The 230,686-nt window shown below is 40.9% G+C and carries 217 protein-coding genes, 4 tRNA genes, 1 rRNA gene and 1 other RNA gene (1 of these 223 cut by a window edge); 93 read left to right on the top strand and 130 right to left on the bottom strand.

The window, feature by feature from the left end; all coding sequences use genetic code 11:
* From AB3N61_RS01115 to AB3N61_RS01090, 6 genes are all read left to right on the top strand, one after another.
* Positions 1 to 3, top strand: the 3' end of a protein-coding gene (locus AB3N61_RS01115) for a hypothetical protein (RefSeq protein ID WP_020769550.1). It extends 411 nt beyond the left edge of the window; only the last 3 of its 414 coding nucleotides appear in the window; its start codon lies off the left edge, out of view; its stop codon occupies positions 1 to 3.
* 240 nt (positions 4 to 243) lie between these two features.
* Positions 244 to 948 (top strand): response regulator, encoded by a 705-nt coding sequence (locus AB3N61_RS01110; RefSeq protein WP_008590830.1) that lies wholly within the window; start codon positions 244 to 246, stop codon positions 946 to 948.
* Positions 938 to 2,329: a HAMP domain-containing sensor histidine kinase gene (locus AB3N61_RS01105; RefSeq protein WP_020769898.1), complete on the top strand. Its 1,392-nt coding sequence runs from the start codon at positions 938 to 940 to the stop codon at positions 2,327 to 2,329. Before AB3N61_RS01110 ends, AB3N61_RS01105 begins: the two co-directional genes overlap by 11 nt.
* 129 nt (positions 2,330 to 2,458) lie before the next feature.
* On the top strand, positions 2,459 to 3,610 hold the full coding sequence (gene argJ / locus AB3N61_RS01100) for a bifunctional glutamate N-acetyltransferase/amino-acid acetyltransferase ArgJ (protein WP_367898268.1): 1,152 nt from the start codon (positions 2,459 to 2,461) through the stop codon (positions 3,608 to 3,610).
* Positions 3,611 to 3,641: 31 nt separating this feature from the next.
* Positions 3,642 to 4,892, top strand: coding sequence for a hypothetical protein (locus tag AB3N61_RS01095; RefSeq protein ID WP_367898267.1), 1,251 nt, complete (start codon positions 3,642 to 3,644; stop codon positions 4,890 to 4,892).
* Positions 4,889 to 7,249 carry a PP2C family protein-serine/threonine phosphatase gene (locus AB3N61_RS01090; RefSeq protein ID WP_020769823.1) on the top strand — a complete coding sequence of 787 codons (2,361 nt, stop codon included), beginning with the start codon at positions 4,889 to 4,891 and terminating at the stop codon, positions 7,247 to 7,249. Before AB3N61_RS01095 ends, AB3N61_RS01090 begins: the two co-directional genes overlap by 4 nt.
* 420 nt (positions 7,250 to 7,669) lie before the next feature.
* On the opposite strand, the gene AB3N61_RS01085 is transcribed toward AB3N61_RS01090, so the two are convergent.
* The 16 genes from AB3N61_RS01085 to AB3N61_RS01010 all read right to left on the bottom strand — a co-directional run bounded on the left by AB3N61_RS01085 (position 7,670) and on the right by AB3N61_RS01010 (position 23,127).
* On the bottom strand, positions 7,670 to 8,320 hold the full coding sequence (locus AB3N61_RS01085) for a hypothetical protein (RefSeq protein WP_020769600.1): 651 nt from the start codon (positions 8,318 to 8,320) through the stop codon (positions 7,670 to 7,672).
* 16 nt (positions 8,321 to 8,336) lie between these two features.
* Positions 8,337 to 9,455, bottom strand: coding sequence for a suppressor of fused domain protein (locus AB3N61_RS01080; RefSeq protein ID WP_020769767.1), 1,119 nt, complete (start codon positions 9,453 to 9,455; stop codon positions 8,337 to 8,339).
* Positions 9,452 to 9,706, bottom strand: a complete 255-nt coding sequence (locus AB3N61_RS01075; RefSeq protein WP_020769436.1) for a hypothetical protein — start codon at positions 9,704 to 9,706, stop codon at positions 9,452 to 9,454. Before AB3N61_RS01075 ends, AB3N61_RS01080 begins: the two co-directional genes overlap by 4 nt.
* Before the next feature lie 352 nt (positions 9,707 to 10,058).
* Complete coding sequence (locus AB3N61_RS01070) at positions 10,059 to 10,304, bottom strand: hypothetical protein (protein ID WP_020769679.1); 246 nt, start codon at positions 10,302 to 10,304, stop codon at positions 10,059 to 10,061.
* A gap of 60 nt (positions 10,305 to 10,364) precedes the next feature.
* The gene (locus tag AB3N61_RS01065) at positions 10,365 to 10,685 is read right to left on the bottom strand and encodes a hypothetical protein (RefSeq protein WP_367898266.1); all 321 of its coding nucleotides are present in this window, start codon (positions 10,683 to 10,685) and stop codon (positions 10,365 to 10,367) included.
* A gap of 334 nt (positions 10,686 to 11,019) precedes the next feature.
* Positions 11,020 to 12,561, bottom strand: a complete 1,542-nt coding sequence (locus tag AB3N61_RS01060; RefSeq protein WP_367898265.1) for a thiolase C-terminal domain-containing protein — start codon at positions 12,559 to 12,561, stop codon at positions 11,020 to 11,022.
* Positions 12,562 to 12,579: 18 nt separating this feature from the next.
* Entirely contained in the window at positions 12,580 to 13,011 is a 432-nt protein-coding gene (locus tag AB3N61_RS01055; protein ID WP_020769545.1) for a MaoC family dehydratase, read from the bottom strand.
* Between the two features lie 27 nt (positions 13,012 to 13,038).
* On the bottom strand, positions 13,039 to 14,655 hold the full coding sequence (locus tag AB3N61_RS01050) for an acyl-CoA dehydrogenase family protein (protein WP_367898264.1): 1,617 nt from the start codon (positions 14,653 to 14,655) through the stop codon (positions 13,039 to 13,041).
* Positions 14,656 to 14,676: 21 nt separating this feature from the next.
* On the bottom strand, positions 14,677 to 16,569 hold the full coding sequence (locus AB3N61_RS01045) for an AMP-dependent synthetase/ligase (RefSeq protein ID WP_367898263.1): 1,893 nt from the start codon (positions 16,567 to 16,569) through the stop codon (positions 14,677 to 14,679).
* 147 nt (positions 16,570 to 16,716) lie between these two features.
* The gene (locus tag AB3N61_RS01040) at positions 16,717 to 16,905 is read right to left on the bottom strand and encodes a cysteine-rich CWC family protein (RefSeq protein WP_020769439.1); all 189 of its coding nucleotides are present in this window, start codon (positions 16,903 to 16,905) and stop codon (positions 16,717 to 16,719) included.
* 106 nt (positions 16,906 to 17,011) lie between these two features.
* Complete coding sequence (ligA, locus tag AB3N61_RS01035; protein ID WP_367899035.1) at positions 17,012 to 18,985, bottom strand: NAD-dependent DNA ligase LigA; 1,974 nt, start codon at positions 18,983 to 18,985, stop codon at positions 17,012 to 17,014.
* A 130-nt stretch (positions 18,986 to 19,115) separates the two neighbouring features.
* Positions 19,116 to 20,093, bottom strand: coding sequence for a M23 family metallopeptidase (locus tag AB3N61_RS01030; protein WP_020769499.1), 978 nt, complete (start codon positions 20,091 to 20,093; stop codon positions 19,116 to 19,118).
* Between the two features lie 47 nt (positions 20,094 to 20,140).
* Positions 20,141 to 21,508, bottom strand: a complete 1,368-nt coding sequence (locus AB3N61_RS01025) for a cytochrome P450 (RefSeq protein ID WP_367898262.1) — start codon at positions 21,506 to 21,508, stop codon at positions 20,141 to 20,143.
* A gap of 118 nt (positions 21,509 to 21,626) precedes the next feature.
* Complete coding sequence (locus tag AB3N61_RS01020) at positions 21,627 to 22,013, bottom strand: hypothetical protein (protein ID WP_020769556.1); 387 nt, start codon at positions 22,011 to 22,013, stop codon at positions 21,627 to 21,629.
* A gap of 12 nt (positions 22,014 to 22,025) precedes the next feature.
* The gene (locus tag AB3N61_RS01015) at positions 22,026 to 22,538 is read right to left on the bottom strand and encodes an RNA polymerase sigma factor (protein ID WP_008590268.1); all 513 of its coding nucleotides are present in this window, start codon (positions 22,536 to 22,538) and stop codon (positions 22,026 to 22,028) included.
* Positions 22,539 to 22,548: 10 nt separating this feature from the next.
* Positions 22,549 to 23,127, bottom strand: a complete 579-nt coding sequence (locus AB3N61_RS01010) for a Spy/CpxP family protein refolding chaperone (protein ID WP_020769496.1) — start codon at positions 23,125 to 23,127, stop codon at positions 22,549 to 22,551.
* A 185-nt stretch (positions 23,128 to 23,312) separates the two neighbouring features.
* Between AB3N61_RS01010 and AB3N61_RS01005 the strand changes: the two genes are divergently transcribed.
* Complete coding sequence (locus tag AB3N61_RS01005; RefSeq protein ID WP_367898261.1) at positions 23,313 to 24,029, top strand: vancomycin high temperature exclusion protein; 717 nt, start codon at positions 23,313 to 23,315, stop codon at positions 24,027 to 24,029.
* Here the strand turns inward: AB3N61_RS01005 and AB3N61_RS01000 are convergent.
* Entirely contained in the window at positions 24,026 to 24,970 is a 945-nt protein-coding gene (locus tag AB3N61_RS01000; protein ID WP_020769866.1) for a GDP-mannose 4,6-dehydratase, read from the bottom strand. The two genes, AB3N61_RS01005 and AB3N61_RS01000, sit on opposite strands and share 4 nt — an antisense overlap.
* 153 nt (positions 24,971 to 25,123) lie before the next feature.
* On the opposite strand from AB3N61_RS01000, the gene AB3N61_RS00995 reads away from it, so the two are divergent.
* From AB3N61_RS00995 to AB3N61_RS00980, 4 genes are read left to right on the top strand one after another with little or no spacing between them, the layout of a single operon-like run.
* Positions 25,124 to 26,128, top strand: a complete 1,005-nt coding sequence (locus AB3N61_RS00995) for an LIC_10202 family protein (RefSeq protein ID WP_020769564.1) — start codon at positions 25,124 to 25,126, stop codon at positions 26,126 to 26,128.
* Positions 26,125 to 27,225 (top strand): glycosyltransferase, encoded by a 1,101-nt coding sequence (locus tag AB3N61_RS00990; RefSeq protein WP_367898260.1) that lies wholly within the window; start codon positions 26,125 to 26,127, stop codon positions 27,223 to 27,225. Before AB3N61_RS00995 ends, AB3N61_RS00990 begins: the two co-directional genes overlap by 4 nt.
* Positions 27,222 to 28,295, top strand: a complete 1,074-nt coding sequence (locus AB3N61_RS00985) for a glycosyltransferase family 4 protein (RefSeq protein WP_367898259.1) — start codon at positions 27,222 to 27,224, stop codon at positions 28,293 to 28,295. The genes AB3N61_RS00990 and AB3N61_RS00985 overlap by 4 nt, the downstream gene beginning before the upstream one ends.
* On the top strand, positions 28,279 to 29,574 hold the full coding sequence (locus tag AB3N61_RS00980; RefSeq protein WP_020769473.1) for a glycosyltransferase family 4 protein: 1,296 nt from the start codon (positions 28,279 to 28,281) through the stop codon (positions 29,572 to 29,574). The genes AB3N61_RS00985 and AB3N61_RS00980 overlap by 17 nt, the downstream gene beginning before the upstream one ends.
* A 2-nt stretch (positions 29,575 to 29,576) precedes the next feature.
* On the opposite strand, the gene AB3N61_RS00975 is transcribed toward AB3N61_RS00980, so the two are convergent.
* From AB3N61_RS00975 to AB3N61_RS00965, 3 genes are read right to left on the bottom strand one after another with little or no spacing between them, the layout of a single operon-like run.
* Positions 29,577 to 29,897, bottom strand: a complete 321-nt coding sequence (locus AB3N61_RS00975; protein ID WP_020769612.1) for a DMT family transporter — start codon at positions 29,895 to 29,897, stop codon at positions 29,577 to 29,579.
* The gene (locus AB3N61_RS00970; RefSeq protein WP_020769487.1) at positions 29,894 to 30,709 is read right to left on the bottom strand and encodes an inositol monophosphatase family protein; all 816 of its coding nucleotides are present in this window, start codon (positions 30,707 to 30,709) and stop codon (positions 29,894 to 29,896) included. Before AB3N61_RS00970 ends, AB3N61_RS00975 begins: the two co-directional genes overlap by 4 nt.
* A gap of 12 nt (positions 30,710 to 30,721) precedes the next feature.
* A complete protein-coding gene (locus AB3N61_RS00965) occupies positions 30,722 to 31,063 on the bottom strand; it encodes a YkvA family protein (protein WP_036089619.1) in 342 nt (113 codons plus the stop codon).
* Positions 31,064 to 31,207: 144 nt separating this feature from the next.
* Between AB3N61_RS00965 and AB3N61_RS00960 the strand changes: the two genes are divergently transcribed.
* Entirely contained in the window at positions 31,208 to 31,771 is a 564-nt protein-coding gene (locus tag AB3N61_RS00960; protein ID WP_020769831.1) for a hypothetical protein, read from the top strand.
* A 45-nt stretch (positions 31,772 to 31,816) separates the two neighbouring features.
* Here AB3N61_RS00960 and AB3N61_RS00955 read toward each other — a convergent pair whose 3' ends face one another.
* Positions 31,817 to 32,755: an RluA family pseudouridine synthase gene (locus AB3N61_RS00955; RefSeq protein WP_367898258.1), complete on the bottom strand. Its 939-nt coding sequence runs from the start codon at positions 32,753 to 32,755 to the stop codon at positions 31,817 to 31,819.
* 148 nt (positions 32,756 to 32,903) lie between these two features.
* On the opposite strand from AB3N61_RS00955, the gene loa22 reads away from it, so the two are divergent.
* Complete coding sequence (gene loa22 / locus AB3N61_RS00950) at positions 32,904 to 33,485, top strand: OmpA family outer membrane lipoprotein Loa22 (RefSeq protein ID WP_020769511.1); 582 nt, start codon at positions 32,904 to 32,906, stop codon at positions 33,483 to 33,485.
* Positions 33,486 to 33,574: 89 nt separating this feature from the next.
* Here the strand turns inward: loa22 and fumC are convergent, their stop codons facing one another.
* The 13 genes from fumC to AB3N61_RS00885 all read right to left on the bottom strand — a co-directional run bounded on the left by fumC (position 33,575) and on the right by AB3N61_RS00885 (position 48,242).
* Positions 33,575 to 34,969 (bottom strand): class II fumarate hydratase, encoded by a 1,395-nt coding sequence (gene fumC, locus AB3N61_RS00945; RefSeq protein WP_020769780.1) that lies wholly within the window; start codon positions 34,967 to 34,969, stop codon positions 33,575 to 33,577.
* Positions 34,970 to 35,054: 85 nt separating this feature from the next.
* The gene (locus AB3N61_RS00940; RefSeq protein WP_020769725.1) at positions 35,055 to 37,166 is read right to left on the bottom strand and encodes a hypothetical protein; all 2,112 of its coding nucleotides are present in this window, start codon (positions 37,164 to 37,166) and stop codon (positions 35,055 to 35,057) included.
* Positions 37,167 to 37,307: 141 nt separating this feature from the next.
* The gene (locus AB3N61_RS00935) at positions 37,308 to 38,570 is read right to left on the bottom strand and encodes a malic enzyme-like NAD(P)-binding protein (protein ID WP_020769629.1); all 1,263 of its coding nucleotides are present in this window, start codon (positions 38,568 to 38,570) and stop codon (positions 37,308 to 37,310) included.
* A 59-nt stretch (positions 38,571 to 38,629) separates the two neighbouring features.
* Positions 38,630 to 40,006, bottom strand: a complete 1,377-nt coding sequence (gene mnmE / locus AB3N61_RS00930; protein WP_020769530.1) for a tRNA uridine-5-carboxymethylaminomethyl(34) synthesis GTPase MnmE — start codon at positions 40,004 to 40,006, stop codon at positions 38,630 to 38,632.
* A 6-nt stretch (positions 40,007 to 40,012) separates the two neighbouring features.
* Complete coding sequence (gene jag, locus AB3N61_RS00925) at positions 40,013 to 40,723, bottom strand: RNA-binding cell elongation regulator Jag/EloR (protein WP_020769621.1); 711 nt, start codon at positions 40,721 to 40,723, stop codon at positions 40,013 to 40,015.
* 22 nt (positions 40,724 to 40,745) lie between these two features.
* Positions 40,746 to 42,605, bottom strand: coding sequence for a membrane protein insertase YidC (gene yidC / locus AB3N61_RS00920; protein WP_367898257.1), 1,860 nt, complete (start codon positions 42,603 to 42,605; stop codon positions 40,746 to 40,748).
* Between the two features lie 2 nt (positions 42,606 to 42,607).
* A complete protein-coding gene (gene yidD, locus AB3N61_RS00915) occupies positions 42,608 to 42,835 on the bottom strand; it encodes a membrane protein insertion efficiency factor YidD (protein WP_020769645.1) in 228 nt (75 codons plus the stop codon).
* The gene (gene rnpA / locus AB3N61_RS00910; RefSeq protein WP_232421002.1) at positions 42,832 to 43,122 is read right to left on the bottom strand and encodes a ribonuclease P protein component; all 291 of its coding nucleotides are present in this window, start codon (positions 43,120 to 43,122) and stop codon (positions 42,832 to 42,834) included. Before rnpA ends, yidD begins: the two co-directional genes overlap by 4 nt.
* Before the next feature lie 39 nt (positions 43,123 to 43,161).
* Positions 43,162 to 43,323 (bottom strand): 50S ribosomal protein L34, encoded by a 162-nt coding sequence (gene rpmH / locus AB3N61_RS00905; RefSeq protein ID WP_020769764.1) that lies wholly within the window; start codon positions 43,321 to 43,323, stop codon positions 43,162 to 43,164.
* 139 nt (positions 43,324 to 43,462) lie between these two features.
* Positions 43,463 to 43,579: ribosomal RNA gene (gene rrf / locus AB3N61_RS00900) — 5S ribosomal RNA — on the bottom strand.
* Positions 43,580 to 43,636: 57 nt separating this feature from the next.
* Positions 43,637 to 44,470, bottom strand: coding sequence for an Fpg/Nei family DNA glycosylase (locus AB3N61_RS00895; RefSeq protein ID WP_367898256.1), 834 nt, complete (start codon positions 44,468 to 44,470; stop codon positions 43,637 to 43,639).
* An 8-nt stretch (positions 44,471 to 44,478) separates the two neighbouring features.
* On the bottom strand, positions 44,479 to 46,821 hold the full coding sequence (locus tag AB3N61_RS00890; protein ID WP_367898255.1) for a hypothetical protein: 2,343 nt from the start codon (positions 46,819 to 46,821) through the stop codon (positions 44,479 to 44,481).
* A gap of 161 nt (positions 46,822 to 46,982) precedes the next feature.
* Complete coding sequence (locus tag AB3N61_RS00885; protein WP_367898254.1) at positions 46,983 to 48,242, bottom strand: pyridoxal phosphate-dependent aminotransferase; 1,260 nt, start codon at positions 48,240 to 48,242, stop codon at positions 46,983 to 46,985.
* A gap of 95 nt (positions 48,243 to 48,337) precedes the next feature.
* Here AB3N61_RS00885 and AB3N61_RS00880 point away from each other — a divergent pair, with 95 nt between their 5' ends.
* The 3 genes from AB3N61_RS00880 (at position 48,338) to AB3N61_RS00870 (ending at position 51,611) form a co-directional block, all read left to right on the top strand.
* The gene (locus AB3N61_RS00880; RefSeq protein ID WP_412758383.1) at positions 48,338 to 50,278 is read left to right on the top strand and encodes a DUF5939 domain-containing protein; all 1,941 of its coding nucleotides are present in this window, start codon (positions 48,338 to 48,340) and stop codon (positions 50,276 to 50,278) included.
* 64 nt (positions 50,279 to 50,342) lie between these two features.
* Positions 50,343 to 50,717 (top strand): transmembrane 220 family protein, encoded by a 375-nt coding sequence (locus AB3N61_RS00875; RefSeq protein ID WP_020769694.1) that lies wholly within the window; start codon positions 50,343 to 50,345, stop codon positions 50,715 to 50,717.
* A 9-nt stretch (positions 50,718 to 50,726) separates the two neighbouring features.
* Positions 50,727 to 51,611 carry a patatin family protein gene (locus tag AB3N61_RS00870; protein WP_367898253.1) on the top strand — a complete coding sequence of 295 codons (885 nt, stop codon included), beginning with the start codon at positions 50,727 to 50,729 and terminating at the stop codon, positions 51,609 to 51,611.
* A gap of 177 nt (positions 51,612 to 51,788) precedes the next feature.
* On the opposite strand, the gene ssrA is transcribed toward AB3N61_RS00870, so the two are convergent.
* Positions 51,789 to 52,135, bottom strand: a transfer-messenger RNA (tmRNA) gene (gene ssrA, locus AB3N61_RS00865).
* 79 nt (positions 52,136 to 52,214) lie between these two features.
* On the opposite strand from ssrA, the gene AB3N61_RS00860 reads away from it, so the two are divergent.
* Positions 52,215 to 53,054: an MBL fold metallo-hydrolase gene (locus tag AB3N61_RS00860; RefSeq protein WP_367898252.1), complete on the top strand. Its 840-nt coding sequence runs from the start codon at positions 52,215 to 52,217 to the stop codon at positions 53,052 to 53,054.
* Between the two features lie 60 nt (positions 53,055 to 53,114).
* On the opposite strand, the gene AB3N61_RS00855 is transcribed toward AB3N61_RS00860, so the two are convergent.
* The 5 genes from AB3N61_RS00855 to pabB form a co-directional block, all read right to left on the bottom strand.
* Positions 53,115 to 55,172, bottom strand: a complete 2,058-nt coding sequence (locus AB3N61_RS00855; RefSeq protein WP_367898251.1) for an AMP-dependent synthetase/ligase — start codon at positions 55,170 to 55,172, stop codon at positions 53,115 to 53,117.
* A gap of 196 nt (positions 55,173 to 55,368) precedes the next feature.
* Entirely contained in the window at positions 55,369 to 55,656 is a 288-nt protein-coding gene (locus AB3N61_RS00850) for a hypothetical protein (protein WP_020769682.1), read from the bottom strand.
* Positions 55,657 to 55,737: 81 nt separating this feature from the next.
* Positions 55,738 to 56,397 (bottom strand): leucyl/phenylalanyl-tRNA--protein transferase, encoded by a 660-nt coding sequence (gene aat, locus AB3N61_RS00845; RefSeq protein ID WP_367899120.1) that lies wholly within the window; start codon positions 56,395 to 56,397, stop codon positions 55,738 to 55,740.
* Positions 56,398 to 56,430: 33 nt separating this feature from the next.
* Entirely contained in the window at positions 56,431 to 56,967 is a 537-nt protein-coding gene (thpR, locus tag AB3N61_RS00840) for an RNA 2',3'-cyclic phosphodiesterase (RefSeq protein WP_367898250.1), read from the bottom strand.
* Entirely contained in the window at positions 56,964 to 58,775 is a 1,812-nt protein-coding gene (gene pabB / locus AB3N61_RS00835) for an aminodeoxychorismate synthase component I (RefSeq protein ID WP_367898249.1), read from the bottom strand. Before pabB ends, thpR begins: the two co-directional genes overlap by 4 nt.
* A 74-nt stretch (positions 58,776 to 58,849) precedes the next feature.
* Here pabB and AB3N61_RS00830 point away from each other — a divergent pair, with 74 nt between their 5' ends.
* The gene (locus AB3N61_RS00830; protein WP_367898248.1) at positions 58,850 to 60,976 is read left to right on the top strand and encodes a histidine kinase dimerization/phosphoacceptor domain -containing protein; all 2,127 of its coding nucleotides are present in this window, start codon (positions 58,850 to 58,852) and stop codon (positions 60,974 to 60,976) included.
* Positions 60,977 to 61,021: 45 nt separating this feature from the next.
* Positions 61,022 to 61,648: a TetR/AcrR family transcriptional regulator gene (locus AB3N61_RS00825; RefSeq protein ID WP_020769653.1), complete on the top strand. Its 627-nt coding sequence runs from the start codon at positions 61,022 to 61,024 to the stop codon at positions 61,646 to 61,648.
* Between the two features lie 9 nt (positions 61,649 to 61,657).
* On the opposite strand, the gene AB3N61_RS00820 is transcribed toward AB3N61_RS00825, so the two are convergent.
* The gene (locus AB3N61_RS00820; protein ID WP_232420992.1) at positions 61,658 to 62,587 is read right to left on the bottom strand and encodes an alpha/beta fold hydrolase; all 930 of its coding nucleotides are present in this window, start codon (positions 62,585 to 62,587) and stop codon (positions 61,658 to 61,660) included.
* 165 nt (positions 62,588 to 62,752) lie between these two features.
* Here AB3N61_RS00820 and AB3N61_RS00815 point away from each other — a divergent pair, with 165 nt between their 5' ends.
* The gene (locus tag AB3N61_RS00815; RefSeq protein WP_367898247.1) at positions 62,753 to 63,649 is read left to right on the top strand and encodes a hypothetical protein; all 897 of its coding nucleotides are present in this window, start codon (positions 62,753 to 62,755) and stop codon (positions 63,647 to 63,649) included.
* Between the two features lie 53 nt (positions 63,650 to 63,702).
* On the opposite strand, the gene AB3N61_RS00810 is transcribed toward AB3N61_RS00815, so the two are convergent.
* Positions 63,703 to 65,205, bottom strand: coding sequence for a PLP-dependent transferase (locus AB3N61_RS00810; protein ID WP_367898246.1), 1,503 nt, complete (start codon positions 65,203 to 65,205; stop codon positions 63,703 to 63,705).
* A gap of 77 nt (positions 65,206 to 65,282) precedes the next feature.
* A complete protein-coding gene (gene prfA / locus AB3N61_RS00805) occupies positions 65,283 to 66,347 on the bottom strand; it encodes a peptide chain release factor 1 (protein WP_020769727.1) in 1,065 nt (354 codons plus the stop codon).
* 40 nt (positions 66,348 to 66,387) lie between these two features.
* Here prfA and AB3N61_RS00800 point away from each other — a divergent pair, with 40 nt between their 5' ends.
* A complete protein-coding gene (locus AB3N61_RS00800) occupies positions 66,388 to 67,011 on the top strand; it encodes a hypothetical protein (RefSeq protein WP_367898245.1) in 624 nt (207 codons plus the stop codon).
* A 23-nt stretch (positions 67,012 to 67,034) separates the two neighbouring features.
* On the top strand, positions 67,035 to 68,135 hold the full coding sequence (locus AB3N61_RS00795) for a hypothetical protein (protein WP_367898244.1): 1,101 nt from the start codon (positions 67,035 to 67,037) through the stop codon (positions 68,133 to 68,135).
* A 2-nt stretch (positions 68,136 to 68,137) separates the two neighbouring features.
* On the opposite strand, the gene AB3N61_RS00790 is transcribed toward AB3N61_RS00795, so the two are convergent.
* The 6 genes from AB3N61_RS00790 to AB3N61_RS00765 all read right to left on the bottom strand — a co-directional run bounded on the left by AB3N61_RS00790 (position 68,138) and on the right by AB3N61_RS00765 (position 73,532).
* On the bottom strand, positions 68,138 to 69,178 hold the full coding sequence (locus AB3N61_RS00790) for a hypothetical protein (protein WP_257587913.1): 1,041 nt from the start codon (positions 69,176 to 69,178) through the stop codon (positions 68,138 to 68,140).
* Entirely contained in the window at positions 69,175 to 69,642 is a 468-nt protein-coding gene (locus AB3N61_RS00785) for an NUDIX domain-containing protein (protein ID WP_367899119.1), read from the bottom strand. Before AB3N61_RS00785 ends, AB3N61_RS00790 begins: the two co-directional genes overlap by 4 nt.
* Positions 69,643 to 69,696: 54 nt before the next feature.
* Positions 69,697 to 71,220, bottom strand: coding sequence for an alcohol dehydrogenase catalytic domain-containing protein (locus AB3N61_RS00780; protein WP_367898243.1), 1,524 nt, complete (start codon positions 71,218 to 71,220; stop codon positions 69,697 to 69,699).
* A complete protein-coding gene (locus tag AB3N61_RS00775) occupies positions 71,221 to 71,883 on the bottom strand; it encodes a rhomboid family intramembrane serine protease (RefSeq protein WP_020769846.1) in 663 nt (220 codons plus the stop codon).
* Positions 71,880 to 72,569, bottom strand: a complete 690-nt coding sequence (locus AB3N61_RS00770; RefSeq protein ID WP_036089609.1) for a TetR/AcrR family transcriptional regulator — start codon at positions 72,567 to 72,569, stop codon at positions 71,880 to 71,882. The genes AB3N61_RS00775 and AB3N61_RS00770 overlap by 4 nt, the downstream gene beginning before the upstream one ends.
* Positions 72,570 to 72,635: 66 nt before the next feature.
* Positions 72,636 to 73,532 (bottom strand): fructosamine kinase family protein, encoded by an 897-nt coding sequence (locus tag AB3N61_RS00765; protein ID WP_367899118.1) that lies wholly within the window; start codon positions 73,530 to 73,532, stop codon positions 72,636 to 72,638.
* A 113-nt stretch (positions 73,533 to 73,645) separates the two neighbouring features.
* Here AB3N61_RS00765 and AB3N61_RS00760 point away from each other — a divergent pair, with 113 nt between their 5' ends.
* Positions 73,646 to 74,578 carry a glycosyl hydrolase family 18 protein gene (locus tag AB3N61_RS00760; protein ID WP_367898242.1) on the top strand — a complete coding sequence of 311 codons (933 nt, stop codon included), beginning with the start codon at positions 73,646 to 73,648 and terminating at the stop codon, positions 74,576 to 74,578.
* Between the two features lie 4 nt (positions 74,579 to 74,582).
* Here the strand turns inward: AB3N61_RS00760 and AB3N61_RS00755 are convergent, their stop codons facing one another.
* Complete coding sequence (locus AB3N61_RS00755) at positions 74,583 to 75,347, bottom strand: hypothetical protein (RefSeq protein WP_020769581.1); 765 nt, start codon at positions 75,345 to 75,347, stop codon at positions 74,583 to 74,585.
* 55 nt (positions 75,348 to 75,402) lie between these two features.
* Between AB3N61_RS00755 and AB3N61_RS00750 the strand changes: the two genes are divergently transcribed.
* Positions 75,403 to 76,512, top strand: coding sequence for a FecR domain-containing protein (locus AB3N61_RS00750; RefSeq protein WP_020769759.1), 1,110 nt, complete (start codon positions 75,403 to 75,405; stop codon positions 76,510 to 76,512).
* A gap of 109 nt (positions 76,513 to 76,621) precedes the next feature.
* Positions 76,622 to 77,785, top strand: coding sequence for a formate-dependent phosphoribosylglycinamide formyltransferase (gene purT, locus AB3N61_RS00745; protein WP_036089605.1), 1,164 nt, complete (start codon positions 76,622 to 76,624; stop codon positions 77,783 to 77,785).
* A 16-nt stretch (positions 77,786 to 77,801) separates the two neighbouring features.
* Here purT and AB3N61_RS00740 read toward each other — a convergent pair whose 3' ends face one another.
* Complete coding sequence (locus AB3N61_RS00740; protein ID WP_367898241.1) at positions 77,802 to 80,222, bottom strand: 1-acyl-sn-glycerol-3-phosphate acyltransferase; 2,421 nt, start codon at positions 80,220 to 80,222, stop codon at positions 77,802 to 77,804.
* 239 nt (positions 80,223 to 80,461) lie between these two features.
* Here AB3N61_RS00740 and AB3N61_RS00735 point away from each other — a divergent pair, with 239 nt between their 5' ends.
* Complete coding sequence (locus AB3N61_RS00735) at positions 80,462 to 81,238, top strand: LIC13411 family adhesin (protein ID WP_412758418.1); 777 nt, start codon at positions 80,462 to 80,464, stop codon at positions 81,236 to 81,238.
* Between the two features lie 54 nt (positions 81,239 to 81,292).
* Here the strand turns inward: AB3N61_RS00735 and AB3N61_RS00730 are convergent, their stop codons facing one another.
* From AB3N61_RS00730 to AB3N61_RS00715, 4 genes are all read right to left on the bottom strand, one after another.
* Positions 81,293 to 81,655, bottom strand: a complete 363-nt coding sequence (locus AB3N61_RS00730; protein WP_020769735.1) for an LIC13410 family lipoprotein — start codon at positions 81,653 to 81,655, stop codon at positions 81,293 to 81,295.
* 68 nt (positions 81,656 to 81,723) lie between these two features.
* Positions 81,724 to 82,173 (bottom strand): MarR family winged helix-turn-helix transcriptional regulator, encoded by a 450-nt coding sequence (locus AB3N61_RS00725; protein ID WP_020769440.1) that lies wholly within the window; start codon positions 82,171 to 82,173, stop codon positions 81,724 to 81,726.
* Positions 82,170 to 82,655 (bottom strand): glutathione peroxidase, encoded by a 486-nt coding sequence (locus tag AB3N61_RS00720; RefSeq protein ID WP_020769676.1) that lies wholly within the window; start codon positions 82,653 to 82,655, stop codon positions 82,170 to 82,172. The genes AB3N61_RS00725 and AB3N61_RS00720 overlap by 4 nt, the downstream gene beginning before the upstream one ends.
* A 116-nt stretch (positions 82,656 to 82,771) precedes the next feature.
* Positions 82,772 to 84,076 (bottom strand): porin, encoded by a 1,305-nt coding sequence (locus tag AB3N61_RS00715; protein WP_020769739.1) that lies wholly within the window; start codon positions 84,074 to 84,076, stop codon positions 82,772 to 82,774.
* A gap of 304 nt (positions 84,077 to 84,380) precedes the next feature.
* Here AB3N61_RS00715 and AB3N61_RS00710 point away from each other — a divergent pair, with 304 nt between their 5' ends.
* On the top strand, positions 84,381 to 86,174 hold the full coding sequence (locus tag AB3N61_RS00710) for a monovalent cation:proton antiporter-2 (CPA2) family protein (RefSeq protein WP_367898239.1): 1,794 nt from the start codon (positions 84,381 to 84,383) through the stop codon (positions 86,172 to 86,174).
* A gap of 6 nt (positions 86,175 to 86,180) precedes the next feature.
* Here AB3N61_RS00710 and AB3N61_RS00705 read toward each other — a convergent pair whose 3' ends face one another.
* On the bottom strand, positions 86,181 to 86,801 hold the full coding sequence (locus AB3N61_RS00705; RefSeq protein WP_367898238.1) for a DUF6935 domain-containing protein: 621 nt from the start codon (positions 86,799 to 86,801) through the stop codon (positions 86,181 to 86,183).
* Positions 86,802 to 87,220: 419 nt separating this feature from the next.
* A tRNA-Gly gene (locus AB3N61_RS00700) sits at positions 87,221 to 87,292 on the bottom strand.
* 64 nt (positions 87,293 to 87,356) lie between these two features.
* Here AB3N61_RS00700 and AB3N61_RS00695 point away from each other — a divergent pair.
* Both AB3N61_RS00695 and AB3N61_RS00690 read left to right on the top strand, forming a co-directional pair.
* Entirely contained in the window at positions 87,357 to 88,889 is a 1,533-nt protein-coding gene (locus tag AB3N61_RS00695) for a carboxypeptidase M32 (RefSeq protein WP_367899117.1), read from the top strand.
* Positions 88,886 to 89,224: a hypothetical protein gene (locus tag AB3N61_RS00690; protein WP_020769806.1), complete on the top strand. Its 339-nt coding sequence runs from the start codon at positions 88,886 to 88,888 to the stop codon at positions 89,222 to 89,224. Before AB3N61_RS00695 ends, AB3N61_RS00690 begins: the two co-directional genes overlap by 4 nt.
* Positions 89,225 to 89,279: 55 nt before the next feature.
* Here AB3N61_RS00690 and AB3N61_RS00685 read toward each other — a convergent pair whose 3' ends face one another.
* The gene (locus AB3N61_RS00685; RefSeq protein WP_367898237.1) at positions 89,280 to 90,089 is read right to left on the bottom strand and encodes a hypothetical protein; all 810 of its coding nucleotides are present in this window, start codon (positions 90,087 to 90,089) and stop codon (positions 89,280 to 89,282) included.
* Positions 90,076 to 90,501 carry an ABA4-like family protein gene (locus tag AB3N61_RS00680; protein ID WP_367898236.1) on the bottom strand — a complete coding sequence of 142 codons (426 nt, stop codon included), beginning with the start codon at positions 90,499 to 90,501 and terminating at the stop codon, positions 90,076 to 90,078. The genes AB3N61_RS00685 and AB3N61_RS00680 overlap by 14 nt, the downstream gene beginning before the upstream one ends.
* Positions 90,502 to 90,622: 121 nt before the next feature.
* Between AB3N61_RS00680 and AB3N61_RS00675 the strand changes: the two genes are divergently transcribed.
* Positions 90,623 to 91,273, top strand: a complete 651-nt coding sequence (locus tag AB3N61_RS00675) for a TetR/AcrR family transcriptional regulator (protein ID WP_020769618.1) — start codon at positions 90,623 to 90,625, stop codon at positions 91,271 to 91,273.
* Between the two features lie 4 nt (positions 91,274 to 91,277).
* On the opposite strand, the gene AB3N61_RS00670 is transcribed toward AB3N61_RS00675, so the two are convergent.
* Positions 91,278 to 92,093 (bottom strand): PhzF family phenazine biosynthesis protein, encoded by an 816-nt coding sequence (locus tag AB3N61_RS00670; RefSeq protein WP_367898235.1) that lies wholly within the window; start codon positions 92,091 to 92,093, stop codon positions 91,278 to 91,280.
* Between the two features lie 156 nt (positions 92,094 to 92,249).
* On the opposite strand from AB3N61_RS00670, the gene AB3N61_RS00665 reads away from it, so the two are divergent.
* Complete coding sequence (locus AB3N61_RS00665; RefSeq protein ID WP_367898234.1) at positions 92,250 to 92,897, top strand: NADPH-dependent F420 reductase; 648 nt, start codon at positions 92,250 to 92,252, stop codon at positions 92,895 to 92,897.
* A 3-nt stretch (positions 92,898 to 92,900) separates the two neighbouring features.
* Here AB3N61_RS00665 and AB3N61_RS00660 read toward each other — a convergent pair whose 3' ends face one another.
* Genes AB3N61_RS00660 through AB3N61_RS00650 form a run of 3 tightly spaced genes read right to left on the bottom strand, consistent with a single transcriptional unit; the run spans position 92,901 to position 94,184 of the window.
* Complete coding sequence (locus AB3N61_RS00660; RefSeq protein WP_367898233.1) at positions 92,901 to 93,290, bottom strand: DUF423 domain-containing protein; 390 nt, start codon at positions 93,288 to 93,290, stop codon at positions 92,901 to 92,903.
* On the bottom strand, positions 93,271 to 93,861 hold the full coding sequence (locus AB3N61_RS00655) for a hypothetical protein (RefSeq protein ID WP_367898232.1): 591 nt from the start codon (positions 93,859 to 93,861) through the stop codon (positions 93,271 to 93,273). Before AB3N61_RS00655 ends, AB3N61_RS00660 begins: the two co-directional genes overlap by 20 nt.
* Positions 93,858 to 94,184 carry a TRL-like family protein gene (locus tag AB3N61_RS00650; RefSeq protein ID WP_369750127.1) on the bottom strand — a complete coding sequence of 109 codons (327 nt, stop codon included), beginning with the start codon at positions 94,182 to 94,184 and terminating at the stop codon, positions 93,858 to 93,860. Before AB3N61_RS00650 ends, AB3N61_RS00655 begins: the two co-directional genes overlap by 4 nt.
* A 145-nt stretch (positions 94,185 to 94,329) precedes the next feature.
* On the opposite strand from AB3N61_RS00650, the gene rocD reads away from it, so the two are divergent.
* The 4 genes from rocD to AB3N61_RS00630 all read left to right on the top strand — a co-directional run bounded on the left by rocD (position 94,330) and on the right by AB3N61_RS00630 (position 98,040).
* Positions 94,330 to 95,565, top strand: coding sequence for an ornithine--oxo-acid transaminase (gene rocD, locus AB3N61_RS00645; RefSeq protein WP_367898231.1), 1,236 nt, complete (start codon positions 94,330 to 94,332; stop codon positions 95,563 to 95,565).
* A 26-nt stretch (positions 95,566 to 95,591) separates the two neighbouring features.
* The gene (locus AB3N61_RS00640) at positions 95,592 to 95,921 is read left to right on the top strand and encodes a hypothetical protein (protein ID WP_020769888.1); all 330 of its coding nucleotides are present in this window, start codon (positions 95,592 to 95,594) and stop codon (positions 95,919 to 95,921) included.
* A gap of 140 nt (positions 95,922 to 96,061) precedes the next feature.
* Positions 96,062 to 97,840 carry a cation:proton antiporter gene (locus AB3N61_RS00635; RefSeq protein ID WP_367898230.1) on the top strand — a complete coding sequence of 593 codons (1,779 nt, stop codon included), beginning with the start codon at positions 96,062 to 96,064 and terminating at the stop codon, positions 97,838 to 97,840.
* A gap of 44 nt (positions 97,841 to 97,884) precedes the next feature.
* A complete protein-coding gene (locus AB3N61_RS00630; RefSeq protein WP_367898229.1) occupies positions 97,885 to 98,040 on the top strand; it encodes a DUF1289 domain-containing protein in 156 nt (51 codons plus the stop codon).
* Here AB3N61_RS00630 and AB3N61_RS00625 read toward each other — a convergent pair.
* Positions 98,027 to 99,166: a glycosyltransferase family 4 protein gene (locus tag AB3N61_RS00625; protein ID WP_367898228.1), complete on the bottom strand. Its 1,140-nt coding sequence runs from the start codon at positions 99,164 to 99,166 to the stop codon at positions 98,027 to 98,029. The genes AB3N61_RS00630 and AB3N61_RS00625 overlap by 14 nt on opposite strands.
* 142 nt (positions 99,167 to 99,308) lie before the next feature.
* On the opposite strand from AB3N61_RS00625, the gene folE reads away from it, so the two are divergent.
* The gene (gene folE, locus AB3N61_RS00620; RefSeq protein WP_020769478.1) at positions 99,309 to 99,860 is read left to right on the top strand and encodes a GTP cyclohydrolase I FolE; all 552 of its coding nucleotides are present in this window, start codon (positions 99,309 to 99,311) and stop codon (positions 99,858 to 99,860) included.
* On the opposite strand, the gene AB3N61_RS00615 is transcribed toward folE, so the two are convergent.
* On the bottom strand, positions 99,817 to 100,560 hold the full coding sequence (locus AB3N61_RS00615; RefSeq protein WP_020769584.1) for a lysophospholipid acyltransferase family protein: 744 nt from the start codon (positions 100,558 to 100,560) through the stop codon (positions 99,817 to 99,819). The genes folE and AB3N61_RS00615 overlap by 44 nt on opposite strands.
* A 392-nt stretch (positions 100,561 to 100,952) precedes the next feature.
* Between AB3N61_RS00615 and acs the strand changes: the two genes are divergently transcribed.
* From acs to mtnP, 4 genes are all read left to right on the top strand, one after another.
* Positions 100,953 to 102,920: an acetate--CoA ligase gene (acs, locus tag AB3N61_RS00610; protein ID WP_367898227.1), complete on the top strand. Its 1,968-nt coding sequence runs from the start codon at positions 100,953 to 100,955 to the stop codon at positions 102,918 to 102,920.
* Positions 102,917 to 103,714: a cobalamin-binding protein gene (locus AB3N61_RS00605; protein WP_020769585.1), complete on the top strand. Its 798-nt coding sequence runs from the start codon at positions 102,917 to 102,919 to the stop codon at positions 103,712 to 103,714. The genes acs and AB3N61_RS00605 overlap by 4 nt, the downstream gene beginning before the upstream one ends.
* Positions 103,715 to 103,871: 157 nt before the next feature.
* On the top strand, positions 103,872 to 105,461 hold the full coding sequence (locus AB3N61_RS00600; RefSeq protein ID WP_367899116.1) for a methyl-accepting chemotaxis protein: 1,590 nt from the start codon (positions 103,872 to 103,874) through the stop codon (positions 105,459 to 105,461).
* Positions 105,462 to 105,541: 80 nt separating this feature from the next.
* On the top strand, positions 105,542 to 106,405 hold the full coding sequence (mtnP, locus tag AB3N61_RS00595; RefSeq protein WP_020769841.1) for an S-methyl-5'-thioadenosine phosphorylase: 864 nt from the start codon (positions 105,542 to 105,544) through the stop codon (positions 106,403 to 106,405).
* Here the strand turns inward: mtnP and AB3N61_RS00590 are convergent.
* Complete coding sequence (locus AB3N61_RS00590; protein ID WP_367898226.1) at positions 106,396 to 107,253, bottom strand: alpha/beta hydrolase; 858 nt, start codon at positions 107,251 to 107,253, stop codon at positions 106,396 to 106,398. The genes mtnP and AB3N61_RS00590 overlap by 10 nt on opposite strands.
* On the bottom strand, positions 107,250 to 108,611 hold the full coding sequence (locus AB3N61_RS00585; RefSeq protein WP_412758382.1) for an alkaline phosphatase D family protein: 1,362 nt from the start codon (positions 108,609 to 108,611) through the stop codon (positions 107,250 to 107,252). The genes AB3N61_RS00590 and AB3N61_RS00585 overlap by 4 nt, the downstream gene beginning before the upstream one ends.
* A 61-nt stretch (positions 108,612 to 108,672) precedes the next feature.
* Between AB3N61_RS00585 and AB3N61_RS00580 the strand changes: the two genes are divergently transcribed.
* Positions 108,673 to 110,475, top strand: coding sequence for a methyl-accepting chemotaxis protein (locus AB3N61_RS00580; RefSeq protein ID WP_036089597.1), 1,803 nt, complete (start codon positions 108,673 to 108,675; stop codon positions 110,473 to 110,475).
* Between the two features lie 3 nt (positions 110,476 to 110,478).
* Here AB3N61_RS00580 and AB3N61_RS00575 read toward each other — a convergent pair whose 3' ends face one another.
* Complete coding sequence (locus tag AB3N61_RS00575) at positions 110,479 to 114,408, bottom strand: PAS domain S-box protein (protein ID WP_367898224.1); 3,930 nt, start codon at positions 114,406 to 114,408, stop codon at positions 110,479 to 110,481.
* A gap of 210 nt (positions 114,409 to 114,618) precedes the next feature.
* Between AB3N61_RS00575 and AB3N61_RS00570 the strand changes: the two genes are divergently transcribed.
* From AB3N61_RS00570 to AB3N61_RS00555, 4 genes are all read left to right on the top strand, one after another.
* Complete coding sequence (locus tag AB3N61_RS00570; protein WP_367898223.1) at positions 114,619 to 117,612, top strand: hypothetical protein; 2,994 nt, start codon at positions 114,619 to 114,621, stop codon at positions 117,610 to 117,612.
* Complete coding sequence (locus tag AB3N61_RS00565) at positions 117,602 to 118,486, top strand: M48 family metallopeptidase (RefSeq protein WP_367898222.1); 885 nt, start codon at positions 117,602 to 117,604, stop codon at positions 118,484 to 118,486. The genes AB3N61_RS00570 and AB3N61_RS00565 overlap by 11 nt, the downstream gene beginning before the upstream one ends.
* Before the next feature lie 108 nt (positions 118,487 to 118,594).
* Complete coding sequence (locus tag AB3N61_RS00560) at positions 118,595 to 119,278, top strand: SIMPL domain-containing protein (protein ID WP_367898221.1); 684 nt, start codon at positions 118,595 to 118,597, stop codon at positions 119,276 to 119,278.
* A 238-nt stretch (positions 119,279 to 119,516) separates the two neighbouring features.
* On the top strand, positions 119,517 to 120,677 hold the full coding sequence (locus AB3N61_RS00555) for a hypothetical protein (RefSeq protein ID WP_020769578.1): 1,161 nt from the start codon (positions 119,517 to 119,519) through the stop codon (positions 120,675 to 120,677).
* A 138-nt stretch (positions 120,678 to 120,815) separates the two neighbouring features.
* Here AB3N61_RS00555 and AB3N61_RS00550 read toward each other — a convergent pair whose 3' ends face one another.
* The 6 genes from AB3N61_RS00550 to AB3N61_RS00525 form a co-directional block, all read right to left on the bottom strand.
* Complete coding sequence (locus tag AB3N61_RS00550) at positions 120,816 to 121,586, bottom strand: SHOCT domain-containing protein (protein ID WP_412758381.1); 771 nt, start codon at positions 121,584 to 121,586, stop codon at positions 120,816 to 120,818.
* Between the two features lie 64 nt (positions 121,587 to 121,650).
* On the bottom strand, positions 121,651 to 121,911 hold the full coding sequence (csrA, locus tag AB3N61_RS00545; RefSeq protein WP_020769544.1) for a carbon storage regulator CsrA: 261 nt from the start codon (positions 121,909 to 121,911) through the stop codon (positions 121,651 to 121,653).
* Entirely contained in the window at positions 121,912 to 122,361 is a 450-nt protein-coding gene (gene fliW / locus AB3N61_RS00540) for a flagellar assembly protein FliW (protein WP_020769770.1), read from the bottom strand. It abuts the gene before it with no gap.
* 97 nt (positions 122,362 to 122,458) lie between these two features.
* Complete coding sequence (locus AB3N61_RS00535) at positions 122,459 to 123,724, bottom strand: flagellar hook-associated protein 3 (RefSeq protein WP_020769503.1); 1,266 nt, start codon at positions 123,722 to 123,724, stop codon at positions 122,459 to 122,461.
* A 32-nt stretch (positions 123,725 to 123,756) separates the two neighbouring features.
* A complete protein-coding gene (gene flgK / locus AB3N61_RS00530; RefSeq protein WP_367898220.1) occupies positions 123,757 to 125,667 on the bottom strand; it encodes a flagellar hook-associated protein FlgK in 1,911 nt (636 codons plus the stop codon).
* Between the two features lie 23 nt (positions 125,668 to 125,690).
* A complete protein-coding gene (locus tag AB3N61_RS00525) occupies positions 125,691 to 126,227 on the bottom strand; it encodes a flagellar protein FlgN (protein ID WP_036089457.1) in 537 nt (178 codons plus the stop codon).
* A 254-nt stretch (positions 126,228 to 126,481) separates the two neighbouring features.
* Between AB3N61_RS00525 and AB3N61_RS00520 the strand changes: the two genes are divergently transcribed.
* Genes AB3N61_RS00520 through AB3N61_RS00510 form a run of 3 tightly spaced genes read left to right on the top strand, consistent with a single transcriptional unit; the run spans position 126,482 to position 128,128 of the window.
* Positions 126,482 to 127,198, top strand: a complete 717-nt coding sequence (locus AB3N61_RS00520; RefSeq protein ID WP_020769801.1) for a GH25 family lysozyme — start codon at positions 126,482 to 126,484, stop codon at positions 127,196 to 127,198.
* A 50-nt stretch (positions 127,199 to 127,248) separates the two neighbouring features.
* Positions 127,249 to 127,704: a hypothetical protein gene (locus tag AB3N61_RS00515; RefSeq protein ID WP_367898219.1), complete on the top strand. Its 456-nt coding sequence runs from the start codon at positions 127,249 to 127,251 to the stop codon at positions 127,702 to 127,704.
* Between the two features lie 10 nt (positions 127,705 to 127,714).
* Entirely contained in the window at positions 127,715 to 128,128 is a 414-nt protein-coding gene (locus AB3N61_RS00510; RefSeq protein ID WP_367898218.1) for an acyl-CoA thioesterase, read from the top strand.
* An 8-nt stretch (positions 128,129 to 128,136) separates the two neighbouring features.
* Here AB3N61_RS00510 and AB3N61_RS00505 read toward each other — a convergent pair whose 3' ends face one another.
* Positions 128,137 to 128,715 (bottom strand): hypothetical protein, encoded by a 579-nt coding sequence (locus AB3N61_RS00505; protein WP_020769822.1) that lies wholly within the window; start codon positions 128,713 to 128,715, stop codon positions 128,137 to 128,139.
* 115 nt (positions 128,716 to 128,830) lie between these two features.
* On the opposite strand from AB3N61_RS00505, the gene AB3N61_RS00500 reads away from it, so the two are divergent.
* Positions 128,831 to 129,745 (top strand): alpha/beta fold hydrolase, encoded by a 915-nt coding sequence (locus AB3N61_RS00500; RefSeq protein WP_367898217.1) that lies wholly within the window; start codon positions 128,831 to 128,833, stop codon positions 129,743 to 129,745.
* Positions 129,746 to 129,834: 89 nt separating this feature from the next.
* Positions 129,835 to 130,932 carry a M23 family metallopeptidase gene (locus AB3N61_RS00495; protein ID WP_367898216.1) on the top strand — a complete coding sequence of 366 codons (1,098 nt, stop codon included), beginning with the start codon at positions 129,835 to 129,837 and terminating at the stop codon, positions 130,930 to 130,932.
* A gap of 189 nt (positions 130,933 to 131,121) precedes the next feature.
* Here the strand turns inward: AB3N61_RS00495 and AB3N61_RS00490 are convergent, their stop codons facing one another.
* A complete protein-coding gene (locus AB3N61_RS00490) occupies positions 131,122 to 132,255 on the bottom strand; it encodes a citrate synthase/methylcitrate synthase (protein ID WP_367898215.1) in 1,134 nt (377 codons plus the stop codon).
* A 74-nt stretch (positions 132,256 to 132,329) separates the two neighbouring features.
* Between AB3N61_RS00490 and AB3N61_RS00485 the strand changes: the two genes are divergently transcribed.
* Both AB3N61_RS00485 and AB3N61_RS00480 read left to right on the top strand, forming a co-directional pair.
* Positions 132,330 to 133,577: a citrate synthase family protein gene (locus AB3N61_RS00485; RefSeq protein ID WP_020769553.1), complete on the top strand. Its 1,248-nt coding sequence runs from the start codon at positions 132,330 to 132,332 to the stop codon at positions 133,575 to 133,577.
* A gap of 65 nt (positions 133,578 to 133,642) precedes the next feature.
* On the top strand, positions 133,643 to 134,212 hold the full coding sequence (locus AB3N61_RS00480) for a DUF1569 domain-containing protein (RefSeq protein ID WP_020769459.1): 570 nt from the start codon (positions 133,643 to 133,645) through the stop codon (positions 134,210 to 134,212).
* Between the two features lie 5 nt (positions 134,213 to 134,217).
* Here the strand turns inward: AB3N61_RS00480 and AB3N61_RS00475 are convergent, their stop codons facing one another.
* Positions 134,218 to 135,306 carry a hypothetical protein gene (locus AB3N61_RS00475; protein WP_367899115.1) on the bottom strand — a complete coding sequence of 363 codons (1,089 nt, stop codon included), beginning with the start codon at positions 135,304 to 135,306 and terminating at the stop codon, positions 134,218 to 134,220.
* Here AB3N61_RS00475 and AB3N61_RS00470 point away from each other — a divergent pair.
* The gene (locus AB3N61_RS00470; RefSeq protein ID WP_020769900.1) at positions 135,305 to 135,919 is read left to right on the top strand and encodes a hypothetical protein; all 615 of its coding nucleotides are present in this window, start codon (positions 135,305 to 135,307) and stop codon (positions 135,917 to 135,919) included. The two genes, AB3N61_RS00475 and AB3N61_RS00470, sit on opposite strands and share 2 nt — an antisense overlap.
* Here AB3N61_RS00470 and hpt read toward each other — a convergent pair.
* Both hpt and AB3N61_RS00460 read right to left on the bottom strand, forming a co-directional pair.
* Positions 135,904 to 136,449: a hypoxanthine phosphoribosyltransferase gene (gene hpt / locus AB3N61_RS00465; protein WP_020769565.1), complete on the bottom strand. Its 546-nt coding sequence runs from the start codon at positions 136,447 to 136,449 to the stop codon at positions 135,904 to 135,906. The genes AB3N61_RS00470 and hpt overlap by 16 nt on opposite strands.
* Positions 136,446 to 136,940, bottom strand: a complete 495-nt coding sequence (locus AB3N61_RS00460; protein ID WP_367898214.1) for a SixA phosphatase family protein — start codon at positions 136,938 to 136,940, stop codon at positions 136,446 to 136,448. The genes hpt and AB3N61_RS00460 overlap by 4 nt, the downstream gene beginning before the upstream one ends.
* An 89-nt stretch (positions 136,941 to 137,029) precedes the next feature.
* Between AB3N61_RS00460 and AB3N61_RS00455 the strand changes: the two genes are divergently transcribed.
* Entirely contained in the window at positions 137,030 to 137,692 is a 663-nt protein-coding gene (locus tag AB3N61_RS00455; protein WP_020769519.1) for a hypothetical protein, read from the top strand.
* Between the two features lie 2 nt (positions 137,693 to 137,694).
* Here AB3N61_RS00455 and AB3N61_RS00450 read toward each other — a convergent pair whose 3' ends face one another.
* Genes AB3N61_RS00450 through AB3N61_RS00440 form a run of 3 tightly spaced genes read right to left on the bottom strand, consistent with a single transcriptional unit; the run spans position 137,695 to position 140,799 of the window.
* Positions 137,695 to 138,792, bottom strand: coding sequence for a quinone-dependent dihydroorotate dehydrogenase (locus AB3N61_RS00450; RefSeq protein ID WP_020769728.1), 1,098 nt, complete (start codon positions 138,790 to 138,792; stop codon positions 137,695 to 137,697).
* A gap of 25 nt (positions 138,793 to 138,817) precedes the next feature.
* Positions 138,818 to 139,885, bottom strand: coding sequence for an ABC transporter permease (locus tag AB3N61_RS00445; protein WP_367898213.1), 1,068 nt, complete (start codon positions 139,883 to 139,885; stop codon positions 138,818 to 138,820).
* The gene (locus tag AB3N61_RS00440; protein WP_412758417.1) at positions 139,882 to 140,799 is read right to left on the bottom strand and encodes an ABC transporter ATP-binding protein; all 918 of its coding nucleotides are present in this window, start codon (positions 140,797 to 140,799) and stop codon (positions 139,882 to 139,884) included. The genes AB3N61_RS00445 and AB3N61_RS00440 overlap by 4 nt, the downstream gene beginning before the upstream one ends.
* 135 nt (positions 140,800 to 140,934) lie before the next feature.
* Here AB3N61_RS00440 and AB3N61_RS00435 point away from each other — a divergent pair, with 135 nt between their 5' ends.
* The 3 genes from AB3N61_RS00435 to AB3N61_RS00425 are packed head-to-tail and all read left to right on the top strand — an operon-like array spanning position 140,935 to position 144,376.
* Entirely contained in the window at positions 140,935 to 142,464 is a 1,530-nt protein-coding gene (locus AB3N61_RS00435; protein ID WP_367898211.1) for a hypothetical protein, read from the top strand.
* The gene (locus AB3N61_RS00430) at positions 142,461 to 143,927 is read left to right on the top strand and encodes a GMC oxidoreductase (protein WP_367898210.1); all 1,467 of its coding nucleotides are present in this window, start codon (positions 142,461 to 142,463) and stop codon (positions 143,925 to 143,927) included. Before AB3N61_RS00435 ends, AB3N61_RS00430 begins: the two co-directional genes overlap by 4 nt.
* Positions 143,924 to 144,376 (top strand): hypothetical protein, encoded by a 453-nt coding sequence (locus AB3N61_RS00425; protein ID WP_020769858.1) that lies wholly within the window; start codon positions 143,924 to 143,926, stop codon positions 144,374 to 144,376. Before AB3N61_RS00430 ends, AB3N61_RS00425 begins: the two co-directional genes overlap by 4 nt.
* A 2-nt stretch (positions 144,377 to 144,378) precedes the next feature.
* Here AB3N61_RS00425 and AB3N61_RS00420 read toward each other — a convergent pair whose 3' ends face one another.
* Positions 144,379 to 145,380, bottom strand: a complete 1,002-nt coding sequence (locus tag AB3N61_RS00420; RefSeq protein ID WP_020769542.1) for a patatin-like phospholipase family protein — start codon at positions 145,378 to 145,380, stop codon at positions 144,379 to 144,381.
* 71 nt (positions 145,381 to 145,451) lie between these two features.
* Positions 145,452 to 146,639, bottom strand: a complete 1,188-nt coding sequence (locus AB3N61_RS00415; protein ID WP_367898209.1) for a class I SAM-dependent RNA methyltransferase — start codon at positions 146,637 to 146,639, stop codon at positions 145,452 to 145,454.
* A gap of 54 nt (positions 146,640 to 146,693) precedes the next feature.
* Between AB3N61_RS00415 and AB3N61_RS00410 the strand changes: the two genes are divergently transcribed.
* The 6 genes from AB3N61_RS00410 (at position 146,694) to AB3N61_RS00385 (ending at position 148,613) form a co-directional block, all read left to right on the top strand.
* Positions 146,694 to 146,779: transfer RNA gene (locus AB3N61_RS00410), tRNA-Ser, on the top strand.
* Positions 146,780 to 146,795: 16 nt separating this feature from the next.
* Positions 146,796 to 146,884 (top strand) — tRNA-Ser (locus AB3N61_RS00405).
* Positions 146,885 to 146,923: 39 nt separating this feature from the next.
* A complete protein-coding gene (locus AB3N61_RS00400; protein ID WP_020769897.1) occupies positions 146,924 to 147,370 on the top strand; it encodes a Tic20-like protein in 447 nt (148 codons plus the stop codon).
* Positions 147,324 to 147,755, top strand: a complete 432-nt coding sequence (locus AB3N61_RS00395; RefSeq protein WP_020769480.1) for a hypothetical protein — start codon at positions 147,324 to 147,326, stop codon at positions 147,753 to 147,755. The genes AB3N61_RS00400 and AB3N61_RS00395 overlap by 47 nt, the downstream gene beginning before the upstream one ends.
* A gap of 6 nt (positions 147,756 to 147,761) precedes the next feature.
* Positions 147,762 to 147,838: transfer RNA gene (locus AB3N61_RS00390), tRNA-Arg, on the top strand.
* Between the two features lie 298 nt (positions 147,839 to 148,136).
* Positions 148,137 to 148,613 carry a WbuC family cupin fold metalloprotein gene (locus AB3N61_RS00385; RefSeq protein ID WP_367898208.1) on the top strand — a complete coding sequence of 159 codons (477 nt, stop codon included), beginning with the start codon at positions 148,137 to 148,139 and terminating at the stop codon, positions 148,611 to 148,613.
* A 50-nt stretch (positions 148,614 to 148,663) separates the two neighbouring features.
* Here the strand turns inward: AB3N61_RS00385 and AB3N61_RS00380 are convergent, their stop codons facing one another.
* On the bottom strand, positions 148,664 to 148,840 hold the full coding sequence (locus AB3N61_RS00380; protein ID WP_020769546.1) for a hypothetical protein: 177 nt from the start codon (positions 148,838 to 148,840) through the stop codon (positions 148,664 to 148,666).
* Between the two features lie 210 nt (positions 148,841 to 149,050).
* Here AB3N61_RS00380 and AB3N61_RS00375 point away from each other — a divergent pair, with 210 nt between their 5' ends.
* Together AB3N61_RS00375 and AB3N61_RS00370 are read left to right on the top strand one after the other, a co-directional pair.
* Positions 149,051 to 149,329 (top strand): hypothetical protein, encoded by a 279-nt coding sequence (locus AB3N61_RS00375; RefSeq protein ID WP_020769868.1) that lies wholly within the window; start codon positions 149,051 to 149,053, stop codon positions 149,327 to 149,329.
* A gap of 19 nt (positions 149,330 to 149,348) precedes the next feature.
* Complete coding sequence (locus AB3N61_RS00370; protein WP_020769826.1) at positions 149,349 to 150,059, top strand: lysophospholipid acyltransferase family protein; 711 nt, start codon at positions 149,349 to 149,351, stop codon at positions 150,057 to 150,059.
* Here AB3N61_RS00370 and dapF read toward each other — a convergent pair.
* Positions 150,056 to 150,925: a diaminopimelate epimerase gene (gene dapF / locus AB3N61_RS00365; RefSeq protein WP_020769498.1), complete on the bottom strand. Its 870-nt coding sequence runs from the start codon at positions 150,923 to 150,925 to the stop codon at positions 150,056 to 150,058. The genes AB3N61_RS00370 and dapF overlap by 4 nt on opposite strands.
* Before the next feature lie 233 nt (positions 150,926 to 151,158).
* Between dapF and AB3N61_RS00360 the strand changes: the two genes are divergently transcribed.
* Positions 151,159 to 152,019 (top strand): class I SAM-dependent methyltransferase, encoded by an 861-nt coding sequence (locus AB3N61_RS00360; protein ID WP_257587931.1) that lies wholly within the window; start codon positions 151,159 to 151,161, stop codon positions 152,017 to 152,019.
* On the opposite strand, the gene AB3N61_RS00355 is transcribed toward AB3N61_RS00360, so the two are convergent.
* On the bottom strand, positions 152,020 to 152,772 hold the full coding sequence (locus tag AB3N61_RS00355; RefSeq protein ID WP_367898207.1) for an HAD family hydrolase: 753 nt from the start codon (positions 152,770 to 152,772) through the stop codon (positions 152,020 to 152,022).
* Positions 152,773 to 152,881: 109 nt separating this feature from the next.
* Between AB3N61_RS00355 and AB3N61_RS00350 the strand changes: the two genes are divergently transcribed.
* The 3 genes from AB3N61_RS00350 to AB3N61_RS00340 all read left to right on the top strand — a co-directional run bounded on the left by AB3N61_RS00350 (position 152,882) and on the right by AB3N61_RS00340 (position 156,108).
* Complete coding sequence (locus AB3N61_RS00350) at positions 152,882 to 154,492, top strand: NAD(P)-binding protein (protein ID WP_412758380.1); 1,611 nt, start codon at positions 152,882 to 152,884, stop codon at positions 154,490 to 154,492.
* A complete protein-coding gene (locus tag AB3N61_RS00345) occupies positions 154,492 to 155,637 on the top strand; it encodes a hypothetical protein (RefSeq protein ID WP_367898205.1) in 1,146 nt (381 codons plus the stop codon). Before AB3N61_RS00350 ends, AB3N61_RS00345 begins: the two co-directional genes overlap by 1 nt.
* 99 nt (positions 155,638 to 155,736) lie before the next feature.
* The gene (locus AB3N61_RS00340; RefSeq protein ID WP_008589759.1) at positions 155,737 to 156,108 is read left to right on the top strand and encodes a VOC family protein; all 372 of its coding nucleotides are present in this window, start codon (positions 155,737 to 155,739) and stop codon (positions 156,106 to 156,108) included.
* A gap of 84 nt (positions 156,109 to 156,192) precedes the next feature.
* Here the strand turns inward: AB3N61_RS00340 and AB3N61_RS00335 are convergent, their stop codons facing one another.
* A complete protein-coding gene (locus tag AB3N61_RS00335; protein WP_020769524.1) occupies positions 156,193 to 156,393 on the bottom strand; it encodes a hypothetical protein in 201 nt (66 codons plus the stop codon).
* Between the two features lie 69 nt (positions 156,394 to 156,462).
* On the bottom strand, positions 156,463 to 157,191 hold the full coding sequence (locus tag AB3N61_RS00330; RefSeq protein WP_020769874.1) for an LIC10067 family putative lipoprotein: 729 nt from the start codon (positions 157,189 to 157,191) through the stop codon (positions 156,463 to 156,465).
* Between the two features lie 124 nt (positions 157,192 to 157,315).
* On the opposite strand from AB3N61_RS00330, the gene AB3N61_RS00325 reads away from it, so the two are divergent.
* Together AB3N61_RS00325 and dcd are read left to right on the top strand one after the other, a co-directional pair.
* Positions 157,316 to 158,089, top strand: a complete 774-nt coding sequence (locus AB3N61_RS00325; RefSeq protein WP_020769651.1) for an enoyl-CoA hydratase/isomerase family protein — start codon at positions 157,316 to 157,318, stop codon at positions 158,087 to 158,089.
* A gap of 71 nt (positions 158,090 to 158,160) precedes the next feature.
* On the top strand, positions 158,161 to 158,691 hold the full coding sequence (dcd, locus tag AB3N61_RS00320) for a dCTP deaminase (protein WP_367898204.1): 531 nt from the start codon (positions 158,161 to 158,163) through the stop codon (positions 158,689 to 158,691).
* A 7-nt stretch (positions 158,692 to 158,698) separates the two neighbouring features.
* Here dcd and AB3N61_RS00315 read toward each other — a convergent pair whose 3' ends face one another.
* From AB3N61_RS00315 to AB3N61_RS00305, 3 genes are all read right to left on the bottom strand, one after another.
* Positions 158,699 to 161,893 carry a SpoIIE family protein phosphatase gene (locus AB3N61_RS00315; RefSeq protein WP_367898203.1) on the bottom strand — a complete coding sequence of 1,065 codons (3,195 nt, stop codon included), beginning with the start codon at positions 161,891 to 161,893 and terminating at the stop codon, positions 158,699 to 158,701.
* 180 nt (positions 161,894 to 162,073) lie between these two features.
* A complete protein-coding gene (locus AB3N61_RS00310) occupies positions 162,074 to 163,003 on the bottom strand; it encodes a hypothetical protein (protein WP_367898202.1) in 930 nt (309 codons plus the stop codon).
* Positions 163,000 to 166,185 (bottom strand): SpoIIE family protein phosphatase, encoded by a 3,186-nt coding sequence (locus tag AB3N61_RS00305; protein WP_257587938.1) that lies wholly within the window; start codon positions 166,183 to 166,185, stop codon positions 163,000 to 163,002. The genes AB3N61_RS00310 and AB3N61_RS00305 overlap by 4 nt, the downstream gene beginning before the upstream one ends.
* A gap of 185 nt (positions 166,186 to 166,370) precedes the next feature.
* Here AB3N61_RS00305 and AB3N61_RS00300 point away from each other — a divergent pair, with 185 nt between their 5' ends.
* Positions 166,371 to 167,681 carry a dicarboxylate/amino acid:cation symporter gene (locus AB3N61_RS00300; protein ID WP_367898201.1) on the top strand — a complete coding sequence of 437 codons (1,311 nt, stop codon included), beginning with the start codon at positions 166,371 to 166,373 and terminating at the stop codon, positions 167,679 to 167,681.
* Entirely contained in the window at positions 167,678 to 169,003 is a 1,326-nt protein-coding gene (locus tag AB3N61_RS00295; protein WP_367898200.1) for an MATE family efflux transporter, read from the top strand. The genes AB3N61_RS00300 and AB3N61_RS00295 overlap by 4 nt, the downstream gene beginning before the upstream one ends.
* Here AB3N61_RS00295 and AB3N61_RS00290 read toward each other — a convergent pair.
* Both AB3N61_RS00290 and AB3N61_RS00285 read right to left on the bottom strand, forming a co-directional pair.
* Complete coding sequence (locus tag AB3N61_RS00290) at positions 168,996 to 170,441, bottom strand: hypothetical protein (protein ID WP_367898199.1); 1,446 nt, start codon at positions 170,439 to 170,441, stop codon at positions 168,996 to 168,998. The two genes, AB3N61_RS00295 and AB3N61_RS00290, sit on opposite strands and share 8 nt — an antisense overlap.
* The gene (locus AB3N61_RS00285; protein ID WP_020769869.1) at positions 170,438 to 171,382 is read right to left on the bottom strand and encodes a site-2 protease family protein; all 945 of its coding nucleotides are present in this window, start codon (positions 171,380 to 171,382) and stop codon (positions 170,438 to 170,440) included. Before AB3N61_RS00285 ends, AB3N61_RS00290 begins: the two co-directional genes overlap by 4 nt.
* A 184-nt stretch (positions 171,383 to 171,566) precedes the next feature.
* On the opposite strand from AB3N61_RS00285, the gene cysE reads away from it, so the two are divergent.
* Positions 171,567 to 172,280: a serine O-acetyltransferase gene (gene cysE / locus AB3N61_RS00280; RefSeq protein ID WP_020769885.1), complete on the top strand. Its 714-nt coding sequence runs from the start codon at positions 171,567 to 171,569 to the stop codon at positions 172,278 to 172,280.
* 86 nt (positions 172,281 to 172,366) lie between these two features.
* Complete coding sequence (locus AB3N61_RS00275; protein WP_020769523.1) at positions 172,367 to 172,633, top strand: hypothetical protein; 267 nt, start codon at positions 172,367 to 172,369, stop codon at positions 172,631 to 172,633.
* 159 nt (positions 172,634 to 172,792) lie between these two features.
* Here AB3N61_RS00275 and mpl36 read toward each other — a convergent pair whose 3' ends face one another.
* Entirely contained in the window at positions 172,793 to 173,695 is a 903-nt protein-coding gene (gene mpl36 / locus AB3N61_RS00270) for an RlpA family plasminogen-binding lipoprotein MPL36 (RefSeq protein WP_020769575.1), read from the bottom strand.
* Between the two features lie 103 nt (positions 173,696 to 173,798).
* Between mpl36 and AB3N61_RS00265 the strand changes: the two genes are divergently transcribed.
* Both AB3N61_RS00265 and AB3N61_RS00260 read left to right on the top strand, forming a co-directional pair.
* The gene (locus tag AB3N61_RS00265) at positions 173,799 to 174,707 is read left to right on the top strand and encodes a tetratricopeptide repeat protein (RefSeq protein ID WP_036089443.1); all 909 of its coding nucleotides are present in this window, start codon (positions 173,799 to 173,801) and stop codon (positions 174,705 to 174,707) included.
* Positions 174,708 to 174,786: 79 nt separating this feature from the next.
* Positions 174,787 to 175,677 carry a tetratricopeptide repeat protein gene (locus AB3N61_RS00260; RefSeq protein WP_367898198.1) on the top strand — a complete coding sequence of 297 codons (891 nt, stop codon included), beginning with the start codon at positions 174,787 to 174,789 and terminating at the stop codon, positions 175,675 to 175,677.
* On the opposite strand, the gene folP is transcribed toward AB3N61_RS00260, so the two are convergent.
* A complete protein-coding gene (gene folP, locus AB3N61_RS00255; RefSeq protein ID WP_412758379.1) occupies positions 175,665 to 176,579 on the bottom strand; it encodes a dihydropteroate synthase in 915 nt (304 codons plus the stop codon). The two genes, AB3N61_RS00260 and folP, sit on opposite strands and share 13 nt — an antisense overlap.
* 51 nt (positions 176,580 to 176,630) lie before the next feature.
* Between folP and AB3N61_RS00250 the strand changes: the two genes are divergently transcribed.
* The 4 genes from AB3N61_RS00250 (at position 176,631) to AB3N61_RS00235 (ending at position 181,846) form a co-directional block, all read left to right on the top strand.
* Positions 176,631 to 178,709 (top strand): OmpA family protein, encoded by a 2,079-nt coding sequence (locus AB3N61_RS00250; RefSeq protein ID WP_367898197.1) that lies wholly within the window; start codon positions 176,631 to 176,633, stop codon positions 178,707 to 178,709.
* 89 nt (positions 178,710 to 178,798) lie between these two features.
* Positions 178,799 to 179,953: a DUF1577 domain-containing protein gene (locus tag AB3N61_RS00245; RefSeq protein ID WP_020769842.1), complete on the top strand. Its 1,155-nt coding sequence runs from the start codon at positions 178,799 to 178,801 to the stop codon at positions 179,951 to 179,953.
* 5 nt (positions 179,954 to 179,958) lie between these two features.
* A complete protein-coding gene (hisS, locus tag AB3N61_RS00240) occupies positions 179,959 to 181,281 on the top strand; it encodes a histidine--tRNA ligase (RefSeq protein WP_020769477.1) in 1,323 nt (440 codons plus the stop codon).
* A 52-nt stretch (positions 181,282 to 181,333) separates the two neighbouring features.
* The gene (locus AB3N61_RS00235; protein ID WP_367899113.1) at positions 181,334 to 181,846 is read left to right on the top strand and encodes a phosphatase PAP2 family protein; all 513 of its coding nucleotides are present in this window, start codon (positions 181,334 to 181,336) and stop codon (positions 181,844 to 181,846) included.
* Here the strand turns inward: AB3N61_RS00235 and AB3N61_RS00230 are convergent.
* From AB3N61_RS00230 to AB3N61_RS00210, 5 genes are all read right to left on the bottom strand, one after another.
* Positions 181,793 to 182,962: a Re/Si-specific NAD(P)(+) transhydrogenase subunit alpha gene (locus AB3N61_RS00230; protein ID WP_020769548.1), complete on the bottom strand. Its 1,170-nt coding sequence runs from the start codon at positions 182,960 to 182,962 to the stop codon at positions 181,793 to 181,795. The genes AB3N61_RS00235 and AB3N61_RS00230 overlap by 54 nt on opposite strands.
* 78 nt (positions 182,963 to 183,040) lie before the next feature.
* Positions 183,041 to 183,976: a UDP-glucuronic acid decarboxylase family protein gene (locus AB3N61_RS00225; RefSeq protein ID WP_036089439.1), complete on the bottom strand. Its 936-nt coding sequence runs from the start codon at positions 183,974 to 183,976 to the stop codon at positions 183,041 to 183,043.
* Positions 183,969 to 184,841, bottom strand: a complete 873-nt coding sequence (locus AB3N61_RS00220) for a M50 family metallopeptidase (RefSeq protein ID WP_020769560.1) — start codon at positions 184,839 to 184,841, stop codon at positions 183,969 to 183,971. The genes AB3N61_RS00225 and AB3N61_RS00220 overlap by 8 nt, the downstream gene beginning before the upstream one ends.
* Before the next feature lie 83 nt (positions 184,842 to 184,924).
* Positions 184,925 to 186,619, bottom strand: coding sequence for a methyl-accepting chemotaxis protein (locus tag AB3N61_RS00215; protein ID WP_367898196.1), 1,695 nt, complete (start codon positions 186,617 to 186,619; stop codon positions 184,925 to 184,927).
* 169 nt (positions 186,620 to 186,788) lie between these two features.
* Positions 186,789 to 187,982 (bottom strand): DUF445 domain-containing protein, encoded by a 1,194-nt coding sequence (locus AB3N61_RS00210; protein WP_367898195.1) that lies wholly within the window; start codon positions 187,980 to 187,982, stop codon positions 186,789 to 186,791.
* Positions 187,983 to 188,091: 109 nt separating this feature from the next.
* On the opposite strand from AB3N61_RS00210, the gene AB3N61_RS00205 reads away from it, so the two are divergent.
* From AB3N61_RS00205 to AB3N61_RS00190, 4 genes are read left to right on the top strand one after another with little or no spacing between them, the layout of a single operon-like run.
* A complete protein-coding gene (locus tag AB3N61_RS00205) occupies positions 188,092 to 188,565 on the top strand; it encodes an LIC_10042 family TonB-like protein (protein ID WP_020769536.1) in 474 nt (157 codons plus the stop codon).
* Positions 188,558 to 189,079: a UpxY family transcription antiterminator gene (locus AB3N61_RS00200; protein WP_020769893.1), complete on the top strand. Its 522-nt coding sequence runs from the start codon at positions 188,558 to 188,560 to the stop codon at positions 189,077 to 189,079. Before AB3N61_RS00205 ends, AB3N61_RS00200 begins: the two co-directional genes overlap by 8 nt.
* A 2-nt stretch (positions 189,080 to 189,081) precedes the next feature.
* Complete coding sequence (locus tag AB3N61_RS00195; protein ID WP_367898194.1) at positions 189,082 to 190,050, top strand: KpsF/GutQ family sugar-phosphate isomerase; 969 nt, start codon at positions 189,082 to 189,084, stop codon at positions 190,048 to 190,050.
* A gap of 6 nt (positions 190,051 to 190,056) precedes the next feature.
* Positions 190,057 to 190,791 carry a type I 3-dehydroquinate dehydratase gene (locus tag AB3N61_RS00190; RefSeq protein WP_367898193.1) on the top strand — a complete coding sequence of 245 codons (735 nt, stop codon included), beginning with the start codon at positions 190,057 to 190,059 and terminating at the stop codon, positions 190,789 to 190,791.
* Here the strand turns inward: AB3N61_RS00190 and AB3N61_RS00185 are convergent.
* From AB3N61_RS00185 to AB3N61_RS00155, 7 genes are all read right to left on the bottom strand, one after another.
* Positions 190,788 to 192,230 carry a tetratricopeptide repeat protein gene (locus AB3N61_RS00185; RefSeq protein ID WP_367898192.1) on the bottom strand — a complete coding sequence of 481 codons (1,443 nt, stop codon included), beginning with the start codon at positions 192,228 to 192,230 and terminating at the stop codon, positions 190,788 to 190,790. The genes AB3N61_RS00190 and AB3N61_RS00185 overlap by 4 nt on opposite strands.
* A gap of 183 nt (positions 192,231 to 192,413) precedes the next feature.
* Positions 192,414 to 194,027 carry a GMC family oxidoreductase N-terminal domain-containing protein gene (locus AB3N61_RS00180; RefSeq protein ID WP_367898191.1) on the bottom strand — a complete coding sequence of 538 codons (1,614 nt, stop codon included), beginning with the start codon at positions 194,025 to 194,027 and terminating at the stop codon, positions 192,414 to 192,416.
* Positions 194,028 to 194,032: 5 nt separating this feature from the next.
* The gene (locus AB3N61_RS00175; RefSeq protein ID WP_020769840.1) at positions 194,033 to 194,536 is read right to left on the bottom strand and encodes a hypothetical protein; all 504 of its coding nucleotides are present in this window, start codon (positions 194,534 to 194,536) and stop codon (positions 194,033 to 194,035) included.
* A gap of 73 nt (positions 194,537 to 194,609) precedes the next feature.
* Entirely contained in the window at positions 194,610 to 197,231 is a 2,622-nt protein-coding gene (locus tag AB3N61_RS00170) for a ribonuclease R family protein (protein WP_367898190.1), read from the bottom strand.
* On the bottom strand, positions 197,228 to 197,917 hold the full coding sequence (tsaB, locus tag AB3N61_RS00165; protein ID WP_020769590.1) for a tRNA (adenosine(37)-N6)-threonylcarbamoyltransferase complex dimerization subunit type 1 TsaB: 690 nt from the start codon (positions 197,915 to 197,917) through the stop codon (positions 197,228 to 197,230). The genes AB3N61_RS00170 and tsaB overlap by 4 nt, the downstream gene beginning before the upstream one ends.
* Positions 197,914 to 198,474 carry a tRNA (adenosine(37)-N6)-threonylcarbamoyltransferase complex ATPase subunit type 1 TsaE gene (tsaE, locus tag AB3N61_RS00160; protein ID WP_367898189.1) on the bottom strand — a complete coding sequence of 187 codons (561 nt, stop codon included), beginning with the start codon at positions 198,472 to 198,474 and terminating at the stop codon, positions 197,914 to 197,916. The genes tsaB and tsaE overlap by 4 nt, the downstream gene beginning before the upstream one ends.
* Positions 198,475 to 198,482: 8 nt before the next feature.
* Entirely contained in the window at positions 198,483 to 199,340 is an 858-nt protein-coding gene (locus AB3N61_RS00155) for an Hsp33 family molecular chaperone HslO (protein ID WP_020769746.1), read from the bottom strand.
* A gap of 171 nt (positions 199,341 to 199,511) precedes the next feature.
* Here AB3N61_RS00155 and AB3N61_RS00150 point away from each other — a divergent pair, with 171 nt between their 5' ends.
* The 3 genes from AB3N61_RS00150 to AB3N61_RS00140 are packed head-to-tail and all read left to right on the top strand — an operon-like array spanning position 199,512 to position 203,292.
* Positions 199,512 to 201,491: a beta-galactosidase gene (locus AB3N61_RS00150; protein ID WP_367898188.1), complete on the top strand. Its 1,980-nt coding sequence runs from the start codon at positions 199,512 to 199,514 to the stop codon at positions 201,489 to 201,491.
* Positions 201,488 to 202,429, top strand: coding sequence for an LIC_10030 family protein (locus tag AB3N61_RS00145; RefSeq protein WP_367898187.1), 942 nt, complete (start codon positions 201,488 to 201,490; stop codon positions 202,427 to 202,429). Before AB3N61_RS00150 ends, AB3N61_RS00145 begins: the two co-directional genes overlap by 4 nt.
* A gap of 17 nt (positions 202,430 to 202,446) precedes the next feature.
* Entirely contained in the window at positions 202,447 to 203,292 is an 846-nt protein-coding gene (locus AB3N61_RS00140) for an inositol monophosphatase family protein (RefSeq protein ID WP_020769772.1), read from the top strand.
* Between the two features lie 41 nt (positions 203,293 to 203,333).
* On the opposite strand, the gene AB3N61_RS00135 is transcribed toward AB3N61_RS00140, so the two are convergent.
* The 6 genes from AB3N61_RS00135 to fliG all read right to left on the bottom strand — a co-directional run bounded on the left by AB3N61_RS00135 (position 203,334) and on the right by fliG (position 209,617).
* On the bottom strand, positions 203,334 to 203,708 hold the full coding sequence (locus tag AB3N61_RS00135; RefSeq protein WP_367898186.1) for a c-type cytochrome: 375 nt from the start codon (positions 203,706 to 203,708) through the stop codon (positions 203,334 to 203,336).
* Positions 203,709 to 203,718: 10 nt separating this feature from the next.
* A complete protein-coding gene (locus AB3N61_RS00130; RefSeq protein ID WP_036089582.1) occupies positions 203,719 to 204,423 on the bottom strand; it encodes a urate hydroxylase PuuD in 705 nt (234 codons plus the stop codon).
* Between the two features lie 145 nt (positions 204,424 to 204,568).
* On the bottom strand, positions 204,569 to 205,777 hold the full coding sequence (locus AB3N61_RS00125; protein ID WP_367898185.1) for an LIC10025 family lipoprotein: 1,209 nt from the start codon (positions 205,775 to 205,777) through the stop codon (positions 204,569 to 204,571).
* A gap of 1 nt (position 205,778) precedes the next feature.
* Complete coding sequence (locus AB3N61_RS00120) at positions 205,779 to 206,282, bottom strand: hypothetical protein (RefSeq protein WP_020769675.1); 504 nt, start codon at positions 206,280 to 206,282, stop codon at positions 205,779 to 205,781.
* Between the two features lie 119 nt (positions 206,283 to 206,401).
* The gene (locus AB3N61_RS00115) at positions 206,402 to 208,336 is read right to left on the bottom strand and encodes an adenylate/guanylate cyclase domain-containing protein (RefSeq protein ID WP_367899112.1); all 1,935 of its coding nucleotides are present in this window, start codon (positions 208,334 to 208,336) and stop codon (positions 206,402 to 206,404) included.
* Positions 208,337 to 208,603: 267 nt separating this feature from the next.
* On the bottom strand, positions 208,604 to 209,617 hold the full coding sequence (gene fliG, locus AB3N61_RS00110) for a flagellar motor switch protein FliG (RefSeq protein WP_008589915.1): 1,014 nt from the start codon (positions 209,615 to 209,617) through the stop codon (positions 208,604 to 208,606).
* 133 nt (positions 209,618 to 209,750) lie between these two features.
* Here fliG and AB3N61_RS00105 point away from each other — a divergent pair, with 133 nt between their 5' ends.
* Positions 209,751 to 210,113 carry an arsenate reductase family protein gene (locus tag AB3N61_RS00105; RefSeq protein WP_367898184.1) on the top strand — a complete coding sequence of 121 codons (363 nt, stop codon included), beginning with the start codon at positions 209,751 to 209,753 and terminating at the stop codon, positions 210,111 to 210,113.
* Positions 210,114 to 210,127: 14 nt separating this feature from the next.
* On the opposite strand, the gene AB3N61_RS00100 is transcribed toward AB3N61_RS00105, so the two are convergent.
* Genes AB3N61_RS00100 through AB3N61_RS00080 form a run of 5 tightly spaced genes read right to left on the bottom strand, consistent with a single transcriptional unit; the run spans position 210,128 to position 213,908 of the window.
* Positions 210,128 to 211,117 (bottom strand): aldo/keto reductase, encoded by a 990-nt coding sequence (locus AB3N61_RS00100; protein WP_367898183.1) that lies wholly within the window; start codon positions 211,115 to 211,117, stop codon positions 210,128 to 210,130.
* Positions 211,118 to 211,132: 15 nt separating this feature from the next.
* Positions 211,133 to 211,750, bottom strand: coding sequence for an L-threonylcarbamoyladenylate synthase (locus AB3N61_RS00095; RefSeq protein ID WP_367898182.1), 618 nt, complete (start codon positions 211,748 to 211,750; stop codon positions 211,133 to 211,135).
* Complete coding sequence (locus tag AB3N61_RS00090; RefSeq protein WP_020769634.1) at positions 211,747 to 212,490, bottom strand: SDR family NAD(P)-dependent oxidoreductase; 744 nt, start codon at positions 212,488 to 212,490, stop codon at positions 211,747 to 211,749. Before AB3N61_RS00090 ends, AB3N61_RS00095 begins: the two co-directional genes overlap by 4 nt.
* Complete coding sequence (locus tag AB3N61_RS00085) at positions 212,487 to 212,990, bottom strand: hypothetical protein (protein ID WP_020769475.1); 504 nt, start codon at positions 212,988 to 212,990, stop codon at positions 212,487 to 212,489. The genes AB3N61_RS00090 and AB3N61_RS00085 overlap by 4 nt, the downstream gene beginning before the upstream one ends.
* Positions 212,991 to 213,029: 39 nt before the next feature.
* Positions 213,030 to 213,908, bottom strand: coding sequence for a hypothetical protein (locus AB3N61_RS00080; protein WP_367898181.1), 879 nt, complete (start codon positions 213,906 to 213,908; stop codon positions 213,030 to 213,032).
* Between the two features lie 72 nt (positions 213,909 to 213,980).
* On the opposite strand from AB3N61_RS00080, the gene AB3N61_RS00075 reads away from it, so the two are divergent.
* Entirely contained in the window at positions 213,981 to 214,535 is a 555-nt protein-coding gene (locus AB3N61_RS00075) for a nucleoside triphosphate pyrophosphatase (RefSeq protein ID WP_367898180.1), read from the top strand.
* 180 nt (positions 214,536 to 214,715) lie between these two features.
* Here the strand turns inward: AB3N61_RS00075 and AB3N61_RS00070 are convergent, their stop codons facing one another.
* Entirely contained in the window at positions 214,716 to 214,937 is a 222-nt protein-coding gene (locus AB3N61_RS00070; protein ID WP_020769583.1) for a hypothetical protein, read from the bottom strand.
* A gap of 96 nt (positions 214,938 to 215,033) precedes the next feature.
* On the opposite strand from AB3N61_RS00070, the gene holA reads away from it, so the two are divergent.
* Positions 215,034 to 216,137, top strand: coding sequence for a DNA polymerase III subunit delta (gene holA, locus AB3N61_RS00065; protein ID WP_367898179.1), 1,104 nt, complete (start codon positions 215,034 to 215,036; stop codon positions 216,135 to 216,137).
* Here the strand turns inward: holA and AB3N61_RS00060 are convergent.
* Entirely contained in the window at positions 216,082 to 216,978 is an 897-nt protein-coding gene (locus AB3N61_RS00060; protein ID WP_367898178.1) for a sigma 54-interacting transcriptional regulator, read from the bottom strand. The two genes, holA and AB3N61_RS00060, sit on opposite strands and share 56 nt — an antisense overlap.
* Positions 216,979 to 216,985: 7 nt before the next feature.
* Positions 216,986 to 218,560 (bottom strand): LIC10012 family protein, encoded by a 1,575-nt coding sequence (locus AB3N61_RS00055; RefSeq protein WP_412758378.1) that lies wholly within the window; start codon positions 218,558 to 218,560, stop codon positions 216,986 to 216,988.
* A gap of 134 nt (positions 218,561 to 218,694) precedes the next feature.
* Here AB3N61_RS00055 and AB3N61_RS00050 point away from each other — a divergent pair, with 134 nt between their 5' ends.
* Complete coding sequence (locus AB3N61_RS00050) at positions 218,695 to 219,249, top strand: lipoprotein LipL21 (protein ID WP_257587961.1); 555 nt, start codon at positions 218,695 to 218,697, stop codon at positions 219,247 to 219,249.
* Positions 219,250 to 219,389: 140 nt separating this feature from the next.
* Complete coding sequence (locus AB3N61_RS00045; RefSeq protein WP_367898176.1) at positions 219,390 to 219,953, top strand: lipoprotein LipL21; 564 nt, start codon at positions 219,390 to 219,392, stop codon at positions 219,951 to 219,953.
* Positions 219,954 to 220,043: 90 nt separating this feature from the next.
* On the opposite strand, the gene lenA is transcribed toward AB3N61_RS00045, so the two are convergent.
* From lenA to dnaA, 8 genes are all read right to left on the bottom strand, one after another.
* A complete protein-coding gene (lenA, locus tag AB3N61_RS00040; protein WP_367898175.1) occupies positions 220,044 to 220,799 on the bottom strand; it encodes a lipoprotein LenA in 756 nt (251 codons plus the stop codon).
* Between the two features lie 68 nt (positions 220,800 to 220,867).
* The gene (dusB, locus tag AB3N61_RS00035; RefSeq protein ID WP_020770549.1) at positions 220,868 to 221,821 is read right to left on the bottom strand and encodes a tRNA dihydrouridine synthase DusB; all 954 of its coding nucleotides are present in this window, start codon (positions 221,819 to 221,821) and stop codon (positions 220,868 to 220,870) included.
* A complete protein-coding gene (gene gyrA / locus AB3N61_RS00030) occupies positions 221,818 to 224,331 on the bottom strand; it encodes a DNA gyrase subunit A (protein WP_367898174.1) in 2,514 nt (837 codons plus the stop codon). The genes dusB and gyrA overlap by 4 nt, the downstream gene beginning before the upstream one ends.
* A gap of 30 nt (positions 224,332 to 224,361) precedes the next feature.
* Positions 224,362 to 226,275: a DNA topoisomerase (ATP-hydrolyzing) subunit B gene (gyrB, locus tag AB3N61_RS00025; protein WP_020770577.1), complete on the bottom strand. Its 1,914-nt coding sequence runs from the start codon at positions 226,273 to 226,275 to the stop codon at positions 224,362 to 224,364.
* Positions 226,276 to 226,362: 87 nt separating this feature from the next.
* Entirely contained in the window at positions 226,363 to 226,824 is a 462-nt protein-coding gene (locus AB3N61_RS00020; RefSeq protein ID WP_367898173.1) for a DciA family protein, read from the bottom strand.
* A complete protein-coding gene (recF, locus tag AB3N61_RS00015) occupies positions 226,821 to 227,918 on the bottom strand; it encodes a DNA replication/repair protein RecF (RefSeq protein ID WP_367898172.1) in 1,098 nt (365 codons plus the stop codon). Before recF ends, AB3N61_RS00020 begins: the two co-directional genes overlap by 4 nt.
* Positions 227,919 to 227,931: 13 nt before the next feature.
* Positions 227,932 to 229,053, bottom strand: a complete 1,122-nt coding sequence (gene dnaN, locus AB3N61_RS00010; RefSeq protein WP_020770556.1) for a DNA polymerase III subunit beta — start codon at positions 229,051 to 229,053, stop codon at positions 227,932 to 227,934.
* Positions 229,054 to 229,378: 325 nt separating this feature from the next.
* The gene (dnaA, locus tag AB3N61_RS00005; RefSeq protein WP_020770553.1) at positions 229,379 to 230,686 is read right to left on the bottom strand and encodes a chromosomal replication initiator protein DnaA; all 1,308 of its coding nucleotides are present in this window, start codon (positions 230,684 to 230,686) and stop codon (positions 229,379 to 229,381) included.

Genomic DNA, 230,686 nt, shown 5'->3' with positions numbered 1-230,686 from the left:
TGAACGAAAATCCTGTCTAAAGTATAGCTCGGAAAAGGAACATATTCCTTTTTGTTTACTGGTTGTCATAAGATTAAGCGCGGAATATTCTTTTTCCGGCGATTGTAATGTTTGTGTAAACCTTTTGTAACGGTTTTCTGACAATCTAATGGGATGGAACCTATCCAAATCCAAGGATCCTCCACCCCGACGACTAACGATAAAAATCCTCCGAGGCGTAGGAGAAAGAGCTTCAGCGAATTTATGAAAAATGCTTCCGGCAGCCCAGGCCAAAAAATCCTCGTAGTAGATGACGAAGAGGATATTGCAGAACTGATCAAATTTCATTTAGAAGAAAACGGTTACCAAGTGGACACCTGCCAAAACGGTTTAGAGGTGCTTCCAAGGATCGAAAAAAATCTGCCTGATTTGGTAGTATTGGATCTAATGCTCCCCGGTATCGGTGGAATGGATCTTTGTAAAAGGATCAAAGAAAAATATTCTCTGCCGATCATCATGGTTACCGCAAAATCAGGAGAGACCGATGCCGTTTTAGGACTGGAACTCGGTGCGGACGACTATGTTAGAAAACCGTTCTCCACTAGAGAACTTATAGCAAGAGTCCGTTCCGTATTGAGAAGATCCGGAGAAGGAGAAGACGAGCAAGACCAAGAAGGAAACATTACGGTCGGTAAAATTTTCCTAAATCCTAAAGCTCATAAAGTATTCATCAACAACGAAGAAATCGATCTTACATTGATCGAGTACAAGATACTCTATCTGTTTATGACCAACACAGGTGTCGCCTTTACCAGAGATAAACTTTTAGATAAGGTTTGGGGAAAGGATATTTACGTGACGGATCGAGCCGTGGATGTTAATATCAAAAGACTCCGGGACAAACTAGGAGAAGAGAAGGAGAGGTTGGAAACCATCCGCGGGATCGGTTACAGATTCAATGAGGCGTAGCTTATTTTCTAAACTACTCTTAAGTAACTGGCTTCTACTTGTTTTCCTCATGGCTGTCGCGGGGATTGTCCTTTTTTTAGAGGATCTAATCCATCCTGACTTAAAAATACTTTTATTCTCCGCTTATATACTATTAGCCATGTTCGGGACTTTTTACATGTCCTTCTCCATTGCAAGAAGTGTAACTCAAACGCTCAACCAGATCGAAATGAAAACGGGAGAGATCAACGCAGGAGATTTCGGCTCCGAGTTGAGTCTTCCGGATATCCAAGAGTTAGCGGATCTTGCAGTCTCCATCAATCTGATGTCAGGACGTTTAAAACACCAATTCGTTGACCTTACTATCGAAAAGGAAAAGTTCGACTCAGTATTACAAAATTTGAAAGAAGGTGTTTTCTCCGTAGATCTGGAAGGTTCGATCGTTTTTCAAAACAGAAGTATTCCCGGTTCTTTGATAGAACCTAATTCGGGTTCCCGAAAGGTAGAAGACGCGGTCAAAGATCCAAGACTACTGGACTTTATTAAAAAGAATCTCTCCGGAAAGGGAGAACCTAAAACGGAACTGGATCTTAGTCAAAATTTTTACGCGATCAAAATGTATCCTCTTAGAACGAACGGAAATATCCTGATGTTCATAGGAGTCATACGGAACATCACGGAAGAAAAACAATCTTACTTAATACGGGAACAGTTCGTACAGAACGCTTCTCATGAATTAAAAACTCCCATCACTTCCATCAAAGGTTATACGGAAACATTACTCGGCCGTTTAAAACTTTTAGAAGAAAGTCACGAAAAAAGATTTTTAGATGCGATCTCTCGCAACACGGACAGAATGGTTCGGATCGTAGAAGACATGCTTACGATCACTAGGATCGAAAATCAAAGTGCGATCGCACAACCTGAGGAATTTACCTTAAAATCACTGGTAGAAAATCTTTCCTTCACTGTGGACGGCGTCATTTCTCCCAAAGGGCAAAAGCTCGTAGTGGAAATGCCTTCCTCTCTAACAATCTCTGCTGACTGGGTTCTCTTGGAGCATATGCTCTTAAATTTGATCTCGAATGCGTCTTCGTATTCTCCGGATGATAAAACAATCACTCTGAAGATCACAAAGGTGGAACCTGACTCGGTGAATTTCCAGGTAATCGACCAGGGGATCGGGATCAAGGACGAGGATAAGGAAAGGATTTTTGAAAGATTCTTCCGAGTGGATAAGAACAGATCCAGAAAAGAAGGCGGAACAGGCCTCGGACTTTCTATCGTGAAACATATTGTTAGATTACATCACGGTTCTGTCAAAGTTTTCGATAACCCGGAAGGTGGGACAATCTTCTCCGTAACTCTTCCGTTAGTGTATTCCGAAATTTCCGAAGTTTGAAATCCGTGCTTTAGCTCGTAATACGCTTTTCCTAAAACAGCCCCAAAGCGATTATAGAGATTCTATATATAAAAATCGGTACTGCAATTCGCATTGCCGAGATCCCGGACCATCGGTCGAGGTTAGAACATGGATTATCCCAAGGGTTTTTTTTCATTCGGTACAAATATAGGTATTAAGGACAAGACGAAAGATTTCGGAGTGATCTATTCCGAAACACCCTGCAAGGCAGCTGCGGTATTTACTAAAAATAATTTTCCGGGCGCTCCAGTCATCGTAGGTAGAGAGCATATCCGAGACGGAATTCTACAAGCTGTAGTCATCAATTCTAAAAACTCGAATGTTGCAACCGGAGAAAAAGGGATCTCCAACTCCAGACAGATCTGTTCCGAGATCGCAAAGTCTCTCGGTATCGCCGAAACTTCCGTACTACCTTCTTCCACAGGAGTGATTGGAGTTCCGCTTCCAATGCAGGTTATTCTTCCGGCATGTGTCCAAGCAAAATCGAATTTAAAACCGGGTAATCTGGAAGAAGTAGCTGAAGCCATCATGACCACTGATACTCGCAGAAAAATTTCCGTAAGAAAGATCAAATCTTCTAACGGAGAAGCAGTGATTTTCGGTATGGCAAAAGGGGCGGGAATGATTGAGCCGAATATGGCGACTATGCTTTCTTATATTCTCACAGACGCGCAGATCGAAGGTGATGTTTATCCGATCCTGAAAGATTGTGTGGATCTAAGTTTTAACTGTATCACGATCGATTCCGATACTTCTACATCCGATACTGTCGCTTTACTTAGCAATGGTCTTGCAGGCCAAGTGGACGCTAAAGAATTCAGATCAGCGCTTTTGGAAATATGTACCGACCTTGCCAAAGAAGTGGCAAGAGATGGAGAAGGTGCTACCAAATTGATAGAAGTCCGTATCAAAAAATCCAAAGATGAGTCCCAAGCCAGAAAGATCGGAAAATCCATCCTGAATTCTCCCTTGATCAAGACCGCAATTTACGGTGGAGATCCGAATTGGGGAAGAATGGTTATGGCGGTCGGAAAAGTTTTTGACGAACCTATCCCTTTCGACTCTTTGGAAATTTATTTCGGAGGACTTCCGGTCAAGGGTGCAGACTCGGAAACTCTCAAAAAATTATCGGACTATCTAAAAAAGAATTCCGAGATCTTTGTCGATGTGATATTGAATACCGGAAACAAAGAGATGGTGTTCTGGGGATGCGACCTGACCGAGGGTTACGTGAAGGAAAACGCATACTACACAACCTAAGTTTGTCGAATCCGTATCGAATCCCTGAAACGTGAAGACCTATTTTTCCGATCTACGACTTATCTCTTCGGTTATCACTGTAACCGTACGATTACTTTCCGTATTCGTAATCCTAGGTTTGTATGAACTCAGCATTTATCTTCTTCCTAAAGAAATTGAATACGTAAGCGAGATCGCAGTCCTAACCTGTTTGGTATTCGGCGTTTTCGCGATACTACCTATCCAAGAAAAAATTTCAGGTTTCTTAAAGTCCACATTCGTTTCAGAATATTTAAGCGACGATCCGGGTTCTTCCAGATTAGCTCACAGAAGATTTGATTCGGAAGGACTGATTAAAAACGTATTTCCCGAACTAGTAAGATTGACCAATAGTAATTTTGGAAAATTAGCTATTTTAAAGAACGATTTAGTCCATTACGAATTATATACTTATGCGCACAAAAAACAAAGAAAGGTAAATACTCTCGAAGGAATCAATCCTAGAGCGGCCCTTCTTACTTATATCCTGAACAAAAGATCCGGAGCCATGATCGGAGAACCGGACCAAAATAAAATTATCAACGAAGACTTTGTAAGTTTAAGAGCGAATTTCATTCTGCCTTTCGTATTCCGAGAAAAACTTTTCGGCTTTTTAGCCGTTTCTAATATTCCAAAAGACAATGTACGACATGAACTCGGTTTTTTGGCGGGAAAATGTGCATTAGCGGTCCATAATCAGATCCTATCTTCGCAGATCGCAGAAAATAAAAAATACAGAAAAGAATTGGAGAATGCGGGTAAGATCCGTAAGTTTTTGGAATCTCCCGAACCGCCTATGGTGGGAGATATCAAAATAGATCTATTATCCAGAGAACCTGGAGAACTTTTAGAGTTTTTTCAAAGCCCTTCGGGTGATTTTTATTTCGTATTCTTGCGCCTAAGTGTAACCAACGCCGTTTCCGTTTTAGCACTTTGCTATATATTGGGAACCTTATATTCTTCCAGATTAAACGGAGAATTAAAGAACATTCTTCAGATCAAATCCTTAGTTGAAGACAACTTAAAAGAGATCTCATGGACTGAAAGGTACGATCTCGCGGTAGGAATGGTCGCAAAGGAAACCGGTAAGATCTCCCTTAGATTCGTGGGTAAAAAATTTAAATTGTTCGATGCCTCCAAACCTGATCGAAACTTGGCATCCATCGGATGGGAGAATATAGAAACTCCCGGAAAAGATGCGCTCTTTTTAACTTGGAATGATCGTAATATTATTTCTTTCCAACACTTGGGGATACAACCGTGAGAAATATTCTAATCGTATTTCTTTCCGTGATCCTATTCAGCTTGATCCTGTTTTCAGGATTATTGAACTCGTATTCAAAAGAAGCAAGACTTCCTTTTTATTTTTATCCGAACGGAAAGATCGCGGTTTCGAGTGGATCTCATACGGATCTAGTCGGGATGAGAATAGACCTGATCGAATACGAGATCGTTCGAAAACTCGGAAAGGATTACGGATTATCCGGACACTCGTTCCATTTTTTTGCGAAAGAAGGAAGTATGGTCAAAAGCCTTTCCTTAGATATGAGGTCCTCCTTCGAAGTGCTGAAGGACTTTTTACCCGATATATTTTTATCTTTATTATACTTTTTAGTGGCGATCTGGTTTTTCTTTTATACCAGAGACTTATATATTTTCTTGTTATTCGGATCCCTATCCTCCTTATTCTTATTTAACTTTTTCTTATTAGCGTTCCATGATTTTCTTTTTCCGTTCTTTTTCTTCTTATACTTTACCGGATTTTTGATCTTAGATGTTTCCTTTAGATTAAGAGGAAAAGAGATCCCTTCCAGATGGTTCGCTCCCCAAGTAATTTTTTCCTTGGTCGCAGGATTTGTCGGACTCTCCCAAAAGGAAAATCCGGATCTGTTCCAATTCTTGTCCGTGAACGGAATTTACTTCAACGTATTTTCCTCTGGAATTTGTATCTTGCAGTTGGTATTCCATACTTTTAGGAATAAAGGGAACTTTCAGGAAGTTTCCAAAAAATTAAGCATAGTACTAGCATTTTTCTTAATTACGATCGTTCCTTTTTTAATGGCCGAGTTAGGAGCCACAAAAAGTTTTTTCATGATCCGTCCGTATCTGATAGTGGCTCTGATATTATTCCCCGTTCTGATCATATTCGGGACTTACACATATTCATTGGTTCCGGTACAGATTGCGTTCAGTTCATCCTTAACTTCTATCTATTCCATCTTGATCTTAACCTTCGGATATTTGTTCGGTCTGGAGTTTTTTGTAAGATGGAACCCGGGATTTTTAGGAAAGCATCAAAGAGAATGGAATTTGTTCTACGTAGTTGTATCCGCTTACTTTTTAGGTTCACTGAACAACAAATTGTATAAGTGGATAGATTATTGGAGTTTTAGGAATAATCCAAAACTTCATACCGCATTGGAAGAATTATCCGTAATGATCGGTGCTCCAATTTCTATGAGAGCCACCATCAATAATCTAATTCGCAGGCTTGTAGACGCGTTAGAGGTAAAAAAACTCCAAATACTCATCCCAGCGGATAAATTTTCCGGAACCGATCTAAGAAATATCAACTTCATTCGAATTCCCTATGGATCCGAAATTTGGACGTATTTCGAAAATCATACCGAAGTTACCATTACTTCTCACCTTGCTTATGGATTAGGTATAAGGGAATCCGTTTTCAAATTTTTAAACCAGATGGAAGTCCAATTAGCCTATCCTTTATTCAATTTTGAAAAAGGGAAAGAGGTTATCGCAGTATTTTTGGTTGGAGAGAAGATCAATCGTAAGAATTTCACTCTGGGAGAACTAAGATTCTTAAAAGAATGTACAAGATTAGCATCCTTACTCATCCGAAACTATTCACTACTTGTGGATGAAGTGGAGAAGAAAAGGATCGTTCGCGACCTGAATATGGCGGCAGTCTTGGATAAAACTCTTCATTTACCGGAGTTAGAAACGATAAAATCGGTCGAATTGGGCTATTTTACGCTTCCTGCAGTCGGAATTTCAGGTGATTACCTAGATATTCTCAAACTTTCTCCTAAAAAGCAGTTATTGTTCTTAGGAGATGTTTCAGGACATGGACTTGGGTCAGGTTATCTAGTTTCTGCAGTAAGAGGAATTATTCGCCGTCAATTGGGCAATTCTTCCTCTCTTCCGGATATTTTTAGAGCGATTAACTTGTTCTTGATAGAGAGATATAGAGGAAGTGAATTCATGACTTCTATCGCAGGGATATATAACGCTAGCGATGGAGCATTCTCTTTCGTGAATGCAGGTCATACTCCACCGATTTGTATTCGAAAGAATGGAAAAATCGAACTTAGAAACGAAACTCAAAGAGTATTAGGTGTTCTACCAACCGATTATAGAATCTTAACTATTCATTTGAATCCCGGAGATAAATTAGTTTTGTTCACCGACGGAGTGACGGAAACGTTTGATGATAACGAAGAAATCTTCGGAGAAGAGAATCTTTTAAGAATATTATCCTTAAATCACGATAAAGACGCCCAATCATTAGCTGACCTTATCAAAAAAACGCTAGAAGAGTTTAGAAATTATAAAGAACCTAGCGATGATATCTCTTTTGTTTGTCTAGAAGTTTCCGAATAAGTATCACTTAGTGTGAAATCAACTTATTAAAATTTTTTTCCTAAAATTAATTAAAATACTTTACAATGAAAAGTAAATTGCTTAATTATGTCACTATCCAAGAGCTTTCTTGATCCTTCATATTATATGACGGGCAATAAAGTTTCTAATATATGGAGGACGTCAATGGTTGCAAAAAAGAAAGCAGTCAAGAAAGCAGCTAAGAAAAAAGTAGCAAAGAAAAAAGCTGCTAAGAAGAAAGTTGCGAAAAAGAAATAACTAACTTCAACAACATCTCTTCCATATTAGTTTATGGAAGAAATGAAGCTTAAAACCCGCTTCTTTGAGGCGGGTTTTTTCTTTTATAACCCTTCTTTATTAGTATTTTCCGATTTTCTAACGGGATCTGTTGTAAAAATACAACACTTTAGGTACGAGCACTTAAAGATTTAGATATTTAAGGACGTCTTTCATCTCATCTCTGAAGTCCGGCAGTGCATTTCCATAATTTTTAACGAGCTTAGCCTCTCCTTCTTCCGAAATTTCGAATAATCTATACTCTTTTTCCGTATTGGGGGAGTTCTCTAATTTAAAAAACTTCACTGCGCGCTTGCTATAACGGTTATAAGCAGTGAATTTATGGTAATAGAAACCTTCTTTCTTAGAATTTACAGGATAAGGAAGGTAATATTCCGCTCCTAAAACTAAAATATTCGGAGTAACCACCGCCATTCTAGTCCAAGTTGCGAGATTTAAGGGATAATTCTCTTCTAGATAAGCCTTTTTGTGGTTCTTTTCCCAAACACTTAATATCTTTCTTCGGCTTTCATCCGCTTGTTTATATCTTTCCAGTCCATTTAAACAGATTTCCATTAAGGAAAGTAACTGCAAAGACTCGGAATTGGATGATTGAAGTTCTTTTTGGACTAGTTTTTTAGCGGAAATAAAGTCCTGAGAGTATATATTCTCCCAAATTTTTTCGATATTCGCCCCAGAACTCTTCTCTTGAGCGTTTAAGTTTATGTTTAGAAAGCTAAATGCTAAGATTATACCGAAAAGAATTAAATTTTGTTTTGAGATAAAGGTCTTCATTCCAAAAACTTTTAGATCAGATCGTGGATTGTCTTTCGGGATTATGAATCCACTTGGATTGAGTAGAATCCAATAAGGAAAAGAACTCTTCTGCGCCCTTTTCTTCTATAAAGACCCTTTCCTCCTCGGAAACAGGAATTAAAGCCAGAAATTTGATCGGATTTCCTCTTTCGGACTTAAGATCCGTCAATTCAGGGAATCCTTCTTCCTTTCCGATCTCTCTTATTACAAGAGAACTAAAACTTAAGTACAAAGCTTCCGGATCTCTTCTACTCATCGCGATCGAATGTCCATGGCCAAACCATTTGCTCATAACCCAAGGATAACGAATGATCTCACCGATCTGATGAGGCACCCAGCTTTCGGACCTATCCTCGTCTGAAACTTTTACGGCACAGATTAACTCTACTCTCGCATAGTTTTCATAATCTTTTCTATATAATTCGACTGAAGGAAGGTTTTGTGCACTCATTCCAATGGTAGAATATACATAAACTCCCGGCATGTTTTTGGGAGCAAACCTTACGATCCCTAGCTGAGGGTATTTACCGCCGTCAGCAGACCAATACTTATCATGTTTACCGAATACGTATTCTAGATAAGCAAGTCTGGACTCTTGTATATTCTTCCAAATTCCTTTGGTAGATCTGTATTCCCAAAAACTTCGGTCTTGGTTGATACGATCCGGGATTACTCCAAACTCTGTATTTCCTAAAGGATAGGCAGTGATCGTATCCGCTTTTGCAAATTTTGAATATCCATGGAATCCTTTAATGCCCGACCAAGGAGGAAGATATGCAATCAGCTCTTCTTTATAAAATAAAGAGACTCCGTTTCCTTCTTCCGACCAGATAAAATGGATCTCTTTAGGATCGAACTCAGGTTGGCCTTTAGGATCGGTAACTTCCTCTTCCGTTAAGAATGGCGCAAGGCCTGATCTTAGATCGGCATCTGTCCTTGTTTTAGGTGCATCTATACGATTGCATACCCAAACGGATTTGATCGCAAAGTCCGGACTTTCTTCCGCTTGTAAATACAGATAAACGGTCCTTCCGTCGTCTTCCAAAAACGCGGTCAAGGATCCGTAAGGATTTGCTTCTTGGTATAAAATATTAGGTTCAGCAGTTTGGTTCATTTAATAGGAATGTCCACGATCCTAGAATTAAATTCGTCCAGACGGTTCTGGATCTTCTTCTCCATATCCTTTTCGAAAAGTATATCGGGAAAATAGGCGCTGGCGTTTAAAAGACCTGTCAACTCCACCTGATCCCATTTTTGGTAAGTCCTTAAGCTGTCCCAAACCAGAACGGGAATACGCTCCCCTTCTTTTTTACATTTTACGAAGGTATCTATCGCTTTGATAGGTGTGAGTAATTTGTTCTTCATAGAAGTTGAAATCCGCCCAAGGCCATTATCCCTGGTATCCGGAAGGATTCAAGTCGGTTCCAACATTAAAGAGGCGAGAAAAACGAAGGCCGGCGCATCCTTTCGCCCGGCACTTGGACCGTAGGTTAACGGTGAAGGAAGTTACGTAAAGGTTCTACAAAAACCTTTTCTCGGGTCTTTCTTTCCTTATATTGTTCGAAAAGAATCAAGAAAAGGGCTGTTGCTAAAAACATCGTTTCCATATTAATTTCGACGGACATAAATACGGAATCCCACCTTGTTTGAGCGAGGTTTTTGGAAAAAAATTTCCGTATCAATCGAAAATTTATCCTGAGAGGCAGGGAAATAATGATCAGGATAAGGCTTCTTTTGCGGCTTCTTTCAATTGTTTGATCAATCTGGTTCTGAGCTTGGCTGGAATTTTAGTGGAGATTTCTAAGGTCTGAACGAATATTTCGGCGGCCAGATCCACCATTTCGCTCATTTTTACGTCGTTATCCCTAGGGATACGCACATTTTTTGTCCCGGTAGAAGAGGATTTTGCCCGTTTAACTACCTTCTTCTTAGGTAAGGGTTTCTTTTTCTTTTTTTGGACCATTGTTACTGAGTGCTTCGGGTCCGTACCTTATCTTCTCCCGATTCGTATTCTACTCGGATTTTATTCCTTTTCTAAAAAAATTCCGAGTACTCTATAACTATCCAAACGATCCATAGATAAACTTTTACTTCCGGGTCTGTCGGATATAGGCCTTTCGGTAGAGATTAAAACTTCTTCTCCTCTTTGCCATTTACCTTCCGATTCGGAGACATAGAAAAATTTGGAATATTTTCGTAGGTCCAAACATTCTTCCACCGTTTCCCAGTGCGCATAAAGGGAACGGGTCTCTTCTGTATGTTTGGAATCAGGCACTAAGATCCTTTCTTTTCCAAGAAAGGTCCTAACTTCTCCAGTTCGAATGTTCTCCGCAGTGATAAACAAGAATATCGTCCCCTACATCTAAATCAAATCACGGAAACGGTTCTCGCATTTTCTTTTCAGATTTCCGGTTTTATCCGGGAGTTATACGGCCTCAACCATTAGACTGTAATTTTGACCGCCTTGTTTTTAGTTCTACTTCTGATCCAACGCCGCTTTCGCATTCCGAGAAAAAATCTGACGGAAGGGAATCGGAACGTATTTCAAGTTCGGAAATTTTTTTCCAAAAACAAAGTAAAAGTTCTTCTTCCTAAAACAATTCTAATCAATTTTTTTTCGGATTTCTGGGGAGAATATTAGAAAAAATCTATTTAGTTTTGCAAGACGAACGATCGGTTTATAAAAGTACCGCCTTCCATCTTCTTCCTTCTTTTTCTATTTTTACCCGAGTTCTGTCGTATTGCAATTCGTCCCCGGACTTGCGGATCGTCCCATCTTTCTCGTGGATATTTGCCAGAACGAAACGATTTTCTGCCAGCTTGATCAGAGCTAAAGAATAAGGAGGCTTCCAAGAAAATCCCGGATTCATGTTAACAGTTGTAGAAGACCAGACGACACCTTCTTCTCCGATATCCGCTCCCGGTTTGTTTAAAGTAAGAGGAGAAAGTTCCGGGGTTCTCGATTTTCTATCTCTCGAAGGACGTTCCGAAGAGAATAAGGCGATCGAATTGATACTATCGATTCCCCCATTCCCTCCCAAGAGAGCCAACTTCGGAGAATGAGCCGGGATCTTCCCTGAATCAGCCACCTGGGCGTACAATCCATACTGAACCGCTATATCCACAAGACCTGTAGCAGCAGAGATGGACATTGCAGCTTGGTAATTCAATATCCCGCCCATCTGATTAATGGGGATCTGCTTTCCATTAGAAAGTTTTAATGAAGAAGTCTTGAGAGAATTGACTACTTCCTTTTTGCCCAATTTAAAATATTGAGCGGACTGTTGGATTACCTGTCCGGGAAAACAATCGTAGATCCAAGCATAATCCACTTCTTCTCTTTGGTAACCTGATTGAGCAAAAAGTTTTTCCGCGGAATTTCTAGCAGGAGAATCGAATCCTCCTTTTAGAATAAAATATTCGCTATGAGCAGTATGAGAAGCTCCTACAAGATGCAAAGGTTTCAGATTTTTTCGGATCCAACCCTTGGATTTCCATTCCTTCGCTTTTTTTTCGGAAACCAAAATAGTAGCAAAGCCATGATCCGTCACGATGGCGATCATCGGAGTCGGATATGGGTCGGAAATCGGACGAGACATTTGTTTTTCGGTTATCTCTTGTCCATAATAGAATGCTCTTGGGTTTCCGATCGCATTCGATCTGAATTTTTGAGTAATCTCTTTCAGATCGTCCAGGCTGATCCCTTCTTCAAACATCATCCTTTTCATCAAGAGTCCGTACATTGCGATGAGAGTGGCACCGTTATCTAATTCGAACTCAGGATGACATACTGTTTCGTTTACCATCTTTAAATCGGAAACTTGACGGAATGCTGATTTAGGAATATCTGCTGCAGCGACTAAAACGACCGCATCGGGATTATCGACTAAGACGGTTCTTGCTTGTCCGATTGCTCCGGTAACGCTTGCTCCTCCCAAGTCGATCACATGGGCTTTCATCCCTGTATAGCCGAGCTCATTCGCTATACGTACGGTGTGTCCGTAACCTTGTTTTCCCAAAGAAGCTGCTTCTATACTTACAAAGTCGGTGATCTCAGAGGCCAATGTCTCATTCTTCATACCAAGAAAATCCAAAAGTGTAGCTATGGATTTTTTATAATGTTGAAAAACTTTTTGAGACCCGCTCCACGATTTATATTCTTCTTCCGAAAAATCCTTGGTCGTACTGTCGGCAACTCCTAATAGAACGGGAAAATTCATGTATAACTCCTGAAAATTCTAAGCTTGGGCAGAAGGAGGTAGAACTTTACATTCTCCCTTGCCGATCGTTTCTTTTTTTTGATTGGTCCACTCAATGTTCATGGCAACGGCTTTCAGTCTTGGGATCTTTTCTTTCACTGTGACAGTGCAAGTAATCGTATCTCCAGGATACACAGGTTTGCGGAACTTTGTTAACGTTTCTAAGGCGACTGTCCCTAATCCGGGAAGTTTCATCCCGAGCACAGGAGCTAATAGAGAAGCGGCAAGTCCACCATGTGCGATCCTAGTACCGAACGCTGTGGTCTTTGCATATTCTTCGTCCACATGCAAAGGATTAAAATCCCCGCTGATCCCTGCGAATATATAGATATCCGTTTCAGTGATCGTTTTAGTGAAACTCGCCTTATCCCCTATTTGTATTTCGTCGTAAGTCTTTCCTCTTTCGTACATTCCGATTTCCTTATTCTTTTTTGTGGATTAAGCGAGTTGTGCGCCTAAGACCCCGTTTTTCAGGAACTCCACACAATCAGCCACTTCTTTTTCCACGGAAGGAAGTTCGGAGAAAAGTCTCATCAAGTTTTTAGTTTTTTCTGCATCCAGTTCTTTTAGGAAATGTACACTTTTGAAAAATCTGCATCCAGCGTAGAAGGTAAGTATTTTTAGATCTCTGAGCCTATCTTCCGATTTGTATTCGGAAGTGGAATTTGCAGTGTCCCAGAATCCCAACTGAACTGTGGTAACGAAAACCGCGAGATCGGCAAATCCGAATTCCAAAGCTTGTTTTTTCTTTCTGTCGGAATGTTCTCCAGCTGCTTTTAATAATTCTTTTGCCGCAGTGAGTATTTTTTCTTCCGGAGTGTTTGTTAGGATCTTCTCTGCCTTAGCTCTTATCTCTTCCGGTTGGGATTGTTGTAGGACTTCCATCAACTTGTCGAAACCTTTGTAGGTAGAAGATATAATACTTTTTTGGACTTCGGTAGTTCCTCCACCGATTGTGCCGAGTCTTACGTCCCTGTACTGGCGGCTTACATGACATTCTCTCATATAACCCATTCCACCGTGGATCTGAACCGCATCGCTTGCTAACTCTTCCGCAGTTTCCGTTACAAAAACTTTTAATGCGGAACTTTCGAATGGAAGGCTCGCAGTCGGATCTTGATCCTTCTTATTCGCTACAAAATAGATCAATCTTCTGGAAGCGCAAAGATACACCCAGTTACGTGCGATCTTTTCCTGTACTCCGAAAAAGGATAAGATCGGTTTTCCGAATTGGTGACGCTTCCAGGCATAATCCAAACAAAGTTCCAATCCGAATTCCATTCCACCGGGAACGGCAGCAACTAGCACTGTTCTTTCCCATTCCAATGTCCCCTTTCCGATACGAACAAAGCCGGAATTTAGAGGCCCTAAAAGATTTTCATCCGGAACGAACATATCTTGGAAGGAAAGTTCTGCGGTCATAGAAGTGTTATGCCCTAACTTCTTGAGAACCTTACTTACATGAAATCCTTTCATATTGGATTCTACGATGAATGCGGAAACTCCCATTGGTCCTCTAGACTTAGTTGTTCTCGCCATTACGATGAATACTTGTCCGTTCGGGCCGTTGGTTATGTATAACTTGCTTCCGTTTAGAATAAAACCTCCATCCACCTTGGTCGCGAATGTATTCATTGCAGCTGCATCTGAACCTGAATCAGGCTCAGTCAACGCAAGACCAGCTATCCATTCTCCGGATGCGAGTTTAGGAAGGTATTTTTTCTTTTGAGCGTCCGTTCCTTGGAAAAGGATCGGAAGAGTCCCGATGATCATATGGGCTCCCCAAGAAAGCCCGAACCCTCCATCCAGAGAACCTGCGTTAAACGCTTCTTGAGCGATACAACATTGCAGACATGTGCCGCCTTGGCCTCCGAATTCTTCCGGAACAGGAATGCCTAATAGGCCCATACTTCCCATTTCCTTCCAGATATCGTTGCCCCATACGCCGTGTTCGTCCCGATCTTCTACAGACGGTAATACTCTTTCTTTCGCAAAATCCTTTACGGTTTCGTAAAATTCCAGATCTGATGATGTTAAGTACGGATTTAAAAACATAATTTTTCTCCCAACTCCGTTCTAATTTTTTGTTAGATCGGAAACTTCTTTTTTAAAACTTTCTAATATTTCGTTTCTTTTGATTTTTAAGGTTCTAGTCATTTCCTTATCCGGATCGAAAGGCCTTGGAATGACATAGAATGCATTTTGAGGGATCAGCTCGAAAGATTTGAATCCTGTTCTACGGGATATTCTATCCGAAACTTCCTTCTTAAAGATCTCTCTAATTTTAGGATGAGAATTCCAAACATTCGCATCCTCCGGTAGATCGGGAAACTCAGCCTTTAATCTTTCGAAATCAGGAACGATCAAGACCACCAGATGTTTTGCCTCATGACCCGTTACCATCACTTGGTTCACATAAGGAGAATTTAAAAGTTGGTCCTCGATCGGAACCGGCTCCACATTCTCTCCGCCGGCAAGCACAATAGTATCCTTAGCTCTTCCTGCAAACACCAATTCGCCCCTATAATTGAAGCGCATGATATCTCCCGTATCAAAGAATCCGTTCTTATCAAAGACCACATCGTTCAATTCAGGACGTTTATAATATCCCATGAGAACTTGTTTGGATTTTACCCAAAGACTTCCTTTTCCGCCTTGGGGAACAAGATTGCCATGCTCGTCTTTCAGAATACATTCATATCCCTGTATCGGAGTTCCCACGGTTCCAGGAGACGGTTGTTTCGGTTTTCGAATGGAAAGCACTGCAGAAGTTTCCGTCATTCCGTATCCTTCCAATACGATTAATCCGATAGAAGATAAAAATTTATCCACTACGGAAGGAAGGGCACTTCCCGCAGAAACGGAGACTCGCAATTTTCCACCAAGAGCATTATGAATCGGTTTGAAGACCAGAAGTGCAAATAACTTGAGGGGTGATAATAAAATGAGAAGGGTCAAAGAGGAAATTTTGGAGAAGATCCAAACGATAAAGTTCGGCTTATCTATTCTAAAATCATATCCGAATAGAACGCCCTTTTGAACAGCCCAAAGATTTCCGATCTTTAGACAGAATTTGAATACCACTTTTTTTAAGCCGGATTCCTTGGAGACCTTATTCATAATTCCATTATACAAGGATTCCCAGATCCTTGGAACGGAAGGGAACAATGTAGGTTGGAATTCCTTCAGATCCTCTTTCAAATTGTTGATATTGGAAATCAGAAATCCTGCACCTAATTCCAAGATACAATATTCGATCGCTCTTTCAAACGCATGCCACGGAGGAAGAAGACTTACACCCGAATCCGCGGAAGTCAATTGAACGAATCCGATCACTTTTTCCACGGCGGAGATCCAGCCGGTTTGATTGAGCATCACTCCTTTAGGAGCGCCGGTAGTTCCGGATGTGTAAATTAAAGTAGCAAGTTCGTTCGGAGATTTTTCTCGGAGTCTTTTGCGAACAATATCGGGATCTTTAGAAAAGTTGATTTTTCCTTTTTCAATCAAACCTTGGATCGTATCAGTTCCGGATTTCAGATCACCGATATCATCTTCGATCACAAAAACTTTTTTTAGACTCGGAAGTTTGGGGCCGAGGTTGAGCAATCTTTGTTTGTCTTTTTCTTTTTGAACGATTGCATACTTGCTTTCCGAATGATTAACTATATATAATATATCTTCATCTACTACGTCCGTTCCTCTCGGAACGGAAACGGCTCCCGCAGAGATGATCGCGATATCACCTATGATCCAGTTCTGACTGGAATCACAAAGATATAAGACCCTATCGTCTTTTTGAACTCCTTCTTCGATCAGCCCCGCAATTAAAGAATCCGTTAAGGACTTGATCTCTGAAAATGTCCTTCCTTTAATTCCATCCTTGGTTCTGCGGGAAAAACTTTCCTTATTCGGAAATTTAGATGCCGTCCTTTCCAGCATATCGTAAAAATACTTTTGATCAGTTTCCAAAAACTCCCCCTGAGAACACTTATATATTAAAATTTTTCCTTACGACGGAAATTTTACGTTGAAGGACCTATGCTTCAATCGATTTTTATTTAGATCAAAAAAACTGCAACTGGCTGAACAATAGTTCACTAATTATACGGCTGTTGTTCAATAATTTTGATTAACTACGTTCGTTTCAAAACGAGTTAAACAATCTTTGCATAAGCAATCTTCATACAATTCTCTTATATTTTTCAAAGCTTCCGGATCTAATTTAATATCAAAGCACCAACAAACCTCTTGGTCCGCTCCACATTCTAAAATGCGAGAACATTGGGGGCATTTCTTTTGGGCCATAGGGGTATGATAATGAAAATGCAGAATTTTCAATCCTTAAGCGATGAAAGTTTAAAAAGAAAGGAGAGTATAAAACTATACGCGACGTATAATTTTATACTTGGTATTAGATCTTAATTCCGTTTTGATTTAGAATTTTTAAAAACTCTTCTTCGGAAACTACCTGGACCCCTAACTCTTGGGCTTTTTCCAATTTGGAACCGGCCCCAGGTCCCGCCAAAAGGTGAGTTGTTTTAGAAGAAATAGATCCTACTTTTTTACCGCCGTAATAAACTACCAGATCCATTGCCTTATCTCTAGGTTGGAAATTTTCAAACGAACCGGACACACACCAGGTCTGTCCCGCAAAAGGTTGTTTATCCGATTTTTCGATCGGATCCGCCTTCATCTTAAGCCCGGCCTTTTTCAAACGATCTATAAGAGAAAGAATTCTTTTATCCGTAAAATTCTCTTGGATCGCTTCGATGGTAGAAGGTCCGATACCTGGAATTTCTAAGAAGTTTTCCAACTTTTTAGGATTTTTTGCCGCAGAGATAATTGAATCGATCGTATCATATCCATGTTCGGTAAGAAGTTCCGAAACTTTGGGGCCGATCTCTCTCAAGCCTAAGGAAGAAAGCACAAATCTAAAGTCCTTCTTTTTGGATTCTTCGATCCCATTTAAGATGATAGATACACTTTTCTCTCCGTATCCTTCTTCTTCCATTAACTTTTCTTTATGGTCTTTTAAGGAATAAAGATCGGCGATATCTTTAATATACCCTTGATCGTATAAAAATTCTACCTGCTTCTCCCCCAAACCTTCTATATCCATTTGTTTGCGAGAACAATAGAATATGATCCCGTTCTTGACCCGATCCGGACATTCGGGATTCGGACAGAAATAATCCACTGAGTCTTGTTTCTTTTCCGTCTTTGTTCCACAACAAGGACAACGAAGTGGAATCTTAAAAACTTCCTTTCCTGGAGTGACTACTTCTTCCACAGCGGGAATGATCTCCCCCCTTTTGGAAATTCTTACGATGGCTCCTATACCTACTCCCAGCTCGTCGATATAATCCTGGTTATGTAAGGTTGCAAATGTAACGGTGGTGCCGGCTAAACTAATAGGTTCGATTTCGGCTCTTGGAGTGATCTTTCCCGTTCTACCAACCGCATAATCGATTCCTACGATCTTACTTTCCTTCATCAAAGCATCGAACTTATAAGCTCGGGCCCAACGAGGAGAATGAGAAGTATAACCTAATGATTCCCTCTTTGAAAGATCGTTTAATTTGATCACTAATCCGTCCGTAGGAAATCCAACTTTTTCCTTTTTCTTCTTAAAGTCTTTGATCGCAGCCGGAATCTCCGTCCCTTTTAATAATTTAGTATCGGGGGGAAGAGGGAATTTTAGATCCTCCGCTTTCTTCATTACCTCTTGGTGGGTTTTAAATTTCGCTTTGGAGCCCGGGAAAAATGCGTCATACGTAAATATTCGTAGAGGTCGTTTTGCGACCTCTGAAGAATTTTTCTGTTTCAATGAACCCGAGGACAAGTTGCGAGGATTCGCATATCTTCCTTCGGAAGCTTCGTTAAATTCATCAAAGTCGGAGAAAGTCATGTATACTTCTCCTCTTAAATAGATGGAAATGTTTTCGGATAACCTGAGCGGTATAGAACGAATTGTACGAATGTTCTCAGTTACATCATCACCTATACCTCCTGTGCCTCTGGTCACACCGTTGACAAGGATTCCATTTTCGTAATATAACATGAGAGAGGCCCCGTCGATTTTCCATTCTACGGAGTATAGATCGTCAGGTCCCGTTTTTTGGACCCATTCCATAAGCTCTTCTTCATTGTATGTGTTTTCCAAGGAGAGAACCGGAAGTTTATGAGTGAACTTCTCGAAATCTTTGTCAAGATCGGAACCGACACTTAAAGTAGGGCTGGCAGGATCCGCTAATTTCGGAAATGCCTCCTCAAAAGCTTGCAGCCTCTTAAACATCCGGTCGAAATCGAAATCGGTGATTACTGGGGCATGTTTTACGAAATACAGATATTGGTGATAGCGGAGCTGCTCTTCCAATGAGCGCATTTCTTTTTCCGCTAGTTTAGGATCCTTTGGAAGATCTAAGGAAACTTTTTTAGACGTTTCGGTTGGCTCCACTTTTTTAGGGGAGGTCTTTTTAGCCGGGGCTTTTTTAGGCATAATCGATTATATAAAATTAATATTGGCCGAAACCTACTTTCATATAATCCATAGGATCGGTACGGTTCGATTCCCCTATCCAAACTTCGTAATGAAGGTGAGGACCTGTTACGTTCCCGGTGGCACCCACAGTCGCAATCCTTTGTCCCTTGCGAACGTATTCACCTTCTCTTACTTTTAAAGAAGTGCAATGACCGTATAAACTGTAATATCCGTTAGCATGAGCGATCACAATATGATTTCCATATCCTCGATTGGAATAGATGGCTCTATAAACTTTTCCATCTCCGGTAGCCGTAATATCTGTGCCGGGAACGTTTGCCAAGTCCACTCCATCGTGGAATTCCATATATCCGAAAGTAGGAGACCTTCTCATTCCATAATAGGAAGTTAAATTATAAGATAATAATGGTTCGCCGAATGGAAGAGAATTCATAATACCGTATCTGGAATCTAAAAAGTTAAATACGGAATCCACAAGAGCTTTGTTTTTTTCCATGGAAACTCTTACTGCACGGTATCCGTAAATTTCCGAAAGGTAAGATCTTCCGAGCATTAGATCCTTATCCACCGCTTCCTCTACCTTTAATTCAGTAGCAGCAAGGTCTTCCGAGTCTGCCTCATCCGGAAGTTTAAGTAGCTCTTCGGATTCTCCATCGATCAAAGAATGGACTTCCTGTAAATTTTCGTTCAGACTTGCAAAATCATCCCGGATATCTCCCAACTTTTCGCTGTATTCGATATACTCGTCGAAATATTTTCCGTAAACGGAAGCAAGTGCATTAATCTGTATTCTGGTATTATTATAACGAACGATTCCTAAAACTGCGATACCGACGATCGCGAATAATAATCCGACTAAGAAGAAGATAGTGAAGATGGAAATTTGGAAATGAAACGACTTATCGAATCCATGGGGGATCAAAAGAACCGTCAACCTTTGGTGACCTTTTTCTTTTACCTGGTCGATGCGTTTTTTTATCATCTTTTCCATGGTCGAAATCCCTCTGGTAGAAGGATTCCGGCCGGGAAAGACCTAAGTCAAGTGGAAACTATGTTTAATAGAATTCCGTACTTCGGTCTTAATGTGACTAAAGGTTCCATAACTACGGGATGATCCGCAACCGTTTGGAATTTATAGTTTTTGACCAACATAGAAAGGATCAATGTAGCTTCCGTTAGTGCGAAGATATTACCGATACAGATTCTCGGTCCCCCTCCAAATGGAAGATAAGCATACTTAGGTCGATCCGCAGATCTTTCCTCGTCAAAACGATCCGGATCAAACTTGTCAGGATTTTCCCAAAAATCAGGGTTTCGATGAATGTTAAAAATGCAGATGGAGATATTGGTACCGGTCTCTACATCATAACCGCCTATTTGGTCCGGACCCATTGCAGTTCTTTCGATTACCCAAGCAGGAGGGTACATTCTCAAAACCTCATCCAATACTTTGCGAGTGTATGTCAATTTTTGAACATCTTCCAAACTAGGGATCTTATCGCCTAAAATTCGATTCGCTTCTTCTCTTACTTTTTCACAGATGTCAGGGTGTTTGGATAAAAGATAAAATCCCCAAGACAATGCATTTGCAGTGGTCTCATGTCCGGCAAGAAGAAGTGTAATTGCCTCGTCCCGAACCTGAGCCTCGCTCATTCTCTCTCCGGTTTCTTCATCCCTGACTTCCAAGAGCATAGAGATCAAATCGTTAGAAGGATTTTTTTTACGTTCCGCGATTAGTTCATCCACTACGGAATGCATATCTTTCAAAGCACGTTTGAGTTTCAGATTTTCTGGAGTCGGCCAACTGAATGGAAATGGAAAAATTCGAGTGATCCTTTTAGTAACCAGCTCGAGCGCGATCTTTAAAGAATTTTCGATCCTTGCAGCATAACTTTCCACCTCGGTCCTGAACAAGGTCCTGCCTACGATCGCAAACGTTAGTCGCATCATCTCCTTGGATACGTCCAAGCTGGAAACATTCTTCCAATTCTCGGAAGTCTTTTTGGTTTCCTGGGCCATAATCTCAACGAACTCGGATATTCTTTGTTTATGAAAAGAAGGTTGTATAAGTTTTCTCTGCTTTTTCCAGAATTCTCCTTCGCTGTTCAGCAAACCTTTGCCTAAAATCCTTCCGAGTTCCTTATAAAAAACTCCCTTATGGTAATTCTGATTGTTTTCTTGAAGGACTCTTTTGATATCTTCCGGCTGAGTAATTAAATGAAAGGTAACCTGCCTCAAACCGAATCTGGAGGATTTGCCGAATTTGGACTGCATCAATTGGAAAAATCCGATCGGATCTTTTGCCAATTTGGAAACGTAAGGAAGGGCCCGGATGCCGAAAACTCCAGGAGGAAGATTCGGTTTTTTATTGGTGCGACTCGAAGTCGGTTCATGCAAGGAAAACAAGAGTATACTCCTAGTCCGAGATGGACGTTTGGATTAGTTTCACCCAACCAATCCTTGCCGCAATTCTATGTAACAACCGCTATATTAGCAAGCCGAGTTTCTATTTATGTATAAAAACCTATCTACGTTCGAAGGAAGTTTCGATCAACGCATCCATATCCATTAAGGAAGAAGAAGGTAAGGTCGAAGAAGAACTGGTAGTATCCTCCTGATTTAGACCCGGCGTCTGCATACTGGTCTCCGCTTCTTCGAAGGTTCCTTCGATTTGTTCTTCTATCAGGACCTGCCAATCTCCGGATTCGGATTCTCCCTCCGGTTGAAAATAAAAAGAAGATAAACCGAGACCAACGATAATAAGTCCACTAAAGGAGAAGATGAAAAATCGCTTAAAGCTAGCGATCTTTCGCCTTCTCATGATCTTTGCAGAAATATCATCGCTCCATTCGTAACTTTCTAAACGACGGAAAATCTCTTGGTCTAACTTTTCTCTGTTTCTATCTTCCATTTCCGATCTTCTCTAGGTCTCTTGAAAAAATAATTTCTTTAGCATCTGTTTGCCCCGGAAAGATCGGGATTTCACTGTTCCTTCCGGAATTCCCAATTTCTCCGCGATCTGTTGCTCTTTATATCCTTCGGAAACTAATGCAAGCACAGACTTGTATTTCCAAGGAAGATTGGAGATCAGATCCTGAAGCTCGATGTCCATTCCGGAGTCGTTATATTCTTCCCTTGGATTCAAAATGGAGTCTTGAGTCGCTTTTTCCTTAAGCTTCATGGCCAGGTTTGCTTGGCGCATACGCTTTTGGTTCATTCTCAAGGATTCGTTCCTTGCAATCGTATACAGCCAAGTGCTATGGGAAGATTCCCCCCTGAATTTATTGGCTGCTAAACTTTTATAAGCCCGAATATACGTCTCTTGAACAACATCATCAATGGTATCGTAAAACTCTTCGTATAAATTCTTCTTAATGGCGGAGAGTACGATATGTTTCGTACTGTCTATTAGTCCGGCAAATTCTCTTTGGTCCATTTTAGTTTCCTTATCTCAGGATGCCTGGCACAGGCAAAATTATTCTCTCGGGAACAAACAGATTCAAGGGGAACCCTGGAGCTTCCCTATGCTCCTCGGGTAGGGTAACAATTCCCTTTTCCTTTCCCCTCTTTTTTTGCTCTGAGGTCAAAACCCTTTCGATCGCGAGCCGATGCGCGATTTGATTCATCCGGATCTCGGATGTATACCTTGCAATCGCGTTCACAAGAATTCGAACTTTAACGAGGTCCGGACTTTCATCCATGAGTACCAGTTCGAGTTCGACTTGTTTTGGAGAAAGCCTGCGAAGCCATTTTTCATGCTCGCTTTTAAATCTCCGGTTCAGCTCAGCGATACGTTCGAGTTGGGCGTCTGTAAGAATATAACGATTTTTTAAGGAATCTAGGTCACCAAAAACTACACCTGCAGCTCTTTCATTACGGTAAAAGGAGATAGTGCGAATCGGTCGGACGGTATGGAAACCGGTCTTGGAATCTTCCGAGAAAAGATACGCCGGTGTTATAATAACACCGGCCAGAGCAACTCTGACGAATGAATTCAGGAGATTCATGAGTCTTACTCGGTTCATAACCTAGTGTTATCCTAAGACCCCAAGGTAGCCGCCATGTTTCCAAATATCGACTGAAATTTTTGATCCGCGAAAAAAAGAAATCCGGTCCTTTAAAGAGAACATAATTTCTGATAAAACCCGAATTTCCGGGAAAATTCCTTTTCCGGAACCGGTTCTTTGGCGTATTCTCCCCTTAAACTGCTATGGACTTTGGACTAAAAAACCAGAAAATCCCCAGAATCTTTTCCAAGGGAAGAATTAGACTGGGACTCTTACTTGCCATCGCTTTCTGCATTGGAATTCCAGCTTCCATAGATCTTTCCATCGAGTGGGAGTACGAAAACAGAAGTATCCATGCAGGAAATTACCGTTCTCTCAAGCCTGCGACAGTGGCAATCGTACCGGGCGCTTCCGTTTACAAGGGGATACCGTCACCCGTTTTGCAGGACCGTCTAGATTGTGCGATCGAACTTTATAAACAAGGGAAGGTCCGAAAAATTCTTCTCTCAGGTGATAACGGAACCAGTTATTACAACGAAGTGAAGCCGATGCTGTTGTACGTTTTAGAAAGAGGAGTGGATGAAAAAGACGTGTTCGTAGATCACGCAGGTTTTAGAACTTTGGATACTTTAGTAAGAGCGAAAGAAATTTTCCAAGTCAAGGATGCGATCTTTGTTAGCCAAAGATTTCATCAACCTAGAGCGGTATTCATTTCTAAAAAGATAGGATTAGATCTACAATCCTACGAGTCGGACAGAAGGATCTATATCAGCGGGCCGACCAACAGGTTTAGGGAATTTTTCGCAAGAACCTTAGCTTGGATCGATATGAATCTAACCAATACAGCGCCTAAATATTTGGGTAAACCGTTTCCGATAGAAGGTAGCGGAGTCAAGACCTGGAAAGGTTCGGTAATCTAAGAAGAATATTCTGTTTTTCGAATATGTTCGAAAATTTCGCGGACAGCGTCTTTTACCGAAATTTCGGGAGACCATCCTAAAGACTTAAGTTTGGAATTATTACCCAAAGACCTTTTCATTTCGGCAGGCCTCAATCTTGCTGGATCTTGTTTGGAAACTAGTTTTGATTCCGCAAACTCCAAAATCCATTCCAAGACCTGAGAAATGGAAGTCTCGGTACCGGAACATATATTATAAACTTCTCCGCTCAACCCTTTGTTTGCTAAAAGAATATAAGCTTTGACCACGTCCGTTACATGTAAGAAGTCACGAGTCGGAGTCAGATCTCCCACTAAAATTTCGGAAGAAACGTTTTTAGAAATATTATCCAGCACCTGCTTACAAAAATTCGGTACTACAAAATTCGGATTTTGCCCGATACCGATATGATTGAAAGGTCTTGCAATCACGGTTTCTATATTTGGATAAGAACGGGAATATTGAAGGCAATACGTTTCTGCGGCAAGTTTGGAAGAAGCATACGGATTCACAGGACTTGGAAGAAGGTTTTCCGAAACGGGAAGTTGTTCTTCCTTTAAATTCCCGTATACTTCGGAAGAAGATACATATACTAGTTTTACTTTTTTGCCGGAACGTTTAAAACACTCTAAAATATTCAATGAGCCGGCCACGTTGATGAGCAATGTTTCCTCGGGATTTTCGATGGATCTTGGAACGAATGTTTGTCCGGCTAAATGGAACAATACATCGGGCGAATACGATTCGAATACTTGTTGGAGTGATTGGATATCCCGAATATCGCAAACTTTATAGGGAAAGGAAAACTCTGTGTTTTTAGGATTCATTCCCAGGCCCAGAAGTTCGGACCCGGATTTTTGTATAAGTTCTCGAATCAGATAAGATCCTACAAAACCTTCCGCTCCTGTGACCAAGTATTTCATGTTTGATATTTAAGAGCCTTCCAAGCTGCTGAAGCCCGAAACTAAGTATTTGTAGATAACCGGCGTTTTGGGACGGACTACGACAAATCGAAGTAAAAATACGATTGTTTTGTCGAATAAGAAAAAAACAATCGAATAAAAGTCCGGGCGCCCATGGAAGAAAGATCCTCAGATATTATAGAAATCAAGGACAGCTCGGTCAATGTCCGCGAGCTCATGGAAGAGATAGAATCTCGGCTTGCCAGGAGACCGGTTTCCAAGGAAGAATTGGAACGTCTTTCTCGTTGGAAGTTTTCTCCTCAATCCCCTGAAGGATACAGGGAGTTCGACGCCGCGGAAACTGCCCACTTATTCGAAAAAGGGATCTCCCCTCCTAAGTTTACGAATCCAAAATTCAAATACATTCGCGGACCGATCCGCTGGCTATTTATAAAACTGATCGAGCTCTACGCTTTCCTGGATAAAAAACTTTCCGAGAATAGAACTCGCGCATTCTACAGTGTTTTGAATGAATTGATCCTCTTAAGAGGAGATCATGAAAAGTTAAAACGCAAATTCGAAAAGTTTTACAATGAGTTTGTAGAATTAAATTATGCTCTCAAAAAAGAGATCAGCCCTGAATTCGTATGGTCAAATGAGTTTTTATACGAAGAAGAAACATTAGAAGAGAGTGAAACTCTGATTCTTTCCAGACTGAACCCTGGAGATTTGGTACTTACAATCAATCCTGAATGGGGAAAATTCCTCAAACAACTTTTAAAAGCGCAGATCGAGTTCAAAGCGGTCACTTGGAATAAGTCCCAATATTCTTATATCAAAGAACATATTACCAATTCAATTTCCCTTCTTTCTTTTGAGGAAGTTCTTCCCGAGTCTCCGCTTCCTTCTAAAATTATTTCCAATTCGAATCTATGTCTTTTGCCGAATTGGGTATTGGAAAAACTTTTTAAATCTTTAGCATCTAAAACTTCGAGCGGAACGGAGTTCATCTTTAGATATTCCAATTATTCAAATAGAATGGTCTCTCCTTTTCAGCCTATCCTTTTGACTCAGATCAGCGAGTCCGCTTTCAGAGAGTTCTTACAAAAATTAGGTTTTAAGAATATAGTGGATACCAAGGCCGGAGACGGTTTCTCTGTGTTTAGTTTCAGAAAATGAACGCTTATCTCCATATTTCCGAATTCAGAGATAAGGACGGGATCGGGAACGATATAAAAGGTTTAAGAGAAGTTTTAAATTCTTCTGGGATCAAGACGGAAATTGTCTGCCAAAATGATCTTAGCGACGGTTCGATCCGAACCTTACAAACGGAAGAACTCCATAACGAGAGTGATCTATCCTCTAATTCCATGCACATTCTGGAATACGGTGGTTCCGGTTATCCAATCGATTTTTTTCTATCCTTTCCAGGCAGGAAATTCGTCCGTTATCAGAATATCACTCCTCCTAAATTCTTTAAACCTTTTGTTTCGACGGATATATTCAGAAGTTTCGAATTGGATTATAAGAAATCCATATTAGAATTACATAAACTTAAAAGATTTACTGAACGTTTTCTTCCCAGTTCCAGATACAGCGCGTCCAATTTGGAAGATCTAAATATAGTAAATTCCAGCGTTATACCGATCGTCAGAAAGTATGGATGGAAGGGCGAAAAACGAAATCGCAAGAACGGTCATACTCTTGGCTATGTGGGAAGATTAGTCCCGAGTAAAAAGATAGAAGACATTCTGTTTCTCTCTTATTTTCTAAAAAAAATAGAACCTAAATACAGGATCCTACTGATCGGAAATGTTCCTAGTATTTTTGAAAATTATTTTACGAATTTAAAGCAGATGGCCAGAGAACTTGGCATCGGTGGAAACATTCAATTTAGAATGGGGGTCCAAGACTCCGAGCTACCCAGATTTTGGGAAGAGATGGACGCCTATATCAGCATGAGTGAACACGAAGGTTTTGGCATCCCTCTCGTAGAGGCATTGAGTTATGATATTCCCGTATTTGCATACGCTTGCACTGCTGTTCCCGAAACTTTAAAAGATGCAGGATATCTTTTCAGAAAAAAAGATCTGAAAAGTTTGGAAAAATTAGCTGAGTGGATCCATTTCATATTAGAATCCCAATCTTCCACTCATCCAGTGGATGGTCCTCATGCTTCTTCTAAAAGGAGAGAAGTTTGTATGGATTACGATTCCATGCCTTACGGAAGAGTTTTGAAACAGATATTCACTTTTAAAGAAGCGGCTGCCTCATGATCTTCAGAAGAAGAGGAGTTCATCAATTTGCAGCCGGTTTTAATTTAGGGGATGCAATCTCAAACGAGATGAACTCCTTAAAATCCGTTTTTAAAAGAATAGGATATTTTTCGGAAATTTTTGCAGAGAATACAGGCCCCGGAACGGATACTTTTGTAAAAAAGTATAAGGCATATTCTTCGAATAGCAAAGACATACTGGTATACCACCATTCTATCCATTCGGACGTTTTGGAAACAGTACTCAAACCTAAGAATTCAAAAATATTAATATATCATAATGTAACACCGGGCCATTTTTTTGAAAAGTACGATCTGAAACTCACTTATCTTCTCCGCAAAGGAAGAGAAGAATTAGAATCTTTACGGGATAAATTTGATAAAGTGTTCGCGGTCTCGGAATACAATAAATCGGAACTTTTAAATCTGGGTTTTGAAGATGTGGACGTGCTTCCGATTACTTACCAACTTCCTCAAGGAAAACAAACTTATAAGGAAAATTTCCCGAAGAATCGACCCAATATTCCCCGCTTCTTATTTGTAGGAAGAATCGCTCCGAATAAAAAACAAGACGATCTGATCCGATTCGCATTTCACTACCTGAAAGCTTACGGTCCTGAGTTCCAACTTTTTATGGTAGGATTCAGCTCCAAAGAATTGTATCTATATAGAGAAGAATTGGAACGTATGCTTGATTTTTATAAATTGAGAAAGAACGTGATTATCACCGATTTTTTATCCGATGAAGAATTAAAATCCATGTACCTGAACTGCGATCTTTTCCTATCCATGAGCGAGCACGAAGGATTTTGTGTTCCGTTATTGGAAGCGATGGTGCATAATCTTCCGATCCTAGCATTCGACGGCGGCGCAGTAGGAGAAACTCTTTCCGGCGCCGGGATCTTATTCAAAGAAAAAAGAATGGATGTGATCGTGGAGCTTGCTCATAAAATGGTAACGGATCGAAACTGGAAAGATCTGATCTTAGAAACCCAACAAAGACGTTTATCTTCATTCTCCCAGATCAACACGGAAACAGTATTGAGGCCTATCCTTGCTAGACTCTCGTAGAAGATTAGCCGTCGTAACTCCTATTTTTTCGGATCATATTTCAGGTGGTTCCGAAAAACTAATCTATCAATATACTTTAATATTATCCAAGTTTTACGAAGTAACCGTTCTTGCGAGCCGTTCTCTCGATTATATCACTTGGAAAAACCAAATACCGGTAAAAGATCTGGAGCCCGTACTTCTTGGAAAGGATATAGAAAAGAAAGTAAGCAGAGAATGGTTGGAACCGGAACCCGGAAATCGGATTCGAGTCCTTCGATTTTCCGTCGATAAAGAAAGAAATATTTCTAAGTTTAATAAGTTTTCGAACAAACTCTTTCGAAATGTCGAATCAGGAAAAAGTGTCGGATCTCAAGAAGAAAAAGAAAGGATCTGGGTAGACATGCAAGGTCCATACTGTCCCGACCTGATCCAATACATTGAGACCAACGAAAGAGATTACGACGTATTCGTGTTCGTATCTTATCTGTATTATCCTATGGTTTACGGGCTTCCCTTAGTCGCAAAAAAGTCCGTTGTAATTCCGACATTGCATGATGAACCTCCGGCAAAATTATCCGTATATTCAAATCTATTCAAAGACGACTCAGCATATTGTTTTAATACTCCTGAAGAGAAAGCTCTCTTTCGTAAATTGTACGGATACGAACCAAGTCTTGGGAATGTGATCGGAATGCATTTGGCGATTCCCGAAGAATCGGAGAAGAAAAATTCCGAGAAAAAAAATCCCCAGGACTCCTTTCAGTTTTTATACGTGGGAAGGATAGACGAAGGAAAAGGTGTGCTGGAGATGGCCCAATACTTCTCCGAATGGCAACAAAGAAGCGGCAGGAACGACAAACTGCTTCTGGCAGGAAGGGGGGATTCCAAACTTCTCCAAAGAATATCAAAGTTTTCTCATGTATCTCCTTTAGGTTTCGTAAGTGAAGAAGCGAAGGACGAACTCATTCGGTCTTCCGATATACTCGTCAATCCATCCCCAATGGAAAGTTTTTCGATTATTATCATGGAAGCTTGGATCCGCAAAAAAGCGGTTTTAGTTAACGGAAGATCGGATGTTCTGAGAGGACATTGTTTAAGAAGTAACGGCGGTTTATATTATTCGGATCTAGATAGCTTTTGTGCGGTAGCGGATTATCTCGTAAACCATGGCGGAGAAAGAGAAGAAATGGGACTAAATGGAAAAAGATACGTTCAGGCGAACTTCAATCCTGATATAGTCGAAAAAAAGATCGCCCATATTGTAGAGAGATGTATCAGAAGAAGATACTCTGAATAAGTTTATTCCCCACCTAAAAACTTTAATCCGATTACGGACAAAATCAAAGTGGAAAGGAAGAAGACCCGCCATGTATTGATAGAATCTCCAAAAGAAAGAATTCCGATAATCGCGGTTCCGGCAGCGCCTATCCCTGTCCAGACGGCATAAGCTGTCCCGAGAGAAATATTTTGAGTAGCCTTATTCAAAAAGTAAAAACTTAAAACGGCAAACACAAAAAATCCGAGACCGTATCTCCAATCCTTAAAACCGTCGGATAATTTCATACAAGTAGTGAATCCGACCTCGAAAAGTCCTGCTAGTACCAATAAAACCCAACTCATATATCTAAATACTCCTGCAAGATCTCTACCATTTTTTCATGCAATACTCCGTTAGACGCAATTAAACTGGTCACGTACGGATGGAATGTGTTATTTGCGTACGTACTCAACTTTCCGCCTGCTTCCTGGAGAATAGCGGCCGCAGCAGTCATATCCCATGGTTTTAGATCTTCTTCCCAGAATGCGTCAAACTTACCTTCTGCTACCCAACAGATATCTAAACCTGCGGATCCCGTCCTTCTTACACCCCGAGATCTTAAGATGAATTTTTTCAGATTGAACATAAGCTGTTCTATCCTCTCTTCTCTATCATAAGGAAAGCCTGTGCAAAGAAGCGCTTTTTTGATCTCTTTGGTTTGAGTAACTTTGATGGGTGTTTTATCTTTGAATGCGCCCTCTCCCAGCATTGCATGATAGATATATCCTAATGCGGGCATAGGAACGATTCCCATCACTGCTGATTTTTTCTCTATATCTTCTAACCCGATACAACAGCAATAGAGAGGAATACGGTGAGAATAATTCACGGTCCCGTCCAAAGGATCTATAATCCATTTGAACTGCGAAGAGCCTTCGTAATTACTTCCTTCTTCGCCTAAGATATGATCGTTCGGAAAGGCCTTCCTTATCTCCGAGACGATCAACTCTTCGGAACCTTTGTCTGCGATCGTGACTAGGTCCGATTCTATACTTCCCTTAAAGGAGATTTGCAGATCTTCTCTTTCATGAGTCTTTTTCAGGAACTCTGAAATAGTAGGGACAAAGTTGAGGAAATGTTGGTATCTAATCTTGATTTCGTTTTGGTAGCTCATTTGAGAAGTTTTTCAATTCTCCGGAGTACCCTCAGGATTGGAATCCAAAAAATCTTTAGCCTTCTTCTTATGTTCTTCCTTTACATACATGGAAGCGGCAGCTAAGACCGCGGCGACGACACCTGCGTCATCTATGTAACCTGCGCCGAATAATATATCCGGGATGGCATCAAAAGGTGTAAGAAAATAAGCTAGCGCCCCTGCAATCGTAAGTTTTGCTTTTAGCGGTGTAGAAGGGTCCAACATCGCATAATATAAAGCGATCGCGTCTGCAAGAAAAGGAACCTTCCCCGCAACCTTCTTCACTTTAGGCCAAAAACCTTGTTTAATCTTTTCTATTCTATCTTCTTCCATAAGCATCAGTAAGTGTAATTATTTGATGAATAACTTAGGATCATCCAGCGAAAAAAAATCCTTAATTTTACATTACAAAAGATGATATTTAATCTAAAATTTCGTCCCAACCTTAGACTTAGTAAATTAAATCAGGAGCTTTGAATGAAACTCTTTCGAATAGCGGCCTTTTTAGTCCTTCTATTTGCGGCATCCGGAACTTGGGCAAAGGATCTTTGTGAAGGAAAGAAAAAAGGTAACATTTATTTTTTTGATAAAGAAATTTCAAGAGACTCTGCCCTCCCTGGAGAAGTCTCGAAATGGAATTTCTCGGGAGAAATGTGGGCTTTACTTTGTTTGGTAGACCCAGTAGGTCCCCAAGAAGCAAATGGTAAAAAGTTCAGGATAGTCATGTATGCCAAACAGACTTCGAATCCTGAAGGAAAATATTCTTCCTGGTCCAACGCCAAACAAGCAGGAGTTTTTAGACCGGAATTATCCGTAGCACGCAAAGAGGTCATTCTATATTTCAATGAAGACTTCGATTATAGTGGATTGAAAGCAAAATTAGATCCGGGAGAATACGAGTTTAGATTCCAAGCTGCAACCGAAAAAGGAACCGGAAAATTGGATATAACCATTGATCTAAAAAACGAAGTCGCATATCTTCAAGAATTAAGAAAGGCAGGCTATGTTGCTGACGGAAAAATTTCCGTTACTTTCCAATAATCTATCTTATAGATCCGAAGACCTTTTATAACCAAGGTCTTCGGTTTAGAAATTCTCCAAATTTGCTTCGAAACTTTCGAATCTTGGAGGCGGGGTGAGAACGATCTGAACTTCTTCTCCCGTAAATGGATCCTTAAATTCTAACCAATAGGATAATAGCAAAAGCCCGTAATTCTCAAAAAGTGCAGCGTTTCTGGAATAAAGAAGATCCCCAACCACAGGACATCTCAGACTCTGAAAATGAACTCTGATCTGATGAGTCCTTCCTGTTTCTAGGTCAGCTTCGATAAGAGAGAACTTTCTACCGTTTTTGGAAACTGCAGTTCTTAAAATCCTATAGTGAGTCACTGAAGCTCTTCCTTTAGGAGTCACAGTCATTTTCAATCTTTCTACGGGATGTCTTCCGATCGGTGCGTCTATTGTGCCTTCTCCTTCCGGAAGTGTGCCTTGCACCCACGCAAGATATTTCTTAGTAATGTTTCTTCTTCTAAACAACTCGGAAAGTTTTGCATGTGCTTGATCGTTCTTAGCTACTATCATAATCCCTTCCGTGGGTTTGTCCAATCGATGCACAATTCCCGGTCTTGATTTCCCGCCGATACTTGAAAGCTCTTTAAATTTGTAGAGAAGTCCATTCACCAAGGTAGCGGATCTATCTCCTGGACCACTGTGGGACGCAATACCCGGCGGTTTTCGAATGATCAGATACTGAGGAGTTTCTTTTAAAACCTCGATATCCATTTTTACAGGAGTTAAGTTCAAGGGAGGTTTAGGAGGAACTGATATATGGAAGTTTTCTCCCGGACTCACCTTATAGGATGATTTCAGTAGAATTTTTCCGGCTCCATCTTTGACCCAACCGGAATCGATCCAATGTTGGATGGACGCTCTAGAAATCTCGTCTCCCAGATAATCCTTTAAAAATCGATCAAGTCTGGATCCCTCAGAGTCAGCGTTAACTTCGGCATGAAGTTCCAGATTCATAATAGTTCTCCTAAGAAATATATAAGCGGGGAAAACGTATCCCTTTCGCACAGAGGTCTAAAAAAGATTTCCCATTTTGCGAGAATAGGTATATTTTGGATAAATTCATCGAAATAAACCCCTACCCTAATTAAGGAAGGAATACAACATGGTAAAAAAAATTTTCAATATCCTGCTCATCGGTGCAACGGTTTTTTCCTTAGCTCTTTGCTCTTCCGCAGACAATAAAGAGCAATCCGCTCCTGAGCCTGGAGAACAAAATTCCGCAGCTTCTCGTAACGTCAACGTAGACTCTCCTGCAGACGCTTTCAATAATCAAATTAAAGACTTCCGCTATCCAGACGGGATCACTCGTCCAGGATTCAGCTACAAAAAAGCTGATGTAAGCGCGGGAGATTTCAGCGAATGGGCAAAAGTGAATATTTCCGTTCTAAAAGAAGGAATCTCTAAACTTCCTGATTCTTGGGCTTTAGAGATCACCGGTCACACCGACCAAGTAGGACCTGAGGAAGCAGAAGGTGATAAAAAAGGAAACGTTTTCTACGGAGAAATTCGTGCGAAAGCTGTTAAACAATCCTTAGTTAAACAAGGAATTCCTGCAAACCGTATCGTTACTAAGAGTGCAGGTTCTTCTTCTCCAGTTTCCGGACTGGATGCAAAAGATCCTAAAAACCGCAGAGTAACCTTCAAGTTTGTTGAAGTGCAGGCAGCTCCAGCTCCACAACAATAATACCTAGGTATTCGATCCGAATTAAAAAGGCAGTGTTTACACACTGCCTTTTTTATACCCTCAGGGTTTTAGAAATCGTTCAGACTTTATCAATCCACACCTGGAGAGATCATTTTTTCCGGAAGGACCCATTGATCAAATTGTTCTGAAGTCAATAAGCCAAGTTCAATCCCGGATTCTTTTAAACTAGTTCCTTTCTTGTGAGCATTCTTGGCGATCTTGGCCGCATTATCATAACCGATATGCGGATTTAATGCAGTCACTAGCATCAAACTGTTCTTTAAATGTTCTTTGATGTTTTCCTTATTAGGCTCAATCCCTCTTGCACAATGTTCTTCGAAAGAAACCGCGGAATCAGCTAATAGACGGATAGAATTCAGAACATTATGAATGATCAGAGGTTTGAAAACGTTCAATTCGAAGTTTCCGGAAGCACCGCCGATATTCACTGCTACATCGTTTGCGATCACTTGAGAAGCCACCATAGTCATTTGTTCGGACTGAGTAGGATTCACTTTTCCAGGCATAATAGAAGAACCCGGCTCATTCTCCGGAATAGAGATCTCACCGATCCCACATCGAGGACCTGAAGACAACCATCTCACGTCGTTCGCTATCTTCATAAAAGAAGCAGCGATGGTTTTTAGAACTCCGTGAGTTTCCACTAGAGAATCATGAGCGGCCAAAGCCTCGAATTTGTTCTCCGCAGAAGTGAAAGGTAGTCCGGTTTCTTTAGCGATTTGAGCCGCCGCTTTTACCGCAAATTCAGGATGAGTGTTCAGTCCTGTTCCTACTGCGGTTCCGCCTAACGCCAATCTGTATACGGAAGGAAGAACTGCTTTCACTCTTTCAATATTGTACTCTAATTGTTTTACATAACCGGAGAATTCCTGACCGAGAGTTAAAGGAGTCGCGTCCTGTAAGTGGGTCCTTCCGATTTTGATAATATCTTTGAACTCGTCCGACTTTTTTTTAAGAGTATTCTTCAATTGTTCTAATGCTGGCAAAAGTTTATTCACTAATTGTTCAGCTGCAGCGATATGCATAGCCGTCGGAAAAGTATCATTAGAAGATTGAGCCTTATTTACATCGTCATTCGGATGGATCGGTTTTTTGGAACCTTTTACTCCTCCTGCGATCTCGATCGCACGATTGGAGATCACTTCGTTGGAGTTCATATTGGTTTGGGTTCCTGAACCTGTTTGCCAAACGCTTAGAGGAAAATGTTCGTCCAGTTTTCCGGAGATCACTTCGTCTGCAGCTTGGACGATCAGATTTTTTTTCTCCTCGGTTAAAAGCCCGAGCTGAGCGTTTACGATTGCCGCCGATTTTTTAAGAACTCCAAGAGCACGGATCATTTCCCTTGGGAAACGATCGTTCCCGATATGAAAGTGATGAAGAGACCTTTCGGTTTGGGCGCCCCAATATTTGGAATCGTCTACCTGGATTTCTCCCATGGAGTCGGTTTCGATTCTAGTTTTCATGAATCCTCCGTTCAATAGTAATGAATTGATCGGGTTGGATTTTCCGGATTCGGAACGTATGTCCTAATCAGAACTCGGGAGTTGATCACTCGTCTCGGAATCTGCGAAGAGTATCCGCTAAGGCTGCAAACTCCGGTTTTTTGGCGGTGACATTCTCCAAATATTCCAAGGTAGAATCCAACCAAGCGGAATCGGATTCTAACTCTTTCCGGATAAACACGTGCCGGATTGAGTTCATGGAGCGAATCTCGATATATCTCCGCTTCTGGTCATAATACATAAGGTCGGCTACTTTGTCTTTTCCGAATTCCGGAGCAGAACTAGCATTCACAACTTCGTCCAACCAAATAATCCCGTTATTTTTTCGGTCCACGTAATCGATCGCTTTCTGAACCTTCGCCGGGATTAAAGTGGATTTTTCTTTAGGACCTAAAAGTACTCCCAAAGATTTTTTCTTTTTAGGGGTTTCCTTTTCGGGTTCCCCGGAACTTCCAGAGTTACTTTGAGACTTCTTACTTTGTTTGGAAGGTTGAAATTCGTCTGCCGGCTCAATGTCCTTTTTAGCGGAAGGGGAAAGATTCACACCGAACAAACTAAGTATCCATTCTAAAAGTTTCACCAAGATGGATTTTGAATCTTGGATCGCTTTCAGTCTTTGCTTTTCGGTTTCCTTTTCCCAATCTGCAATCGCCTTAGATAAGCGGATCTGTTCGTCTATCACTAACTCGGGATCCACACCTTCCGTTACATCCTTTAGAAAAGCGTAAATTCCTTTCGGCTGCCCGTTCTTACGGATCAAAGTGTGAATAGAGGTCCTTCTTTCCTTATTATTTAAAAAGGAAGAAATCACATTTTCCAAAGCGAGTGCTACGATCCCGGGACCGCCACCTGTTACTCTTTCTCTAGTAAGAATATCGTTTCTCGTTTTGAATCTTTCCAAGACCTGATCCAAAACTTCCGTTTTCGTAAGACCAGCTGCTTGGATGGATGAATCCTTGATCTTCAAAGCGCCCAAATCGACAACAAAAGGTTCTTTGGATTCTCTAACACGGATCACTATATCACTAAAAGCTAAATTGATTAAGGATTCCTTTCTCAAGCTGGAAAGAGAATCCATAGAATTTAGTAGTACTTCGAATGCCTGCAAAAATATGTCCGAACCTTCCCAGGTTTTTCCGGAAGTGAATGCAGGGTGTTTGGATAATTCTCTCAGATAATCCGGGCCTTGCTCGGTTCCGGAAGGACGGATCCATCCTGCTTGTTCTCCGGGAAGAAGAGACATTAAGATCTTCCTAGACAAACCTATAAATAATTCGAAAATGATCTCTATCTCGGTCTCTTCGTTCGCGTTCGGTTTTTTAGTATCTATAGAAATTTCACCCACAAGCTCTTCCAAAGAAGGTTGGATGACGTGGAACTCCAAATGTAATCTTAATAAAGGAGGGCGGCTTCCTCTTTTTTCTAACGCGAGTAACGCGTCCGGGTCCGTTTTGATCTGTCCCAAAAAGGAGATAATCTCATTCGGTTTTTTACTTAAGATAGAAATTAAAGAAGTCAGTATATCTTCTCTTATCTTAAAATTCCTTTGTAGAAAAGATTCTACGGAAAGTGTCTTAACGTTTCTCATAGAGTAAGGAAGATTTTTGGAATCTTGGAAATCCAAAGGATTTCCTTTCTCGTCCGTATTCAGATACTGTCGAATCACCCAATCCCTTAATTCGCCGGCAGATCTTCTATCCGCCAGATTGATGTCCCTTCGGAGAAGGAATTGTAAAAACGCGGCTGCGGACTGGGCTAAACAAGCGGACTTGATCTTTTGGATCTGATCCGCTCTTCTCGAAGCTGGACGTATAGCAACATTCGCTAGTCCCAATTCTTTTGTTTCTTCCGAAACGAATAGATATTGGTATAAAACAAAACCGTTCTTATCTTCGAAGTATTTTAGGTCCGCGGGTTTTAAAAATTGTAACTGTTCGAATTTTGCGAGAGCAAAAGGAGAATAATTGAATAAGAAGAAGTTCTCCACTCCTTTCTCAATCATATCCAAATCCCTCATCGCTTTGGGAGTTGTTTGGAGAAGAAGATTACGAAGTTCCTCTTCCGGAATGAGATCGATACGATCTACCGGAATTACGCCTAATCCCTCCGAGAGCGGATCCGAAGCGGGGGGTGTGGAATTATTTTCCATTTCGGGCATAAATTCTTCCCTTTTGCTCCGATCTTGATTTGGCTTTTTTTTAAGCCGAGCTAATATAATATTTTCGGAAACGAATACATGCTTTCTTGAGCAGGTTCCAAGAGTATTAGACTAAATTCGGAACTTCTTTAGAATTCGGTTTTAAAACCTCATCAAACCTTCTAAGAAGGAAACGTAATTTTCCCTTCCAGGATATGGTCTTCTTGCCGTCCCACTTTGGACCGCAGCCTCCGCAACCGCCGGAGCCACATGGTACAATACTCTTTGATCAAAAGGTTTAGGGATCAGATAATCAGGACCGAATACGAATTTTTCGCCACCGTAAGCAAGGCTGACCGCATCAGGAACATCCATCCGAGCAAGTTCGGCCAAAGCGCGAGCCGCGGCCAATTTCATTTCCAAAGTGATATGCTTGGCCCTTATGTCCAAGGCTCCTCTGAAAATAAATGGGAAACCTAATACGTTATTTACCTGGTTCGGCATATCACTTCTTCCGGTTCCCATAATAATATCAGGACGGACCTTTTTAGCAATCGCATACGGAATCTCTGGATCCGGGTTAGCTAAAGCAAAGATAACCGGATTCGGAGCCATAGATTTTACCATGTCTTCCGTAACCATATCAGCTACGGAAACTCCCACAAAAATATCCGCATCCTGCATAACGTCTGCCAGAGTACGATCGTTTGTCTTTTGGGCATATTTTTGTTTGGTAGAATTTAGATCCGTTCTTTCGGTATGGATCACACCTTTTGTATCCACTAAGAAGATATGTTCTTTTCGGATACCGATATGTTGGACAAGTTCCGCGATCGCGATCCCTGCGGCTCCCGCCCCACAGACCACCATCTTTACGTCGCTAGGACGTTTTTTATTGATCTCAAATGCGTTCAATAATCCTGCAACAGTGATGATCGCCGTACCATGTTGATCGTCATGGAAAACCGGGATATTCATTCTTTTGATGAGTTCTTCTTCTATATAAAAACTTTCAGGGGCTTTGATATCTTCCAGGTTAATCCCCCCGAAAGTTGGCTCAAGCATTTTGACCGCTTTTATAAAATCATCCGGATCTTTTGCATCTATCTCTATATCAAAAACGTCAATCCCGGCGAATTTTTTGAAAAGTACCGCCTTACCTTCCATCACAGGTTTTCCTGCGGAAGCTCCGATATCTCCCAGACCCAGGATTGCGGTTCCGTTAGTGATGATTCCTACCAGATTCCCTTTGTTCGTGTATTCATACACTAGATCCGGATTCTCTTTAATTTCCAGACAAGGATAGGCAACCCCGGGAGAGTATGCTAAGGATAAGTCGAAGGAATCTCTAGTCGGCTTTGTCGGAACAACTTGTATTTTACCCTTTGGATGAAGGGAGTGATATTCGAGGGATTTTTCTCTCATAACGATAAAACCAATTTTTCGACGATCGGGCCTAGGTTCTATTCTATTTCTGAAAGAGCTTATTTCCCAACGCAGAATTTACTAAAAATTCTTCCTAAAATTTCTTCCGTGTCCACTCTTCCGTTTACTTCTCCGATTTGTTCCAAAGCGGAATCAATTTCTTTGATGTAAATCTCAGCTGGGGCCCCTTCTTCCATTAATGTCAGACAGTTTTCCAGGCTTCGAGTGATAGAAGAAAAATGAAATCTGTTCCTTTCTTCCAAAAGGACATAATCTTCAGAACTTTCTAGACCTTGTAGTTTGGTGGAAATTTCGGAAACCAAAGTATCCAATCCTTGTTTCGATTTGCACGAAACTTCGACTAAAACGGTTCCGGGATAATTTTTCTTTAAGATGGATTGAGGATCCCAGCTTTGATCTCTTATATCCGATTTATTTGCCGCGACTATAGCGCCTTCTAACTTAGATTTGTTCTCTTCCGCAAACTTGTCCCAATCGTTCTTTTGAGAAACATCGATCACAAAAAGTCTTACGTCTGCTTGGGAGAATTCCTTCTCACTTCTTTCGATCCCCATCTTTTCGATGGTATCGCCTGTCTCTCGAACACCCGCGGTATCTATGAGTCTGATTGGAACTCCGGAAAGTAAAAAGTCCTCACTGATATAATCTCGGGTGGTTCCCGGAATTTCAGAAATAATTGAACGGTCTCTTCCCAAAATCAGGTTCATCAAACTGGACTTACCCGTATTCGGTTCACCATACAAGACCACCCTACTTCTTTCCAAAAGAGTTTCCGTCTCACTGGATCTTTTCAGCAGGTTGGAACAAATATTAGAAATAGAACGAATTCTTTTTTTTCTTTCTTCGAATGACTCGAAAGTAAGATCTTCCGTTGAAAAATCGATCTCGGCTTCACATTCCGCTTTTAATGAAATCAATTGACTTCTTAAATTTGACGCGAGCCTGGAAATTTCTCCAAACGCATTTTTTTGGGCCAGTTCCAATTCGAATCTGGAACGAGCACCTATAATTCTTCCGATCGCCTCAGCTTCGTTCAGATCTATTTTACCGTTTAAGAATGCTCTTTTTGTGAACTCACCCTGCTTCGCAGGTCTTGCTCCGGAACGAAACAAACATTCTAAAGCTTCTCTAAGTAAGATTGGATTTCCGTGAGCGTGGATCTCGCATAGATCTTCACCTGTAAAAGAATTCGGTCCGGCAAAATAGATAAAAACTACTTGGTCTAATTTTTTTCCCCCGTCTACAAAACGACAGGTATATGCATTACGAGGTTTGATAGAAGAAAGAGGAAAGGCTCCCTCAAAAAAGGATAAATGCCTGTAGGCGATAGGAAGCGCTTCCGGTCCGGATAACCGAAGAATGCCTATGGCCCCGGCCCCGGAAGCTGTGGAGATAGCTGCTATCGTATCAGCCACGACCGATCAGTAGTCGTTTACTTCCTCGAGTAAGTCCCCGTTAGGGCTTTTTTCGACGACGTCTTTGTACTTGTGTCTGTCTTTCATCGGAATGATTCGGACTTTCTTATAAGTACCGTTCCCTTCCGATCTAGTGAAAACTTTTTCGTTCTCTTGTAGAGCCATATGAACGATCCTTCTTTCGAAAGGATTCATAGGCTCAAGTAATTTGGACTTACCGGATTTTGCGACTGAAGAAGCTACCGACTTGCTCAATCTGATCAAGGACAGTTCTCTTTTGTCTCTGTAAGATTCGGTATCCAAAACGATCTTACGACCGTGACGGATCTTAGAATCCACCATCAAGTTTACCAAAAATTGAAGAGCGTCTAAAGTAGCTCCTCTCTTTCCGATAATCAGTCCCGATTCGCGGCTGGTAAGTTCGATATAAATCTTTCCGTCCACGTCTCCCATTCCGACGACTTCCGCTTCCACTCCCATCTTGCGGAGAAGTGTAAGTACAACTCCATGGATGATCTTTTCAGCCGGAATATCGTAGTTCGAAACGAAGGCTCGAACAACTGCCGGTTTTTTTTGTGTTAAACCTAAAAACCCGGACTTACCGGATTCGACAGTTTCGAAACGAATGTCTCCGGGCTCCAGTCTTAAGGTTTCTAACGCGATCTCTTCGGCCTCGGCTTTTGTTTTTCCTTCGGCTTCGAAAATATAGTTTTCCATATCGTATCCTCGATATATGAATTCACACTTTTACAGGGGTCTCGTCTTTTTTACGAATATTGGTCAACCACTGTTGAGCAATGGAAAGGATGTTAGTCACAGTCCAATACAAAGTCAGCCCCGACGGCATGCTCCAGAGGAAGAACACCATCATCACTGGCATTAAATACATCATCATTTTTTGGTTCGGGTCAGTCTGCACGGAAGTCAGTTTCATCGAGAGGAACTGAGTTCCCACCATCAAAAGTACTAATAAGTTGATAGAAAGCCCGCTCGCAGAAATGAAAGGGATCGCAGGAGAAGTCCAGATAAAATCAGGCTCGCTCAGGTCCGAGATCCAAAGAAAAGGTGACTTCCAAAGATCGATCGTATCAGCAAACGCAACGTATAATGCGAAGAAGATAGGAAGCTGGATCAACATAGGAAGACAACCACCCAATTGAGAGAGCGGATTCATATTATGTTTTTTGTATAATTCCAACATCTTCTCTTGTTTTTTTGCCGGATCGTTCGCATACTTCTCGTTTAACTTTTTCAGTTCCGGAGAAAGTGCACTCATCTTCTTCATTGCCTCTGCCTGTTTCTGGTTGAGAGGATAGAAGACTAATTTGAATACTAATGCAAAGAGTAGAATACCGAAACCGTAACTTGGTATCGTGTATTTATAAGATTGTTGTAGGAACCAAACGATACCGTTTCGGATCGGAGTGAAAATACCTTGGTTAAAGGATTTGTTCAGATCGGCGCTCAAGCCTGCAAAAGTGGACTTAGGATTTTTAAACGGATCCAGTTTGGGATCTCTGAATAACATCCCGTCCCATTCTCTGATCCCGACATAGTTTGCGAATTCAAGAGTTTCTTCTTTTCCCGGATCTACAGTGATATTAGAATAAGCTAAGATAGTTCCTGTTTCGTTTTTCTTTCTATTATCTAAAAGAATTCCTTCCGCAGGATGATTCAAAGTGTCCGCTGCGGCCAAGAAGTAACGGCTGCCGGAACCGATATAGTCCACACCTTCTCCGCTACTCCAAACTTCTTTATAAAATTCGTTTCCGTTCGGATGTCCGAAGAAGAAGTTTCGAATGCCTTCCCAGAATCCCCAAGCGTCTCCACCGTCAGCAAAGTCCTTCTCACTTCCGTCCATTCTATAAACACGGAAAAATTTCGACAATTCTTGAGCGGTAGCTTCTCTCTCTAAAGGAAGAGGTCCTAAACTTCCGAAGGTCCTTAGGTAAGCCGGCTTGTCACGATCTCCGAAATAGAGTTTTTCTTTACCCAAATTGGTGATGGAGATCTCGGTTTTGAAATAATTTTCGTGAGGGAAAAATCTAAATACTTTTTTAAGAAGAACGCCCTTTTCGTTAGCTGTGAAAGTTATACTTTGATCTTCTTTATTCTCTTCTGCTTTAAAATTCAGATGATTCCATGCCGAAGTAGCTACATCTTCTTTTCTATGAGAGAAGTTGAAATCGAAACCTTTTCCTCTGGAAAGTTCGATCGCCTTGATCTTTTCGCCGTCCACTTCGATCTCTTGGAAGTCCGCTCTGGTGATATTGATCTCGTTTCCTTCGACATCCTTGTAATTTCGGATATAGAATTTTTCGATCCTTCCCCCCAAGCTGGAAAGAACAACGATATGCGCTTCCGTTTTAAAGGTAAACGTTTTGATGTCCTTAGGATTTGTAGTCGTTACAGGTGCGGGTTTAGGTTCAACCTTGGTTTCCTGTTTTACGTTTTCTTTATTTTCCGAAACGGGAGTTTGTTCGGTCTTCTGTTGTTGTTTCGGTTTTCCCGATTCGGGGTTGAAGTAGTAGGTTACTAAAAACCAAACTCCCATGGATAAAATTAACGCGAGAAAAAGTCTGTTTTGTCTATCTTCCATTCCTAATTCCTTCTAGGGTTGGGTGGTAAAGGGTCATCGCCTGCAGCGAAAAGGGGATTACATTTTAAAATTCGTTTTGTACTTAGATAAGTTGCCGACAAGAAATCGTATTCTTGGAAGGCCTGCATTGCATATTCGGAGCAGCTAGGGTGAAATCTGCAAGAAGGCGGAAGAATAGGTGAGATCCAACGTTTGTAGAATCGGATCAGAAAGATGGCGAGTCGGTTCATTTTAATCTACGAGCGAGTAAACCCAAACAAGCCAGAAGTTCGGTATGATCCTTTTCGAATAGGCCCGGTTTCGCAAGTATCGCGATATCGAATCCTTTTGGAAAAAAGCCTGCGGTTTCGGCCACGGCGGCTCTTAATCTTCTCCGTATCCGGTTTCTGCGAACGGCTTTTCCGACCGAACGTTCAGGGCAGTATAAGAACCTGTTATTTTCCAGGCCGTTTCCCCGATAAATCACCGTGAGAGGAGGATTGGTTACCCGTTTTCCGGAAGCAAAAAGTTCCCGGATGTCCTTCTTGGATGTAAGTGTCTCTTCTATATGGGTTCGTTAGAATTTTTTACCAGTTCTTTCGTCAGAAACGGTCAACTTGTAACGGCCTTTAGCTCTTCTGCGGGAAAGGACTTTTCTTCCGCCGGCAGTCGCCATTCTGGCGCGGAATCCGTGGGTACGGGCACGTTTAATCCGGCTGGGTTGGTATGTTCTTCTCATATGGTTCCCTGTATCTCTAAGATTGCATTTTAAGACCCTGGGTAAGTCTTACCGGTTACCATTTTTACCGGAGAACCAAGGGTCAATCCGTTTCTTTGGCGGATTTTCACTATAAAATATAATGGAATAAATAATGACAACCCGGCAACGTCCTACTCTCCCACACAGCGAACCATGCAGTACCATCAGCGATGAGAGGCTTAACTTCCGTGTTCGGGATGGGAACGGGTGTGACCCTCTCTCTATAATCACCGAGAATCTATGGACAGTTTGAAAAATTTGCTTGTACTGTCAAGTGCGATTTATTTCCGGTTCAGAGGGTTTTATTCCAATCAATGAACTGTTCCCCAGGCACTCTTTGGCAATTGGGACAGAAGAAGGAATCGTGACCCAAAACATTTGCCCTACGAATCGTGGTTCCACAGCGGGGACAGGCTTCATTTTTTCGATTTCGAACTTTCACATGGTCTCGAACTTTAAAGTCCAAAGGTGCCTGTTTTTTTCGAATGTAATCTATAGATTCGTTTAATACGGATTTGATACTCTGGTAAAGTTGGATCTTTTCTTCTTCCGAAAGTTTATTGCATGGAGTTTTGGGATGGATTTTGGAATCAAAAAGTATTTCATCCGCGTAAGCGTTCCCTATTGCGCTAAGTTTGGTCTGGTCCATGAGAAAAACGCGGGTTTGCTGGCGATTTTTCTCTATTCTTTTTAAAAATTCTTCCAGAGTAAAGTTTTCGGAAAGAAGATCCACTCCTTGGTCAGTAAACTTCGGGATTTGGGAAAAATATTCTGGTTCCGTAAAATAAACCTTCCCCATATGCACGTCGTCCGCATAATTCAGGATCTTATCCTGGAATTTGATCCGAACCGCCAGGTCCTTCTTCTTATATTTTGGATCTAAAGAAAATCTTCCTGCAAGCATCGGATGAATGACGATATTTTTTGGACCGAATTTAAAATTCAGAAACGGTCCAGTCCTTTCCAAACTTTCAAAAGTAGAACCTATAAACGACGTTTCCGATTTCCCGCCGCAAAGATTGCGAACTACAAGAGGATCTAAAATCTCTATCTCTTGGATGACCTCCCCCGGGAGTTCTTTTAAAAGACGTTCTTGAATGACTACCAGATCCGGAAGTTCGGGCATAGTTTTTCCTATTTCTTTTTGCGGCTAGGAAGATATTTGTAATATTCCACTTCGATCGTATTGATTAAGAAAGTATAATATTTAACGAGTTTTTTATCGTATTTTTTCTTTTGAGCTTCGTTTCTTAGAAACTCGGAAATCTGGTCGCGGATCAAAGGCGCTTTTAAATCAGAATGGCTCAAAATGATGGTGCTTGGCATTCCGACCGGGACGATCTCATCAGGGATCGCAATTGTGGCCGAGTTTTGCAGAAGAGCATATTCGACTGTGGATGCTACCTTATCGTCATCCGACTCGGTCCTAAGATGAGCCACTGATTGGCGGATATTATCTATATTGTCCCAGATCTTTTTGCGAAGAGATTTGGAATCGTGGATCTTATCCTGGATCTTGGTGAATCTGTTCGGAAATACAAAACGTTCTGCGCCTTTCGCAATCAAACTTACTTTCTTTTCTTTTGGGCTTTCTGCCTTTCCGAAATGTTCATCCGCATCATCGTCGTCACCACTCGGATAATAATCGCTTACTGTGGAAATTCCGGAATAACTCGCAGCGAATCCTCCACCACCGCCGGAAGATTTCGGAACTCCACCCGGCCCGATATCAGATTTATCTCTATCTCTGAAGAATACTGCGAGTAAACCACCGATCACAAGTGCTACAGGAAGTCCAACTAAGATCACGCCCGCCGCATTAAAATGGACACTCGCGATCAGGAAGAACAACATAGTCCCCACAAATCCGAGAAGTCCCATAGAAAGATTTATCTTCTTCGCGAGTGCTTCGCTTTTTTGGCGATCTTCTACTTCCCTCTCCATGAGAGCCGCATCTTGCTGTAATTTCACTACGTAATCCGCTTTGAGCATGGAATTGAGTGCAGGATTTTTAGAACTGATCAACGAGGCATGGATCTCTTTCGCTATATTAAGTTCCTTTTCTGCTGCCGGGCTTATTTTAGCATCAGCGGTTAACTTGTGAAGAACGGCAGCCATATAACCGGGATCAACTACATATACCTCAGTAGTTCCGTCTTCTCTCTTGACCTCTTTTAGACCGAATTTGGTTTTTAGATCTGCAACAATCTCATTCGTATATTTGGAAACAAGTTCAGGATCGGCGATACCAACGGCATCCAAACGTTTTTCAGGTACGAATCTGTAAAGGGTCAAATTGTTTTGAGAATGTTCCTTTATTTGAATGTTCAGACGATTCTTCAAACTTTTGAAAGCGCCTTCTATCTTTCTTTCACCCAAGAGAGATTTTTCTTGGATCAATTTTCGGATGATCCGAATGGATTGTTGGCAAGTCTCGGCTACCCTTTTTCCGAGATCATCTTTTTCTTTATCGAAAGGAAAATCTTCTACAAGCTGAATGAGCGCTTCTATCTTTTCACTATTTTGTTTTTTACCGGGTTCCGCATTTCCATGTAAAGTTTCAAAATCTTGGATACGAGCTCGGAACAAATTGTAACCTGCTCTCTCTGCAAGTTGTTTTAAATAAGTAAGAGCGAATACTTCCAGAGCATCGCTTTGAGCCCTATAATGTGCGATTACTTCCGGTTGGTGCACGTAAGTCCCGTCCGCATTGAGTTGTAGATCATCCAAGATCAAATGATAATCCGGAAGAATTTCGACTACCGCACCTTTGTTCTTTGCGTAGTTTGCAAAGTCCGCGAGGAAATCATTCATCGGTATATAACTATACGGTAGGAATCCTCGCTTAAGAAGACTTGCCATCTCCGATTGTAAGGAAGCAAGTTTAGGGTACAGCCAGATCTGCCCACTTTTGTTTTTATGAAGAAGCATACCCCCAGGACGATCCTCTTCCAATACACGCGGCTTCTTTGCTCTATTATTTAAAATAAGATCGATGGTTTCTTCCGAAAAAGAAAAGCATGCCTTTCGGAAAGGAGTAACATCGGTCTTAGCTTCTTTTTGAGGAGAAGCGACTGCGATCTTAGCTAAAACCTTGTTCCCGTTTCGGACCAAAAACGGATAGATCAAAGCGGATTTATTCCTTCCCCTCTTTTCGATATCCATTAATTGCCGAAGAGCCATATCGATGGAAGGAGGAGACTTAGCTTGCTCGCTTAAGTTCCTATATTTGTTCAGAAGTTCCCCTAGTTTATCGAGGGTGAGAAGGTAAGATGGATGAACACTTTTAGAGCCGTGTTTTTCGGTCTTTTTATGCCAGTCACGAAGTTCGTCCAGGATACAACGCGCAGTGGCAGAAAGTCCAACAGCTCCATCATTTAAGAAGATATAATCCGGCGCCAGGGCCTCCAGATCAGGGGCCTTGTTTTGATTGGAAGCTAGCTCCTCGAAGGATATTTCCTGCTCCAACGTTTCCATGTTTTGCACCGTACCGGAACAACAATCCGAGTTAGGAAATTTTCTATCGTTTCCTTCCGACCAGGATCTCTAACGGAAAGAGAGATTGAAACAATTTTATTCCGCTTTAAATCGACCGAAATTAGCTCGGAAACTGAGGTACTTATTAGATAGCCGAAGTTTTAGTACGGACAATAAGTACTTAGGATTTCGCCTATTTTTCGAATTCCTTCTTGGATTTCCGAATCTTCTCTGGCAAAACTAATGCGAATAGAATCCTCGCCGTAACTCACACCCGAATTAGTAACCGGATAGAAATATTTCCCCGGCACGATAATGACCCCTTTTTCCTTTAATATGGGATAAAGTTCGGAAATATTTTTACGGAGTCCGATAAATTGAACCCAAAGGAAGAAGGCTCCCTCACTATCATGGATCCTATATTTTAATTTGCCCTTCCATTCTCGTCGGATAGAAGAAATTGCAACTTCCCTTTTTTTGAGATAGTACGGTTTTACTATGTCTCGAGAAAGTCTGAACCATTCTCCCGATCTTACGAATTCTAAGGCTATGTATTGACCCAGATTTCCGCCGGCCAAGTTTAGAACAGCATTCGCTTTATTTAATGTTTTTACTACTTCCGGGTCTCCTAAAACAAACCCTGTTCTAATTCCAGGTAGACCTATTTTAGAAAAGCTGAAACTTTGGATCATTCCTTCCGAATGAAAAAGTCTCTCATCGGAATAAACGATCCCAGGGAAAGGAAACCCGTACGCGTTATCCAATAAGAATGGGATCTTCCTACTTCTCGCAAATTTGAGGATCAGTTCCAGTTCTTCTTTTTTCGCTACCCTTCCGGTTGGATTTGTAGGACGGGATAGGACCGCACATCCAAGATCATCCTTTATCGTATCAAAAGAAGAAGAGTCCAACTCATAACGAAATCCGTCCTCCCCTGTAACAATCTCTTTAGCGAATGAATACGTAAATGAATCGGGATTTAAAGGTTGGTCCAAGTAACCTATATATTCGGGTAAAACCGGTAAGAATATTTTTTTGAAACTGCCGTCCTCGAATTTTCCCGAGTAAAAATTCAATAAAAGATAAAACGCATTTTGGGAACCGTTCGTGATCGCAATCTGCTCCTTGGAGATCGAGGTCCCTGTCTCGGAGCTTAATAAGGAAGCAAGGATTTCTAAAGTTTCTTCTTTGCCTGTGGGAGTTTCATACTTTCCCAGAATAGAATCCCAGGCCCCGGTAGCGGTGAATTTATTTAGGATCTTTTTCCAAACTTCTTCCACTTCCGGAATTAAGGAAGGGCTCCCTCCTCCCAACATAGAGACCCCGGGCGAAAGATTACCCAGGTCCTCCATCAATTGCCCGATCCCGGTTTGGTTACGGAATTTGGCTCCGAATTTGGAAAAAAGGAAATCTTGGTCCATAAGGTTATTCCACTTTTCTTTTGGCAAAACTGCCGAAAAGATAATCTAAGAGAGGAAGGAATTTTTTTCTTCTAGCAACCTCTCCGGAGAGACCGATGCAAACGATCGATTCCATCGACGATACAGATATGTTGGATCCGAACACCTTGGATCTGCAGACCTACTTGGAAAAATATCCTTGGGAGGAAAAATGGACCTCTTTAGGAGAGCCAATCGAGAAACTTTGGAAATTCGACTTGGATGTTTCTCCCAAAGAGATCTGGCCTTGGTTAATAGATACTTCTTCATTTAATAAAAGGATAGATATTCCCGAAATGAAATTTCAGGAGATCAACGGCCGACTTTTCGGAAAGTCTAAAAACGCGGGTATACCCTCCGAATGGGAAGAAGTTCCTTGGGAATGGGAATACTGTAAACAACTCAATAATGCACGCATTTATTCCAAAGGATTCGCTTACTATGTTAGAGTTAGATATCTTGTTTATCCTTTAGGAGAAAGTTCCACGAGACTATTCGTGTATTTCGGTTGGATCCCTAAAGGTTGGCTTGGAAAAAATCTCTTAAAGATCGGTATGATCCAGCTTGAAAAAGCTTATACAAAAGGATTAAAAGGTGTAGTAGAAGACGTAATAAAAACGAGATCATACAGTTGGTTAGGACCAAGTGCATTAAGTATCATTAAAGAATCCAAATCGGGAGAAAATCCGGTCTTCCCTGCAAGAATGCAGCAGATCCGAGTCGGCTATATCAGAGAAGGACAATCTAGAGAACTAGTTGATAAAGTTTTAAATTATATTTTAGACGCAGACGAGGCCGACCTTTATAGGATCAGGATCAAGTCCTTATCCAAAGCTTGGAAAATACCCGAAAAAGAACTTTTACTCGTTTTTTTACACGGATGTAGATTGGGATTATTCACAATGAGTTGGGATGTGGTATGTCCGCATTGTAGAGGAGTCAGAACGGAAGCACAACATTTAGGTGATCTTCCTACGAGAGATACCTGCGACGTTTGCGATATACAATTCGAAGCGAATCAGTTAAATTCGATCGAGATCACTTTCCATGTACATCCTTCAATCCGAGAAGTTCAGAAAAGAATGTTCTGTGCAGCCGAGCCGGCAACGAAAAGCCATATCCGTTTCCAAAAATATTTGGATCCGGGAGAAACGTACAATTCCAAACTTCTACTTTCTCCGGGAGTTTATAGACTGAGAGTAAATGGAGAAAAAAATTATTCTCTATTAGAGATCAAAGAAGAAGTACCCAATGAAACTCTAGTTTGGAATACCGATGAGATCCCGGAACAGATAGAGATCGCAGACCATCCTAAGTTGGTCTTGGAAAATCATTCTTCATCCCGAAAAGGTTTTGTAATCGAAGAAAGAAAAGAAGATCAGGATTGTCTTAGACCGACGGATCTATTCAATTTCCAGGACTTCCGAGATCTATTCTCCCAAGAAGCTCTTTCCACAGATCTGCAATTAGATATAGGAATGCAGACTATTCTGTTCACTGATATCGTAGGTTCTACAAAATTCTATTATAACAAAGGAGACTCCGGTGCTTTCTCCGAAGTCAGGTATCATTTCGTAGAAGTTTATAAAGTAGTGAGAGAATTCCAAGGTGCAGTGGTCAAAACGATCGGAGACGCAGTGATGGCCGCCTTCCCTTCTCCTAGTGCAGCGGTAGAAGCTTCCGTAAGACTCCAGGAATTTTTCTCGGAAGAAAATACTGAGACTCCAATTCGAATACGGATCAGTTTACATACCGGACCTTGTTTGGCAGTGAACCTGAACAGCAATATAGATTATTTCGGGAACACAGTAAACTTTGCGGCAAAATTACAAGCGATTGCGGACGGAGGAGAAATTGTGTTCTCCGAGACTGTATTCCGGGATAAACAACTCCGCCAAATGATGACGGAAAAAGGTTGGAAAGTAAAAAGAGTGAAATTCCACCAAAGCTGGATCGATGAAGAGACCCAGGCTTATAAATTGGTATTTAGCGGTTTACCGTCTACGGAAGAAACATAATAAAAAAACCGGTTTGCAAGAACGTGAAAGAAACCGGATAATACCCGAACCATAAGGCAAAATAATGTTCTTTAAAATAGTCTCTCTTCTTTTAGCCGCTTATTTCATTTTTGCAGGTGCAGTTCAATATAATGATCCCGATCCAATTCATTGGATGCTTCTGTATTTCACTTCTTCGTTCGCATGTGTACTTGCAGCATTAGAGAAGGATAAACTTCCCTTACTATATACGATCATAGGTATGGCGGGGATCGAGATCGCAGCAACGATCGATGGGTTCTTTGATTGGTTGAGAATGGGAAATGAAAACCTAATTACCGCAAAAATGACCGACGAAAAACCTTACATAGAGCTCGGAAGAGAATTTTTAGGGGCATTGATCAGTCTTATTGTCATCGTTTGGCTTTGGTATAGAAAGCGTCCGAATCATTCCAAATAATCCATAGTCATGTCATCCTTACCAAAATTTACCAAAAAGAAAAAAGGCAAAGCCCTGATCATAGAAGGCGGGGGAATGAGAGGCTCCTTTGCAGGAGGAGTACTTTCCTCCATGGCTCCTACTTATCCACCTAACAAATTCGACCTGATCGTTGCAGTCTCTTCGGGCTCCTGTTCTTCTGCGTATTATGTTACGGAACCCAATCCATCTTCGGAAGATATCGAAAGAGCGTTGGATATTTGGAGAAAAGAATTATCGGGAAATCATCTTATCTCTTTTTGGAATTTGTTTCGAGGAAAAAGAATATTAGATCAAGATTATTTAATTGATCATATTTTCCAAGAGAAGGTACCGATTAAGGCGGAAATCCTGAAACAAAGGAAGACGGTACCATTCTATATCGTAGTCGCTAATTTTAAAACGCTCCAACCTGAATATATAAAGGCTACCTCACAAAATCTTTTTTCACTACTGAGAGCCGCCACTTCTTTGCCGATCGCAACCAAAGGATATGGACTTTTGGAAAATTCAAAGTACACCGATGGAGGAGTATTAGATCCTATTCCTGTCGAAGCTGTGCTATCTGCAGGTTATAAGGATATTACCGTTATTCTTACAAAACCAATGGATTTTAGATTAACTCCGACAAGTCCTTTGCTCGGAAGTTTAGCGTTTCCTAAATTTCCGGAAATGGGAAAGGCATTTATAGAACAAAGGTATCGTCGTTATAATCGAGCTATGGAAATACTGAACGATCCGCCGAAAGGGATCCATTTTGAAATTATAGCTCCGGAAAAAACTTTGCCTGCAGGAAGAATGACCACAAACACAAACCTACTGAGGGAAAATGTTCGTTTAGGTATTGAACTCGGCAAAAAGATTTTTCCGAAGTAATAATTTTCCCAGGCTGTCCGATTTCCAGAACCTTGTTTGATATAAGGATAGCAAACGAGGTTTTACGAAACGTATCTTATTATGGTCCTTATTGACCATTCTTCTGTTGGTCCAGATATTTATGAGCCTTGGGATCTGGTCGACAAGCGATCAGATTTTATTTTATTTGAATGATTACAATGGAGACGCCGGGGTTCGAACCCGGGTCCTATTGCGCCTTAATGGGGCCTCTACATGTTTGTCTTATGTTTTAAATCTCGAAAGGCCTTAGCCCATAAGCAGGCGTGTCCTTCCTATCCGGTCCAAATACTCTCTAAATCGTGAACCGAAAACCGATCTAAAAAGTCTCCCGTTTAAGGCAGAAGAAAGACCACCGGGAGAGTAAGCCTATCTTCCGTAGTAGCTATTAAGCTGCTAGTGCTAATTCGTTGTTAGCGTTTATTGTTTTGAAGGTTTTTAAGAGGCCCCTCACCCCTACATGCCACCACATCTTAACTACAACAGTCGAAACCTAATTCGTCCCCGTAGATTTAATGATTAGACTTAAAATCGGTTGAGCTAGTCAGGAAATCAAGAAAAAGTAGATCGATTGGTGCTTCAATTTTGAAAATTTTCATCCTGCTGGTCACGACCTTATTATTCTATTGCGGGACTTCTTCCCTAGAAGTAAAAAAGCCAATTTCAGAAATTTCGGGCTCCATGTCTCCTCCTGAATTACAGGATGGATTCTACGCAATCCTGGTTGGAAAATCATTTTATCCGAATCGTCTTGCGAATTCCGAAATAGAGGAAGGTGAGTCCGAGATCGTATTCTTGTTTTATCTAATAAAATTAGATAAACGTTACATTTTGATCGATACCGGGACTTCTTCCATATCGACTTCAAAGATTGCGGTCCAAAATTGGATCTCTTCCGATCAAATTTTAGGATCTGCGGGCATAAAACCGGGAATGATCGGAGAGATCATTCTCACTCATTTTCATTCGGATCATTCAGGCGGAATAAACCTTTTTCCAAATGCAAAAATTTATGTTACACCGGAAGACTGGTATTCCCTTAAAAAAAATAGAACATTAGGCTCCAAACTTTTCGCAAAAGAAAGATCAGGAAAGGTACAATTTGTAAAATCGAGTTTCGAAGTTTTTTCGAATTTTCGCATTCTATTAACGAAAGGACATACGCAAGGCTCTATTGCGATAGAATGGCTACGATCTCCGGGTAAAAAATTCCTGATCACCGGAGACGAATGTTATTGGGTAGAATTTTGCAAACAGGGCCACAGTCTTTCTTCGGAAGGAACCTTTTCTCTTTCCAATAATAAAGAATTTTTAGATTATGTTTCCGTCCTATCTTCGAGCGGAACAAAAATTTTGACCATGCATGATCCAGCTGTTTTATCTTTAGGAGAAGAAGTTCTTCCGAGAATTTATAAATTAGATTAAAAAAAATCCCCCGGGTTCAACTCCAAGGGATTTTTATTACATAGATCAGGATCGAAGATTTTATTTATAAACTTTATCGATTCTCTTTTGGTATTTTTCGGTAATCACGTGTCTTTTCATTTTGAGTAGGTTAGTCAATTCGTCGCCTATCTCAAAAGGTTTTTGAGCGATTACTACATGCTGGATCAATTCGAAAGACTTGAATCCGTGTTTAGTACTATTGTACTCTCTGATTTCTTTTTTGTAGAACTCGATTACCTTAGGGTTGTCGATCAAATCCTTGATGTCCTTAGCTTGGATACCATTTTGAGCCAACCACGGACCCAGAACTTCCAGATCCGGAACAATAATTGCTCCTAATACTTTTTGGTCCTGACCGAAAACCATGGATTGTTTGATATAAGGAGATTCGTCCATACGGTTCTCAATTGGAACCGGCTCAACGTTTTCCCCACCTAATAATACAACGGTTTCCTTAGCTCTTCCTGTAAGGGTCAAAGTATGTTTGTAGTTGATGAACCCGATATCTCCGGTGTTCAACCATCCGTCCACAATCGTTTTCTTAGTGGTTTCAGGATTTTTATAATACCCCTTCATCACTTGAGGCCCTTTGATATGAACGATGCCTTTTACTCCTAACTTACCGGCAAGAAGTTGTCTTTGATCGTTAATATGAGTCAGGACGTTTCCATGATCGTCTCTTAGCTGAAGTTCAGTTTTAGGAACGACATACCCTACGGAACCAATGATCGGATGATCGTAATGACGCACCGAGATCACAGGGGCACTTTCCGTCATTCCATAACCTTCCAATACCAGAAGCCCGATATCGTTAAAGAAATTATCCACGTGACGTTGTAAAGCCCCACCTCCGGATAAGGTCCCTCTCAGACGTCCACCCGTTGCTTGGCGGATCTTAGAGAGAACAACTGCATCCAAAGTCTTAAAGTTAAAGATCAATCCTAAAATCGCGATTGTAAGCAGAACTGGAGCTAAGAACGCCAACTCAGGCTTGTACATCTTGATATAAGAATATCCCACCGCACTGATCAAAGAAACCGTGAACGGTCCAAATAGTATTACCTGACCGAGAGCTTTGATCCCAAGAGCCAGCGATTTGAAGATACTTCGGTTTTCGTAATCCACTTCTTTTCCGGTTAGGAATCGAACTCCTGCGTTAAAGTTCTTAGAGAACAAATAAGCAGTATTAAAGAGGAATTTACGGACCGGAGGAGTCTGCTTAGGATCATTGATCTTATTATAGATCCCAGTATAGATACTCTCCCAAACCCTTGGAGCGGAGGCCATAAAAGATGGTCTGGCTTTTGCCAAGTCGTTTCTGAGGTCGGCAACCTTGGTGTAGAATGTGGAGATCCCGAGAGAGATCGCAGAGTATTCTACTACTCTTTCGAAAATATGCCATACAGGCAGAATAGATAACATACTGTCATCTTCACGCAGTAATGACTTTTTCAGGATTAAAGGTACGACATATTCCATCTGGTGGACCATGTTAGAATGCATAAGCATTACACCCTTAGGCATTCCTGTCGTTCCGGAAGTATAGATCAGAGTGAATAAATCATCAGGTTTGATACCTTCGATTCTTTTTTCCGTCTTGTGTCCGCCTTTTGCTCTTAACTGTTTTCCCGTTTCGATCAGATCATAAAGATGCAAAACTCCTTTGGCCTTAGTTTTGCTATCCTTGTCCATAATGATGACGGTTTCCACACCTTTCAGTTTGGATTTGTTCTTAACGAACTTCTCATACATCTTATCGTTCTCTAAGAATACTACGGAAGCTTCGGAATGAGTTAAGATGTATTCCATCTCGGAATCGGTTACATCGGTTCCTCGAGGAACGTTTGCACAACCGGAGAAAAGAACCCCCGCATCCACGATGATCCATTCCAAACGGTTATCCGCTAATACTCCGATATGTTCGCGGGCTTTTACGCCTAAATCGATTAACGCCTCGGACAAAGAGAGGCCAAAATCTACTAATTGTTTAAAGGTGGTCGGCTGATATTCTTTCTTTTCGTCCTTCGACCAAAACGCCGGTCTGTCCCCAAAAGACTCGGCGGCCTTGAGGTACATGTCTGCTAAATTTTTGTACATTGGAGTTGTTCCTTTGAAGAAGGGATATATTACGCTTATGGCATAAAGCGCGTTTAGGTTAATGTAAGAAGGCGACCCGTCAACTAAATTTTAGAATTACTCAAAGTGTAGGTGCAGTGCAAAATCGAAGAAAGGATGAGTAAAAAGAGAAAACTCCGTTCGAGAAAACCTCGAACGGAGTGAGAAAGGAAAAATATTACTGTTGTTCTTCGCCAGCGCCTTCTTCTGCAGGAGCAGGGGTAGCGTCAGACTTGGTTCCTTCTTCTTTTCCTTTTTTGGAATCTTTCTTATGCTTCTTATGGTGTTTTTTCTTACCTTTTTTCTTCTTAGCTTTTTTTTCTTTTTTCTCAGCTTTAGAAGCGCCGGCATCTTCAGTCTTCGCAGGAGCATCGCCGGTAGTCTCTTGTGCGCTCACTCCGGTGAAACCGAAAAGAGCAATTGCAGAGACAAGAAGGGTAACAAGAATTTTTTTGGATAGGTTCATTATGATCTTCCTATAGAAACTTTGGTTTGTGTCGTAATTTTATTATTATGCGAGGCAAATCAAATCCATTTTACATAAAAATCAGATTTCATCCATAGGAGGGACCCATTTGTTCGGGACGGCTACAGCGAGTGACAGACGGTCCAAAAATTTATCCTTCGGGATCTCATAAGCCCCCAGGTTCAAAGTAACCGGATTCATTTGTTGGGTATCGAATAATGTAAAATGGTCCTTCTTCAATGCTTCAAACAGAAAATAGAGTCCGATCTTCCCAAAGTCAGGCAAAAAGGAGAACATGGACTCTCCGGCAAAAAATTTACCGATAGCCACCCCATATACTCCCCCGCCTAACCGTCCGTTCTCATCCCAAACCTCTACGCTATGAGCATAACCTTCCTTATGAAAGTTGGTAAAACCTTGTAAAAAGTTTTCCGTTATCCATGTTTGTTCTTCCGTTCTAAATGCGCAGCAACGCATAACTTGTTCAAACGCCCGATTGAAAGTGACTGTGAACTTTTTTTGTCGGATCCTTCGATGGACCCTGGAACTAATATGAAGAACATTTAGGTCAAAGATAGCTCTCGGATCCAAAGAGAACCAAAGCAAAGGTTTGTCTGCCCAAGGAAAAATGCCTCGAGTATATGCATATAAAAGACGATCCGGCTTTAGATCTCCACCGATACCGACCACCTCTTCCACAGAATGTCTAGGGTCCGCAAAAAAATCGGAAAAGTCCCGGATAGGAGAATACTGATTTTGTCTGGGGTTTTCCATTTATTCCGAAAGCAGAGGGTACGATTCTTCGACCGAGTATACCTGACCGTTCGCTCCACTGCGACTAGAAAATAGATGGAATTCCGACACAGGAACTATGTCGGTTTGGAATCCGGAGAATTCGTTTAAATAAAGATCCAAACGTTTTTCAGGGGTCCTTTTGAATCTGCCGATAGTAATATGGGGTTTATAATCCCTTTTATCGATCGAAAAACCTTCCCTTCTGAGAGTGGATTCCAAAACTTTTTGTAGTTTTTTCAATTCCTCTGAAAGTGTCACACCCACGTATAAAATTTCGGGAAATTTATTCCCAAAAAAACCTACACCTTTGATCTCTAAAGAAAAACTTTTTTCGGAGATTTGGTTGCAGATCTCGGAAACCTTTTCAATTTCTTCGGATTTTAATTCGCCCAAAAACACTAAGGTAGTATGAAAATTTTCCGGAGAAACCCAGCGGATCTCTTCCAAACCGAAACAGATCTTTTCCAGATCCGATTTTATAGGATCGGGAAGAGTAAGTCCTAAAAAACTTCTCATTCGAAATCTACCCCGGTAACTCTTCTAACCCCCCTAAGAGAATTCACCAAAATGATCTTGGATGCGAGGATTAGGTCCTCTTTCGAGATTCTTCTCTCCTTTGCTTTCAGTTTTTTGATCCATCGTTTACGAGCCACCCCGGGAAGAATTCCTTCCTCCAAGGAAGGTGTGATCCATTCCCTATTTAGAAAAAGAAAGATAGAATGAATAGCGCCCTCTGTCAAATGACCTTCCCTATTTGTATAGATCCTATCAATATAACCTTTAGAAGTTGCAGACTCATATCCTTCCGAAAAAATTTCCCGAATATTCGTCTTATGGTAAAAGAACCGATTTTTTTTATCTGTAGAAGTTCCGCTAAATAAAACCTTCCCCTCTTTGGGGCCCGAATCAAATTCGGAAACTTCGGATTTAAACTCTCCACTGGATAAAAGAATAATTTTCACTTTATAATTATTATCGGAATTAATCTTGCCTGTCGCTTCACCAACGGCGGATTCCCACCCTTCTTCTTTCCAACTAAAACCGAATTCTTTCGCGGATGTTCTCATTCTTTCTTTATGATCGTTCAAAAAATAGATCTTTCTTCTTTTGCAGATTGTAGTGGTGAAAAGGTAAAAATTTTCCTTTGTATCGTTCAAAAATTTAGCCTTGGACCAACATTCTTCCCATTCTTCGTTCGGATCGGAATTGATCGTAATTCCGGAACCCACTCCCATTCTTCCTCTTTTTTGTCCGGAAGAATCTTGTAAAAATTCGAGCGTGCGGATCGCAATGGAAGAAATTTCTTTTTGAGGAGACAGATAGAATATTCCCCCCGTATAAACTCCTCTCTTTTTTTCCAAACTTTGAATGATCTCCGAAGACCTTTTTTTCGGAGCTCCGGTGATGGAACCTCCCGGAAATAATGCCTCCAGAATATCTGTCCATTTTATATCCGATGAAAGTTTGGAACGTATTTCACTAGTCATCTGAAAAACGGTAGGGTATTCCTCGATGGAAAATAGTTTAGAAACTTCCACGGAACCGGGTAAAGAAATCCGTCCCAAATCGTTGCGAAGAAGGTCGGTGATCATTAAATTTTCCGCTCTGTCCTTTTCCGATCGGAAAAGTTCCAGTTTTAATTTTTGATCTTCCTCGGAATTTTTTCCTCTGGGTCTGGTCCCTTTCATCGGAACAGTCCTGATCTGATTGGATTTTTTTTCCCAAAACAGTTCGGGTGAGAATGAAAGAATATCTCTTTGTGTCGGAATAGAATCTCCTGTATGGATCCAAGCCTCATACGGAACAGGTTGCTTTTTTCTTAGCTCGAAAAACAATCTTCCGAGAGAACCTTCTAATTCTATTTCCAAGGGAAAGGTGAAATTGACCTGATAAATATCACCTTCATAGAGAAAATTCCTGATTTTCCGAAGGATCTTTTCGTATTCTTTTTGATCCATTCCGGATCCGATTTTTGCGGAATAACCTTTGTCTTTATATTTAGATTCCCACTCGGAAATTTCCCCAAGGTCTAAAACTTTTGGTTCGGAAAAAATCCCGAACCAAAAAAGAGGATTTTCGGAAACTTCTTCCATATTACCAGGGTTTAAAAATAATTCTCCTGCTTCGTAGGAAATCCAACCCGCGGCATGATACCCTTGGGAGATCTTGTTTTGAATTTCTAAGAGGAATTTCCTTGCTTCACTTCGTCGATTAGTAGTAAGAATCTCATTCGGCTCTGTTAGAACTAGACATCCCTCTTCAGAGAAACCTTCTCCTAAATAAATAAAGGGTTTCTTGGAGTTTTGAAATAGATAGGAAATCATCGGAAAAGGTCTTAAAACCTTATTCTCAGCCGCTTCCGAATCCTAAAAGCGAAATGAAGAAGATTCTAAGATTAATGTTATCTCGATCCCTAAAATACGTCCAATCAACTGCCATAGTTTTTCTAGTGGCTTCCGTTTATTTTCTTTTGGGAAAATTCGGAGAATCCTTTGGGAATTTTTCGGATTACGCCTCTCCTATATGGCCCGCATCCGGTTGGGGACTGGTCACACCTTTATTATTCGGAAAAGTTTCCTTTTTCGGGATATTCACAGGTTCCTTTCTATACAACTGCCAGATCCGACACGAAAATTTTCCGGGACAGGAACTAAACGTATACTTTTGGGCGGCGATTTTGATCGCCTGCGGTAGTACTCTTCAATCTTTTACGGGAACCTATTTATATAAAAAATTTATCCCACAATTGGACCTTACAAAGAACCCATCCTTCGTTCTTAAATTTCTTTGGATAGAAACGTTCGTTTGTATTATCGCTGCAACAATCGCATGTTCAGGGCTTCTACTTTTAGGGATCATCGATTTAAATTCTCTTTTTCCTACCTGGATCATTTGGTGGATGGGGGATTCTTTAGGAGTATTCGTTTACTTTCCGTTTTTCTTAAGTTGGCTAGGGCCGGGAGTAGCAAGATTCCGTGTACATTCTTGGAAAGAGAGCGTAGGACTCGTTTCCTTCTTAATTTTGTTAGGGGCCGGGATCTTTTACTTCTTTACCATCAATAAAGTACCTGCCTATTTTCCGCTTTCCTATCTTCTGATCGCTGTCATTTCGCTTGTTTCTCTCAGGTTTGGAGGAAGGGAATCTTCTCTCGTACTGATAATCGTTTCTTTCGTTGCGATAATAGGGACTGCACAAGGGCATTCCTATAATTTCCCTGCGTCCAAAGAAGTTTCACTTCTACTTTTGCAAAGTTTCCTTTCTGCGATCTCGATCGCTTCTCTTTTGGCACTCGCAGTTGTGAAGGAGAGAATGGATACTGAAGAGGAACTTTTCCTCTCTCATCAAAAATTGGAAAAGTTGGTCGCTGAAAGGACCCAAGAACTGGATCGTTCATATCGGTTTTTAGGAGCAAGTGAAGCGATCTATAAAGGATTATTCGAGAATGTTCCGATCGCAATTTTAGAATGTGATTACTCCAAAGTACGAAGAATGCTCGGCGAATTACCCAGGATGTCTAAAAAGGAATTCACTAAATTCCTAAAAACAAATCCTAAATTCGTATCCGAATGTTATGAAACGGTAAGTGTCGTGGATGCTAACAAAGAATCAGTTAGACTATTCGAATCAAGCTCGAAGGAAGAAGTCCTATTCCTTGCCAGAAACTTTTTTAGAAAGGGAAACGATCATTATTTTAAAAAACTTCTTACCCGGATCCATTTTGGAGCAAGAGTACTTCATACGGAAGTTACGTTATCCACCTGTAGTGGAAAACAATTCGAAGCATCCATACGTTGGTCCTTGGCTCCGGAATTCGAGGAAACATTTTCCTCTACTATCGTTACAGTCGCCGAGATCACGGACAAAAAACAAGCCGAGAGACAATTAAAATCCTCCTTAAAAGAAAAGGAAGTGATGCTGAAAGAAATTCATCATAGAGTAAAAAACAATCTACAGGTGATTTCCAGTTTATTTAGTCTTCAGTCCGAATACGAAAACGATCCAAAAATCCACGAGGCATTTGCGGAAAGCCAAAATAGGATCCAAACCATGGCGCTCATCCATGACGAATTGTACCAGTCCAACGATCTAGGCAATGTGGAATTTTCCGGATATTCCAGAAGGCTAGTGGAAAAGATCAGGACTGCGTATAAGATCGGAGCGGAAACAAGAGTGGATGTGATATCCAGTCCCATTCATTTGGAAATTAGTATCGCAATTCCGCTAGGGCTTGCATTGAACGAACTTCTCACGAATTCTTTCAAGTATGCATTTCCCCAAAATTATTCTCCTTCCGACGGAAGACCTAAGATACAAGTTAAACTCCAAAAAATAGAAAAGATCGTTCTTTTAGAAGTTTCGGACAATGGGATCGGTTTGCCAAATGAGTTGGATCCGATCGCAACTCATTCTTTCGGTTTAACTTTGGTCCAGGTTCTTACTAAACAATTAAAAGGAAAATTGGATTTTTCTAGCTCCAAAAATCAAGGAGCCAATTTCCAAATCCGTTTTGAACTTCCGAATTAGGAAAATTCCTTGCGGACAAGTTCTCCAAATCGGAGTAAGGAGAACATGAGAACAACTCCGCCTAGTCCGATTGCCAACAGGGCAGAAGCAAGAAGAGAACAGATCCTGGAAGCTGCATTGGATGTCTTCTCAGAAAAAGGGTACCATGAGGCGGGTATTGCGGATATAGCCGGAAAATTAAATATAGGCCATGGGACCTGTTATCGCTATTTTAAGAATAAATTAGATATCCTACATGCGTTAGTGGACCGTATCCTTCTCGGATTATTGGAAGTGGTGCGCAAAGAAAGCCCCGAAAAATCAAACACGATCGAAGAATATAGGAATCAGATCAAGAATATAGGCTGGGAACTATTTCAACTTTTCAGCAAGGATCCAAGACAAGCAAAGATCGTTTTTTTCGAAGCAATGGCCTTGGATGAAACCGTAAAAAGAAAGGTGCAGTTGGGCATCGATAAAAGCGCCAGGCTCACAGAGTTGTACCTAAAGAATGGTGTAAAAAAAGGATTTTTAAGGAAAGAATTGGATACTCGCATTGCATCCCAAGCAGTAAACGCAATGATGTTCGAAGGAATACGTATTAACTTATCTTCTAAAGTGGATTCTAAATTTGCAAAACGTTGGTTGGAAGAAATGCCCACCCTTATGCTGGAAGGAATGGGCAAACGTTAGATTTTATCCTTATAACGTAAGGAACTGCACCAGATCTTTTGCGGTTATTTCCGGAATTTCCTCCATAGGAATATGCCCCGCACCCTCGTAAGTGATAAACTTAGAATTTTGAATATCTTTAATCCAATTCTGGGCGTATTCGAGTTTTAGCCAATGATCTTCTTTTCCCCACATAACTAGAGTTGGAGTTTTTACGGATTTGATCCCTTCCGAAATTTTAGGGTCCGTAAACTTCTCCCTAGCCGTCCTGAAAAAATAATTATAAGCCTGTCGATTCCCTTCCCTTCTCGAAAGATCCACATATCTTGTTTTGATCTCAGGTGTGATCTTAGAAGGATCTCCATAAACCTCATCCACACTTTTTTCCACCATAAAACTTGGCAGCATATAGCGTGCAAACGGACTTACGATAGGATTACTTCCTAGGGCGATCATTGGAGGCATAGGTTGTGCATACCCGGCCGCATCTATTAATACCAACTTTTGGACTTTATTAGGATATTTTAATACGTAATTCCAAGAAATATAACCGCCCATGGAATTTCCCACCAAATAGAAGGAATCCACTTTTAGATATTCCAAAAATTTGTTCAGAACTTCTACACCTTCCTCCAAATTCAATTTTTCTAGATCTTCCGGAGGACCGGTAAGTCCATGGCCGGGCAGATCTATACGAATGACCCGATAGCGAGACTTTAATAACTCCGCCCAAACATCCCAGGTATGCAAAGAAGAACATACACCGTGTAAGAGTATGATTACTGGTCCTTGGCCTTCGTCCCTATAATGGATGTTCAGGTCTCCTATCGGAGCGAACTTGGATTCAGAGTTTGTATACTTCGCTTTCAAATCCTCTAGAGACTCGGAGCCGATCCCTAAGAATCTACAATCAAGTAGAAAGAGTAGAAGTAACATTAAGCTTATTGTGGTTCTTTTCATAATTTCCCTGTTTAATGAAAATTCCCACCCAATCGAAATGACAGATACGTCATTCGGATGCTAAAGTAAAACCCGTTTTTCTTGGAAATTTTTCATTTCTCTATTGACAAAAACTGAATGACATGTCATTCTTATTCTCAATAAAGGTGAGGAGAGTTCAATCCAATGGTTCAAGTGGATGTTTTTTGGGCCTACGGCCTGGGAGCCGGTTATGCAATGGCCGCAGCTCGCCAAATTAAAAAATTGCAGGAAGGAGAAAGCACCGTCGGTTCTATTCCTTCCGTTACAAAAGAAGAGGAGAAGGTCCCATTTTGGAAAAATACCTACTTCATCTTTAACCTTCTTTATTTAGGTTTATTATTCGCTCCGTCCGGCTTGTACCTTGTTTGGCAGTTTACTAGCTGGGAAACAATGCACGCCGGAGACAAGACCATGCCGGGTTGGTTGGTAGCTTTATTCGGTTTAACGAATATTTCTCAAGGTATTTTGGGTTTTTGGGTCGTTTGGAAATTATTGGAAGCAGGAAAAAATTTCTTAGCTTATCTACAAGTTCCTGCCGGATATTTCGGTATGTTCTTCATTCTTGTTCATGGATGGGATGGGACAGGTTATAAAAGATTTTTCTCCGAATCTGTGGAACAATTCCAAACGAACTGGACCTGGGGAACGGCGATCAACTGGTTAACCTCGGATGTTGCGATCACTTTATATGCAATGGGTGTGATCCTAATTCCTGTTCTGATCGTTTCTCTTTTGAGGATCGAAAAAGAAGGTTGGGAATTAGGAGGCTCGGGAGAATTTTCCGTCAGAAAATCTCCTTCCGGTTTAACCTCTACAATTGCTTTTTTAGCGACTGTGTTCGTAGGCGCCCTGGGATTTGCGATCATATCCAGTGTGATACTGCATCAACTGGGCTGGATCCTTGGGGCAATCGTTTCCGGCTTAGTGATCTATATATTAGGAATTTCTAAATTCGGATTATTCCGGATCTTGTATAAGAATGTTTTACAGTCCGAATCCGAGACTAGCGGAAAACTACAAAGTGTTCGTTCTGCCGCCTAAGTTGCCCGAGGGTCGCCTTCTTTAGAACCGTTCAAATTTTTGGCTCTGGCGAGTTAATCTCCCAGAGCTTTTTTGTATTCCGCGATTAGAAGTTCCGGATTCTCTCTTCCGATGGAAATTCGGATAAGACTCGGATCTAATCCTACTTCTCGCAGGAAACCTCTTCCCGCTTCCGTGGACACTAATTCATAATGAGCCAAATACATGTATAACATATTTAGGGTGAATTCGGTCCCGAAACTCGGCCCTTTTAACAATCTTAAAGAATTGTAAAACGGTTCCAGAGGAACTCCGGGTTCGATCGTAATCACCCCGCAATGCAGATCCTTGTCTCTTGCAATCTTGGAAAAGTTTCCGTGATTTTCTTCGGAACCGCTCCAATGAACCGCCTTGATCTTTGGATGATTTGAAAAGAAGTTCGCAAGTATCGCCGCATTTTTTCCGATCTCTCTCACTCTTTCTATATACCCTTCTAATTCGAAGGACATACGTTCGCAATCTCTCACGTAAGGAGTTTCCAAAAACTCCGGAGAATCTTTTTTTAATATCTCGAAATAAGGAGAAGAAGGATTCAAAAATAAAGCGCCCATCATAACGTCCGCATTTCCGGATGCAAACTTGGTCAAACTCTCCACGATCACATCCGCGTAAGGAGAAAGATCCACTACTGCGGAACCTGCTACGGAAATATCCGCTACCAATGGAATTCCGTATTTTTCTAAAAGTTTTTTAAGTTCCGGATAATCGGGGACTTGGATGAGAGGATTTGTAGGAGATTCCGTAAGGATTGCCGCAACTCTATGGCCCTCTTTAATAAGGAACTCTTCCAGTTCCTTTAGATCGACCACATCGTGGAAAATATGAGAGCCTCTAGAATATTTTTCTAATATTCTGATATTATCCACGTACAGCCATCCGAGCCTGAGCCAGATATCTTTTCCTTCTTTGGCACGGACTTTGTCCAATGCTCTAAATGCAGCATAAACGGCATTCATTCCGGAAGTTGCGAGATATACTTGTAGGTTTTTGCCCGGATACAAAGAGGATAGTGATCCTTCTACCCTTTCATAAGGTTTTTCTTTTCTAGATTCTTCTATGTATATGGAATCTATAAGTCCTTTTTTGAATAAATAATCTTCCGCCTTACGAGAAGATAATAAACATCCTGTATGTTGGATGAATGATAATATTTTGGATTCGTTTTCTTTATGGGAAGGTATGGTTAAAGTAATGACACCTTCATCTTCTATGACCTTTGCGCCTTCTATTTGAAAAAAGGAAACGATATGATCGGCGGCTTTGCGAGAGTTTACGATAAACTGAGGGCCATCCACCCCTTTGGTTTCACGATTATAATCTAAAATTTTTTCTATATAAGCATGAGCTACAAATCGAGGATATCCAGCTTTTAGTCTAGAAAGAGTTTCGGTCCTTTTTTCTTCGTATCCGATTACATCGGCGACTTCCGGAAGGCTCATGGAAACCGCGTGAATGTTTTCAAACGGTATTCTTTCCCCGCAGATCCTTCGATGCGGTTCTTCTATCTCTAGTATCATACTTTGATTACCATCGCAAAATTTAAGGCAGAAACATCAACTTTATTCGGTTGGACGAGCAGAAGTCTAAAACGGTTCTAATTTGCCTGTGAATTTGCGAGACGTTTGACTCTGTCTTCTTCCGTTAAAGCGTTGATCAGGTCGTCCAGATCTCCTTCCATTATAGCAGAAAGATTATGACTAGTAAATCCGATCCTATGATCCGTACATCTTCCTTGTGGAAAATTATATGTTCGTATTCTTTCGGATCTGTCGCCTGAACCAACCATTTGTTTTTTAAGAGCATCGGCTGCGGCCTTCTTTTCTTCCGCCTGCTTTTCTAAGATCCGAGCGCTTAAGATCCTCATCGCTTTTGCTTTGTTCTTGTGCTGGGATTTTTCATCCTGGCAAGCAACTGCGATCCCGGTCGGAATATGAGTGATACGAACCGCAGAGTCGGTGGTGTTAACGTGCTGACCGCCGGATCCGGAAGAACGATATACATCTATTCTTAGATCGTTTTCGTTGATATTGATCTCCGATTCTTCGGCTTCCGGCAGAACTGCAACTGTCACCGCACTTGTATGGATCCTTCCACCGGATTCCGTTGCTGGAATTCTTTGTACTCTATGAGTTCCCGCTTCGAATTTAAAAAGATCGTATGCTTTATCGTTTTCCATAGCGAATATGATCTCTTTTAATCCACCGATCCCAGTGGGAGAAGAATCTATGATCTCATGACGGATGCCTTGCTTATCCGCAAACTTGGTGTACATTCTAAACAAGTCGGATACGAACAATCCTGCTTCTTCTCCGCCGGTCCCTGCTCTTATCTCGAGTAATATGTTTTTTCCGGAATTCGGATCCGGAGGAAGAAGTAGGATTTCCAACTCCTTCTCCAAACTTTCTATCCTTTCTTCCGCTTCTTTGCGCTCTTCTTCGTACATGGAGCGCATATCCCCGTCTTTTTCCGTTTTTAAAAGTTCTTCGGCGTCTTTTTTATTCTGAATTACTTTTTGGTATTCGGTAATTTTATCGAATAAGGGCGTGAGTCGGGAACGTTCCTTATAAAGTCGTTTCAAATCATCCGGGTTGGACGCGGTAGTAAGTTCGTCCGATATTTTGAGGTATTTTTGTTGTATTTTTTCTAGTCTATCTAACATAGAAACCGTATCCCATTGCCTTGGTACCTTACTCCTCTACATGGAAAACTACAATTCGATTCTTTCCGCAGTTTCCGATCAGATACTGAATCTTTTGTCCGGTCTGCATTCTTATCGCAGCCCCTATGCAAAGACCATAGGCTCTCCCGAAGAGCTCATACAGGAACTGACCCAAAAAACTTCTCTCCAAACCGGAGCGGCGAGTGCTGCTCTTGCCCTACCTCAGGGCCGTTTGGGACTTGTTACCTTGGCCCCCGAAATTATTTTAGTCTTAAGGCTCCAAGGTAAATTGGTAAAAGACATCGCCGCTTTATATGGAAAAGAGCATCAGGTGACTCCGGAACTTATGGCTTATTGTTTATTCAAGGACAAGACCTCGTTCTTTCGAAACGTTCTCAAAGATGTCGGAGCTAGGGTTTTGATCCGGCCAATTGCCTGGAAACTCTTACAAGAAGCGACCTATCAGATCGCGAAAAACCTCGTCAAAGGGAAGAAGTTTTCAAAACCTAAAAACGGATTTTGGCTCCCGATTTTCGGTTCCTTGCTCTCCGGAGGATATTCCTTTTTGGAAACTAAGAACGTTGCCTCAAGAGCTCAGAAATTATTTTCTAAAGATATCATCAGCGTCCGATCGGACGAGCCTTGGGCTGAGGAAACTGCCTGAACTCAAAATCTAAGTTCTATAAAATGATCAGAGCCTTATCTTTCTTATTACTGATTTTTTTTTCCTGGAACTGCAAAAGTAAACAGGAAAGTTTAATAGAAGAGATCCAAGAACTACTGGAAGAACAGAATTACGAAAAAGCTTCCGGCATGTTAAAGGATTATCTGATAAAACCCAAATCCGACGACGAAGTTCTTTCTACCGAAAAACCGGAAACTCCAAGAATAGTCGAACTCTCTCACGACCGAAAAAGATTAGTATATTTGGAAGATAGTAAACTGGTTTGGAGAGATACAAGCGACGGGTCCAACGGATCTAAAAGTTTGGATGAAGTCCCTGCTTCTCTTGCCGTTTCCTTAAATGCAAACTTTGCATTGGCCGAATATCCGATGACAAACGGTTGCCGCTTGTTTGCTATATCATTAAAAAATAATGATCTTCTGTATGAGTCTGGTGCGCAGATATCTTGTCGCAACAGAGGTGGGATTTCGGACGACGGTTCTAAAATTTACTACTTCGTAGACAACCAACTATATGAAGAGAAAACTGTGGAACCCAGAACTCCTAAGTTGATCGTTTCTAAAGAAAAGATCGTTCCACCTTTTTCAGGACTCAAGGCCAGATTCTATTTATATCCGATTGGAAAGGATTTCCTACTCTTCTCCGGAAACGCTGGGTCATACTATTTATACTATTTCCAACCCGAAAAAAAATCGGTAGAAAGAATAGACCAAGAAGTTATCAGTCCATTGATCTACTATGGCACCGGAGATTCTGCATATTATTTGGGCGGCTCCATCGGTAGACTTCATTTAAGAAGGTTACAATTCGGAAAAGGCAAACCTTCTAGCAGTAAGTTATTCACTATCAGCAGAAAAGAGATCAATCCTTGGAAACTTCCGGGTAAAAACGAATTCGTTTCCAATTATTCAGGCAAAGTACACCTTTGGGGACCTTCTCGCAAAAGCCAAGTTTTACCTTTACTTTGTGAAAGGATATGGCTTGTGGATCAAAACAAGATTCTGTGCGAGAACGAAAAAGGCGGATTGTACCTTACCAATTTGGATTTTCCGGAAGAAGATTGGAGAATTCTCAAATTGTACGAAGAAGCCAGAGATAAATAATCTTAGAAAAAGATATTGATGATCAGGTTTCCCTTTTGGCCTTCAATCGGCTCAGGTGAACCATAACGTGTCTTAGCAAAACTTTTTGCAGGAAATTCATGGTTCCATACTTTGCCGGAAAACTGTACCTGTCCGCTGGATTCAAAAGAAGAATTTTTGATCCATTCTCTGAACTTGCCTTCGTCTTCCTCGGAGCCGAGTCCGATCAATTTACTTACGTATGTTTTTTTAACAATCTCTTCCATCTGAGGAGATTTCAGGTCTTCCGTAAATAAGATCCCTAGTCTACCCGAGGACAAATTTGCTACCCAAACTTCTGGAAGAACTTCTTTTTCGGAACCTGCCATCCGAACGCCTTCCGTTTTAAGAGCAGAAGTTCTAAGCAAAGATCCTTCTAAAAACTTTCCGGAAGAATCGAGTATGTATGCTCTTTCCTGCCAGTCGCCCGGTTTAATGGTAAGTTTTCCTTCTTTCACTTCAGGAGAAGGTAAACAAATCGTTCCGGCCAAGATAGAAACTCCATACATCTTTGCTAGACTTCCGAAAATCCTTTCGTATCTTTCTTTGGAATCTTGGGCGATTGTAAATGATACCGCTTCTCCGTCCAGGATATGGGAGAAGTTTTTAAACGAGATCCTTTGGAAGAACAGAGCCCAATTCCAAGCAGATTCGATATTCTCCGAATCCAAAAGTTCCTTTCTGGAATCCATTAGGAAAAAGTAATTTCCTATCTCTGGTGGAAAAACAACGATCGTGGAATTCTGTAGCCAGCCTCTTTCTTTTGCCAGAGCAAGAGGCTCTTCCAACCAAGCTCTGAATCTATCTTCTCTAGTGAAATATTCAGGTTTGAATTCCAACTGAACGATAAGTAAATTTCCGGACCTTCTATCCCAGCCTAAAGAAATTGATTTGGTTTCCTTTTTAGAGATCCTTTTTTGGAATTCTTCTTCGCTTAAAGAAACCCCCGATAGAAGCCATCCGATAAATGCGAAGATCGGAACTAAAACTAAGGAAGCGAGTGCATTCCTAACGAATGGGCTCATACAGGCCAACCTTTAGGATCTAATTTACCATCCGGGATCATCGGAACATATTCTTTTTGGTACAATTGCAGAGCATCTAACATGTATTCGAAAAATAAAGGTTTAGGATTGTAAGTCGCAGCATCCACCCAAGCAATATAATCATGCTCATCGGAAAGTTTGATCTCACCGGATACAAATTCTCCGTGATATGCAACGATCACACAAGGATGATTTCCATCACTGACTCTATGTTTATGGATGAGGATGGGTCGCGGGTGGATCTTGATCTCACAAGCTTCTCCCATTTCTTCCTTTAACTCTCTGGATAAACTTTCCAGCCAGTCTCCATAAAATTCGTCCTCATTCATCCTTCCACCGGGAAGGTCTCCGAATCCGGATTTGCGGTCCCTAAGAATGAGAAGTTCCTTTCCTTTTCTCAAAAAAACCTTTTGTGTGATTTGAAAAAAACCGTGTTTACTCAAAGTCTTCATTCCCTTTCACAGCAACCCGTAGGAAGCAAGTCACTAAATACTCGCTCAGGAAGCTTTATGCCTGACAATCACTTTTATATTCTCTGGTTTTCTCGCATCGGTATACGCTTCCGGAATAGATCTGGAATCGAATTCTTTGTTGATCAAGTTTTCGGAAACGGATTTTAAAAATCCAGGTTCGGATGCCAGATATTCCCTGGTCCGAACAAAGTCCCCACATCTACTTGTGCTCAAAATCCCGCCGCTCATAATCCAATCTAAAAATAAATTAGATCCACGCTCCGCCGACTTAGGGATCAGAATAAAACCTCTTGGTCGAACTAAGGATTTTTCTTCCTTAACATTCGGGCGGATTACTAAATCCAGTTCGGAAGAAGAGTCTACTATCGCAAAATCGAATCGAGGTAGAGCCCCGGAGAATTCTTGCGATCCTAAAAATTTGATCCCTTCTTCGATCGAACCTGTAAAGATCCGGATTTGATCTTTCTTGTCCAAATCATTTAATAACCTTGTTTCATCTTCGTTTAGAGATACCTGAGAAGAAATAAATACCCAAGCAAGAGAAGAAGTTTCAATTCCCCAAACCAGATTCAAAAAATCGGACCTTAGATCCGTAATAGAGATCTCATCCACGACAAGTTCAGTGAGATGCGCAATCCCGAGAGACGCCTGACCATTCGTTGTCTTTCTATGAATTTCCTTTTGGGTAAGATACATACTCGTTTCCAATCCGGAAACGGAACCTGTGGTATCGAATGTTAGATCGAAAGCTTGTTTGTAATCGGACCAAGAAGCTTTTGTCGGGGTTCCTAGATCCCTATCAAATAAAAGACCTTCTTTAACTTCACCTTCTCCCAGGTTGGAAAAGTATAATATTCGATCGGCTCCCATTCTCAAAGATAGATCCGCTAAGTTTTGATGGCGAATGAAAGAAACAATTTCGTAGTTCAGTTTGTTTCTCTTTCTATATAGATCCAAGGCCGCGATCACCAAGGAACCCAATCGTCTTGCACCAAGAACGGCAATCTTTTTGATGCCGGCTCCGGCCCGATTGAGGGAAACTTCTACCCCATGTAGAGAAGCGGCAAACGGTTCCAATAGAACCGCCTCCATATCTTCTAGTTGTTTGGTTTCTACTAAATTTCCTTTGGGTGCGAGAATATAGGGCCCGAATCCGCCAGGAAGACGGTCGATCCCCAATACCATTCTGGTCGGGCTATGTGTTGGAATTCCAACTTTGCAAAATGAGTCCCCTTCTTCTCCTCTAGAAACTACGGTATCATTGATCTCTAATACGTATTTTTTTCCGGTAAGATAATCGGATGCGACTACTTCGTGACCGATGATCTGAGGAAGCGGAAAAGGTAAAAATCTTCGATCTAAATCCGTGGAACAGATCCCGCAAAGTTCCGTTTTGAGAAGTCGATAACCTTTTCCAAGTTCCAAATAACGTGAAGAATTTCTTAATATTTGCCAGCCGGATTCTTCCGAACCTTTCATTTCATATACTGAATTGGTGAAAGAATCGTTCGAGTTATATTCGTAAGCGGTGAAACGAACTTCGATCAATTATCTTGCTCCGACAAAAAATCCCAAAATCAGAAGTAGAACTACAAATACCAAGTTTAATGCAAATCCGGTATGCAATTCTCGTTTGATCTTATTATTCAAAAAATATGCGGTAAAGACCACTGAAATAAATCCACCTAAGTGTGCCCAGTGTGCCACTTGGTCCTTGGAGAACAAATTGGTAATATCGGAATATACCATAAGCCAAGCCACTGCGAAAACGGGAAAAGGATAACTTCTCTTTCTGACCCGAATAGAAAAAGGAGAAAGTAATGCAGCGACGGCGGATAAACCGGACACTGCACCGGATGCTCCGATAGCAGCTTGGCTTTCTCCTAAGAGCAATCCTCTTACGAAAGAATCTAAACCACCTGAAACTAGCGCTCCCATAAAAAAGAAAAGAAGCCATTCGGCTTGGCCTACTTTATACTCTACGATCCTTCCTAAAAAAAATAGAAAGATCATATTCCAAAACAAGTGAGTGATATCCGCGTGAAGAAAGACCATTCCGATCCATTTCCAAGGATAAAATTCTCCGGGACGACTGATAAAAAATGAATTTAGAATTTCTTCAGGAACAAATACCGTAAGAAAGATCTGGGAGATACTGATCAGCACTACGACAAAAGCAGTCAGAGGAAATTCGAATAGAAAGGCCTTCATTTAGATCCTCTCTGGATATAATAATTCATATAAGCTTTAAGCATGGTCTTGAGTTCTTGTAAGATCCCGTCCGCGAGAGCCTTGTCCTGCCTTTCTCGAAGCCAGCGACTTAGAACGGAATCGGATACTTCTACCATGATCCTGGACATGACCATCATTTCTTCTTTTTTCTTCATCCAAGGAATGACCCCGAAAAATAACTCCGCGATAAAATTAGCGATTGCTCGGTTGTTCTCCCTATCTATAGCCACAAGTTCGGGATCTAAATTTTTATTGGACCACATAGGTATAAACCCTGGCTCCGATTTATAAAGTTGAGCGAATGCATCTATGAGTTTATCCACCAGATTTTCCCAATCCGTTTTGCTCGGATGTGTATCCAGAAAATTCAGGATCATGGAATTCACTCTTTCCAAATGTCTTTGTCCCACAGCCTTTAAGATTGCGTGTTTATTCGGAAAATATTGGTATAAAGAACCGATAGGTATCTCTGCTCTTTGAGCGATCAGGTTTGTAGTAAGTCCTTCCGTTCCGACTTCGTCCAAAAGATCCGCCACTATATCCAGGATATACTGAACCCTCTCTATAGCTCTTTTTTGAGAAGGTGATTTTCTCAGATTTAACTTAGAGTTTTTCTCTTTTTGCCTAGAGGAAGCTGGCTTTTTCTTTTTCGCTATTTTGGGCAAAGACATTCCCCGGTCCTAAGTCGGTTTCTTACTAAAGAACAGAAAACTTGGATTCTATCAAGAAAACTATTTCACGCCATAATAGCGAAGAATGTGCCGAAGGCTAGTCAGGTAAGACGCACCGAATAAATTGATATGAACAAGGACAGGATACAATTGCCAGAATTGGATTCTGTCCTTTAAATTAGCCGGATCATCCAAACCTGCCGTAGCTAGAATATCCTGCATCTCTTCCAGATTTAAAGGACTTCCGAACAATTGCAACATGGCAAGGTCTTGTTCCGGATGAGAATAAGCCACGGATGGATCTATTAAATATGCAAAACCGTTTTTACCTTGTAAAACGTTTCCAGACCAAAGATCTCCATGAATCATTCTAGGCTTTATATGATCTAACCCCCATTCTTCCGAAAACTTACCGAAGATTCCTCGGATGGCTGAAGAATCTTTTTCCGTTAAAAGTTTTCTCATCTGTGCAAGCTCTATCTGAGGTTTTAGTCTTCTTTCCCAATAGAATTCTCGAAAGGTTGAGAACCATCCATTGGCTTGATTGAGAGAACCTATATAATTATCCCTTTTCCAACCCCAAGAACCGAATTCATTTTTGTATAAATTTTTTAAACTAGCGATCAAATCTTCTCTGAACCCTGCGGAAGAACCTGTTTGTATAAATTCCATAGCGAGAAGAGAAACTTTTCCTAAATGAACTGTACCCAGATATTCCGGAACTCGGACACCCAGTTTACAAAGTTGTTCCAGACCTTCCGCTTCCGTTTCCGCCATTTCTTTTTTAGGAATGATCTTGATGGCTAGCTGAGAACCGTCAGGCAACTTTGCCTTATATAGCTCGAACAAGCTGGTAGAATGGAGGGTAATCTCCGCCTTTTTGGAGGAGGATAAAATACCGAGACGATCTAATCCGTCCCGGATCAACTCACCCATTCCCGTATTCGTGATTGCCATCATTCGCATCCTACTTGTCTTCGACCCTGGCTGTGTAATTAAAATCGGAGATCAAACCTTCAGGATTGAAGAAAAATCAAGGATCGGTTTCCTTAATATTACAGGACGGATAAATGAAGACCTTTTCCAGACTTGGAGCCATTATTCTCTGCGTAATATGTATTTCCCTATGTCCCTTATCGGCCCAAGAGAGAATATGGAAGTATACTCTAGGCCGGGATCTAAACTCTAAACCCTCGGCTTATTGGGAGAATATCTCCAAGCCCGGAACCAGTATATGTTTTACGGGGACTTTTATCGGAGCGAATGGAGAAATTTCCGGGACCTCGGTTCCTTCTGCACTCCAAACAATCGCAAAGGAGAATGGGACCAGATGGTTTCCACTCATCACTTTTCGCTCAGTTGATACGGGGAAGAAGGTCCTTAGCTCTCCCCAACTCCGAAAAACTCTCGCTCGAAATTTAGGACTCTTTCTGGAAGATCATTCCTTCTATTCGGGGATCCATTTGGATTTTGAAGGTTTAGGTCCCGAATATTCTATTCATTATAAAGAGCTGTTGCTGGAACTCCAACCGGCCCTAAAAAAGAAAGGAAAACTTCTTACGTTAGCGGTCTTTCCTAAAGAAGAATTCAATCCAGAACTTTCCGGTTTTCATTCTGGAATTTATCGGGAAAATCTCGCAGACGAGATTGTACTTATGGCTTATGATCTGCATTCTCCCAAAACTTCTCCAGGGCCGGTGACAGAATTCGGTTGGGCAAAACGAAATATGGACCTTCTACTTAAAACATATAAACCGGAACAGATCTGGCTTGGTCTCCCTCTGTACGGTTATTATTGGAAGAAGGATATAAAAAAACCTAAGCTCTTAACTCAAACCTCAGATAAAAACTTCGTTATCCAGCACGGAAAAGAAAAAGAAGGAATTTATCTGATTCGTACTGAAATAGGAGAAGGTAGTCTGATCCTGGATCTAAAACTCTGGGAAGAATATGCAAAAAATGTAAAATTAAAGGGATTGGCGTTCTGGAGGCTGGGATTTTAGGATTTTATCTGAATCCATAAACGATTTTTACCTTATAACTTTTTCCATTCTCGTCGTTGATATTACTAGTTCCGCGAAATTCCATAATTCTTTTCGACTGGATATCGTAAACCAAATCGATCGGTTTTACGAATACGGAGAGAATTGAACTCGCTATTTTCAACCTTAGATATAAAGCAGGCTTACCATTGTATTCCCCTTCCTTGGTTTTTTCAGCAAGGAATTCGAACTTATCCCTTTCTACAGGAACCAAAAAGTTGAATTTTATTTTTTTGCCGGACATAAGTTCGTCCCAATGATCGATTACGAAATAATCAAAACCTCCGTCCAAGGCGGATAGTCCTCCGCTACCTATTGTTTTTTCTTGGATGGAATCCTCAAATTTTCTGCGGAAGAATAATTTTACGGTGTTTTCATTCCGTAATGCCCCTCCTTCCAGATATCCGTCTCTGTAATCTTCTAATTGGAATTCGGGAAGTGTTCTGCTTTTTGAAAAACTGATCCTTTTTTTCGCGAACGTTTTTCCTTCGGGATCCTTATATGTGATTATGGAACTGATATGTCTGCCATTCTCCCAGGTTTCCTCGTGAAAATCCTTGTACAATAAATTGCCGGTTTCCAGATCGTAAGCGGTGCCGTTATATTTGATCTTTCCCGTATCCAGCGAATCAAGGGGAATTATCGGAAACAGGAAGAGAAAAACGAAATTGCGATATTTATGAAAAAAACAGAGTTTCAAGTTGTTAATATGACTGGAAATATATTTCATACGGTCAAAAATTTATTCGAACCGTCTATTTTTTATTTCCAGGCGGAATAAACAAATGAATCGAAAACTCTTCCTTTTGTTACTAATTGTAACATTCATTGGGTCCTCAAACTCCTGCTCCAAAGTTACTAAATCCAAAACCGGACTAGTGATCATATTTCTAACCGGCAAGGTAGAGGTGCAGAGAAACGGAAAATTAATCCCTATATCTTTAGGGAGTGTCCTACAAAAGGACGATATTATTAAAACGAACAGTGGGACCTTGGATCTGCAAACCAGTCTCGGGCATGTAATCCGTTTAAAATCATATACAAATTTGAGCATCGATTCTTTGCATGGAGACGGTTCGGAAGAAACTTCCCTCGCAGTTAAAACGGGACTTCTACTTGTAAAAACGAATAAGTTAAGTCAGAAAGAGCAGTTCAAAATTTCCACACCGACCGCGATCGCCGGTGTTCGAGGAACCGCATTCTCTTTCGAAGTAGTACAGGGCACGCTACCAAAGATCAAAGTGTATGAAGGTATGGTGGCCATGACTCTAAAGGCTCCTGTCAGCCAGGTAATCCCTGCGGACAAAATTGCAGAAAATCCGAACTTTCAAAAACTCCAAAAACTATTGGAACAAAACGAGATCGTGATCTCGGAACAAGAAGAAGCGGAAGTTAAACCTGAATTCGACCAGCTGGCTCAAACAATTTTGAATCGACTCGATGATGCAGCCATTGCCCAAAGTATTGAAAATTTCAGAACCGATCTAGTGCGCACTGTTCAAAAAGAAAAATTCGAAAAAGACCCGAGAGAACGTGCGGACCTGGAAACTTTAGTAAAAGTAGACGAGGAACTTATTTCCGGAAGTTTGGACAATAAATCGCTAGCAAAGGAAATAGAGAAGGACCAAACCGAAAAACTGAATATCGCTTTTGATAAATTAGAATCCGAAGCAGGTTCTCAAAGACTGAACTCCGAAGAAGAGATCAAAACATATTACAGCGTACTGGAATCCGTACATAAGCTGGACAAAACCGTTTTACACGGAGCTGTCGTAGCTCAGGTCGGAAATACGATGCTGGTACATTCTACCAAAGGGATCTTCCGCTTGGATGTTTCCGAAGTGGAATATATTCAATATAAAAACTTCGACGTAGTTACCAAAAAGAAAAAGTAAACTAAACTTTAATCTTCTGTAGGCCGGTTTGTATTTATACAAATCGGCCGAGTTCTCATTTTTTCCTTTCCATTCTTCTTCCAGTCCGGAAATTCTCCCAAGAGAACCTATGAGAAAAAAAATACTTCTGCTCGGCTCCGGTGAGCTGGGAAAAGAATTCGTAATCGCAGCTCAAAGAATAGGCCAATATGTGGTCGCAGTCGATAGTTATGACGGCGCTCCTGCAATGCAAGTCGCTCATGAACAAGAAGTCATTGATATGTTGGATGGAGACGCATTGGATCGAGTCGTAGCAAAACATAAACCGGACCTGATCGTTCCGGAAATAGAAGCGATCCGAACCGATAGATTTTACGAATACGAAAAACAAGGGTATCAAGTAGTTCCAAGCGCAAAAGCGGCTAACTTTACGATGAACCGCAAGGCGATCAGAGACCTTGCTTCCCAGACCTTAGGTTTAAAAACCGCAAAATATAAATATGCTTCCACGTTGGAAGGATTGAAAGAAGCAATCTCAACGATAGGTATTCCTTGTGTTGTAAAACCTTTGATGTCTTCTTCCGGAAAAGGGCAATCCGTTATTAAAACGGAATCCGATATCGAGACGGCTTGGATCGCCTCCCAAACGAAAGGTAGGACCGGCGCTTCCGAGATTATAGTCGAAGAATTTATTTCTTTCGAATCCGAAATCACATTATTGACGGTTACACAAAAGTCAGGAAGAACTTTATTCTGTCCTCCGATTGGTCATCGACAAGAACGAGGAGACTACCAAGAAAGTTGGCAACCAGCAGAGATTAGCGATTCTCAACTTAAGTCCGCTCAAGAAATGGCGGATAAAGTCACCAAAGAATTAGGTGGTGCAGGTATCTGGGGAGTTGAATTTTTCCTAACGAAAGACGATGTTTATTTTTCCGAACTTTCTCCCAGACCCCATGATACCGGAATGGTAACCTTGGCAGGTACACAAAGTTTTAACGAATTCGAATTACATGCGAGAACCGTTTTAGGTCTTCCGATCCCTGAAATTCTTTTAGTAAGAAGAGGAGCAAGCGCAGTTATCCTTGCTCAATCGGAAGGCCAAGTCCCGAATATCCAAGGACTAGACAAAGCATGCGAGATGCCTGAATCCGATCTGAGAATTTTCGGAAAACCGATCACTAAAAAATACAGAAGAATGGGAGTGGCACTTACTTATTCGGAAAAGGAAGAATCCATTTCCATGCTTCGAAAAAGAGCAGTACTGATCGCATCAAAGATCAAAGTGGATTAATATACGTCCGGCCCGATCAAGTCGGGTCGGGTACCATGTTTCCGTAATATTGCAAAAGTTCGGGCTCTAAGGCTTGAATCTGACCGTTTTCTTTTTTGATAAACTTTCTGGAAATTAGAACTTTGATCCCACGATCTAAAATTTCCGGTACATCTTTGGTCAGATAATTTCCTTTTCTAGTCAGGATCATTTCTTCGATCATCTTGCTGAGATCTGAATAACTAATCTCTCCTCCGGCTTCCATTAAAAATTTTGCGACTATATGGTTGGGAAGAATTTTATGATGCGCCTGCCATGCCCTCGAGATCTCCATGGAAATAGAAAGAGTAGGATCATCTTCTTGTATATATCTTGAAACAGGAATCGGTTCGCAAAGATCCATATACACTTCCGTTCTTTTGAATAAAAAATCCTTAAAGGAAAGATGTGTGTCTTTTCCGGCAAACTCGACATCTTCCGGAACATTCTCATAGGAAAGAACGATAGGAACTACGATCACTTCGCTTCCTGTATGTTTAAATGCGTCCACAGATGTGGAAAGAATTCCTGTTTTGATCGGAATGATACCGCCCGTTCTCGACCTAGTCCCTTCCGGATACACCAATGTAGGAATCCCAGCTTCCAACATCATGGTAGAATATTGGGTCAAACATTCCAAGTAGAGAAGATTCCGATTTCTTTTTCGGTCCACCATGTAGGCTCCTAAGGCTTTTAAAATCCGGGCAAGTCCGGGAGTCCCCATTACTTTTTTATCCGCAGCATATCTCGGAACCGGAAGCCCCAGCCATCTTAGACCGAAAGCAACTTCGATAGAATCCAAATGCGATCTATGAGTCGGAGTATATAGGATATCGTATCTAGAAGCGAGCGCTTTGATCTCTTTTATATTACCGCCGATCTTAGGAAGCCCTCCACCCGGTTTAAAACCCCCGATCGCAAAACGTGCAGGGGCAACTAAATGGATGAGAGATTCCCGAAAAAGCGGACTGTATTCGTCCGCGATTTCTGAAACATAAAACTCAACCAGTCGATCGAGATTCCTACTTTTTCCGTTTTCATACGCAAGCTCAGCTTCTTTCCATAGATCGATTTCTTTGGGAAGAAGCATCAAATCCGTTCCGGCTCCGGTTTCCACTGCTTCAGAATATCTTTTTTCCAACGACTTGATCTGCAATCCGGATTGTTTTAAGATCCGATCCGTCAATCCAGGTTGGGAATGAACATGACGAAGTACTCTTCTTCGTAACGCTTGTTGGAATTCCTTCCCGGATGCTAAAGATAATCCGAATCTTTTACGAGCGGTTCTGGAAATATTTCGTATATCATCACTAGTGGATTTGGAGACAAATCGAACCATTTCCGTTGGAGAAACTTTTCTAGTGAGAACTTCGAAGAGTGTAGTAAAAAGCGGAAGTTCTACCTTTTTCTCTTCCGCTAAATCCAGAATAGTGGAAAGAGCATAAGCTCCTTCTACATGTGTTTCACTCTGACTCACTTCTTTTTGGATAAATTCTTTCGGGTTTAGGAAAAGTTCGATCCGTTCCAGTAGATTCGGAGAGTCTTCTCCTGAGATAAGCTTGCGGATAAATCTTTGTCCATAAGCTCTATTTCTACTAGATCTGGAAGTTGCAGTCGTAATTAAATCCGCGAGCCCGAATTCCATCGCTGGTTTTACAGGAAGTTCCAATATATTTAATAAAGTTAGAATTTCTGAGAAGCCTAAGCTGATCAGCTCTCCTTCAAAATTGGATCCACATTCCGGGATCCCGTTCACAAGACCGCAGGCGATTGCGATCGGATTTTTCATCACTCCGAATAATTCAAGAGTTCGAATATCTTCAAAAGTTTTAATATGATTTCTAGGTCCGAAAAAAAGATCTTCCATGACCTCGGAAGCTCTTTCTCCAGTGGAAGCAATGGAAAAAAAGCTGTGTTTCCCCTTTGCCATTTCCGAGAGAAGGTTAGGTCCTGCCACGGCAACGTATTCCATGTTCAGACTTTCTTTCATCTCCCTAACTTTAATCACATAGTCTGAGAAAGTAATAGCGTTTGTTTTTTTACGGGTCGAAGTGGAAACCAAACCTTTGGTAAAAGAAATGATAGTATGTTCTTCCTGTTCGGAAAGATAAGAAGAGAGCCTATCGATCACATTTTCCATTTGCCTGGAAGGAACGGCGATAACTATGACCCAAGAGCCTTGCGATAAAAAATCGAAATCGTTCGTTACGATAATGTTATTCGCAAGCGGAACAAATTCTTCCAACAATTCTGCAGACCTATCTTTTTGAAGACGATCCGCCTTCTTTTTATCGGAATACCAAAGAAAAAGTCGATCCGCTCTTTCTGCTAAGGATACGGCAAGATGAACTCCCATCGGCCCGCCTCCGAAGACAGCGATGTTTTTATGATGGACTCGAGTTTCTTCCGATTCATTCATCTCTTCATTCCAATTTTTTTTATAGTACGTATAAAAATATTAGTTATCGATAAATAACTAATTTCGGGCTTCAAGAGCCTGGATCATTGGGACAGGCGCTTATATCGGGGATACTTTTCAATAAGACTAGTGGAAGAAAACCAATAAAATTTCTCCACTTTTACGATTGCGTTTCCTGATGAAACGGAGAGCTTAGCGGAAAGCCGATCTTGGTGACTAAAGTCAGACTTTATCCCGAAATGAAAAAAAAACTCAGCATACATTTTTTCTGTATTTTACTTCCGGGGCTGATCGTGATCGATTGTTCAACTTACTGGTCTCATAGAAAAAAAGATTTAGCGGACGTCTTTACCGCAGGAATTGAAACTCCGGGATATGGAGTCGGAGTCAGATTAGGACCTCTTGCAACCGGATTTGTTTTTCAAGGTGGAGAATCGGAACCCGGAAAAAGGGATTTAGGGACAGGATACGGACTTAGAGGCGGAACGTACGGACCTTATAGATCCCAACAATTGATTTTCGGATTTTTAGGCGGGGAGAAATTCCACTCAATGCCTTCTACTGAATCTTCTCCGCAAAAAGAAGAAAACAAAACAACCCCTGGATCGAATTCGCAAAAGGATAGTAATTTTTTATTACTTCCTGAAGCGCCCGAATCGGAACAGGATCCGAATCCTACTCCAGAACTTTCCGACGAAAGACTAAACTCCAAAAGTTACGAAATTCGATATTTACGTTTTTATAATAATCCGGTTTCGGAAAGAAGAAAGGCGAAAAAGGAAGCCTTCTTTCGGAAATACTTAGAAAGTTTAGACCCCCAAAAAAGAAATGAAGCAATTCAGACTTTCCTGGCTCAAAATCCAAAAAACAAAGACGATTATCCTTCCGCGTTTTTATTCGAAGTAGAACTTTATATCTCCATTCGATATGGTATCAGACTAGGATTTAATTTTGGGGAATTTCTGGATTTTCTATTAGGATTTGCCGGGATCGATCTGATGGAAGACGATATCTAAAAAAAAAGCCGCTATAGAGACGGCCTTTTTATAGATGCGGGTCTTAAATTCGAATTAAAGTTTGTATTCGTATTTTTTGATCACACCTTTTTTATCAACGATCACTTTGATATACTTAGTGCTTTCATCCACTCTGGAAGGTTTTTCTGACAAAGTTTTGTAGGAATTTTTTTGGTAGGTGGTGGATTCTAAGTACCATTCTAAAACGGATCCATCTTGGGTATTTTCTTCGAAAGTAGGAGTTCCCAAAACTGCTTCGGCTTTAATCCTTTTATCTCCTTCCTTAATCATATTCGCTTCTACAACACGAATATCCGAGTTCGGAACATAGGCAGCCTCCGATTTTTTTTGCTCGGAAGAACAAGCTCCGAAAATAAGTACCGCAGCAAACGATATTGCTGATAATTGGCGTTTCATTCTTAACTCCTTAGCGCAAGTGCACAACTTAAAAAAGCCGCTCTATAGTTTTTGATAAAACGGATTTGTCACGCCGAATTTCTTAATTTTTGTTCTAGGATAATTAGAAGGTCGTCGAGGTCCCGTTTCAGGCCTTGCACTTTTTCCATAGTAAGACCTGATTCTTCCAACAATCGTTCCGGAATACAAACCGCTTTTTTTTGCAATTTTTTTCCTTTTGTGGTCAGACTAACCACGAGAGAACGTTCGTCTTGATCGGATCTATCTCTAGTCAAAAGGCCGGATGATTCCATTTTTTTTAGAAGAGGAGTTAGGGTACCTGAATCCAGAAATAATTTTTCCCCTATTTCTTTTAGAGGGATCTTATCGGTTTCCCAAAGGACCAGAAGAACAAGATATTGAGGATAAGTAAGATCAAACTCTTCCAAGAGCGGTCTGTATAAAGCAGTCACCGCTCTGGAAGAAGCGTAAAGCGGGAAACAGATCTGTTTCTCTAACTTTAAGGATTCGTAATTCACTTGGAAAGAAGTTCCTCGATCTGTTTGTCCAGTTTTTCGGGAGGGGTCATAGGAGCAAATCTTTTGATCACATTCCCTTGTTTATCTATCAAGAACTTGGTAAAATTCCATTTAATGGATTTCCCCAAAAGACCGGGAGCTTGTTTTTTAAGATATTGGTAAACTGGATGAGTACCGTCGCCGTTTACTTCTATCTTTTTGAAAAGAGGGAAATTCACCCCGAAATTCACCTGGCAGAAACTTTGGATCTCAGCATCACTGCCTGGTTCTTGATGACCGAATTGGTCGCAGGGGAAGCCTAATATTTCCAGACCTTTTCCCTTGTACTTGTCGTACATTTCCTGTAATCCTTTGTATTGAGGAGTAAATCCGCATTGGCTTGCGGTGTTTACGATCAATAAGACCTTTCCTTTATAGTCTTGTAATTTCTTTTCAGTTCCGTTGTTTAAGGTAGCGGTTAGCTCGTACAAATTTTGGGCCACGGTGGGCACCTCCTGGTTACGTAATAAATAGATTGCATACAATTTAATTTTGTTCAATCTTTTTTAGAAAAATTCTAAAATTTCCTTCGTTCCAAATTTAACACCTTCCGAAAAAATCAGATCTTGAGAGAAAGGGAGAAAATGAACATACGGTCTAGTTTGGAAGTATTATTCTCGTGCGGATAGATAGAATCCATAGATCTTCTATATTGGTATGTAAATCTCACCAAAATGGCAGGATCAGGAAGATAGTCCAAAGTGGCAGTCGCACCGCTTGTTTGGAAACCGTCCTTAGTATTGGTTACAAGGATCATCTGCTCTCGATCCAAGTATCTTTCTAAACGAACACCGATCCTCCAATCCGGTAAGAATCGATACGCTACCCAAAAATTTCCTGCATAGGTTTGTCTAAAGGCAGCCCCATCTCGACGAATGTAGATCGGACCTTCGGGAGTATAGATTAAATCTTCTCTACTCGCTCTTTCCTGATAAGCTACATCAAAAGAAGAAGCCAATATCAGTCGTTGGAACGGTTTCCATTCTGTTATAAAGTTATTATAATATCTGGTTTCTTTAGGAGTAGGAGTCGGTTGTTCATTCCCTATAAAAGTATTCCAGCGGAACATCAGGTTGCTCAAAGGATTCCATTCCAATCGGAAACCTCCCGAGATATCTTTATTATTATCCGTTACTACTTGGTATCCATTATTCAAATGAAGTTGATAAGAAACTTTATCGCTGATCTTTCCACTCAATCTTGCTCCGGAAACGTAATATGGTACGTAGTCCGAAGAAAATGCTCGAGTATAAATAAAATTTTCGTGAGAGATCCAAGACTCGTATCCTAAATGTCCGAAATAAATTCCTGCATCTAACCAGGTGGATTTTCCTAATCGAACCCCTCCATAGGCTTCTTGCATGTTCCGGATAGATGTTTCGTTAGACGTTTTTCCTGTGGTCCCTTCACCCGAATAATTCGCTATAACTGAAGTACCGAATTGAACTGCGAATCGTCCTCTAAATTTATCCGTCTCTACCTTAGCATCCAGATAAGCCAGGTTGATATTGTATTCGTTCGTTCGAGTAGATTGTGTTGTATATAATAGTTCTTTTGATGACGGTCGGTTTAAGCTTGCATTATAGTACCCATCTATAAAAAAACCGAATTCGATCGGAGGAGCACGATCTTCTTTCTTTTTAGGGGTCAGTTCTTCCTTTTTAAGACCCCATTCCTCTTCATCCTTTGCTTCCGTTAATTTTTGAGTATCGGCTTTAAGATTCTCTTCTTTACTTTGAATAATCTTCTCTCTGGGTTTACCTGAGGTCTCTTGAGTGTTAGGTTCTTCTGAAAAGAGTGCCCCCGAAAACGAATAAACACAGAGCAAAAAAATAAGTTTGGAAAACCTGAATTCGCGAATCATAAATTTTTGTTTTTTTTAGAATTGATTATTATCCACACATTTTTGACTGAAAGTTATTTCTTAACGCAAATCTTACAGTATATCCTAAAATTTAAGTCTTCAATCGATACCAAATAATGGGCTTCAAGAGTGGAGACATTTGCGGCAAGTTCCTATTAAGAAAGCTGATTTTCCCCGCATCCATACTAAATAATTATGGCATTTTCCAGTTTAAGAACAAGAATCATACTTAGGAAAAGTGGTTTTATTCCCTATCCGCAAAATGTCTAATGAAAATTGATCCGAATCGAAAGGAAGAGCATTGATGGAAGAGAAAAGTTTACTCGTTACGGCAATTATTTTACTTAGCACAGCAGTTCTATGCGTTCCGATTTTCAAAAAATTAGGGATCGGTTCCATTATCGGTTATGTGGTTGGAGGAATTTTGATCGGACCTCACGGGATCCGACTTGTGACCGGCGGGACTGAGATCATGCATTTTGCGGAATTCGGAGTGGTTCTTCTTCTTTTTTTAATAGGTTTGGAACTCCGACCCCAAACTCTTTGGGTACTGAGAAAACCGGTTTTCGGAATGGGATTTTTCCAAGTAGCGGTGTCTTCACTTTTGTTAGGCGGATTGATCGGTTATCTATTCCAATTAGGATTTCTTTCTTCCGTTATATTAGGGGTGAGTTTGTCACTTTCCTCCACTGCATTTGCTCTTCAGTCTTTGGCGGAAAAAAACCAACTCAACACTTCGTACGGAAGATCCGCCTTTGCAATCCTTCTTTTTCAGGATTTGGCGGTGATCCCCGTTATGGCAATTCTTCCTTTAGCGGCTTTGGAGCCTGGGCAAGCCGCTCATGGTGGATTCAATTTTTATAAATTAGGAACGGCGATTACGGCAATCATTGTGGTGATCTTAAGCGGACGTTTTTTGATGAGACCTCTTTTTAGAATGATCGCTGCTACGGGTAATCACGAAATTTTCGTAGCACTTTCTTTGGTATTGGTACTGGGAGTTTCTTTTGCCATGGAGAAAGTAGGCTTATCCATGGCACTCGGTTCTTTTTTAGGCGGAGTACTACTCGCAGATTCGGAATACAGACACGAGCTAGAGGCAAACTTAGAACCTTTTAAAGGATTACTTTTAGGTCTATTCTTCCTCGCAGTTGGAATGTCCATGAATTTGGAAATCCTTATCAATCATCCATTCTTGATCTTCGGTCTTGCACTCGGATTAATGTCCGTCAAAGGAATAGTTCTTTTTGTATTAGGAAAGATCGCAAATCTTACTTCCGATTCTTCTTCCAATCTTGCCGTTAGTATTTCCCAAGGTGGAGAATTTGCATTCGTAATCCTGAATGTAGCGGCACAGCTGAGTGTTCTTTCCAAAGAAACTACCGATTATTCTATCGTGATCGTTACTGCCTCTATGATTCTTACTCCATTTATCGGGATTATTAAGGAAAAGATAATAGATCCTTACATACACGAGGAAGAAGAAAGACCGGCTGATCCGATTTATGAAAAAAACCGCGTTATTATTGCAGGTTTCGGAAGGGTTGGACAGATCATTTCCAGGATGTTATATCTGCATAAGATAAGATTCACTGCCTTAGAACATAATGCTGACCAGGTTAATGCAGCTAGAAAATTCGGACATAAGATCTATTACGGTGATGCAAGTAGATTGGATCTATTGACCGCAGCAGGGGCAGCTCATGCGGAGATACTTGTACTTGCGATCCAAGACGCGGAATTGTCTTTAAAGATCGCAAAGATGGCTAAGGAGAATTTTCCGAATTTAAGGATTATCGCAAGAGCCAGAAATAGATCCCATTATTTCGATCTAATGGAACTTGGGATTGAAACGATACGAAGAGATACCTTCGCTTCTTCCTTAGAGCTTGCGGAAGAAACTCTAAAAGATCTGGGATTTTTACCTTCGGAAGTAAAATACTTCATCCAAAAATTCAGGGATTACGATGAAGCAATGGTTAAGGATCAATTCAAACTCAGACATAATGAAAAAGAACTGATCGCCTATTCCAAAAACGCAGTCCGTCAATTGGAAGAAGCTTTTGCTGCGGATATGCTGCAGAAAGAAGCTTCTTAAGGACGATCAAAGATCGTCCGCAGGATTAGAAGTCGCAGGCTTTTTAATACCGACTAGCAAACTGGAAAACTCGGAAGCCTTCCATATACCTTTCGCGTTCCTTTTTACTGTCACTGGCCTTGGAGTATCGGCTCCGGAAGAAGGAAGAAACAATTTTTTCTGCCCTGACTCTTCCGTTCCGCTGAAACGATTGGAAGTCAGAGAAAAAGTATAAGGAGGATTGGAAGGTTTATAACCGTTTTGGAAAGAAGAACCGGGAAGATAAGAACCGATCAAATAAGGATGTTGCTCTAACTGTCTTTTTACTAAATCGATCGTGTTCCGATTTATATTAAAACCTTTATAACCATTCGGAGAAGTATCTGCGATCAAAGAGTTCGCGTCCAAACAAATAATCAACGCCTTCTTACCTTCTTCCGCATTTTTGGAATAGATAGAAAGTGCAGCCAAAAGAACGATAACCGCTCCTTGGGAAGTACTTGCATTTGTATCTCTAAACGATTCGAAAGAAGAAAAATCGGAAGGCCAAGAATTTGCGGTTACGGTATACGTATCGTTTTGTGCGGATAAAATCCCCGCAAATGATAGAATCAAAAGAATAGAAATATATTTTGGAATTCGATCCATAACTCTCCACCAATCCAAAGAATGAGGTCAGTTCTAAAACCGAAGTAAAAACAAGTCCAGAAAAAACTTTCCGATAAAAAAAGATTTAGAAATTCTATTGCGGAAGGATTTGTATCTTTGGTTTATTTAGTACGCAATTTTTTTGTTTGTCTGATGCGCACTTTCGCTTCGCTCAAGCGTTGTTACAAATTTGATCAGTGTAATACTAAGGAAAGTTGACTCGACCTCTTCGTAATTTCGCATCCTGCGAAATTTGGCTCCGAGGCGTGTTTCATCCGACTCGGCACATCCTTGTGTCTCGTGCGCAAAAATATACGCTCCCTATGGGTCGCTATTTTTGCTTACGGATGAAACCGTTCGAGTCCCTCAAATTTTCTGGGATTCGTTTATTCTACTGTTTAAATTAAGGGGGAAATTTTTGCGGGCAGAGGGACTCGAACCCTCACTAGAAGCTTGGAAGGCTACGGTGCTAGCCATTACACCATGCCCGCGATAGATAAAAGTCAGTTTTTGGTTGGTGGGCGAGATGTCAATCGAAAAGAATGTTTTTTACGTATGTGGGAATCCGAGCTTCAAAATTGGGAAAATATCCTTCCGGCGTTCAAGGCCTACCGGGATGAATTCCGTAATATTTATCATCTTAGAAACATTGGCAGTGTATTGCATTGGGATATGGAAATCGGTATCCCAAGTGACGGCTTAGCGGAAAGGGGCGATCAACTTAGTTTTCTTTCCGGACTTGCCCATAAATCTTTTATCGGAGAATCTTTTCGCAGTTTGGCGGAGAAAGCCAGGGAAGAAAATTCTCGCACCGATCTTCCTGGAAAATCTCTCCGAGAAAGAGAGCTGAATTTATTATTCAAAGATCTGGATCGTTCTTCTTGTTTGCCGATTTCTTGGGTGGAAGAATTTTCTAAGGTAACAAGCCAGGCACATTCTATCTGGGTCGACGCCAGAAAGAAGAATGATGCTTCCTCCTTTCTTCCTATCTTACAAAAGATCGTGGATCTTGTTTTTCAGAAGGCGGATTATTTCGGTTATTCTACGGAAGCGTATGACGCTCTTTTAGATGAATACGAACCGGAAGCAAAAGCTGCCGACTTAGAAGTCCTATTTGCGGATCTCAGAAAATCATTAGTGCCTCTCATCGCAAAGGCAAAAGACGCGGACTTTCCTTTTCAGGGAAATTTTCCGATCGATTCTCAAATTCCTTTTAATAAGAGTCTTCCGGTTCTTTTGGGCTTGCCTGAATCGGGATTTCGATTGGATTCTAGCGCACACCCATTCTCTACTTCTTTAGGTTCTTTTGATAAAAGGATTACCACACGTTATGAAGAATCGGATCCGCTTTCTTCCGTGTATTCGGTTTTGCATGAAACAGGTCATGCTTTGTATGAGGCGGGAATCTCGTTGATTGCAGGAGGTCCTTCTCCTTTAAAGGATTCCGTTTCTTTGGGTGTTCACGAATCTCAAAGCCGTCTTTGGGAAAATCAAGTGGGAAGGTCCAAGGAATTTTGGGAAGGGATCTATCCTTTGTTTTTGAAAAACTTAGGTATTTCCGAATCTTCTCTTCCTTTTCCTAAACTTTATTCTTTTGTAAATAGATCCAAACCTTCATTGATCCGAGTAGAAGCCGACCAAATCACTTACAATCTTCATGTAATCCTGAGATTTCAAATTGAAAGAGCGATTTTCAAAAAAGAACTCGTATTGAAGGATCTTTCAGGCGCTTGGAAAGATGGAATGAGATCTTTGCTAGGCGTTGACGTTACGGATGATTCCAAAGGATTTTTACAGGATGTTCATTGGAGCGGTGGAGCCTTCGGTTATTTTCCAACGTACTCCTTGGGAAATATTTATGCGGCCCAACTCTATTCGGCCTTCTTGAAACAGAATCCTAAGTTTAAGGATGAATTAAAAAACAGAGAAACTTCTTCTCTCCTTAATTGGCTCAGAAAACATGTTCATAGTAAGGGCAGAAGTCTAGAGGCAAAGGAACTGATCCGACAGGCAACCGGAGAAGAACCGAATTCCAAATACTTAGTGGAATATTTGGATTCTAAGATCAAAGAACAGGAGGCAATATGAGCGGAGAAGATAAGGAAGAATTAACTTTAAAATCTTTCGAAGAATTGTCCTTCTTTGATAACCTGGCGTTGTTTTATTTGTGTAACGAAACTCCACCTCAAACCTTGGCACTAGCATTCTTGGTCGGAGATAAAAAAGTTTGCGGCTCCATGCTAGGAGTTATGGATGCAAAACGTAGAGCTTATGTTCACGAGTTGATGTCCAAACAGAACGATGTCCCTGAAGAAAAAAAACATGCGGCAGCGCAAGGATTACTCATTATTGCAGACGGGTTGATCAGCAGAAATCTGATTCGTAAACAAGGAAAATTTTATTTCGGAACGGAAAGAGGATAAGTCGTAAAGTAATCCGAACCAAATCAAAATATGACAGGTTCGGATCCGGAATCTCTTAGATCAATGGACGACCGAGCATTGCATTTGCAAAAACTGCCCCAACCAAGATCGCATAACCTATTGAAACAATTTTAACACTTAAAACATTCCAACTTTGTTTGATCGTTAAAAACGCAAACAGAGGAAGAATTTGTAAGGCATGTATCCCGACAAAATGAGCGATACGGATATCTCCTCCGTTCGTACTCCAATTCACGATAGGCAGTCCTGGACCTCCGTCAGGGACGCCGACAGCATGAGCTAATCTCGCAGACATAAAAACTCCGACCACGGAAGCGATTGCAAAGATCCAAAGAGAGAATCGAACGGCAGTTAATATACGAGGATCCAATTTGGAACCAAGAAGTCTGAACTTCTTATCCATCCAGATCGAAACAGGTATCATAGGGAAGATAAACATTCCCATGATACTGTAGATCGCTCCATCAAGTGCAGAAGATTGGTTGAAGTGTGATTGCACTCCTCTTGCTGATTGTAAAGTGATGAGCACCAACTCCACTATGGTAGAGATCACAAAATATTTTTCTACTCTATCTCTGAATTTCGGAAAATCTCCCAACAATTCCAAAAACCAAGCCATGGTCCATAGAAAGATCCCGATAGAAACAGCAAATTTTAATGGTTTGATCCAAGTATTCGCCCCCACAACCATCCTTGGATCGATTTGGGAAAGAAGAATGTAGACCGGCATTAAAAGGAAAGATACTAGCCCTGTATAAAAACTTAAGCCTCTGTTCTTTCTTAAAGTATAGAAAAACCCTTCCGACTGAAAATTAGCCGGATTTAATACGTTAGATGCTTGCATGACTTCCTCCTTTTTTCCAACGAACGATTTGAAATAATAAGTAGCCGACCGGCCCGATCATTAGTGTGAAGAATAAACAAGGTATCAAGATCCACCTGGATATTCCCAATGTTTCCGCTTCTTTTGTTTCCCAGATCCCTATGAATAAATCGAAGGCAAGATAATGCACCCAACCTGCGAGCAAGACCCAAGGGTCGGAAAATAGTTTGGTCACACCTTCCAAGGATCCGAAATCGAAACCTCCCTTTGTGTTCAATGCTAAGATCAATAAGTACAATACGGAAAGTACCAAGGGCCAAACCCCGTTTCTTACCAATAGTTTGGTGATCCTCGCATTTGGAAGACCGGCGAGCAATAACCAGCCGACAATCGCAAAATTGCTGGCTAACTTGAATGTTAGTTCTGGAGTCATAAAACCTCGTCCTTTCCCGTTCTACTCCGGGATTTACTTGAAAAATATTGGACTCAGTCCAACAATGTTACTATTGGTAACACCAAATGTTACCAACGTCAACATTTTTTAGGAAATTTTTATGCCGGCAAAGAAAAAAATGAAAAAACCGGAAGGTTCCTATCACCATGGGAATTTAGCGGAGACCCTAAAAACACTGGCCTTAAAACGTTTAGAGAGCAGCAAAGATTCCGCATTTACCATTAGAGAGATCGCAAGAGAAGCCGGAGTCAGTCATGCGGCCGCTTATAGACATTTTCCTTCTCATAGGGACCTTCTCGCTCAAATTTCCAAAGACGGATTTATAAAAATAACGGAAGAATTTACGAAAGCGGAGAAGGCCTCTTCTCCTTCCGATCCGTTCGATCGATTGAAAAGACTAGGCCTCGCTTATATTTCTTTTTGTTTGGAGAATGTAGGCTACTACAGGGCCATGTGGCATATAGATCTGGGGCCTGTGGGCGACCTGGAAGATCTTATGGAAGCAGGTAAAAATTCCTTTTTAAAACTTTGGGAAACGATCCTGATCTGTGAATCCCAAAAGATCAATAAGTTCCAAGCAAGAGAAATGGCAACTGCTGCCTGGTCTTTGGTTCATGGTTATTCAGTTCTTCTAAACGAATGCCAACTGAATAACCCTTTATTGCAGATAGATAAGAATAACGCTCTACAAGAAGCGGAGAAGATATTACAAATTTTAGATTCAGGCCTGAAGAATAAATCCTATAAGTAAAATTTTACTCCAGATAAAAGGAGCCTTTCAGATATAGTTTGCAGTTCCCTCCGATACGAACTCTTTCTCCTCGATTCTCACCGACCAAATGCCCTCCTCTCGCGGAAGCTTGGTATGCATTCAGTTCCTTCTTCCTAAATCTTTCAGACCAAAAGGGGATCAATGTACAATGAGAAGAACCGGTCACTGGATCTTCCGGAACTCCTTTAGCAGGAGCAAAAAATCTGGAAATAAAATCGTAGGACTTCCCACTATCGGCGGGGGCCGTTACAATCGCAGCAAAGAATGGAAGTTTTGTCAAAGCATCATGGTTTGGGAGCAAATTGCGGACCTCTGATTCTTTTTCAAAAACGAATAGGATATCTCGGGCTTTTAAAATTTCTTTAGCCTTTATATTAAAACAAGATATTAGATCTTCCGGAGAATATTCGGTTTCGACGGGCGGCCTTGCAGGAAAATCCAAATAGTATTTTCCATTCTCCCGAAACACTTCCAAGATCCCACTCTTAGTATGAAATTTTAAAGAGGAAACATCCGATTCATTCTCCAATACTTCATGAATTGCAAATGCAGTCGCCAAAGTCGCATGACCACAAAGGTCGACTTCGACATTTGGAGTAAACCATCTTAGATCATACTCCCCTTTTTCCTTTCTAGGACGGAAGAATGCGGTTTCCGATACATTATTCTCCATTGCTAACTCGATGAGTTTGGAGTCGGGCAACCATTCTCCTTGCCAAGGAACCACCGCTGCAGGATTTCCTTTAAATAAGGAATCTGTAAATGCATCTATTTGGAAAATCGTATATTCGGTTTTCATGTTTATAAATATCATTCCCTATTTTTAAAAAGGATTACAGTGACAGTTTTATTTCTTTTTTCCAATACAGAAAGAACAATACATTGGATCTTTTGTCTAAGATCAGTTAAACTGATCCGGTTTAACGATTTTGAGGTCGTACTTTCGGAGAAATAAATGAAAATCGGAGTTTTAGGCACCGGGATGGTAGGAGAGACCATCGGAAGTAAACTAATCGAAAAAGGGCACGAGGTAAAAATGGGATCTCGTTCCGCCACAAATGAAAAAGCGGCCCAATGGGTTTCCAAATCCGGAAGCAAGGCTTCTCAAGGAACCTTTAAGGATGCAGCATCTTTCGGTGATATTCTATTCAATTGTACAAAAGGTGAAATCAGTGTAGAAGTTTTAAGATCCGTCGGAGAAGAAACCCTTAAAGGAAAAATTTTAGTGGATCTTGCTAACGCACTCGATTTTTCCAAAGGAAAACCGCCAGGTTTAATTTTTGGAACGAATGATTCGTTAGGAGAGACCATCCAAAAATCTTTTCCGGACCTGAAAGTGATCAAAACATTAAACACGATGAATTGTACCATTATGGTTAATGCTTCGGGAGTTCCGGGAGAACATGATGTGTTCGTTTGTGGAAACGACTCGGAAGCGAAGAAAGAAGTCTCGGATCTTTTAGCGAACGATTTTGGCTGGAAGAATATTATCGATCTCGGAGATATTACAGGGGCAAGAGCAACCGAAATGCTATTGCCCATCTGGTTGAGATTGTACGGAACTTTCGGTAATACGGATTTTAATTTCCATATTACCAGATAGAACTTATTCTTTCTCTGAAAAAGCGGAATAAGCGATGGATACCCAGCCGCTTAAAAATGCTAATCCACCGAAGGGTGTGATCGCACCTAAAACTCTGATCCCAGTTAAGGAAAGTGCATATAAGGAACCGGAGAAGACCAAGATCCCGCTGAAGATGAGCCAAAATCCGATCCTTCTGAACTTGGATTCCGAAAGTTTTCCGCTCAGTGCCAATACGAGTAAAACTACCGCATGGATGAGATGATATCTTGCTCCAGTTTCGTAAATGGTAAACAAGTCGGGAGCTAATACTGATTTTAATCCGTGGGCCCCGAATGCTCCAATTGCCACTGCTAAAAAACCTAATATCGAAGATAAGAATAATGGAATAGAATTAGAATTTTTGGATGCCATAACTTTGAAACCTCAGACATTTTCTTCTGAATAATCCGAAAATATAGGCGGTGTACTCTACGTCCAGCCTACTATCGAATAAGGCTTCTATAGAATTCAACTTCATCAGCTCACCCAATTCTTCGTAAAAACTTTTGTTCCCGAAAGTAAAGTGGATCGGAATGAATGCATCGTTAGATCCTCGTTTAATGGGAAGAAACAAACGTACCCCGAATTGGCATCCCTTACTTTCTCCTACGAATCTTACGATCCTATGTTCCGACCAATCCCAACCATCTAACGATGCATGGAACATATCCTTATGAGGAAGAGAAGTAGTAGCTCGGATATAACCGTCAAAACCACCTGTTCGCAACTTAGTGGAGGATTCTCCATAATGGATGGAAGGGTCCCTGAAATTTGCACCGTTCAGATGAACATCGTTGTCTGGAGGAATACCGATCCCGGTAGGATAAGGTTCCGGATTCCTGCGGACCAAGGCCCTGTTTGCCCCTCCCATTTGAATACAACCGACCAACTCTGCGAAGATCAGAATTAGAAAAAAGATCCGTTTGTAAGGAATGAGTTTCATTCTTTTTTCAAAAGTCTTTGAGGCAGTTTCACTCCGATCCCGGTCACCCTGGTACATTTTTCAAAATAAAGAGCGAATATAAAAGATTTATAACTATAATCCGTTTGAACGTCAAAAAGAAGATCCGCCTTGTCCTTGATCGCATTTTGGACTGCGGTTTCATAACTCTCATCCCCTGTGTAAACCATCCAAAGCCAGCTAGTTCCGCAGGACAGGCCTTCCAATTTTCCTACAGGTTCCATTCCTCTTACGTCCGAATAACTTTGAGAATAATACCAGCCTGGTGATTTGATATTCGTATAAAGACAGTTCGTAAGGAACATAATCGCAAAAACAATGGGGACAGAAGCGGATATTTTTCGAAAAGAGAATTGCATGTAATAAATTTCAACAAGTTGAAACATAAAAGTCAAGGTAAAATACCGAAATCTCCTTGTGTGACTCTTGAACCGGTTAGAATCGAGTACGATGCATACGCAAACATCCCAATTTTACTTCGATACCGAGAAAGAGTACGGAGCATTTAATTACGAACCTCTTCCCGTTGTGTTGGAGAGAGGGAAAGGTATCTTTCTTTGGGATACGGATGGAAAAAAATATTTCGATTTTTTATCCGCATACAGCGCTGTGAACCAAGGTCATTGCCATCCTAAAATTATAGAAACCTTAAAGACCCAATCCGAAAAACTAACTCTCACCTCCAGAGCATTCTATAATGACCAACTCGGTCCTATGGAAAAATTTTTATGTGACACATTCGGATTCGATAGAATGGTCCCTATGAACACAGGTGTAGAAGCAGCCGAAACTTCAGTCAAGCTTGCAAGAAGATGGGGATACCAAGTCAAAAAAATTCCAACGGACAAAGCGAAGATCGTTTTTGCTTCCGGAAACTTTTGGGGAAGAAGTATCGGTGCGATTTCCGCTTCTACTGATCCTACTAGCAGAGGAGACTTTGGGCCTTTTGTTCCGGGATTTTCCATTATTCCATTCGACGATACGGAAACTTTAAAAAAAGAATTAGAAGATCCTAATGTAGCCGCATTTATGGTTGAGCCCATCCAAGGAGAAGCCGGAGTAATCGTTCCGAAAGAAGGTTATCTCAAAGAAGTCCGCAAACTTTGTTCAGAGTATAATGTGCTCTTGATCCTAGACGAGGTACAAACCGGACTTGGCAGAACGGGAAAACTTTTAGCAGCGGATCATGAGAATGTAAAACCGGATCTACTCGTATTAGGCAAAGCATTATCCGGCGGAACGCTTCCCGTTTCCGCTGTTTTAGGTTCCGACGAGATCATTCTTACATTAAAACCTGGAACCCACGGTTCCACATTCGGAGGGAATCCGTTAGCCGCAGCAGTTGCCAAAACCGCCGTGCAAGTATTATTAGAGGAAAATCTCTCGGAGAACTCGGAGATGAGAGGGATAGATTTCCGTTCTTCTCTGGAAAGCCTGAAGAGCGAATATACCGGTAAAATAAAAGAGATCCGAGGAAAAGGATTGTTAAACGCAGTGGAATTTTTCCCGGATGAAACTGGCCCGAGAGCGAAAAAGATCTGTTACAAACTTTTAGAGTTCGGAATTCTCGCGAAACAAACTCATGATCATACGATCCGTTTCGCTCCTCCTCTTTGTATTTCCAAATCCGAATTGGAAGAAGCGACTTCTCTCATTCTGCAAACGATCCGTAAAACCCTTGACTAATCCTTCGAATTCGTTTTTTTAAAAGAATGTCGGCCGAAGATAAAAAATACATCCGGGTCTGGAAAAAACTGAGCGTAAGCGAAGTTTCTTCTCAGTTAATGATCATCGATGATCTGTACGGGACTTGCGGAAAGTGTAAACATCTGGGTTTAAATTATACTAAGGATAAGTCTTGTCCTGAATGTGGCACCAAATTCAAATATCTGGCCACCAACTTAAAATCCCCCGCCGATATCGCCAAAGTTTTGGCTCGAATAGAAAAAGAAAATTTGGATTTCGTGTTGATCGATAGGGACGATTATACCTTGTCCAAAGCAAAAGACGCAGTGAAGGACTTATTTAAGTCCAACGACTGAAATTTTCCGAGAAGCCTGCCTCCCTCATTCTTTGGATGTAAAAATCCGTGCCAAAAGAGAATGGACTATATTCATTTAATAATTTCTTTTTGTAATATCCTTTCCCCAAAAATCATCTAAGGAGAATCCGGACCGGCAAGATGGAACATCATTCGCTTACTTTATTAGTTGATATTGCTCTTAGTATCATTTTCGCGACCATGTTCGCAATCATAGCGAAAGCATTCAAACAACCTCTGGTTTTGGGTTACGTGGTCGCCGGGTTAGTCATCGGCCCATTGTTCGGACCTTATGTTGGTGGAAAGCTGACCATAGGTTACGTTAAAAGTGAAGAAAGTATAGAACTGATCTCCGAGATTGGTTTGATCCTTTTGTTATTCATCATCGGTTTAGAGATCGATCTGAAAGAATTAGCAAGAATGGGAAAATCCATGTTCGCATTGGGGGTCCTACAATTCTTCTTAGGAGTTGCGGCCGCTTGGTTTGTATTCCGCTCCTTCTTCCCGCCTGCTCCCGGAAATTTTGATCTTCTCTACTTTGCGATCGCACTCTCTCTCAGTTCCACAATGATCGTGGTCAAGTTGCTTCACGATAAGTTTGAGATCAGCACGGTAGCAGGGCGACTTACGATAGGGGTTTTGGTCTTACAGGATATCTGGGCTATTCTTTTTATGGGAATACAGCCCGATTTACAGGATCCGCAGATACTCAATGTGCTTACATCGTTGGTAAAAGGTATCGCTCTTGTAGCGTTCTCCTTTTTAATCAGCCGTTTTATTCTATCCAAACTTTTCTTGTTTGCTGCATCCAAGCCTGAATTGGTTTTGATCACTTCTATCGCCTGGTGTTTCTTCTTATGCGGTGTTGCGGAAAAGTTAGAACTTTCCAAAGAGATGGGAGCATTGATCGCAGGCGTGAGTATAGCCGCCTTCCCTTATGGCGCGGATGTGATCAGTAAACTTTCCGGGATCCGAGACTTCTTCATTACATTATTTTTCGTGGCTCTCGGGATGAAAATCCAAGCTCCAAGTGCAAGCGACTTAGGTCTTGCATTCTTAGCGGTTGGGTTCGTTTTAGTGAGCCGGGTTTTGATTATTGCGCCTACCGTATTCTTCTCCGGAAAAGGTTTAAGAGCCGGAATTGTTGCGGGTCTGAACTTAGCACAAATTTCGGAATTCTCTTTAGTGATCTTGGCGCTCGGAGTGCAAAAAGAACATATCGGAAAAGATCTACAAGCGATTGTTCTGACTTCTATGATCATCGCTTCCATCATCTCCACTTATGTGATCCTATTTAACGATAAGATCGCAAGAGGAATCATCTCCTTCTTATCCATCTTTGGGGTAAAGGAAAACAAAGAACCATTAGAATCCCAAGTCACCGGAGAGACCAAAAGAGATATCGTAGTCTTAGGATATTTCAGAATAGCCCAAGGTTTGATCGACGGGATAGAAGAAGATAAACCTTCTTGGTTAAAAAGAATATTGGTTGTGGATTTTAATCCGATCTATAGACAAACTTTGGAATCCAAAGGTATCCGCTGGGCGTACGGAGATCTAGCGAATCCTGAAAGCCTTCATCATTTAGGAATAGAAGAGGCAAGATATATTGTCTGTACGGTTTCCGATATGATCCTAAAAGGAACTACCAACCGCAGGCTGCTTGAGTCCTTGAAAAGTATCTGTCGACATCACCAGCCTAAGATCATTCTAACTACGGATGACCCGAAAGAAGCGGAAGTTCTCAGAAATAACGGAGCGGCCCACGTGATCGTTCCGGGAAAAATTTCAGGACTTTCCCTATTTACCGAATTGTCCGGAATGGTAGACGTAAATGGAAGCGTCTCAATTGCAAAATCCGCAAAAGCGAAACCTAAAAAAACAACGTCCAATAAGAAGAAGGTCCAAAAGGCCAAGTAGTTCTTAGGATGATTGTTCGTTCTCCTTGTATAAAAATATGCAATATGGATCATGAAACCGGTCTCTGCGAAGGTTGTTATCGGACCTTAGAAGAGATCGGAAGATGGACTATGTATTCGGAAGACGAAAGAAAATCGATCCGGCTCAAAATAGAAGAAAGAAAAATTTCCCTCGGAAAATCTCGTTTTAAAAATCCTTAGATCCGCTATTCATCAGTCGCAAATATTCTTCTACAATATCGGTTGCGGATTTTTTCCAATCAAATCGTTTAGAATTTTTTAATCCTGCTTTGGTCTTGGAATTCAGAAGTTTAGGGGAATCCAATAACTGAACCAAACCTATTTCGAAAGAAGCGGAATCTTTGGGATCAAAGAAGAATGCAGTATCTTCTAATATTTCAGGAAGAACGCTCGAGTTAGAAGAATAAACAGGACAACCGCAAGACTGAGCTTCAATAGGCGGAAAACCGAATCCTTCATATAAAGATGGGTAAACAAGTAGCTTGGCTGCAGAATATAGAGCGGCCAGTTCCTGTTCGGACAAATACGGAACTAATTTAATTCTATCTTCCCACCCTTTTGCTTCTTCCGCCAAATATTCCGGAAGTTTTCCGCCTGAACCCGCGATCACCCAATCTATTTTGAACTTTTTTTCGGACCAAAGTTTTTTGAGAGAACGAAGTACAAATCCTAAATTTTTATGCTCCTTTCCGATCCCAACACTGAGTAAGTATCCGGGTTTTAGTCCATATCGTTTTAGGAACTTCTTCTTTTCCGGATCACTTTTAGGAGTAAAAATTTTAGAGTCCAAACCGTTATAAATGGTGCGAATCTGAAACGGAGAAAAAGAAAAAACTTCGATAATATCCTTAGCGGTAAAATCGGAAACAGTGATAATCCTTTTAGCCTTCTTCCGAATGAGAAAAAATACAAGTTTCAAATAGACTTGTTTCAAAACGGAAGAATGAAACTGTTTCATTCTAAACGGAATAATATCGTGGATAGTTACCACACAACGATCTATGAATTTTAAGGGAGCGTTAAAATGGGGAATATCCAATAGATCGAATTCTTTCATCTCAGGGAACCCGAACCATTCTTTGATAGAATAGATCCCTGCATTATATTCTAAGATCTCGTAAGTAGATAAAACCTTAGGGGATAGGTTCTTTTTTATAAGATCGGGATTTCCCAAAAGAACAATATCGATCCCTTTTTTAGCTGCGATATCTCCAAGCCAATGTAAAAGTCCTTTGATCCTGGAACCGATCCCTGAATGGGCAATCATCCTTGCATCGAATCCGATTTTGATCCTACTGAGCTTCATGGAAAATTTAAACCATCGTATAGGATGAAGTCGGAATGGCAAGCCAATCGCTTTTCCCCTTGAAAAGAGAAGGAAACTGCCGAGACTTGTCCAGACGAGTCTAACTACATACATTTTTCAAAGCGAAGAACGGAGAGACACCTTGGAAAACGAAGTAACGAGTATATTAAAAGCTATCGGAGAAGATCCGAGTCGAGAAGGACTTTTAAACACTCCCAAAAGAGTCCGAAAAGCTTACGAATTCCTGACATCCGGTTATAAGGCGGACATTGATACGATTGTAAACGGAGCTATTTTCGAAGAGGACAGCCAAGGTATGGTTCTTGTCCGGGACATCGAAATGTATTCTCTTTGCGAGCATCATCTTCTTCCTTTTTTTGGAAAAGCTCACGTAGGTTATATTCCGAATAAAAAGATCATCGGGATTTCCAAGATCCCACGTATTGTGGACGTATTTGCGAGAAGGTTACAGGTTCAGGAAAGAATGACCGAACAAATTGCATACGCCCTCATGGAAGTCCTCGATCCTTTGGGCGTTGCCGTAGTCATCAAGGCAAAACATCTTTGTATGATGATGAGAGGAGTGGAAAAACAAAACTCCGAACTTTTCACTTCTTGTATGCTCGGAGAATTTAAAACGAATATGGTAACTAGGAGCGAGTTTCTAGATCTAATTCGGACAGGTTCGACCTAAGAGAGGTTTTACCTCTAAGTTCTTCCGCCTTTTGTTCTGCTCGAAGTTTATTTTCGAGCATTGCTTTCTCTACTCTCAGTCTTTCTCTTTCGAAGCCGGCCTCATCCAGATCTCTAGGGATCATGATGGGCTCCCCGTAAGAGATCACAAAGGTTGTGAAAGGTTTCGGGATCCTATGTTTATCCCAAGACTTTTCTGCAATCCATTGTTTTGTACATTCATAATGAAAAGGTAAGATCGGTACCTGAGAGACCTGAGCGGCGGCGATGACCCCCGGCTGAACGATCCAAGCGGGACCTCTCGGTCCGTCCGGAGTAAACGCTGCAGGAAGATTTTTTCTGAGATGAACGATCATTGCCTTAAGAGCTTTCGAACCACCTTTGGAGGAACTCCCACGAATACTTCCGTTACCGAATTTATGCACCACTCCGGTAATAAAATCGCCGTCTTTAGACTCAGAGATTAAAACGGCTAACTTGCGATTCTTATTCAAGTACGGTGAATAAAGAACGTTCGTATGCCAAACGGAAAGGATAAACGGCTTCTTCAAAGGATATAGAGAATTAAAATGCTCCTTTCCCAATTCCACCTTTCTTGAGGTGAGTCCGATGATCCTTTGTAAAAAAACTACTAGAGTAGGTACTAACCATACGAGAAACCTACGCTTCCAACTTTCCCGAGTATCCGATTTTTCTGACATTGAGGCGAGCCTGCTAAAATACGGTCGGGGGGCATTCTTTTTTTCATAACAATCATAATTTTATGTGAAAAACCTAAGCAAGAACTGTAAGATAAAATTTGAAAATTCAAAACAAATGTTCAACTTTTTTGCAACCAATCGAGCGCCCCATAGGAAGCGAGATTGTCTGAGATAGCCAGAGGCGTAATCGAAGACACCCCAAGTGAATCTCGAGCGCCCCATAGGAAGCGAGATTGTCTGAGATAGCCGGAGGCGTAATCGAAGACACCCCAAGTTAATCTCGAGCGCCCCATAGAAAACTCGGTTTTCGCAATGTTTCCATGGTCGGTTCGAGAATGAGTGGACAATACGGAAATAAAAAAGTTTGGTATTCGATTGCGAAGGAAGAAGCCATGTCGAAAGAAAGAATCGTCCAGCCGTTCGTTCATTTTAAAAAAACGGCGAATATCAACCTCAAGGATTATAAGGCATTATACAAAGAATCCATTGAAAATCCTAAAAAGTTTTGGGCAAGAGAAGCTTCCACCCGGTTGACCTGGTTTAAAAAATGGAACAAAGTTTTAGATCACGATTTTAAGAATGCAAAAGTAAAATGGTTCGAAGGAGGCAAGATCAATGTCTCTTACAATTGTTTGGACCGTCATCTGGATTCACCCTTAAAAAATAAGGCAGCAATCATTTGGGAAGGAGACAATCCCCACGAGTCCAAAACGTATACGTATTTTGATTTGTATCGGGAAGTGAACAAACTTGCGAATGTTCTAAAAAGTTCCGGGATCAGAAAAGGTGACGTGGTCATGGTATACCTGCCCATGATTCCCGAGCTCGCCATTACAATTCTTGCATGTACTCGTATCGGTGCGATCCATTCGGTAGTATTCGGAGGTTTTTCCCCGGAAGCCCTGCAAAGCCGGATAGAAGATTGTAAACCGAGATTAATCGTAACTTCCGACGGAGGTTATAGGGGTGGTAAAATTCTGGATCTAAAAAAGGCGGTCGACACCGCTTTGGATCAATCTTCTGAAAAAGTAAATAATGTGATCGTAGTGAGAAGGACAGGTCAAGAAACGGAACTGAATTGGAAAGAAGGAAGGGATCATTGGTGGCATTATCTGATGAACGATCCCGAACTTCCTGCATATTGTAAACCGGAACAAATGGACTCGGAAGATCCTTTGTTCATTCTATACACTTCCGGTTCTACCGGAAAACCGAAAGGAGTTCTTCATACGACAGGAGGATATCTTCTCGGGGTCAATATGACCTTTCATTTTATCTTCGATATCAAACCTACGGATACATATTGGTGTACTGCCGATATCGGTTGGGTGACAGGTCATAGTTATTTGGTATACGGTCCTCTCTCTAATGGAGCTACTTCCGTTATGTTTGAAGGAGTTCCTACCTATCCTGATGTAGGAAGATTTTGGGATGTGATCGATAAACACGGTGTTACAATATTCTACACTGCTCCTACTGCTATTCGTTCTTTAATGAGAGAAGGAACAGATCCTATCGAAAAAAGAAACTTAAACACTCTTAGATTGATCGGATCGGTAGGAGAACCTATTAATCCGGAAGCTTGGGAATGGTATTTTAAATATGTAGGAAAGTCCAAATGTCCTATCGTAGACACTTGGTGGCAGACGGAGACCGGTGCGATTATGATCTCTCCGCTACCTGGGGCAATCGCACAAAAACCCGGATCTGCAACTCTTCCATTCTTCGGAGTGCAGCCTGTTCTGTTAGATGATGAAGGAAAAGAGATCAATTCTAAGGGAGAAGTCTCAGGCAATCTGGCCATCAAATCTCCCTGGCCTTCTATGATGAGAGGAGTGTATAAAGACTCGAAAAGATTTTTCGATACCTACTTCTCCATTTATAAAGGGTATTATTTTACGGGAGATGGAGCAAGAAGAGATAAGGATGGATATTATTGGATCACAGGTCGTGTAGACGATGTGATTAACGTTTCCGGTCATAGAATCGGTTCTGCAGAAGTGGAAAGCGCTCTTGTGGAAAATCTTTCCGTTGCAGAAGCTGCAGTTGTTGGATTTCCACATGACATCAAAGGCCAGGGAATTTATGCCTATGTCACAGTGAAGGAAGGAGTAGCAACAAACGATTCTCTAAAAAAAGAACTGATAACCACTGTCGAAAAAATGATCGGAAAGATCGCAAGACCGGATGTCATCCACTGGGCGCCTGGACTTCCTAAAACCAGATCCGGAAAAATTATGAGAAGGATCCTTCGTAAGATCGCTTCGGGTGAATTCGAAGGGTTAGGAGATATCTCCACCTTAGCGGATCCAAGTGTAGTCGAAAAATTAATAGAAGATAAGAAGAAGTATCACAGTTGAGTAGAATTGGTCCGCAAAGAATCGTATGTTTAACTGAAGAAACTACGGAGCTTCTCTATTTATTAGGAGAAGAAGATAGAATCGTAGGGATCTCAGCATATACGGAGAGACCTTCACGAGCAAAAGAGGAAAAACCCAGGGTTTCCGCTTTCATTAACGGAAACATCAAGAAGATCAAAGATCTAGGTCCTGATCTGATCATCGGTTTCTCGGATATTCAGGCTCAACTTTCTCATGATCTGGTAAAAGAAGGTCTGAATGTATTGATCACCAACCAAAGAAGTTTGGACGAAATTTTTCAGACCATATTAATGGTGGGATCGCTGATAGGAAAGTCGGAACAGGTTTCCAAACTCGTGAAATCTTATGAGAAAAAATTAAAGGAGATCAAAGAACGTTCTTCTTCTAAACCTAAACTCAAGGTTTTTTTCCAAGAATGGGATCATCCGATCATAACAGGGATCCGATGGGTTTCCGAGCTATTAGAGATCGTTGGAGCAGTTGATTGTTTCGGACATTTAAAAGAAAAATCTTTAGCCAAAGACAGGATCGTTAGCCTTCATGAAGTGGCGGACACAAAACCGGACCTGATCATCGGAAGCTGGTGCGGAAAACCAATGGATTTTGAATGGGTTCGAACCAGAGAGGAATGGAAAGACATTCCGGCGATCAAAAACGATAAAATTTTCGAGATGGACCCTGCGATTATTTTACAGCCGGGACCTGCCTTATTCGAAGCCGGTATCTTGGAAATGGATCGTATCCTGGATGAAGTAAGATCTTCCCTTTCTTAAGATATGTAACGTATATTCAGCGGGCATTCTTACGAATAAACGGACCCCCAACGTTAGTCTGATTAGGTAAATTCCGTCTATTCTAAAAGATCTTTCGGGGCCCTTCATATTCAGACATGAACATCTGCCTCCGATAATGCTCTTAGTCGAGGTAAGAATGGAAATTTCCTATATAAAAACGGAGTCCACGATCCTGCAAATCTGGAAGAACGGGGCTATCGTAATCAACCGGATACGGCTCGGGCTAGTCTTACTTTTTATCGTTTCTTTGGCGGGTGCCTATAAGAGTTTTCAACCCTTACAATTTATGGTTCACGCAGGCGGTACGGCTTTTATAGGTCTATACTGCATTTTCAATTTTGTGGCAAATCGCAAAAAGAATATGTCCATTGGATTTCATAAACTTTTCGTATTATTCGATGTGAATGTCCTAAGTGCGACCTTGATCTTGGACACTTTCGTTTCTCCGGATGTAGCGGCTGGAACTTTGAAGAACGTCGTATTATTCTTCATTTATTTTTATATAATGATCTACTCCTGCCTATTGGGAGAAAGGATTTTTGTTTTGGTAGTTGGGGCGTTCTCCACCGCGGGTGCGATAGTCGCTCTTGTATGCGCTCTTAAAAATGGTGCAGGTTTCGTAATGGATCCGGAAGAAGCGAAACTTCCTTATAATATAAGCGCTTCCACCGAAATCATCAAAATTGCATTTATATTCGTTGCGAGCGTAATACTAGCTCAATTGATGAGATTATTTCTAAGACTGACGGAGGAAGGAAACCGTCTCTATTCCGACTCCAAAGATCTCCTCGAAAAACTAAGCGAGAATCAATCGATCATCAAAGATTCTGCGATCAGTTTGGAAGATTCTATCGTAAAATTTGCACAATTCATCAATCGTATGGGAGAAAAAATGGAATCCCAAGCAGCAGCCTTGGAAGAGGTAAATGCGGTATTAGAAGAACTCTCAGCCGCGTCTACAAACACTTCTAGATCCATTGAATCACAAAACACAAGTTTGAACGAGCTTGTGGACGATTCCAAAAAGTTAGGAGATATAGTTTCTAATATAACAGGCTATAGCGAAGCACTTTCCTCATTCGCAAATGATAATAAAGCGGATATGGAGAATGTGACCATCGCCGCCGAAAAGACCAAATCATATCTGGCAGACATTGCCGGTTCCTTTGACAAAGTGGATCAGATTAACCAGATCATGGGAGAGATAGCGGATAAAACGAACCTTCTCGCATTAAACGCGTCTATCGAAGCAGCAAGAGCGGGAGAAGCAGGAAGAGGATTTGCGGTAGTCGCAAACGAAGTTAGTAAACTCGCAGACTTTACCTCGGAAAACGCGAAGTCCATCTCTACGATCGTAAGACAGTCCCAAAGTTTTATTCAAGAAGCAAAAAGTGCTTCGGCGGAAACGGGAGATCTAACCGAAAAACAAAAATTCAAGATCCTGGAAACTTCGGATAGGATCGTTCAGATGAACAAACTTTACTTAGAGCAGACAAATATTATTCGTAAATTCTTAAGTGAATTGGAAAGTATCAAATCTGTTTCCAGTGAGATCTATGAGTCTGAAAAGGAACAATCCTTGGGCCAAAAGGAAATGATCCGAACCATGTCCCAATTAGAAAAAGATATTAATGAGATCAACGAAGATTCAGCCAACTTAAATTCGGAGATTGATCGGATCAAAACAAAGGCTTCCGAGTTAAAAATATTGAGCGGTAATTCCTAATACCTTTTCATTTCCTTCTTCTTTACAATCGGACCCATATTTCGATATATGGAATTTATTCCGGGCAAGAGGAGAGGGATATGGGGACCAAAGTAAAAGCTGCAGTTATCGGAGGCACAGGTCTCTATAGTCTGGATGGAATGGAACTTGTCGAAGAAGTCCTTCCGGAAACACCTTGGGGTAAACCGTCCGACACGATCAAGATCGGAAAGATCCACGACAAACTGATCGCATTTCTCCCTCGTCACGGGGTGGGACATTTTATCATGCCTCACGAAGTCCCAATGAAAGCGAATATCTGCGCACTCAAAATTTTAGGCGTAGAAGAGATCGTAGCTTTCAGCTCCGTCGGAAGTTTGAGGGAAGAGATCAAACCTTTGGACTTTGTTCTTCCTAACCAGATTATTGACAGGACCAGAGGGAGAGAATCCACATTCTTCGGAAAGGGTGTGGTGGCTCATGCTCCATTCGCCGACCCTTTTTCCAAAAATCTGAGCGATAGAATTAATAAGGCGGCTCTAAAGATCAATCTTCCTATCCACCAAAACAAAACCTTGGTTTGTATGGAAGGACCTCTATTCTCAACAAGAGCGGAATCTCATATGTATCGTTCCTGGGGAGGAGATATTATTAATATGAGTGTACTTCCGGAAGCTAAACTTGCAAGAGAGGCGGAGATCGTTTACCAAATGATCTGTATGTCCACGGACTACGATTGTTGGAGAGAGAATGAAGAAGCGGTCACTGCGGAAATGGTGATGGCAAATCTAGGAAAGAATGCGGAGAATGCCAAAAAACTTTTGAGTGCCTTAATCCCGGATCTTGGAAATGGAGACGATCTAAGTCTGAAGAATAGTACTAAATATTCCATCATCACCGCTCCTGAACGCAGGAATCCGGACACGGTCGCAAAACTGAAAGTTTTATTCCCAGATTATCTCTGAGAGCCTGACTTTTTTCGGTTTAGATGGACTGATTCTAGGATTTTTTCCAATCCTTTTTGGTATTCTGGAAATAAAGAAAGATTATTATGATTTCCTCCTTCTATTTCTAAAAAATCCGTTTTTACTCCCGATTCCAAAGCGGTTTTAAACAATTTTTTTCCCAGACGGAAAGGTATGATCTCGTCCTCGTTCCCATGTATGATCGTAATAGGAGAACGCAATTTTCCTATCTTATCTTCCGATTTGAGAGAATAAGACAAAAACCATTCAGGCACAAACGGATAATATTCTTTTGCCAGGTCGGCCAAAGAAGTATAAGGAGTTTCTAATATAATTTGGCCGGGATTTGTCTTGGTTCCCAAATCCACTGCAACCCCGGTTCCGATAGATCTTCCGTAAAGAATGATCTCGTTCTCCTTCTTCAATTTATCGGTTTTCAAATATTCGTACCAACGTTCAGCATCCTGGTACATTCCCTTCTCGTTTAACTTGGCCCTACTTTTTCCGTAACCTCTATAATCGGTCATGAGAAGGTCCCAACCTTTCGGGACAAAATCCTCGGCTGCTCCTCCCCAACTCCTTAAACTTCCCGCATTGCCATGAAAATACAAAACAGTACCTTTAGAAGGGCCTTGCGCAGGGAAGAATAACCCAAATATCTTCTCTCCGTCTTCCAACTCCAAAGAGACTTCCTGGAACTTATATGGAAAAGTAAAACGAAAATCCTCGGGTAGAATTTCCGGGAAGAAGATTAACTTGTCCTGGTTAGAATATAATAAGCCGAAAAGTCCAAGAAAGAGGATAAATATGACCGAAAGAAGATATAACATAAACGTTTGGATTTTCATTTGGCCTTAATTTCCCTGGACCAAAGTTCTTTTCCTGAAGAATCAAAAATTCTAAATACTAAGTTCCTTTGTTTTAAAGGACCTGTAATTTCTATCGTTCCGAAATTCCTTTTATCGTCTACAAAAGTACCTTCGATCCTTAAAGGATTTTTTTCGGTAATCGGTGCGTGAGTGGAAGAAGTCAATGGTGAAACGGTAAAATCGTATATAGGATATTCGAATCCTTCCTCGATATATGATAATTCCGTAAAGTGTCTATCACCGGTCAAAAATATCAGATTTTTTATCTTTAATTTGGAAATTTTAGAAAGAAGTTTTTCCCTTTCTTCCGCATAAGTAGAATAATTCTCGAAAACGGATAACGGATTTAAGACCTGACCCCCTACTACTACGAACTTAAAAGTAGCCTTGGAGAATGCTAAGCTATTGACCAGCCAATCCAATTGTTCCTCTCCGAAGAATGATCTTGGGCCTGTTTTATTATCGTTTGCAGTCCTAAAGCTGCGATCGTCCATCAAAAAGAATTGAGCATCCCCCCAAGTGAAGGATCCATATATCCCTTTTTTCGAATAGTTCGGATTGGCCCAAAACAGTTTGAAAATTTCTTCCGCTGTCGCTCCCATCCAAAAGGATGCATCGCCATCATTCGGCCCCCAATCATGATCATCCCAAACCGCATAATGATGAACGTTCGCGAGCAAAGGTTGCAGTTCCGGCAAGGATCGCTGCTCCGTATAACGATAAATGAATCCAGTTCTGGACTCCCAATCCGGTTCTCTTAAATATACATTATCTCCCATCCAAATCATAAAATCCGGTTTTCGAGCAGAGATGGATTGATAGATAAAATATTCTCCTCCATAAGGTTTTGTTTGAGTGTCGTATTTTGGATCGTTTACGAATGCACAACTCCCCAAAGCGAATTTGATATCCGGCGGTCCACTCGGCTTTCCTATCCAAATCGGTTGTGTCCTAAACTTTTGTTCAGACTTGGGGTCTTGGCGTTTTCCATTGATATAAATTAAATATTCATATATTTTTCCCGGTTCCAATACATCCGCAATCAGATGTGCAACATTCCCCTTATAGTGTTCCGTAGTTACTTCACGAGTATTGTGACTTTGTTCCGGGTTACCGGAAATAAAATATTTCGCATAAACTTTAGAAGGACTCTTAGTCTGGACCCATATTTTTACTTCTTTATGAGTGGAGTAACCTAACATCGGCCCCGATTGAATACTAGAAGGCGAAGTTGTGTCGGCTGACTGACTTTTTCCATAAATTTCAAAATCGATGTAAAAGAATCCAAAGAGTAAAATCAACAAAGAGGTGGATGATAAAAGCAATCTGCGTCTCATTGTCATGAAATATCTGGAAGCCCAAGGCTTCTTTCAAATCAAAAAAAGGGAAAGAACGGAAATGACAAGGGGAGAATCTAGAAAACTTAGATGGAGACTGACCTTAGGCCTGGAACTATTAACTTCGGTTCTCGCCGTCCCTCTGGCTGTTCTATTCATTATCGCTGCCGGAGCGTATGATTTCAATAAGGCGATCGCATTGATCGGATCCTCTACGGTCGTATTGACCACCTCTTATTTTTTCCCCACACTTAGATTCCTATATTTAGGAAGGCTCTTATCCAATCTGGAACCCAATAATTGGGAAAAATTGAACACAAAAGGAAAAGTGGAAGTTAAGAAAAAACTTCTGAATTTCCCGCTTCTAAACACCGGGTTTTATATCGTACAATGGAGTTACGGAATTCCTGCAGCTTGGAAATTGATGCATCTATTCTTTATTCCCGAATTTTTCGAATCAGCGCCATTCTTGTTATTACCCCTGATCATTTATCCTACCTTAGGAATTTCTCATTTCTTTTTAACCGAATCAGTACTCTCGGAAGTATTGGAATCGGACAGATTGAACGGATTACCTTTAGAAGAAAAAGACATTCGTAAAGTGTCTATTTTCGTTAGGATCATTTCTACGATCGCATCCATCGCTCTATTACCCGTCGTGATTTTCGGTTACCTCCTTGTGGAAGAGACCTCAGGTTGGTTAAAATTGGGAGATGTTACTTTGGCGCTTTCTCTCACCATACTTTTTATGGTAATTACTCTTACTATTTCTTCCTATCTACTGGCAGCCAGTATTCGTAGGAATTCCAAAAATATGATGAATGCTTTTGTGGAAATGTCCCAAGGGGAGTTGGAAATCCAACTGCCTATGCTTTCAACGGACGAGCTGGGAAGAAGTAGCAAGATGTTGAACGATTTCGTAAAACGACTTAGGATCGTTGTCAAAACCGTTATCAAAGAATCCGAAAAACTTTCCCAAAGTTCGAAAGTTTTAGAAGGAAAAACAAAAGATCTCTCCATAAAGATGCAAGAGCAAGCAGCCTCCACGGAACAAATGAGTTCAGGGGTGGAAGAAATCGCAGCATCCATTCATTCCACATCAGCTAGAGCGGAAAGCCAGTCTAGTACGGTTGAACAAGCTACGGCATCTTTAGCGGAACTCGAAGATAGAATTCGTAATGTCCATACTTCCCTTATGGATACGAAAAATGACGCGGAAAGAATGAGATTAGAGACTTCTAATGGAGAGTCCGCATTACAATCAACGCGGAATGCGATGTCGGAGATTGAATCCAATACCGCCAAAATGGAAGCTAGTGTGAATGTGATCCATGAGATTACCGATAGAATAGGACTTCTTTCCTTGAATGCAGCAATAGAGGCTGCCCGGGCCGGAGAAGCAGGCAAAGGTTTTGCGGTAGTGGCTCAGGAAATTTCCAAATTGGGAGAACAGACCCAAGAAAATGCAAAACGGATCCGGGCAACATTAGTGGAAGCAGTAAAGGCAACGACTTCAGGAAGAGAAGTTTTGGAGAATACAGAAGTTGCTTTCAGAAGAATAGGAGATACCGCCCAAAACACTTCCGACCGGATTTTGCAGGTTTCTTCTTTATCCGAATCGCAGTTGGTGGCGAGTGCTCAGGTTAAGAATGCTTTTTCTGAATTGATCCGATCCGCAGAAGAGATCCGAAATCACACAAAAGAACAATCCCAAACTTCTTTAGAATTTTCTAAAACGATCGGAAGTATTTCGGAAGCTACCGAATTTTTGAATGGGATAGTGAATGATATCGACTCTCTTGCGGAGAAACTTGCCCAACAGGCAAACTCTTTGAAAAAAGAAGTGGAATTTTTTAAGACCTAAACTTCAGCTCTTAGGAAGAATTACTTTAAATACCGTCTTTTCCGGCTTGGAATTAAATTCGATCCTTCCTCCATGTTTTAAAACAATCCTTCTGGAAATATCCAAACCTAATCCGCTTCCTTCTCCGGGAGCTTTAGTGGTATAAAAAGGATCGAATATTTTGGATTTAATATCCGCAGGGATACCTGGACCGTTATCCGAGATCAAAACGGAAACATCCGTATCGGAATCCAAAATGGAAATTTTGATCTTTCCTTTGAACTGCATCGCTTGCAGAGAATTATAAATTAAGTTTGTCCAAACTTGTATCAAATCATCCGGATAGGCGTATATGATAGGTCTTGACTGGAAGTCTAATTCAACTTCAACTCCGTTTTTGATCTGATTATGATAAATAGTAAGGACAGTTTCAATATTTTCCGCGAGATCCGTCTCGATCTTACCTTCTCCCGAATCGATATGAGCAAAACTTTTAAGGGCATAAACTATTTTTGAGGTCCTATCCACTGCCAGTCGAATAGAAGCGGCATTCTTATAAGTTTGGATCTCTTCGATCGCAAAATCCAAAAGGACAAGATGTTTTTTGGCATCAAAAATTTCAGGGAATTCTTCAGTAGAATGATAAAGCCCTACATCCATCAATCTATCCGCTAAATCATAAGGATTTTCGAACCCTAGTTCGCCTAGCTTATTCTTTAATTTTTTGAGAAGTTCCCTCCTTTCTTCCCTTGAAACTTGAACTTCTTTACGGGAGATCCCTGCGCGAATAAATTCTGATAATCGTTTGATATAATTCGGTTCCGCTTTCGCAAAAAATGGGCCCAATTTTTTCAAACGCTCCGGAGAAGAATCCAAATAAGCTCTCAATTCTCCGCTCAATGCGGAAATCGCCCCCAACGGATTATTGATCTCATGAGCAATGCCCGCGACCAACTGCCCAAGTGCGGCCATTTTTTCGGACAGAATAAGTTGGTCCTGGGTCTTTTTTAAATTTTCCAAAGCGGAAGCTAGTTCGGAAGTCCGAACTTGAACTGCATGCTCCAATTCTTCCTTTGCTTCCCTCCTTTCAGAATTCAATAATAACTGTGTGACTTGTTCCGCAACAGTGACTATGAATTGTTGTTCGTATCCTTTCCATCTCCTAAGAGATCCTCTATGCTCTAAGCAAAGGACTCCGTAAATTCCTCCTCTTAAAAAAATAGGAGCGTCCAGTAGAGATTTGATGCCGAGAGGAATACTGTAAGTTTCCGCGAACTCGGAAGTCCTTGGATCGTTTACCACATCATACGCATCTACGAACCTTTCCGTCTTGATTGCGTTGAAATAATTAAGGTGTTGTTTTAGATCCATTGAAGCAGGATCCATATATGACTGGAATTTTTGGTCCCATCCGGAGACCAAAGACCAAACGGTTTTTTCCTTATCCGAAAAAAGCCAGATAGAAGCACGATCGCATCCCAATGTTTCCGTGCACATTTTTACTAAATTATTCAAACCGGCGGGAATATTACCGGAAGCAAAATCCGGATTGGTCGCCATATTCAAAAGAACTCTTGCCTGTTCCGAAAGTTTGGAATTTTCTTCTTCTTTTTCTTTAGCCGCCGCCTTTGCCGCAGTATTGTCCTTTGTGATTGCAACTATTGCAGGTCTTCCCATCAGATTTACAATACGGCCGGAAAAGATGGAATCAATATGTGTTCCGTCTTTTCGTTTAAAAGGTATATCAATATCCCTTAATATCCCATCCTCTTTCATCTTCTCTACTAGTATATGTCTGAGATTAGGATCAGACCAAATTCCCAGATCTACCGAGTTTTTTCCGATCGCCTCTTCCTTTGTGAAGCCGAACAGATCGTAAAACATGGAATTTACACTGATATACTTACCCGTTTCCAAATCGGAAATACAGATGGTATCAGGATTCAATTCGAATACCTTTTCGAATAAATTTTTACTCTCTTCCAATTGAGCTAGATATTTATCTCTCTCGGACTCCGCTCTTTTTCTATCCGTAATATCTATTACCATAGACAAGAGCACCATTCGACCTCCCATTTTGAAAATTCTATTTCCACAAAGTCCGTAACGTTCCGATCCGTCAGCATGACCTATGGCTAATTCTATATTCTTTGTCCATCCCGAACTTTCAAGTTCCGCTTTGATCTTTGCCCGGTCCTCTTTACTTTTTAACACACCCAATTCTACGGAAGTTTTACCTATGATTTGCTCCCTTGTGTATCCTATCAGATCACAATACGCTTGGTTGACCTCTTTATAAGTGCCGGTTTCCAGATCGGAAAGAGAAACTGCAGCCGGGTTCATTTGGAAAATTTTTTCGAAAAGTTCTTTATTGTGTCGGACCTCCGCGTTTAATCTTCGGGTCTGTTCCTCCGCTTCTAAACGTTCTCTAATATCCGTTGCGAGAGAAATTACATGGGGTCTTCCGTTCAATTTTACGATCCTTCCGGAATATAGGACAGGTATCGCAGTTCCGTCCGAGGCTCTGAAAACGGTTTCTATATTGCTTACTTCGCCCTTCTCATCTAACTGTTTATAAATTTCGGCCCTTCTATCGGGATCGTAATCCCAGACCTTGATATCCGTAGTGAGCCTTCCTATCACGTCCAATCTTTTCAGTTTTACGAATTCCAAAAATCTTTCGTTCACATCTATGATCTTTCTTGAAATCAAATCGGTAAGAACCACGGAAGAAGGGATTAATTGGAACAATCTTTGGAAAAGTTCCTTACTCTTTTCGAGTTCTGAAGCAAGACTTTCCAAGTCTGCCTGGGCCTCTTTAATGTGGGTAATATCGTGACCTACCGCTAGGATCTTTTTTTCACCGCCGGCTTCTATAACTCTAGCGGAGAACAGAATAGAGCGGATCTTTCCATCGGAGGTCCCCATCTTAACCTCCAAATTATCTACCGCACCTTTTTGCATCAAAAGTCCCCGGATAATCTCCCTATCGCTCAGATCGTAATATACCCCCAGATCAACGGGAGATTTACCTACGATCTCTTCTTTGGACTTTCCGATCAAACTCAAGAAGAGATCGTTTACGTCCAAATAGGTTCCGTCGGATTTGGACAATGTTATCGCAGTAGGATTTAGTTTGATAATCTGCTTTAGGATCTCTTGATTTTCCCTCAGTTCGTCTAGAAGTCTTTGCTTTTCTACTTCTTCTCTTACTCGATCCGTGATCGGCACTGTGATCGTAAGAAGTTTTAAAGAACCCGCATATTCGATCGGATGAGCGGAAAAAAGACCCCAAAATTCCTCTCCAAGTTTATTAGTAAAACGTAATTCTACATCTCGAACAAATCCTTCTCTTTTAATAGCTTCTACTATATCTGCCCTGGTTTCCGCGGAGCTCCAAAATCCCAATTCTAAAGCACTTCTTCCTATAATTTCATTTTCAGAATATTTTACCTGAATACAAAATTGTTTGTTAACCTTTAGGTATTTGCCAGTGTCAATCTCTGTAATCGCCATAGGCAAAGGATTCATATCGAAAAATTTTTCTAACGCTCTCCAACCAATCTCAGGATGAGTTATATCTTCTTTAGAAAGTTCGCTTTGTTGTTTGGGAGACCGAATATGGATCCAAGTGGTAGATTCGGGTTCCGTTTCTCCTTGGATCTTAAAACCTTGGCAGTAAAATGTTCTAATCTCTTTGTTCTTAAGTAAAAAATAACCTAAGTACCAGTTGGTCTTTTCTTCTTTTTTAAGACTCTGAAAGATCCCGTTCCTTATATCGGAGATCAGATTGAAATCTATCTCTTTTAGCTCTTTGAAAGAATAACCCAAGATCTGCAATGCGGCCGGATTCGCCTCGATCAGATTTCCGGCTGAAGAGAATATGAGAATTCCGTCCCCGATCCTTTCGAAAAACTGCCTGAGAATATTGAGCTGTGAAAGGGAAGATTCCAAACTTTTATCACCAATGGAATGAGCTCTCAAATACTAATGGACTAAAGAACGCTAGAAACTACTTTTCTAAAACGTCCATTTTTTTTCCAAAATGCAAGAAAGTTGCGAACTTAGGGACACGTTACTCGAAAAGACCTACCTGAACGGGCCAAGAAAACGGCGTAAAAATAAATTTACAACGGAATCGCTTATGCTGAACTCATTCCGCCTATGTATTTTTTGATCGGTTTGTTCGCATTTTTCGTCGGCATATTCTACCTTATTATTCCATTCGTTTTATTATCTAAGATCAACGGACTTCTGGAAAGAATCCAAGATCTAGAGGATCGGCTAAAAGAAAGAGGACCTTCTATTCTTCCGGAAACTCAGGTGGAAAAGAAAAAACCTTCCATCAAAGAAGAAAAGCCTATCTTGGTAAAAGAGACAATTCCGGAGACTAGGAAAGAACTCCCTTCTTCTAAGCAGGTTGCAAAAACCCCAAAACCTGCGGCAGTTGTACCTCCAACTATTATAAAACAAGAGCCTCAATCTCTAACTAAAAAATCGGAAGCTTGGGAAAAATTCGAGAAGCAGATCGCGAATAATTGGACCGGTATCTTAGGAACGATCATACTCGTAATGGGCGTTGGATTTTTAGGGATTTATGCTGCTCTGAACATGTCCCCGTTCCTCAGATTTTTAATGGTCTTAGGGATCGGCGCAGGTTTATTTGCGGCTTCCATTCTCCTAGTCAAAAAAGAATTTTGGGTACAAATCGGATATTGGATCAGAAGCGGTTCGGGTGCAGTTATCTTATTCTCATGTATCGCAGCGGTTTCCGTTCCGGGAATGAAATGGATAGAGTCCGAATTTTACGCGCTTATATTGGTTATTTGCGGAATTCTTGTAAACCTAGGACTTGCATGGCAAACTTCCCAACAAAAATTTGCAAGTCTTCATATTGTATTGAGTTTGATCTCTTTGGCAATTCTTCCATTAAGCACTTTGATCTTCTTCTTAGCGGTGGGAGTTTCCGCTTTCAGCGTGCTTCTATCTTACAGAAGCAAATGGGAATTTCATTTAATACAAACTGCGATTTCCTTTTTAATTTTAAATTATCTCTATAAAGGACATTTTTCGGAACAACTTCATCTGCTAAGTTCTTCTCAATCAAGAACCTGGGGGATCTTAGGGACTCTTGCAGTCGGAATTCCATCTATCTTAGCTCATTATAGAAAAATATATTCTTCCGGAAGTATCCAGCGCCTTCCTTTTATCACTCATCTAATCGTTTGGGCGGGGATCGGCTTAGGTTTATCCGTATATTCCACAGGCTCTAAATGGAATCCTCCCGTATTGATCACAGTTTCTATCGGATTATTTTTTTGGGCAAGAACCGCCCGCGAAAAGTTAAACATACGTTGGCTCTATCTCACCGATACGCTAGTGTCCTTAGCTCTAGCTTCCATAGGTATAATATTACTCAGTCGATGGGAAGTGGATATCTTCCTGATCAATGTATATGTTTCTTTATTATTCTGCATCTTCTTCGTGGTCAGTTCGGAAGAAAAAGAAAATTTACTCAAGAATATCGGAGCAGTACTTCTTCATCTTTCTTGGATCCAATATATTCTTCTTCTGATCATAAAATTCTTCGACGGTTTGAATCTTGGGACTTGGCCTATTGTCATCACTACGATTGCAATGATCCTGCTTAGTTTATTGATCCAATTTTATGATGAGTTTCGGAATAGGGAAACGATTACTGCGAGCGACGATATTTACGGAATAGGTGGAGACGACAGGATTTCCCCTGCAGGGATTTTTTCCGGAATTTTGGCGTCAGCTATTTGTTTCCAATTAATCGACTGGAGACATTCGGAGTTGTATCTTCCCATATTCGGAATTCTTTTGTTGGTAATCCGACAAAACAGGAATTGGAACGGTTTGGGAGTCGGGATCTTCTTCTTTGTTGCCGCATTACATTTCGAAGTAATCTATCGAATTTATTCTTTAGAAAGATGGGAAGTGTTATTAAGGGACCTTCCTACGATCCTATTCTGTTTCTTAATGATCCCTCTTTCTAAAGTGAAGTTGGGTCCGGATAAGACCGGATATTTTTCGTCGCCGGGAGCGATCCTTCTTTCTTTACATATCGTATTCTTAGCGTATTGGAGCACTCAAAGTCTTTCTCCATTTTTGCCGGGAATACTTTGGCTTCTTCTTTCCCTGGTATATTTGGAAACCAAAAACTTTTTCTCGGAAAGAGAGAAAAAATGGGAGAATACTTGGAAATCTTCCATCAACTCTGCGGCGCCGGTCTGGCAATTTTTCGCTTTAGTATTCGTAGGATTGTTTTTAGGAGCTCATATTCTAGTTCATCTGCAATCCGAACTATATGTCGGTATTTTCAAGATCAGATTTCTGATACAAGCCTTAGCAATCGGAGCGTTTATCTACTGGGCCAAGAGTCCGAATCCTAAAAAAGAAACTCCGAATTATTGGAGCTCCCTTTTGCCATTATTCTGGGAACTTACTGCGATCTTTATCACCGCAATTATCGCATTAGAAATCCCGAATACATGGCTGCCTGTAGCTTGGGTCGTTTGGGCGTTTTTTTTAGATCAGATCGGTCTAAAAACTTCTTGGGAAATTTCCAGATTCAGATTTTATTCTCTCTGCTTTTATTGGTATTCCTGTATCCATGTAGCCTTCATTTCCAGTTCTGCTCTGACCCCTTCCGAATATTGGGCGAATCAAGAATGGTTGGGGGGGCTCGTCGGGATCTTATTGCAGATCGTATACTTAGTGAGGTTCCAACTTCTTCCTGCGTTCCAAGGAATGGAAAAGGAAGGTTATCCTGGAAAAATCAGTCAACTTTCCGAAAAACTGGACCAAAGATCCGACAGTATCATATTCTATCCTTTGTTCGCGGCGGGGGCATTCTTCCTTTTCTGGAGTTTTGATTCTTCTCTATTGACCCTATTATGGATGGTAGAAGTGTTCATCGTTTTTTTAATGGGACTCATTCTGAAAAAAGAACATTTCCGTTATGTGTCTTTGGTAGCAATGATCGTATGTCTATTACGTCTGATCTTCTGGGATCTTTCTCAGTCATCTACAATCACTCGCGCTCTGGTATTTTTGGGAGTGGGAGGGATACTCATTCTGATGAACACCCTTTATGGCAAATTCGGAAATAAGGAGAAAACGGATGCTCCGTAATCGATTACTATTCTTCGTTATACTTTTACTAGCTGGAGCTGCCATTTCATTTTTGGCTGTAAGAAGTAAAGCAAATGTAGAAATGCCAGCCACTCTTTCTCCTGCATTCCAGTTATTGGGAAAACCGATCAAAGTATTCGATCGTTCCCTTACAAAACTGATGCCTATCAGCGATCTGGACGAAAAGAAGTTAGGAGATTCCATAGCATTACGTTATGAATCCTATGCGGATGAAAAAGATCCGGATCTGGTCTATTTGAGAAGTTTGGTTTCGAACCTCACGATCGAAAAAAATAAAGGATTCGAATATAGGATCTTCCTTATGGATTCTTCCATTCCGAATGCTTATGCAATGCCGGGAGGGATCTTATTCGTAACAAAGGGACTTCTTTCTATGGTAAGTTCAGAAGCGGAATTGGTGGCAGTGATCGGCCATGAGATCGGTCATGTAGAACTTTCTCACTGCATGGATATGGTAAGAGGGGAGTTATTGGCGAAGAAGATCGGAGCTTCCACTCTAGGAGAGTTAGCCGACCTAACGGCAGCCTTACTTTTAAAACCTTCGTTCGGTAAGAACCAGGAGGATGAGGCTGACTCGTACGGTTATGATCTATTGCTTAGGGAAAATTACGATCCATTCGCAATGGGAAGGACCTTCCTAAAGTTACAGGAAGAAAGCGGTGGAAAAGAAAATGCTTCTTCGCCCATCCAAGAATATCTTATGACCCATCCTTATCTTTCTCATCGTTCCGAAAAATTTACGGAGAAGGCGAAACGAGAAGAAGAAGGCAAATATTATCTAGGAAAGAAAAACTTGAAAAAACGGGTCAGCCGTTATCAGGACGAACTCGATAAAGAATTCGTAAAGTACTGAGTTATTCTTCTTACAAATTTCAATTTTTATAACTTGGAATAAATCCTAAAAATCCGGAACCTTTGGGAATTTTCCCGAACGGAAAAAGGTCCTACCTTCGGAGTTTTTATGAAAAAGATATTATTCGGGTGCATAGTATTATTCGCAAGTTTCGGGTCCGCATTTTCAGAACAAGAAAAAGTCCTGATCGTTAGCGGATTCGCTAAAGTTGCAATTCCTGCGGAACTTGTGGAAATACGTATCGGAGTAGAAACGGAATCTAAAACTGCCGAAGAAGCTCATGAGAAAACTTCAGCAAAGACTGATTCTCTCGTAAAATATCTCAAAAAACAGTCCTTACTTTCCTTACAAACGGAGGCAATCCGTCTGCAAACTATATACGAATATCCTAAATCCGGCGCGAGGCAGATCAAGGGTTATGTAGCGTCCAATACAATCTTAATAAGAGCTAAAGTAGAATCTGCAGGCAAACTAATCGATGAGTCTATACAGAATGGAGCAAATCAAATCATAGGCATCCGATTGCAGGCAACGGATACAAATTTAGAGAAGGCTTCTCAAGAAGCTTTACAACTAGCAGCAAAGGATGCTCGCAAAAAAGCGGATATTATTCTCTCCGCATTAGGCTTGAAATTTAAGGAATTTGTAGAGATACGAGCCGACTTCCAAGAAATTTCCGAACCGCTTCCTGTCATTGATGGTTTTCAAACCATGAGTGGAAAATCTGCGACTCCCATCGAGGCTGGAAATTTATTTCGCGAAGCAAAAATCCTATTGAAAGTTTCTTATTAAAAAATCCGCAAATAAGTGAAAAAAATCTGTCTTTTCAATCGGTTATATGGGTATGGTATTTATGGATTGTTACCTAAGTACCAATAACCCGGTAAATAGTTAACATATATCCAATTCTCTTCACTATTCTCACTACGTGAGCGGCCCTTTCGGGGGCCGCTCCGGTCTTTTGTTTTTTGTCTTGCTCTCTTCCTCATTAATTGGTGTTTTGGGAAAAAAATTATTACTCTGGCACCTCATGACAAAAAAGATTCTAGCTTTACTAGCAGCCTATCTAGTCTGCTTTTCCTTGTTCGGACAAACAGGAAATCCGAACAATCAAAGGCAGCCTAAAAATCAACCTACTAACAACAGTCAACAGCCACCACCACAGGACCAAACTCCGATCGGAGGCACAGGTTCTTCTTATTCTCCCTCAAGTAGTGGAAGTGCATTCGGAAATGGTTTATTACATATTTTAGAATTAGATGGAGTAGCTGGAAGCTTGAACCAAGGCGGACCTCAATCTATTAATGGAATCTTAAATAGTGTCAGGATCGCCGGAAGTGCTTTGGGGGGAACACCGGAATTCTTCAAAGAAGATAGCAAAACGACTCCAAGCGGTGGATTTCCAAAGATCAGATATTCCCATCAGTTATCTGATAATACTTTCATCGGTATCGTTGCTTCTTTAGGGGAAAAATCCGTGACCGAGACTACAACAACGAGTACCTCTAATAGATATACTACAGATAAAATTACCACTACCACCAACGAGTGGAAAGTAAAGTACGGTTGGGGACCTCTCAACTTAAACACTTCGAATAACGTAAGTTACGAATTTTCCATCGGTTATGGACAAGGTAAAACTAGTGGAGACTATTCCAATTTTGGACTTAAGCTCCCAGGCTTTAGCTCCGGAAGTTCGGACGGAATGTCCGGATATGCGATCGGATTCGGAGATCTTAGATACAATATTACCACACTTTCCTTAGATTACGGTGTCGCAGTTCCTATGTGGAGTTGGATGAACTGGTATTTCCGAGGTGATACAAGCTTCTTCTGGGGAACTTTGTCCTTGAGCTCCGCTCAGTTAGGTATAGATACTGGATCGACTGCTGGTGCGTATAACGGTCTAGACTTCAACGCATTCAAGTCCAAGGACGGGTTCTTTGCTGGAGCTTCCGGATTTACTATGACTTTTGAAACAGGATTTGTACTGAAACCTTTTGAAACATTCGGTATCAGATTCGGCGGATTCTACCAGCTTACCTATTTCAGCGTAGGAGAAGTGAAAGGACCTTCCATTTCCGGTGGACAGGTTGTGGAAGCAGGTACTGTTCCTAACTTAAGTTCGACTACAGATAACGAACAATTCGGAAACTACGGAGGGACCGTAGGGTTAGTTAAGAATCTATAGTCCGCAATGCCGGCTTCAAGAGCGAAGCGACTATAGTCCACAACGCCGGCTTCAGGAGCCTGGACCTTTTGGGACAGGCTCTTATAATATTCTCAACGATAAAACCCGGAAGCTGGAAAGTTTCCTGGTCTTATTATATCAAAGCTCTTTTAAAATTTCAGCCTTCTTTTTTTCGTATTCCTGTTTAGAGATCAATCCCTTATCCAAAAGTTCCTGTAAAGTCCTGAGCCGGTCTTCAATCGTTTTAGGGATTTTCTTTGTAGGAGTTCCGACATTCTTCTTGGAAGGATTCCCAGTCCAAAAACCGTTTTTTACAAGGATACGGTTCCTTGCCTCCTCTCCTTCGCTTTCAAAACTGAAATAATCCAAACCTTCCGGACGGATCTCAGGGAGATAAATGGAATTACGTGAAGAAGGCTCCGGCTTTACAATCGGAATCAAGGTCCAGTCCCGAAAAGAATAAGTGGTTTGAAAATCAAGCACCTGTCCTATTTCAGAAAACTCTAATATAATTCCTTCCGGACTATTCCTAATATAAAAAACCGTTCTTCTGATCCTGAGTCCAGGGCGGATCGGATCCTCCCTCTTAATAATGACTTGGTACGCTTGCGGAAGCCCGTCGGGAATCTCCGCTTCCGCTTGGTATAATAATTCCCCCAAGCGGGAAGATTCTTCTTCCGTAAATAATCGGATCGGTTCCGAATTCAGGACTCCAGTATCCGCAACACCCGTGAATTTAAAAAGTTTTTCCCACCTGGAAAGGAATTCCGTCTTATCCAATTGGTCAGGTCCTGCACCGGTCAAAACTCCAGTGGCAATCGGCAACCAAGTCTCCGCTTGTAAGAAGGGTGGAGTATCCGAGCTTTTTTTAAGATAATATAATACGATTGAATCCGAAGAGGAAGCCATTCCCTTTCTTTGGGAAGACAAACAGGAAATCGTAAATAGAAGGGTTAGAAAGAAACTTAGAAGTTTAAGATTTTTCTTTTTTGCCCGAATCGGTTTTTTTAAGCATGCTGCCAATTTTTCCCAATTCCTCCGGCTTAATTTTCGCACCGGCGGCTTTTTTATTCTCAGCCTGGATTTCACGGTATACTTCCGCTCTGTGAACGGAAACTTCTTTAGGAGCCTTGACCCCGATCTTTACCTGATCCCCTTTGATATCTACGATAACGATTTCTATATCGTCACCTATGATAATGGATTCATTTGTACGCCTAGCTAGTACGAGCACTTAGGACATCTCCACAGTGGCGCTTTCCAAAATTCTTTCACGAACGGAATGAACCTCGTTGCGTGATACGAATTGGCGACCGGTCAAATCCTTCTTATTGATCAAAATTGGACCTTGCAGGTTTGCTGTCATAGATGCAGGATCGTCGTTCGGAATCGTCACAATGACTAAGGTCAAAGCTTCCGAAACATCCTGCAACCCGATTTGGGAAAGTTCTTCCTGGCTCAAAATGGGTTTATATTCTTTTTTGAATAAAGAAGGAGGAATTACTACAAAAGCAAGATCCACCTCGTCGATGGACTGCAACCATTTGAATACCGATTCTTCGTCTTCTTCGATCAGGGCAAAACTTTTATATCCCCCGAAACCTAGAAGTCCCTCCGGAAATTTGATAAGTTGTCGCTCCGAAACTTTTATTTTTCCGAAAGGTTTGCTTTGGATCTCAATCATCGACCGACCTGTTTTTCAGAGCATCGCTCTAAGTTTATACTTTTTTCAAATCACTACAAGAAGAATTCCCCGACTTAAATTTCGGGAAATCTCATTCTTATCTTAGAAAGTCCATCAAAGTGGGTTTGATCACCTTGGAACCAACGTTAAGTGCGTATTGATGGATCGTCTCCAGCCACTTCAAATTCATGATAGTTTCCGGGAAATCGATTCCTTCGTTTTTGGCGAGTAACTCCGTCATATAGGATTTATCGAAGGAAACCCGTTGAGAATGCTCCTCCATACGATTCATCCTTGCACCTACTATGGACCTATAACGAAGAATATTTTCTAAAGCAAGATCCAAGTCTTGGATATCACGGCCTGAAATTCTTTCTTGGTCTTTCTGGATGAGATCGTTCCTGAATTGGATGAGCACATCGAATACGGAAAGTCCGGTAACGGTTGCCGACTTGCTGTAATTATTTGGGGGTTCCGAATTACCTGCGTCGATCAGACCGATATCTCTAAGAACCGTTCCTCCGTCCACATCCTCCAACCAGATCTGGTGGGGTGCAGTGGAACTAAGACTGATATTGTCCTGCGCGAGTTTATTCGCCTTAGCTTCGATCGGAGAGTTATTGATCTTGTCTATGATATCATCGATGGTATCACCGGCAGAAACTTGGATCTCCACTCCGTCGATCTTGAACTTTTGATCGGATACTGCAACGAAACCTGAGTTATCCACGCGACTGGTAACGCTCATGTTAGTTCCCCAAAACACTTTGTTTCCGGGAATTGTAACAGGAATATATTCGCCCTTTTCGATCTCTCTAATCTGCTCTCCGATATCTCCACGATATTCCACTCCGATGTATTGGTTCTTTAATTCCAATCCTTGGAGTCCTTTGATCTTGGATTCGATCGGCTCAAAAGGAGGTCTTTCGATCACATGTCCTCCAAAAAGAGGTCTTCCTGTGGCATCTCTTGTGTTCGCAATATCGACTAACGCTCTTAACAATTCATCGATCTCTTTACCGACAGCGACTTCTAATTCGAAACCTTTATCACCTTGGTAAATACCGTTGGAAGCTTGGACCGCTAGAACTCTTGCTCTTTGGAATAAATTTCCAATTCTATCCAATTCACCGTCGATCTGTTGTAATCTTCCGAAACCGTCGTCAATATTCGCCTGGAACGTATCCAACTCGTTCATCCTAGACCGGAAGAACATTTGGTTGGTCGCTCTTCCCGGATCATCGGAAGGAGTTCTAATCCTTTGTCCTGTACCCAATTGGTTTTGGGTTTCGTCCAAGGACAACTGGTGACGGTTCAAAGTCCTCACCAAAGTGTTATTTTGCATCATGTTAGTGATCCGCATCATGGCTTCGCCTCCTTGCTATTCCGGCGGAATTACGCGCCCAAACGATTGATGATCGTATCTAGAATTTCATTCATAGTGTTGATCATCTTCGCAGACGCATTATACGAGTGCTGGAACTGGACCATATTGGCCATTTCCTCGTCCAAACTTACACCCATTACCGATTGTCTCATATTTTCAAGCTCGGTCATGAGGTCCGATTGGATCCCGAATTCTTGTTTTGATTCTCTTGCTTCTGTCGCAAGTTTTGAGATCAGACTATTATAAAAATCATCCGTAGTTTTGGAATAATCCACCATCACAGGATTGTTTCTGAGGGAAGAAGCTACTAAAAGAGCGTTCCTTCCGTCCTTATGACCTCCGGGAGAATTATAATCGCCTGTTCCACCTACATCCTTTCCTCTTGCCGCGGCGATATTTGCTACGTTATTCGCAATATGCTCGTTCACTTTAAAGTGAGAAGAAGGATGAAAATGAGGAGATAAAGTGATGTCTTCCGGCTTAGATTGAAGTTTGGTGATCTCACCCAGACGTTTGTAATCGTAAGCACCAGAAGGTCCGGAAGCCATCAGCATTCCGGTCAGACCGACCAATAATTCCCCGGAATCTTCGATATGTCTAAGAATGAAATTTTTCTTAGGAGTATCTTCCGCGACAGTCGCTTTGAACGCCAATTGGTTGTCGTGATTCATATAAGCCACAACCCCAACTTTAGAAGCGTTGATACGTTTGATAATTCCGTTCAATGTATCGTTTGCAGAATAAGGAATTAAAACCTGAGTTTCTTTTTCATCCGGTTTTAAGAAGGTCATAGTTCCGCTGATCCCGATCGGACGATCCGGATCCAGAGTGTTCTTACCGGTAACTCTAAAGATAGCGGTAATATCATTCTGACCGTCGCCGTCCGAATCGTATTCACCGAAAGTGTTCAAAGCTAATGAACGAATATCAAAGAAGTTCTGATTCGTATTTCCGTTCAGACCGAAACCGTCTTTATGGATCTCGTTAATCACATCCATCACGTTGATCGCAAGAGCATCCACTTGGTCGATCTTCTCGCCCAAAATTTTATCTCTAACTTCGATCAAACCTTGCAGTCTTCCTTTGCGGAGAAGGACCGGATCACCCGTTACTTTCCAATATAGATCTAATAGACCGTCTTTAGAAGGATTTCCTAATATATCTACACGGTTGAGCTTACCGCCTTGGACAAGGATCTGCTGGCCGATAAATACCATCAGCTCATCTTCGTCGCTTCTTCCGATCGTGATGTCTGTCAAACCGGAAAGCTCTTGTAAAAGAGCGTCTCTTTTGTCGTAAAGATCGTTCGGTCTATCGCCCAATGCTTCCGACTTAGCGATCCTTTCGTTTAAAGTACGGATATTCTCACCGATCGTATTCAAATGAAGCGCATGAGCTTCAATCTCGCGGTTTGCTTGGTCTCTCAGTTGAGAAAGTTTACGATACACATCTTCCATTCTGCTTCCGAGACCTTGGGCTTTTTCCAAAACCACGGAACGATGTGCATTATCTTCCGGATAATTCGCAAGTTCTTCCCAAGAAGACCAGAATTTATCCATTAAGGTCCTAAGAGTAGTACCGTTAGGCTCGTTAAAAATATTTTCAGCTTGGTAGAGATATTCGTTCTTTGCGGCCCAATAATCTTTCACTCCTGATGTTTCAATAATTCTATCATCAATAAAATTATCTCTTACACGTTCAATGGAAGCGATCTCTACACCTTGGCCTATCTGACCGGGTACGTGAGCACGATTCAAAGAAGGTTCGTACAGAGGATCCGTAGCTTGCAAAACAACTCTTTGGCGGGAATAATGTTTATTATCCGCGTTTGAAATATTATGGCCGGTTGTTTGTAATGCTTGCTGATGAGCCGCAAGGCCTCTTTTACCTATTTCTAATCCGGAGAATGTGGATCCCATACTTCTTCCCTCCTATCCAATCCTTAGGCGGACGCGTTTACTAACACAGAGGAACGTTTCTTCTTGTTCCTGACTGTGCTCGGATTTTCGTCCTCGTAAACTGCGACTTCTCCGCTGTTTGCGTTCGTTCGCATCGCGTCGATTGTGGCCTTCAAAAATTCCTGTCTGGTTCGGATCAATTTGTCATTGGCTTTGATCTTATCTTTCAGCCTATGCACCGTATCTTTTAATCTGGTCCCGAGTTGTTTCAATTTGTGCTCGGATTCACGGTCTATCTTATTTAAAAAATCAGTAAGAGTAAGTTCACCTTCTTTAGGAATTCCTAAATTACCTGAAGTATAAACGTCGTGGATAGCCGACATACGAACTCTTTCCAATTCGCTTGCATGGACGATCAATTCGTAGGTCTTTTTAGAGATCGTTTCCAAAGCTCTTCCGTCCGCTTTCGTGATCGATTCCGTTTTTTCTTTCTCTAACCCCAGGATTTCGGAGTACAGTCGGATTTCTTCCTCGAAAAGAGAAGACACCCGATCCAACCATTCCTCTTTATTTAATATCATTGTCCGGTCCCTGTTCTTTGTTTCGGCGGAATCCGGAATTTTATGAGGGGTTTTTTTGGAAATTCCGAGACGCAAAAGTGGAGAAGTGAAATCAGTAGGAATTATTTAAAGTAAGCTAGGTAATTTGCCGAGTCTGATAACCTGAAGAAAGAGACATAATTTTTTAAAACGAACATCGTGTTGGATATCCTAGATTTTAGAAAAGGATTGTCTCAAAGCTGCATTCTTAAGGATTTCTTAGCCAGAAAACTGAAATGAAAATCTTTCGAATAATTCTCCCGATTATACTTCTGTCCTTACTGTGTTCTCTCGGTTTGTATTTTGCACTCGATAAGGGAATTCTATGGTTTGTATATCCTTCCGAAACACAGTACCCGATTCGCGGAATTGATGTATCTAATCACCAAGGAAAAATCGATTGGAAGAAGATCCCTGAAAATAAAATCCGATTCGTTTATATCAAAGCAACGGAGGGCGGTGATTGGAAGGATAAGTCATTCTCCAGAAATTGGGAAGAGGCAAGTTCGATAGGACTCCGAGTAGGGGCTTACCATTTTTTCACTTTGTGCCGCTCCGGAAAGGAGCAGGCAGAGAATTTTATTTCTTACGTACCAAAAGATCCGAAATCATTACCTCCTGTAGCGGACCTAGAGTTTGTTGGAAATTGTAAAGAAAGGCCACCAATGCAGGATGTAAAAAAGGAAATCTCCGACTTTCTAAACATTTTAGAAAATCATTATAAAAAGAAACCCATATTATATCTTACGTACGAATTTATAGATCTATATCTGAAGGACGACTTTCTTGAATATCCCGTTTGGATCCGAGATATATTCGGGCATCCTCCTTCTTCTTTTAAAAGGAATTGGATTATATGGCAGTATCATAGCAGAGCAAAAATTAAAGGAGTAGAAGGTCCGGTAGATCTAAATGTCCTAAAAGGTGACGATCTTTTTCTGAAAAAATTGTAGATATTCTTCCGAGTTGGGCATAACTTCTATCTACCCTTCAGGAGGACGGTATGAAAGGATATTTATATAAATCTGCGATCGTCCTCACAACCCTCTTCCTTTCATATTGTTCTATTCCTCAAGAATACTACGAAGAGAAAGAAAAAGGCAATCCATCTAAAATATTTCATAAAGATGCTCATATTCTATTATTCTCCGCAGTAAATGAATTAGCTCAAAGATGCGAGACTTTTACCCAATCCGGTTTTAATTATCAAGTAAGCTATTTAAGTATGATGACCGATTCATGTACGGAACCCCATTGGGAAAGAGGATGTACCGAATATCAATATTTAAACGAGACGGATGTTTATCTTTGTATTATAAGGGTATCTCAGGATCAATGCGATGTAACTAGCGATAACCCTCCAGTAGAATCGGAGGCTGCTAAAGACTATCGATTTACTACATTCTCGATTTGTGGACATGCTCTCCGCTCTAAAACAGTCTTTCCTTTGTTTCTTTGAAGAATCCGATATGTCGAATAAAATTTATACCATAAACAAGATGATCCGGATGCAACATTGCGACCCAGGAGGAGTTGTATTCACACCTCAATACTTTAATTTGTTCGTGGAAGCGATAGAAGACTGGTTTAGAGAAGGGATCGAATACGGATTTTCGCAAATGGTAAGCCGGGATCATCAAGGTATTCCGGCTATGAAGATCGTAGCGAAATTTTATAAACCGTCAAAGTTGGGAGATATCTTAGAATTTCGAGTAAAAGTAAAACGCCTTAGGCGCCAGAATATTTTGATCCATGTGGAAGCACTTTGTGAGGAAGAAAGAAGATGTTCAGCAGATTTTTTACATGGATTCGCTTCTCTTAATAATTTAAGTCTAACCGATTGGCCGAACGATGTACATCGAAAATTAGCGGAATATCTATAAAGATACATTTAGTATATTTTTTTTAAAAAGGATTCTCCCCTAGGAGATAATTTATATCCCGTTCCTAAACTTTCGGTTAAACCTTGATTTTTCAGTTTTCTTACTAAAAGTTTAAGCTCCTCTTTTTCGATTCCAATTTTGGAGGATAGATCTCCGGCTTTCATGGAAGGATATTTGCGGATTAATTTTAAGAGAGGAATTGTCCAAACACCATGTTTGGATCTTTTATCCCAAGAATCCAAAAGAGCCCTAAGTATTTCGTAATTTTGATCCGAATCGAAAGTTTCCTGCCTTAATTTAATTCTGGGATCAGGCCCAACTAGTCTAAATTCAATTTTATATAATTCCCCGGGAATTTTAGAATATAGATCCTTTTGCAAATCTTCCAAAGATTCGTAACCGGCGTTTTTGATTTCAATGTTCTTTATCTTAGAAATTGAATATCTTTCCACCTTTATAATTTCCAAAATCCCGGCAGGGGTTCGAAGAGTCCCACCTTCCTTTACGCTTGGTCTTCTCCAATTTCTAAAAGCGATAGTGATTTCTCCTCTTTCAATACCGTCTAAAAATCGATTCTTGAATAACATTCTGAAAATATAAAACTTTCAGATATTCTCTCAAGTAAAAAATAAACGATCGTTTATGTTCGTAAAAAGTATTCTTAGTTGAAAGAAAGACGAATACATTATAGATTCATCTACCATGTCTATCGAATTACAAGAAAAGGACTCTACCTTTCCGTTTCCTTCCGATTTTCCGGAAGTACGGTCCAGATATTTGAATACAAACGGACAAAAATTTTTCTTATTAGAGTCAGGACCTAAAAACGGGAAACCATTATTGTTATTACACGGGTTTCCGGAATTTTCTTACGCGTGGAAAAACCAAATCGGCTATTTTGCAAAGCGTGGATATTTAGTGATCGCTCCGGATCAAAGAGGATATGCAAGAAGTTCAAAACCTAAATCCATTTCGGACTATGGATTGGATATTCTATCGGAAGACATCGTTTCGATTTTAGATGCGTATGGAATTTCTAAAACGGATATTATCGCTCATGACTGGGGAGGAGCGGTAGCATATTGGACTCTTTCGAAATTTCCGGAACGATTTAGAAAAGCTTGTATTCTTAATGTCCCTCATCCTACGATCATGAAAAGAAAAATACTTTCTGATAAATCCCAAAGAAAGAAGAGTATGTACATTCTCTTTTTCCGGATCCCTTGGTTGCCTGAATTCTTACTTTCCAGATTGAATTTTAGAAAATTAGAAAGGTCCCTAACAAAAACGTCCATGAAAGGTGCGTTTTCCCCCGAAGAAATCTCACTTTATAAGCAAGCATGGGCAATCCCTGGATGTGTGAAGTCTATGCTGCATTGGTATCGGGCAGCGGTAAAAAATCCTCCTAAATTGATCCGAACCAGAAAGATCAAAGTCCCGACCTGGATTTTCTGGGGAGAAAAAGACAGATTTTTAGCGAAGGAAATGGCGGAAGAAACCTTGGAATTATTTTCAAATGCTTCGGTTCGTTTCTTTTCTAAAGGTACTCACTGGATCCATCATGAGATCCCTGAAATTTTAAATCCGGAACTTGTTTCGTTTTTATCGGAAGAATAGATTCTTCCTATTTTTGGAAAAATATTTCTGTATCAATATACGTCTTATCCGATTATAAGAATGTCCCGTTGGTCGGACTGTTTTTTCCAATGTGTAGTTTTTCAAAAAATATCCTCATATTTGTGTCCTTAGTCCTTTTTTCTAGTTCGCTAAATTTTACAAAAGAGCAAAAGAAAAAGGAAGAACCTAAAAAGGCTTCCGTATTTCCCAAACTGAATCAGGTGGTCTTGAATTCTAAATCGGAAAAGAAGAAAGAAGAAGGGAAACCAAAGCAGGTAGTCTCCGAAAAGAAAACACGAAAAAGAATAAAAGGTGAGATCGTAGAGAAGCAGGAAGAACTGTTTTCTTTTTCTATTGCAGGAAGAAAGTTCGCGCAAGGAGAACTTCTATTCTTAAAAATAAAACCTTTACCTAAAATTTTAGATAAACTCGGAAATTTTACGATCAACTGGGAGGGACAAGAGATCCCATTTTCGCAAAAAGAAGGTTATATCCTCACCTTTCTTCCTATTTCTCCCGAATTTTCAAAATCTTATGGAGTTTTGGAATTAACAGAGAAACGTCTTTTTACTAAAAACGATTCCAAAAAGTATGAGATTCCGGTCCAAAAGACTTACTTTGCGACTTCTAAAGTTTCCCATCTTACCATGGACAAACAGTATACTAGCGACGAACTTTCGGAAGAAACAAAAGCTTTCATCAAAGAATGTTCCGATGCGAAGGCAAAGGCATTCCAATCTAAGTCCGATCTTCAAGTAGAATCCGATTTCGAATATCCTGTTCATAACCCGATCTTAAATAGCCCTTTTTACAAACGTAGGATCTACAACAAAGAGAAAGGCCGTCCTCATGGAGGTTCCGATTTCAAAGGTGGTATAGGAGATCCGATCTATGCGATCAATGACGGTACAGTGATCTTAGCAAGACCTATGTATTATGAAGGAAACTTCACGGTAATTGATCACGGTTTGGAATTGTATTCCTTATACATGCACCAATCGGAAATTTTAGTAAAAACTGGAGATAAAGTGAAGAAGGGAGATTTGATCGGAAGGATCGGATCGACAGGTATGTCCACCGGACCTCATTTACATTTGGGGCTTAGAGTTTTGGGAACGATGATCGATCCTCTTTCCGTTGTTCAAACGGATTTAATTGAGGGTAGAAATAAAATCTCCAGAAAATGATCTGTTTATACGGGAAAGAAATAATCTCCCGATAATGACAGCTATATCAAAGGCCCTATACAAAACGATTTCTTAGAGTGAGTTCTGCTTGAGAGCAAAGCCACCCGGAAATTTGCACAGAACTTGCAAGCGGAAGGCAAAGCAAATTACTCACTCCAAGACTATTTTAAAGTTTTTTTGAGACAGGCTCTAATTCCAAAGTTTTCCATCTTCTCCCGTATAGATCGCATCCGGTCTTAATATTCTTTCCTGCATTTGTTCGAAACAATGAGCTGTCCAACCTGCCGCTCTTCCCATTGCAAATACGGGAGTAAAGATCTCGGTCGGGAATCCTAAACCATGAAGAAGTAACGCAGTATAAAATTCCACATTGGTTTGGAGCACTCGGTCCGGCTTGTATTCTTTCAACAAGTCCAATGCTGTTTTTTCCACGTACATCGCAAGATCATAAAACTCTCTTTTTTCATCCGTATCATATAGGATTTTCGCCGCCTTTGCGAGAACATCCGCACGAGGATCTCTGACCTTATAGATCCGATGCCCGAATCCCATTAGTCTTTCGTTATGCTTTAATTTTTCTCTCAGCACCCTCTCCGCATTTTCCTTCGCTCCTATCTCAAATACGGTATCTAACGCGGGCCCCGGAGCTCCTCCATGCAAAGGCCCTTTTAGTGCACCCAATCCTCCTGTTACCGCCGAGATCATATCGGACTGGGTGGAGATAATCACTCTCGCTGCGAATGTGGAAGCATTCAATCCATGGTCGCAAACCGTATTCAGATACGTATTCAAAGCCCGAACGTTTCTTGGATCGGGATCATTCCCATTCAGCATGTAGAGAAAATTTGCCGCAATGTCCAAGTCTTGTCTAGGAAGAACGGGAGCTTGGCCTTTCAGTAAACGGAAAGCCCACGCGACGATCAAAGGAAATGTGGAAAGAACTGCCATCGCATCCTTTCTGGGATCTTCTTTTTGAGAACCTAAAGAAAGAGCCGCGGATCCGATCCGTAAAATATCGATTAACGGAAGATTCGCATATACGGCTTCCTCTATAATGGTTCGTATCACTTTCGAAAATCTTCTGGAAGATCTGAGTTCCTCCGAGAACAAACTGGTTTCGGTTGGCATTGGCCTTCTATCGTTCCAAAGTGTAAAAATAGTTTCTTCAAAGACTGCCTTTCCGGCGAATTCTTCCACAGCATAACCTGCTATGATCAACCTTCCTCCTTTCCCATCGACTTGGGAAAGTTTGGTCCTTGCTGCAGGTATTCCTTCTAAACCCGGGCTGTAATTTTTCTCTTTTTCCTGTTCAGAGACTAACATTCTATTTCTCCTTTTTTCCATTCGAGTTTAGCGGGTTGACAAACATTAGTCAATGTTGATTATATTGTCAATATATGGCTTTTTCTACTAAAAAACCGTTCTTAAGCGCGGATGAAGCCGCCTCTGCCTTAGGAGTAGAGGTACAAACCATATATTCATACGTTAGTCGCGGCTTACTGCATTCCGAGTCGGGAGGCCATAAGGATAGAAGTAAACGTTATAGAAGAGAAGATATAGAACAATTATTGCTCAGAAGAGAAGAAAGAAGCCAGCCTGGAAAGACCGCCAAAACGGCTTTGTCCTTAGGACAACCGGTATTAGAATCTTCTATCACATTACTCGGAGAAAACTCCCTCTTCTACAGGGGTAAAAACGTTTTAGATCTTTCGGAGAACGAAGGTTTTGAGGATGTAGCTTGTTTACTTTGGGAAGCGGAAGAAATAAATCCATTCGAATCCGATTGGCCGATATTATCCGAAGAATGTATTAAAATCCTAAAATTATTAGAGGGTCGGCCTATCTTAGATATTTCTAGGATCTTACTTCCTTTTTTAGAATATGAAGATGCAAAGGCATTCCGTAAAGATACGAAAACTTTCAAAAAAACTTCTTCTTCTATCTTAAGATATCTAACTCTATTTTCTTCCGGCAAAACTGGATCGGAAGGAAAAATTTCAGAAACACTTTTAAGTAGTTGGAATCCTTCTAGAAAAAAAGAAGATCCGAATTATTTAGCTAAACTAAAACTTTTAGAAGCGGCTTTGATCCTTTCCGCCGACCATGAGTTGAATGTTTCTTCTTTTACCGCAAGATGTGTAGCTTCTAGTGAAGCTTCTCTTTACCAAGTAGTACTCGCGGGACTCGCCGCTTTATCCGGACCCAAACATGGGTTGCTCACAGAGAAAGCGATTCTTCTTCTTGCCCAAGTAACGGGAAATAAAAAGAAAGATAAACAACTCATAGAAGAAAAATTAAGAAATGGAGAAAATATCCCGGGCTTTGGCCACCCTCTATATAAAAAAGGAGATCCTAGAGGTAGAAAGTTAATCGAAATGATATCTAGATCTTTTCCAAACGATCCGGATGCACAATTATATCTACAATTCATAATACAGATAGAAGAACTCTTGGAAGATTATCCTACGATCGATGCAGGACTCGCACTGGTATCCAAAATGCTCAAATTACCCAAAGGTGCCGGCATCGGAATTTTCGCGATCGGTCGAACCGCGGGTTGGTTAGCTCATGCTATGGAACAATATGAATCCGGAAATTTGATCCGCCCCAGAGCGAAGTATATCGGAAACCCTCCCCAAGAATAATCAAATCCTTGACTCACCAAATCCTTCGCATTAGTTAATAGAAAGATAGGAGTAGGGGTACTTTAATGTCGGATGTTAATTTTTCCAGGAAAAAATTTATTCAGAAAGCCGCGGCTATCGGAATTCTAACAAGTTCCGGAACTTTATTGGATTCTTGCGCGAGTGTTCATTATGGAATAAAGGAGAGAGGGATCCAATTTTCAAAATTCTCCGAAGTGGAAATCGAACTCGCAAAATTACTTCAAGCAAAAACAGTCCTTCCCTATGGAGATTGGGATCCGAGCCAAGTGTTGTTGCACTGTGCTCAAAGTATTTACTACTCGATAAAAGGGTATCCGGAAAATAAATCCGAACTATTTCAAAACACTCTTGGTAAAATCGCTTTTTGGAATTTTTCTAGAAAGGGAAAGATGTCCCATGACCTAAATGCACCGATCCCCGGTGCGGATGTTTTACAAGCGGGTATTCCGCTTTCAGAAAGTATTTTGGAACTAAAAAAGGCGATCTCAACATTCTCCAATTATAATGGGGAACTTGCTCCGCACTTTGCGTACGGCAAACTCACAAAACAAGAATATGAACTCGCTCATTCAATGCATATAGCGAATCATTTAGATTACGTAACGATCGGTTAGGAATTCTATTCTTCTATCTTTACGCTAGTCAGGATCTTTTCCACGGATTCTTCGTGCCTTCTTCCTTTGATCAAACTTTCGTCTATAATAAAGACCAGACTATAAGGTTGTTTATGTTTTGCTAAAAAGAACATTCCGGTTTTTGCATATCTCGGCCTGAGAACATCGTAGAATGTCCAAAAGGTCCCAAAAAATCTATCTTCAAAAATTTCTCTTTCTAATTCGTTCAATTCTTGGATATCTCCCCTTTGTAATTGAAGATCCAAAAATTTTTTGAATTGCGAAAGTAGTTCTGATTCGTCGTCAAATCGGAATGGAATAAAAAAGATCCTTATTACAGGATAACGATTCGGATCAGAGTCACTGGAAGATATGATACCAGCAATCTGTCCTATACCGGTCTTATCTTCCAAATTCAAATTCTGAGGATTATGAAAGTAAAACTCGTCCGGTAAAAGAATACTGAGCTTTAGATCTTCATTATGTAAGGTCCGATTTTCCTCGTTGTAATTCCAACGACTCAGATCCTTTTGTTCGAAATCTGGTTTGAACATGGAGTAGGCCACGAAAATCTCAGCCTTCTGCAAACTTTTAAAACTGACTAGACCGGCGGCTAAAACCACCATTCCTAATAATCCAATTTTATAATATGTTTTGTTCTCAATAAATCTAGTACTTAAAACTCCGACGGCATAAACCAAAAAGAAAAGAATACCGGATCTATTCTCGAAAAATCCCGTAAGTAAACATGCCAATATTGAAAAAGCGAAAAACGAAGCTTCCGCCCATGGAACCAATTTGATCGTGGGTCTTTCAATTCCTACTTCCGCAAAAATTGCGGGTAAAACGATCTTAGTTTCTAGTTTTCGGAATGCGAATACGATAGCCCAAAAAAGGATACCGGATACGAGGTAGCCGATCAAAGCCAGACCGATCATCCATAACAATGGGAGATGTGCTTCGTGATAAAATAGAAAGTATAACGCGAAAACGGAATATATCAGGAAGAGCTTTTTGGTTAAGGAAAGTTCTTGCAGCTTTCGAGACAGGGCTGTTCTCTTTTCCCATCCTGGAATTCTAGGGAGCGAATTAATGAACCAGATCACCCAGTTTTTCTCCAATCTAAAGGCGGACTTTGACAGGTTAAACCAATCCGTGGACGACCTGGTGAGAACCTATAAGGCCATCGTTCATTTTCTGGATTTGATTTCAAATCTCTTTCCTGTCGATTTGGTCTTGGTTTTAATACTTTCCCTGCCTATATTATACGTTATCAATACTTTATCTCCATCTACGCCAAGAGTGAACTATACGATCTCTGTGGTTTTTATCTCAGGACTTAGATCTTTCTTAAGTCACACGATTTCCGAGTCTTGGGAAATTTTTGCTGTCATAAAGACTGCACTCACACTTCTTCTTCCCGCTTACTTTTTCGTAGTGTTTAAATTCGGATTTTCTTTATTCCGCAAGTATAAGGTAAAGAAAAAGGCTCTCTCTCCCGGACATTTAGAATCGTCCTTTATCAGTTTGCAAAAGGCCTATCATGATCTGAGTGCAGAAATCTATTCCGAACTTGGCAGGAATGAAGGGAAAGGTTTTTTGGACGGGGAGAAGTTTTTACCGAAGATCCAAGATCTCGAAACTTCCATCATTGGATTAAAAACTCTGATCAAAAAGCAGGAGAATGTTTCTCATTCTTCGGAATAAATGAATACTCCCGGTAGATTCCTGAATTTGCCGTCGTAATCCAGCCCATAGCCGATCACGAATTCTTTTCCTATATTCCAGCCTATATATTTGATCGGATATCCGACTGCCTCTCCCCCTTCTTTAAATAACAAAGAAGCGATTTCCAGTGACTTCGGTTTTTTGGATAGAATATGAGAGATCAAAAATTTCAGTGTACGGCCCGTATCCACGATATCTTCTACAATTAGAATATCTCTGCCTGAGATCTCCGAATCCAAGTCTTTAATTAATTCTACGTTTCCGGAAGATTCCATTCCAACATAAGATTTTGCCTGTATAAAATCCAATTCTATCGGGATGGGAACCGCTTTGGTCAGATCGGAGAAGAAGTAAATCCCGCCTCTTAGAACGCATACAAAAACGGGATTTTTGCCTTGGTAATCGTTTGCGATTTGCAAACCCAATTCTTTTACTCTAGAAGAGATCATCTCTTCATTAAACAATGTCTGAAACGGTATATTATTAAAATTTGAAGTATTATTCTTCATGGGATCCAAAACCTTTTGAGTCTGCAACTTTGTCTTCCCAGATCCGCCCAATCTTTCTGATCCGTCACTAAACTTATAAAAGAAGAAGTGGGAAATTTTTCGAAAAGAGAGTCGGGATTATTTCCTAATAATAAATAATTCGCAAGATCTTCCATTCCCGGATTATGGCCTATCAAAACTACATTGTTAATTTTAGAAGGTAGACCTCTTAAAATCCTAAGTAAGTCGGAATACTCCGCCTCATATATTTCACTTATAATTTTTGTATCCTTCGTAATATTCTGAAAACTCTGTATTATCTTCCAAGTTTCAGAAGTTCGGACGGATGGCGAAACAAGGGCGACATCCGCAACAAAGGAAACCTTCTTCACATATTTTCCTAAAAATCGCGCGTTTTTACGACCTCTCTTAGACAAAGAACGTTCCTTATCCTTTAAATGAGTATCGCTCCAATCGGATTTAGAATGTCTAATGAGATGAATCTCTTTCAAAAATCCTCTCCTCCGCGATAAAGCTTCAAATCTGGAATTTCATTGACAAGGATCTTTCCCGACGATAAAACTCATGAGCTATGTCAAAGATGTATATTATCGGGGTGGTCCTATTAATATCCTTTGCCACAAACCTTTCTTCACAAATTGCTGGAACTCCTGATGAGGAAAAGGCTAAAAAAGAATTACAAAATCAATGGTCTAAAAAATTCCCAGGAGACAGAATACTCTCCGTTCAAGCGGTAGGAAAGCCTAAGCTGATAGAGAAAGAATCTCCGGAAGAGAACGCACCTGCAGATCTCAGATATAAATTTTCCTTCTTCGTTACTAGTCGGAAAAAAGAAGGCCAGACGACCAAAACTCCGGTTGGAGTGATCTATCAATTCATAAGAGAAAAAGGTTGGGTCTTCTCCGACATCGGAATGGCAAGATCTGTAGTTGTTACGGAACCCGGAAAGGAACCGCCTACAAAAGACGAACTTTACCAAATTGTAGAAGATGCGATCTTAGAAGAGAAAGGAAGATCCAAATCGGTAGATTCAATTCGTTTAACGGAACCGGAATTCGGACAGAATCTGACTCCCAATAAAGAACAATTTTGGTTCAGATACGAGGGAGACTTCGAAATTTCCGAAAACGGTTCTAAAACGGTTTGTTCCGACATAGTAATTCGATTGGTGAAGGAGCAAAACTCCGCCGTTTGGAAAGCGGAATGGGACGAAAAAGGAAAATGTAAAATCCCAGAAGAATAAGATCAAATCTTATTCTTACCTACCAATTCGCCGATCGACCTCGCTCCGACTTTTTTCAGAATTCCATCTAGATATTCTAATATTCTAACAGGCAAAAATGGTCCGTTGTAAACGTAGCCTGTATATAATTGGACTAGGTCAGCTCCCGCTAAAATTTTTTCTAAGGCTGCTTCTCCCGAGTCGATCCCGCCGACTCCTATGATAGGAAGACTTCCCTGTAAGATAGAGTAGGCATAGCGAACAAACTCTGTGGACCTTTGGCGAAGCGGTTTTCCGGAAACTCCGCCTTCTTTTTCTACGTTCGGGTATCTGGATAAGACCGATTTGTCTATTGTTGTGTTGGTGAGAATGACACCTGATAATTTAGAGTCGGGTAAGAGTTCCAGCAGGCCCTTCAATTCTTCTTTTTCCATATCGGGAGCAAATTTTACAAAAGTAGGGATCGGAAATTTTCCGCCTAAACCGCTTCGGATGCCTTCCATCAACTTGGTAAAGTTTTCCTTCTTTTGGAAATTCCTAAGACCGGGAGTATTGGGAGAAGAGATATTGATCACCGCATAGTCTGCATGGGCGGTGAGTTTTTTTAGAGAATATACGTAATCATCTACCGCGTCTTCTTCCGAGACAATTTTTGTTTTGCCTACGTTAATCCCTCTTACACAGTTCTTTTTCTGCTTTCGGATGGTTTCTTCGGCAGCATCCGCTCCGGGATTATTAAATCCCATTCGATTGATCAAAGCCTCGTCTTCGGCATATCGGAAAATCCTAGGCTTTGGATTTCCAGGTTGTGCTTGGCCTGTGATCGTTCCGATCTCAATCGAACCGAAACCTAATCTAGAAAGAAACGGATATAATTCTCCAGTCTTATCAAAGCCCGCGCCTAGTCCGACTGGATTTGCAAATTCGATCCCTGCGACCTTTGTTTTCAAACGATCGCTGGAGTAGGTCATTAGCGATTCCAAAACAGGAAACACAAACGGAAGCTTTTTAGAAAGCCCAAGTAGATTTTGGGCAAGATAGTGAGCGGATTCAGGATGAATGCTTAAGAAGAAAGGTTTTGCGGTTTTCTCATAAACCCATTGTTTCCATTCAGAATTCATCCGTTCTCCTTGTAGATTGAAGTGTTTAAGACCAGCGAAATATACGAAGCCCAACACCCAAGAAGAAAAATCCGATCACGACCATAAACGCGCAGGGATAAACGATTTCCGTTAGTCCTGCCCCTTCTATAAATATGGCTCTCAAAGTATCCGCCATCAAGGTCAAAGGTAAATGTTTTACGAACGGAAGTACGATATCCGGGAAGTTTTTATAACTGAAGAAGATCCCGGAAAGGACCATCATCGGAAAGGTGAAAGCGTTCACAAGCCCATTCCCTACCTGAGAGCTTTGTGCTCTGGAACCGACAAAGATACCGATACATGCAAATACGAAATTTCCGGTCAGAAAGATCAAAAGTGCAGCCGGTATTGATCCGAAAAAGGCATTTTCAAAAACGGTAAATGTAAACGTTAAGAAGATGATCGATTCTACGGTCGTAACAAAGATCCGAGTGAAGAAGAAAGACATTACAAACGCCAACTTATTCATTGGGGTTGCGGACATTCTCCTTAAAAGTTTTTTCATCCTCATCTCGATGAGATTCCAGCCCACTCCCCAAAGACAAGAATTCATGACCCCCATAGCGAGCATTCCAGGTACGAGATAATCTATATATCTTGTTCCTTTCGAATCCAGTTTTCGGATATTAGAGTTACCTTGTTCTGTTCCTTGCATACTCAAAAGAGCATTGGAAAGAAGGAGATAATCTCTCTGCGCATTTGCATTATTCGGATCGAAGGAAAATTCTAAATTTCCTTTTTCATCTTCTTGCACGAGAAGATTGATCTCTCCTCTTTTTAGGGCTTTGATCGCTTCTTCTTCCGCAAGCACCTGAGGAACGATCACACCTAATCCGTTGGAATTCCCACCGGAAGAGTTAGAAAATGCTTTTTCGATTTTTGTTGATAACCCGTTTGCATCATGCGAAGAGGAAATGACGGCAACTCTCGTTTGAGGCACCCCTTTAGAAGTGAATGCAAGTCCTAACACGCCTGCGATCGCTATCGGGAATATGAATGCCCAGAATAGGATCCCAGGTTCCCGATAAAATTCTTTTAATTGAATCGTGACTAAATGATAGATTTGTTTCATTCTTCCAATCCTCTTCCTGTCATCGAAAGGAATAAGTCGTCCAAGGTCTTTTTATGACACTCTAGTTCTTTTAAAACGATCCCGGACTTTGAAAAGGAATCCAACATGGCAGGAAGATAATCCGTAATTCTCTCCACGTAGATCCTGCCTTCTTTCGAATCGGAATTCCAACTGAATTTGAATTTTCCTTTTTCAGGAAGATATCCACTCGGATCCGTTCCATTCTCCAAAGAAAAACGGACAATTTCTCCTCCGCCTAATTTTCCTAAAAGGTGAGTTAAAGATCCTTGGTCCAAGATCCGGCCCTTATCCATTACGATGATCCTGTCACAAAGTACTTCCGCTTCTTCCATATAATGTGTAGTGAGGATCATCGTAGTTCCGTAAGCTCGTAGATCCTCTAGGATTTTCCAGATATCTCTTCTAGCCCCGGGATCCAAACCTGTAGTTGGCTCGTCCAAAAAAAGAATTTCGGGCTTGTTCATGATAGAAACGCCTAAAGCTAATCTTTGCCTTTGGCCTCCTGATAAACTGTTTACGAAGGATTCATTTTTTTCGGAAAGTCTAGTCAGTTCTAAAATTTCATACAGTCTAGATTCAGGAGCCTTGTAGAAACTTCCGAATAATTTCAGAGTTTCCCAAACTGTGGCCCGATCCATAAATCTTGTTTCTTGCAGAGCGAGACCTATATTACTTCTTAAAAAAGTTTCGCTCTCTTTCCAACTTGTGCCTAAAATTTGGATCTTTCCGGAATCCGGAAATTGGATCCCTTCCAACATTTCGATCAGAGTCGTTTTTCCGGCTCCATTCGGTCCAAGCAAACCTACGAACTCTCCCTTTTTAATTTCTAGAGAAAGATCGCTAACGGCGGTTACATCTTTGAATTTTTTAGTTACATTCTTTACGGTGATAATAGAGGAATCTAATGACACAAATATTCGACCTTGGGCTTAAAATGTTGGATAGCTCCGCTTGTTCAAGAAATTTCGAAGGTAAAAAATCCTAAGAAAAGCGATTGAATCCGATCCTATTACGTTTATTTTTTTCTCATGAGTAGGGTTTTACGTTTCAAAAATATCGAATATCCGAAAGTAAAAATAGACTTCGGTCTTTTACTCTTCTCCTTTTTCTCCGTAGCCTTTGTTGTTTGGATATTTTTTCGTCTTTTTCCTTTTACGATCGTTGATGACGCATATATTCATTATAGAGTGGCCGAAAATTTCGCAAAAACCGGACTCCCGTATTACAATTTAAACGATCCAGTAAATTCAACATCTTCCCCGAACTGGACGATCTGTCTTAGCCTTCTTTCTAAAACCGGAATTCCCATAACGTATGCCGCTTTTCTTTTAGGTTGTATTGGGCTTTTCAGTACCATATATATTTTCGGGATACTTTTAAAACGACAGAATATAAATGCCTCTCTAAGATATGCCGGTCTTTTGCTGACTTTCGTTTGGATTTATGATACGGTACTTATGGGAATGGAATCCGCCGCCGCATTGTCTTGTTTAATGTTTGGAATTTATCTCCAAGAAAGAAAAAGTAAATTTTCTCTTTTAATACTCTGCTTAAGCGTATTTTTCAGATACGAACTTGCCGTTTTTCTAATATTCTTTTTCCTATTCCCTTCTCCAAAAATACCCGATCTAAAGGAGATATTGATCGCGGGCCTTCCTATTTCGGCTTTGAGCCTATGGATGTATTTTCATTTCGGAACGATTCTTCCCAGAGCTGGAATGGTCAAACTTTCCGTTTATTCCATCTCTTACGACCATCCTGTTTTGGCAATTTTTGGAGATTATTCGGTAGCAGTCGCTTACCTAGCCTTATTCTTTTTAGTCGGTTTCATTTTATACAGGATAGGTTTTAAAACCGCTCCAAGATTCGTTCTTTCTGCTTGGGCCTTCGGGCTGGCTTTACCTTTGATCTATATACTGGGTCGTGTATTCGTATTCAGATGGTATACTCCTCTTTTCTTGGCACCGTTTTCTTTCTCGGTAATTTGGGCTTTTCACAAAATAAAGGAGGTCGATAATAAAGGGTTTGTTTATGCCTTGTTTTCACTTTCCATCTTAGGTGTCTTATATCAGCCGTTGCCAAAGATCTCGAAGGACATATATGCCGGCCTTTTCGGACTTTCCGAATACCGAAAACTGACATACAATTCCAGAATAGTACGTTACTTGGAGATCGGAAAATATTTAAACCAAAAGAAGCCCAACGGAACCTTGCTTGCTCCTGAAATCGGCGCCTTGGGACATTCCTTTGAAGGAGAAATAATAGATGCGGTAGGTTTAGGCTCGTCCGTATCCGTTTCCTACCATCCTTTAAAAATCCCGGAAGAGCGTTCCGATGGAACGATCGGAGCCATCCCTCCTAAATTGGTCTTGGATACGGTTCCAGATTTTGTAGTCAGTCTCCCGGTTTTCGCAGAGGCATTACTTCAATCTGAATTTACCGAAATTTACAATTGCTCTCAAGAAACCCCTTTCGCGGAAGAAACGAAGGAGATTCTCGAAGGAGAAAAGATATGGGGATACGATTGGATCCTCGTTTGTGAGAAAAAGGCAGGATGAAGAAGGAACATTACGATATTTTAATTATAGGAAGCGGCATATCTTCCTCTTTTTTTCTGACTAGAATTCTCCAAAAAAAAGAGATCATCGGAAAAAAGATATTAGTCCTGGAAAAAGGATACGAAGAATCCCATTCGGAAAGGAAAGCAAGACGATTCCGAAAACATAACGGAGTAGTTGCAACAAAACTCGATCCGTCAAAAACATTCTTACAAACCGACGATACTAATAAAAAATGGACATATTCTCCTTCTTTCGGGGGAAGCAGCAATTGTTGGTATGGAAACACATTACGTTTTTTACCAAACGATTTCCGTACAAAATCGATTTACGGATACGGAATAGATTGGCCTCTAACCTATGAGGAATTAGAAAACTATTATTCCATTGCTGAGAATATTTTCCAAGTCTCGGGTCCTTCCAAAACTCCTTTTCCTAAAACTTCTTCCTATCCTTTACCACCGCATAAACTTTCCGGATTCGATAAACTTTTGCAGAAAAAATTCGGCTCTCTTTACATTGCAACACCTTGTGCAAGACCTTCCATTTCCATTGAGCAAAGACCTAAATGTTGTAATTCGGGTGTCTGCCACGTTTGTCCTATAGATTCTAAATTCACAGTGACAAACAGTTTATCGGGAGCTTACGAGGATCCACGTGTCATATTGAAAACCGAGGCTAAAGCTGAATATTTACGGATCGAAAACGGTATTGCGAAATCCGTTCTGATCACCTATCAAGAAAAAGAATATGAGATTTCCGCCGATTTATTCGTACTAGGAGCAAACGCTATCTTCAATCCATTTCTACTAATTAGATCCGGGGACAATTCTCCGGAATTGGGAAAAGGGATCAATGAACAGGTTTCGATAAATTGTTCGATGGAATTGGATCAAATAACAGGCTTCGACGGAAGTACCGTAATTTCGGGATTAGGTTATATGTTTTATGATACTCCGGAACGAAAAAAAACCTCTGCCTGTCTCGTGGAAAATCATACTGCACCTATTCTTGGCGGCAATAAGTGGAAAAATGGATTCAATCGGGCGAATGTAAAATTTATCTTTGAAGATCTCAGACAATCCCAAAACAGGATAGAATTGGATTCGAATGGAAAATTACCTATCGTGGTTTATAAAGGCCATCATCCGAGAACGCAAGCTGCCTTAAAAAACACGGAAAAATATGCGTCAGAAATCGCAAAGGCAGTTTCGGCATCTTCATTTACCTTGGCTGATTCCATCAATTCGACCGAGTCCCATATTCAAGGGACCGTTCCTATGGGAAATTCAAACGGGAATAGCGTAGTCGATCGAGATCTCGTCCATCATAAAATCCGCAATCTATGCGTTTTGGGCTCTTCTTCTTTTCCTACTTCCCCTCCTGCAAATCCAAGTTTAACAATCGCAGCTCTTTCCCTTAGAACAGCAGACAGATTATTCGATTCCGGATCCCGATCTTGAAAGTCATCAATCATATACTAAAAAACAGATACTCAAGATCCGGTTTTTTGATTGGATTACTTTCCGCGACCGCGTTCCTGTTCTTTCGTTTCATCCAAAACAATTGGAAAAGAAAAATTACCGATCATATCAAAACAATACTTTTGGAAAAGACGGAAAGTTTCGTGGACTTGCAAGGATTGATCGAACGATACACTGAGGATTTTTACGAGAATATTGTTGTTCGAAATTTGTACGATATTCCTACATCATTTTTTTATAATGCGTATTTAGGTGAAGTCCGTTTAGACCTATTGGAATTCTACGAAGATAAACTTTTGATCAGTTTCCTTCTTTCAACCGACTTTTATAATTCGAAAAATTCGCAAAAAAAGATCGAATATCTTTATTTTTACGATCCCTATGCTTCTCCCTGCTACCGTCCGAATTTAAGTTCAGATCCCGAATGAATTTAATTCTTACGCAACTTTTCCGCTTTTTTCACCCAGTCTTTTTTGAGATATTCCAGGATCTTATCCTTATTTTTTAATGCGTCCGATTTCCCCAACTCATAAGTTTCCCTAACACCTTTTGCATTCGTATAATCAAAAGAAGTAATAGGTAAAGGTTTAGATGGGGTCACTAAAAAACACCGATCCAAAAGGCGAGGGTCCTTTCCCACAATCGTTGTTTGCTCGTAATGTATCCCTATAATTTTTGCATTGGGAGGAAACGCTTCCAGAAGTAAGTTATTCGTGAGCCCTCCGTCCAGATAATATTCCTTTCCATGATTCTGAAAAGAAACGATAGGAGGAATAGAGGAAGAATTTAAGATAATCTGTTCGATCACACTCGGGTCCCTAAAATCCGCCTCGGTAAAAAGAACTTCTTTCATATTCCAATTTCTTAATACACGAAACGTCCTTTCGGTATAAAGTCCTTTGTTACGATCTCTTTCATCCTCTAAGAACGCTTTTCCGGTTTCTGCGATCAATCTAGCGAGCCTAAATGTATTCCTATTGGAATCGTCTTTCGGAAATGCCTTGATCGTATGAATAAAAACTTTTGCCCCGGAACGAATGATCTTTTCGAAATCCATTCCGAATCGGATCGTCCTACGATACATATCCTCATGAGGAAATGCCTTCTCTCCGCTGAATAAACGAGTAAAATAAAAATTGCGAGGGTTCTTACGAACGATCCTTTCAAAAAAGGAAACGGATTCTTCTTCCGTTTCGCAGAGTAATGAAAGTACCATTGCAGCACCTGCGGAAACACCGGACACTTGCCTGAGTTTTAATCCCCAATTTTTCAACTCATGCCCAAACCCTAAACCGTAGAATGCCTTACATCCACCGCCTGCGATCGCAAAACAGATCTCGTCTTCTAACCAAATCCCTTGCAGGACCTCGCCGAACTTGGATCCAGGGTCTGACTTTCTGGAAGGAAGTTCGTATTCATCTATGATCGGCATTTAATTTTCCTCGGAGTCCAGGCTCCAATGACCATTTTCCGATTTCGGATCGGAATTCTAAAAGTAAAAAATCAGAGATCCAAAAGAACCAGGACTTCGAAATGTTTAGTCCTGGGAAAGAAATCCGTAAGAATTATTTCCTTAGGCTTATATCCTGAGTTTTTTAAGATCCCAAGATCTCTTGCTAAAGTGCCCGGATTACAGCTGGAATAGATAACGCGAGAAGGTTTATGTTCATCCAGAAAATCTAATAAGGAAGAAGAAGCGCCTGCCCTCGGAGGATTTAGAATACACAGTTCTGCTCCGAAAGAACCTAATTTTTTTGGCAAAGAAGAATTCAGATCCAATGTATGGAACTCAAGGTGAGAATACCCTATATTCTTCGCATTACTCGCGGCCGCTTTTACCGAAGAGTTGGACAACTCGTAACCGGAAAGACGAGTCACTAAATGACCGATCGCCAAGCTGATAAGTCCTGCTCCTGAATAAAATTCTAATACAGGTCCGCAGTCTTTTGGGATCCAAGACCGGATCTTGAGCATCCATTCTTCCAAAAGAAAACGATTCACTTGGGTAAAACCATCTGCCGGGATGGACCATTCTAATTTCTCGGGGAGATACGGACCTATTTTCACTTCCTGCTTATCATATTCCAAAATTTTTCCGAAGGAATAACGGAGTCTCCAATCTCCCTTCTTAGAAAACGTTTTTTTACTTTCTAAATTCTTTCGGATGTACTCGTTCATCTCGGAAGGAAGATGTTTACAACCTTCTTTGGGAAATAAAACCAAGGAATTGGAATTCTCTTTATAAAATCCGGCGTTCGGTTTTCCTTTTTTGAGTCCGATTTTGATTTGAGCCGTATTCCTATATCCGTTAGAAGGTCCGCTTAAAATTTCAATTTCCGGGATTTGGGAAGGCTCCAACCTGGAAACATATAAAAAAGAATTCTGCAAAAGCGCTTTTTTGATCCGAAGTTCTTCCTCATACGGAATATGGCGATAAGAACAACCTCCACATTCAGGAAACGCAGAACAATCTGAGGCAATCCGAAACGGAGAAACATTTTCCGTGGATACTACAGTTCCCCAAATCAGTTTAGAATTTTCTTTATCAGTTCTGATCCGAACTGTTTCTCCCGGAACCGCAGCTTTTACGAATACGGTTTTATTCTCTGCATGAGAAATACAAGTTCCAAGATTCGCCCATTTCTCCACGACTAATCCGGAAATTTCTCTATGGTTCTTTTCCGTACTCATAGGTAAATCACCTTGACAGGGTCCCCCATCTTGTCAGTAAAGTAATCCTTAACCGGAGAAGTGGCCGAGTGGTTTAAGGCAGCGGTCTTGAAAACCGTCGTGGGTAACTCCCACCGTGGGTTCGAATCCTACCTTCTCCGAAGACGGAACTACACTGGAGATGTGCCTGAGCGGTCGAAAGGAGCAGTTTGCTAAACTGTCGTATGGGGTAACCTGTACCCAGGGTTCGAATCCCTGCGTCTCCGAAAGTTCCATACTCTCACCTGACCCCGGGAAATAAGAAGATGTCCGACCAGAGATTCAACACCCGGGAATTCCTGGAAGAAACCAAGCGATTATTAGAAGGGGAAGAATATCCCAATCTATTCGCTGCTATTTCCTATATTCCTTTTTTAGGATGGGTCATTCCTTGGTTTTTTAGAAGAAAACAGGAGATCTGCAAGTTTCACGCGCTCCAAGCGATCAAGTTGAACCTAGGATTCGTTTTTCTGTATTTGGTTGTTTGGTTCTTAAGAGAGTTCCCAATCCTAAGCACCATCTTAAAATGGATACATGCAAATCCAGTTGTAACCGATTTTATAAGCTATGTCGCATGGCTGGCTTTATTTGGTTATGGAATTTTGGGAGCCTTGCAAGCGTATCAAGGCAAACTGTTCGTATTACCATTATTTCCGGAAATAGAAAATGAAGTTCGAAAAATACTCAGCAAAATTAGAAGAACTCAAGGCTAAAGTCCTAGATCTTCTCTCTCCTTACTGGAACCAAGCCAAGAGTTTTATAAACACTGAGAGATTTCGCATCTACTTGGTGACACTTCCTCTATTCGGCAACTGGTTGATCGGATTTTCTTTCTACTCCAACCAAGCGGAAGTCTATAGACATGCAAAACTTTCCTTTGTTGGTGTTCTGTATTTTATCGCATTCTTAGTATTGTCTTGGCTTTTCTCCTTTATCCCGGTTGTAGGACCTTGGTTAGCCAATCTTGCACACTTAGCAGGAGTCATTATCTATCTTGGTTTATCCGGTTTACTGCTATACAATTACACCAAGGGAAAAAAACTGGTCCCGAAACTTCCCCAAGAGCATTTAGAACTTTTGGAAAAGAAATTCTTTTAATCACCCGCGCCCATAGCTCAGCTGAATAGAGCGTCTGACTACGGATCAGAAGGTCGGAGGTTTGAATCCTTCTGGGCGCACCAACTTCCTCTTTCCCATAAACTCTACCATTATGTCCCATATAATCTTGAAAATATTCTGAATTTTTGCTCAGAAAACTTGACTTTAATACTGAGTCTCAAAAACGATAGTTATATAGAAAGAGATCGGGAACCAGAATGGAAAAGTGCCATTGTGCTCAAATCACGTTTGAAAAAATCGTAGAGACTGCAAAACAACAAGGACAAGATTATCGCGAAGTGGTAAAAGCTTGCGGAGCTGCGGATACTTGCACAGCCTGCAAAGATTACTTAATCGCGTATTGCGAACAGCATCTACAACTTGTCTCGGCCGGATAAATTACTCATCGATCAGGAGTTATTCGATAAACTCCTTCCACTTGCTTCCTCTTCCGCTAGGGGAAGAACGAACCATAACTTTCACGAATTAATAGAACCGTATCAGAGATTTCTGAACGTACTAACAAAGGACACGTACGTCCAAGTTCATCGTCACAAAAATCCCCCCAAACCTGAGACCTTTCTAGTTCTAAAGGGAAAACTAGGCTTCATTCTATTCGAAGAGGACGGAAGTATCAGGGAGAAACATATCCTGAGTTCGGATGGCCCAATTTACGGGATAGATATTCTACCTGGAGTGTACCATACACTGGTCTGCCTTTCGGAAACCTGTATTTGTTTCGAAGGGAAATCCGGACCGTACGATCCCGGCACTGACAAAGAGTTTGCCGCATTCGCCCCAACGGAGAACAGCGATGAAAAAACTCAATATCTGGATTTTCTCAGATCTCTTTTCTAAAATCCGGAAAAATTTAACCGTGTCGCTCCTAAACCTACAGCGAATATAGATCAAGATCTCGGATCGAAAATATCCTCGTACAATTCCCGGATCTTTTTCAAATTTCTTCCCGGCGGGGAAGGAAAAGGAATGATCCTACCTAAATTTTTCGCCGTACCGGTTTCTTTTTGTTCTTCCGATTCTTTATGATTATGTCTGTTTAAAGGGGGGAGATTTTCTCTCTCCATAAATTATACCTTCGGAAAATCGAAGTCCTAAATTCAGTGACATTCGCTAGATTTTTTAAAAATGAAATCGGAAAATCCGGTTTGAAATTTACGAAAACTGTTGCCATAGTATTTTCCCAGGCAAACATGCGAATGGTTTGAAAGGATTTTGCTTATAGGCGATTCCGATCAGATCCTATTCTGAACTTCCCCTTAACGGAAAGGAAAAGTATGCCTGAATTCGATCAAATCGATCTGTTCAACTATGCCGCTTACGGCAATGAAGACGATCCTCAATGGGACGATATACGTAATTATATTCGCTCTAATGCCAACGCTTCGAAAGAATACGAGGAGATCAAAAAAAATCTCTCGAATGTTCAACCGAAACGAAAACAAAAAGATTTCGGAAGACCCAGACAAGAGGTAAAATCCTCCGATGGAGATCCGAACTCTAATAAGCCTGCGGGGCAGGATAAAAAATGGTGGAGCGTTTTCTTAGGAGAATAGTCGCTTAGGAAGGTTGACCGTGGAGAAAGAAGCAAAAACATATCTTCGGATCAAAAATTTCGTGGCTCCCTTTATTGGTCTAGCCGTGAATATCAGCGCGTACGGAACCGAGAATATTGTAACTAACGGTAAAGTAATTCTTACCTGCAATCATAGATCCGATATGGATCCTTTTATTCTTTCTTATACTTTTCCTAGATTCATTTCCTGGATCGCTGCAGAATACACTTTCAGAATTCCTATATTCAGAGACCTAGCAAAGATCGCGGGTGGGATCCCGATGTCCATTGACGGAAATATTTCCATCGGTTCCATTAAGATGATCCAACAGGTTTTTAAAAAGGGAGAGACCTTAGGAATTTTCCCGGAAGGCCATGACTATATGGTCAAAAACGATTTTAAATCCGGAATGGTAGACTTTCATTCAGGATTCGCGGCATTTTCCATTCGCAATAAAGTGGATATTCTTCCTTCTGTCATTATCCCTGTAGAGGAATCTTATTCTGATATTCCAATACCGCCTATCGTTCGCAGCTTTATGGGAATGCCAAAAGAAGTCTGCGATATCAAAAAGCGTGCGATCTATAAAAAGGTAAAAGTGATCTACGGAGAGAAAGTAGACCATAGGGATTTTCTTTCCGGCACCTTAGAGGAGAATATGAAACAACTCTCCGATACGGTCAGAAACAGAATGATCGCCTTACAAGAAGGTCAGTACGCGGAAGCTTAAACTTCCACGACTCCGCTGAATACTTCCGTAGCCGGACCAGTCATTAACACATGACCTGATTCCAACCATTGCACTCGTAAGGTTCCACCTCTTAGATCGATACGGACATCTTTGCCAGTCTTACCGTTTAGATGAGAGGCTGTCATCACTGCACAAGCACCCGTTCCGCAAGCCAATGTTTCTCCGGCACCTCTTTCCCAAGTTCTTTGGTAAAGATGGTCTTTTCCTCTTAAGGATACGAATTCGACATTTACCCTACGAGGAAATAGTTCCGTATGATTTTCGATCAATGGACCGATCTCTCGGACCGGAAATTGATCCGGATCTTCTACATAAATAATACAATGTGGATTTCCCATACTTACGGCGCTGAATTTCAAATTGTAAGAAGAATAACCCGGCAATCCGCTCAAGAAAGAAAGCGGTTGTTCTAAGATCGGATTTTCATTTTCCCATTTAACAGGGATTAAAGAAGGAACCAAGATCGGTTTTCCCATGTCCACGGAAACTTGTTCCACTTTACCGCTTCCGTTTACTTTCAGGTCGAGTTCTAAAATTCCGGCACCCGTTTCTATCTTAGGTTGTTTTTTGTTCGTAAGACCGTGATCGTACACGTATTTTCCAACGCAACGAATTCCGTTCCCGCACATCTCGGAAGAAGAACCGTCCGCATTGTACATATCCATTTGGAAATCGCCTTTATCGGATGCACGGATAAAGATCACACCGTCACCTCCGATCCCGAAATTACGGTCGGAAAGTTTTTGGATCTGTTCGGGGCTCAGACGTAAATCGTCTTTAGTTGCATCCACGTAAACGTAATCGTTTCCGATCCCTTCCATCTTGGTAAAATGTACTTTAGCCAAACGAATCTCCTAATTAAACCTGAGAGGTTGTTTCCATGCTTCCAATGGGACCTTCCTTGGAAAATCCAAAAAGGCCTGGACCGACTTCGTTTTTTACTGGAATTTAGAGGCTGAAACCGAAGGATAAGATCCAGTCCCTATGGTCCTGGCTCTTTAAGCCCGTGATCAAACACTTATCGAAAACCTAAGTTTTGGGACGGACTATAAACTATCAATCCAACGGACACTCCCTTTTGAACCAGACCTGTTATCTTTGCGGAAGTCAGAAAAACAAAACCTTATTCGTCGAAAACGGAATCCCAATCGTGCGTTGTTTGAATTGCAGCCACGCATTCTCCACTTATGAGCAAGACGAACATTACGAAGGATACTGGGACGACGAAACCGGCTATGATTTAGACTGGTGGGATGTGGCTCATAGAGAAATCTACAAAGACTTCATAGGAAAATTTCTTTCGGCCCCTAAAGGGAAAATTTTGGATGTTGGTTGTGGACTCGGTTTCTTCGTAAAGACGATCGGAACTACAAGACCGGGTTGGGAAGCTGTGGGTTACGAGATCTCCGAAAAAGCGGTCAAATTCGCGAGAGAAAAAAACGGTCTCAAACAAGTATTCCCAGGTATCGTTCAGGACAGTGGCCTTCCTAAAGAAAGTTTTGATATCATCACTCTTTGGGACGTAATCGAACATATCCCTAAACCGCATAGTCTCATCCAATATTTATTCGGACTTTTGAAACCCGGCGGATTTTTGTTCGTTCAAACTCCGAATTTCCCTGTTCAGCTATTCAAAGCAAAACTGAAAGTTGCTTTAAAAGGTATGCAAGAAGGCGGACATTACCTAGAAGCAAAAGATCATATTAACGATTATACGGAAAAAACTTTAGGACTTCTGGCGGAACAATGCGGATTTTCTTCCGTCGAGTTTTCGATCCTAAAACCGATCGCTTCCGTGTCCGGAGTTTCCGGCCCGAAAGCGAAATTAGGGATCTTCTTAAAGAAAGCCTTCTATTACGGAACCTTAATGCTTTGGTATCTGACATTCAAACAAGTGAACCTAAATCTGACCTTATTTGCTCTGCTGAAAAAGAAGTAATCAAAGTACGATCCCTTTTTCCAAACTTAAGATATAATTTAAAGCGGAGGATAAATCGGGAGATTCCCAATATTCTTTTCCTTCTAACGATTTCTTTTCCAGAACTGATTTGGTTTTGGAAGAAGAGATGGGACTTTTCAGATAAAAAGCTTCTAACCCGAAAGCAAGTCCTCCACCAATATCGTCTTGTAATGAGTCTCCAATGATATACGACTTTTTAGGGTCGGCAGTCAATAACGCCTTATTAAAGATCAAGGCAGAAGGTTTTTCCGCTCCGCTTTCTTCGGAGGTGACTAATTTGTATTTAAGTTCTTTTGGAAAAAGGACTGATAATTTCAGCAATTGGGTCCTGAGAGACTCGTTCGTGATTATGACTATATCCTGGACTTCTTGTAAAGCTCTGAGCAGAGACAAAATCCTTTTAAACTCTTTAAAGTTTTTCTTTTTCCAATCTTTGATCCCTTGCAGAAAAAATCCAAAATAAACGGAGTCCAGTTTTAGGACAAAAGAAGGATCCAATCTCCCGAATAGAAGTTCCGACATCTTCTTAAAATAAAGAATGCGTAGTCGATTGACCGGATTGTTCGGAAGTTCTTTTTTAACTTCTGCTCGGACAGTATCGTAAGTCTTTTTGAATTCTTTAGAAGAGGAGAAGCCCAGGGTCTTTGCCTTTTTTTCCATTTCTCGGATCGTAAACTCATAGATCCCTACGGAATCGAAAACCGTATTATCCAAATCCAAAAGAACAGCCATAACTCTAAAATCCTCGGACCGATCGGAAAGCCAAGGAGAGTTTTGGAAAATGTATAGGAAATTTCTTTTTCCTTGCTTCTTCTTACCTAAAAACTAATCTGCAATCCGTTTGTTTATGTCCGAAGATCGTTTTTCCAGAAAAGTATTCCTATCCACTTTGGCATTCTGCGCAGCCCTTTTGGGGATTGGTTCTTATTTTAGATTCAGAAAAAAAAATATCCAAGGAAATATCCTAGGACCGGACAGAGAAACAGGGCATCGGATCAGACAAGTCAGAACGGATTTTTCTCCCGTTAGTACGATCCAAACAAAGGTTCTGATCGCCGGAGGAGGTATCTCGGGACTTTCTTCCGGATATTATCTATCCCAATTCGGGATCTCGGATTATTTGATCTTGGACCTGGAGAATCAAGTGGGAGGCAACTCCAGATATTCGGAAACCGATTCCTTAAAATATCCTTGGGGTGCACATTATCTTCCCCAACCGGGACCAGAGTCGGTATTAGTCCGGAAATTTTTAGAAGAGAACGGACTGGTCCAAGGTAAAGACTCCGATGGAAATCCGATCTATCCGGAAAAGTATCTATGTTTCGATCCGGAAGAAAGACTCTTTTACCAAGGAAGATGGCAAGCAGGTTTAGTTCCGAGAAGAACAGGAGAACCTGATGAGCAAGAATTATTATTTCGTAAAATTATAAACTCGTGGCAAAACAAGAAAGGAAGAGACGGACAAAAGGCGTTCTGCATTCCGATAGATCGTTCTTCCAGAGACCCTGAAATTTTAAAATTAGATCGGATCAGTTTTTCAGATTATCTAAAAACATCAGGTATCCAATCGCCCGAGATCCTTTGGTATGCCGATTATTGCACGCGAGACGATTACGGTGGGAATTCCGACAATATCTCTGCCTGGGCAGGACTTCATTATTTCTGTTCTAGATTAAGAGAAGAGGAAGATTCTCCTCCGGTCCTGACCTGGCCGGAAGGAAACGGATTCCTATTAGAGCTCCTACAAAATCCTTCTAAGGATAAGATCAGAACTTCCAGTCTTGTAGAAAGAATTCGTAAGAATTCGGCAACCTGGGAGATCAATGCTTACGATATAAAAACAAAAAAAGATCTGCTCATCAAGGCGGAGCAAGTGATCTATGCTCTACCTTCTTTCACTCGAAAATATATTTTAGGAGAGAAGGATTCAATTCTACAAAGATTGGAATATTCTCCTTGGCTGGTTGCGAACCTATTTGTAGACGAACTACCCCAAGGAAAAGGACATCCCCCCGCTTGGGAAAACGTAATTTATAAGAGTAAATCTCTCGGTTACGTGGTATCTACTCACCAAGATCTAAGAGCGCTTCGACCCCAATCAGTTCTTACTTATTATCTTGCCTTTGGAGAAAAAGATACTCTTGCAGCAAGAAGATCCATTCTTCCTAAAACCTGGGACACTTGGAAGGAAGAGATACTTTCCGATCTAAAAAGGCCTCATCCCAATATTGAAAGTTTAGTTTCTCGAATCGATATCATGACCCATGCACATGCAATGGTGCGTCCTGTTCCCGGTTTTCTTTGGGGAGGAGAAAGAGAAAAATTGGCAAAATCCGAATCAGGAATTCATTTCGCTCATTGCGACCTAAGTGGGATTTCCATATTTGAAGAAGCATTGTATAGAGGATTCGAAGCTTCTAAAAAAGTCCAAACCGTTGCCAAGAGAAGTTGATGAAAGAGAAAATAACTCCTAGTCCTTGGATCATCTCCAAAAGATTCGATCTTACTTGGTTTATCACGCCCGGATTGATTTCCGTAATGGTTGTGCTCCTCGCGCACTACTTCGGATTCCCGGAAAATTCTTCCTTTGGTTCCTCTAGAACAAGCGGAAATGCTTTGCCTCCTTGGCTTTGGCTACTTCTTATCCCAGGTGTGGATGTGTCTCATGTATATTCCACTTTGTTCAGAGCATATTGGGATAGAGAAGTTTGGAATCGGAAAAAAGTCCTTCTAAGCTTGGTTCCATTTTTATGTTTTATATCGGCGCTCGTACTTTACTCTTTCGGAAAATTATTCTTCTGGGGAGCGATGGCTTATCTAGCGGTGTTTCATTTTATCAGACAACAATACGGTTTTTTGAGTCTGTATGCGAGAACGGAACTTGAAGTCGAAAGCAAAATTCCGTTTCTCTTAGATAAGATGACTTTGTATATAGTGACCGGTTTACCTGTTTTGTACTGGCATCTAATTCCGGGAGGGAGGCATTTCGAATGGTTTATGGAAGGCGACTTTTATCAATATCCGAATCGTTCACTTTCAGACTTCATTCACATACTATTTTGGGTTTGGGTGATAGGATACTCTTCGATCCAAGTCTACCTTTCTATTAAAGGAAAAAGAATAAGTTCGGGAAAACTTTTACTCCTATTAAATACTGCCTCCGTTTGGTATGTCGGTATCGTATTACTAAACGACGATTTTGCGTTTACTCTTACGAATGTGATCAACCACGGGGTTCCTTATATGGCCCTGGTATTCGCATATTCCAATTTCAGAAAGAAAGAGCTTCCCTCCGTATTTTATAATAGTTTTCGTAATGGAGCCTTGGCAATCCTTAGCTTTTCGTTAGTATTATTGGCCCTTGCCTTTTCGGAAGAATGGCTTTGGGATAGTTTTGTATGGAGGGAGCATCCGTATTTATTCGGAAACTCTTCCGTAATAAAAGCGGAATTAGGACAGGGCCTTGAGGGAATCCTAGTGCCTCTCTTCTTTCTTCCCCAGTTCACTCATTATATCTTGGATGGGTTCCTATGGAAGGGAGGAAAGAACAACTCGGAACTGGAAGGCTTTCTGGGCATTCGGAATTTGGGCTCATAAAGCCAATTCGACTTGAAAAACGAGTATCTTACGGTTTTCCGATAGACAAGCCCGGTTTTCTTCTCATAATGACGAAAAAGGAAAACAGGATCTACCTCAATGATCATCGTAGAAGGAATCGATTATATTGTAATACCTACCGGGGATATAGAAGCCTCTGTAAAATTCTATTCCGAACTATTTGATTTCGAGACGATCGAGGAAAAAGGAAACGAATTCGCAATCATCGGCTTGGATTCTGTGAACATTAAACTCCTCAATACCAACGGAGTTAAAAGTTCTTTAACCGAAGTTAAATCTCCTGTCCTCAGTTTCGTATTGGATGTGGATGATTTTACCGAAGCGATCGTAGAACTCGAATCTAAATCAGTTCAGATCGTAAGAGGTCCGGAAGCCAGAGACGGAGGAGAGTTTCTCCATTTCTTGGATCCGTCCGGTAATATATTAGAGATCAATTACAAAGAAGATTAAGACTTAAAACTTTCGGCCTTAATAAAGAAAAGCCCTCAATTTGAGGGCTTTTTTATTGTGTTTAGACAATCGGACCAAAAAAAGTTAGGAGATCTTGTCTACAAATGCTCCCTTAGTTTTATAAATATCGCCCGCATAACTAGGATTCATTGCCTTCTGATCAAAAATTTCCGCCTGCTTGTTTTCGTAAGGTTTATTTGGAATTCCTTCCACCTTAGGCATTTTGCGCGGATCGGAGGAAGCTTTTTCAGCCAGTCCGAGATAGATAGAGGTTATTGTTGCCATTCAGTATTCCCTCCCTTCAGATCCTAATCCAAATCGGATAATAAACCAAGTATTTTTTTGCCCTGAAAATTAGGGAAAAGATACGGTGCAGTTACCCTTTCCAGCGGTAACGAACATCTGCACGGTATAATAACTGGAGAATGTCAAAGTAGGTTCATAAACCCAAGTATTCGTATCCGAAAAAGTCCCAACGTCCGTCCGACCACAGGTTTTGGAAAACTTGGAATATATCAGATATGTATCACAGGCAATCTTAACGTTGGTAGGACCTTCCGGATTCAGATCGATCCGCAGTGCCTTTGTCCCTGTCTGACCTGTAATTTCGAAAGTTTTGGAGTCCGGATAAGACACCCCGACCTCATCCCCATACAAATTGTCGAAAGATTTATAACAATCAATATAGAACCTAGTACCGTAACAGTTCGTCGCCGCGCTTCCGTTATTCTCATCACAATAGACAGGACCGTCTTTAGTCACAAATAACGTACCGGTGGAAGCTCCTGCCGGAACCACCGTAATGATCTCTGTGCTTGTCGCACTTAGGACGCTTGCAGATACACCGTTAAATTTAACCGTTGTTAGATTCGTATCCGCGGAAAATAAACGGCCCTTAATCGTAACAGTTGTGCCTGGATTTGACCCGATAGGAGGAGATCCGCTGGGAGGATCAATCTCGGTTATCACAGGATTTCCCAATCCTAATTGAGAAGCAAGGTCCGAGTCTTTACCCGTAGAACAACCGAGTCCGAAAATGGATAGAGATAACATAAAAGCTAAGATCTGAGTCTGAAATCGCATTTTTTCTTTAACCTAGAACCGTTCGTATACAGCGCTTTTGCTTGCCGTTTTTAAAAAACCGCAGAATCTACCCAATTATCGGAAAGATCCGGCCTATCCGGGAAAGATTTTTTAGAAGGCAAATATGAGCGAGACTGTTCTTTATTCCATCGAAGATTATACGTGCATAATTAGTTTAAATCGACCCGAAAAAAGGAATGCGATCTCTAGAGAATTACTCTATCAGCTTATGTCCCATGTAGAAAGAGCGAGCAAGGACCCTAAAATCCGAGCTTTGGTACTCAAGGGAGAAGGTTCCGTATTTTGCGCGGGGGCCGATCTAAAAGAAAGAGCAGATATGTCGGAGAAAGAAGTACATAAATTTTTAGACCAAGTCGGAAAATGTTTCCTTGCCTTGGAAAATCTTCCATTCCCAACCATAGCTGCTTTGGACGGAGATGCATATGGTGGCGGATTGGAAATGGCTCTCTGCTGTGATTTTATTCTGATGAGCGCCGAAGCAAAACTAGGTCTTACGGAAACAGGGCTTGGTATTATTCCCGGTGCCGGCGGAACCCAAAGACTTCCAAGAAGAGTTGGAAAAACAAAAGCGTTAGAACTTATTTTAACGGCATCCGTAATAGATGCTCAAACCGCGTTGGATATTCAACTTGTGAATTCAGTCTGGCATGACTCGGCATTTATAGCCGGAAAAAAATTAGCCTCTCTACTTTCCGAAAAGGCACCCATCTCTTTAAGACTTGCAAAAGAAGCGATCAGAGAAGGAGAAGGAAAAGATATCCAAGCTGCTCTAAAGATAGAGAGAAAACATTATAATAAAACCCTAAAAACGGAAGATAGACTGGAAGCCTTAAAGGCTTTCCGAGAAAAAAGAAAACCGGAATTTAAAGGAAGATAGAACTCCGAAAAAGGGAGGCGAGACACAAGGCCGACCCGAAAATAGGCAAAACAAGGAAGCTGGAATACGAAATGATCCTAACGGGTAAGGAAATTAAAAAAAGATTAGAGAAGGATATCATCATAGATCCTTACTCCGACAATAACTTAAATCCAAACTCTTATAATCTACGGCTTCATACTGAGTTGGTTCGTTATACGGAAAGTCCACTGGATATGAAAAAGTCCAATCCTTCCGAAAACCTGATCATCCCGGAGACCGGACTACTTTTGCAACCCGGAGTTCTCTATCTGGGCAGAACTTTAGAATACACTGAAACACATAATCTGGTCCCAATGTTAGAAGGACGTTCTTCTATCGGTAGATTAGGAATGTATGTCCATGTGACTGCGGGTTTCGGGGATGTTGGATTCAAAGGATTCTGGACCCTCGAAATTTCCGTCATCCAACCTTTAATCATCTATCCGAATGTGGAAATTTGCCAGATCTTCTACCATACTGTCGAAGGAGAGATCACTGAATACAAATCAGGCAAATACCAAGGCAATAAAGGGATCCAAACCTCTATGCTTTATAAGGATTTTGAGAACGGAAAATATTAAACTTCTATTAAGAAGCTTTTCTATCTCTTTCGATAAGTCTTACTAATTTTTGAGCGTTCTCGTCTTCCGGATCCTTTTCGAGGGCCAAATGAGCATATTCCAAAGCCAAATCGAATTGTTCCGTCTGACGGTATAAGTCGGAAAGATTGATCAGATTCATGGAATTGTCCGGTTGGAGTTCCTCCATTCTTTTTGCAGCCAAGATGGCTTCGTCCATTCTACCGATCCTGCGATTCGCCAATGAGAGATAATACCAGTATTCTACCAAGTCGGGATCAGATCCCAAATATTTATTTAGGACCTCTACTGCTTTGCCGTAATTTTTACCTTTAAAGCTTAAAAGCCCAAGTAGCTTAGTCACCTTAGTATTCTGAGGATCCGATTTATACAGTCCTTCCAACGCTCCGAGAGCTTCGCTCAAACGGCCGCCCATATAATCTTCTTTTGCTTTTTTGTAGATGAACTTCCAATCGAAAGGATCCGAAAGCTCGTCTTCTTTTCCGTCATTTTCCGGAGAAGCTACAGGGGAATATTCCACTCTTAAAAGAGAAAGGTCGTCGGTTAATTCTCCAACTTTTAAGATCTCTTCCTCTATCCTTTCCAGGTCACCTTGGCCTTTTTCCACCATTTGTAAAAAGAGCATCTCATCTTCATTGATGGTACGGACTTCTTTTTCGGGAGTAAGGTCCAAATCATCTTTACCGTCCGAACCTATGATCAATACGTCACCAGGTTCTAGTCTTCCGGAGTGGACCTTAAATTCGTATTCAGAATCCAATCCTATCTTTCTAAGAGTAAGTCCTGTTTCTAAGAAACCGGCTCTGCCATCCCTATACATAACGGAGAATGGGTGCTCGGCGTTGAAATACCAAAATTTGCCTGTTTCATCCTCTATGACGATAAACGTCCCAGAGATTACCATTGATCCGTTGAAAGATTTGAAAACGGACTGCATCTCTTTATATATTTCGGTTAAAAATTCGGAAGGAGTGGTATCCAACACTCTATCATTCGCAGCGGATCTTGCGAGAATAGAGTTGATCACAACTCCCATGACAAGCGATCCTCCCGCTCCCTGCATGGACTTACCCATCGCATCTCCGTTCATGGCGAAGGTATAACGTTTATAATCGTTCTCCTTTCCGAGACGAAGATTTCCAGTTACGCAAAGATCTCCACCCAAGTCCGCACGTTTGCCTTTGAACTCGAATTGTTTCTTTTGACGAAGAATAAAATTAGTACTTACTTTTGAAGATTTATTCGCATTATAAAAAAGCGGTTTTGCCAATAAGGAAGTAAGGAAATAATCACCGTCCTGTTGTACTTTTAGGCGCTGTAATTCATCTATTTTTTCGGAAAGTTCTCTGGTTCTTTCTCTTACCTTGGTAGCTAAGTGTTCCGCATAGTCTTGGAGTTCTCCCCTAGCTTTTCGAATGGAAGTCACCATGTTATTGAATGATTCGGATAGGAAACCGATCTCGTCTTTTAAGTCTACTCTAACCTGTACATCCAAGGCACCCAAGTTAACTTTTTCCACCCCGGATAAAAGTCTGTTCAGCGGAGTGATCAAACTTTGTCGGAAGAAGAGAGGGAATATGAAAAATACAACCACCAAAACTAAGCCCAAAATAAGGGTTTGTTTGGCCGCAGTTGGATGCATAAATTCCCTATATTTGCGATATGAGTAACCTACTTCACTGACCACATCTTTCTTCACATCATAATGTATATATGTTACGAAGTGTTGATGTTCATCCAAACTTTTTCGGTAATGTCGATACAACGCAGGTTGGAATGGACGGAAATACAAAAGGATTTCCGCCTTTAAATGACCGATTAACAGATCCTTTTCATCAAAGGTACAAGTCCCGTTCTTCTCCTTCCATTTTTGGAGAAGATGTTCTTTGAAAGGAATGACACCTTTGGTATTGATACCTTTTAGATAATTTCTACCGTCCACGCAGAAATCTTTGGGAAAGATATAATCCAACTTGTTAGAAGTTACGAACACTGCGGTGTTTAATGAATTCAAATGATCTAATAATTTTGTTTTTAATTCTTTTCCTTCCAAATTAGGATTATCATCCAAAAACTTTAGGATAGAAGCCTTATACCCGCTGAAATATTCGTGCGTATCTTTTAGATTTTTTTTAACGGAATTTCTAAAACCTTCTTCCGCCAGTAGTTTTATATGTTCGTAGATGATTGTATTCTTAAAGTCTATCTCCAATTGGGGAAGTCTCAAATCGTACTGATTATCGTAGCGGGAATAATCCACGTTCTTGGATCCGCCTTCCCATTGGACTATATATTGCATTTCCGGGATCTGTTTTCCGCCTTCTAAGGCTCTTGCCATGTTTACGATACTTTTTGTATCATATTCAGACTCCTTATCTCGGTTGGAAATGAATACCAAAGCTTGCATGATCAGCATCAAGGTCACGAAGGTAATACCTACGATCTTTACCATGAAGGTGGTTTTTTCTTCGCTAAAGTTCAGGAAGATTACCAGGATCAAAAAGATCCCTAAAGTCATCAAAAGTACGATAGACGTTAAATATGTGGAACGCTCAATCCATCCGTCTCGGCTGAGAATATTCGTAAGTGCGGGAACCACACCTCCCGCCAAAAGGGCCGCCATAAAACCACCGATCGCAAAGCGGATCCTACCTTTGGTTTTGGTCATCCTATAGATAGGAAGAATTAAAAAGGAGATCAAAACGAATAAGCCGATCAAAACTGCAATAAGAGAAGAAGCCTTTTCCGCATTAAAATCCCAGTGATGAGCGGTGAAGTGATATTTCCTCGGAGAACTAAGAGTAATATAATAAAAATAAGAAATCCCGATAGCTGCAACCACGTACATCCCGATCGTGAGATTTCGATTCATTTTAGGATTCGCGTTTTGGGGATAACGTGCCAGGAATTGACCCAGGTGTATAAGCGCAGGCAAAATAAATCCGACAGTCAACCATCTATGATAGGCAGCGATCGGGTTATACAGGAATGCGGCGAAAAAATATCCGGAACAGAAGAAGGAAAAAAACAAAGCCCCTAATGCAAGATGCATTGTGCTTGAGGATTTTTCTTTTAAGAAGAGGAAGAATAAGGAAGTGAATAAGAAAGCTAAAATCGATAGCAAGCTTCCGAAAGAATAATAGTTCAGCAGAACATCGTTTTGTAAGATTGAAAAAATTTCCATGCAAGCAATAAGGAAAGGCTCTAAATAATCCGGCTTTTGGACCGGGTTTCAAGTTTGGCTCATCGAGACAAGCTCTTATAAATGGATTATATTAAAGCCGGAACCGATCAGATCAAATCAAAAAAGATATTCGTTTAGAATTCACTATTTTGTATAACGAATGCAATATAAAAAGCAAGCTTAAAGTTTCTCAATCTCTTGGATTTTCATAAAGGAAGTCGGAGGATAAATACCGTATGCTCCTGGTTCCACCCAACCTTGCAGGATCTTATTCCAATCCTTTCTCTGAACCTGATTCAAAATTTTAAAAATTTGTTCAGTATTCAATATTTCGGATGAAGAAGCTACCTGCTTTAGAAATGATTTATAACCTTCGTAGCCCAGTTCTTTGTGAAGGATAAACTGAGTGCGGACCGACTTGGAATAGAACCAAGGCCCTAAACTAGGATTGGAAAGATGAAAGTCTTTAGAAAGAGGCGGATCGTTTTTGGGAATTGTTTCGGCAAGACTCCATTCTTCCGTTACGGATTGGAGTTCATCCGCATCCAGTTTCAGATAACCTCTTTTGGACAAAAGGTAGGGAAGATAGGAAACGATCCCTTCGCTTAACCAGGAAGGTTCTGTAAAATAATAATGCCCCAACTCATGTAAAAGTAATGCGGGATAACCGGGTGGCACCAGGCCCAATTCCATAAAAATCCCTAGTTCTTTTCCCAATTCTCCGGATACATTATTATATCCTCCAACTCGAGTCCCATTCAGAAACACCGTATCTTTTAAAATCAATCGTATCTTATCTTTTTCCGAAGAAGGAAGAGTTTTAAATATTGGCGAAGAAGCCTGATGGAACGAAATCCCAAGATACGACTCATAAGCATCCAGGATCTTTTTTGTTTTATCGGAAGCGTATTTATCCCACTCTTTCAACTCGGTCTCGTTTCTAACGGAGAGTTTAATATCTCCTCCTTTTAATCTAAAGGAGAAGTTTGATTCGTTTACTTTGGTTGACTTCTTACTTTGAGAAAGTAGAGGAATAACAAAAAGGAAAAATGCGGAAAGTATCCCGATCCGCGTCCAAAAAGCGAAGTTTAGTAAGAAACCGTTTATCAACGATCTCTCTCTATCAAACGTATCAGTTTATGAGCGTTCTCGTTCCCGGGTTCTTTTTGTAATACTTTTCGAGCATATTCTTCCGCTTTATCGTACATTTCCATAAGTCGATAAATATCGGATAGATTGATCGTATTGGAAATATTATTAGGATCGATTTCCAAAAGTTTCAAACTTGCTGCCAAAGCCTGGTCGTATTTACCCATCTTTTTATTCGCGATAGATAGATAGAACCAATACTCGTGAAGATCCGGATCCGTTCCTAGGTAGTTATTCAGAACTTCTACCGCAGTATTATAGTCTTTACCTTTAAAACTCAGAAGTCCCAAAAGTTTGTTTAACCTTTGGTTAGCGCTATCATGCATATAACCTGTCTTCAGAAGTTCTAATGCTTCCTCCAAACGTCCCGTTTTGTACATCTTCTTAGCATCTTCGTAAACCGAATCGGTATTTAAAGCCTTGTCGATATGATCCGTCGATTCGAAAATTTCTTCGATCTCGTCGTTTTTAGGTTCCCCTTGGAACTCTATCTTAAGAAGGGAAAGGTCGTCTGTGAGCTCACCGGTCCTACGGATTTCCGTTTCTATATCTTCGAGATTTGCTTTTGCATTTTCTACATGGCGAAGGAACAACATCTCATCTTCATTGATGGTCCGGATCGTCTCTTCAGGAGTTAGATCAACATCGTCCCTACCGTCCGAGCCAAGGATGATAATATCACCTTTTTTAAGTTGAAAACTTCTTACCTTAAATTCGAATTCAGAATCCAGACCTAATTTTCTAAGGGTGAGTCCGTCCTCGATAAAGCTAGCTTTACCATCTCTATATAATACGGAGTAAGGGTGTTCTGCGTTGAAATACCAACACTTTCCGGTTTCATCTTCTATTAGATAGAGTGATGCAGAGATTACCATAGATCCATTGAAAGATTTGAAGACAGCGTGGATCTCATTGTAAATTTCAGTCAGCCATTGTTCAGGGGTTACATCTAGAATTCTGTTATTTGCGGCTGAACGCGCGAGGATGGAGTTCATCACAACCCCCATCACCAAAGCCCCACCGGCACCTTGCATGGATTTACCCATGGCATCGCCATTCATAGAAACAGTATAACGTTTAAATGAATCGGGACGCCCTAGTCTAAGATTTCCGGTGACACAAATATCTCCCCCTAAGTCGGAATGTTTTCCCCTGAACTCGAATTGTTTCTTTTGGCGGATAATAAAATCCGTAGAAACCAATTTAGATTTATTCGCGTTATAAAAGAGAGGTTTTGCTAATAAGGAAGTTAAAAAATAGTCCCCGTCCTGTTGCACCTTGAGACGCTGGACTTCCTCCATCTTCTCTTGGACTTCTCTAGTTCTTTCACGGACTTTTTCTTCCAGATTTTCGGCGTAGTCTTGGAGTTCTCTTCTGGCTTGTTTGATAGAAGAAACCATCGCGTTGAATGAATCCGCCAAGAATCCGATCTCATCCCGTACCTTAACCGGAACTACTACATCCAGATCTCCCTTGTTTACTTTTTCCACCCCGGAAAGAAGACTATTCAAAGGATCCACTAAACTGTTCTTAAAGAAAAGAGGGAATAACGCGAGAACGATAAAGATCACCGCCAACAAAATACCGGTTTGTTTCACCGCTGTCGGATGCATAAAATCCCTATACAATCTATAAGAGAACCCAACCTCGCTCATTTGTTGTTTCTCAGGTTGGAATTTCATGAAAGCAACGTAATGCCCTGTTCCATCCTTACTTCTTCTGTAGTGACGTGTCTCGCTCGGTTTAAAATACCTGAAATATCGTAGAACTTCGGACCGGATCTGGGATTGGTCTAATTCTTTTCCATCCCAAAGACAATCTTCGGACCAATGGGAGAAAATTTCGTCCTTAAAACCGAACTCCGAATCTCCCAAACCCTTCACAAAGTCTCTTCCCTTCTTGCAGAAAGATCCTCCTACGATCGCTTCTAATCGATTTGTAGAAACGAACGCACGCTTGTTCCATTGTTCTGCATTTTCTAAAATGAGTTTTTTAAGTTCTGCATCGGAGAGGTCTTGTTTTTCCTCCAATAACTTTTGGATAAAACGTTTATAACCGCCGAAGTACGTATGGCTTCTGTCCAGAATGGAATTTAAGGAATTTCTAAACCCTTCCTCTTTTAAATTTCGGATCTCCTCATAAGTGGTGATATTTTGTAGGTCTGCCTCTATCTGTTTGAGATCCAATTCCTTATTGGGATCATATTCAGAAGAATTTAAACTTTCCTTGGAGTCATCCCAATGGAAAGCATACTCTATATCTCCCGATTTGACCCCGTTCTCCAAAGCCCTTTCGATATTCACCATACGCAAACTATCGTATTCTGCGTCTTTTTCCTGACTGGAGATATACACCAAAGCCTGCATGATCAAACAGATCGTAAAGAGTGTGATCCCTACGATCTTAACCATGAAGGTAGTACGTTCCGCACTATTATTGATAAATGCAATAACTAAGAAAGAAAATGCAGTCAAGAAGAGGATGACGTTCGAAGTCATGTAAGTGGACCGCTCCATCACCCCGTCTCGGCTGAGAATATTCGAAATATTCGGATAGATTGCTGCGATCAAGAACCCTATAGTGAACATAAAAAGGGCGATCCTTCTCTTGTCCTTGGTAATCACAACTCTCCAAGCAGGAACGATGACAAAACCTACGATCGAGAAGATTCCGATCACCACTGCAAGATAGCGGCTAGCATCGAATGCGTTAAAATCCCAATGATGTGCAGTGAAGTGATAGATCTTTTCGGAAATATAGGTGAAGTAAATAAATAAGCTTACAGTGATCGCAGCAACCGAATGTTCTACGATCAAAACCCATCTTGCTATACGTTGGTTGCTATTTCCCGGAAACCTAAGTAAGAATTGAGTGAAATGAGCTATAGAAAAAAGAATAAACCCGCCGGTCATCCAACGATGGTACGCTGCAATGGGATGGTATAAGAAGGCTGCTAAAAAGTATCCGGTCTCAAATACACCTAATAGAATGAAGCCGATCCCAAGTTGAGTGGTGGCAATCGTCCTATTCTTTAAGGTAAGAAAGAAAATCCCGAGGAATATGGTGGTCAAAGTGACCAATAAACTTCCAAACGAATAATAATTAAAAAGGACTAGGTCCCAAGAAATCGGATTTAACCCCATAAACTCCTGTAGGCACTCGAACGCCGATGATCGAAACTGACTTCAAACCGAATCTTTTATTTTTAGTTTACCGGTTCCGGAATACATCTTCAGAATCGGTAAAAAATCGGCTAAAGCCTTCACTATCATTTTGAAAAGGGAAAAATCAATAGAAAAATAAGAATACAACTCCTATTCTGTCGAGTATGTCCGTTGAGCCGAACCGAAACCTTCCGAATGTTATTCGATTTCTTCCTTTAGAGAAACTCTGGTTCAGAGTTTTGTTAGGTTTGGTATCCGGACTTTTAACGGGCCTTTATCTAAGTCCGGAAAATTCCTTAGTAACCATAGAATATTCGACGCCTATCGTTTCTTGGTTAGGGCTTCCGGGCCATTTTTTCCTGATCTTATTGCAGATCATCATGATCCCTTTAGTCTTTTGCTCCATTGTACTAGGGATACATGCCGGTGAAACACTCGAGAATCTGAAAAGTTTCGGATTAAAGGCGTTCTTATACTTCGTATTTACCACGATATTAGCGGTCTCGATCGGATTGGTCTTAGCAAGTACGATCAGGCCCGGAAGTTTTGTTGATCCTGCCGGTATCCCGCGAGTGCAGGTCCCTAGCAAAGTTTCCGAAACCTCGGACAGTGTTTCAATAGAGAAGGTCCCAGAGTTAATACTCTCAGTCCTTCCTAGAAACCCATTCCAAACATTTGCAAACGGAGATATGTTAGGAGTAGTTTTATTAGCTCTTTTGGTTGGTATTGCTATCCTTTCTATAGAACAGCAAAGTACTGCGTACGTTCTTCCCGTATTCCAAGCGATATTTAAGACCAGTATGGTATTCGTTCAATGGGCCATGAAGATCGCACCTTTTGCAGTCTTCGGACTAATTGCGCAGATCACCGCAAAAATAGGTCTGAAAGTTTTATTAAGTTTGGGAGTTTATTTTATCACTGTGCTTGGCGGCTTAACCATAATGCTCTTCATGTATTCGATCATACTTGCACTTGTGGCAAGAAAGAGCCCTATTTGGTTTTTGAAGCAAGCAGGCGAGGTACAACTGCTCGCGTTCTCCACTTCTAGTTCTGCCGCTGTTCTTCCTTTTTCCTTAAAAACCGGAATAGAGAAGATGGGCGTTTCCCGAAAGATCGCAGAGTTTATTCTTCCTTTGGGAGCCACGGTGAATATGGACGGAACTGCACTTTACCAAGCAGTCGCCACGGTATTTTTATCACAGGTTTATGGGATAGAATTAACGGCAACAAACCTTGCATTCGTACTCATCGCAACCGTAGTAGCTTCGATCGGAACTCCAAGCACTCCCGGACTTGGTATCGTGATCCTTGCATCTATTTTGGCAGGTGTCGGAGTTCCAACCGAGGGGATCGGTATTATCTTGGGAGTGGATCGTATCTTGGATATGTGTAGGACCACCGTCAATGTAACCGGCGATTTAGTTGCCTGCAATGTTTTCCAAAGTATAGATGATAGAAAACGACAGGGTATTTGAATCTACTTTTGGAAAAAAAATTTCTCACCCTAACTTTCTTTAATATAATCGCGAACCTGACTGTACCACTGACTAGCTTTGCCGATGTTGCAGTGCTTGGTCAATTGGAATCACACACATTCGTAGCCGGAGTGGCATTATCCAACATACTATTCGATTATTTGTTCTGGGGATTTTCCTTTTTGAGAATGAGCACGACTGGACTTACAGCTCAAGCAGAAGGAAATGAAAATTACAAAGAATCCTTTCAGATACTTTTAAGATCCCTTTTATTAGGTGTCGGGATCGGTATTTTAATACTACTCGCAAGCACTTATTTAGAAAAGGTCGGATTTTCGGTTTTAGAAGGGGAGAAGGAAGTAAAATCCGCAGGTGGAGAATATTTCAAGGCCAGGATCATCAGTGCCCCCGCAACTCTTAGCAATTTCGTACTCACAGGATGGTTCTTAGGAAGATCCAAAAGTGCTACTGTTCTGGTTGCAACAGTCATCGCTAATGTCGTCAATATAGGGTTGAATTTTTGGTTCGTTCTATTTTTGGATTGGAATGCGTATGGCGCAGGGATCGCGACTTCTATCAGTCAATACTTAATGTCAGCGTTCTTTATTGTATTATTATTCAAGGAGAAGAATCGCTTCTTCCAGGTCTATCATGAGATCAAGATCTTTTCTGTTAAAGGGTATACTTCTCTTCTCACCTTGAATTCGGATATCATGATCCGGACCTTACTTTTGATTACAACATTCAGTTTGTTTAGAAATTACAGCTCCGGCTTAGGCTCCGAGACCTTGGCTGCAAATGCGATCCTTCATCAATTGATCTTGATTGGAGCATTTTGGATAGATGGTGCTGCTATCGCAATGGAGACTGTCGCAGGAAATTTAAAAGGAAATAATAATACCGTAGGTTTAAGAAAGATCTTAAAGATGGCCCTCGTTTCCGGATTCGGGATCTCTTTGTTTTTTTGTATTCTGATCCTTCTTCCTTCAGAATTCTTATTCGAATTATTCAGTAAATCTAAACCTGTTGTCGCTCTTGCAAAAGAATACGGTTATTGGATAACGCCAATATTGCTCTTCGGGTCATTTGCATTCATATTCGACGGTTTTTTCTTAGGGATCTCGGAAGGTAAGATTCTTCGAAATTCAATGATCGTCAGTTCCATTTTGTTTTTCTTTCCGATCGCTTACTGGGGAAAGATCCAAAATAACAATCATATACTTTGGCTTTCCCTCTCCTCCTATATGTTAGGAAGAGCGATTACACTCGGAGTTGTTGCTTACAAAAAATTTTTTTTAATCCGCCAAGAATCCTTCAGTTAGAAGAAAGATCCGTTCCTTTAGGAAGAAGTGTAACTTCTATCTCCGCAGGAATTGGTTTCCAAATTTCGGAATCCTTCGCCTTGAATAAAATGGGAGAAGGTAAAGCGGCCCAAACCTCGCTGCGATATAGATCCACCATATCTTCTCCTTTTTGGTAAGCACGAGATGATTCGATCTTCTCCGGTTTTACACTCGCTAATGGCACCCAACCGAAACTTGGAATATATATATCCAAGGTATCTCTGAAAGAAGGATTCGAAGATCCGGAAAATACCAAACTCCGGACAGGGCGAACAGGCAAACCTGAGTCTAATAGAGATTTTTTCAGACTATCCCAATCGGAGCGGAATAATCTTGCATCGAAAATTTTATCTAAGAAAAAATTCCCCGCTTTCTCTTTTACGGAAACACGATTTTTGGTGAACGCCGCGAGGTCGGTAGGGATCTCCTCCTTTTTCTTGAGAAAGTCGTCCAGGACGTAATATCTAACATTAGTCGTTCTTGCTTCGAAATGGTATTCTAAGGTTTGCGGACCTTTCGGGTCGTCTATTCCTAATTTTTTAGAAAGAGCACGGACTCCCATTACCATATCGCCTTTAAATTTAGGGTCCTTGGTTTTTAGATTTCGTATCCTTTGGTGTTCCGTGGTGGGAGGAGGAAGAAGTCCCAAAACTCCACCTATTAGAGTCGTCTCATCCAGAGAATATTTGATCTTTACGTTGATAAGATAAGTCGCCTCGCCGGAAGCAAGAAATCGATCCGTTTCCACAAAGGAGATCTTTTTGACTTCTCGCGTCGTTCTATCGACGACGTAAATCCTGCTTCCTAGGATTGCGATTCCTCTAATGTCTTTAGAAGGAGAACGAATAGAACCGGTGATCTTACCGCTAGTAGGATCATATCTATAAACGTTTCCATCGGAAGAATCCGTGATCCAAAGACTGTCTCTTGCAAAACAAATATCTTTCGGTTCGGACCTATCGGTTAAGAAACCGCCGAAAAAACTTTGGGTTCCCTTATCATACACGGAGACCTTTCCGGTGTCCGAATCGAGAATATACAGATAATTTTGGAAGTTTGCAATCCCACCTATCTTATCAATCGGTACCTGTATCCGTTCCGTAACTCCACCTGTGTTCGGCTCTACTTTTAGAATGACCCTTTTACTCGCTACGAAAAGTTTCCCTTCTCTCGGATCGAAATTTAAGCCGGCAATGAACGGAATACCTAAATTAAAAGCTTCTTGCCTACCGCTTGGATCCACACGAATGATCGCTCTCCTTTTACTATCGGCGAACCAAAAATTCGTTCCGTCATAGGAAAGGCCGTATGGATTCTCGGTCAATTGTATGTCTACGTCACCTTCTTCTTGTGAATGGATAGAAAGAGAGATAATCAGCAAGAGTAGGATAAAAATTTGAACGATCAATTTTCTCATTTTGCAAATACTTCGAGTAGAAAATTCCAGAGATCCTCTCCTAGACTGGTCTTAGCCCCGGAAGAGGATACGACAGTGATTGGAGAAACCGGAAAAATAAGCAGGAAGGATAATAACATACCCCAGCCAAATATCTTTCTAAATTTGCCGATTGGATAAGGAGCATCCGGGACAAAAGGATGTTCTACTCGGATAAAGTAATAGATGAGCAATCCCCATAAGATCCACGAATAATTCCAAAATGAGAGTAAAAGAAATCCGGAAAACAGATAATAGATCCACTTTCTGTAACCTTCTCCCGCTAAGGAATAGATAACATGCCCACCGTCCAATTGACCGAAAGGTAAAAGATTTAATGCAGTTATCAGAAGTCCGACCCAACCGGCAAAGGCCAAAGGAGTATATTCTACAGTAAATAGAGAAGGGTCAAAAGGACCTAATATTTTCTGGGATAAAACGTATGTAAAGATGCTATCTCCAAAATGGATATCCATGAGTCCCGGGTGAGCTTGTAAGATTGTAGTTCTTTCCGCCAGAGAAACTAATTGAGAATTATATAATCCGATCACAAGACATGGTATCGAAAGAACAAGACTCATAGCGGGTCCCCAGATCCCAATATCGAATAATTGGATTTTATTGGCGATCGGATCTTTTATACGGATCACAGCGCCCATTGTGCCTACGGGAGAAAATGGAACCGGCAAAAAATACGGTAGAGTTGTCTTGATCCCATAATATCTGGCGGCAAAGTAATGCCCCATCTCATGACAAAAAAGAATTCCAAGAAGAGAAAAAGAATAGGGAATCCTGATCCGAAAGATTTCCGATATTGTCGCCGAGTTTAAATATGGGATCTTGAATATATCATCCTGAAATGTTAAGGTGAAAAAAGTAAGAACGAAAAGAAGTACGTTCCATCCGTAAGTCGGTCTGTTCAATTTTTTATACCCTTTCCCCGTAGAATCCGACTCAAGTCCTCTCTCAAAATGATTCCTCCTTTACATATCGAACTATAAATTCAGGCTTATTCATAACGAAATATAACATTATTCTTCTATCGACTGTCTATCTATCGATCAGCTAGTTTTTAAGACGGATCAAAAGAAGAACCGGGATAAACATTTGTTCGAGAACATCAAAGCGATTAAAAAAAACGACCCTGCCGCCAAATCCTATTTAGAGGTTATTTTATGTTATCCGGGGTTACACGCGCTTTGGTTCCACTCCCTGGCTCATTTTTTATATAGGATCAAAGTTCCCTTATTTCCCAGAATGATCAATACTTTCGCTCGATTTTTGACCGGAGTCGATATTCATCCTGGTGCAAAAATTGAACCTGGGATCTTTATAGATCATGGTCAAGGTGTGGTCATAGGAGAAACCGCAGAAATAGCAAAAGGTTGTTTGATCCTGCAAGGTGTAACTTTGGGCGGAACCGGTAAAGAAAGCGGCAAAAGACACCCGACGTTAAAAGAGAATGTGGTCGTGGGAGCCGGAGCAAAAATTTTAGGAAACATAGTAATAGAACATAATGTTCGGATTGGTGCCGGTTCTGTCGTATTGAGAGATGTTCCGGCTGACTGCACTGTTGTCGGAGTTCCTGGAAAAGTAGTCCGTTCCAAAGTTGATTTCGGAAAAGAGGGAGAAAGAATGCTGGATCATGGGGAACTTCCGGACCCTGTCGCAAGGGTTTTTTCCATTCTGGTCGAAAAGATAGATACTTTGCAGAGAGAAGTAAACGAACTGTACGCAAAATCCAATCTGAAAGAGAAAAAATCCTCTGCAAAAGACCGAGACAACGAACTGAACGAATTCATTCATGGCGACGGGATCTAATTTCCGGAAAGTTTTTTTTTGACAAACTGACTTTCTTCCGAATTCTTTGGGCTATATTCGTTAGCCGCTTTTGCGGTCGAGGGTTTATGAAGTCGAAAGTAAGGACTTTTTTTCTAGTTTGTTTTTCTACAATCCTACTATATTCCTTTTCAGATTGCGGGATCTTAGTGAACCATGAGGATCTTTGCTCTGATGATCTGAAAAGTTACGATGATTGTTTTACTATTCTTTTGATAGCGGATCCGGCTTGCGGACAAGGAACCGGCACCTGTCTTCCCGCTTACGTTCAGTTGGCGAAAACTCTATGTGCTAGCAGAATGAAATTAGAAGGTTGCAGGGCTCATAGGAATTAAAACTCTTTGGCTCCGGGGTCTAGAGCCAAACTATTCCCCGGAGAGGGGGAAGAAACTTTGCGTGCCCTCAATTACGCTCCGCTATCTCGGGCTCGCTCACTATGGGTCGTTCACGAGGGGGGTCCTCCCCCTCTTCAAAACAGAGACCGAATGAGAGTTTTATTTTTTAGGAATAAAACAATCCACTCCATCTTCTTTTAATTTTGATTTTAGAAGATCCGCTTTTGCGCGATCCATAAAATCACCCATTTGAAGAACAAACATACCGTCTCTTTCAAATAAATATACTTTCTCGCCGTACTCCGCAGAAAGATTTTTTCTGTAATCCTCGGCAAGTCTGCTGTTTCTGAAAACTCCGACTTGGACAGTTTGTCCTTTTGGAGCTCCCTTCACTAGTGGAGCGGGAGTTACGGCCTTTTTAGGGGTGAGCCTTTCGGGCTTGTTCTCTTTCAGAAGAGCTTCTTCATCTTCCAGACCTTCCATATCTTCCGACTCTACTGCTCCACCTTTGCTAACTACGGTGAGACCAACTCTTGCAATTCCGACATCTTTGAATTCCAAATTCTCTGCCGCTTTTTCGGAAAGGTCGATGATCCGATCTTTTACGAAAGGCCCGCGATCGTTTACTTTTACTAAAACTTCTTTATCGTTTTCCAGGTTCTTAACTCGAACCACCGAACCTAAAGGAAGGCTTGGATGAGCTGCAGTTAGTTTGGTTTTGTCGAAAATTTCTCCGCTAGCAGTCGGCTTACCGTGAAATTTAGGACCATACCAGGAAGAATATCCAACCTCGTCGAATTCTCCCGTAGAACCTGATTGTTGTCTAGAAGGTGTAGTGGCTTTTACCGGTTTATTATCCGCGAGAAGATCATCTAATCCTCTGGAAGCGGAAGAGTTCTTAGCCAATACCAGATCTCTTTTGGACTCTTGGTCCATAGGAACGATTTCTTTTTCAAAAAATATTTCGGAAGGATCTCCGGACGCGCTGATACTTCTTCTAGTTTCAGAAGAAGCGCAAGCAGTGACTGTTATCAACGCGAAGATAGCGGCTATCTGTTTCATTTCGGACCTCTGTCTTTCTATGTTTTATTTTCGGAGGTTTTTACATTTTACCTGAAGTTTTTTTCAGGTTGTTTTCTTGGGAATTTTAGTCGATATTCCGGATATGACCGAGGCCGATATCAAACGTAAGTTCAACGAGGCTTTAAAACTCGAAAAAGACGGGAAAATCTCCCAGGCGGCCAAGATATATACTGAAATTTTGGGAATGAATCCCAAATTCCAAAAGGCTTATCTGAACCTAGGGGCACTTTACTCTCGCACCGGAGATTCTGAGAAAGCGATCAAAACCTACCAAAAGGCTCTCGAACTTGGAAAAACTACCGAGCTTTATTATAACCTGGGAGTGGAGCTTTATCGACTAGGAAGTTTGGATGCGGCAGTTAAGGCTCTTAAAAGTTCATTGGAGCTAAATAAAAAATATCTAAACTCTCATCTTCTTCTCGCTTATTGTTATAAACAATTAGATCGTCCGGACAAGTCGGAGTTATATCTAAAGAATGCGATCAAATTAGATCCTAAAAATAAAACAGCTTATGCAGCTCTAGCTACCATCTACTTTGATACTGAAAAATGGGAACAAGCTTTAGCGGCCGCGAACACTGCGATCCAGATCAATCCGAACGATCCAAGAATGGAAATCCTAATGACGGAGATCCACGTAAAACTTGGAAATTATAAACAATCATTCGAGACTCTTAAGAAAGTAACTACAACCGCCCAAGGATTCGTACAATTCAATGAATCCATCAAAGCGGCAAAACAAAAGCCGAAACCGGAAGAAAAAGTTTTCTTTGATAATCTGGAAGTGCTAACCAGAAAAAAATTGGATGAATTTAAGGATAAACTCACTCTTTCTAAAGAAAATCCTCAGGATTTCGAAGCTCCGGAAGCACAGGACGCGCTTGATCTTTCTCTTATGTATCTGTTTCATGGAGATACCGAGCGGGCCTTAAAGTATTTATTATATGCGCAGAAAAACCTACAGGAAAATCCCACTTCTGAAGCCGGTTAATCTTTTACTCTTATCTTTTCTTATATTCTTCTCTTGTTTATACCCGGTCAGAAACAACGAACTCATCGAAAACGATCCTATGTTTCTGTATCTCCCTGCAACTGATTACACAAGGGAGAAGGTTGACTCCGTAAAAAGTCCTTGGGAAGCGAAATCCCATAGGGGAAAAGCGATCCTTGCTCCAGACAAAAATAATCTCGGTATTCTATTCGTAAGGTTCTCTCTAATCGACGATGCAGAAGAGGAATTTTTAAGTTCGCAAAAACTTCTTTCGAACAATCCTATACCTTCCCTAAATCTATTACGTTTATATTATCTAGTAGATGATATATCCGAAGCCAAAAAATTTCTGGAAACATTTCTAAAACAGTCCCCTCCGATCGAACGCAAAAAATTCGAGAACCTCCTGATCGAGGCCCAAAGGGAGGAAGAATTAGTCATCTTCCGAGATGCACTTTCTACCGTTCCGGGCCAGGAAGTTTATGCCTGGGAAGGATTAGCGGAATATTTTTTCTCCAAACAGGAATGGTCCAAAAGTTATTACTATTTGGAGAAAATACTACAGCAAAGTCCCTTTCATAAGAATGCAAGAGGCCTTATGTTAAAGATGGCCCATATTTTAGAAAAATGGGACGATGTTATAGTTTTCGGACTTAGCTTGAGTGGAACCGGCGAAAGAGTTCCGGAATTGGAATATTATATCGCTCATGCATATTACGAAAAGAGAAGATATTCGGAAGCGTTGGATTGGATCCAAAAAACTCCCGATTCCGAAAAAGAATCCTTGGTCTTTTTAGAATTATGGAAACTTTCCTTACTTTCTAAAAATCCTAAAGCCGATCTCTCTCCTCTACTTCCTTATTTTAGAAAATTAAGATCCAAGGGACTTCAATTCACCGAGGAAGAGTTTTTTCCTACGATGACTCCGGAAGGTAAGGAAACAATGGATAGAATCCGTTACGGACGATAAGAGTCTATCCCAAAAGGTCCAGGCTCCTGAAGCCCGCGTTGCGGACTATAAACTCCGTGAGACATTTCCCAAGTTTTCTGTGCTAATATAAAAGATTTTGGAGAATGAGTTCTGATCATAGGAACTCCTTTTGACCAGAGATACGTCTCGGAAATCGCAGTAGGGACTATTCTATCCTCCACCGGTAAACCACCTAATGCATTTCCCAAAAAAGACTTTTTAGTAACCGAAACCATTAGGTTCGGAAATTCGGAAAGTATCTTGGTGATCTTAGAAAGAACCGCAAAACTTACCTTATAATCCGGACTTAAAAAAAATCCCATACCGGGGTCTAAGATGAGTCGATCAGCTAGTCCTAAACTTTGGAAAGTTTTAGTCCTTTCCCTAAAAAACTCCAAAACCAAAGGCACAACTGTTTCCGGTTTTAGATCGGAAAACTCGGATGCCTTGATCGAATGATCCTGAGAAAACATGGCAACGTACTTTGCGGATTGTTTGCTTGCTTCTTTTAGCAAATCCAAACTTTCAGGATCTACAAAGCCTCTGATATTATTGATGTAATCCACACCTTCTTCTAATGCTTTTCGAATGACATAGGGTCGGAAAGTATCTACAGAGATGGAAACCTTCTCCCTTTTTAATTCGGAGATGATCTCTTTCATTCTATCCCATTCCACTTGCTCAGAAACGGGCTCCGCTTTAACGTTGGAAGATTGTGCCCCGATATCTATTACATCCGCACCTTCTTCCATTAGAGATTTTGCCTTAGCAAAAGCGAGATCCTGGCGTAGATATTTTCCCCCATCGGAAAAGGAGTCGCTAGTTATGTTCAAAACCCCGAATAAGATCGGTTTAGGAGGAAAAATTTCTCCCTGGATTCTGCTCGGAACGTCCGTTTCCATCTTAGTTTCCATCTTGATACTTGGGGTCTTTGTTCCGATACTAAATACAAGATGTTTTTTTACAATCAAGGAAAAGGACCCGATACAAAGCGAAATCATTTTCTAAGCTCCGTCCTTGCCGGAACTCTTCTGTTTTTTTTACTTTCCTGGAATGGATCCGCCCAACCTGTTCCTACACTCTTGGAAAGAAATTTCGGATCTCCCTTAAATACACAAAACGTAGAATACAATCCCATTATCAGTCCTGACGGAAGATACCTTATCTTCCAGTCCAATCGTCCAGGCGGAGAAGGAGAGATGGACATCTGGCTCTCCGAAAACGCAAACTACAAAAAAAGAGACGGGGAAGCTGATTGGAAGAAACCGGTTAACCTGAACCAAGACATCTGGGAGCAGAATAAAAAGGAACTTCCTGCGGGAGAAAAAAAATCCAAACTATTCAATACCGATAAATACGAAGGTGGGATCTCGATTCGATTCGATGAATTCGGCAACCCTGAGGAAATTTTTCTGACTTCTATCCGAAACGTAAAAGCGGACAGAGAAGGTTTTGACGCATTAGATATTTATTATACGAAACGAGACGAAAGAACGAAACGTTGGAGTGATTTAATCGGCGTCTCGGAGATTAATTCCAACTTTAATGAAAAGATGCCTGCTATTTCTCCCGATGGAAAATATCTGATCTTTTCCTCCGATCGTCCCGGCGGATATGGAGAATACGATCTGTGGGTAAGCTACAGAAATTTTTCCACAGGTGTTTGGTCCAGTCCTGTCAATTTAGGATCCGAGATCAATTCCAAGGCTAGTGAAATTCTTCCTTACATTCATCCGGATGGAGAACAGTTATATTTCTCTTCTAATAGAGAGAATGATCGCAAAAAGTTTTCCTTGTATCGGAACTTCTTAAATCTTCCAAGCACAGCCGATACGGAAGATGCAGAAGATAAACTTACGGTTTCTAAAACGAATCTTCCTTATCCCGTACCGGAAACCGGAAGTCTGGAAAAATTACCCTATCCTTTCAATTTGGAAACTCCGGAAGGGATTGATTCGGAAGGGATTTCTTTTGATCACGAGGGCCTTTGGGCTTACATTTCTTCCAATCGAAATGGAGGGCAGGGCCAGTACGATATCTATAGATTTCAGGTCCCTGAAAATTTAAGGAATTCCTACGATGTGTCCTTCCAAGGATTGGTCTTGGACGGCTCGGAAGCCACAATGATAGGCTTGGATGCAACGATTAAAATTTCGGATAGCGTAGGCCCTTCCAGAACCATTACTTCCAGAAGAATAGGCGGAGATCTTTCTAAAGGAAATCCGACTAATTTTAAAACCGTTTTAAAAACGGGAAGATTGTATAAGGTAGAAATCTCTTCTCCTGGATTTTATCCCACTGAGGACAAACTCGACTTACGCGGAAACGTAGAGAGAAATAAAAAAGTTTATAAAACTTACGTGCTTCTTCCTATTAAAGATGAAGAAAAAGGTAAGATCGTTAGCACAGGAGACGGTGATAAAGGAAAGGGACTTAATGTAGTAGTTGTAGATGCTACTACTAAAGAACCAATTGCTGGAGCGAGCGCTACAGTTTTTACTCCTAAGAATAGACAGGGAGAAATCTTAAAATACAACAGTTTGTCAAAAAATTTCCATATCGAGTTGATTCCCGACACTGATTTTGAGATCTTTGCAAAGGCTGAGAAATATATTTCCGAAAGTGTTAATATTTTGAAAAAAGATATTAAACCCGGATCAACAATTTCTATCGCATTAAGGAAAGATTCGGAAGTCCCAGCTGTTTTAAGTACAAAACTCTATTTTGAATTCAATAAGACCGAGGTGACTGACGCACATCGCAAGCAACTCGATCTGATTGTGGACTATCTCAAGAAAAATCCGTCGGATAAAATAGAGATTGGGGGCCATACGGATAATATAGCTTCCAAAGAATATAATACTCGCTTAAGCGGGAACAGAGCGCGGAAAGTTTTTGACTACATTCGTAGTAAAGGGATCCAAGCTTCTAGGTTAAAAACCAGAGCATATTGGTATTCCAGACCCGACGAAGATAACTCTACCGAAGACGGAAGAGCGAAGAACAGGAGGGTCGACTTCCGCAAGCTATAAGAGCTTGTCCCTGACGGTCCAAGCTCTTGAAGCCCTAAAAGCGCAGTGATCCAAAAACTTAAGTTTTTGGGGCTATAACAGGAGAGCAGATGGAAGTCGAGTACCGATCTTACCTACAATCACCAAGAATATGGGATACGATCCGGGATCCTCAAAAAATCGGTTATATTCTGAAAGAGTACGTTCATAATAACGGGCTCTTTCTGAAAGAAAATCCCTTAAAACAAGAATTACAGATCCTACAAACTACTCCTGAAGGAAAAATTTTTCTCAGGATCGATCCGGAAACTTTGAATGAAGAAGGCGAGATCACTGTTTACAAAACTTTAAGTAAACACATGGAGATCGGCTTTCGAGTGGATTCGATCAATCATGAGGATGGCGTAGTTGTTTGTTCTCCCGAATATGTAAGGATCGCAAAGGACGGCCGTATTCTTCCGCGGATTGAAGGATTACAAGGCAAGGTCGTTGCTCATAGATTCCACATGTTAAAGAAGGAACAGGATTCCACCAAAGTTTTAGGAACCTCCGGCCAAATTCTTTTAACCGACTTACACAAGAACATCTTATCTGAATTTCCTTATTCTAGATTGGTATTTCCCTCGGGGAAAGAACTTAGCTTTGAGCAGGACTTAGCAAAACGTACAGGTAAAACCATCTTTGTAAAAGATGCGATCAGTATGGATCCTCTTTCCAAAGAAGAATCCAACGGTTTTAATATTCTTGATTTAAAGCAAGAATTGGAAGACGAGATGATCCTGGAAGATCGGACCAAAGTGTATCGCTCCGGAAAAATACAATCTTTTGCTGTCTATCCGATCTACTACAAAGATCCTTCCGGACCTAAACTCGTTGCTTTAGGTTATGCGGAGACTAAGGACAGAATTTTGGATCCGGCGATCCTGAAAAAATACGCCGAATTAGAAGACGTATTTAACGATAGGATAGAAGATTCTAACACGCTAGATGTCGATATCCGTCAGAACGTGATCAATGCTTCCGAGGGGGGAATTCTTTTGGAAGTAACCGAATCCCAGCTAGTCGAATCGTTTCTGCACAAACCTTTCTTTACAGCGGATATAACATTTAAGATGCAAGCTCCACTGAGATTCGCATTTAAAATCCGACATATTTCTCAAGTAGGGGAAATTTACCTAGTCGGTGCAGAAATAGTTGGCTCCAATGATGCCAAGACGAATATGACTCTATTAAAGAAGAATTTAAGCTTCATTAAGAGCGTCTAAGAGACTTGGAAAAACAGAAAGCCTTTTTACCCACAGCCCCCTACAAGGGGACGAGAGATTTTTATCCGGAAGAGATGAGATTCCGAAATTGGATGTTTTCCGTTATGAGGAAGACTGTCCAATCTTTCGGATACGAAGAATACGACGGCCCCATCCTAGAATCTTTCGAACTTTATCTGGCAAAAAGCGGAGAAGAAATCGTACAAAGACAATTGTACGATTTTACGGACAAAGGAGATCGTCATGTTGCGATCCGTCCCGAAATGACTCCCACTCTAGCAAGAATGGTCGCCGGCGAAGTCAGAAATCTTGCCAAACCTATTCGCTGGTTTTCCATCCCGAACTTATGGAGATACGAACAGCCTGGAAAAGGGCGCCTTAGAGAACATTGGCAGCTCAATGTGGATCTATTCGGGGTCAATTCCTACCGGGCGGAAGTTGAGATCATTCTGATCGCAAATGCAATTTTAGAAAATTTTAAAGCTCCAAAAGGAAGTTACCAGATCAAGGTCTCGCATCGAGGGATTTTGGATTCATTCTTGAACCAAACCCTAACTTTAGCTCCTGAAAAAGCCCATGCAGTTTCCAAACTTCTGGATAAAAAATCAAAGATCAGCAAAGAGTCTTTTGAAGAAGAGATCAAACCTTTACTTTCCGATCCGGAAAAACAACTTACTCTAATCTATAAATATCTGGATACAAATCTCCAAACGATCGGAGAATTGGAAGGTATCGACCGTTCTTCCGTGGATTTTATTAGGAACCTATTTTCGGATCTGGCATCTTTGGGGATCAAAGACCAACTTGAATTCGATCCTTCGATCATTCGTGGTTTCGATTATTATACCGGCTGTATTTTCGAAGTATTCGATACCAATCCCGAAAACCGAAGATCATTATATGGCGGAGGAAGATACGACAACCTGATCGGATTATTCTCTAATGAACAACTTTCCGGTATCGGTTTCGGGTTAGGTGATGTTACATTCAAAAACTTTTTGGAAGGACATGGCCTGGTCCCAAAAGATCTGAATTCTAAAACTGCAGTTTTAATTCCATTGATGGACGATAAAATTTTTCCTGAAGTTTTGAAACTCGCAGAAGAGCTTCGTAAGGAAGGAATCGGAGTGGAAACCATGCTCGAGCCTGCAAAACTCGGCAAACAAATCCAGACGGCGGAAAAAAAAGGATATCGTTTCTTGATCTTTTTAGGAGAATCCGAAATCTCCGAAAACAAGGTTCAGTTAAAGGATATCGTCTCGGGAGAACAGTCTTCCGTTTCCAGGTCCGATCTAATCTCCACGTTACGGAAATCCTTACTTGGATAAGAACATATTGGAAAAATTATCCGTTTTCGAAAGGATCGATTATGCGATCGCAATGTTTATTCGCGAAAAGATCCATTCTCCCATTCTGAACCGAACCCTCTCTAGGATCAATCGGGGAGAGATCATGTTAGTTCTTATTCTTCCTTATCTCGCTTATGCTGCGTGGCAGGGAGTTCTTCCTTATCCTTGGTGGATCGTAATTCCTTATTCGGGGCTTGTCGCCTATGCAAATGATCGTTTTGTTTTAGTTTTAAAGAAGCTGATCGCTCGTAAAAGACCTCTAATTACCGTTGCCGGAAAAGTGGATCAAAATCCCGACATGAAACATTCTTTTCCTTCCGCGCATGCATCTAATTCGATGACGGCAGCATTGATCTTAGTGTTCTTGTTCGGTTTTCCGGAATGGTTTTTAGTGCTGAGTTTTATGGCGGGGGTAGGAAGATTATTATCTCTCCACCATTTTCCCTCCGATGTACTCGGAGGGTGGTTGATAGGAACCTGTTTCGGGAGTTTAGGCCTTTTTCTTGGCCGCTGGCTTCTTCCCTTCTTGTTTGGAACCGCCTAAAGCATCCAAAGTCAGTTTATGACGGATCTCTCCATCATGAGTAATCGTGGTTGAGGAAATGATCTCGTCGTTTAAATCCAAGTTGATCTTCTTCTCTTTCACCAAAAGTTTCAGATAGTTTAATATATTCTTAGCGAACATTCTAGATGCATCCGAAGGAAGAGAACCAGCCAAGTTTTGGTGACCAACTACGGAAACCCCGTTTTTAGTTAATACAACCTTGCCGTGTTGAGTATACTCGCAGTTTCCTCCGTTTGGAGAAGCAAGGTCTACTACTACGGATCCAGCTTTCATTCTATCCACGATCTTTTTGGTGATGATGATCGGAGCTTTCCTTCCCGGGATCAATGCAGTCGTGATAATCACGTCGGCTTTTGCAGCGAATTTTTCGATCGCTTCTTGCTGACGTTTTTTGTATTCCTCGGTTTGTTCTACAGCGTAACCACCCGCAGCAGCGGAATGAGTTGCGCCTTCCACCTCGACGAACTTAGCGCCGAGAGATTGAACTTGTTCTTTTACTTCCGGACGAGTATCGAATACGTCTACTACTGCACCTAATCTTCTGGAACTTGCGATTGCTTGTAATCCCGCAACGCCCGCTCCTATGATGAGTACGGAAGCTGGAGTAATCGTACCCGCTGCGGTCGTTAGCATTGGGAAAAATCTGGTCAAATGAGTGGAAGCGATAAGAACGGCTTTATATCCGGCAACTGTTGCTTGGGAAGAAAGAACGTCCATAGACTGAGCACGAGTGATACGAGCGATCGCATCCAGACTCAATACTGTAACTTTCCCAGAAGAAAGCTTTTTTATTACCTGAGGATTTACCGCAGGTTGGAACATTCCTAAATAGAAGGCTCCTTTTTTGATCTTGGATAAGCTCGCACCATCCGCTAAGTGAATGCTCACAACTAGGTCGGACTTTTTTAGTATATCAGCGCGAGATTGGATCGACGCACCGGCTTTTTTATAATCTTCGTCGGAGAAATAAGAACCTTCTCCAGCGCCTTTTTCGATGAGAACAGAAGCACCGATTTTTTTTAAGGCGTCGACTACGTCCGGGGTTACGGCTACCCTAGTTTCTTCCTTAGCTTCTTTTAAAACTCCGATATTCATACAGCCTACTCGAAACTCAATTTTTCGGTTAAATTCCCTTATTGGGGAAAAGTAGGTCCAGATTTTCTCGGCGAACGATTAATCCAAGTGATTTTTGAAATAATCGACCGTTTTCCTGATTCCTTCCAATAAAGGAACCTTCGGTTCATAACCCAGTTTTTGTCTAGCTAAAGTCAGATCCGGCTTTCTGCGGGCAGGATCGTCTTGGGGAAGAGTTTTATAAATGATCTTGGAAGAAGAGCCGGTCTCTTTTAAAACTAACTCCGCTAGTTCCTTAACCGTAAACTCTCCGTCGTTGCCCAAGTTTACAGGACCATTGAAGTCCTGGGTATTCATCATTTTAATGATACCGTCCACAAGATCATCCACATAGCAGAAAGATCTAGTTTGTGAACCGTCTCCGTAAACAGTGATGTCTTTCCCCGCAAGCGCTTGGACCACAAAATTACTTACTACTCTTCCATCGTCCGGAAGCATGCGAGGTCCGTAAGTATTGAAGATACGGATCACTCGAATGTCCACTTTATGATTTCTGTGATAATCGAAACAAAGAGTTTCAGCGACCCTCTTTCCTTCGTCGTAACAACTTCTGATACCGATCGGATTTACGTTTCCCCAATACGTTTCCTTTTGAGGATGTTCGATCGGGTTTCCGTAAACTTCGCTAGTGGAAGCTTGTAAGATCCTTGCCTTTACTCTTTTAGCAAGTCCCAACATATTTGTTGTACCAAGGACATTGGTCTTGATCGTTTTGATCGCATTGGATTGATAATGGATCGGGCTAGCAGGACAAGCAAAGTTATAGATCTGATCCACTTCGAGTCGAATCGGCTCAGTGATATCATGACGTATCAGTTCGAAGCGAGGGTTGGAGAGAAGTTTTTCGACATTCTTCTTTCTTCCCGTGTGAAAGTTATCTACACAGATAACTTCGTTACCTTCTTGTATCAATCTTTCACATAAATGAGATCCGATAAATCCGGCACCGCCGGTCACTAGCACTCTATTAGCCATCAATTCTCTCAATATTCGTAAATTCCGGGGGAAGAGGTTTACCGTTCAGATCCAAACCTCTGCTTAAAAACCATTCCAATACTTCCGGAGTTACTTCTCCAGGAAACGGATTATCTAAACCCACTACCGGCCCTTCATCAAATCCAGGAGTCTCCTCCGGGATCGGACGAGGAACCACAGCTCTCTTCAATGAAAAGAATATGATGGATACGCTAAAAAAAGACCAGAGCAGAGCAATCAAATATCCCAGGAATAAAACCGATTTCGGAACGGAACTACCTGGAGAAGTTCCGGTAGCCCAGTAAGCTAAGATACCTGCGTCCGTATTCTGTACATTCTCGGTAAAATCCAAAAGGTCATAGAGGCTATACAAGCTTACACTCGTCCCTAAAAACACAGTGATCAATCGATCCCAGCCGAATGGTAAAAAGGAAGAGATGAAAAGAAAAATCCCCCAAAACAAACCAGTCCTTTGAGCGAGTCCGCCGGAAGAAGTGTATTTTAGAGTAAGCAGTAAAACTGCCCCTCCTAAAAGTAACAAAGTGGGACGGACTAGACTTCCTTTGAATCCTCTATTGATCAAAAATCCGCCAACAAGACAAGAACCCAAATAACCTGCAGATACCACGAATATAAAAGGACTTTTACCGGACGTAGGAGATGCAACGGTTTGCCCAGCTTCATCGCCGTTCAATTCTATCATCTGCACGGAACCGCCTGAGATCAAAGTTGCGATCGCATGTCCTGCTTCATGGATAAAAACCACGAAGTCTTTTAGATAAGAAACCCATCCATGATTCCAATAGGAAAGAAGAGTCACTATGATCGCGAGTAAGAGTGCAAGTCTTAGGAAACGATTCTCCATTCTAGAATAGATATCGGCTTTTTTGCGGGAAATTCCCGGGGAAATGGATAAGAACCGGATGAAAAAATTTTCCGGTTTCGAATTTAATCCGTTTTAAAATGGCTCAAAATTCCGCCAAATTTCTGGGAATGTACCAGGGTATCTTTTACAGATTGTCTGATATTTTCGGAGGTGGCAGCTATATCTTCTGCCGATTTGGAAATTGCACTCATAGAATCCGAAATTTCTCCCGCGGAAAGTTTTTGTTGCTCGGAAGTCCCGGTCATCATCTTTCCTAAAACCAAAACCTGATCGGAACTGCTGCGTATTTCTCCCAATCTTTTCGATTGTTCCAACAAGAGACCTTTTACTTTGGACGCGGAGTTATGAACTTCTTCGATATAGTTCTGTAAATTTTCGAAGACATCTACTGACTGTCCCACTTTTAGCGCACCTTCTTCCACTGAGTTGGATGTACTTTTTACTAGATAAGTAATATCCTTGATACTAGATTTGGTTTGTTCCGCCAGTTTTGAGATCTCATCCGCAACTACAGAAAATCCTTTTCCTGCTTCTCCGGCCCTTGCGGATTCTATGGATGCATTCAACGCAAGCATATTCGTTCGTTCGGAAATGCTCGTGATAATCCCCACGATCTTATTGATCTCATTGGAATAAGAACGTATTTGTTCCATGGATTGGATAGCTTCATTAAAGATCTGTTTTGCTTGATCGGCCTTGTTCGCTACAGTCCCGGCTTGTGACTCCAGGTTTTGCATTGATTTGGAGGTTTCTCCCAAGGACACATCGATAGAACCGATACTTTCGTTTACATTAGATAAACTTCTAGTCTGCTCACTAATGGTTAATACGATCTCATCTATCGTTTTAGACAGTTCATGGGAAGCCGCCGCAGTTTCTTGCACAGCATGCGCTTGTTTTTGAGAAACTCTTTCGAAAGAACCTACTGATTGGAAAAGTTCCTCATACAATTTTAAGTTTCTTTGATAGTTTTCTTTCATCTGGACAAGGAGTCCCCAAAGACTGATAGTCATACATCTGAAGTTGGAATAAATTCTGTCGGCATCTTCGACCCCTTCTTTCCTAGGGAATTCAGCGGCAAGATTTCCGTTTACAACTTTACCTACTATCTCCAAGGTTTCGGACATTTTCTTTTTTAAACTATAGATAGCTCTTAAACAAAGTGAAAATCCCAGAACCACAGCAAGAAAGGTTAAAGTAGAAGCGATCGGGTCCGTTAAAAATAGTTTCAAACCTAAATAAGAAGAAGGAATGAAAATACATGCGAATGTGAAAGCCACAAGACCAGGATATCCGAATTTAACTCGGAGGGAATTTATAAAAGAGAGGAACGTTCTAATGAGTTGAGACTGTCCGTTCATTCTTGCAAAAAGTTTTTCAGCTTTCTCGATTTGTTGCCTAGTTGTCTTTTTGCGAACCGACATGTACCCGGTAATGACTCCGTCTTCAAGAACAGGAGTAACGGTGGCATCCACCCAATAGTGGTCTCCATTTTTTGCGCGATTTTTTACGATCGCATTCCAAGGGCGGCCCGACTGAACGGTGTCCCAAAGATCTTTGTAAACTGCCGGGGGAATATCCGGATGACGGACAATATTATGAGGTTGGCCCAGCATCTCCTCTTCTGAAAAACCGCTTACGTCCGCAAAGTCCTGGGAAACATAAGTGATTTTTCCTTTCGAATCGGTTCTGGAAATAATTACCGCAGATTCAGCGAACTGAATTTCTCGACCCGTTACCGGTAGGTTCTTTCTCATATTTTCAGTAATTTATTGAAGTCAAGTTTGGTATAGCGAATTTAAAAGATCAGCTACGTGATTTTAATAAATCGGAATATAAAAGGGAAATAATCCGGAAAAAATCCGATGAAAGAATAATACTTTCGGTTTATTTTATAGTGGTTATATCCGAAAACCGACTGCACTCTTATTTTATAAAAACAAGATATGCTTGGATACATCCGGCGATACCTCCGAGAACTGCACCTAAGGTAATCAAGGTGGCCTCGTCTTCTTTAAAGACTGAATGTAATAGATGTTCGAATTCTTCCGGGGGCAGTATACTCAAATTTTCGAAGACCAATTTTTCGATCTCTAATCTTTCTTCGATATAATCTTTCATCTTGTCAGCCGTTTCGGGTATCAGCTCCAAAATGGAATTTGCGATCTTCTCCTTTAATTCTTCCAGCTTTTTAGAACCTAAAATTAGAGAAGCATACGGGATCTTTTTTTTTAATTTCTCATCCATCAATTCTTTGGATTTGGAAAGAAGTTCAGTAATGATCAGATCTCCTCCTTTCCCTTTGAAGATCACCCCTATTAAACTTTCCGGATCTAAAATTTTAGAAGCCACCACGGATGCAAATTCCCTGGAAACATCTTTCTGCCTTTTCAAGAAAAGACCTTGGTATTTGAATAATAAAAAGTTCTTGGGTCGCAAAGGGGAGAAGATCATAAGGATCGCCAGCCAATTAGTGATATAACCTACAAAAATTCCCATAATAGGCATGGTCCACCATTGGTTTAAATATGCGATGAATAAGACTTGAACGCATCCGATCAGAAATCCGAAATAGATCCCGGATCGAACGATAAATCTGAATTCGGGACCACCACATCTCCTGAAAATTTCAGAGAGAATATTTACGTTTTCTCCCGAAAGAGATTCTTTGATCAAATCACCAATTCCTAATATACTATCCAGATTTTCCCCGAAAGAAGTATAGATCTCTTGTATCTTTTTGGGAATGTCCTCTCGGATCTCCTTTTCTAAGACTTGTTTTGCTTCTTCCGGGACCATCTTCCAGATCACAGGGTTGTCCGCAAAAAATATGTCTTTGACTATGGAAGAGGATTTTTCGCCGATCCTATCTCGGATCAGATCTGCAATTTGTACCGGATCTATTTTTTTATAAAGATCGTAAGGGCGAATCAATCTTTCCAGCATCACATCCGAAATGAGACCTGCCATTTTTTTAGAATGTCTCGGAATGATACCTTGCCAGCCTAAAATTCCCCAACCTTTAAACTTGACCGGATAGAAGATCATCTGCACTGCTATATAGTTTGTGATCCAACCTACAAAGGAACAAGTGACCAAGATCGAAATAATCTCGATCATAGAGCCGTGAATCGGATCAAAAGATTGCATCCGCAGAGTTTTATGAATCGGAAAATTCGATTCAAGAAAAATTCAATGTCAATTATTCTTGTAAAATCGTAACTATCCTATGGGACCCAAGGTTTCCTTTTTCATTTCTCTCTCTATACATGCGGTCCTATTCATATCTTACTATTTGATCCGAAATCTAAACCCTGAAAATTTTTCGGAACAGATCAAACTCAGTCTTAGCAAAGGACAAGTCCCTAGTGTTCATTTTTCACTCCCTAAAAATCAAGGAGAAGGACAGGATACATCTTCTAACTCAGGCCTGGCAGGAACGCCGGAAGCGGAGATCGAAAGGTTTAAAAACGAGATACATTTCCCACCGGAAGCATTGGAGCAGAGATTGGAATCCGATTGTTCTTGGGAAGTAATGATAGGACCTAACGGAAGCGCAAAAAGAGTTACAACTATCAAACCTTGCAAATATAAGGTTTTCGAAACACATTTTAAAAGATCGGTTTCTAGCTGGAAATTTCAACTACCGGAAGGAAATATTATAATTATTCCGGTATCCTTTCGTATTGAATCAGATGAGTGACACCTCTAAATCTTGGTATGCCGTTTATACAAATTCTAGGGCGGAGAAGAAGTTAGCGCTAGAACTTTCCAAAAAAGGAATAACCCAATACTTGCCGATTATTTCGGCAAAAAAACAATGGTCTGATCGGATCAAAACGGTTCTGGTACCTGTTTTTCCTTCTTACGTATTCGTAAAAATTGATATAAGGACCGAAAAACTAAAAGTCCTGGAAACTTCAGGAGCTGTACGATTCGTTTCGATTGGAGAGACTCCTCTCCTAATCGAAGAGAACGATATCGAGATGATCCGCCAACTTGTGACCGAGTATCCGGATAAGATCAAGATCGAAAGGGAAAAGATGCTGTCTCCCGGTAAAAAGGTCCTGATCAAAAACGGACCTTTTAAAGACAGAAAGGCAAGAGTAATCCGAAAAGGAAGTAAATCGTCTATTCTTGTTTCCATTTCCGGAATGGATACTACAGTATCCTTGGAATTGGATTCGGAACTATTGGAAACGGACGAGGAGAATTAGAAGTGGGAAATACATTAGATAAAGTTAAAAAAGCTTTGGATACCGAGATCGAAGCAATCCTTCATTTTAGAGAGAACCTAGATCCGAATGTAGAAAAAGCGGTAGAGCTGATCTTCCAATCCAAAGGAAAGGTAGTCGTAACCGGAGTCGGAAAATCCGGAGACGTTGGCAAAAAGATCGCTTCCACTCTATCTTCTACAGGAACTCCTTCTTATTTTCTACATCCATCCGACGCAGCACACGGTGATGCCGGGATTTTAGCACATGGCGACGTTGTTATTGCGATCGGCAAGAGCGGTGAAAGTGAAGAATTACTGAACCTTCTTCCTACCATAAAAAGTATAGGAGCCAAGTTGGTAGGTTTAACTGCTAATCCTCAGTCCAGATTGGCCTTAGACTGCGACATTGTAATCTTAACCCCGGTATTAAAAGAAGCATGTCCTCTAGAACTTGCCCCCACTTCCAGCACAACGATCGCTTTGATGTTGGGAGATGCGATCGCAATGGCGCTCATGGAACTTAGAAATTTCCAAAAAGAGGATTTCGCATTATATCATCCTGCAGGAAGACTCGGAAAAAGATTATCCCTAAAAGTGGACGATGTGATGAGAAAGGGAGATAAACTTGCAAAGGTAAGTTCCGACGCAAGTTTAGAAGAAGTTCTTTCCGAAATCACAACAAAACTTGTGGGTGCAACAGGCGTCGTGGATCCAAGCGGTAAATTGATTGGATTCGTAACCGATTACGATATTAGAAAATTATTAAATGACAGAAAATTGGAAAAGTCCATCAAAGCGAAAGAATTAATGAATTCTAAACCGACCGTTTTCGAGAGCGGGATCATGGCTTACGATGTCTTACAATCCATGGAAAGAAGAGAAAAACCGATCTCAGTAGCTCCGATCGTTTCCAAAGACGGGATATTACTCGGGATCATTTCCATCCACGATCTTTTACAAAAAGGACTCTGATTTGTGATGAGCAAAAGCGACTCTCAAAAAATTCGGATCATTCTTACTTTGAATGAAGAGGAGTTTTTCGGTCTAAAAACTCTTCCAAAAGCCGATTTTTTAGAGATCCGTTTGGACCAATTCCGGTCCGACGCAAGCGCTCCGCAAAAGATCCTACATAAAATAAAGGAACTAAGCGCTTCATGCGTATTCACTTATAGGCAACCGGAAGATTCAAGTCTGGAAAGTTTAGGAATTTGGAATAGAGATAATATTGCCCCTTTACTTTCAGGGTTAGAATCGGGAAAACATTATATTGATCTGGAATTGGATAAGGACAATTCGGTCTTTAACGGAATAGATGAGGATCGTTTCGGGATCATTCGATCCGTTCACAGTTTTTCCGGAGTTCCCGATTTCGAAGAATTACTCTTTTTTTTACGACCTGTTACGGAAGAAGTTCTAGCTACCGTTAAGTCTGAACTTCCTTTTCAAAGGATCTTTAAGTTAGCTGCACTTCCAAAGGACGAACAAGAATCCGAGGAATTCCAACATTCCGCGCTGAAACTTTCCAAACTTTGTGCAAAACAAAATATCCCGATCGGTTTTTGCGGGATTTTAATGGGAGAATCCGGAAAGGAATTCAGGATATTCCCGGAAAAAATAGGATCTCAATTTACGTATTGTTGTCTAGGGGAGCCGAAAGCCCCCGGCCAAGTGGATCTAGAAACCGTCCTTTCTAAAAGAAAATTAAAAGATTAATCCCTATCTTGGGAATCGTTTTCTTCTTTTTCCTCTTCCGATTTTTTAGGATCTCTAGTCCCGGCTCTCGTCTCTAAGAATGTTTTGAAACTTTCGTCGGATCTGAATTTTTTGAAAGCCTTATCTTTTTCTGCGGAAGCCCAGTAGGAAGATTTAATACTTCCGGATCTTTTAATATAGGACATTGTCCTTTCTTGGTCATTCTTCTCTGCGTAACATTTTGCGAGAAGATAATAAGCTCCCGCAGAATCTTCCACTTTCTCCAAATGATTGATCGCTTTGTCGACAGAGCCGGTATATAGATAGGTTTTACCTAAATAAAAATTATATTCTCTGATCTCTTCCTCGTCCGGTTGGACAGCATGAAAGTATTTAACGGCTTTATCGTAGTTACCGTTGTTTGTATAATATCTGGCGAGTTTTAATATACCGTCGTAATACACATCCGGAAGATCTTTCAGATCAGGATTTTCTTTTTCAATGGCGGCCCCGATCTCTTTCAAAAGATCATAACCTTCTTCCTTTTTACCGATCTGTATCTTGCAGAGGCCGATATACATTCGGATCTCTCTTGTCTTCTCTCCGTATTCCAGCGCCTTTTCGGCAGTTTTGATCGCGTTATCACAATCCTTTAACTGCCATTTAATTTTGGTCAGACCGATCAGGGGTAATACCGTATGTTTATTCGCGTGTGCCTTTCGATAATACTTGGACGCTTCTTCGAAATTTTTCTTTTTATGGTAAGCGGCCGCTTGGGTAAGATGTGTATAATAAAGTAATTTTTCCCTTTCGGAAGGGATCTTTGGTTCGATACGATTCAGAACGACAAGTGCATCGTCGTAGTTTCCGATCCGGACGAGCAAAGCGCCGTACTTATAACCATACTCCACATTCTCCGGCTCATTCTTCACTAATCCGGAAAGAATAAATTCGGATTTGGCAAATTCTTTTTCATTATAATAAGCTAATGCGAGTCTCCAAAGGATCTCTTTATTGTTCGGATCCTGTTTTAACTTTTTTTCCAGACTGGAAACACTTTCCTGTTCCGTTTCTTCCTCATGATAAACAGGTTTTCGATAACTTCCGCCGGAGGAATATCTTTCCTCTGCTGCAGCTCTGATCTTTTGGATATGAGAAAGTTCCGGATCGATCTTTAATAATCGATTGGAATAAGAGATTACTTCTCCATAATCTCTTTGATAATTATGATACAGAATGATCTTTGTAAGAGAATTGACCAGATCCTTTTTAGGGAGGTTTAGACTAACCGCTTTTTTGAATGCTTGGATGGATTTGGTATAATCCTTTCTGCTCTCGTAGATATAACCCATATACATCCAGGCTTCGCCGGAGGAAGGGTTTCCATCGTTGTATTTTTGGAATTGTTTGAGCGCCTCTGTGTAATCTTTTCTAGAATAGGCTTTTTTACCTTCTTTCATATCCGCGGAGACAGAATTGGAAAAGAAGAATATACTAAAGCAAATCAAGAAGGAAAGGAACGGCCTAGTCATACTAGTAAGACCGGTATTTTCCCTCCGAATACTACAAAAGAAGGAAGGCATTTATCCAATTTTGGATGAGAACGCCATGAATAAAGTGGAATTCTCGCCTTCCAAGAGGAATTATTTATTTCCTAAAACCTCCGCCTTTCTCTGAGCCAAAGCTCTTGCGGCTCTCAGATTCACGCTCATTGTCGTAATTTGCGGATTTACCGATAATCCTGTCGGGTAAACGGAAGCATCCATTACGAAAATATTTTTATGGCCAAAGAGTTGGAAATCCAGGTCCACGGCACCTAAGTCGGGAGACTTAGCTGCTTGGATGGAGCCATGAGGGTGAGCCGAACCGATCGCAATCTTTCCAGGCTCGATACTCTTGTCCAAGATCCAATCGAACTTGGAATTTTTATCCACAGGGATAGGTTCTTCCACATCAGGGAACGGGAATACGATCGCCTTTGCACCCGCAGCAACTTGCACTTCTGCCAATGCTTTCAAACCTTTGAGTAAATTTTTACCGTCGGTAGGAGTGATCTCGAAATACACTTTTCTTCTTCCCAAAGACCATTTTACGGAAGCATTCGCTTCACCATCCGCACCATCGCGAACGAGGACGATCCCTGCACTCATGTTCGGATACTTTTTCATCGTATCGAATTGTTTCTGTCCATAAAAAGGAATAAGTGAACTTGCCAAGGTAGGACGGAACGGAGCTACTTCTAACCAATAACCGTAACCTGTATTGTCTTGATTATGACCGTCTTTGATTACCGCCGATTGAGGAGGTCCGGAGAACATATTGATCGTCTCGTCAAAGATCGCAAAGTTCGTGCTTGTAGGATGGACTTTCAAATTTCTTCCCACCCAGTCGTTTCCAAGCCCGGATCTTTGGAGAAGTGCAGGTCCTTCGATCGCACCCGCGCTCACGATTACGACCGGAGCATCGATCACAATTTTTTCTAGAACATTATTGGGAGCTTTTTCGTAAGGATCAGGGGTGAATTCTGCAACTACCGTCTTAATATCTCCGTCTTGGATGTACTGTGCTCTCATATTGGAGATAACGGTCGCGCCGGCTTCAATCGCATCCGGGATCCACGTTAAGAATGCGGATTGTTTTGCGTTGATCGGGCAACCCAAACCGCAACGACCGAGGCCAATACATCCTCTATTATTATTCTTTAATACTTCCGGATGAAGACCTAATACTTTTCCACCCTTCATCAAGGTGTTATTGTTTGCATTGATCAGATTTTGAGGAACTTCGTGGACGCCGATCCTTTCATGGACTTCCGAAATATAAGCGTCCATTTCCTGTCTTCCGTAACCTTTCCAGCCGAAGCGGGAATCCCATTCATTAGTTACGTAATCCGGAGGATACAGAGATGTTTGCCAATTTACTGTGGTAGAACCTCCGATCGTCCTTCCTTGAAGAATAGAAAGAGTTTGCTCTTCTGAGATGATAAAACCTGCATCTCTATACAATCTAGCTTGGGAAAGAAACTCGTCGCCTGTGAATTTTGCAGGAGTGAAATATCCGCCTTCTTCGATCAGGACAACTTTCCAACCAGCTTTTGCAAGAGTGGCAGCAACAACTGCTCCTCCTGCACCGGAACCTATAATGACTGCTTCTGCTTGTAATTTCCAAACTCCGTCTTTGATCGCGTTCTCTTTGATCAAAGATTCGTGTTTTTCCGGAGTGATAATCTTATAATTTGCCTCAGGAATCGCTCCCATAGTTCTTAACCTTTATATCCCACTAGTTCGTTATAATCTCTTTCCATAGAAACTAAGAAGAAGGACAACTGACGCATAATATTGTAAGCGCCTCTTTTCAAAGATAAGGAAGAGTTTTTCCAGGAGAGAAGTCGTTTCTCTCTATCTTCTTTGGAAAGTCCCACCATAGAGGTGAAAGAAAAATCCAAAGCTAGAGAAACAAGAGAGGAACCCGGTAAGAATGCTAATAATTTCAAAACGGATTCAGTATCTATCGGATAAGGATGGCCGTAAATGTACTTATCCGCGGCGACTCCCAAGTCGAATCCTTGGATCGGATTCCCTACTAGGAAAACTTCTTCCAATGATTTGAAAGCGAGATATTCAGAATCACTCAATCCATGCAACTTCGGAATTGATCCGGATTTGCAGGAAGCTTGAGGAACTAGGATGGCCGAGATGGCGGCCGTTTTGAACAAAAACTTTAGAAAGCGGCTACGAGAAACTTTCTCATCCAGAAACGATTCCAATTCTAACTCCTAAACTTTGTTCGAAAAAACAAAGTTTGCCGTAACGAATGTTCTGGAATATGTTCGACTTTGTCTATCCTTTCTTTTGGAATTTTTTCATCTTCACGTAAATTTTAATTTCTTCAAAATCGATTCTATCCAATTCAACAGGGAAAGATTCTCCTAATGAATATTGTTTGGTATATTTTTTAGAGTAGAAAGTGAAGTCCGTCTCTGCTTGTAATTCGCCTTCATCCGTAAATTCTATCGCAGGGATGATCGCTTCCACCGGCGGATTATTCAATTCCACAAATGCAACAGCCGCCTTAAATCCAACAAGGGTCGCGGTAAATTCTTTGATACCGGTTTTTTCCAAAAATCTACAAGCCTTGAGTTTATAATAATCCCTTTCGGAATCCGTTGCTTTTCTTTCTTCATGAGAAGTATGAAGACCCATTACTTTAATATCTTCTTCAGAATAAGGTTCCTTATCCGAAAGAAGAATACTTTCTAAAACTCTATGGCAAACTAAGTCGGGATAACGACGAATTGGAGAAGTGAAATGGCAATAATCTTTAAAACCCAAGCCCCAATGTCCCAAATATTCTCCGGAATAGTAAGCCTGCATAAAACTTCTCAAAAGAGAAATATTAAAGAGCCTTTCGGACGGAGTTCCTTCGATAGCTTGTAAAACATTACGAATGGATTCGTAATTGGTATCTTGCAACTGTGCGTTGACCCCGTTCAATCTTAAAAAAGAATTTAACATCTCCAATTTTTCCACATCCATGGGTTCATGGACACGATATAGAGTAGGTCTTTCTTTTTTACGGATATACTCCGCCACTTTAATATTCGCAGAGAGCATGAATTCTTCGATTAGGATATGAGCTTGTAGTCTTTCTACCGGTTTAATCTCGATTACGTTGTGCTCCGAATCGGTGACCACCTTAGTTTCCTTTAGGTTCAGGTCGACTCTTCCAGAGTTCAATCTTCTCTTTCTGAGAATGTCCGCAAATTTCATCATTTGGAAGATCCAATTGTTTGGATCTCCGGATTTAATCTCTTCTTCTGCGCGATTATACGTATATCTCTCTGTGACACGAATTATGGATTTATAAAATTTAGCGTGGAAGATTGTCCCGCTCCAGTCCGCTTCCATTTCCACAGTGAATGCGAGTCGATTTTTTTTAGCCACAAGACTACAAAGATTTTCGGAAAGTTCGGGAGGAAGCATAGGTACAACTCTACTTCCCAAATAAACGGAAGTTGCTCTGGAATAAGCTTCCACATCCAGATCGGAACCAGGTTTGACATAATGGGATACATCAGCGATATGAACGTAAAATCGGATCTTCTTTCCTTCATTTATGAAGGAGATCGCATCGTCAAAGTCCTTGGAATATTCTCCATCAATAGTAATGGATTGCAGTTCTCTCAAGTCTACTCTAGAATTCCAATTATCTACGGTAGATTCATCCACTTCATCCGGAAGTTCTTCCAGTTTTATATTGTCCGGATAGAGGATGGTATAATTGTACTTCATTAACATTCTCATCAGATCCGTGTCTTCTTTGGTATCCGACTCGAAACGAACAAAGTGCGCTTCGTATAGATTCTTTTCGTGATCGGAATCTTGTTTTAAGGTTACGATCAAAACATCTCCAACGTTTATCTCATCTTGCAGATCTTGGAGTAATGTTTTACGGGGAAGGAAACCTTCTTTGAGATCTCCATCCATATCCAAAAAGGTCCCGATTATAAATTTATGGTCCTTCTCCGTGATCTTCATTCTATAAAGTTCACGACCTCGTCTAAGAACGGAGACAACTTCTCCTTCTAGTTTTCCTTTACGGCCGATACCGGTAGGGAGAATTTCTACAAGGTCTCCTTGGATTGCGGAGGAAGTGTACTGTCCAGGGACAAAAACTTCTGTTCCGGTAGTCAGCTTCACGAAGCCGTCCCCTTTTTTACTTAATGAGATAGTTCCTTGTAAAGTTTGGTTCGGACGAACTATGATATTCTTTTTTTGGATCTCGATCAGACCTTCTTTTTCAAAGAAGATCAATACTTCTTCGGCAGAACGTTTTTGTTCCTGGGCTTCCCATTTCTCTCTTCTAAATCCCTTTTTCTGCCCGGCATGAGCGATAAATTTAGAATATACCTCTTGCATAGAGATAACCTTTCCGGATTTAGAACGGAAAAATTTTAAAAGTTTTCTGCCAGGTTCATTCTCTCTTTCCCAATCATGACTCCCGAATTTTCTATCATAAAACTTGGGCTTTGAACCCGGAACATGGGATTCGTTTTTGCGATAACTAGGTTTGGAAGAATATCCCGGATTCTTATTTTGATTTTCGTAAGAAGGTTTCTTACGGCTTATTTCTTCTTTCGGTGCAGGAATTTCTTCTTTAAATTCCTGTATGGATTCTTGCTTAAAAGAATTGTTTTTATCTTTTCTTCCTTTTTTGGAAGAAGGAGCCGAAACTTTTTGTTCGACCGGGTATAGTTCCAGTTTCTTGGAGCGGGAAGACTTATGATCCTTTTTCTTTTTGGAGACCTTCTCCTTTGCTTCTCGGATACTTTTTTTTAGATCTTTCTCATCCGATTTTTTGGAGTTGGATTTTTGTGGTCCTTGGTTCTTTTCACCGTTCTCTCTGATTTTTGTTTTTTTCTTTGTTAGTGTTTGTTTAACTATTTTCTTTTTTTGTGTCATGTATAATATACCTTAGGCTTATCATCAGCGTACGTTCCTCTCAGATAATTCGGAACCAAATGCAAATACGAATGATCTTCCGGCTTCGATAACGCCTTTTTGATATCACCGGACTTCTCCAACAAACTCGCTTCCGGCGAAGGAAGATTCTCTTTCATATTTGTTCCCGCAAAAAATTCGGGAGAGTCACTGAACTTAATTCCGGTAAGATAAGAGCCTATCCTATCTTCCGGGATGGTTTCCGGGATCAGATCCGGAGCAATGTCCAAGGTGCCCCAATAACCTCTGGAGTCTCTTAGACCGAAATAAATTTTTCCTTGTTTCGCTTCTATTCCTACACAAACGGAAGATTCCGATTCCGCATAATACTGGCAGGTGTACAATTCTAAACTATCGATTCCCAAAACCGGAACATTCCAGATTTGCGAAAAGTTACGTGCTGTTGCCACTGAGATCCTAATCCCCGTGAATGATCCGGGACCGGTAGTGGTAACTATTATATCAGGTTTTTCCCAATTAGATACCTTCAAACAATGGGAAATTTCTTTAATAAGCAAGAGAGAAGATTCCCTGTTATGTAATTCTCTGTATTCGGAAACTTTTTCGAGTTTGCCATCTTCGGTTTTAAGATAACAACCCGCTAAGATCCAAGAGTTAGTCGCATCGAAGAATAATATTTTTGTCATAAAATTTTCTCCGATTTCAGGAAGGGCTCGATTTGCAGATCGGGCCTTCTCCATTCTTCTCCTAAAAACGTAATCTGCAGATTTCTGGTATCCTCGTCCGCTTCTTCCAAATTTATTTTAATGCGGAACTTTCTATCATTAAATTCGGGTTCTGCTTTTTCCCACCATTCTATCAGAGAAATTCCCTTGCCGTTCCAATATTCTTCAAAGCCCAGATCTGGGATCTCCTCCGAAGAACCGATCCGATACAGATCAAAATGAAAGATCTCCAATGGATCTCCGAATTGATTTCGGATCTCGAGAAAAGGATACTCATTCATCAAGGTGTAAGTAGGAGAATTAACGAATAATTTGGATTTATCCAATCCGGGCTTCAGTTGATCCAACAGAGCTTTTACAAGTTTAGAAACGAATGTGGTTTTTCCCGAGCCCATTTTTCCGGAAAGAAGAAGGAGGGGAAATTTTCCCTCCTTCCAGACAACGGCTAGAATCCCTGCAAGTTTTGTGACAGGGATGTCTATAGAATCTAAGGTAAGATTTTCAAACCGTCCTGACATTCCGTTTTCTAAAATAACTCTAAGACCTGTGCCTTCGGAAATCTATAGATGGAATTACAAAATTCGCAGGTGACTTCGATCTGTCCTTGCTCTTCTGCAATGTCCATTGCTTCTTCTTTTCCTAAATTTTGTATGAGTTCCTTGATCTTCTCTTCGGAACAATCACATCTGTATTCCGGTCTTCCTGTTTCCAGTATCTCGAACTTCGTATTCCAAGAAGATTGCAGAATTTCTAAAGCTTGGGAAACGGTTCCTTCGAAAACTTTGGATTTTTCCTCTTCTAGTTTTCCGGCTAATTCTCTAACTGCATCTATATGTTCCGGTCTTGCTTCCGGCAATGCTTGTAAGAACAGACCTTTGATCCTCCAATGCAAACCTTCCAATTTAACGTAAGCCACTAAAAAGGAAGGAACTTGCTCCGAATCTCTCAGGTAGTTTTCGATATTCGTTTCGAAACTTTGGTTTCTAAAAGGTACGATAGACTGATAAATACATTCTCCGTCTTTCCAACGGAATACTTTCAAAATTCCTAAATTTTCCTCTGAGATCTGTCCTGATTCTATATCTTCTTCGGGTCGATGTCTTAAAGTTGCCTTAAGTCTTCCATTACGAGTACTATAAGCTAAGACCGAATGAATCTCCGAATCGTCATAAAAACGGATCTGAACGCTTACCTTTGTATCTTCTTTTACTAGATCCGCTAAGAAGAATGCGGCAAGCATCGTCCTTGCCAGAAGTTCCGTTCCTGCGTCATCGAAACCGTGTAAGTTAGACGCCGCAGTTACTGCGTAAGAAATTTCGGCCGAGGAAAAACGAAAGTGAACGTCGGGAAGAATCCCATAATGGTATATATCGTTGTTTTCCATGCAATATAGGGTTCCCGACCTTTCAGGACGAGGTTCTTATCTATTCTCCCTGAATCGTATCGAAAAGACAGTATTTTTTCCTAGTTTCTAAGGTATTTCCCGGTTTTCTTTCTGGAAAGATCTTCCCTTAAGAGAATCATCGTCTCTACCTTTTTAACCTGTGAGGACCGAATGATTTTCGGAGCGGATTATTATCCTGAACAATGGACTCCTAAAGATTGGGAAGAAGATATTCGTATTATGAAGGGCATGGGACTGAGCAGAGTTCGTCTCGCAGAGTTTTCTTGGGCCTTAGTCGAACCGAAAGAAGGCAAGTTCGATTTTTCTTTTTGGAAGAAGATGTTGGATCTCTTTCAAAAACATAAAATGGATGTGATCCTGGGTACCCCTACGGCCACATTCCCTCCTTGGCTTGCTAAAAAATATCCTGACGTTCTGCAAGTTCGAGATGGAGTTTTAAGAAGTATAGGTACAAGAAGACAGGCATGTTTTTCTTCTCCGAATTATCGAAAAGCTGTGATTAAAGTCGTGACTAAGATGGCCCAAGCCTTAGGAAATCATCCAGCAGTGATCGGCTGGCAGATAGACAATGAGATCGGCCACGAAGGATCGGACATCGATCATTCTGAAACTTCTCTCAAAACATTTCGTCTTTGGCTGAAGGCTAAATACAAAACGATCCAGAATCTGAACGATACTTGGGGAAATATTTTTTGGGGAGTGATCTTCAATGATTGGAATGAAATACCTCTACCAGGTCCTCATGTGAGTGCAGGTTATAATCCTTCTATGATCCAAGACTTCTACAGATTCCATTCGGATACGATCGTGGATTTTGTAAAACTGCAATCTGATATTGTTCGAAAGTTTTCTCCGAATCGGAAACTCACTACGAATTTATATCCGAGTCCCTTTCTTCCTGTAATCGATATGAGCGAATTATTCACTCATTTAGATTACGTATCTTGGGATAATTATCCGACATGGGGAGACCAAGAAGAACCTTTTCCTCATCCATTTATCTCCGCAATGCATCAGTACAATCGAGGTCTGAAAGATCTTCCGTTTACTGTGATGGAACAAATTTCAGGATTCCAAGGACACGATACGTTGGGATATCTTCCAGCACCCGGACAAGTACAGCTTTGGATGAAACAAGCGATCGTTCAGGGTGCGGAACAAATTATATTTTTCCGATATCGAACGGCAAGATTCGGACAAGAACAACTCTGTTACGGGATCTTAGATCACGATAAATCTCTCACGGACAGATACTTGGAATTACAAAGAGGGATATCGGAGATCTTACCGGAAGCGAATGACTTTGCTTCGGAACATTTTCCTGCAGATGTTGCCGTCCTTCATGATATAGAGAATGCGAGAAATTTCAAACACCAACCCATCTCTTCCGGTTTAAAACACAGTCCCGTTCCATTCGCACAAGTCGGCTACGATATAGAGATGGCAACTTGGTTTGCAGGCCTGAACATTCTGAATGTAAACACACATTTTTTGCCCGTCTCCAAAACAGACTTTTCCAAGTACAAGGTTTTGGTACTTCCACTGTATGCTATGGTCAATGACTCGATTGTGAAAAAATTAGAACAATTCGTTAGAGAAGGAGGTATTCTAATTTTAGGGTATAGAGCAGGTCTCAAGGACAAAAATTCCTGGATGTTGGATTCTCAAGTGCCTGGTCCATTTTCTGAAATGGCGGGAGTCAAAGTAAGAAAGTTCGAAGCGGTAGGGAATCGAAACGTAAACTTCCGATTCAGAGTTTTACCGGGAACCTGCTCGAAAATTTGTGAGATCCTGGAACCTACAACGGCCAAAGTTTGGGCAAGATATTCCGACAATAAGAAATTTTATAAAGGAAAACCTGTCATAACTTGTAATCGATTCGGAAAAGGATCTGTCGTATACGTTGGAGCGAGTCTGAGCCCGATCTCGTTTATGCTCTTGTACAGAAGAACTTTAAGGATGGCGGGCATCCCTTTTACTTTTTACGGCCCTACCATCGAGCGTAGTTTTAGAAAGGGTAAGTCCGAAAACTACGAAATTTTTATCAATCATTCCGGTAAGAAAACTTTTGCCGGTTTCAAGTTACTCAAACCGTACGAGGTAAGGATCCTGCCGAAAAAGAAAAAATGAAGCTAAATGAAGTTAAAGAATTAAACAGGCTCTTGCAGAATCATTCGAATGTAAGGAACAAAGAACTTTCCGTCTATGTGGATAATCTTCACACTTCCTTTGTCGAATTCGAAGAAAAGTTTATTCTTCCTTCTACCTCCGTTTTTGAGATAGAGTTTAGCGCTGCGGAAAGTTTCCTAAAATCAATTCTAAAATTAGCTCCCGAGTTAGTAGCAGATTCTCTCGTTCTTCCCGAGCCCAGACCAAAAAGAGATATTGATCGTTTATTCCTGATCAAACCGTTTTATACGGAAGGAGAAATGTTCAGAGAAAATTCTCCCGAAGTGTGGAGAGATAAGCTCCCTCCCTTTGCGATCATTACCAGTTTTCATGTAATGCATTTAGGAGGAGTCCCCAAAGAGGACGTTTATCAACCGGCTTCTCAGGGAAAAACTATGTCCGTTTACACCAAACGGGCCTACTTTTCGTCCCGAGTTATCCCCTTGGATTCTCTTACCGTATTAGAAGATGCGGTTATAGACTTTACTGCTAAGAAATACCAAGAGTCCGACTTCATGGTCCAGATCTCCAAGGATACATTCGAAGGGGTAAGGCATACATATTCTGAAATTTTCGACGAGGTGGATTATTCCAAGCAAGTAAGTTTTATCCATGAATCCTTAGGGATTACTCCCGCAGATTGGTCCCTCGGAAAAATTTTTGCTCCTTTAGCGGTCGAATACCTTACACTTACAGCCAGGTTCCTGGACCCTTCTTTACATAAGATCGCAAAGGATTTTAATTCGTTTCACCAAGTTGTTGATCTTTTGTTAAGACCGGGCAGCATGACCTTAGAAGAATCTGCCCGAAATTCATTCTTCGCTTGGCTTCGATCTCATAAATCGGAGAGGATCATTTCCCCCTCGGGAAACATGGCTTGGAAAATTTTACGGGTATAAAGGACATAAGCCCGAACATGGAATCCTTAGCACCTCCCATAGATTTCCCTCTCGAAGAAGTGAAGAAGAGAGTGAAATCAGTCCAATCCGTATCCGGGCTTATACTGGAATCCGCTCGCAAACTCCAGAAAGAGATCCGAGTTTTTGGGATCGTTAGCGACTCCGAAGAAAAAGAACGTATTCATAAAGCCGACGAATTGATGGGAAAATTCCTGATCGATTTTATCAGACAAAACTTTCCAAACGACTCCATCATTTCAGAAGATTATTTTAAACACGAAGGAAGCAATTCTTTCCGTTGGGTTTTGGACCCTATCGACGGATCCATGAATTTTGTAAGAGGTATCCCTCTCTATTGTGTATCCGTAGGACTCGAACATAGAGAAACTCCAGTCGCAGGAGTTGTATTCGCCCCAGAACTGGACACACGTTACTCCGCAATTTTAAGCCAAGGCGCTTTTAAGAACGGACTCAGAATCGACGTATCTAACACGGACGCACTTGCGAGATCCCTTTTGGTATCCAGCTTTCCCACGAACAGAAAGGAAATTTTAAACGAGGTCATCTCAGACATCACTGCGTTTATCAGTTGCGGTAGATCCATGAGAAGGACCGGATCATTTGTTTTAGATACTTGTTGGGTGGCAGAAGGTGTACTCGATGGAATCTGGGAGAAGGGTGTAAAACTCTGGGATACGGTTGCTAGCTCCGTAATCTTAACGGAAGCCGGCGGAAAACTCACCGACTTTCAAGGAAAACATTTCTTATCCGGTCAGGCGGAAGTAGTAGCTTCCAATGGAAGGATCCATAAACAGATCATCGACATTCTACGAAATGTTCGGATCTCCATTGGAAGAAACTGACATTTAATTGCTGCGATATCGCACCGTAGCTAGCTGCGAACTTATTGTTTCAAAAACTCTTCCAAAGACTTAAGTTGAGCTTCCGTAAAATTAAAACGGGTCATCGCAGTGCTTTGGCGTTTAGGTACGTATCCTGGAGGATATTCTCCCCGCATTCTAGCTTCCAATAATTCATAAGAAGAATTTGCCACAGATGGTCCTACGGCTCCATCGATTTTAGGATTAGCATTGTGGCAAGCGATACAGTTTGCCATATACAATCCTCTACCTGCTTCGGCTTCCGGAGATAGTGGTTTGGATTCTTTACAGAAAGAGAAAATAAGTGCAAAAAATAGTAAGAGTAGAAAGCTCAAAAAAGAAAGGCGGTGAATCCCGCCCTTCTCGCTTCCACCCCGATTGATTTGGAATGGATTCATTCAATATTCCTTAAGCAGTTAAAAGAACTTCCATCAGAACATAAGTAACTAAAGCAAAGATCACTCCGCTAGTAATTACCGCTTTTACGGTTTTGATCGGCTTAACAGTAGGTCCGTTTTGGTCCGCTCTTAAAGCATTCACTTCGAAAATAACGATCAAAAGTACGATAATTCCGAGGAAAACTCTCAACTTCTCAGGACTATAATTCAACGGAAGATTACGAGCCGCTCCCATCGCGAATAGCATCGGAATAGAGAACAAAGTGTTAGTCCTAGATGCTACGAATGCACGGTTTGCATTAGGAGCAGGGTCCACAGTAGTCTCTCCCTTAGCTTTTGCGATCACAACTTTTTGATTCGGCCAGATTACGAACCAAACGTTCGCCCACATAACCGTTCCGAAAAGTGCACCTACTAGAATTACGACTACCCATTGGGAATTATGCGGAATACCTTGAGCTCCAAGTGCAATCGCGATCATCACGATACCGGACAGGAAGGTAAACATTGCACCCCAACGGAACCACCATAATGCGCGTGGAACTAATTTCTGAGTTGCGTTCTTTTTTGTATCCGCATCGGTCTCGTTAAAGAAAGGACCTTGTACGAAGTTGAAGTAGTACAACATTCCAATCCAGGTTACCCCGGATAAAAAGTGAATGTACTTAACTAAGTAATAAAGCCCGTTCGTGGTGGTAAACAGGGTTAATTCCATGATTCCTCCGAACACAGTTCTAAAAATATTATTCGGTCGTTAACCGAATCCGATTAGAATTATTTGCGAAAGAGGTCCAGTCAAGCAGTTTTGGAAAGTTTCTAAATTGGTTTTACGAACTTCAAGTATACTTGAAGTTTTGAGGTTATTTACCTCTTAAATCTAATACGATATTTTTTCCCAACTCCGAAAAAAAACCGGGTTCATCATCTTCGTCACTAGACTTGAAAGGAAGAAAACGATCTCTAAAAATTTCAGACTCGGCGGTAAGAAGTACTCTCGTTTTGTTCCCGTTACGTTTAGTTTTCGTTTCGAAACGAGTCCCACCTTTTCCGTCCGAACCTTCTACCAGAAGTTTAAAACTTCCATCGAAGTATTCATCCATATTACCCGGGATAAAAAAGTTCACGGCTCCAGGAGGAAAAATGGAAAGAAATCTACCACCTATCGTAGTTTCCGGAATTTTATTATAGTATCCTGTGACAGTGTCCGTGTTTCCGGAACGACTGAACTTAAGAGTATATCCTAATCCTCGAATATCTATCTTTAATCCGTAAATGTTTAAGAACAAATAAGTCCTAAGATACAAAGTCCTAGGAGAAGACCAATATCCCTTCGGAGAATCAGGAATTCCTAATATGAGTTTTTTACCTTCATTATAAAATTCCCAACCTTTCGTAAATCCACCGGGCTGAAACAATTGAAATCGAAAGGAAACCTGACCCAAACGTTTATTCCATTTTTTATAAGAGATCGGAAATTGTTCCTTCATCCTTTCTGAAAGGGTATACATTAGAAAGATTTCCCCGTTTTCCTTTTTGATCTCACAATCGAATTGACGGCATAAGAATTTTTGGAGCGGAGAATGTTCCAAAATTTGATTCGTTTCCGAATTTCGCAGATGTTCGACGGTCTCTTCTATCATAGGAAAAATGTCGAAAACACTCACTTCCGGAGAAAACATTTCTACAGTGCGGGTGACCTTATAAGTCGGTTTTTTATAGAACTCGGCAGGTTCTGCCTTTACGAAGATTGAATACGGACTCTGAGGAAATATCTGAAAAGGTGCATCGGATAATTCTTTTTTAAATCCACTTCTGCCGATATCATTCAAGCGAAAAGAAAGCGCAAAATATCCGTCTTTCTTATAAAACTTTTCCTCCGCGTCGGTTTCAGGATTTCCGTATAAAATCCCTCGTACAGGATCGTCCTTAAATTCCGTTTGGATAAAGTCTTGGTATTTAAAATACCGTTCGAAATATTCCGCAGCAGCTTGGTTTTTTTCTACACAGTTTACGATTAAAGGAAGAATTAATAAAAGGGGAATATAAAAAGGAAAATTTTTCTTATTCATTTTATTTTCCAGTTTGGATCAGTTTATAAAGTTCCGAAACTTTTGCGTCATCCACAGATTCAAAATATTCTTTATGGATCAACATACCTTTGGGCGAATACACTCTCAAAAATGATTTTCCTTCGACCAAACCATTGGACAAGATGCCTTTTTTATCTAACAATATACTTTCGTAATCTTTCTCTTTTTCTTGTACGATATAATCAAAAACGGTCGCAGGTGCGTTTTTCAAATTCAAATACGCGGAGAAACTCGCACGATCCTCATCCTTCAATAAAGTCTGCATCTTCCAATAGATTTTACGTCCATGCTTTCTGCATAGGACCACGTCTTTAAAACTACAACCTAGTAAAAAGTAGGTATTACCCTTTGCGCTCTTTGAGCTGAAAACTTTCCCCTTTTGGTCTGCCAATGTAAAAGCCGGAAGTCTCTCTTTCTCATCCGCTTTTAATCCGAATATGGAAAGAAGTAAAACAGCTGAGATAATCCGGAACTTATACTTCATATTTTAGAAATTCCTATTCGGATGCGGTTAAATTCGGATTACAAAGCCGAGTAAACAATCAGACAGGAGAAGGATTTATACGTTCCCTAAATTTTCGAAGTATGGATCAAAATTGGAAATTATTTTCTGTGAAGCCTGAAAATCCCGTCCCAATCTCCGGGAGGAGCCTGTCCAAGGATCATTTTGGTCCTTTTGGCGTACAATTTTACGATATTATCGGTCGGTTTTTCTTTATATAATTCCTTGAAGATCGAAAATGCGGTCTTAAATTGGCCTGCTTTGTAGAGAGCGATACCTTCGTTCAATTTTGTTTTGGATCCTTCTTTCCAATCCACTGATTCCGGTTCATCGGCTTGGAAAACCTCATATAAAATTACGGGTTGTGTTTTTCCTTTTACGATCACCGTATCGATCTCTCGCGCCATTACGTCAGAAAGCAGATTCAAACGTAAGAAAGTATGATGAGTTACTAAAATTTTCGCTTTATAAAATCCGGAAAGGCTTTGGACTCGCGAGGATAGGTTTACGGTATCTCCTACAACGGTAGTATCAATTCTTCTTTCACTTCCTACTGTTCCTAAGATCAAAGGCCCGGTATTCACTCCTATTCCCAAATCGGCGCCTAGCCCAATCCCGTCATTTAAGGATTCAACATAGCGGACCATATCGATCGCAGATTGCAGAGCGTTGTCCGCAGAGTTGAAATTTTCTTTCTCTGCTCGATCGCTATGGTCGGAGAAAAGGGCCATGATCGCATCACCGATGTACTTATCTACGAAACCTGCGTTCTTAAATATGATATCCTCAAAAGCCGAGAAATATTTGTTCAGATATTTTATATTTTCATCCGGACTCAATTTTTCGGAGACGGTAGTATAACCGCGTAGATCCGCAAAGAATACGGACATTGTCTTTTCTTTAGAATCTCCTATCTTGATCTCAACAGGACTTTCTCTATCTAAGATCGAAATGAATTCGGAAGGAACGAATCTGTAAAATGCATCTCTTTGTTTTGAGATCTCCAAGTTCAAGGCTTGAGATTGTTTATACAAACTCACATATCTGGAAACCAAAAGACTGATGATCACAAGAATGAAAACGGAAAAAGAAATTTTAAAGAATGGATAGTGGAATCCTGCGATCTTAGTCATCGCATCGATCGTATCCCAGAGTCCAAAGAGTCCGCAGATCCCAATACCGACAGCTAGTTTGATGGAGTCCGGTTTTTTCAAACGAATGGCGTTGGCGGAGAAAAAGATCACGTACAGGAGCATCAAAAATAAGAGACCTTGGAAAACGGTCAAATTTGGAAGAACGTATTTAAATGGAAGAAACCAATTCGTTAAGAATAGAATCCCACTTAAAACGCAGAAGGTCCGAATGATCCAAAACTTTCCTTCCTTCTGATAAAAGAAGTCTTTTGCAAAAAGCATAAAGACAGGCACCATCGGAATGAGGGCGGAAATTTCCGCTCTAAAGAAAAATTCCGTGTCCGGTCCTCCCGGATAATTTATGAATTTATTATATATATGAAAAGTGGTGAAGTAGAAGTATACGGAAGAGAATAATGAGAATAGACCGAAATATAGATAATAAATGTCCTGCTTTCTAGTCACAAAAAATAGAACATGGTAGAAACCGAATATAAAATAGATCCCGAAAAGGAATATATCGAAATATTCCGAAGTTGAATTATAGATTTCCTCGAGAGAAGAGATCCTAAAATTTTTAGGATGATAGAATCCGAAATGGTCGTTTGCTTTAATAGGGTTGCTGTCCGCCATCCCCATAAAACGGATCTTCAGCTCGTTTTTGCCCGGCTTCAAAAGACCGTTATGAAGTGGAATGATCAGCCCTTTTAAGGAACGGTTTCTAGTAAGATGTCCTTCAGTAGGTTCATACCATTCTTCCCTTACTAAAACTCCGTTCAGAAAAATTTTCCAGTTCTCCCCTATGTCCGAAATATACATTCCGGAAGGGATCTTAAGTAAATCGTCCGCTTTATCTAAATTGAATTCCGTTTTTATCTCAACTTGATGGAGACCCGAATCAATGGGGATTTGGAAAAGACTATTGAATGTCCATGGTAAATTCGGAAGAGGAGTCCAATCTTCGAATTTGGATTCTTGCTTTTTATTTTTTGGGTCCGCTTTCTTTTCGTTTGGAGTTTCCGTTATGAGCCTTCCGGTCCACTCCAATTCTAAAAAATCTATCTTTCTAACGGTCTTTGTATCTGCGATACAACCAAACTGAGAGGCCAGTAAGGTTATGCAGATCCAGAATAAAAAACGTTTGTGAGATATATGGCCCAGGTTCGGACCTCACATAACGAGTTCGTCTTCGCCAGCACGTGCGACGACGATGTCTCCGGATTCTTCCAGCTTACGTATGATATTAACGATCTTTTGCTGAGCGTCTTCCACGTCTTTAATACGAATGGGTCCCATAAAGTCCATATCCTCCCTGAGGAGGTTCGCTGCACGTTTGGACATGTTCTTGAAGATTTTCTCTTGCACTTCCGTATCCACGGACTTGAGGGCTTTTGCGAGATCCGAGTTGTCTACTTCTCGCAATACTTTTTGGATCGCACGGTCGTCGAGTAGTACGATATCCTCGAATACGAACATTCTTTTTTTGATCTCTTCTGCAAGTTCCGGATCTTCTTCTTCCAAAGCTTCGATGATCGTTTTCTCAGTTCCCCTGTCCACAAGGTTCAAAATTTCAACCACTGAGTCGATACCACCGGCAGAGGTATAATCTTCGCTCGCCAATGTGGATAGTTTTCTTTCCAAAACTCTCTCCACTTCTCGAAGAACGTCCGGAGAAACCCGGTCCATGGTAGCGATCCTTTTTGCTACTTCCGCCTGGATCGTATGCGGTAATCCTGAAAGGATACTGGATGCTTTCTGAGGATCTAAATAAGATAAAATTAATGCGATTGTCTGAGGGTGCTCGTTCTGGATAAAGTTCAATAAGTGCTGAGGGTCTGTTCTACGAATAAAGTCGAAAGGACGAACCTGCAAACTCGAGGTAAGTCGATTGATGATATCGATCGCTTTCTGGTTACCAAGAGCCTTTTCTAAAAGACCCCTAGCAAAGTCGATACCTCCATTCGAGATGAATTCCTGAGCCATCATGAGCTCGTTGAATTCTACGAGAACCTTCTCTTTATCTTCCGGAGTGATCTTATCTAAACGTGCGATCTCGAACGTGATCTGCTCGATCTCATCTTCACGTAAATGTTTAAAAATTTCCGAAGATACGTCGGACCCTACGGCGATTAAGAAAATGGCCGCTTTTTGTCTTCCGGTTAAAGAGGTCTTTTTATTCAGCACTTTGAGCGCGTCCTAAGGAATACTATCGGCAAAACCTTCCATTTTCAAGGTAAAGTTTTTTTGTCAGTTCCGACTTGCAAAGACGACATAAATTCCGAATTTGGGAAGGGAACGCTTTGTAGGAGATCCGACGGTGAAGTTAAAAGTTTACGAATACAAAAATTGCAGTACATGCAGAAATGCCCTAAAATTCCTGGAAGGTAAGAAGATCGACTTCGACAAGAAGGCAATCCGAGAAACCCCACCCACCAAGGTGGAACTTAAAAAAATGCTCGGGTATTTAGGCGGAGATTCCAAAAAATTATTCAATACTTCGGGTGGAGATTACAAGGAACTCGGACTCAAGGACAAACTTGCAAAGATGAGTCTGGAGGAGCAGTTCGAACTGCTTTCCGGGAACGGAAACTTGGTAAAAAGACCCTTTGTCTTGGGAGAAAACTTCGGATTAGTAGGTTTTAAAGAAGAAGAATGGAAGGCTGCTTTAAAAACTAAATAGGCCTTCCTGATCGATTATCTTCCTACGGAACCCATACTAGAAGCCGGATAACGTTGCCCGGCAGCAGCATCTTTAGGAGCGACCGAATTGATTCTCTCAAGATCTTCTTTCGATAGTTTTACAGAACTCGCACCTATATTCTCTTCGAGATACTTACGTCTTTTGGTACCTGCGATCGGTACGATATCTTGTCCTTGAGCAAGAACCCAAGCTAAAGCGAGTTGTCCCGCAGTGACGGATTTTTCGTTAGCAATCTCTTTGATCTTAGAGACTAACTCTAAATTTTTTTGGAAATTCTCTCCCTGGAAACGAGGGGAGTTCCTTCTAAAGTCCGATGGATCCAGATCTTCAAATTTTTGGATTTGACCCGTTAAAAACCCGCGACCAAGAGGACTGTAAGCTTCGAATCCGATCCCAAGCTCTCTGCATGTTTGTAAGATACCATCTTCCGGATCTCTGGTCCAAAGAGAATATTCGGTTTGTAACGCAGAAATCGGATGAACCTTAGCTGCTCTCTTGATTGTATCAATTCCTGCTTCGGAAAGTCCTATATATTTTACCTTTCCCTGTTTTACTAGATCTGCCATTGCACCCACTGTCTCTTCGATAGGAGTGTCAGGGTCCACTCTGTGCTGGTAATACAGATCGATCATATCCACGCCTAGTCGTTTTAGACTTCCTTCGCAAGCAGCTTTTACATATTCCGGTTTTCCGTTATATCCTCTTTTATAAGGATCGTTAGGATCTCTTACGATTCCGAATTTAGTGGTGATCACCAACTTATCTCTTTTACCTTTGATCGCTTTTCCTAAAAGTTCCTCGTTTATATGAGGGCCGTACATATCAGCTGTATCGAATAATGTAACTCCGAGATCTATCGCACGATGTATGGTCGCTATCGATTCAGTATCATCCGTTTTTCCGTAAAAATCGGACATTCCCATACAACCCAATCCTTGTTCGGATACGAGCGGACCTATCTTTCCCAATTGTCTTTTCTGCATGATTGCCTCCAAAGATTATAACGAGTTGATCAGATCCATCCCTTTGCCTTCTCTTAAGATGGAGATCCCATCGCCGGTACAGTCAAGAATGGTGGATAATTCCAGTTCTAGAATTCCGCCATCGATAATCCCGTCCACTTTGTTACCGTATTCGTTTTCGATCATGTCCACATCGGTCACAAATTCATCTTTGAAAAAAACGGAAGTAGAAGTAAGAGGATTCGGATGAATTTCCAGTAAAGTCTGTAGATATTTAGAATCAGGGATCCTTATCCCGATATTCTTATCTTTTTGGTTCGAAAAAGAAACTCTAGGAAGATGTTTGTTCGCTTTCACCACAAATGTATAAGGCCCTGGAGTGATCCTTTTCATCAAACGGAACGCTTCGTTGGAAAGTTGTTCCATATAATTGGATGCGGTGGATATATCCGCACATAGAAGAGACAGAGGTTGATTCTTGGAGATATTTTTTAGTTTATATAATTTTTCCACTCCCGCATGGGATTGAGAATCCGCTACCAAACCGTAAACGGTATCAGTAGGAAATATATACACCCCTCCCTCGGATAATTTTTTGGAAATTTGTCCGAGGATCCTCTTCTCAGGATTCTGGGGATGTAATTCTAATATCATATTCCGGAAGTAACACCTCCGTCCACGACGATAGCCTGACCGGTAACGTAAGCCGCTGCATCGGAAGCCAAAAAGACTGCCGCTCCCGCAAGATCTTCCGGTTTGCCTAATCTAGACAAAGGGATCCTTGCTTTCATTTGCTCCAATACTTCGGGTCTTTCTTTGATCATGTCCGTCATGTCCGTATCGATAAAACCGGGACAGATCGCGTTTACTCTGTATCCGGAACCTGCCCATTCCACTGCGAGAGCCTTGGTCATATTAATTACAGCACCTTTTGTTCCGCAATAAACGGACGCAAATTTCGTGCCGACCATACCTAGGACTGAAGCTATATTGATTATGTTTCCGCCTTTTTTCTTTTGTATTTTATAGTATGCCTGACTCGCACGAAACACTCCCACAAAGTTAGTCTGTGTAACGTTTTGTATGTCTTCTTCTTTAAAAAATCCAGCAGGTAGATTGGTCGCAACTCCTGCATTATTTACAAGCACGTCCAGTTTTCCATGTCTTTTACTTAATGATTCAATGATAGAATCCATCGCACCCGGTTGGCGAATATCAGCAGCGAATGCTTCGATACCGGATCCTTCTAAACGTTTGATGGATTCCGCAGATGATCCGGTGCCATAAACGGTCGCACCTGCATCTAAAAATCCTTGAGCGATCTGTCTTCCGATCCCTCTAGTTGCTCCCGTTACTAATACTGATTTACCCGTTAAATCGAATACGTTTTTCAAAATTCTCCTCCCTTGTCGTTAGTTTTAGGTTCCGAGTAATACACTTTTGGTTTGTTGCCGTTCTGAAGAACTCCACAAGGATGTTTGGATCTATCTTTGTCCGATCTTCGCCCTGCGGAAATATCATATCTTTCGAATAGTTTTTTCGAATCGATTCTCATGTTGTTTCCATAATCCGTATTGGTTGCCTTGATCTTTTCTTTCTTTTTAGGTAGAGGTTCCGTAGGATCGTTAGGTTCTCTCTCTTGTTTGGCTTCTTCTTCTATCTTATAATCGTTTTTCAGAACACCACGATCTATATAATGAGAATATCCTTCGTATTCTTCATGAAACGGATCGCAGTCGGAAAGATCCGGGGTCACTACGATCTTATCGCAGAATAGATCGAACCAATCACAGGTATTTTCAAAAGTATGATTCTTAAAATTTTGAAGATTGAATCCTCGGCAAGAAACGGAAAAAAGAAAGAATAGAAGTAAAAGGGCTTTGGAGAATTTCATATTCTATTCTTACTTTCGGAAAGAAAACCTAAAAGGCTCTTACTTTTTACCTTCGCCACTTGTCGGCGAATTTGCAGCGCCTGCACTATTCTTAGACTCTTCCGGTTTTTTACCGGTTCTAGATTGGTAAACGTTTATAATGGCTTGCTTTTCTTTTTGGCGATTCTTCTCCTCTGATTCGTTTAATACTTCCAAACAATCGTCCCAGTATTTTACTTCCTCAGGAGTTAAATAATCCGTTTCCAAAACTTTATTTTTGCTCAGTTTTTCTTCCGATTCTAGTTTTCCTTCCTTTGCCTTTTCCAGAAGGATTTTTGCTTTATAAAGCTGTAACAGACCTTGTTTCGCAAAATATAAATTCTGTCCTTGGTTCCCGATCTCTCTTTCTAATTTTGCTGCCTGCCATGTATCTCTATAGATCTGGAGATGTTTTTCCATCACAGGAATGTACTGTCTGCCGGGCGATTCCGTATTCAATTTCAGATCCACAACCTTGGGTTGGATATCCTTCTCCAAAGCGTCGGAACGATTGAATACTTCCTTTGCCTGAGCTTCCGCAAGTTGATCAAGTTTTGTCTTTAAAGTTTGGAATTGGTTTCCGGCAGGCTCCCATTCTCCTCTTTGAAAAGAAGATTCTGCCTTTGCATATTCTGCAAGACAAGCATCCCAGTCCGCCTTCTTTCCAAAATTCAAAAGACTGGTTCTAAGATATCGCAGGGCAATCCAGGATTTTTTACGTAATGAATACGCTCTGGATTTCGGATCCACATTTGTGTTAGTCGGTTTGGCCTCCGGACTATCACTAGGTGCGGTTTTCTTAGCTTCTTGGGAATAAGAAGAAGTGAAAGCCATAAACAAAAAAAGAATTATCAAAACTTGCGTGCGTATAGGGCAGAATGATCTAAGAAAGAAATTCATTGGTTCGATCCGTGCGAACATTGATACTGGGAAAAGGAGTGTCTGGCAAGGCTTTTCTTTCAGAATGGATATATGCTTATTCTGAGATCCCAATCTCCTAGAAGAAAAGAGATCTTACAATCCTTAGGACTACATTTTCAAGTCCTACCTTTGCCCACGGATGAAACGAGTCTTCACGAAGAAACACCTGTTCGTTATTTGGAAAGGGTAACCTTGGCAAAACTTGGACCCAAGCCGGAAAATCCGCAAGAAGTCATCCTGGCTTCGGATACCATCGTTGTTTTTCGGAATAAGATCCTGCAGAAACCCGCGAATGAATCGGAGGCATTCTCTATGTTATCCGAACTTTCCGGAAAAACACACCAAGTGTATTCAGGACTTGGGATCATGACCAAGAACGAAAAAATTTTCGATTACGATGTCTCCGAAGTGGAATTCTATGCTTGGGACAAAGCGAAAATTTTAGAATATATTAAAATTTGCAAACCGTACGACAAAGCCGGATCATACGGGATCCAAGACCCAAATTCGCCTGCCAAAAATTTCCAAGGATCTTATTCCAATATTTTAGGATTTCCGATCCGCAAATTTTTCTTATATCACACTCTTTGGAGCAGGTTTCTTTAATTCTTTTGAGACTCATTCAAATACTTTTATAAAACAATTTCTTAGAATGGATCTCTTGCCTTCCCCTTCGGCTGCACATCCTGTGCAGACCTCCGGGTCGCTTCGCAATCCTGCTTCGCTATCAGGCAAGAGATCCATTCTAAGCTTCATTAATATATTTTAGAAAGAGGCTCAAGAGAATTAAACGTAAAGATCCAGAAATCTGCCTTTAGAAACGGAAGAATCCTGAGGAGCGGAACTTCCATCCGGACCATAAAATTTCAGAGATTTCGCAGTCTCAGAAAAATCCCTTTGGCGGATCGGCTCGATAGCGGGAACCCTGGATTGATTTAGGATCGGTTTGATATATGTAAGATAATCTTCTTGGGCAGAAATTCTTTGTACGCCGTCGCTGATTCTCATAAGGGTTGGACCTAATGAATAATTCGGAAAGATCAGGGATCTACTTTAGGAAAAGAATCGGATCATCCGCTTGACTCTCTCGGATTTCCTTTCAAGATGATTACCGTGGCCGAAACCAAAGTCTCGAATTTTTATGAGAATCTGATCGATTTTCTGCACAAGACCAAGCCTAACCTGGAATCTTTGCCTCAAATCCTATTTGTGGTCTCTCAGGATTCTTACGAATTCAGTGTGGTCAGCGATCTGTACAAGTCCGCATATAAAAAAAGTGCAGATCCTTATGAGATCGTGGTATTTGTAGCGGAGCCAGGAGATCTGGAGAATTTTCAGAACGAAGCCGGAAACCTGGACATGTTTGCGGCCCAAAAATTATTTATCATAAAATCTGGCGTTACATTCTTCAAACCCTGGTTAGGGAAAACGAAATCCAAAACTTCTCCCAAATCTTTTTCGGTTCCGGAAACAGTAAGAATTCTGATCCATTACGATCATTGGGATCTTCCTAAAGAATTGATCTCCATATTCGGAGATAAGGTTTCTCATTTTAAATCTTCCAAAATATTTCCTGACAAAAGAAAGGAAGCCTTCTTAAAAGCCGCCAAAGAAGTAGAAGTAAAACTAGACGATGAAGCGGAAGAAGAATTTTTACTAAAAGTAAATCCGAGTGCAGGCGCATACTTAAAAAATTTGGAAAAACTGAAATTATACTTAGGAAAGAAAAGTTTCAATCTTGCAGACCTCAAGGAAGTGTTATTCCAAAGTTCCGAATTCAGTTCTTCCGAAATTGTGGATTATTTTTTCGAAAAAGATTACGGAAGATTTTCCAGAGAATTTTCCAAATTCAAAATCGGGAAGGACTCACTTCTGATCTTTCTTTCTTTGTTAAAAGACCATTTAGATAAATTAAGGATTTATAAAATTATTCTAAGAATGTATGACAAGGTCCTAAATGACAAAGAACAATCGGACCTACTTGGTATCGCGGCTTATTCCCCCGCTCGAAAAAATCATACTTTCAAACGACTTAGGAAAGAAAGTTCTGCGTTTAACGATCTCGAAATTACGGAATTGTACGAGTTCTTATTGGAAATGAACCAAAAGATCAAAACCGGTTCCGAAAAGGAAGAAACAGTGTATTACTTCTTCAGGAAGATGGAGGATTTTTTCCATCCTCGGAATCGAACAGTTCGAACTCGGTAATCTTTCTGTAGATCGTTCTTTCAGAAATACCTAAAATTCTTGCCGCCTTTTCTCTGTTCCCGTTTACAAGGATCAAATTTCGTCTGATAATTTCCCTTTCATAATCTCTGAGAGGGATCCCCGTACGAACGGATAGATTATTATTCTGTTTATAACCTGTTTCGAATAATTCGGGAGGAAGATGTTTTGTATCCAAAGTCTTTACATTGTGCATGGATACCATCGCTTCCAATAGATTCTTTAACTGGTGGAGATTTCCGGGATAATCATACTCTAATAAAAACTTTCCTAACTTTTCCGAAATTTTAATATTCTTTCTGTTGTATCTTTTCCCGATCAGATCCAGAAAAAATCGTGTCAGTGGAGGAATATCCTCCTTTCTTTCCCTTAATGTAGGAATTTTGACCTGAAGGGTTTGGATCTCCGTCATCAAGGATTCTTGCACTTTACCCGACTTCACTTTTTCGGAAAGATCCGGCTGGTCGGAGAGTATGTATCGATTCTTCCCTTTTTCATTTCGTATCTTTTGCAATAGTTGCACTTGAAAATTAGGATTCAAATTCGAGATCGCTTCTAAAAAGATCGTTGCTCCCACTTTACCGTCTAACTTAGAAAAGATCTCGGAAGTTTCCGCCTCGGATTCGGAGATAGAAAAATCGAAAACTTGGTAATGCGGAAATCTATCCTTACAGAAAGAATGAAAAAGATAACCTAAATAACTTTTTCCGGTCCCAGCCTCTCCTAAAAATAAAACGGGTAGATCGGAAGAGACTGCTTGTTTCATACGATCCAGGATTTTGCGGGTAGAAGGGGATAATGCGATAAAATTAGATTCTTCCATGGCTCTGCTACGGCTGCGAAACTTCCAAGATCTCTCCCTTTACTAAACAATCAAATTTGAACTTTTCCGTATTTCGTATATAATTTCGAGCCACGGATGGATCACATTCTAAAATTTTAGCGGTAGAGAAAGTATATCGTTCTAACGAATCCGGTATTACTTCGACCCCCTCGGAAGAAAAAGAGGATGAAAGAAACGTAACCGCCCACACTCCTTTTTTTCCTTCCGAAAATCCGGAAAGGTTCGGAACTCGGATCCAGAATGCCTTAGACCCGGATTTTATTAAAACTTTCGGAAAATTTCCAAAATATTCCGAATTAGACGCTTCACTTATGGAATTGGAGAATAAAGATGCAAAATTGCTGCGGACCGGCTCGGAAGTAAGGATCTTCTCCTTCTTCACTTCTTCATAAATACTTCCTAAACTCCAAGGATTTAAGAATTCTCCCAAGGAATACTTACCTGCAAATTCCACTTTTTCAAGGGAAGAATCCTCTATTTTCATTTTTGGATCAGGAGAAACACTTGAAATGTATAATTTTCCTTCTTTCAATACCAGAGTTTTCGAATCCCTCGGAGTGACTATCCTCTGAAAATAGGAAACTTCCCTGAATTCTGCTCCTCTTTTGGAAGCCTCTTTATGTTCCCTGCGCGCTTCCGGCCCAGCGTATGAAGAATATAGAATGGAAACTTTCGCTCCGCTCCGGCTCAAACCTTCGATGGCAGCGCCATACCCGTTGATAGAATTAGAGGCTTTTGCATTGGTCAGAATGCTGATCATTCTTTCCTTCTTCTTACCTGGAGAATCTTCAGAACTTAGAATCCTTCTTAATCGAAGAAGAGCATTCGTGAGATCTTGTGTATCGGATTTTCCTTCGGATTTAAAATCTTTCCATTGTTTGATGAATTCAGAGCGGCTGGATTCCGGAAAAACTTTGGATCCATTCTCGCTGAAAACTACCAGACGAAATTTTGTTTCCGGTTGCCAAGAGATTGCCTCTAATTGCGACATAAATTCTTTTCTTTCAGGCGCGTACGAATAAGAAGAATCAAGCACGATGATCTGCGACTTCGCTGCACGTACAACTTCTCTGGAATATTCTTTTATCTTTTTTTTGGGAACCAAAGGAAAGGAATCCTTGGTCAACTTTTCTAAGGTTTCGAATAGATCTTTTCTTCCTATGATGGAGTATTCTTCCATTTTAGAAAGGTTACAATCGTAAACGGAGCGATCGATCCGGATCTTTTCCTCGATGGATAACTGATCTCGGACCACGTAATCCGGTTTGAGTCTAGAGCAAGTTTGTTTGAATTTTTCTCTCGAGACCTGAGGAATTAGAAAATCTTTTATTTCCGGATCCGAATTCGGAGAGAGTTGTTCTTTTATCTGAACCGAATAGATCCTAGTTGCGTAGAACTGACCTAATTTTGCCAGCTCGTACGGTTTTTCTCCTGTTCCTTCCAAGGAAGCCGGAGCCTGGCCTTCCCAATTTCCGGGAAGAAACACTACTGTCGTCGCTATTGCGTCGCTAGCCGCCAGAGTTAGCAGAACAAAAAGAAAATTTCGGAAATTTTTTGACAATTGTGCGCTGCGAATAAATATTTTTTTACCAAAAAGTTGGCTGCTTTCAAATTTAAACGTATTCATTAAAAAATGGCTTGCGGAATCCGTTTAATGGATATATTCCTCAATTCCATCTGATCAAGGAGAAAATGATGATCAAGAAAGTAATCGCTATTGCGCTGTCTGCTGCATTACTTACCTATTGCGGAGCTAATACCGCTCAAAAAGATGCTACTTCCGTTGGCGACGGAGGATGGTCTTTCGAAGGTTGGGGTGGACCGCCTGAGCAAAGAAACGACGGTAAAACTCCAAGAGATACCAATCCTAAAGACTACTATTACATGAAGTTCGCTTCTCGTGCATCCGCTAAGGCTGTTGCTAAAAAAAGTCTCGCAATGATGCAGTCTACTTGCCGTGAAGCTTCTCGCTTACAAGGTGCTTCCGACGTTGTTAAAAAAATGGTCGGTGAGACTGTTGAATCCGCATCCGGAGTTTCCGACGGTGAAGCTACTGCTTCCGTTATCGTTGGTACTTCTGCAGGTATCGTAAAAGGAGTGGGAGTTTACGAGTGTAAAGCTACCGGTCCAGGTTCCGATCCTAATGATGTTTCTAAAGACAACTGGGAAGAATGCCAGTGTGTTATTTACGCTAAATTTCCAGGTGGACGCGACGCTCTCGTAGCTAAAGCTCAAGAAATCGGTAAATAATATAAGTTTAGTTTGAGTTTCGACTCGAACTGAAATGGAAAACCCCGCCTAGAAAAGGTGGGGTTTTTTATTTCCGCATAGTATAATCTAGAAAGATTGAGTCGATCGCTAAAATTGAGTAAACAAATTTCAATAAGAAGATGATCAAGAAAGTAATCGCTATTGTTCTGTCTGCTGCATTACTTACCTATTGCGGAGCTAATACCGCTCCAAAAGACACAATTCCCGTTAGCAACGAAGGATGGTCTTTCGAAGGTTGGGGTGGACCGCCTGAGCAAAGAAACGACGGTAAAACTCCAAGAGATACCAATCCTAAAGACTACTATTACATGAAGTTCGCTTCTCGTGCATCCGCTAAGGCTATTGCTAAAAAAAATCCCGTAATGGTTCAATCGACCTGCCGAGAATCTGCGCGCCTACAAGGTACTTCTGAAGTAATTAGGAAAATGCTAGGCGAATGTCATAATACAGGGTTCTTCACCTGTAACGAATCCAATCATGGTATAACTACCGATTGTAACCCCTTCATATCTGCATCGCTCGCTAAAGGAGTAGGAGTTTATGAATGTAAAGCTATCGGTCCAGGTTCCGATCCTAATGATGTTTCTAAAGACAACTGGGAAGAATGCCAGTGTGTTATTTATGCTAAATTTCCAGGTGGACGCAACGCTCTAGTCGCTAAAGTTCAAGAAATCGGTAAGTAATCTCGGTTTAGTAGTTTTACATTATTAAATACAAAAAACCCCCGGAAATCCGAGGGCCTTTATTCGAACGAACCTAAATCTATTTTTTAATTATTCGGACAGAGTTAATCCGTATTCATTTGCAATTGTATTAGCGGATTCTGAGTAGACATCTCCTTTTTCCACTACTGTTTTTAAAGCAGAAGCAGCAGCTTTTTTTAACTCCTCTTGTTTTGCAGGATCGGAAGTTTTATCCGACTCGATCAGTTTGCTGCTAGCTAATTTAAGATTTCTAATACTGTCTCCTAAAAGCGGATCTCTGGAAATATTGGAAGAAGCTCCTTGGATCCAAACATCATGAAGATTGTTTAACTTTCCAGCCTTTACGATAGAACCGTTACATCGAACTTTGGAAAATTCACCGCTCGCTTCCGATTCGAAACAAGACATACCTTTTTCCAATTTTCCTTTAGAAGGAGAAGTCAGTGAATTTTTAGCGAATGCAGTGTCCCCGTCTCCTACTATAAAGAGGACCGCATCAAAGAAATTTTTCAAAAGTCCGTAGCCCTCTTTGCCGTCTACAGTCTTCAATTTCAGATATTCGGTTACAGTCTTATTTCCTTTTGCGTCGGTCGATTCGTGAGAAACGATTTCAAGTCCGTTTACTTCCTCGTTTCCGTATACAAGAGTGACTTGTTCCGATTTTTCGGTTGTTCCAGGTTTTTTATAAACCCATTGGTCCCAGCCTGAATATTTTGTTCCTACAATTTGAGCGACAGGGGTCTCTTCCTTCTTTTTATCACATGCGATTAGAGCAAGCAGCACTAATATTGTGGCCGCATTTATTGAGAATTTGCCAAGTCTCATTTAACTTTCTCCTAAAATCGAATTATGAGCTTATTTTAGAAAATCTTTGTCAATCTCAATCCGGCGAATCAAGAGGCTAAGATTAAATTGTTTTGCGCCTCATGCAGCATTGAGATCAATTTCTCCGGATCTTCACATTTAAGAAGTTCGAGTCGCATCGACTCCACTTCTTTCCTGGATTGTATATAACGCACCAAATGTTTGCGGAGAAGGATCAATCCATATTTGTCTCCGAATGTTTCCCTCATCAACTGCAAATGATTCAAAGTAGTTGATACGATCTCTTCGAAACTTAGATCTTCTTTTTTAATATTGGAGAATATCCATGGATTTCCGATGGAATTCCTTCCTATAAGAACCCCATCCACTTTAGATTCTTCCTTTCTACGAACAGCCTCTTCGTAGCTGCTTATATCTCCGTTTCCGAAAATAGGCACCTTTCTTTCGGATTTTATATCTGCAATCGCATCCCAATCCGCTTTTCCGGAATAACCCATCTCTCGAGTCCGTCCATGCACGGAAATTGCCATCACTCCGGACTCTTCTAAGATCCGGGATACTTCCATATAGTTTCTGGAGGAATCATCCCAGCCCAAACGGATCTTCGCGGTTACGGGGATATCCAACGCCTTCCGCATTTCTTCTATGATTTTTCCTGCATAAATAGGTTTGCGGAGAAGTCCCACTCCGGATCCTCGCATAGAAACATTTCTAGCAGGGCAACCCATGTTCAGGTCTATGATATCAGGATTTAATTCACGAATTCTCTTTGCAGCATCTACAATAATCTCCAGCTTATTGCCGAAGATCTGAAAAGTGATCGGTCTTTCTTCTTCACGAAAACGTAATAAAGATAAAGCCTTTTTAGAGCCCACTGCAAGGCTGTCGGTGGAAACGAACTCAGTGTATGAAAAAGCAGATCCGTATCTGCGGGCCATGGTTCTGGTCGGGGTATCACTGATCCCGGCCATTGGCGACATGGCCAACCAACCGGGAATTTCGACAGAACCGATGCGGATCATTTTTCCTTACTTTCGCGGATTACAGTACAATCTTGGACTCTATCGTTGTCCTTGATGTCTACGACTCTGACTCCCACTGCAGTTCTTCCCATTTTAGAGATTTGGTTCGCCTCAGTTCGGATAACCATTCCTTGCTGAGTTACTAAGATGATCTCATCCTCTTCTCCGACGGAACTGACAGCGACAGCGGCGCCGTTTTTCTCTCCCACTTTTAAGAAGGCCATTCCTTTGCCCCCTCTTCCTTTGGTTCCGAACTCCTCGAAGCCTAGACGTTTTCCGTAACCGTTCTCCGAGATCACGAATATATCGTCGCCTTCTACCACTTTAGAAAGTCCTACGATTGCATCCTCTTTCGAGAGTCTCATCCCGGTTACACCTTGGGCAGTTCGTCCTTGCGCTCGGATAGTATCCATTTCGATCCTAAGCGCAAGTCCATTTGCTGAGAAGATCATTACGTTATCTCCTTTTTCTACGGAGATTACTTCGATGAGTTGGTCTCCATCCCTAAGGCCGATCGCAATAATACCAGATTTTTTAACGTTACCGAATTCGGATAATTCGACTCGTTTGATAAAGCCGTTCTTGGTTACGAGTAATAGATCTTTTCCTTTATCTTCTTCTTTGAAAGTGAAGATTGCAGAGACAGTTTCGTTCTCGCCGAGTCCTATAATTGCCTTCAAGGATTTTCCTCTGGCTTCTTTGGAAGCCTGAGGAAGTTCGTACGCCTTCATCATATAGACTTTTCCGGTATTCGAGAAGAACATCACATTGTCGTGGGTCATGGCGGTTTTCATGATCTTGACAACATCTTCTCGTTTTTGAGAAAGTCCTTGGATCCCTTTTCCACCTCTTCTCTGTCTTTTGAAAGTATCCAGAGGAAGTCTTTTTATGAATTGATCATAAGTAATTTGTAATACGACATCTTCGTCGGCAATCAGATCTTCTGCATTGAAAGAAGAAGACTCCACACTTTCTAAGCTGATATCTGTTTTTCTTTTATTTCCGAATTTTTCAGAAACCTCGGACAATTCAGTACAAACTATGTCGGAAACTCTTTCCGGTTTTGCGAGAATATCTTTTAGATCCATAATCAGAGCTCGGACTTCTTCCAACTCGTCGATTACCTTTTGAACTTCCAAAGAGGTTAATCTTTGCAGTCTCATCTCCAGAATCGCGTCAGCTTGGACATCAGAGAGAACGAATCGAGCCATCAACTGTTCTTTTGCTTCCGAAGCATTTTTAGACGCACGGATGACTTTGATCACTTCTTCAATATTTTCGAGAGCGATCTTCAATCCTTCCAAGATATGTGCGCGTTTTTCAGCCTTATCTAGATCGAATTGAGTTCTACGAACGATTACCTCTTTTCTGTGGATAGAATAAGCAACCAGGATCTCCTTAATATTGAAAATCTTAGGTTTATTATCCAAGATCGCAAGCATCGTGATCCCGTAACTTACTTGAAGTTGGGTAAGTTTTAAGAGTTGGTTTAGGATGACCTGAGCATTTGCATCTTTTTTAATATGGATCTCTACTCTGATCCCTTTCCTATCGGATAGATCTAAAATTTCGGAAATTCCTTCGATCTGTTTTTCGTTAACAAGCTCACCGATTCTTTCAAGAAGAGTCTTTTTATTTACTTGGTAAGGAATTTCAGTAACTACGATTACTTCTCTGCCTTTTTTATTCTCTTCGATTTCTACTTTAGAACGGATCCGGATCGAACCTTTACCGGAATGATATGCGGATAGTAAACCTTCTCCGCCGATAATCGTACCACCGGTAGGGAAATCCGGACCCGGCATTATTTTAAGAATTTCCGATATACTTACGTCAGGATTTTTAATTACGGTGATAACCGCTTCTATCGTTTCCTTCAAGTTATGAGGAGGAATGTTTGTCGCCATCCCTACCGCAATCCCGGAAGAACCGTTTACTAATAAGTTAGGAAAATTTGCAGGGAGTACATCAGGTTGCTGTTTGGTATCATCGAAGTTCGGAGAAAAATTAACGGTTTCCTTTTCGATATCTCTTAAAAGTTCTTCTGCAACTTTTGCGAGTCTTGCTTCCGTGTATCGGTATGCTGCAGGGTTGTCTCCGTCGATAGATCCGTAGTTTCCCTGCCCGTCTATGAGAGGAACTCTAAGGGAAAAATCTTGGACCATTCGCACTAATGCATCGTATACCGAACTATCTCCGTGCGGGTGATAATTACCTAATACTTCTCCGACAATTTTTGCACATTTAACGTAGGGTCTGTCACTTCTCCAGGCCCTTTCATTCATTGCATGTAGAATACGTCTATGAACCGGTTTCAAACCGTCTCTCACGTCAGGCAAAGCCCTTCCCACAATTACACTCATCGCATAACCGAGGTAGGCTTCCTTCATCTGGTCTTCGATTTCGACAGGAATTACCCTGACACCATTCTTCAATGCATCACCGATATCAGGACGGGAAGAAAGGCTGAATCCTAAAGTTTTTGTTTCGTTCTCTAGCTCTTCGCTCATTTTTATTTAGAATTTCCTATTACCAATATATTAAAGATCAAGGTTTGCAACTTTTGCCGCGTTGACCTCGATAAAGCGACGTCTTGGATTTACTTCGTCACCCATAAGTATATTAAATGTATCTTCCGCTTCCACATAATCATCGAGTTTTACTTTTAGAACGACTCGCTTTTCAGGATCCATAGTTGTCTCCCAAAGTTGCTCCGGATTCATTTCACCCAACCCTTTATATCGCTGGATGACTGCCTTTTCCGTTCCTAGAGATTTTAAATATTCGTCCTTTTCCTTATCAGAAAATAGATATGCGGATGTCTTACCATGTTTAACCAAATACAAAGGAGGCTGAGCAACATATAGAAACCCTTTTTCGATAATAGGTCTCATATAACGAAAAAAGAAAGTGAGAAGTAACGTGCGAATATGAGAACCGTCTATATCCGCATCCGTCATGATAAAGATCTTATGATACCGCGCCTTATCCACGTTAAATTCATCTTCGCCGATCCCGGTGCCTAATGCAGAAACTAACGTACGAATTTCTTCGTTACCTAGAATTTTATCTAATCGTGCTTTTTCTACGTTCAGAATTTTTCCCTTTAGAGGGAGGATCGCCTGGTAATGTCTATCTCTTCCTTGTTTAGCGGAACCACCGGCTGAGTCACCCTCTACGATATAAAGTTCGGAAGCAGCAGGATCCTTTTCGGAACAGTCCGCCAGTTTTCCAGGAAGACCACCACCTTCTAATACCGATTTACGACGAGTTAAATCGCGAGCCTTACGAGCAGCCTCTCGAGCCTTAGCTGATAATATACATTTCTCTAATATCTTTTTAGTAATTGCAGGATTCTCTTCGAAAAAAAGTGAAAGACCTTCTCCCGTAAGAGTTTGCATAATCCCTTTGATCTCAGCATTCACCAATTTTTCTTTTGTCTGAGAGTTAAACTGAGGTTGAGGAATTTTTACCGAAATTACGGCAGTGATACCTTCTTTTAAATCCTCTCCCGACAATGCGGTAGGTTGTTTTTTTACGAGCTGCTGATCTTTTTTTAAAAAATCGTTAAGAGTTCTTGTTAAAGCGGCACGAAAACCTTCTAAGTGGGTTCCACCCAAGTTATTGTTTATATTATTGGTGAAACAAAAAATATTTTCGGAATAGGTATCAGAGTATTGGATCGCGATTTCTGCAACTACATCATCTTTATTTCTTTCGAAATGAATTGTTTTGTGAAGCGGATGTTTGTTCTCGTTCAAATACTCAACGAAAGAAACAATTCCACCGTCAAATAAGAACTCATGCTTTTCGGAATCGGGCTTTCTTTTATCCTGAACGATCAGTTTTAAGCCTTTATTCAAAAACGCCAATTCTCTAAAACGGGCAGTTAGAACGTCGAACTGAAATTCCGTAGTGGTAAAAATGGAAGCATCCGGTTTAAAACGGACAACTGTTCCTCTTTCAGGAGATTCTCCGATAACGGATACAGGACCTTGAGGTACACCTCTTGAATATTTTTGCTGGTGGATCTTTCCATTTTGGTAAACTTCTACTTCTAATGATTCGGAAAGAGCATTAACGACAGATACTCCAACTCCATGAAGTCCACCGGAAACCTTATAAGCATCATTCTCGAACTTACCACCTGCGTGCAGAATAGTCATAACCACTTCGATAGTGGAGATGTTTTTTTCAGGATGAATGGCTACCGGAATTCCACGCCCATTGTCCTTCACTTCTATGATATTATCAGGAAGAATGGAGATATAGATCTCCGTACAATGACCGGCCATTGCCTCGTCTACCGAGTTATCAACAACCTCATAGACCATCTTATGAAGACCGGTCTCGTCTTGGGTCCCGATATACATTCCGGGGCGTTTGCGTACGGCCTCTAATCCTTCTAGGATTTTGATCTGACCTGCGCTATAACTGCTTTCTGGTTGGCTCATCCAGTCCTCCGGGATCTATGAATAGTTTTCCTAAATTGGCTAAGGAGGCAAGGAAATTCGAAGGTATTTCAATAAAGAATATCCTTCTCAGAGATATTCTATCAGCTCTAAAAGTCTTTTTTTCGCAATAGGATCGGTTTCTTTTTCGGCTAAAGAAACTAGGTTCTGTTTGCCCTCCAATCCGGTTTTATCCGCGGTATAGGAAGGCGATTTTTGTCTTTTAGAAACGAGATTACCGATCCTTATTTCTATTTTTTTTACGACATCTCTTCCTAAGTAACGAGCGGAATAACTTAAGATCCTCTTTCTCATAAAAAGGATCTCTTGTTTGTATGCAGAGTGAACCGTTAGGATCACCAATGTATCTCCATTAAGAGCAAATGGTTCTGAATGATTTGCATATACAGGACCTATTATGTCGACCCAACGTTTTGCTAAAGTTTGAACTGCGATCTTCTCCGATAAACTTTCTTCCGTTAAGCCCAAATTTTGAAGAATGTTTTTGAACTCTTGCGGATCAATTCTTTGTATTTTAGATTCTTCTTTCATTGGTATTTAGAGACTAAACCGTTCTTCACTAAAAAGATCTGCTTTTCATCTTCTAATCTTCCCACATAATCGGAGATACCTTCTAGGTCCGTAGTAGTGAAAAAAGCCTGTCCGGAATTCAAAACCAGATCCACAAAATATTCTCTTCTTTTTACATCCAACTCTCGGATCACATCATCAATCAAAAGAATAGGGGTCCTGCCCAACTTCCTTCGATAATATTCGAATGCAGCCGCCTTTAGGGAAATTACGGTACTTCTCTTTTGGCCTTGAGAAGCAAAATCCATAATATCGCGATTATCTTCACCGATATACAGATCGTCCCTATGGATCCCGACAGAAGTATAACCTAGTTTTCGATCCCTGTTGATATTCCTGAGTAACGTTTCCCTAAAATCATCCAAGTTCGAAAAGCTGGGTTTGTATTCCAGAGTTAGATTGTCTCTTCCTCCACTGAGTTTTTTTAGATTTTCTCTGTAGATAGGATCGAATTCTAGAATGAATTCTTTTCTTTTATTAAAGATACCGATCCCTTTTTCGATCAGCCTTTGGTTCCAAATCTCATAAAGCCCGGGATCTGATGATCCACTTTTTAAAAGTGCATTTCTTTGTTTTAAGATACGATTGTATTCGATTAGATCATTTAGATAAGAAGGATCTAAAGAAGAAAGTAGACTGTCCAAAAATCTTCTTCTTTCGGATGGCCCTCCTTCTACGATGATCAGATCCAAAGGAGTCATTAAAACGCTTAGGAATTTTCCCACTAAGTCGGATCTTTTTTTGACTTCTTCTTGATTGAATTTAAGTTTGCGACGACTGACCGGTTTTTTAGAAAAACCTAATTCATAAATTTCTCTTTTATTATCACGATCTACTTCGCCTTTAATATAATATCCGTCGGAGTTCCAACGAATTAAATTTCCTTCTTCCGATTCCCTAAAACTTTTCAACCAAGAAATCATAGAGATCGCTTCGAGTAAGTTTGTTTTTCCTTCTCCGTTTTCTCCCACAAAGAAAATAAGCCTGGAATGGAACTCCAGGCTTATCTGTTCGTGATTTCTAAAATTGAGAAGCCTTAGGCTTCGTAAAAACACGGTTTAATCTCTTTTAAATTTTCATCGGCATAATTACCGAGATAAAATCAGGATCGGAAGGATCCTTAAATACAACGGGGGAGCTTGAATCACTAAATTCTATTTTGAATTCATTATCATCTATAGACTTGAATACATCCGAAAGATATTCACCTTTAAATGCAACGGTAACTTCGTCTCCTGAATATTCGATCGGCATATTAATACTAACCTCGTTCACTCCTTGTGTTTGAGCGTAGAAGTTGATATTATTTTTAGAGAATGTTAAACGTATCTGACGAGTAGGTTCTTCTGCAGCGATCAATGCTTGTCTAAGGTAGATCTGGAATCCTTCTTTAGGGATAACAGCGCTGAATTTAGAAGACTTTGGAATTACTTGTTCGTAATTCGGAAAATTACCTTCGATCAATTTACAAAGAAGTTCGATCTGATTTGCGTTCACATAGATCTGATTGTCTATGATACCTATCTTTCCTGTTTCTGCTGTCGCGATCATTTTAGAGATCTCTCTAATTGCCTTAGAAGGAATGATCACTGAATCTTTGAATTTCAAAGTTGTAGAAAGAGGCCGTTCTATCTTACATAACCTTCTGCCATCGGTAACCGCGAACACAAGTTTGTCTCCTTTAGGGACCATAAACAGTCCGTTGAAGATATATCTTTGGTCTTCATGAGCGATCGCGTAAGAAGTTTTACGGATCATCTCGGCAAACATAGCTGTTGGAAAATCGGAAATATTCGAAGAGTCCACTTTCGGAATAGTTTTGATCTCTTCCGCATCCATTCCGTTCAGTTTGTTTTTATAATCATTCTTTTTAGTAGCGTCAGTGATATATGTGATACTAGAATCGGCGTCCCCATCTTCCGTGGAAAGCAACGCTTCTTCAAAGTGAATGGTTTTAAAAATGCTGGATAATTGTTTTGCAGGTAAGGAAATATTTCCCGACTTCTCTACTTGAGCATTTAATGATGTTTTAATAGATATTTCTAAGTCCGTCGCAGAAATTGATACGGAAGAAGTTTCCGCTTCTAATTTTAAGTTGGAGAGAACGGAACGAATCTCTCTAGCGGAGATTACTCCTTCGACAGCGTGAATCGCTTTTAGAAATTCAGATGTGTTCACTTTGATCTTCAATTTGCATTCTCCATTTATATAGGTGATCTATATATAGATTCTTATATATGTACTGTTGTAGTACTTGTACCTGTGCATATGTAGATAAGAGTCATAACTCTTTAGATAAGGGAAATATGTCGCATTTATATTGAAAAGTACAATTTCCAAGAGTAGGAAAAAACTCCTTCGTATCTGCTATAGTAACCTTCAAAACGAAGGTCTATAAGGGACAATAATTTTGTGTTATGTCTTATTTACTAGTTACACATAGAATATTAACTATTTATTTACAGGTTATTTGTAGGTCTATGTCGCCTACGGATAAGACCTGAAACTAAGTTTTTTACTGGAAGCGGAATCGATTCAGAACTTCTTCCACTTTAATGGAAAATTCTTTATCTTCTTTTATCTTATTTTCGATGTTGCGGACTGCGTGGATTACAGTGGTATGTTCTGCGGAAAACATTCTTCCAACCTGACTTTTGTTCAGCCGGAAACCCTTATGTAATACATACATGCAAAGATGTCTAGGGATCACATACTCCGGTTTTCTACTCTTTCCCATTACCTCGTTTGGATCCAAATTATAAAGAGAAGAAATATGCTCGATGACCTTGTCTTGACTAAGTTGGAAATTCTTTTTACGGAAAATACGATTCTTCAGTATATCTTCTATCATCGCTGTGGTGAAGAATAAATGAGAGAATGCTCGTTTATGAAGAGCAAGATCATTCAAAGCGCCTAAAAGTGCACGTGTATCGTCTTCGATTAGATCGGCTATAAAGTGGATATGCTCTGAAGAAAGGCCTAAATTCAAAATTTGGCAGTTCTTTTCTAAGATACCAACTCGAATTTCCTTATCAGGAGGTTGAATATCCGCCTGAACTCCGGTTACAAATCTAGATTTCAATCGATCATGCAGCGGAAGTTCCGAACTAGGACGATCGGAAGCGATCACGATCTGTCTTTTTCTCTCGAAAAGAAAGTTGAAGATGGAAAAGAACTCTTCTTGGGTCTTCTCCGCTCCCGTATTTAAAAGTTGGATATCGTCTATCAATAGGCAGTTATAGGATTGGTATTTAATTTTGAAAGATTCGATGGAATCTCTGGACTGAAGAGCGAACAAAAACTCGCTCATAAACGATTTTATATCTATGTAATGTACTGTTTTCCAAGGTTCTTTTTTGAGAATTTCCGAGCCTATGGAATGAAGAAGATGAGTTTTACCGACTCCCACTTTTCCGAATAAGTAAAGAGGATTGATCTCCGCAGGATTTTTTACACATTCCATGGCCGCACTGAAAGCAAGACGGTTTGTGTTTCCTACGATAAAATTATCGAAAGAGTAATCCGGATTAAAAGAATACGACTTATCTTTGAATTTTTCCTGAAGAACTTCGGTTAAATTAGAAGGCGCTTCTAAAATGATCTCGACCGGGATACGATTTCCACTGGCTCTAAAGATCGCTTCTTCTATATGATTCTGGTATTTCTTTTCCACATGTGTCTTTATATTGGAAGAAGGGGCTATAAGGATGCAACGATCGTCCGTTAAACTCTCTAATTGTAACGTATATATGAACTTATCAAAGTACGTGGGGGGAATTTCCTTGGAAACTTCCTCTAATACACGCTTCCAACTAGGATCCAA

Source organism: Leptospira sp. WS58.C1 (assembly GCF_040833995.1).
Lineage (GTDB): Bacteria > Spirochaetota > Leptospiria > Leptospirales > Leptospiraceae > Leptospira_B > Leptospira_B cinconiae.
Note: the sequence above shows the minus strand (reverse complement) of the source record. Positions and strands in the feature narration are given on the sequence as shown.

Coding starts and splice junctions, on each gene's coding strand:
- AB3N61_RS01110 (WP_008590830.1), top strand. CDS start 244: ATGAAAAATGCTTCCGGCAGCCCAGGCCAAAAAATCCTCGTAGTAGAT.
- AB3N61_RS01105 (WP_020769898.1), top strand. CDS start 938: ATGAGGCGTAGCTTATTTTCTAAACTACTCTTAAGTAACTGGCTTCTA.
- argJ (WP_367898268.1), top strand. CDS start 2,459: ATGGATTATCCCAAGGGTTTTTTTTCATTCGGTACAAATATAGGTATT.
- AB3N61_RS01085 (WP_020769600.1), bottom strand. CDS start 8,320: ATGAAGACCTTTATCTCAAAACAAAATTTAATTCTTTTCGGTATAATC.
- AB3N61_RS01080 (WP_020769767.1), bottom strand. CDS start 9,455: ATGAACCAAACTGCTGAACCTAATATTTTATACCAAGAAGCAAATCCT.
- AB3N61_RS01075 (WP_020769436.1), bottom strand. CDS start 9,706: ATGAAGAACAAATTACTCACACCTATCAAAGCGATAGATACCTTCGTA.
- AB3N61_RS01070 (WP_020769679.1), bottom strand. CDS start 10,304: ATGGTCCAAAAAAAGAAAAAGAAACCCTTACCTAAGAAGAAGGTAGTT.
- AB3N61_RS01060 (WP_367898265.1), bottom strand. CDS start 12,561: ATGAATTTTCCCGTTCTATTAGGAGTTGCCGACAGTACGACCAAGGAT.
- AB3N61_RS01055 (WP_020769545.1), bottom strand. CDS start 13,011: ATGTACGAAAGAGGAAAGACTTACGACGAAATACAAATAGGGGATAAG.
- AB3N61_RS01050 (WP_367898264.1), bottom strand. CDS start 14,655: ATGTTTTTAAATCCGTACTTAACATCATCAGATCTGGAATTTTACGAA.
- AB3N61_RS01040 (WP_020769439.1), bottom strand. CDS start 16,905: ATGGCCCAAAAGAAATGCCCCCAATGTTCTCGCATTTTAGAATGTGGA.
- ligA (WP_367899035.1), bottom strand. CDS start 18,985: ATGCGCTCATTGGAAGAGCAGCTCCGCTATCACCAATATCTGTATTTC.
- AB3N61_RS01030 (WP_020769499.1), bottom strand. CDS start 20,093: ATGGAAAAGATGATAAAAAAACGCATCGACCAGGTAAAAGAAAAAGGT.
- AB3N61_RS01020 (WP_020769556.1), bottom strand. CDS start 22,013: ATGGAAGATAGAAACAGAGAAAAGTTAGACCAAGAGATTTTCCGTCGT.
- AB3N61_RS01015 (WP_008590268.1), bottom strand. CDS start 22,538: ATGGACCAAAGAGAATTTGCCGGACTAATAGACAGTACGAAACATATC.
- AB3N61_RS01010 (WP_020769496.1), bottom strand. CDS start 23,127: ATGAACCGAGTAAGACTCATGAATCTCCTGAATTCATTCGTCAGAGTT.
- AB3N61_RS01005 (WP_367898261.1), top strand. CDS start 23,313: ATGGACTTTGGACTAAAAAACCAGAAAATCCCCAGAATCTTTTCCAAG.
- AB3N61_RS01000 (WP_020769866.1), bottom strand. CDS start 24,970: ATGAAATACTTGGTCACAGGAGCGGAAGGTTTTGTAGGATCTTATCTG.
- AB3N61_RS00995 (WP_020769564.1), top strand. CDS start 25,124: ATGGAAGAAAGATCCTCAGATATTATAGAAATCAAGGACAGCTCGGTC.
- AB3N61_RS00990 (WP_367898260.1), top strand. CDS start 26,125: ATGAACGCTTATCTCCATATTTCCGAATTCAGAGATAAGGACGGGATC.
- AB3N61_RS00985 (WP_367898259.1), top strand. CDS start 27,222: ATGATCTTCAGAAGAAGAGGAGTTCATCAATTTGCAGCCGGTTTTAAT.
- AB3N61_RS00975 (WP_020769612.1), bottom strand. CDS start 29,897: ATGAGTTGGGTTTTATTGGTACTAGCAGGACTTTTCGAGGTCGGATTC.
- AB3N61_RS00970 (WP_020769487.1), bottom strand. CDS start 30,709: ATGAGCTACCAAAACGAAATCAAGATTAGATACCAACATTTCCTCAAC.
- AB3N61_RS00965 (WP_036089619.1), bottom strand. CDS start 31,063: ATGGAAGAAGATAGAATAGAAAAGATTAAACAAGGTTTTTGGCCTAAA.
- AB3N61_RS00960 (WP_020769831.1), top strand. CDS start 31,208: ATGAAACTCTTTCGAATAGCGGCCTTTTTAGTCCTTCTATTTGCGGCA.
- AB3N61_RS00955 (WP_367898258.1), bottom strand. CDS start 32,755: ATGAATCTGGAACTTCATGCCGAAGTTAACGCTGACTCTGAGGGATCC.
- loa22 (WP_020769511.1), top strand. CDS start 32,904: ATGGTAAAAAAAATTTTCAATATCCTGCTCATCGGTGCAACGGTTTTT.
- fumC (WP_020769780.1), bottom strand. CDS start 34,969: ATGAAAACTAGAATCGAAACCGACTCCATGGGAGAAATCCAGGTAGAC.
- AB3N61_RS00940 (WP_020769725.1), bottom strand. CDS start 37,166: ATGCCCGAAATGGAAAATAATTCCACACCCCCCGCTTCGGATCCGCTC.
- AB3N61_RS00935 (WP_020769629.1), bottom strand. CDS start 38,570: ATGAGAGAAAAATCCCTCGAATATCACTCCCTTCATCCAAAGGGTAAA.
- jag (WP_020769621.1), bottom strand. CDS start 40,723: ATGGAAAACTATATTTTCGAAGCCGAAGGAAAAACAAAAGCCGAGGCC.
- yidC (WP_367898257.1), bottom strand. CDS start 42,605: ATGGAAGATAGACAAAACAGACTTTTTCTCGCGTTAATTTTATCCATG.
- yidD (WP_020769645.1), bottom strand. CDS start 42,835: ATGAACCGACTCGCCATCTTTCTGATCCGATTCTACAAACGTTGGATC.
- rpmH (WP_020769764.1), bottom strand. CDS start 43,323: ATGAGAAGAACATACCAACCCAGCCGGATTAAACGTGCCCGTACCCAC.
- AB3N61_RS00895 (WP_367898256.1), bottom strand. CDS start 44,470: ATGCCCGAACTTCCGGATCTGGTAGTCATTCAAGAACGTCTTTTAAAA.
- AB3N61_RS00890 (WP_367898255.1), bottom strand. CDS start 46,821: ATGGAAACGTTGGAGCAGGAAATATCCTTCGAGGAGCTAGCTTCCAAT.
- AB3N61_RS00885 (WP_367898254.1), bottom strand. CDS start 48,242: ATGGACCAAGATTTCCTTTTTTCCAAATTCGGAGCCAAATTCCGTAAC.
- AB3N61_RS00880 (WP_412758383.1), top strand. CDS start 48,338: ATGCAAACGATCGATTCCATCGACGATACAGATATGTTGGATCCGAAC.
- AB3N61_RS00875 (WP_020769694.1), top strand. CDS start 50,343: ATGTTCTTTAAAATAGTCTCTCTTCTTTTAGCCGCTTATTTCATTTTT.
- AB3N61_RS00870 (WP_367898253.1), top strand. CDS start 50,727: ATGTCATCCTTACCAAAATTTACCAAAAAGAAAAAAGGCAAAGCCCTG.
- AB3N61_RS00855 (WP_367898251.1), bottom strand. CDS start 55,172: ATGTACAAAAATTTAGCAGACATGTACCTCAAGGCCGCCGAGTCTTTT.
- AB3N61_RS00850 (WP_020769682.1), bottom strand. CDS start 55,656: ATGAACCTATCCAAAAAAATTCTTGTTACCCTTCTTGTCTCTGCAATT.
- thpR (WP_367898250.1), bottom strand. CDS start 56,967: ATGAGAAGTTTTTTAGGACTTACTCTTCCCGATCCTATAAAATCGGAT.
- pabB (WP_367898249.1), bottom strand. CDS start 58,775: ATGATTTCCTATCTATTTCAAAACTCCAAGAAACCCTTTATTTATTTA.
- AB3N61_RS00830 (WP_367898248.1), top strand. CDS start 58,850: ATGTTATCTCGATCCCTAAAATACGTCCAATCAACTGCCATAGTTTTT.
- AB3N61_RS00825 (WP_020769653.1), top strand. CDS start 61,022: ATGAGAACAACTCCGCCTAGTCCGATTGCCAACAGGGCAGAAGCAAGA.
- AB3N61_RS00820 (WP_232420992.1), bottom strand. CDS start 62,587: ATGAAAAGAACCACAATAAGCTTAATGTTACTTCTACTCTTTCTACTT.
- AB3N61_RS00815 (WP_367898247.1), top strand. CDS start 62,753: ATGGTTCAAGTGGATGTTTTTTGGGCCTACGGCCTGGGAGCCGGTTAT.
- AB3N61_RS00810 (WP_367898246.1), bottom strand. CDS start 65,205: ATGATACTAGAGATAGAAGAACCGCATCGAAGGATCTGCGGGGAAAGA.
- prfA (WP_020769727.1), bottom strand. CDS start 66,347: ATGTTAGATAGACTAGAAAAAATACAACAAAAATACCTCAAAATATCG.
- AB3N61_RS00800 (WP_367898245.1), top strand. CDS start 66,388: ATGGAAAACTACAATTCGATTCTTTCCGCAGTTTCCGATCAGATACTG.
- AB3N61_RS00795 (WP_367898244.1), top strand. CDS start 67,035: ATGATCAGAGCCTTATCTTTCTTATTACTGATTTTTTTTTCCTGGAAC.
- AB3N61_RS00790 (WP_257587913.1), bottom strand. CDS start 69,178: ATGAGCCCATTCGTTAGGAATGCACTCGCTTCCTTAGTTTTAGTTCCG.
- AB3N61_RS00775 (WP_020769846.1), bottom strand. CDS start 71,883: ATGAAGGCCTTTCTATTCGAATTTCCTCTGACTGCTTTTGTCGTAGTG.
- AB3N61_RS00765 (WP_367899118.1), bottom strand. CDS start 73,532: ATGGCAATCACGAATACGGGAATGGGTGAGTTGATCCGGGACGGATTA.
- AB3N61_RS00760 (WP_367898242.1), top strand. CDS start 73,646: ATGAAGACCTTTTCCAGACTTGGAGCCATTATTCTCTGCGTAATATGT.
- AB3N61_RS00755 (WP_020769581.1), bottom strand. CDS start 75,347: ATGAAATATATTTCCAGTCATATTAACAACTTGAAACTCTGTTTTTTT.
- AB3N61_RS00750 (WP_020769759.1), top strand. CDS start 75,403: ATGAATCGAAAACTCTTCCTTTTGTTACTAATTGTAACATTCATTGGG.
- purT (WP_036089605.1), top strand. CDS start 76,622: ATGAGAAAAAAAATACTTCTGCTCGGCTCCGGTGAGCTGGGAAAAGAA.
- AB3N61_RS00740 (WP_367898241.1), bottom strand. CDS start 80,222: ATGAATGAATCGGAAGAAACTCGAGTCCATCATAAAAACATCGCTGTC.
- AB3N61_RS00735 (WP_412758418.1), top strand. CDS start 80,462: ATGAAAAAAAAACTCAGCATACATTTTTTCTGTATTTTACTTCCGGGG.
- AB3N61_RS00730 (WP_020769735.1), bottom strand. CDS start 81,655: ATGAAACGCCAATTATCAGCAATATCGTTTGCTGCGGTACTTATTTTC.
- AB3N61_RS00715 (WP_020769739.1), bottom strand. CDS start 84,076: ATGATTCGCGAATTCAGGTTTTCCAAACTTATTTTTTTGCTCTGTGTT.
- AB3N61_RS00710 (WP_367898239.1), top strand. CDS start 84,381: ATGGAAGAGAAAAGTTTACTCGTTACGGCAATTATTTTACTTAGCACA.
- AB3N61_RS00705 (WP_367898238.1), bottom strand. CDS start 86,801: ATGGATCGAATTCCAAAATATATTTCTATTCTTTTGATTCTATCATTT.
- AB3N61_RS00695 (WP_367899117.1), top strand. CDS start 87,357: ATGTGGGAATCCGAGCTTCAAAATTGGGAAAATATCCTTCCGGCGTTC.
- AB3N61_RS00690 (WP_020769806.1), top strand. CDS start 88,886: ATGAGCGGAGAAGATAAGGAAGAATTAACTTTAAAATCTTTCGAAGAA.
- AB3N61_RS00685 (WP_367898237.1), bottom strand. CDS start 90,089: ATGCAAGCATCTAACGTATTAAATCCGGCTAATTTTCAGTCGGAAGGG.
- AB3N61_RS00680 (WP_367898236.1), bottom strand. CDS start 90,501: ATGACTCCAGAACTAACATTCAAGTTAGCCAGCAATTTTGCGATTGTC.
- AB3N61_RS00675 (WP_020769618.1), top strand. CDS start 90,623: ATGCCGGCAAAGAAAAAAATGAAAAAACCGGAAGGTTCCTATCACCAT.
- AB3N61_RS00670 (WP_367898235.1), bottom strand. CDS start 92,093: ATGAAAACCGAATATACGATTTTCCAAATAGATGCATTTACAGATTCC.
- AB3N61_RS00665 (WP_367898234.1), top strand. CDS start 92,250: ATGAAAATCGGAGTTTTAGGCACCGGGATGGTAGGAGAGACCATCGGA.
- AB3N61_RS00660 (WP_367898233.1), bottom strand. CDS start 93,290: ATGGCATCCAAAAATTCTAATTCTATTCCATTATTCTTATCTTCGATA.
- AB3N61_RS00655 (WP_367898232.1), bottom strand. CDS start 93,861: ATGAAACTCATTCCTTACAAACGGATCTTTTTTCTAATTCTGATCTTC.
- AB3N61_RS00650 (WP_369750127.1), bottom strand. CDS start 94,184: ATGTTCCTTACGAACTGTCTTTATACGAATATCAAATCACCAGGCTGG.
- rocD (WP_367898231.1), top strand. CDS start 94,330: ATGCATACGCAAACATCCCAATTTTACTTCGATACCGAGAAAGAGTAC.
- AB3N61_RS00640 (WP_020769888.1), top strand. CDS start 95,592: ATGTCGGCCGAAGATAAAAAATACATCCGGGTCTGGAAAAAACTGAGC.
- AB3N61_RS00635 (WP_367898230.1), top strand. CDS start 96,062: ATGGAACATCATTCGCTTACTTTATTAGTTGATATTGCTCTTAGTATC.
- AB3N61_RS00630 (WP_367898229.1), top strand. CDS start 97,885: ATGGATCATGAAACCGGTCTCTGCGAAGGTTGTTATCGGACCTTAGAA.
- AB3N61_RS00625 (WP_367898228.1), bottom strand. CDS start 99,166: ATGAAGCTCAGTAGGATCAAAATCGGATTCGATGCAAGGATGATTGCC.
- AB3N61_RS00615 (WP_020769584.1), bottom strand. CDS start 100,560: ATGTCAGAAAAATCGGATACTCGGGAAAGTTGGAAGCGTAGGTTTCTC.
- acs (WP_367898227.1), top strand. CDS start 100,953: ATGTCGAAAGAAAGAATCGTCCAGCCGTTCGTTCATTTTAAAAAAACG.
- AB3N61_RS00600 (WP_367899116.1), top strand. CDS start 103,872: ATGGAAATTTCCTATATAAAAACGGAGTCCACGATCCTGCAAATCTGG.
- mtnP (WP_020769841.1), top strand. CDS start 105,542: ATGGGGACCAAAGTAAAAGCTGCAGTTATCGGAGGCACAGGTCTCTAT.
- AB3N61_RS00590 (WP_367898226.1), bottom strand. CDS start 107,253: ATGAAAATCCAAACGTTTATGTTATATCTTCTTTCGGTCATATTTATC.
- AB3N61_RS00585 (WP_412758382.1), bottom strand. CDS start 108,611: ATGAGACGCAGATTGCTTTTATCATCCACCTCTTTGTTGATTTTACTC.
- AB3N61_RS00580 (WP_036089597.1), top strand. CDS start 108,673: ATGACAAGGGGAGAATCTAGAAAACTTAGATGGAGACTGACCTTAGGC.
- AB3N61_RS00570 (WP_367898223.1), top strand. CDS start 114,619: ATGTATTTTTTGATCGGTTTGTTCGCATTTTTCGTCGGCATATTCTAC.
- AB3N61_RS00565 (WP_367898222.1), top strand. CDS start 117,602: ATGCTCCGTAATCGATTACTATTCTTCGTTATACTTTTACTAGCTGGA.
- AB3N61_RS00560 (WP_367898221.1), top strand. CDS start 118,595: ATGAAAAAGATATTATTCGGGTGCATAGTATTATTCGCAAGTTTCGGG.
- AB3N61_RS00555 (WP_020769578.1), top strand. CDS start 119,517: ATGACAAAAAAGATTCTAGCTTTACTAGCAGCCTATCTAGTCTGCTTT.
- AB3N61_RS00550 (WP_412758381.1), bottom strand. CDS start 121,586: ATGGCTTCCTCTTCGGATTCAATCGTATTATATTATCTTAAAAAAAGC.
- fliW (WP_020769770.1), bottom strand. CDS start 122,361: ATGATTGAGATCCAAAGCAAACCTTTCGGAAAAATAAAAGTTTCGGAG.
- AB3N61_RS00535 (WP_020769503.1), bottom strand. CDS start 123,724: ATGCGGATCACTAACATGATGCAAAATAACACTTTGGTGAGGACTTTG.
- flgK (WP_367898220.1), bottom strand. CDS start 125,667: ATGGGATCCACATTCTCCGGATTAGAAATAGGTAAAAGAGGCCTTGCG.
- AB3N61_RS00525 (WP_036089457.1), bottom strand. CDS start 126,227: ATGATATTAAATAAAGAGGAATGGTTGGATCGGGTGTCTTCTCTTTTC.
- AB3N61_RS00520 (WP_020769801.1), top strand. CDS start 126,482: ATGAAAATCTTTCGAATAATTCTCCCGATTATACTTCTGTCCTTACTG.
- AB3N61_RS00515 (WP_367898219.1), top strand. CDS start 127,249: ATGAAAGGATATTTATATAAATCTGCGATCGTCCTCACAACCCTCTTC.
- AB3N61_RS00510 (WP_367898218.1), top strand. CDS start 127,715: ATGTCGAATAAAATTTATACCATAAACAAGATGATCCGGATGCAACAT.
- AB3N61_RS00505 (WP_020769822.1), bottom strand. CDS start 128,715: ATGTTATTCAAGAATCGATTTTTAGACGGTATTGAAAGAGGAGAAATC.
- AB3N61_RS00500 (WP_367898217.1), top strand. CDS start 128,831: ATGTCTATCGAATTACAAGAAAAGGACTCTACCTTTCCGTTTCCTTCC.
- AB3N61_RS00495 (WP_367898216.1), top strand. CDS start 129,835: ATGTGTAGTTTTTCAAAAAATATCCTCATATTTGTGTCCTTAGTCCTT.
- AB3N61_RS00490 (WP_367898215.1), bottom strand. CDS start 132,255: ATGTTAGTCTCTGAACAGGAAAAAGAGAAAAATTACAGCCCGGGTTTA.
- AB3N61_RS00485 (WP_020769553.1), top strand. CDS start 132,330: ATGGCTTTTTCTACTAAAAAACCGTTCTTAAGCGCGGATGAAGCCGCC.
- AB3N61_RS00480 (WP_020769459.1), top strand. CDS start 133,643: ATGTCGGATGTTAATTTTTCCAGGAAAAAATTTATTCAGAAAGCCGCG.
- AB3N61_RS00470 (WP_020769900.1), top strand. CDS start 135,305: ATGAACCAGATCACCCAGTTTTTCTCCAATCTAAAGGCGGACTTTGAC.
- hpt (WP_020769565.1), bottom strand. CDS start 136,449: ATGAAGAATAATACTTCAAATTTTAATAATATACCGTTTCAGACATTG.
- AB3N61_RS00455 (WP_020769519.1), top strand. CDS start 137,030: ATGTATATTATCGGGGTGGTCCTATTAATATCCTTTGCCACAAACCTT.
- AB3N61_RS00450 (WP_020769728.1), bottom strand. CDS start 138,792: ATGAATTCTGAATGGAAACAATGGGTTTATGAGAAAACCGCAAAACCT.
- AB3N61_RS00445 (WP_367898213.1), bottom strand. CDS start 139,885: ATGAAACAAATCTATCATTTAGTCACGATTCAATTAAAAGAATTTTAT.
- AB3N61_RS00435 (WP_367898211.1), top strand. CDS start 140,935: ATGAGTAGGGTTTTACGTTTCAAAAATATCGAATATCCGAAAGTAAAA.
- AB3N61_RS00430 (WP_367898210.1), top strand. CDS start 142,461: ATGAAGAAGGAACATTACGATATTTTAATTATAGGAAGCGGCATATCT.
- AB3N61_RS00420 (WP_020769542.1), bottom strand. CDS start 145,380: ATGCCGATCATAGATGAATACGAACTTCCTTCCAGAAAGTCAGACCCT.
- AB3N61_RS00415 (WP_367898209.1), bottom strand. CDS start 146,639: ATGAGTACGGAAAAGAACCATAGAGAAATTTCCGGATTAGTCGTGGAG.
- AB3N61_RS00400 (WP_020769897.1), top strand. CDS start 146,924: ATGTCCGACCAGAGATTCAACACCCGGGAATTCCTGGAAGAAACCAAG.
- AB3N61_RS00395 (WP_020769480.1), top strand. CDS start 147,324: ATGAAGTTCGAAAAATACTCAGCAAAATTAGAAGAACTCAAGGCTAAA.
- AB3N61_RS00380 (WP_020769546.1), bottom strand. CDS start 148,840: ATGGAGAGAGAAAATCTCCCCCCTTTAAACAGACATAATCATAAAGAA.
- AB3N61_RS00375 (WP_020769868.1), top strand. CDS start 149,051: ATGCCTGAATTCGATCAAATCGATCTGTTCAACTATGCCGCTTACGGC.
- AB3N61_RS00355 (WP_367898207.1), bottom strand. CDS start 152,772: ATGGCTGTTCTTTTGGATTTGGATAATACGGTTTTCGATTCCGTAGGG.
- AB3N61_RS00345 (WP_367898205.1), top strand. CDS start 154,492: ATGAAAGAGAAAATAACTCCTAGTCCTTGGATCATCTCCAAAAGATTC.
- AB3N61_RS00340 (WP_008589759.1), top strand. CDS start 155,737: ATGATCATCGTAGAAGGAATCGATTATATTGTAATACCTACCGGGGAT.
- AB3N61_RS00335 (WP_020769524.1), bottom strand. CDS start 156,393: ATGGCAACAATAACCTCTATCTATCTCGGACTGGCTGAAAAAGCTTCC.
- AB3N61_RS00330 (WP_020769874.1), bottom strand. CDS start 157,191: ATGCGATTTCAGACTCAGATCTTAGCTTTTATGTTATCTCTATCCATT.
- AB3N61_RS00325 (WP_020769651.1), top strand. CDS start 157,316: ATGAGCGAGACTGTTCTTTATTCCATCGAAGATTATACGTGCATAATT.
- dcd (WP_367898204.1), top strand. CDS start 158,161: ATGATCCTAACGGGTAAGGAAATTAAAAAAAGATTAGAGAAGGATATC.
- AB3N61_RS00315 (WP_367898203.1), bottom strand. CDS start 161,893: ATGGAAATTTTTTCAATCTTACAAAACGATGTTCTGCTGAACTATTAT.
- AB3N61_RS00305 (WP_257587938.1), bottom strand. CDS start 166,185: ATGGGGTTAAATCCGATTTCTTGGGACCTAGTCCTTTTTAATTATTAT.
- AB3N61_RS00300 (WP_367898201.1), top strand. CDS start 166,371: ATGTCCGTTGAGCCGAACCGAAACCTTCCGAATGTTATTCGATTTCTT.
- AB3N61_RS00290 (WP_367898199.1), bottom strand. CDS start 170,441: ATGAGAAAATTGATCGTTCAAATTTTTATCCTACTCTTGCTGATTATC.
- AB3N61_RS00275 (WP_020769523.1), top strand. CDS start 172,367: ATGAAGTCGAAAGTAAGGACTTTTTTTCTAGTTTGTTTTTCTACAATC.
- mpl36 (WP_020769575.1), bottom strand. CDS start 173,695: ATGAAACAGATAGCCGCTATCTTCGCGTTGATAACAGTCACTGCTTGC.
- AB3N61_RS00265 (WP_036089443.1), top strand. CDS start 173,799: ATGACCGAGGCCGATATCAAACGTAAGTTCAACGAGGCTTTAAAACTC.
- AB3N61_RS00260 (WP_367898198.1), top strand. CDS start 174,787: ATGTTTCTGTATCTCCCTGCAACTGATTACACAAGGGAGAAGGTTGAC.
- folP (WP_412758379.1), bottom strand. CDS start 176,579: ATGGAAACGGACGTTCCGAGCAGAATCCAGGGAGAAATTTTTCCTCCT.
- AB3N61_RS00250 (WP_367898197.1), top strand. CDS start 176,631: ATGTTTTTTTACAATCAAGGAAAAGGACCCGATACAAAGCGAAATCAT.
- AB3N61_RS00245 (WP_020769842.1), top strand. CDS start 178,799: ATGGAAGTCGAGTACCGATCTTACCTACAATCACCAAGAATATGGGAT.
- AB3N61_RS00235 (WP_367899113.1), top strand. CDS start 181,334: ATGTTTATTCGCGAAAAGATCCATTCTCCCATTCTGAACCGAACCCTC.
- AB3N61_RS00230 (WP_020769548.1), bottom strand. CDS start 182,962: ATGAATATCGGAGTTTTAAAAGAAGCTAAGGAAGAAACTAGGGTAGCC.
- AB3N61_RS00225 (WP_036089439.1), bottom strand. CDS start 183,976: ATGGCTAATAGAGTGCTAGTGACCGGCGGTGCCGGATTTATCGGATCT.
- AB3N61_RS00220 (WP_020769560.1), bottom strand. CDS start 184,841: ATGGAGAATCGTTTCCTAAGACTTGCACTCTTACTCGCGATCATAGTG.
- AB3N61_RS00215 (WP_367898196.1), bottom strand. CDS start 186,619: ATGAGAAAGAACCTACCGGTAACGGGTCGAGAAATTCAGTTCGCTGAA.
- AB3N61_RS00210 (WP_367898195.1), bottom strand. CDS start 187,982: ATGATCGAGATTATTTCGATCTTGGTCACTTGTTCCTTTGTAGGTTGG.
- AB3N61_RS00205 (WP_020769536.1), top strand. CDS start 188,092: ATGGGACCCAAGGTTTCCTTTTTCATTTCTCTCTCTATACATGCGGTC.
- AB3N61_RS00200 (WP_020769893.1), top strand. CDS start 188,558: ATGAGTGACACCTCTAAATCTTGGTATGCCGTTTATACAAATTCTAGG.
- AB3N61_RS00190 (WP_367898193.1), top strand. CDS start 190,057: ATGAGCAAAAGCGACTCTCAAAAAATTCGGATCATTCTTACTTTGAAT.
- AB3N61_RS00185 (WP_367898192.1), bottom strand. CDS start 192,230: ATGAAAGAAGGTAAAAAAGCCTATTCTAGAAAAGATTACACAGAGGCG.
- AB3N61_RS00180 (WP_367898191.1), bottom strand. CDS start 194,027: ATGGGAGCGATTCCTGAGGCAAATTATAAGATTATCACTCCGGAAAAA.
- AB3N61_RS00170 (WP_367898190.1), bottom strand. CDS start 197,231: ATGACACAAAAAAAGAAAATAGTTAAACAAACACTAACAAAGAAAAAA.
- tsaB (WP_020769590.1), bottom strand. CDS start 197,917: ATGACAAAAATATTATTCTTCGATGCGACTAACTCTTGGATCTTAGCG.
- tsaE (WP_367898189.1), bottom strand. CDS start 198,474: ATGTCAGGACGGTTTGAAAATCTTACCTTAGATTCTATAGACATCCCT.
- AB3N61_RS00155 (WP_020769746.1), bottom strand. CDS start 199,340: ATGGAAAACAACGATATATACCATTATGGGATTCTTCCCGACGTTCAC.
- AB3N61_RS00150 (WP_367898188.1), top strand. CDS start 199,512: ATGATTTTCGGAGCGGATTATTATCCTGAACAATGGACTCCTAAAGAT.
- AB3N61_RS00145 (WP_367898187.1), top strand. CDS start 201,488: ATGAAGCTAAATGAAGTTAAAGAATTAAACAGGCTCTTGCAGAATCAT.
- AB3N61_RS00140 (WP_020769772.1), top strand. CDS start 202,447: ATGGAATCCTTAGCACCTCCCATAGATTTCCCTCTCGAAGAAGTGAAG.
- AB3N61_RS00135 (WP_367898186.1), bottom strand. CDS start 203,708: ATGAATCCATTCCAAATCAATCGGGGTGGAAGCGAGAAGGGCGGGATT.
- AB3N61_RS00130 (WP_036089582.1), bottom strand. CDS start 204,423: ATGGAATTAACCCTGTTTACCACCACGAACGGGCTTTATTACTTAGTT.
- AB3N61_RS00125 (WP_367898185.1), bottom strand. CDS start 205,777: ATGAATAAGAAAAATTTTCCTTTTTATATTCCCCTTTTATTAATTCTT.
- AB3N61_RS00120 (WP_020769675.1), bottom strand. CDS start 206,282: ATGAAGTATAAGTTCCGGATTATCTCAGCTGTTTTACTTCTTTCCATA.
- AB3N61_RS00100 (WP_367898183.1), bottom strand. CDS start 211,117: ATGCAGAAAAGACAATTGGGAAAGATAGGTCCGCTCGTATCCGAACAA.
- AB3N61_RS00095 (WP_367898182.1), bottom strand. CDS start 211,750: ATGATATTAGAATTACATCCCCAGAATCCTGAGAAGAGGATCCTCGGA.
- AB3N61_RS00085 (WP_020769475.1), bottom strand. CDS start 212,990: ATGAAATTCTCCAAAGCCCTTTTACTTCTATTCTTTCTTTTTTCCGTT.
- AB3N61_RS00080 (WP_367898181.1), bottom strand. CDS start 213,908: ATGAATTTCTTTCTTAGATCATTCTGCCCTATACGCACGCAAGTTTTG.
- AB3N61_RS00075 (WP_367898180.1), top strand. CDS start 213,981: ATGCTTATTCTGAGATCCCAATCTCCTAGAAGAAAAGAGATCTTACAA.
- AB3N61_RS00070 (WP_020769583.1), bottom strand. CDS start 214,937: ATGAGAATCAGCGACGGCGTACAAAGAATTTCTGCCCAAGAAGATTAT.
- holA (WP_367898179.1), top strand. CDS start 215,034: ATGATTACCGTGGCCGAAACCAAAGTCTCGAATTTTTATGAGAATCTG.
- AB3N61_RS00060 (WP_367898178.1), bottom strand. CDS start 216,978: ATGGAAGAATCTAATTTTATCGCATTATCCCCTTCTACCCGCAAAATC.
- AB3N61_RS00050 (WP_257587961.1), top strand. CDS start 218,695: ATGATCAAGAAAGTAATCGCTATTGCGCTGTCTGCTGCATTACTTACC.
- AB3N61_RS00045 (WP_367898176.1), top strand. CDS start 219,390: ATGATCAAGAAAGTAATCGCTATTGTTCTGTCTGCTGCATTACTTACC.
- lenA (WP_367898175.1), bottom strand. CDS start 220,799: ATGAGACTTGGCAAATTCTCAATAAATGCGGCCACAATATTAGTGCTG.
- dusB (WP_020770549.1), bottom strand. CDS start 221,821: ATGATCCGCATCGGTTCTGTCGAAATTCCCGGTTGGTTGGCCATGTCG.
- gyrA (WP_367898174.1), bottom strand. CDS start 224,331: ATGAGCGAAGAGCTAGAGAACGAAACAAAAACTTTAGGATTCAGCCTT.
- gyrB (WP_020770577.1), bottom strand. CDS start 226,275: ATGAGCCAACCAGAAAGCAGTTATAGCGCAGGTCAGATCAAAATCCTA.
- AB3N61_RS00020 (WP_367898173.1), bottom strand. CDS start 226,824: ATGAAAGAAGAATCTAAAATACAAAGAATTGATCCGCAAGAGTTCAAA.